This window comes from Nocardia sichangensis (genome assembly GCF_047200615.1).
GTDB classification, from domain to species: domain Bacteria; phylum Actinomycetota; class Actinomycetes; order Mycobacteriales; family Mycobacteriaceae; genus Nocardia; species Nocardia sichangensis.
On sequence record NZ_JBJZOK010000006.1, the window covers coordinates 1 to 230,686 of the forward strand.

Sequence of the window (230,686 nt, forward strand, 5' to 3'; positions counted from 1 at the left end):
TGCCGCCTACTTCGCGGCAGGTGGTGATCGAGGTCCAGCTCGAATCGGGATCGCCGACGCGCAAAGGCTCGACGCGCTTGCGGCCGAGTTCGGGCGGCGCGAGCAAGTCATTGGTGGTGCGGCCCTTGTAAGCGACGCCGTTCGAGGACTTGAGGCAGCCAAGCACCTCTTGGACACCTGTGCGTTCTCCGAACAGGCGGGCCGCGCATTCATGAGTGCCGCAGGAGAGCTTGCGACTATTGCGGGTTGGCTGGCCTACGACGCCGATAGGTATCCGCTCGCCCGCAGTTGCTACGCCGATGCGTTCGCGCTGGCCAGCCAAGCCGGCGATGACCAACTGACCGTGCATGTCTGCCTCAACGCCGCACAGATGGCGTTGTCACGGCAACGCACAGGTGAAGCGAACCCGCACCGTGCCCTGACTCTCGCAGGCCGCGCTCGGGCGCTCACACGCGGTCACGCACCGGGGCGAGTCCATGCCCTGATCGCGACACGCGAAGCGCAAGCGTACGGAGTCCTCGGCGACCGCACCGCGTTCGGAAAGGCCATGGCCATCGCTTGGCGGGAACTTGATTTCGCGCTCGACCATGAGTCCCGTGAGGACTGCCCACCATGGTTGCGGTTCGTCAATGCCACCGAGATCAGAAGCCATGAAGCCCGCGGTTTCAGTCACCTGGGCGATCACGCGAAATCGGCAGACCTGTGCTCCGGGCTGGCTGTGGACAAGACCAGTGCGCGTAACTCTGCGAACTATCGAGCAGGTTCCGCGGCAGCGCTCGCTGATCTGGGTGAGATCGGCGCTGCTATCGAAGAGGGTATGTCGGTTCTCGCCGACTTGGAGAACTCTGTGTCCTCCACCCGCACGCTGCGCCTGCTCGAACCAGTGCGGGTCGCGGCTGAAGGCCGGGCCGAGGAATTTTCGACACGATTCGACGAGCTGGCGGAAAGGGCGATCACCGTATGACCTCCGGAGATTCCGCATTGTCTGACCTGAACTTTCAGCGCTACACCGCCGCGCAGGCACGCGAACTACGCGACGAGGTCGAAACTATCTTCCGAGACTCCTACATTGACGCGATCGAGTCCGGCGAGGAGTTCGAATCGCCCGAAGCGTTCATGCACCGCTTCGACGCCTACACCGACCCCGCCCGCGCCGGTGCCTTCGAGCTGGTGATCGCCCGCCTCGACGGCGAACCCTGCGGCCAGGCATGGGGTTGGCCGCTCACTGCCAAGACCGCGTGGTGGGACGGACTGAAACTTGACGAGGGCGACCAAGCGTCCTTCACCGCCGAGAACGGCTCTCGCACATTCGCATTCAGCGAGATCATGGTGCGCAAGCAGTTTACGGGGAAGGGTATTGCGCGTGCCCTGCACGACGAACTACTCGAGGGTCGGCCGGAACAGCGCGCGACGCTGCTTGTCCGACCGGATAACCGCCGGGCGTATGACAACTATCGCCGCTGGGGGTGGCACCGCGTCGGCACACTGCGCCCGGATTGGCCCGATGCGCCGCGATTCGATGTTCTGATGCGCGATCTTCAACAGGCTCACGTGGACCAGAAAGGTGCTGCTGCACGTTGAGGAAGAGCTGCGGCTCAGCGCTTCCATGCAGCGATTCGTGTCCGCCGTGGCCGAGCGGGGTCCGACTCACCCTGCCGGGACCGCGGCAATACGCCGGTGGCGCACCCACCCGCGGACGCCGATGGCCAGCGGTATCAGGACGGTGAGAAACCCTGACACAGGCTCGAATACGAGGCCGAACGCGGTGAGAACAGCGATTGCGCCGAGGATCGGCGCTGGTACGTAGCCGCGGGTTCGCTCCGTCTCGATCACGGCGATGCCGAAGCCGACGGCGGCGACGCCGAACGCGGTGAACCAGAAGGCGAGTTCGGTCTGCTCTCGACCGGTTGCCCAGATGACAACACCGAGCGCGGTATGCGCCGATCCGATGAATGCGAGTAGGCCGCCGGTCAGCGGAAGCGCAGTTTTTGAATCCATATTCTTAAACTCTGCCTTAGGCTGTCCCTCATGGCAAGACCCCGGCGATTCACCGATGACCAGGTTCTCGACGCCGCGCGCGACTTGCTCGCCGATCCGGCGACGACCCGGCCCACGATCGCCGCGATCAGCGCCGCCTCCGGCATCCACACCGGATCGATCTACGTGCGCTTCGCTTCCCGGGAAGAATTGCTCGCACGACTCTGGCTGCGCTCGATCCGGCGCTTCCAGATCGGAGTCGTCGCCGCGCTGGAGGGAGCCGACCCGCTGCTCACCGCCGCGATGCACCTGCCGCGATACTGCCGCGAGCATCCCACCGAAGCTCGGGCGATGAAGATGTTCCGGCGGGAGGAACTGCTCGAAGTGGGCTCTGCCGAGTTGCGCGCCGACATCGCAGGAGTCAACGACCGAATGAGCGACGCGCTACGCGCTGCCGTCGCGGCGGAATTCGGCGAGGCCGACGAGCATCGCATGGCGATCGCGGTGGCTGCCGTCAAGGCGATTCCATACGGGCTCGTCCGCGAGTACATCGCGAACGCGGCGCCCATTCCGGACTGGGTCGACGACGTCATCGCCACCGCCACGGCCGCCGTTGTGCACAAGCTGCGCCCGACAGGCATCCGAGTGGGCGGCGGCGCCGGTAGTGGCTGAGCCGGGCCTGATCTTCTCATCGTCAGCGCCAGGTCGACCATGCCCGTAGCCGACGGGAGGAAGCGGTTTCGGGACCAACGAGACGAGTCGGCCCCCGATTCGCTCGCCGACTGCGTCTGCTGACGCCGGTGCGGGTAGCAGAATAGCTCGGCCGGAGACGCGCCGATGCGATTCGACGTCCCTCAGCGAGCCGAGTCACGCAGGCAGCAACCGCGCGACGACTTCGCTCAACTGCTTGACGTTCCGGCACTCGTGCATCGTCACGCATTCCGCGTACACGTGGGCTGCGGAATCCCCCGTCGACCATGACCGAGACGGCTCCGGATTCAGCCAGTAGGCGTGTTTCGCCCGGTCGGCAATGGTCTGCACCGCAGCGAGATTCGGGTCCGTGCGGTTCGTGCGCCCGTCGCCGAGGATGAGAACCGACGTACGCGGACCGAGGGCCTCGGCGTAGTTGTCGAGAAACCCTTGGAAGGCCTCGCCGTAGTTCGAACTGCCGAAGCGGGCGACCTTGGTGGAGCGGATGATTCGGGCGGCGGTGCCGGGGGTCGGGGGTTCGCCGGGGGTGAAGAAGTGGGTGATCTCGTCGCAGGTGTCGACGAAGCCGAAGCTGCGGACCTTGCTGAACTGGTCTTGCAGGGCCTGGATCAGCTGAAGGGTGAATTCGGCGAAGCCGGTGACCGAGCCGGAGATGTCGGCGAGGACGACCAGGTCGGGGCGGCCGTGTTTGCGGGCGCGCAGGACCGGGTCGATGGGGACGCCTCCGGTGGCCATGGAGCGGCGCAGGGTGCGGCGTAGGTCGATCTGGCCGCGCACGGCTTTGCGGCGGCGGACGGCGAGGCGGGTGGCGAGTTTGCGGGCCAAAGGGTGGACCAGGCGACGCATTTCGGCGAGGTCCTGTTCGCGGGCGCCGAGGAAATCGATCTGGTCGGTGCTGGATTCGACGCCGCGGCGGGCGATGTATTCGGTGCCGCGCAGCTGTGCCGAGCGCAGGCGGGCCTCGGTTTGGACGGCGGTGCGGAAAGCGGCGAGGCGGCGGTTGGCCTCGATGGTGTGGACGGTGGTGTCGAGCTGGGAGGAGCCGTTCATGCCCGCCACGACGCGATCGATGAGTTCTTCCGGGCGTAGGGCTTTCATGGTCAGGTAAGAGGACCAGCCCGCGCCGGATGCGGTGGTGACCGGCGCGGTGGACTGCCCGGCGCCCGCGCCGCCGTAGCCGCCGAGTTCGGTCAGTGCCTGGCGGGCCAGTTCGGCGACCGATTCCGAATCGTCCTGTGCCAGTGTGGAGACGAGCCGATCTCGCAGCGCTTCGATGGATTCGGGCGTCGACGGATCGACGGACTGTGGCTGTTGGGCGGTAAGGAAATACAGGTCGAAGAGTTGATCGAACACGGCGCGTTGACCATTGCGGCGCAGCAGGCAGGCGGCCATGCCGGAGCGCAAACGATTGCGATCATCGATTCCGAGGGCGATCATCGCCTCAGCCGCGTCGATGGTTTCACTCGGCCCCGCGTTGATGCCGTGATCCCGCAGGAGTCCGACGAACTCGACGAGGCGATCGGTTATCGAGTCGGAGCCTCGGCGGCCCGTCTCGCCGAGGCGGTTTTCAGCGATGCTCATGCTCGACTCCGGCAACCTCGCGCCACAAGCAGCGCAATGATCCGCCCGGACGGTAAGTCCGGTTCGAGGGAGCAGACGCGCCGAGCCTCGGGGCGGGTTGGGTTGCGAACGGCAGGAGTGGCGCGAGCCCGAGGGGGCACTTCATCTCACCGCCCACCTTGCTCGGCATCCAGATCGAGTCCGAGCCGCTCGATCGCCACGCGGTGGTCGGATTGATATTTCAACAGCACACCGAGCGTCGAGCGGACGACGCCACCGGATAGATTGCGCGCACCCAGAGCGACCAGCGTCTTCGCCCAATCGACGGTTTCGGCGATCGACGGCGCTTTGCGCAACGAGAGCTGGCGCAACGCACCGACCACGCGGACCACCGGCTCTCCCAGCGCCTCGTCCAGCTCCGGAACCTTCATCCGCACGATCGCCCGCTCCAATTCCGCCGTCGGGTAATCGATGTGCAGGTACAGGCAGCGCCGCTTGAGCGCTTCGGACAGCTCGCGGTTGGCATTGGAGGTCACGAACACGAACGGCTTGCGCACCGCAGTGACGGTGCCGAGTTCGGGGATGCTCACCTGGTAGTCGCCGAGCACCTCGAGCAGCAGGCCTTCCAACTCCACATCGGCTTTGTCGAGTTCATCGATGAGCAGCACCGTGGAGCGCGGGTTACGGATGGCGGCCAGTAGCGGGCGCGCGAGGAGGAACTCTTCGGTGAAGACATGGTCGCGGGTGCTGTCCCAGCCTTCGTCGTCCGAGGCGGTGATGCGCAGCAGCTGCTTGGCGTGGTTCCACTCGTAGAGGGCGCGGGCCTCGTCGATGCCTTCGTAACACTGCAGCCGCACCAGGTCGGACGTGGTCGCCGCGGCGACGGCCTTGGCCAGCTCGGTCTTGCCGACGCCCGCCGGGCCCTCGATCAGCAGGGGCTTGCCGAGGTGGCCCGCGAGGAACACGGCGGTGGCGATATCGAGGGACGGGAGGTACCCGGCCTCGGTGAGACGCCCGGTCACCTCGTCCACCGACGCGAAGAACTTACTCATCGGTAACTAGTCTAGACCGGGCGCTTGGGCCTCAGCTCGGCGCAGGTATGCGGAAATGGCTCGGCTCGGCGTCCGACGGCACGGCGCTCGCCACGGTGAACGGCTCGACCAGCGAGCGCAGTTCGATGAGGTGCCTGGCGTGCGCGTCCAGCGCGCGATCCTCCTCGGAGACCGGCTCCCACCGCGGCACCGGCCGCGCTTTGCCCTCGCCGTCCAGCGCGACGACCACGGCGAGACCGTGCGCGGCGAGCGCGGGCTCGTCGGAGTGGGCGTCGGTGGAGGTCACGTGCACGCTGAGGTGCATGCTGCGCGGGCCGGTGTGGATCAGCCGCGCGGTGACCTCGACGACATGGCCGATGACGATCGGCCGGTAGAAGCGGATGCCGCCGAAGTACGAAGTGATGACCCGCTGCCCCGCCCAGTCCGCACCGCAGACATAGGCCGCCTCGTCGATCCATCGCATCGTGCGGCCGCCATGCACCTTGCCGCCCCAGTTGATGTCCGACGGCGCGGCCAGGAACCGCAGTGTGGCGCTCGGCGCGGTGCCCGCCGACGTGTACCGCTGCGCGGCCATCGCCTCCTCGATCAGCTTGCGCACCGAGACCCGGGCTCGCGCCTGGCGGTGCCGCTGCAATTCCAGCAGCGTGGCGGGATTCCATTGCGGCACTTCCACGGTGCGCCGGTCGTCGTCCACGGCGACGAAGATCGTCAGGCATTGCGCCGACTGCACCGGCTGCACCCGGGTGGGATCGGTCGAATAGACGGTGACCAGGATGTGCATGCTGGTGCGCCCGGTGTGGACCAGATTCGCATGCAATTCGACCAGCTCACCGACCGCGATCGGCCGGTCGAGATGGATATTGCCGACGTAGGCGGTGACGCAGTAGCGGCCGCTCCACTGGGCCGCCGCCGCGTAGGCGACCTTGTCGATCCATTCCAGGAGTTTGCCGCCGTCGACCGATCCGACGATGCCCGCGTCGTCGGGCTTCACGAGAAATCGGTGGATCGCCTCGGGTCGGCGGCCGGCCGAGGTCGGGACGGTCACGGTGCGGTCGAGCTTTGTCGAGTGGGCCACGGTGCGGAATCCGTTCGGACAGGGAATCTCCGGGTGTACATTTCTCCGACCTCGTTGTCCGGGAGAACAGTAGGCCCCAACCGCCGTACGAGCGAGTAACCAGGCGGTCGCTACAACGGATGCCTTACCGCGCGGCGGCGGAAGAGCGATCCGGACGACGCGAAACGGACCAACGATCCGGCCCGCCTCAGACCGGGATCAGACGAACGATCGCATATCCGTTCGCCATGGCTCGCCGCAGATCGTCGCGATCGACCGTCCCGTCCGGCTCCAGTCCGATACCCGCGTAGCGCCCGTGGATCGGATTCGCCGACACCACCACCGGAGCGAGCGCGGCGAGCCGGGCCTCGTCGGTGATCACTTCGGCCCTGGCCCGAATCTCGCTGCCGCGCAGCCGAACTCGCACGGCTTCACCGTCGCGGAGATTGCGCCGCCATCCGGCCGTCGTGCCGACGAGCAGCGCTCCGTCATGGTCGGCATATCCGACCGGATTGGTGTACTCGCGCCCCGATTTCCGCCCGAGCACCGTGACCAGCAGCAACCTGCCGCTGAGCACCCGATGCAGCGGAGACCGGAGCAACGACCTTACGACCGCGTCCCCGGTGCGCTGGAATCGCGATGGGGGCCGCCGCACCGAAGCCTGGCTGGACATATCGGTCACCTCCGAGAGATTTACTGAGTATCTACTCAGAAAATACGACCGCGTCGGGCATACTGCAAGGGGTGACGAACGAAAGATCGGAGGATTCGTGACGGCATCCGGCCGGGTCGAAGGCCGCCGCCGTGGGCGTCCCTCGACGGGCGTCCGCGACGCGGTGATCGCTGCCGCGGAGCGAATCCTCGCCGAGGAGGGTGTGGCGCGGCTGTCCACGAAAGGGGTCGCCGACCGCGCCGGTGTCGCCGAGTCGAGCATCTTCTATCACTTCCGCGACCGGACCGGGCTGTTGCAGGCGGTGGTCCAACGGCACCTGCGACCGGTCAAGGACGTCCTCGGCGACATCGACGCGCACCGAGACCTGCGCGCCGATCTCGTCGCCTTGATGGAAGCGCTGGAAGATTTCTTCGTCGCCACGATCCCCGTCGCCGCCGCGATCCAATCCGACGCCGAACTGCGCGCGCGGTACCTCGACCGCGCCCAGGAGGCGGACATCGGTCCGCACCGCGCGGTGGACGCGATGCAGGCGCGGCTCGCGGCCGCGCAGCCCTCTGCCTCGAGCGCCGTAAATCTGCGCGCGGCAGCGCTGCTGCTCGTGGGCGCGGCGCATCAGCGCGCGCTGCAACGCCACCTGAGCCCAGCGAGCGCGTTCACGTCACTGCCGTCGCCTGCGGACATAGTGGACACGGTGCTGCCGCTGTTCGGTTGATCCCAGGATGCGGCGATAGGGGAACTCCCTAATACCGCGGTTCGATTTGCCCCGCAGGGGAGAGAACACCCGTGACCTTCGGCGGCGAGTGCGCAAGAGTGTAGCTATGCAGTCGCTGTGCCGTCGGTAAGCGCGACCGCGAAGCAGTGACCGTAGATCCAAGATCTGTCTGCGGGGGTGGGCCGTGGGCGGACCCCGCAACGGGGGATGGCGGGCGGAGACGCTCGCCGCAGACTGAAAGGATTTACGTTGTTCTCGTCAATCAGCGCACGCCGTATCTTTCGCGTGGCCGTCGCCGGTGCGATCGCCGCGATTCCGTTGACCGCGCTGGCGATGCCCGCCTCCGCCACCCCGAGCACACCCGGGGTCACTCCGGCTTACAACCAGTGCGCCTTCGGCCCGTTCCAGGACTGGAGTTGCCACAACAACGTCTTGGTCGACAAACCGCACTACGGCGCACCACCTTATGGCCGCGGTCCTGGCTGGGGCCAGGGTGGTGGCTGGGGCGGCGGAGGCTGGAACCAGGGCTGGGGCGACGGAGGCTGGAACCAAGGCTGGGGCGGAGGCTGGAACCAGGGCTGGGGCCAGGGCGGGGGCTGGGGCCAAGGCGGCGGCTGGGGTCAGGGCTTCCCGGGCACTGGCTCGTTCGGCAGCAGTTAGAAACTCCGCGAAAGACGCCGGTGGCCCGCTCCGGAACTCCGGAGCGGGCCACCGCGCGAATCGGCCTGGGTATCAGGCGGTCTCGGTGATCGGGCGATCGACCCAGCTCATCAGGCCGCGCAGCTTGGCGCCGGTGACCTCGATCGGGTGCTCGGCGTTCTTCTTGCGCAGCGCCTCGAGCTCCTTGTTGCCGCCCTCGACGTTGGCGACCAGACGCTTGACGAAGCTGCCGTCCTGGATGTCCTTGAGGATGTCCTGCATGCGCTTCTTGGTGTCGGCGTCGATGACCCGCGGGCCCGACAGGTAGCCACCGAACTCGGCGGTGTCGGAGACCGAGTAGTTCATCCGCGCGATGCCGCCCTCGTACATCAGGTCGACGATCAGCTTCAGCTCGTGCAGCACCTCGAAGTAGGCCATCTCCGGCGCGTAACCGGCCTCGACCATGACCTCGAAACCGGTCTTCACCAGTTCCTCGGTGCCGCCGCACAGCACGGCCTGCTCACCGAACAGGTCGGTCTCGGTCTCTTCCTTGAAGGTGGTCTTGATGACGCCCGCCCGGGTGCCGCCGATGCCCTTGGCGTAGGACAGCGCCAGCGCCTGGCCCTCGCCCTTCGGGTCCTGATCGATCGCGATCAGCGCCGGAACGCCCTTGCCGTCGACGAACTGACGACGCACCAGGTGGCCCGGGCCCTTCGGGGCGACCATGCCGATGGTGACGTTGGCGGGCGGCTTGATCAGGCCGAAGTGGATGTTGAGGCCGTGGCCGAAGAACAGCGCGTCGCCGTCCTTCAGGTTCGGCTCGATGTCGTTGGTGAAGATCGACGCCTGCGCGGTGTCGGGCGCGAGCACCATGATGACGTCCGCCCACTCCGAGACCTCGGCGGGCGTGCCGACGGTCAGGCCCGCCTCCTCGGCCTTCGGACGCGACTTCGAACCCTCGGCCAGACCGACGCGGACCTCGACGCCCGAGTCGCGCAGGCTCAGCGAGTGCGCGTGACCCTGGCTGCCGTAGCCGATGACAGCGACCTTGCGGCCCTGGATGATCGACAGGTCGGCATCGTCGTCGTAGAACATCTCGACTGCCACTGTGGTTCCTTCCGGGATCATCCCCGCGCGAGGCGGGGCACACCGGCTTGCGCCGGTGCGGATTTACGTTGTTCTGGATCGGATCACCCCCGCAGCCGCGGGAGGGGATCATTCCCGCGTGAGCGGGGAGGCGGCACGCCAACCGTCGATCGCAGAAAGACTAGCGTGTGGCCGCCGCTGTGCGGGCGGCCCCATCGGTATGCCGCTCGTCAGCTCATCGGGTGGCGGTGATGGATTTCGGTCCGCGCCCCACCGCGACGACACCGGACTGCACGATCTCCCGGATGCCGTACGGTTCGAGCATCCGCAGCAGCGCGTCGAGCTTGGACCGGGTTCCGGTCGCCTCGACGGTGAGCGCGTCCGGCGACACGTCGATGACCTTCGCGCGGAACAACCCCACGGCTTCGATCACCTGGGTCCGCACGCTGGCGTCGGCGCGCACCTTCACCAGGATCAGTTCGCGGGCCACCGAGCTGTCGGAATCCTGCTCCACGATCTTGATGACGTTCACCAGCTTGTTGAGCTGCTTGGTGACCTGCTCCAGCGGCAGGTCTTCGACGGTGACGACGATGGTCATGCGCGAGATCTCGGGGAGCTCGGTGCCACCGACCGCCAGCGACTCGATGTTGAAGCCGCGGCGGGAGAACAGCGCCGCGACCCGTGCCAGCACGCCCGGTTTGTCCTCGACGAGAACGCTGAGGGTATGCGTGGTACTCATCCGTTGTTCACCTTGTTCTGTTCGTGCGACATCGCCGTGTGGATGACCGCGGGCTCGGAGGCCTGCTCGTCGTCGTCGAACAGCGGGCGGATGCCGCGAGCGGCCATGATCTCGTCGTTGCTGGTGCCCGCGGCGACCATCGGCCACACCTGGGCGTCCTTGCCGACGATGAAGTCGATCACCACGGGACGGTCGTTGATGGACTGCGCCTCGCGGATCGCGGCCTCCACGTCCTCCTCGCGCTCCACGCGGATGCCGTGGCAGCCGAGGGCTTCGGCGAGCTTCACAAAGTCGGGGATGCGCAGGGTGTGCGTGCCAAGGTCGGTGTTGGAGTAACGCTCCTGGTAGAACAGCGTCTGCCACTGGCGCACCATGCCGAGGTTGCCGTTGTTGATCAGCGCGACCTTGATCGGGACGCCCTCGACGGCGCAGGTGGCCAGCTCTTGGTTGGTCATCTGGAAGCAGCCGTCACCGTCGACCGCCCACACCTCTTTGTCCGGCGCGCCCATCTTGGCGCCCATGGCCGCCGGGACGGCGTAGCCCATGGTGCCGAGACCGCCGGAGTTCAGCCAGGTGCGCGGCTTCTCGTACTTGATGAACTGGGCGGCCCACATCTGGTGCTGGCCGACGCCCGCGCAGTAGATCGCGTCGGGTCCGGCCAGGCGGCCGAGCGCCTCGATGACGAACTCCGGCGACAGCGAACCGTCCGCGGGCGGGGTCCAGCCCAGCGGGTAGGCGTCGCGCACGCCGTCGAGGTAGGTCCACCAGTCGGTCAGCGCCAGCGGCAGCGCGTCACCCGCGGACGGGTCGGCCTTCAGGGTCTCGATCAGCTCGATGATCACCTCGCGGCAGTCGCCCACGATCGGGACGTCGGCGTGGCGGTTCTTGCCGATCTCGGCCGGGTCGATGTCGGCGTGGATGACCTTGGCGCCGGGCGCGAAGGAGTCCAGCTGACCGGTGACGCGGTCGTCGAACCGCGCGCCCAGGGTGATCAGCAGATCCGACCGCTGCAACGCGGCGACCGCGCCCACGGTGCCGTGCATGCCGGGCATGCCCATGTTCAGGCGGTGGCTGTCGGGGAACGCGCCGCGCGCCATCAGCGTGGTGACCACGGGGATGCCGGTGAGCTCGGCCAGTTGCAGCAGCTCGGCCGAGGCGTCGGCCTTGATCACGCCGCCGCCGACGTAGAGCACGGGAGCCTTGGCTTCCATGATCATCCGCGCGGCCTCGCGCACCTGCTTGCCGTGCGGCTTGGTGACCGGACGGTAGCCGGGCAGCCGCATCTCCGGCGGCCAGGTGAAGGTGGTCTGCGCCTGCAGCACGTCCTTCGGGATGTCGACCAGCACGGCGCCGGGACGGCCCGAGGCGGCGAGGTAGAACGCTTCCGCGATGATGCGCGGGATGTCGACGCCCTCGGTGATCAGGAAGTTGTGCTTGGTGATCGGCATGGTGATGCCGGAGATATCGGCTTCCTGGAACGCGTCGGTGCCGATCAGGCCGCGGCCGACCTGGCCGGTGATGGCGACGATCGGGACGGAGTCCATCTGCGCGTCGGCGATCGGGGTGACCAGGTTGGTCGCGCCGGGGCCGGATGTGGCCATACACACACCGACCTTGCCGGTCGCCTGGGCGTAACCGGTGGCGGCGTGGCCCGCGCCCTGCTCGTGGCGGACGAGCACATGACGCACCTTGGTGGAATCGAAAAGCGGGTCGTAGACGGGAAGGATCGCGCCGCCCGGAATGCCGAATACGGTGTCGACACCGAGCTCCTCGAGCGACCGGATGACCGACTGCGCGCCGGTGACCCGCTCGGGCGGGAGCTGGCGGCGGTTGGCCGCGGACGTCGCGTTGGCAGCGGGCGTGGCCTGCTGATTCGCCGAAGGCGCTGGCCTACGGGCCGAAGGCCCGGGCCGTGCGGTAGGTGCGCTCACCGTCTTCGTTCCTTACTGGTTGTGGTTCCGACCCCGGATGTTGTGTCAGCGGTGTCTTGCGCTTCGCCATGCCGGACATTAGTCCGAACATAAAAAAGCCCCCGACAGCGCAGGGCTGATCGAGGGTGGCGCGTCGCAACGCGAGCTGACGTATTCGACTCAGTGTGTCAGGCTCAACGCTGGACGCGCCGGCCGATTACGAGCAACTCGTTTCGATTCACGCGCACGACGTTAAGCGGGTGTGAACCGAAGAGTCAAACAGATGACCCCGTGTGTCCCATTATGTGGGAGAGTGCGGTTGCTTGTGTCCGTTCATCAGGATGCGAGGATGGTGGTGTGTCATCACCGCATCAGTCCGTGCCACCGTCTGAATCGTCCCACACACCCGCGGGGACGACGGATACGGGTGGCGCCTCGGACGCCTATGTGATCCGCATCCCACGGCTGGCGTTCCTGGGCGTATTCATCCTGCTGATGTGCGTGTTCTTCCCCTTCGTCGGCTGGCCCGCCGGACTGTGGTGGCTGCTGCTGATCCCCGTCGCGGTGCTGGCTTGGGTGCTGCGGACGCAGACCGGCGTCTCGGACGCGGGGCTGGATTTGCGGACGCTGTTCGGCTCCCGCCACCTCGACTGGGCGCAGGTGAAGGGTGTGCGAATCCCGAAGCGTGGATACGTGCGCGCCGACCTGACCGACGGCAGCGAAGTGAAGTTGCCCGCGGTGAGTTATGACCGGCTGCGCGATCTGGCCGCTTTCTCCGGCGGACGGATTCCGGACCCGTTCGCGGAGCCGAGGGAACACGCGACGGGAGAGTCCCCCGCCGAACCCTCGGACGCGAGTAGCGGGACCTCGAATACCGAGGGCGATCCGGCGACCAATGGCTTGGCGAAGTCCGGCGAGAACGCCGAAGAAGGCACGCGACGCGACAGCGCGACGTAGCGAGTTCGGTCACACCGACCGACGCTCCAGTTGCCCGGCTCGAGCCCCATCGCGCCGAAGCGGAACATTCGCCGCCGTTGGGAGGTTGCGGTCGAGTGATGGGATGATTTCCCCGGAGCACTGATCCTCCTCGTCCCCACCCCGACGTTCCGGTACCTCCGGCGTCACCGTCGTCGCCCGCGACACCACGCACCGGCGACACACCCGACCCGGCCGACCGCGATGAGACGCCACACCACCCAGCAGGTGGGCACGCCCACCGGGAGTAACGTGGTGCTCCGCCGAGCACGCTCTGCGCCGTCGCACGTCAGCCCCCGCGACCCGAGGACCATCGAATGCCACCGCTTCGTTCACGAACCACGACCATCGGCCGCAATGCCGCAGGCGCACGCGCACTCTGGCGCGCCACCGGCATGACCGACACCGACTTCGGCAAGCCGATCGTCGCCATCGCGAACTCCTACACCCAGTTCGTCCCCGGCCATGTGCATCTGAAGAACGTCGGCGAGATCGTGGCCGACGCGGTGCGCGCCGCCGGTGGCGTGCCGCGCGAATTCCACACCATCGCCGTCGACGACGGCATCGCCATGGGTCACGGCGGCATGCTCTACTCGCTGCCCTCGCGCGAGATCATCGCCGACTCCGTCGAGTACATGGTGAACGCGCACACCGCCGACGCGCTGGTCTGCATCTCCAACTGCGACAAGATCACCCCGGGCATGCTCAATGCGGCCATGCGGCTGAACATTCCGGCGGTGTTCGTCTCCGGCGGCCCGATGGAAGCGGGCAAGGCCGTCGTCGTCGGCGGGGTCGCGCAGGCGCCGACCGACCTGATCACCGCGATCTCCGCGAGCGCGAATCAGGCGGTGTCGGAGGAGGGTCTGTCCGAGGTCGAGCGCTCCGCGTGCCCGACCTGCGGTTCCTGCTCGGGCATGTTCACCGCGAACTCGATGAACTGCCTCACCGAGGCACTGGGTCTGGCGCTGCCCGGCAACGGCTCCACCCTCGCGACGCACGCCGCGCGCCGGGCGCTGTTCGAGCGGGCGGGCACCGTGGTGGTGGACATCGCCAACCGCTGGTACCGCGAGGACGACGCGTCCGTGCTGCCGCGCAACGTCGCCGACGCCAAGGCTTTCCGCAACGCGATGGCGCTGGACGTGGCGATGGGCGGTTCGACCAACACCGTGCTGCACACGCTCGCCGCCGCGCAGGAAGGCGAGGTCGACTTCGATCTGCACACCATCGAGGAGATCAGCCGCCGGGTGCCCACGCTGTCGAAGGTGTCGCCCAACTCCGACTACCACATGGAGGACGTGCACCGCGCGGGCGGCATCCCCGCGATCCTCGGCGAGCTGCGCCGGGCGGGCCTGCTGGAGACCGACGTCACCACGGTGCACACCGCGAGCCTCGACGAATGGCTCGACACCTGGGACATCCGCTCGGGCAAGGCCTCTCAGGAAGCCATCGAACTCTTCCACGCCGCCCCGGGCGGGGTGCGCACCACCGAGCCGTTCTCCACCGACAACCGCTGGTCGTCGCTGGACACCGACGCCGAGGGCGGCTGCATCCGCGACCTCGAGCACGCCTACACCAAGGAAGGCGGCCTGGTCGTGCTGCGCGGCAACATCGCGCCCGACGGCGCGGTGCTCAAGACCGCGGGCATCGACGAGGAGTTGTTCTCCTTCCAGGGCCCCGCGGTGGTGGTGGACTCGCAGGAGGAGGCCGTGTCGGTCATCCTCGGCAAGAAGATCAAGCCCGGCGACGTGATCGTGGTCCGCTACGAAGGGCCCGCGGGCGGCCCCGGCATGCAGGAGATGCTGCACCCGACCGCCTTCCTGAAAGGCTCCGGCCTCGGCAAGGAGTGCGCGCTGATCACCGACGGCCGCTTCTCCGGCGGCACTTCGGGCCTGTCGATCGGGCACATCTCCCCCGAGGCGGCCAGCGGCGGTGTCATCGGCCTGATCGAGAACGGCGACCAGATCCGCATCGACGTGACCGCCCGCACGCTCGAGGTCCTCGTCGACGATGCGGCGCTCGCCGAGCGCCGCGCGAAGATGGAAGCCTCCGAACGGCCGTGGCAGCCGGTCAACCGCGATCGTCCGGTGACGACCGCGCTGCGGGCGTACGCCGCGATGGCGACCTCGGCCGACAAAGGCGCTGTCCGCCACGTGCCCTAGGCTTCCCGCCTCTCCGGGTCTCGAGGCCGTACGAGTTCGGTGCGACAGGACCTGGTCTCAGGTCCTGCGTCAGCTGGGTCACGGATTTTGGGCGTACCCGGCGAGTTACCCATGTCCATACGAAATCAGTTGTCACGGGCAGCCTCAGGTGGTCGAACGACGGAAGGCCCTTCATCCCGTTACGGGATGAAGGGCCTCTTGTTCGTCCTGATCAGTCGAAGGGGCCGATGCCCGTCAGTGGGTTGCCGCCGTGCAGGTACCAGTACGCGCCGACCGCGGCCGCCACAGCGAGAAGCAGGATGACGAAGGAGCCGGAGGCGGGGCGGATGGCCCAGCCACGGTTGCGGTCGAAGGACAGGCGACCGGGGCCGGTCAGGATGATGACGGCCGAGACGCCCGCGAGGACGCTCTCGTATTCCACCGCTCCCGGACCGGCTTTGTACTGGAACCCGGGGGCCATGCCCTGCTTCCAGGCCCAGGCGTCCAGGATGACCGCGAGCACCGCACCGGCCGCCAGCGGAGTCAGCAGGCCGAGGATCAGCAGCGCACCGCCGCCGACCTCGCCCGCTGTCACCAGGAGGGCGGACACGCTCGGGTGGTCCCAGCCGCCGCGCTCCATCATGTCGCGGGTGCCGTCCAGGCCGGGGCCGTGGAACCAGCCGGTCAGCTTCTGCAGGCCGTGGTAGAGGAAAGTGGCGCCGACGACCAAGCGGAGCAGCAACAATCCGAGATCGAGCGTGCCGCGGCGGACCTCGCCGTTGCGGCGACGTAGACGCGCGGTGTCGCTCGGCGGGGCCGGGGCGGGTGGGATGCTGGCGTAGTCGTAGGTGGGCGCCGCTGTCGCGCCCGCAGCGGTTCTGTTCGCGCCGGTGGTGGGGACCTCGGGCTCGAGCCCGAGTTCTTCCTCGGTGCGCGGGACGTCCTTGGACAGCTGCGGCCGCTGGGCCGGATCCACCCGCTCGAACTGCTCGGTCGGCGAATCGTACGGGCTGGTCACTCCCCGACCGGTGGACGACACCGCCGCCTGCTCGGCCGTGGAAGGAGCGGCGTTCCCGGCCTCGGATTCGGGCGTGTCTTTCGGCTTGTCGGTCACGGCCAATACCCTATGCCGCACCGCACCGGGGCGGGCAAGTACAGCGCGGCGTGTCAGTGCGCGCGCGACACCCCCACCCGGAAGGGCGCGGGCGACGGAATTTCCGTAACGTCTGGGCTATGAGTTTGGTTGTCGTGGGCCGCGTCGCGGCGAGCTTGGCGCTCGGCTCCGTCCTGCTGGTCGGATGCGCCCGGTTCGACGATTCGGCGTCCAGTCCGTTCACCCCGGAACCGACCCTGCACGGAGCCAACATCGACCCGAAGAAACCGAGCCAGTCGCCCACCTCGACCACCCGGCCGAGCGGCCCGTGCATCGATCCCGACCCCGCGGTGGTGGCCACCTGCCTGGACACCACCGGCGGCTTGGTCGCGCTTCCCGACGGCGCGCTGGTCGCCGAGCGCAGGACCGGGCGGATCCTGAAGGTGGTGCCCGACCAGCCGCCGGTCGAGATCGCCCGCCTGGACGTGGACGGCTCCGGCGACGGCGGCCTCAGCGACATCGCGCTGTCCCCGACCTACAACGAAGACGGCCTGATGTACGCGTACATCACCACCGGCAGCGACAACCGGGTGGTCCGCATCGCCGAAGGCGGCTCACCGAAGGACGTGCTCACCGGAATCCCGAAGGGCTCCAGCGGAAATCACGGCGCGATCGAATTCGCCTCGTCCGACCAGATGCTCGTGCTGACCGGCGACGCGGGCAATCCCGGCGCGGCCGCCTCGGCCGGCTCCCTCGCGGGCAAGCTGCTGCGCGTGAACTCCCCGGTGCCCGGCCGCACACTCACGCCGGAAGTCGCCGTCTCGGGCATCGGGACCGCCGGGGACGTGTGCCGGGACAGCAAGGACAGCATCTGGATCACCGACCGCACCGCCGCCGAGGACCGGCTGCAGCGACTCGGCGGCGATGGCGTGGTCACCACCATGTGGACCTGGCCGGATCGGCCCGGCGTCGCCGGGTGCGCCGCCGCCTCGGACGGTGTCGCGATTTCGATGACCCGCGCGAAGGCCCTCGCCATCGCCGCCGCCGACCCGACCACCCACGCGGTCACCGCGACGCCGACGCTGACCGCGCAGGACAAGTACGGGCAACTCGGCGGCGCGGCGGTCGGCGCCGACGGAACCATCTGGGTGACCACGGTGAACAAGACCGACGGCCAGCCGGGACCGTTCGACGACCGCGTCGTCCGCATCCCGCCGCCCCAGGCCGGAGGCGGCGGACCGGACTGAGTTGTTGGCCGCGCGGGCGCGGCGTGTGCTGTGTTGATTTTTCCAGCGCCTGCGGCGCTGGGTGTTCGCGGCCCTCTTATGGCTCGCGTCCGAGCGACCGCCGCTGGCGACTTCGTCGCGGACGCGGCGGCCGCTCGGACGCGAGCCGGGCCGCGAACGGCGCATGCTCGGTCTCGCTTCGCTCGAAACCCGTGGTCGAGGTGCGCTGGGCGCGGACGGCAGTAACCGCGTGGCCTCAGGCTCCGCCTTGGCAAGATGTGCTGGGGCCCGCGCTGCGGTAACCGTGCGATCTGAGGCTTTGCCTCGGCCAGTGGGCGGTGGCTGCCGCTCACTTTTTCCGCACGAACGAACAGCCGCCCCCAACTGAGCCGAGCGCGCAACGGCATGCGCGCCGATCTCGCTGTCGGAACCGGCGCCGACCGCCCTGAGAAGCGACGGACGGACCCAGGTTTCGCTCGCGCCACTCGACACCGACACATCCGGCAGAGTCCGATCAGGTCAGGGGCGAAGAAGGTCAGGATGTCACTCCACAGCATCTCTCCCGGTGCGGCGCTCGGGCCGAAATGAGGCGAGACTCTTCAGGAGTCGTCCGAGGCCTGCGCGGTGATGCCGAGCACGGTGAGGAACGCGGTGGCCGCCGGTGTGCGGCTGCGGCTCCAGATGACGTATTCGACTCGGGCGGGGGCGTCGGTGACCTCGATGGTGGTCACGCCCTCTAGTTGGGGCACGTAAGTGGACGGGAGCATGGCGATGGCGAGGCCGGGGCGGACGAGTCGGGCGATGTAGTCCGCGCTGGTCACTTCGAAAGCGACGTCGCGGTCCAGACCGGCGGCTGTGAAGGCTTGGTCGGACTGGAGACGTCCGGCGGTCCCGGCCGGGAGATCCACGAAGACCTCGGCGGACAGCGTGCGCAGGTCGATCGATCGCTCTCCGGCGAGCGGATGGTCCAGCGCGACGACGGCTACGTGCCGGTCGCGGGCGAGTTCGTGCGCGACCACGCCTCGGGGTCGTACCGTCGTCGGCAATCCGAGGAATGCGACATCGATGGCTCCTTGCTCGACCTTCTCCACCAGCTCCTCGCTCGCACCCACGCGCAGGCTGATGCGCACGTGCGGGTGGCGGCGGCGGAAATCGCGCAGCGCCTCCGGGATGTCCACCGCGGCGACGGTGGGGATCAGCCCGACGGCGAGCCGCCCGCGCACCTCGCCGACCGCCGCGGCCACCTCGGCGGCGGCGCGCTCGGCGGCGTCGAGGCACTGCCGGGCGGCGGGGAGGAACGCCGCGCCGGCCGGTGTGAGGCGCACCCGGCGGCTGGTGCGCTCGAAGAGTCGCGCGCCCAATTCCCGTTCCAGACGCGCGATCTGATGACTGAGGGCGGACTGCACGACGAGGCATCGTTCGGCGGCCCGGGTGAAGCTGTTCGCCTCGGCCACGGCGATGACGTAGCGCATCTGCTGGAGCTCCATGGATTGATCTTTGAACACGATTGATGAATTGACAAACATGTGTTGGACTCATTGATCACTTCCGCGCGAGACTGCGAAGGTGAAAAGTCCAGCAACACAGGCGGTTTTCGGCGGAACTGCGCCACTGGGAACCCTGCCGCGCACCGTCCTGACGGCGCTCGCTCCCGCGTCATGGGGCACCACCTATGTCGTCACCACCGAGCTGCTCCCACCGGGACACCCGCTGTTCGCCGGTCTCCTGCGGGCCTTGCCCGCGGGTCTGATCGCGCTGGCGATCACGCGGACGCTGCCGCGCGGAGCCTGGTGGGGCAAAGCCGCGGTGCTGGGTGTGCTCAACATCGGGCTGCTGTTCCCGATGCTGTTCCTCGCCGCCGAACGCTTGCCGGGCGGCGTGGCCGCGACCTTGGCGGCGGCCCAGCCGCTCGTCGTGGCCGTCTTGGCCGTGGTGATCTTGGGCGAAAGCCCCTCCGCTTGGCGCCTCGTCTGGGGAGCGATAGGCCTTGTCGGCGTCGGCTTGGTGGTGATCGGGCCGGACGCGGCCTTCGACCTCACCGGGGTTGTCGCCGGTCTTGCCGCCGCGGCTTCCATGGCGCTCGGCCTGACCCTCACGAAGAAGTGGGGGCGGCCTGCCGAGGCCGGTCCCACGGCGTTCGCGGGCTGGCAACTCACCGCCGGTGGGCTGTTCCTGCTGCCTCTCACGTTCTTCGTCGAAGGGCCGCCTCCCGCGATCGACCCGCCCGCCGTTCTCGGATACCTATGGCTGGGGCTGGTCGGGGGTCTGCTCGCGTATGTCCTGTGGTTCCGCGGCATCGGCTCCTTGCCCGTCACCTCCGTCGCGGTTCTGGTTCTGCTCTCGCCGCTGGTCGCGGCGGTTCTCGGCGCCGTTCTGCTCGGCCAGACACTCGGCCCGGTCCAACTCGCGGGGTTCGGGCTCGCGCTCGCCGCGATCGTCGCGGGACAGCTTCCCGCGCCCACCCGCTTCTCCGCTCCTCTCGCAGCACCCGAAGGGATATCGAAATGAAGATCGCCGTTGTCGGAGCCGCAGGCATGGTCGGCTCGTGCGTCGTCGACGAGGCCGCCGGCCGCGGCCACGAGATCGTCGCCGTCTTCCGGACAGGGCCGCGGATCGCCCTGCCGCCCATGGTGACCGTTGTCGAGGGCGACGCGAACGACAGGGTCCGGATGAGCGAATTGTTCGACGGCGCCGACGCTATCGTGGCCGCGACCCGTGCGGCCGCTGGGCAGGAACACACCGTCACGACGACTACAACAGCCCTGCTCGACGCGGCCGCGGCCACCGGGACGCGCATCCTCGTCGTCGGCGGCGCCGCGCCGCTACGGGTTCCGGGACACCCCGAGCAGCTGGTACTCGACAGTCCGGAATACGTACCGGCGTCGATCCGCACCATCGCCGCCGCGAGCGTCGCGCAATGGGAGACCTGCCGGGCGCATCCGGCCGACTCGGTCTATCTCAGCCCACCCGCCCTCCTCGAACCCGGACAACGCACCGGGAAGTACCGGCGGGGCACCACGACGCTCATCACCAGCGCTGACGGCACGTCCCGGATCTCGGCGGAAGACCTTGCCGTAGCCGTCCTGGACGAGCTCGAAAATCCCTGCGGGAATGGTCATTTCACGGTCGGTTACGGAGACGTCGAAACGCTCGGCACTGCCTGAACGTCTCGGCCCGATGCCGCAGGCCCCGCGACCACCGAAACAGAGGAGCAATGAGATGAAGCGAGTCCTGGCGATCTCGGCCGCGCTCGGCTGTCTCGGCGTCGCGGCGTCGGCGCCCGGGGACCGGACGGCGGCATACCCTCCGGTCCTCGCCGCCGGGATCGACCTGCCCGCCGGGTTCCAGCCGGAAGGCATCGCCATCGGTTCACGGCCGGTGGCCTACTTCGGTTCGCGAGTCGACGGCTCCATCTACCGCGCCGACCTGGTGACCGGGCAAGGCGAGATCCTGAGCCAGGGGCCGGGGACGCCCGCGCTCGGACTCCAGGTCGACCACCACGGTCGGCTGTTCGTCGCCGGCGGCACCGGAGGCGACGCACGCGTCGTGGACACCGGCACGGGCGCGGTATCGGCGAGCTACCCCCCTCGGCATCTCGCCGGACACGTTCGTCAACGATGTCGTGCTCACGCCCACGGGCGCGTGGTTCACCGACTCGCGCACGCCCGTGCTCTACCATCTGCCCGTCGGTGACCAGGACGCTCTGCCCTCACCCACGGCGGTGGTGCGACGCCCGTTGACCGGCGACATCCGCTACGAGCCCGGAGCGATCAACGCCAACGGGATCGTGCGCACACCCGACGGCACCGGCTTGATCATCATGCAGTCGGTGACCGGCCGGTTGTTCCGCGTCGACCCGGCGACGGGCACGACGCGGCGGATCGACCTCGGCGCCGAGACGCTGCCCAACGGGGACGGACTGCTGCTGCGCGGCGACACACTTCTGGTCGTGCAGAACCGCTCCAACACGATCGCGGTGGTCGCGCTCGACCACGCGGGCACTACGGGATCGGTCGTAGGGCGCGTCACCGACCCACGCTTCGACGTACCGACCACCGTCGCGGCGTACGAGGAGCGGCTCTACCTGCCGAACGCGCGCTACACCACGCCACCGACCCCGACCACGTCATACAGCGCGGTCGGGGTCGACCGCCGAACCTAGCTGCAGGCGGCCAGGACCAGTTCGCGGACGCGCGCCGCGTCGGCCTGTCCGCGGGTCGCCTTCATGACGTCGCCGACGATCTTGCCCGCGGCCTGCACCTTGCCGGAGCGGATCTTGTCGGCGATGTCGGGATTCGCGGCCAGGGCCTTCTCCACCTCCGACTGCAAGGCGCTGTCGTCGCTGACCATGCCGAGGCCCTTGGCCTCGACGATCTGCGCCGGGTCGCCCTCGCCTGCCAGCACGTGGTCGACGACCTGCTTGGCCACCTTGTTGTTGATCGTCTTCGCGTCGACCAGCTTGATCACCTCGGCGACCTGGGCCGGGCTGATCGGCAGCTCCTCCAGCGCGACCTCGCGCTCCTTGGCCTTCTCGGTGAGGTAGGCGACCCACCAGGAGCGCGCCTCGTTGGCCGGTGCGCCCGCGTCGACGGTGGCGATGATCAGGTCCAGCGCGCCCGCGTTGACCAGGTCGCGCATCACCTCGTCGGACAGGCCCCAGTCGGACTGGATGCGCGCGCGGCGCAGCCAGGGGTACTCGGGGATCGTGCCGCGCAACTGCTCGACCCACTCCGCCGCGGGCGCGACGGGCTCGAGGTCCGGCTCGGGGAAGTAGCGGTAGTCCTCGGCGGTCTCCTTGCGGCGACCGGGCGAAGTGGTGCCGTCGGCCTCGTGGAAGTGCCTGGTCTCCTGGACTATCGTGCCGCCGCCCGCGAGCACAGCGGCCTGCCTGCGCATCTCGAAGCGCACCGCGACCTCGACACTGCGCAGCGAGTTGACGTTCTTGGTCTCCGTGCGGGTGCCGAATTCCGTTGCGCCGATGGGCATCAGGGAGACGTTCGCGTCGCAGCGCAGCGAACCCTGCTCCATCTTCACGTCGGACACTCCGAGCGACTTCAGCAGATCCCGCAGCGCTGTCACGTACGCCCGCGCCACCTCGGGGGCGCGCTCCCCCGCGCCGGTGATCGGCTTGGTGACGATCTCGATCAGCGGCACCCCCGCCCGGTTGTAATCGAGCAGGGAGTGGCTCGCGCCGTGGATGCGGCCGGTCGCACCGCCGATGTGCACCGACTTGCCGGTGTCCTCCTCCATGTGCGCGCGCTCGATGTCGACACGGAAGATGCTGCCGTCGTCGAGCACCACGTCCAGGTGCCCGTTCGTGGCGATCGGCTCGTCGTACTGGCTGATCTGGTAGTTCTTCGGCTGATCGGGGTAGAAGTAGTTCTTCCGCGCGAACCGGCCCCACGGCGTGATCGAGCAGTTCAGCGCCAGCCCGATCCGGATGGCCGATTCGACGGCCTTCTGGTTGACCACCGGGAGCGAACCGGGCAAGCCGAGGCACACGGGGCACACCTGCGTGTTCGGCTCGGCGCCGAACTCGGTCGGGCAACCGCAGAACATCTTCGTCGCGGTGTTCAGCTCGACGTGGACCTCCATGCCGAGCACCGGCTCGAACCGGGCGATGACATCCGAGTAATCCATCAGGTCGACCGTGGGTGCGCTCATGGCCATCAGTTTAGGTAAGCGCTCCCGTCGCAGCGCAGCGGCTCTCGCGTCCCGCGGCGCGGTGTTACTTCACCGGGACCCGCTGCCGCAGCCAGCCGGTGACGTAGTCGAGCACCTCGGGAGAGATGGTCGTTTCGATGGCGCCGTACTCGCGGGGAAGGCCGGTCTCGGTGTGCTGCATCAGGTGGTTGAGACCCGGGAAGACGTGGACGGTCGCATCGGGGTCGGCGGCGAGGTGGTCGCGCATCGGCTGCTCGCTCTGCGCCGGGGGCACCTGGAGATCCTTGCCGCCGAAGAACGCGAGCACCGGAATCCGCAGGGCGGAGAGCGCGGGCGCCGGATCGTAGGCGACCAGGGCGGCCAGATACGGCGTGATCTGCGCGGCCGCCTGATCGTCGGGCACGCGCTGGTCGGCGGGCAGGGCCTGGTTCTGCCGAACGGCCAGTTGTCTCGCTCCGTCGAGGTCGCCCGCCTTCAGCAGGGCGGACAGTTCGGCCATGTCGCGGACCTGGGTCTCCACCTGGTCGGGAGGTGTTCCGTTCGCGGTGGCGAGCAAGCGGGTCTGTTCGACGAGCACGTCCGAGCCAGGGACGCCGGGTCCGGCCATCAGGACGGCGAACGCGACGCCGCTGTCGGGGCGCGCGGCGACCAGCGGCGCGAGGTAGCCGCCCTCGCTGTGGCCGAAGAGCCCGACCCGCGCCGGGTCGATCTCGGAGCGGGCCCGCAAGAAGCGGACGCCCGCGGCGGCGTCCTCGGCCAGGTCGGTGTAGTTCGCGTCGTCCAGCTTGCCGCCGGTGCCACCGACGCCTCGGTCGTCGGTGCGCAGCACGGCGTAGCCTGCGCGGGTGAAGGTGTCGGCCAGCAGCAGGAACGGCTTGTGCCCCATCAGTTCCTCGTCGCGGTTCTGGGCGCCGCTTCCGGTGATCATGAGGATGGCCGGGAACGGGCCAGGGCCCTGCGGTTCGGTCAACGTGCCCGCGATAGTGATGCCGCCGTTGCCGTAGGTGACATCCTCGGTCTTGTACGGGAACGGTGGCTTCGGTTCCTGCGGATGGGCCGGCGGTACGACCTTGCCCCGGCTCAGCGCAAGCGGGAATTTCTGCCCCGCCTGGGTGAGATCTCCGGTGATCCGGTCGGTTCCGGACTCGTACTTGCCGTGGAACACCGGATCGCCAGGGACGTCGGGGACCGCGAAAGACACGCCGTTGCGGTCGGTGCTGACGTCTTTGAGTTGCACGCCGCTCATGCCCTGCGCCGGGATGTCGACGGTGGCCGTGCCGTCGTCGTGGAAACTCACGCCGACCTGCACCGGCTGGCCGGGGACCTCGACGGCGCCGTGCCAGTCACCCGTGGTCGGCTCGGGCGGATTCGACTCCGAGCACCCGGCCGCCACTGCCGTGATCACCAACAGTGCCAACGCGATCAGTCGCCCACTGCGCATGCGACTCACAGTACCGACGACGCGGGCCGGCCCCGGCCTATTCGCCGCGCGCGTACCGCACGGCCGCGGCGATCTCCGCCATGTCGAGTCGCGGACTCGGATCCCGTTCCTGCACCTCGCGGAACTCCAGCAACGCGTCCTCGACGGTGCTGCGCCGCGCCAGCCGCACCAGTTCGCGACGCGCATACTCCCCCAGCGGAACACCCGCGGAGCGAGCGCGGCGACCCAGAACGTCGAGCGCCTCGATCGAAAGGTCGTACCGCCGTACCAGAGCCACCGCGTCATCATCTATTTGCGGGGCCAGGTCGCGTCCTTCGGACTCCAAGAACTCGACGACCGCGTCGTCCGCCGTGCGTCGACCGGCCAGCGCGACCAGCTCGCGCCCGATGTACCGCGACAGCGGCAACCCGGCCGCGCGCGCTCGGCGGCGCAGGACGTCGACGGCGGTATCCGGCAGATCGTGCACAGGGAGTTCGGCCATACCGGCCAGCGTATCCGGACATATGCACATCCGCGTCGAAGCGACCGGCGCGGTCGCCCCGGAGACGATCACCACGCCTCGAGGCCCTCATCGAGCCGATCTCGGCCGAACATCGCGTCCACCTGATCACGTTCCTCAGCGCTGCTACCGGCGCGGGGTAGCCGGGCAAGCCGTCGCTTCAGTTCGACGGTATGGATCCCCGACAGCGGCGGTAACCACAGCTCACCGCTGAGTTCATCTGCCATATGCGACGCCCTTAACCGAAGAACGCCTCCGCCTCGCGGTAGCGCTCCGAAGGCACCCGCTTGAGCTGCTTGGTGGCCTCCGACAGCGGGACCAGGTCGATGGTGGTGCCGTGCAACGCGACCATCTGGCCGAACTTGCCCGCGTGCACCGCCTCGGCGGCGTGCAGGCCGAAGCGCGTGGCCAGCACCCGGTCGTAGGGCGTGGGGCTGCCGCCGCGCTGCACGTGACCGAGCACGGTGGTGCGGACCTCTTTGCCGATGCGCCGCTCGATCTCCACGCCGAGCTGCTGGGCGACGCCGGTGAACCGCTCGTGGCCGAACTCGTCGATGCCGCCCTCGCGCAAGGTGAACCCGGAGTCCGGCGCGGGGTGCGATCCCTCGGCGACGACGCAGATGAAGTGCTTGTCACCGCGCTGGAAACGCCGCTTGATCATGGCGCACACCTCGTCGACCTCGAAGGGGACCTCCGGCACGAGCGTCAGATGGGCGCCCGCCGCCATGCCGGCGCCGACCGCGATCCAGCCCGCGTGGCGGCCCATCACCTCGATGAGCATGACGCGCTGGTGCGATTCGGCGGTGGTGTGCAACCGGTCGATCGCCTCGGTGGCGATGTTCAAGGCGGTGTCGTGGCCGAAAGTGACGTCGGTGCAATCGATGTCGTTGTCGATGGTCTTCGGGACGCCGACCACCGGTACGCCTTCGTCGGACAACCAGCTCGCGGCGGTGAGCGTGCCCTCGCCGCCGATCGGGATCAGGGCTTCGATGCCGTTGTCGTCCAGGGTCTGCTTGATCCGGCCGAGGCCCGCGCGCAGCACGTCGGGGTTGGTGCGGGCGGTGCCGAGGATGGTGCCGCCCTTGGTGAGGATCCGGTCGGTGCGGTCGTCGTTGCGGATCTGGATCTTTCGGTCCTCCAATAGGCCGCGCCAACCGTCCTCGAAGCCGACGATCGCGTCTCCGTAACGGCCGTTCGCAGTGCGAACGACGGCGCGGATGACCGCGTTCAGTCCTGGGCAGTCTCCGCCTCCGGTCAGAACTCCGATGCGCATGGCCGCTATCTTGCCCCCCATGTCCGATCTCGGCAGCCCCGCCCCCGTGAACGTCGCGTAACACTGACCTGGACAGATGACCTCACGCGGCCGCGCAATGACCCCCGGCCAGCTCGCCGAGATGCTGGGAGACGACGGTGGCCAGTTTGTCCAGAACGTTCATGCCGTCGCTGAGCGATCCCGACTCCGGCTGCACCGCGACCGCGATCGCGATCTGCCCCGAGGGGACGTTGATGATCCCGAACTGCCGCACCAGGTAGTTGCCCGACACGTCCGGCCCCCAGCCGCCCTTGAACTCGGCGCCGCCGAACTCGCCGAGACCCCAGCGCTGGCTGGCGATGACCTGTTCCATCAGCGAAGTAACGCGGTCGGTCTGGGGCAGACACGGCAAATGTGAAGCGAACCGCACCTGGTCGATCAGCGACCACTCCGCCTGACCGAAGGCCGAGTGTTCGGCACGGGCACGGGTGGCGGGCACGACGGTCTTGCTGTCCCCACCTTCGCGCAGCACCGCCTGCACGGCCTGCGCCGCCTCCTGCGGCGTGCCCAGCGACTGCCACAGCACGTCGGCGGCGGCGTTGTCGGATTGCGTGATCGCGGCCGACGCGGCGTAGTTCGAGCTGCTCGGACTGCGCCGCAGCGCGGCGACGGTCAGCGGCACCTTCATCGTCGACCAGGCCGGACCGCTGGTCCATTCGCCGAAGGTGATCGGCTGCTCGCCGCCGACCGGCACGATGGCCATGCCCATCTTCCCGCGCACGCCCGCGGCGAGCTCGGCATAGCTCGCTGCCAAGGTGCCCGGCACGATGATGGACAGGCCCTTCTGGTCGGTGCGGGCCGCGGCCTCGGTGATGGTCGGCTCGCTCGACGAATCCTCGGCGCGGTTGGTACTACACCCGGCTACCAGAGCCGCGGCAAGCGCCGCACAACCCAGGACGTTTCGAACTCTGCGGAATCGATCAGTAGACATTTTCGGCACATTCTTCTCGCGAACTCCCCCGGCTCGCCGACCGGCGACCGCGACGGCAGGGGCGCGGCCTCGGGTCGACTGACTCTTGTCTCCCCGCCAGATGACGACGGCGCGGTCAACAAGCATGGACACCTCCACCTACCCGCCCGATGTCGCCGAGCGGCCGGGTTCGGAACCGACGTTCGCCGTCGGCCTCACCCGAGAACTGCTTCTCGTTATCCCGGAGAACGTACTAGATGAATTGATTACGCCCCAGTTCACCGAAAACCTCTGACCGCCACGGCCACTGCCGAACAGGTCTGCGCACCCCGGTCGCGCTCAATAGCATTCGAGTATTACCGCAGGACTTTTTGGGTGCCGGAGGTATGCCCCCGAGGGCAAGGCTTCCCGCGAGCACGTTTGGCGGGCTTCACCACGAGATGCACCCGCCTTGGCGGAAAGCACATCGAGGCGGTCGACGCAAGCCCCCGAGGCCGGGACGACCACCGCCATGCAGTTCGGCAGCCACGATCGGATCGAGCCCGGCCGAAGTTCCCCGCCGCAAGCACGGTCACCGCCAATTCGCCAGAGTGGCGCCACTGCCCGGACGTGAACTTCCGATCCGCGGGCATTCCCGCGCCAGACCACGCCGGAGCACCGCCGTCCCGATCCGGCGCAAATCTCTCGCACACTTATTCGCAATCTCTCAGCAACCATCACTGGAGCCGAGCGGGAGGGGCGCACTCTCGAATCGGCGGCGAATTTTTTACCTATCGGTACATTATCGGTTGTCGCGCGGCCGTAGCGCGCCTAGTTTACTACCAAACGGTACAGAACTAGGAGTCCTCATGACCGGTAGCACCACCCCGCTCGGTGTCGGCGTCGTCGGCGCGAATCCCACCGGAAGCTGGGCCGCCGCGACCCACCTGCCCGCGCTGGCCGCACTGCCCGAGTTCCGCGTCGCGGCGGTGGCGACGACCAACCCCGCCTCGGCCGCCGCCGCGGCCGAGGCCACCGGCGCCACGCACGCGTTCACCGACGCGGCCGAGTTGGCCGCGCATCCCGAGGTGGACCTGGTTGTGGCGACAGTGAAGTCACCGGGGCACGCGGCGGTGGTGCGCGCGGCGCTCGCGGCGGGCAAGCACGTCGTCTGCGAGTGGCCGATGGGCGCGAGCGCGGCCGAGAGCGCCGAGCTGACCGCGGCGGCGACAGCGGCGGATGTAGTGCACGCGGTGGTCTTGCAGGGCTACCACTCGCCGTCGGTGAACTTCGTCCGCGATCTGCTCGCGGCGGGCCGGATCGGCGCCGTTTCCGCGGTCACCGTCATCGCCGCCGGAGATCCGTTCGGCGGCGGTTCGATTCGGCCGGAATTGGCTTGGACCACCGATCCCGCCCAGGGCACCGGTCTGCTGACGATCATGGCCGGGCACGTGCTCGCGGTGCTCGAACACCTGGCCGGTGAACTCGCCGAAGTGTCCGCCGTCGTCGCCGCACCGCACGAGGAATTGACCGTCGTCGGCACCGGCCGGACCGTCCCGAATCGGCAACCGGAGCAGTTGGTCCTGGCCGGTCGCCTGAAGAGCGGCGCGGTCGCCGCGGTGACCGTGCACGGCGGAAACTCGGACGCTCCGTCCGGATTCGCGCTGCACATTCGCGGTACGGAGGGGGCTCTTGCGATCAGCCCGGTGCAGGCCGGGATGTATCCGCACTGGGCCGACTGGCGCATCGAACTGCGCACCGATCAGGGGTTGATCAGCGAACTCCCGGTCCCGGAGCGCTACCGCCTGGTGCCGTCCACACTGCCCCCAGGCCCGGTCGCCCACGTCGCGGGCGTCTACCGCGAGACCGCGAGCGCCATCGCCGAGGGCAGGACCGCTCGGCCCGACTTCACCGTGGGCCTGCGCCAGCGCCGTCTCGTCGACGCCATCGCCGAAGCCGCGGAAACCGGTGTGCGCAGACCGGTCGGCGACCTGTGAGCGCGCACCGCGGCGGCCTAAGGTACCGATAGGCAAACAGCAGTGGGAGGTGCCCATGCCAGGAGGCAGGCCCCGGGGCTTCGACATCGACAGCGCGCTGGACCGCGCGCTGGAGGTGTTCTGGCGGTACGGCTACGAGGGCGCGGCGTTGTCGGATCTCACCGCGGCGATGGGCATCAACCGTCCCAGTTTGTACGCCGCCTTCGGCAGCAAAGCGGAACTGTTCGACCGGGCGCTCGAACGCTATGTCGACGGACCCGGGCGCTACCTCACCGAAGCCATCGAACTCCCGACCGCCCGCGCGGTCGCGGCCGCGTACCTCGCCGGCGCGATCGAGCTGACCACCGGGCACGACAGCCCCGGCTGCCTATCGGTGCGCAGCGCGCAAGCCTGCGGGCCGGAAGCCGAGCACAGCCGCAAGAGCGCGGTGGCGGTGCGCCTCGCGGGCGAGGCCGCGCTGCGGCGGCGCTTGGAGCGAGCACGCGCCGACGGCGACCTCCCCGAGGACAGCAAACCCGCCGACCTCGCCCGCTACCTCATGACGGTCTCCGACGGGATCGCGGTCCAAGCGGCCTCGGGCGCGAAACCGTCGCACCTGCGCCGGACCGTAGACATCGCACTGCGGTCGTGGCCACAGCCCTGATCGCAGCGCACCTCTGGGTGCCGTCGGGTCCGTGATCCGCTGTGGCCGCCGTCCGGCCGCGCTCCACGCCCTACAGTGGATGGTGGGCTTGGGCATGACTATCCCGCTCGACGGGGACGAAGACCAGGTCGACGTTGCTCGGACCTACTCTTGCCGCAACGATCGCTCCACACCATGCCCGGGTGTGCGTCGCTCGGCGGATTGCGATGTGGCGGCAGTCAGCAGGTGGGTGCCCGACGGCGCGTCGAGCCTCGGCAGTACGGAATGTGCTGTGATGAGGTCCCAGGCCAGGGGCTTGCCCCCGTCCAAGACTTGCAGCACATTGTCTGCGAGCGTGTCGGCGATCTCATGGTTCGTGGCGGGCGTGTTGGTCGCGATTCCCGGCAGGATGATCACGTTGTCGCGTCCGATCATCGGATCTCCGCCCTGCAGCCAGTCGGCGTCGCGGACGTCGGACGCCCACACGAGTTCGTTGCGGCACACACGCTCGCGCAGCGCGTCGACGTCGATTCCGAGGACACTCGTCACCGACACGATCAGAGTGCCCTCGCGCAATGCGTTGACCATCTCGCGATCGAGGATCAGCCGGTGCGCGGGCCGGTTGGGTTCGGCGATCACCACGATGTCGGCTGTGAGCGGTACTTCGTCCAATCCGATGACGTCGGCGCGAAGTTCGTCGTACAGCTCGTCCTGGTTCGAGTCGAGGTCGACGATTCGTATCTGCGCACCGACCGCGGCGCACAGGTCAGCGATCTTGTAACCGGTGAATCCACCGCCGATCACACAGACGTCCTTGTCTCGCAGGGAGCCTGAACCGAATGCGTAGCGGTTGGTGCCGCACGCAGGCTGTACGGGATCAGCCCTCATTGCATCGTGCCAGGGCACCACACGGTGCAGACTGGCGAGGATCAACGCCAGAGCGACTTCAGCACGGGCCTGGCACAGGCCACGCACACCATCGACTACCAGAATTCCCCGCTTTTGCAGATGATCGACGGGAGGCAGCGACCACGGGGTGGTAGCAACGATGACGAGTTGACGCATCACCCTCAGATCATCCTGGTCGAAGTACACGTCACCGATGAGAATCACCGCGGTGGCCTCGACCGCGGCAGGAAGGTCACGCAGCCTGTCACCCGAGGTCAAGGAGATCCAGCGGATGCGGTGGCGGATGGCGGCCAGACGCAGCGCGATTCGCTCGCGCAGTTGCGGCCACATCATGTCCGCGCGCCCGTCGTCGACCACGAGTACCAACCGAGATCGCTCGCCCACCTGTGAGCCCGAGAGCGACGAGGGTTCGTAAACGTGCATCGCATCCCCTAGCTCGGATATCGCGGTCGCCGTGGGAACCGACGTTCGCAGCTCGGGGGCTGATGCAGTATGGGGAGAATCCCTATGTTCCAGTTGAAGTAGGTTCGGCCGGATACTTCCGGAGTACACGGGGCCAGACGACAACCGCCACCGCTACGACGCATGTGAGCACGCCCGTGGTAACCGTTGTGATCGACTCGCTCAGATCAGGCGTGTACGCGGCGCTGACGTTCAACGCAGCGTGTGACAAGATCGCCCCGGTCACGCCATGTCCGGTGTTGTTGTGCAGCCAGACGATAAGTACACGAGCGGCGATCGTGACGGCGAACCATCCCGCAATCCACCCCTTCGGATGCCCGGCTTGCAGCCAGCCGACCAGATGCCACGACGCCCAGTACAGGCCGAGCCCGACAGCGGCCGCAGTCGAGCCGAAGCGCTTCTGCAACGGATCGGTGGCGTATCCCGTCCAGCCCAGTTCCTCGCAGGTGGCAGCCAGCCCGAACATCGCGATTACAGCGGGCGCCGCCGCGAGCGACAGCGGCAGCGCCGAACCCACCTGCCCAGCCCACCGCAGCAGAAGATGCGACGCCACCGCCAGCGTGGGAAAAAGGAGCACGGCCAGTGCATACCACCGCAGCGATGCGGCGGGTCCATCCACCGAGCGTCGCAACAGAGCGACCAGGTCCGAGCCACCTCGGCGCCAGGTCAGTGCCGCCGCGACCACGACCGGCAGAACGAATATCACCGTGCTGACCGGTAACTGCATCGCACCCACACGAATTCCGCCTGGTCTGACCACGGCGAGAACGAAGAACGGAATCGACAACGCCGCCACTATGCCCAGGAACAGCAGCGGCCGACTTGGTTTGTCCACCGCACTCACGATACAAAGATCACCCGCTCGGCTGCTGCCCGATCGCAGGTCGTCGCAACTACACTGCGGCGCGTTGTGATAGTTCGGCCGTGCGCAGCAGGTCGGTATCGCCGAAACTTCCTGCACGGAGCTGTTTGCGATCCGATCCAGTCTTTACTGGACGCGTCCCGGCCTCGGCCGAACGATGCTGCACGGGCCGCCCCGACATCGGCTACACCGCGCCCGAGTGCAGCTGGACGGAGCACGACGTCGGCGAGCAGTACGTCAAATGGCGGCTGAATCGTAGGGATTTCCCCCATAGCGTACGTAGTCGACGCGCGGAAATATGCGAATCACCGTCTGCTGGACCGGAACAACGCCCGACATACCGCCGTGGACCGGGCGACCGCCGCGCCTGGCTCGGGAAGCGGTCCGCCGAGACATACCGACCGGCGAGTAGCGACTCGAAATATCGACCTCCTGAATGGATGTGATCCGCATGAGCGACCCCATGGCGGACATCGGCGCGCAACCGCTCAGGAGTGCGCGATGATCGATTATTCGAAGCAAATACTCGATGGCGATGGCAAGGATGATTATGCCCGCTACATGCGAACCGACGGGCTACTCTCGCTGCAACGGAACGAGACAGAGCGGGTGCACCGGGACGAATTACTGTTCCAGATCGTCCACCAGTCGACCGAACTATGGCTGAAGCTGGCGTCGGCGGAATTGAGCGAGACCGCGCTCCAGCTTCGTGACGGTGCGATCGAGGAAGCGATTCGCTTACTGGGGCGAGCCTCCTCGGCCGTGCACCTGGTGACCGGTCAGCTCGAAATCTTGTGCCATTTGTCGCCCTACGACTTCCAGAAGTTCCGAACCGTGCTCGGCCATGGCTCCGGAGCCGACTCACCTGGATGGCGTGCGGTGCAGAAGAACTGCAGGGCTCTGGATGCCGCATTCACCGGACTCGTCCTACAGCGCGGTATCGACCTGATCGAGATCTATCGCGCGGGGCGAAGAGGGAAAATCTACGACCTGACCGAGGCAATGGTCGAGCTGGATGAACGAGTATCACTTTGGCGCGTGCGGCATTACAAGATCGCCACTCGGGTGATCGGCCATCAAGCCATCGGCACACAAGGCACGCCGGTGCACGCGCTGACCAAATTGATCGAGTACAAGCTCTTCCCGCAACTGTGGGAGCTGCGCGACAACCTTGCCACGGCCGAACCAGAGCGCGAAGGCAACGGCGACGCCGTCCGAGTCCATACCGAGGACAGCACCCGATGGTGACCGCAGCGGAGTTCCGGGCACGCTTTCCGACGTTACGGCGTCTCGCGCACTTGGCCAGCTGTAGCCTCGGCGCACGCTCGGAGGACATGGACGATGCCCTGGCCAGGATGTTGGATGACATGGCCGCCGCAGGCGCACCGTGGGAGTCGTTCGAACAACAGGTCAGCGTGGCCCGGCGCCGATTCGCGGCCCTGATCGGAGCGCGGCCGGACCAGGTGGCGGTCATGCCGAATGCCACGGTCGGAGCATTTCAAGTCGCGTCCACTCGCGCGTGGCGGAACCGCCCGAGAATTGTCACCACCTCGGCGGAGTTTCCTTCGCTCGCACACGTCTGGCTCGCTCAACGGCCGCGCGGCGCGGAGGTGGTGTACGCAGAACAATCGGTAGCCAGTTTCGCGGCACTGATCGATCACCGGACGCGATTGGTCTCGATTCCGCTGATCAGTTATCGGGATGCGGCCCGGCTTCCACTACCCGAAGTGGCGCGGATCGCCAGGGTGGCCGGGGCCGAGGTATTCGTCGACGCCTACCAGGCTGTCGGGGTGGAGCCGGTCGATGTCTGCGCCTTGGACTGCGATTTCTTGGTCGCAGGGACATCGAAGTATCTCCTGGGCTTACCCGGCATCGCCTTTCTCTACGTACGCGATCCGGAGCGCGCCGACGAGGCGCCCCTCCTGACCGGTTGGTTCGGCAGATCCGATCCATTCTCGTTCGATCCGTATCAGCTCGACTTTCCCGCGTCTTCGAGGCGGTTCGAGACCGGCACGCCATCGATTCCGGCGTGCTATGCGGCCAACGCCGGGTTACGGATGATCGCCGAGCTGGATTTGAACGCCGTTCGACAGCACGTGTCCGAGCTGTGCGAACTCGCCGGTGCGCAGCTGGCCGAAGACGGTGAGCATGTCGTCGCCCGGCCCGCCGGTCGGCGCGGCGCACACATCGCGTTGACCGATCCCGACCCGGCAGGCCTCGGCCGGAGACTTGCCACACACGGTGTGGTGGCCAGTCCACGAGACAGTCTCGTGCGACTTTCCTTCCACTACTACAACGACGCCGACGACATTGCCGCCTTGCGTTCCGCACTGCGCAATGACCGTCGAAGTATTTCCGGTCGCGCCACGCACCATTTCTGAGAAGGCAGACAGTATGTGCACCGACGAACTCAGGGCTTGGCTCCGAACACCCGACGCGATGTGTTTTCCGTTCGGGCAGGTGATCGACGTCTACCATGGCGTCGGGAAACACTTCGTGGCCGACGATATCCTGACTTTGCTCGACGAGGCTCGCTCGGCGCTTCCCCGGGTTCGTGGTCCATGGCACTTGCTGCGCACCATCGCCTCGTTTCTCGATATCGCACTGGACAAGAGGGACGGACTCTACGAGTATCCGACCTATCTCGCGCTTCCATTGCTGGAGCTGCCTTCACTCGATGACCCTGTGCAGCAGGCCCCGTTCGCCCGTGCCAGGTGTGACCGCCTCATGGCTCAGCTGGTCTCCGATATCCTGGGCTTCGAATTAGCCGCAATGGAAGGACAAGCCACCGCACTCTCCGGATCACCGCCGGCGCCTGCTTTGGTTCTGAAACGGTTCCGGCACGGCCTCAAGGTGCTCCGACCGGTCTGCGCGCGACTAGCCGTCGACAATGGTGCGATCAGTGGCGATCTGCTCGACCAGGCACGCCGGGCGCACGCGCTGATACGGGCTGATATGTCACCCGCGGAGCAACGCGCTCTGGCACTGAGCATGCTGCCGGTTCATACTCTGCACGACGAGTACATGTTCATACGCGTATTGCAGTCGTTCGAGACCACCTTCGCGCTCTTGGCGGTCGACCTACAAGTTGCGTTGATCGCCCTACGGAATCGAGAGTTGCGGCAAGCGATACGCTTCCTGTCGGCCGCAGCGGAGGCATTGACCGAATCCGCGCCATTGTTCTCCATGATTGCGACCATGCAAGTGGAGTCCTTCCACATATTTCGTCGATTCACCGACGGAGCCAGTGCCATACAATCGCGAAACTATAAGTTCGTCGAGTCACTGTGCCGTCGGCCGCACACGGAGCGCCTGAATTCAGCCGCATACGAATCGGTGCCGGAAGTGCGCAGCCGAGTGATATCTGGACTCCAGAGCACGATCGACGACGCTTACGCGGAAGCCTACAGTCGTGGATTCCGCTCCGAGACCGACCGTGTGGAACTGACAGCGGCGATGACGAAGTTCTCGCGCGCCATGCATCGATGGCGAAACACCCATTATCGCGTAGCTGTGCGAATGCTCGGCGAAGTCCGCGGCACCGGCCAGACGGAAGGCGCCGCCTACCTCGCTGCAGTACGTGAGATCCCGATTTTCACCAGCGTGGACACACCGCGCGGCACCTCCGTTTCCGATCCACCGACACCGTAGGTGAGCAAAATGCAATGTCGACGAGATGCGCGTTTCATCGAAACGTAAAGGTTACTCATCGTCAGCTATACGATCAATCAGGAAGCCAGCACCGTGAAAGATTCTATTCCAGCAGGAGAAGTACCCGGTCCCCCGGACGGAACACAGTTCTGGGCCGTCGTCCGAACAAATGCGGGTCATGTATGCGCGGCAATCACGAGCGTCGTCACATTCGTCCTGCTTTTCCAGCCGTGGCTCACCGCAGCAGGCCCCAACGGCACCGCCACGTCGAACGCCTTCGGCCACATCCATGCTTCGACTCGATACTTGACCATCTGGTCGTCGTCGTCATCATCGAGGATGCCCACCGCGCACATAACCGGAGTCTGGGCTCTGTTGACGATCGCCGCCGTCGTCGTCACGGTCGCCACGGTGGCCTTGAACCTCCGTGCCCGCAGCCGAGTATTCGCTCGATTGGCCACGGGCGGCTCGGCGGCGGTAGCGGTCTTCGTGCTGTGCGCACTCGTCTACATCAACAGCAAAAGCGGCGAGCTGAAAGCCATGACCGCCCGCCGTTGGGATATGGGGGGCCAGCTCGGATCGGTGATGTCGTGGATCCTCGGCAAGGACAAACTCCCGCTACCGGGCACCGAGATCGTCTACTCTTCCGCCAGTCTGGCGCCCGCGGGCATTTTCGCCTGTATCGTCTCGCTCGGGGGAGCGTTGGCTGCCGTCGCCCAGTGGATTTTCGTGTACTCGCCCACATCCATCCGCAGACCACAGCGGTCACCAGCGGATGCTCCAGCGTCCCCGGAAACGGATCTCTGACGGCCCGCCGGTTACCCGGTGTCCACGCCCCAGACCGAGGCTTCACCGATCACCCGGACTACGATCGGTCGGGGTGACACCTTCCCGCAAGGTCGAGAGGTACGCGAATGGGCGACCACGATTCCGAGGGGACGCGCCGCGGCTCGACAGTTGATGTCGCCGCGGAATTGGCCGCGGCGGGATTCGATGATGCGCGGGAGATCGGCCGCGGTGGTTTCGGTGTGGTGTACCGGTGCGTCGAGCACTCCCTCGAGCGTGCGGTAGCGGTGAAGGTCCTGAATTCGGATGTCACCGCCGAAGAGCACGCGCGCTTCCTCCGTGAACAGCGGGTCTCTAGTCGATTCGCCACGCATCCGCACGTCGTGCAGGTACTGCGAGCCGACGTCACCGCGACCGGTAGGCCCTATCTCGTGATGCCGTTTCTTGCGCGAGGATCATTGCGATCGAGGATCGGGGCCAACGGGCCGATGCCATGGCAGGAAGTGCTGTCGGTCGGAGTGAAGATCACCGGCGCCCTCGCGGTCGCACATGCCTACGGCATGGTGCATCGCGATGTGAATCCGGCCAATATCCTGCTGAGCGAATACGGTGAGCCGCAACTGGCCGATTTCGGCATCGCGCGGATCGACGGTGCGTTCGAAACCGGTTCCGGTGTGGTGATGGGGACCCCAGCGTTCATCGCTCCCGAAGTGCTCAGGGGCGGAGCACCGACGGAGGCCGGCGACGTGTACGGCTTGGGGGCCACCTTGTTCTGCTTGTTGACCGGTCACGCCGCCTTCGAGCGGCAGCAGGGCGAGTCCGTGGTCGCCCAGTTCGTGCGGATCACGTCCGATCCCATCCCCGACCTGCGCCGCAGCGGCGTTCCCGCACTGCTGTGCCTGGCCATCGAAGCTGCCATGGCCGGTGATCCGGCGGAACGTCCTGCCACGGCTCGGGCATTCGGCGACCGGCTGCGCAACATCCAGTTCTCCTGCGGACTGGCAGTCGACTCGATGGCACTAACGGATACCGACTCGGCGGCGCCTCCCGCAAGCGAGGAGTCCGGCGTGCCGCATACCGCCACAGTGCCGCCGACGAAAGCCGTACCGACCAGTGGGGCGGCACTGTCGACACCACTGACCCGGTATCGGCCGCCGGAGCCGTCCCGTCGACCGGTTCAGCGACAGCGGCTGCTGGACACCTTGCGGCGTAATAGATCGCGGCGCCTCGTCCTGATACACGGACCTGCCGGTTTCGGTAAAAGCACGCTGGCCGCACAGTGGGCCCAGTCCCTTACGTCGGAGGGCATCCACGCCGCCTGGTTGAGCGTGGATCATGACGACGACAACGTTGTGTGGTTCTTATCGCATGTCGTGAATGCGATACGCCGTGTGCACCCGAATGTCGCGGGAGGGCTGGCCGACATCCTCGCGGAACGCTCCGACGACGCAGTACACCAGGTTATGGCCGCGCTGATCAACGAAATCCACAACCAGGGCGAAACGATTGCGCTGATGGTCGACGACTGGCAGCGGGTGACCAGCCCGGCCACCACCGCGGCGATGGAGTTCTTCTTGGACCACGGTTGTCATCATCTTCTCGTGGTCGTCACCAGCCGGAATCGGAAAGGTCTTCCGCTCGGCCGTATGCGAGTTCGTGACGAACTCGTCGAGGTCGATGCGGCCGCGCTGAGATTCGATGACAACGAGACGGCCGCGTTCGTCGCCGGCATCGACGGATTGTCGCTGGCCGCCGAGGAAGTAGGTCGCTTGCGCGCATCCACCGAGGGCTGGGCCGCCGCCGTCCAGCTGGCATCGCTGTCGTTGCGCGGACGCGACGATCCCGGCGCGTACCTCAGCCAGATCTCCGGACGGCACTACGCCATCGGCGAGTACCTGATGGAGAACGTGATCGACGCACTCGAACCGAACATGCTCGAATTCGCGATGCGAACCTCGATCCCCGAGCGGATCTGCGGTGAGCTCGCCGAAGCACTGGCGGATGTGACCGGCGGGCAAGAACTTCTGGAGGAGGTTCGGCAGCGCGACCTGTTCCTCCGCAACATCGATGATGAGCTGCAGTGGTTCCGCTATCACGCGTTGTTCGCCGACTTCCTCCGCCGCCGCCTGGTCCAGCAGCATCCCGGCCTGCTCGCGCGGCTGCACCTGAGAGCGTGCGAGTGGTTCGCCGACCACGGAATGATCACCGAAGCCGTCGACCACGCCCTGGAGGCCGGTGCGTCCGCCCGTGCCGTGCGGATCGTCCAGAAACATGCCGAGAAGTTCCTGGAGACCTCCCAGATCGCGACATTGCTCGGCCTAGTGGCGAAGCTGCCCGATTCGTTGACCGAAACCAATCCGCTGCTGCAGATTCAGATCGCATGGGCGAACGTCGCCCTCCAGCGTCTGGCCGCCGCGACGACCGCGCTCGACCGCGCCGACGCGGCAATGGCGGCCGCACCGCCGGAAGACCCGCACAACGACGAAATCCGCTTCCAATCAGCGCTCGTCCGCACCGCCGCGGCTTTGCTCTCCGACCGGGCCGTTCGGATTCCGCAGTCGGTACTCGAACGAATCCGCGAACCGATCCGGCCGTTGCAGGCACAGGCCTTCGCGGTAACAGCAATGGGGTCCGCACTGAACCGATGCGAGTACCAGGAGGTGCACCGCTGGCACCGCTGGGTCGAACCGTATCGGAATCGCACGGGCGGTCCCTTCGCGATGATGTACTGCGATTGCGCCGCCGGGATGGCCGCAAGCGAGCAACTCGACCTGGTATCGGCCGAGAACTGCTATCGGACCGCGCTGACTCTGGCCCTGCGAACCGGACGGCAATCGCATGCCACCCGGCTCGCCAGTGCCCTGCTCGGTGAACTGCTCTATGAAAAAGGCCAGTTCGTCGAGGCCGAGAAGTTGTTGGATCTCGGCCTCGGAACGGGAGGCGGCGCGGTCGAGTTCTTACTGGCGGCTTACGGCACCGGCGCACGTCTGGCCGGGCTGCGCGGTGATCTGGACACGGCGAAACAGCGGCTGGACGAAGGCACCGAACTCGCCGAGAGGGTACCGATACCGCGGCTCACCGCGCGGATCGTGAACGAGCGCATCCGCCTGGGTCTGCGGCTCTCGCACGCCGAGCGCCGAGCCCTGGAGCGGCTGGCCCCGTACACCCTCCAACCCGACGCGACGGCAGCCGCCACCGCCGAACTCGCCCACGACTCAGCGATCCGGCTGCTCCTCGCCGAGCGCACCAGCGCCGCGACAGAGCAAGCTACCGATCGAGCCGAACAGCTGATCGGACAGATCTCCAGGCAGCATCGGCCACGCGCGCTACTGCGCGCCGAACTGCTCAGAGGATGCTGCCTGTCGGCGGCAGGACAGACTTTCCGAGCAGCCCAACTCTTGACACCCGCACTGCAGCGATGCGCTGAGCAGAAGCTGGTGCGCGTGGTCGTCGACGCGGGTCGGGAGATGCAGCCGGTGATCGAGAAGCTCTGTGCCACAACCGAGCCGGATACTCAACTGTGGCACTTCCTGCGGCAGGTAGCCGCAGAGTTCGAATCAGTGCCGCGGAGCCCCCGCCGAGGAGCCTGATCGCTCGTCGGGCCGCGAATCGTAGGCGCATCCCCCATAGCACGATCGCCGGTCGATGCCGAAACTCGAAGAATGTTTACGACAGCCTTCAGCACCTGCGCCGAGCGCAAATGTTCTACGCCGAGAGCCGCTCTCGAGACGATGCAGCCATGGGCGCTCGGCAAGCACCTCGCAATGCAATGGATACTGAACGGCGGGCATTTCCACCATACGCATTCCCCAGGCTCCGATACCTGATGTTGTGCCATCTGATCGTCGACTTCGGATTACCCGAGCCACTGCACTACCTCGCTCCGAGGCAAGCCGCCGAGAAATTCGCACGGGAAGCCGGCGCCGGGGGCTGGGCGAAATCGGTCCACATTGACGATCAGGTGGACGAGACGTACCCGATGATGCCATGTCATGCGCTTTTCGGTATCGAGGAGACACGCTCGGCGAATAGATAGCGACGACGGCGCATCCTCAGCCAAAGATGATCGCCGCACGCGAACAAGTCACCGAGAAGAAGCGCGCCCCCAGGATTCCAGCATCTCGGGCGCGGACCACCGAGGTCTGCGGTCAGCAGGCCACACTTCCACGTCGTATCAATAGGATTTGCGAAAAAATGGGTCACTACAAGTCAAACGTGCGCGATCTCGAGTTCAACTTGTTCGAGGTGCTCACGATCGGAGAAGTTTTGGCGAAGGGCGGGTACGGCGACCTCGATGAAGATACCGCAAAAGTATTTCTGGAGCAGATCCGAGAGCTGACCGAAGGTCCTTATGCGGAGCCATTCTTCGATGCCGACCGCCACCCCCCGGTGTTCAATCCTCTGACTCATGAAGTGATTCTTCCGGAATCGGTCAAAAAAGCGTTGAGGACGGCAATCGAGGGCGGCTGGGATCGGCTCGGGCTGGCGCCGGAGATCGGCGGTATTCCGGCGCCCAAAGCCTTGTCCTGGGCTACGTCGGAGATGTGGCTCGGCGCCAATCCCGGGATCCATCTGTACTGGTCCGGCGGCGTATTCGCGAATATTCTGCACCGGAATGGCACCGAGGAACAGAAGAAGTGGGCACAGTTCGCGATGACGCGCAACTGGGGCGCCACGATGGTCCTGACCGAGCCGGAGGCGGGCTCCGACGTCGGAGCCGGCCGGACCAAGGCCTTCGCGCAGCCGGACGGCACATGGCATCTCGAGGGGGTCAAACGGTTCATCACCGGCGGAGACTCTGGAGATCTGTTCGAGAACATCTTCCATCTGGTATTGGCGAGACCGGACGGCGCGGGGCCCGGGACCAAGGGCCTGAGCCTGTTCTTCGTCCCGAAATTCCACTTCGACCCGGGCACCGGTGGCATCGAGAGAAGAAATGGCGTATTCGTCACCGGCGTCGAGCGGAAGATGGGCATCAAGGCGTCGGCGACCTGCGAGCTGACATTCGGCGCCCACGGGATTCCGGCGGTCGGATGGCTCGTCGGCGAGGTGCACCGGGGCATCGCGCAGATGTTCGACGTGATCGAATTCGCGCGCATGATGGTCGGAACGAAGGCGATCGCGACCTTGTCGACCGGGTATCTGAACGCTTTGGCCTACGCGAAACAGCGAATTCAGGGAGCGGATCTGACCCAGATCTCGGACAAATCCGCGCCGAAAGTGCAGATCATCCGTCATCCGGACGTACGCCGCTCGTTGATGACCCAGAAGGCGTATGCCGAAGGGCTCCGTGCCGTCTACCTCTACACTGCGGCACACCAAGACGACGATATCGCCGAACATGTCTCGGGCGCGGATCCCGGACTCGCGTTCCGGGTGAACGACCTGCTGCTCCCGGTAGTCAAAGGCGTGGGGTCGGAGCGGGCATATCAATATCTCGGTGAATCCTTACAGACCTTGGGCGGCTCAGGCTATCTGCAGGACTATCCATTCGAACAATACATCCGCGACGCGAAAATCGATTCCCTGTACGAAGGCACCACAGCGATCCAGGCACAGGACTTCTTTTTTAGAAAGATCGTGCGTGACCAAGGGGAGGCATTTCAGCATATTCTCGGCCACATCCGTCGCACCGTCGATGAGAGCGACCCGGCCGGCCTCCATGCCGAACGCAAGCTACTCGGCGGCGCGATCCATGATGTGGAGGCGATGGCGGCTGTTCTCGCCGGCTTCGTGGTCGACGCGGTAGATCACGCCCAGGAACTATACAAGATCGGTCAAGCCGCCGTTCGATTCCTGCTCGCTTTCGGTGATCTCCTGATCGCCTGGCGCCTGGTGGTGCAAGCACAGGTCGCCATGAAAGCCCTGATCGCGGATTCCTCGGAAGACCCGTACTACCAGGGAAAGATAGCCGTTGCCTCCTTCTTCGCGAAAAACTTCCTACCGCATCTCAACTCGGTGCGCGCGGTGATCACTGCGCTGGACAACGACCTGATGCTCGTCCCCGATCAAGCTTTCTAGGGAAACGAACCGTCCCGCGTAGAAGGTGCTCGGACCGCGGTGCGCCGAGATGTCGGAAGCTCGGGCGCACATCCAAATATTGTCATGCCGTCAAGGCATCATCGGAAACCGGAGGGCAACTCGTGAAGTATCCCAATGCACGCGAGCATCTGGCGGCCAAACGAGTTGCGCCAGGCGAAACAGCGCCACGAATACTGCTCGCCGATATCGCAGGCGCGCCCGTCCACTGGTCGGAGACCGGCCGCCGCACACACGTGCAGTTCCGCCGGTTCGCGGGGTGCCCGATCTGCAACTTGCATCTTCGATCGTTCTTGCTGCGGCGGAAAGAGATCGAGGATGCAGGAGTTCGCGAGATCATCGTCTTTCATTCGACCGTGACGGAGATCGCCAAATATCAATCTCAGATACCTTTTACGCTGATCGCCGATCCGGACAAGCAGCTGTATCGCGAGTTCGGCGTCGAATCATCACTGCGGGCGCTGCTGAATCCACGGTTGTGGAAGAGCGGTCCGCGAATCATGTCGAGCCTCTTACGCTTGCTTTTCATCGACCGGCGGATGCCTCACCTGATCCCCACCGGGGGCCCTGTCGGGTTGCCTGCCGACTTTCTCATCGGGGAGGACGGAAGAGTACTGGCAGCGAAATACGGCCGCCATGCTTTTGATCAATGGACCGTCGACGAGCTTCTGCTCAGAGCACGAAACCACACGGTCGGCATCGAAAGTGGAGAAGCTCCCGCTCATTGACGAGTTGATGGCGGCATCGTAGGAACTCCCCATGCACCTTCCGACAGCAGCGTGACAGAGTCGAAGGCCGTCCACGCAGCACCCGCGGGAACAGAAGGTCGAGCACCGAACCACAGAGGAACTGCTACCCCACCCGGCCACGAATGGATAGTCGCTATGTCAGCTAGAGCCTGCTTGCAGTGCGGCCGCGCATTGCAGAGCAACACGGAACAACGTACCGGTTCGCACATACTGTGCGCCGGGCTGTACCAGCTTGCTCGCGCACGCATGACCCCGGCCGACTGGGATGCCGTGGCCGGTTGGCTGGATCCGCGGCATAACAAGCTCGAGGGACATATCGGGGCCGAGTAGACCCGTGGCAACTCTTGCCACGGCTCCGCACTCATCACCGGACCCGCGCCATCGGGCAGCGCTGTGGCGATTCCGCGAGCGGAGCACACGATCGGACGACACGCAGAGCACCACACAAGGACTCCGAGTAGGCCCGCCCGCACACAGCCGACAGCCCGCGCCGCGACTTCGACCCTGCCGGTGACCGGCCGTTCACATGTCGGTTCCAGCAGTTCAGCGGCACGATTGCCGGCGTCGCTCGGCGGGTGGGGCACGACTTATCGCCTGAAGAATTCCCAATACTGGAAATACGCAGGAAACCTGCGTAAAGTGTGCGCAGCGCGGATCTCAAACGAAGAGGTGTCGATCGAAACCCGGCGCAGCGCTCTCGCACCGCACCGGATCGTTCGGACACCGGACCCGTTTGGTCCAGGTCTGCTCACCTCCCGAAACGCGCTAACAGCCGCCCGGCGAGCCGAGCAGCGACTCCTTCGAGCGTCCGCGCCGACGCCAGTCGCGCCCGGGAATTCGGTGGGCGCCTTATGTCAGGAGAGCGCATGCAACCGGCTGCCATCCGTCCTTCGGCTCCCGCCTTGGTGCTGAGTTCGACGGTCGGGCTGCCGTGAGACTCCCGGCGCCGGGCGAGAAACGATCCGATCTGTGAGGAAGTGAGGAACCATGGCGTTGTCCGGAAGATGTACAACGCAGCCGAGTCGGCTGATCGGCCGATCAGCGGAGCTATCGCAGATCGATCACGCGGTCAGTCGGGTATCGAAGGGCGACAGCGAAGTTCTCACGATCGTCGGCGAAGCCGGTATCGGAAAGACCAGCCTGCTCGGCGCGCTGTGCGAGCGTGCAGGCGCGGCCAAGTTGGATGTGTTGTCCGTGAGCGGATCGGAATTCGAGCGAGAAGTTCCGTTCGCCATGATTTCCGATGCGCTGGACAACTGGTACAAGTCGCGATCAGCGAACGTCGCGGCGAGTTCGCATTATTGTCCGGAAGACCTGGCTCCAGTCCTACCGTCCCTCCTGTCCGGTGACGTCCGACGTCCCTCCCACTCGGAGGCGCAGCGCCACCAGACCTATCGCGCGGTGCGGTCATTGCTTCGACTGAGCACACCGCGAAATGGGCTCCTGCTGGCATTGGACAACGTTCATTGGGCAGATCAGGCAACGACAGGGCTGGTCTGTTACCTGCTCAGACATCCGGTACCAGGTCTTCTACTTGCGCTTGCCTTCCGCCCAGCACAGGTCCCCCGCCAGATCCTGCACGCGATGCACCGGACCGGCGCTTCCAGCGTGGCGCGCGTGCTGCGGTTGGCGCCGTTGACGATCGAGGAGGCAGCGCAGTTCGTCGGAAGCGCTTCCGCATCGGTCCTGGTCCGCTCGATCCACGCGCAAAGCGGCGGCAATCCCTACTTCCTGGAACAGCTGTCGCGAGCCGTGCAGTTGTCGCCACCGTCGCCGACGGCGGTACCGAACGAAACCGACGAAGTAGACGTGCCCGATGCGCTGCGTAGGGCCGTCGGCTTGGAGCTGGACCGGTTGTCGCCCGGCGGGCTCGCAGTTCTACAGGCGTGTTCCGTCATCGGCGGACCGTTCGATGTGGATCTCCTCGCCGAGATCACGCGCCTCGACCGGACGGCCGTGCTCACCTTCGTCGACGAACTCGTCACCCACGACCTGCTCGAGGCGACCGCGGAAGCGAAATCACTCCGATTCCGGCATCCGGTGGTCAAGCGGGCGGTGTACGACGGCCTCTCCCCCGGTAAACGCATCGACGCACATTGGCGCGTCGCGAACTGGTTGGCGGACAAAGGAGCGCCGCTGGTCGATCGAGCGCACCACATCGAGCATTCGGCCGCCTTCGGCGATGAGGCGGCGGTCGCGGCTCTCGCCGACGCCGCACACGTCGTGTCGACCTATGCTCCCGCGACGGCGGTGGGCTGGTATCGGGCGGCGCTGAAGTTGTTGCCGGACACGGCGGGAACGGATCGGCGCCTGCCGCTCGAGCTGTCGCTCGCCGGCGCGCTCGCCTCGGCGGGCCTGCTGCATGACAGTCGGGTGGCGCTGGACCGGACGCTCACGCGGCTTCCACGCATCGCATCCGATCGGTTACCGATCATTCGGATGATCGCCCGTGCGGAACATGGACTCGGGCGATCGGAGAACGCTCGTCAGCTTCTCCTCGACGCCCTCGGCCATGTGCCGGTGGGAAGCACCGAGTTCGTGCCGCTCCAATTGGCACTCGCCGAGAACAATCTCATGACCCGGCGATGGAACCGCGCGATCGATGCCGCTCGACAAGCCATCACGGAGGCCACGGCCATGGGCGACCCATCGGTTCTTCTCTCGGCGACCTCGCGCCTCGCCTGGTGCACTGGCTACGCGGCAGCGACCACCGAGGCCCGGTCGCTGATCGATACCGCCACCATGCAGCTGAATGCCCTCGAGGCGCAAGCCGATCCCCGGTTGTTGGAGGCGCTCGGAGATCTGGTGAACGCGGAGATAGCGGTGGATCGCTTCAGAATCGCTGACACGCATGTCCAACGCGGACTACGACTGGCACACGACAGCGGCCAAAGATACGCGTTCGGCTACTTCGCACTCGGAGCCGTGGCGACCAAACTATTTGTCGGCAATCTTCAGGGTGCCCGAGCGGCGGCCGCGGGCGCCATCGAAGCGGCCCGATCGCTCGACAACGATCAACTACTCGTAGCGGCGCAGAGCTTGCGATGCTGGAACGAAATTCAGCTCGGCAACATTTCCGTCGCACTGTCCGCGGGGAGAAGCGCGGTCGAGATCGCGGAGCGTACTCGGGGCGGACTGTTCAGCTGGCTGGCGCATGTCTGTTACGGCGACGCCCTGATCGAGTCAGGCGAGTTCGCGCGTGGGCGGCAGGAGATCATCTCCGCCTGCGGAGCGGAACTCGTCCATATTCCGCCCGCCGCCCGCCCGATTTGGCAATTCGCACTGGTGACGGCGGAGCTGGCACTGGGTGTGCGGAGCGTCGCGATAGCAAGAACTCGCCAGATGGAAGCGACCGCCGGAGTTTCGTTCTCCCGCCGGGGGTACGCCTACCTGTGCAGGTCTCGCATCCAACTCGCCGAAGGCAACCCCGTTGCGGCAGCAGCCAGTGCACTGCGGGCCGTGGACTGTTTCGACGAGGCGGACATGCGGTTATGGTCGGCTCGCGCCCGACTCGTCTGCGGACAGGCACACGCGCGGGCCGGCTCGATGGCGGAGGCCGTCCGTGAGCTGGAGATCGCGCACGGTGTCCTGCACGAGGCTGCGGCAACCCGGCTTCGCGACGAAGCCGCGAGAGAACTACGCGCACTCGGACAGCGCGTGCGCCCCGGGCGTCCAACTGTCGGCGCCGCGGTTTCGTCACACTGTCGCCTGTCCGCGCGCGAGCGCGGGATCGCCGACCTGGTTTCGCAGGGATTGACCAATCGTCAGATCGCCGACCAGCTGTTCATCAGTGCAAAAACTGTTGAGAAGCATCTCGCACGGGTTTTCACCAAGCTGGGTGTATCGACGCGCGCCGCGGTGGCCGCGGCGGTCAGCCAACAGCGAGCCGAGGACGGATAGCTCGCGATAGCCGAAGAACACGTTGATTTCGCCTGTGGCAGGGCGACTTCTTCGGCAGGACGGGACCGCAGGCCATGCCGGATGCCTCGCGGGCCGAGCGGGGCCGGCGCAAACGGGTCCCGATTTCGCCCGCAACGAACGAGTACACTGTCGCCGTGAAAGTTGCTGCGACGAGGAAGGCTCGGCTCTGCACGGCTCGTGTGCCGATGCCCAGGGGCCTGGATGTCCGGTGAAAGCCGACCACCACTGATCTTTCTACTGCGGAGAATCTCTCAGTTGATCGTGGAGGAATTGGTCCAGCGGCTCGGAGCCGCAGGGTACGACGATATCTCCGTAGCGCATCATGCGGTTTTCTACAACATCGACCGCAAGGATGGAAGCCGCTTGACAGACCTGGCCACTATGGCCGGGATGACTCACCAGTCCATGAGCGAACTGATCGGGACGCTTGTCCAGCTCGGCTATGTCGAGCGCAGGCCCGACCCGGCGGACGGCCGTGCTCGACTGGTGGTCTTGACCGCCTTGGGACAGGAGGCGGTAGCACTGGCCAGACGAGAGGTTGCCGACATCGACGCCGGATGGGTGGACCGGATCGGCCGGGGAGGCATCCGGGGCGATCTGTTCGTGGCTCTGCGGACGGCTCTCGAAGACTATGATCACGCGCGGTGACGGGGGCGAAGATCAACGGTCGCGCAGCGACGGACACGCCACCGGCGGTGTCTCGACCCACTCGACATAAGCAGGATGCCTGCGTAAAATTGGCGATGGCTGCGCGGCATGCGAGCGCGCCGGGTGCCATCGCGGACTACCCGCGGTGACGTTCCGCCGAGGCGAATGGCCGACTCGAAGTTCTTGCCGCACAGAGCGGGTGTATCTGCGTTCGCACGGCACGCCTGACGTGTCGACTCCGCAGCGCGACACCACCCTGCCCTGATGCCGAGAATTCAATTCGCAAACATGCGACACCCGCCGAACGGAATACAAACATGAAGAAGTCGACAGCAGCGCTCGGTAGCGTGGCGTGGTTTTTTCTCGCCCCAGGGATCGTCGCAATCATTTTTCCATGGTTGATAACCGGATGGCAGTTCGACAACGACGTCCCCGATCTGCTGCGAATCGCGGGAGTGGCCATGGCTTCCACCGCTCTGGCGACGTTGATTCACGCATTCGACCGATTCGTCGCCGAAGGACATGGCACGCCGGCCCCAGTCGCACCGCCCGTGAACTTGGTCATCGGAGGGCCCTACCGTTACGTTCGAAATCCGATGTACCTCGCCGTATTCAGCATAATTTTCGGTCAGGCGCTGATTTTCGGAAATTGCGGTCTCCTATGGTACGGAGCCCTCGTCATCTGCGCTTCGGTTATTTTTGTGCATGGCGTCGAAGAGCCTATTCTTCGCAACCAGTTCGGCGACGAGTTCGACCGGTATCGCCACAATGTTCGCGCCTGGCTGCCTCGGTCGCGGCCCTGGTACGCGCAACCGAGCAACCCCGAGACGCATCGATAAACGGGTCGAATCAACCTCGACCATGCCACCGCACGCCTGCCGAGCGGGCAACTGCCGGACCGGCCGACCACGGACATCACACTACGAACGCGGCCGCAGCGCCCAGCCGGGCCACCCCGCCGATTCGCCATTATATTCCCCTTGGGCTATATTGCCGACATGGCATCTACGTTCGAGGCGTTGGCCGAGCCTCGCCGCCGGGAGATCCTCGACTTGTTGCGCGAGCGCGAGCGACTGGTGGGCGATTTGGTCGCGGAGCTGCGGTTGGCCCAGCCCACGGTTTCCAAACACTTGAAGGTCCTGCGTGGCGCGGGCCTGGTGGACGTACGCCAGGACGCGCAACGTCGTTGGTATCGGTTGCGGCCGGAACCGCTGGCCGAGATCGAGACCTGGCTCGCGCCGTACCGGCGGATGTGGGAAACCAGCCTCGACGCCCTGGAACGTCATCTCGACGCCATGCCCGACGAGAAAGGACACCGATGAGCGAGCCCCGAGCACGACTGCGCACCGTCGACGGCGCGCCCACACTGCGGTTCGAACGCAGGCTGGCCCATCCCCCGGAAAAAGTGTGGCGCGCGATCAGCGATCCGAGCCAGATGTGCGCCTGGTTCCCCGCCGCTGTCACGACCGAACCGCGGCCCGGCGCAGCGATGCGATTCACCTTCGCCGACGCACCGGAGACAGCCGACAGCATGTCCCACGGCGAGGTGCTCGAATTCGACCCACCCAAGGTCTACGTGTTCCGATGGAACCGGGACGTGCTGCGCTTCGAGCTGGTGGCCGATGGGGACGGAACGCTGCTGATCTTCACCCATGTCCTCGGCGGCGGGCCCGGCGCGCGGCTCGGCGCCGCGCGGTCAGCGGTCGGCTGGGACCGCTGCCTGGCGGCACTCACGGCCGCGCTCGACGGTGGCCACACCGAACCGGACACCACCTGGCTCGCCGATATCGAGTACTACACAGCGGAATTCGGGCTGGACACGGGCGACTGCGCCGAGGTCGCCGACGGCTATGTGCTGCGCTTCGCTCGCGACCTGGTGTGGCAGCCGCGGGATCGGCTGTGGTCGATGCTCGCCGAGGAGCAGACTCCGACCGTGGGCGGCCCGCCGCCGATCCGGGCGACCAACGCGCACGTCGAGGCGGGTGAGCTCGTCGGTGTCGAGCCGCCTCGGTGGCTGGAGTACGAGTGGCGGCACGACGGCGCGACTGCAGGTACCGTCCGCTGGTCCTTCGAAGCCGATCCCGACCTCGGCGTGCGAGTGGAGCTGACCCAGACCCTGCCGAAGGAACTGGCTCGGCTACGGCCCGAACTGCTGGCCGCCTTGCATGTGCACCTGGAACTCTTCTTCGCCGCTACCCGAGGGGACATCCGTTGCCCTTGGCCCGCCGAACGCGTCGCCGCGCTCGCCGAACGGTATGCGGCCGACCTCGGCGAGTGAGTGGACCGCGCCTGTACGATTCGGCAGACCTACGCGCGACCCGAGCCCTCGAAGGCCACTCGCCACGCCGTACAGACGAAGCGGCGACGGGCTCGGCGCGTCGCTTGCCCGTGCCGCTTCCTCCGTGCCGATCAGCCGAACGAACTCACGTTGTTCACTTGGTTTCCGCTCGTGTACCCGCTGGCGTGGAAGTGGACGGCGACCGGAATGCGGCCACCGGACTTTTGTAGCAATACGGAACGGTGCGACGGATCACCCTTCCCGGGTCAATTGCGATGCGGCACTGAGCCGATGGAACCCCTAGGGGCGACGAGGACGGCCGTGACGAAACACGGTCGAGAAGCGGCTGCCGAGCGGCGCGAGCAAGCCCCTGATCGACGCAGCCGCCGCGTTCACCGATCGGGCGACTCAAACCGCCCCACCACGGCGCCGGAACTGCTTACGATCCCGTAGCTACATCGGAAAACATGCACCTGACCGGCGCATAGCCGACCCGCGTGCCCGCACGCACCGGCGACGAGCCTTCTCTTCTGGAGTCATGCCCTTTGTCCACGCCACAGTCCCCGCAATCCACTTCTGAGAGCACGAAAAGCTGTCCAGTTCAGCACAATTCGCCACTAGACACCGACGGGCCACGGGTCGCGTTGTACACGGAGGCATTCGCCGCGGACCCGCATCACGCCTACCGTGAGATGCGCCGCCGGTACGGCTCGCTCGTGCCGATCGAACTGGCGCCGAATGTGCCCGCGACGTTGGTGATCGGTTACTACACGGCGCTGCGAATCCTCAACGACCCGGTGCACTTTCCCTCGGACCCACGCACTTGGCAGCAAGGCATTCCCGGTGGCTGCCCGATCCTGCCGATGATGGAGTGGCGGCCGAACGCGCTGCGCAACACCGGATTCGAGCACCAGCGCTACCGGCAGGTGAATGTCGCCGCTATCGACGCGGTCGACCTGCACGCACTGCACGCGACGACCGAACAGATCGCGGGCCCGCTGATCAACGCCTTCTGCCAGGACGGTGCGGCGGATCTGATCAGCCAGTACGCGTTCCCGCTCACATTCGCGGTGCTCAATTCGATGCTCGGCTGCCCGCCGGAGATCGGGCAGCACGTCGCGATCGGCATGGCCGCCATCTTCGAGGGCGTCAACGCGGACAAGGGCAACGCGATGCTCGCCGACGCGCTGTTCGACCTGGTGCAGATGAAACGGCGGAGTCCGGGGGACGACATCACCTCGCGACTGCTGCGGCACCCTGTCGGCCTCGACGACATGGAGATGATCCACCAGTTGGTCACCCTGTACGGGGCGGGGATCGAGCCACAGCAGAACCTGATCGCCAACACCTTGCGGCTGATGCTCACCGACCGCCGATTCGCGGGCGGGATATTCGGCGGCAGCTTGTCCACCCGCGACGCACTCGACGAGGTGCTGTTCGACGACCCGCCCGGCGCCAACTACTGCTTCAGCTACCCGAAACAGCCGATCCTCATCGACGACGTGTGGTTGCCCGCGCACCAGCCGGTCGTGATCAGCATGGCCGCGTGCAACAACGATCCGGCGATCCACACCGGCCAGCACACCGACAGCCGGGCGCACCTGGCTTGGGGAGCCGGACCGCACTCCTGCCCCGGCAAATCGATGGCGTACCTGATCGCGCAGGACGCCATCGACCAACTACTGGATGCCCTGCCCGAGATGCGACTGGCGGTCGAGCCGGAAGAGCTGTCCTGGCGACCTGGACCGTTCCACCGTGCCCTCGTGTCGTTGCCCGTCGTCTTCCCGGAATCCCCGCCGATGCCCGGGTTCGGGTAGCCGAACGGCGGTGGCGCCGCACGCCGAGGCCCGGTGTGCGGCCGTGACGGCGATCGATGAATTTTATTCGCCCTGATCGTGATTCGTGAAAATCCGGGCGCGATGGCGGAGAATCCACGCGGCAGCCACGAGCCGCTCATCCGATCGATCCCGTCAGGAGCACATGTGACCACATCCGTTCCGGTGAACCTCAAGCACGCGCGCGATATCCATCCCGACATCGACGTGCCGCTGGTTCGAGACGCCATCCACCCGGAGCGGACGCTGTGGTCACCCGCCGAGTTACACCGGTTGACCAGCTCGGTGGCCGCGGAATTGGCCACGCCGCTGCTGGACATCGTGCGCTTCGACGCCGAGCAGCGCTGGTGGACCCGCCTGGCCCTGACCATGGGCGTGGAGTTGTGGCTGCTGTCCTGGGCTCCTGGGCAGGGCACCGAGCCGCACGACCACGGCGGCGCGTCCGGCTCGTTCACCATGACCGTGGGGGAACTCAGCGAGGAATATCTGCATCTGGGCGGGACGGTCCAGAAGGCGGAACGACGGGCAGGTGACACGGTCGGATTCGGCCCCGATCGAGCGCATCAGCTGCGCAACGACAAGCCGTGGCCCGCCGCGTCGGTGCACGCGTACTCTCCCCCGCTTCGACCGGTCCGCGAATACCGTACGCTGGCTGACTTCGCAGGGACGTCAGCGAGCGGAGTGGATGCACGATGAGTACAGGCGCCGAGGACATGGTGACCAGGGCCAGAGCGCAGCTAGAACGGGTGACGCCGGAGCAGGCCGCCGCGGTGCAGGCCGAGGGCGGACTGATCGTGGACATCCGGCCGCACGCGAACCGCAGTGCCGAGGGTGAGATACCCGGGGCGGTCGTGGTCGAGCGGATCGTCCTGGAGTGGCGCCTCGACCCGAACGGCGACCACCGGCTGCCTGGCGTCGCCGCCGACACCCCGGTGGTGATCGTGTGCAACGAGGGCTACGCCTCCAGTCTCGCGGCCGCCGACGGGCTGCGTCTGGGACTGCGTCAGGTGACCGACCTCGTCGGAGGGTTCCGAGCCTGGAAGGCGGCGGGCTTGCCGGTGGTCCCGGGCGGAAGCCCGGCCGTGCCGTAGCCGACCTGCGCCGCACCGTCAGTAGACGTACACCACCGCGTTCTCGCCGCCGCTGCACGTGACGACCTGACCTTCGGGCAGGCAGTTCATGGTGTAGCTGCGGCCGGTGACCGGGCTGGTCGCGACGACCGAGCGCGGCGCGTCACGAGTCGCGTTCTGCGACTGGCCGAGTGCGGCATAGGCTCTGCGCACCTCCTCGGCGAACGCGCAGCTGGTCACGGCGGTACCCGTCGCCGACTGGGTGAACGTCCCGGCGGCGGCCTGCCCCTGGCCGCACGGCTTCGCGCCCGCGGGCAGCGTGACCTGGGTCGGCTTCGCCGAGGTCGACGTGGCCGACGGGGCCGATGTGCGGCTCGGCGCCCGAGTGGTGGGCCCGGCCACCGGCGCGGACTCCTCGGAGTGCGCGGCGGCGGAGGTCGTCTCGACTTGCCCGCGGCCGAACGACTGCCAGGCGATCGCGCCGCCGACGGTCAGCGCGACGATGGCGAAAACGGCCACCATGATGGGGAGCGCTATGGAACGACTCGGACGAGACTCGGAGTAATCGGGCTCGTCGTACTCGTCATAGCCGTACTCCGGTTCGTCGCGGCCCAGGGGGCGGCCGGTGCGCGCGGGGTAATCGCCATGCGGCGGATAGTCGGTGCGAGCCGCGTGCGCGTGGTCCTCCGCCGGCGCCAGATACTGGGTCGGGTCCGAGTCCGGTGCGGGAAGGTGGTCGCGCGTGCGGTGCGGTGCGGGTGGCTGTTCTCGATCCGGATACTGCGGGTAGTTCCCGAGCCCCGGATGACTTTCGGTGAAGGTGTTTTCGGCGGCCTGCGAATAGGGTTGCGGCGCCGTATCGGAATACGCCTGCGCCACAGTCGGTTCCGCGTATGCCCGCGTGGAATCAGGATCGGCGTAAGCGGAGTCGTCCGCCTGCCCCGCGTACGCGGAATCGAAAACCCCCGGCGCGGCTGAACCCTGCCCGAACACCTGCGTCGGCGGGGCAGCGGGCTCCGAAAACATCCGAGTGGAATCCGGATCGGGGTACGCGGCGTCGTCCAGCTGTCGCGCGTACGCGGAATCGAAAACCCCCGGCGCGGCTGAACCCTGCCCGAACACCTGCGTCGGCGGGGCAGCGGGCTCCGAAAACATCCGAGTGGAATCCGGATCGGCGTACGCGGAGTCGTCCAGCTGTCGCGCGTACGCGGCATCGAAAACCCCCGGCGCGGCGGAATCGGTGTAGCCCTGCCGATACACCTGTGTCGGCGGCGCGGCAGGCTCCGGCGCCTGCGGGTATCCCGCCGCCTCCAGATACGCCTGGGTTTCCGGATACAGGTGCGCGTCCGGGAAGGGACGTATCGGAGGCAAGTCCACCTCCGGCGGGAACGGGGCTCGCGGCGGCTCCGGCGCATCAGCCGACGGAAGCGGCGTGAATTGGAACTCCGTCGGCCGGACCACCGTCGGCGCGCTCGGATGGATCACGGGCAGCTCGCCGGTCGATTCCGGCGCGACCGCCGCACCGGCCTGCTGCGACCTGTCGGGCGCGCGCACCACCAGCGTCGGCCCCGTGGCAGGCGCCGAGGTGAGGGCGGCGCGGGCGGCCCTGGCCAGCGCGGTCGCGGTCGGGTAGCGGTCGGCCGGGTCCTTGGCCATACCGCGGTTCACCACCTCGTCCAACGCGGCGGGAATGCCACTGGCCTGCGCGCTCGGCCGCGGCGGCGGATCGGACATGTGCGATTTGATCAGCACGTTCATGCTGGCCGCCGGGAACGGCGTCGCTCCGGTCAGGCACTCGTGCAGCACGCAGGCCAGCGAGTAGACGTCGGCGCGGCCGGTCACCGGGCCGACGTCGAAGCGCTCAGGAGCCATGTAGATGTAGGAGCCGACGGCCATGCCGACCAGCGTCACCGCGCTGTCGCCTTCGGTATGCGCGATACCGAAATCGGCTAGATACGCGAAATCCGCGTCCGTGACAAGGATGTTCGCCGGTTTCACGTCGCGATGCACCAGATTGTTCGCGTGCGCGGCGTCGAGCGCCGAAGCGATCTGCTCGATGATGCCGACGGCGCGAGCGGGGCTCAGCGGACCCTTGCCGCGCAACAGGGTGCGCAGATCGACGCCCCGGACCAACCGCATGTCGATGAACAGCACCCCGTCGATGACGCCCCAGTCGTGGATCGGGATGACGTGCGGTTCGGCCAGCCGTGCCGCGGCCTGCGATTCGCGCCGGAAACGCAACTGGTACATCGGGTCTTTGGCGAGTTCTTCGGAGAGCAGCTTGACCGCGACCACCCGGTCCTTGACCGTGTCGTACGCCTCGTATACCTCTCCCATTCCCCCCTTGCCCAGCAACGACCGCAGTTCGTACGGCCCGAACCGCGTCCCGGTTCTCGGCCCAGGTTCCTGCACCCGTCATCCTCCGCATCCCGGGCCTGGAACGCACACCGAGATCACGCGGTACGCGACCGGAGCCTGCCCGTCATAGATTGGATTCTCCGGGTGTCACCACCCCGTGGTCAAACGCGAACACGATCGCCGCGGCCCGGTCCCGCAGCTCGAGCTTGCCGAAGATATGCCCCACATGACTTTTCACGGTCACTTCCGAGATGCCGAGTTCACGAGCGATTTCCGCGTTCACCCGGCCGCGCCCGATCAGTTCGAGCACCTCGTATTCGCGCGCGGTCAGCTCGGACAGGCGTGCATCCGTGGTGGTGCGCACCGGGCGTACGGTGCGGTAGGCCGACAGCACGCGGCCGGTCACCGCGGGGTCGAGCCAGGCGCCGCCGCCCGCGACCATCCGTACCGCGCGAATGAGGTCCTCGGCGGGCGAGTCCTTGAGGATGAATCCGGCCGCGCCCGCGCGCAGCGCTCCGGACAGCAACTGATCGTCGTCGAAAGTGGTGAGCACCAGGACCGGCGGAGCCCCGTCGCGCGCCCGCAGCATCCTGGTCGCGTCGATGCCGCCGACCCGTTTCATCCGCAGGTCCATCAGCACCACGTCGGGGCCGACCTCCGCGACGGCGGCGGGCACCTCGTCGCCGTCGGCGCATTCGGCGACCACGAATCCGTCCCGCCTGCGCAGGATGCGCCGCAGACCGCCGCGCACGAGTTCCTGGTCGTCGACCACCAGCACGGTTACGGCGTCCTCGCCACTGGCGGGTGTCGTCACGCTCACGACCGCACCCCGGTGGCGTTCGGCTCCGACCTGCACGACGGCACGCTCCGTTCTCGGTTCACTCGCCGGTGAACGCGCACGACTCCACCTCGTTGCCCGGACCCGACAACGCCCGATGCTCCGGTTCGCCGACGCTCGCTCACGAAACCTCCCGGCCGGTGGTGGAGCTTCCCGGCAGCACCGAACACGAGAATCCGCCGCGACCGGGCGCGAGCGGAATACCTGCTCGCACCGACCAGCCGCGGCCGGACGGGCCCGCCGTCATGCGGCCGCCGAGCAGTTCGGCGCGCTGCCGCATACCGGACAGACCCATGCCCGCGCCGCGCTGGGCGGGCAGCCCGGCGGGCACCGTGTTGTCCACCGTGAGGGTGACCATCGTCGTGTCCACCGCGACCCGGATCCTGGCGGACGCGCCGTGCGCGTGTTTGACCACGTTCGCCAGCGACTCCTGGCCGATCCGGTACAGCGCGAGCCCGACCGCGGGCGACACCGCGCCGAGATCGCCCTCGCGGTCGTAGCGCACGTCCAGACCGGCCCGCACGAAATCGCCGACCAGATCCTCGATGTCCTCCACACCCGGTTCCGGCGCCTGCTTCCAGGGGCGCGCGTCGAGCAGGCCCACCGTGCGGCGGATGTCGGCCATCGCCTGCCTGCCGAGTCGTTCGGCGTCGGTCAGCGCTTCCACGGCTTCGTCCACGTCGCGGTCGGTCTGCAGCGCGTGCCGGGCGGCGGTGAGATGCAACAGCGTGACGCTCAGCGAGTGCGCGATCACGTCGTGCACTTCTCTGGCGATCCGGCGCCGCTCCTCGTCGGCGGCCTGCGCGGCGCGGATGTCCTGATACCCGCGTTCCTGGTAGAGGAAGCGGCGCTGATACTGCAGCATCAACCCGGCCATCCAGCCGAAGGCGATGCCGACCAGATAGGTCGGCAACCCTTCGGTCACATGGCCGATCAGGGCGAAAGCGACCAGTTGCAGCATCATCGCGATGGTGACCGGGATGCTCACCCGTTTCGGCGCGATCGCCGCGATCTCGCCCGCGGCGGCCACCAGGACGAACGGCGCGAAGTCGGCCTCGACCGGTTGAGCGAGGAACAGCGCCTCGGCCGTCATTGCCATCGCGCCGAGCAGCAGCGGGCGTGGCAGCACGCCGAGCAACGCGTGCAAGGGACCGAAAGCGCAGGTCAGTAGCACCGCCACGATCGGAAGCAGGGTCGGGAAATAGCTGTGCCGCTGGATCGCCGCCGCGACCGCCACGGCGAAGACCGCGATGTCGACGCTGACGATCACCGAGGGCGGGTAGTCGTAGGGCAACTCCTCGACGCTGCGCCGGAAGGCCGCGACCGGATCGCGCGCGAACTCGGCGCACCGCACCCCGACACGCCGCATCGAGGCCGGCACGCGGCCCGCGCGAGGCGTACCTGGCGGTGCTTCGGATACGCCGGTCGAACCCATTCTGTAAGGCTAGCCGCCGGATCCGGGCCGGTACATCGTCCCGCGAGCGGGCCGCCGCTCCTACCGTGGTCGGAGACGCATTCGGGTCCCTGGCACGACGACAACAAGACGGTCGCGTCCGTAGCGTTGGCGGTATTCACAGAGGAAGGCGATGGCCATGTCCTGGACGGATCAGCACGCTCGAACCGACATCGTGCACACCGTACTCACCCGCGCGGCGCTCGACCCGGCCGATCCCGACCTGTTCGCGGGACTCCCCGATCTGGATCGGCTGTTCGGCGGCGAGGACGGGCTCCTGCTCACCTTGCGCTACCGGTGGAATCTCCACTTCGCCGCGAAACTCGACCAGGGATCGACGGCGATGGAGGCCTATCTCGAACTGGCGGCCGAGCAGCCGGTGCTGCGCGCGGTGCTCGACGCACAGTATCGTCGCCGCAAACTCGCGTCGGAGGCCATGGCGCGGTAACGCGCGACGAGGAACGAAGAACTTTGATCGACCATACGGAGCGGGGGACGACGATGCCGGAACCGGCAATGCTGGAACTATCGGGCGTGACGAAGGAGTATCGGGTCGGCGGCCAGGCGGTCCGCGCACTCGACGACGTCGCATTGCGCATCGAGACAGGGGAATTCACCTCGATCATCGGGCCATCCGGTTCCGGTAAGAGCACCCTGTTGCATCTGCTCGGCGCGCTGGACAGTCCCGACGCGGGCTCGATCCGGTTCCGGGGCGAGGAGATCGGCGTGCTGGACGAGGAGCAGCAGTCGGAATTCCGGCGTCACCAGGTCGGATTCGTCTTCCAATTCTTCAACCTGCTGCCCACGCTCTCGGCGTGGGAGAACGTGGCGATACCGAAACTGCTGGACGGCACGGGTTTGCGCAAGGCCAAGCCGCGCGCCCTGGAGTTGCTCGACCGGGTGGGCCTCGCGGCGCGGGCCGAACACCGTCCAGCCGAATTGTCCGGCGGGCAGATGCAGCGGGTGGCGGTGGCGCGGGCGTTGATCATGGACCCGCCGCTGATCCTGGCCGACGAGCCCACCGGCAATCTCGACTCCAAGACCGGCGCCGCCATCCTCGAGTTGCTCGGCGAGATCGCCGCATCGGGCAGTTCGGTGGTGATGGTGACCCACGACATGGGCGCGGTGACCTACTGCGACCGTGTGATCACCCTGCGCGACGGCCGGATCGGGTCCAACGACAAGGTCGAGCGGACGGTCAACGCGTGAACGGTCGGCGGCGCGGCGTGGACATGCGGGCGAGAAGGGAAACAGCATGATCGGCGCGGCGTGGGATCGCCTGCGGCTGTTCAACATCGGCGAGCTGCTCGCCCATCGCGGCCGCACCTTCATGTCGCTGATCGTGATGGGCGTGTCGGCGTCGCTGCTGGTGGCGGTGCTGAGCATCTCCGGATCGGTCACCGGCTCGGTGGACAGACTGACCCGCGGCCTGGGCGGGAAGGCGCAGCTGGAGGTCAGCGGGATCACCGACGCGGGATTCGACCAGCAATTGCTGCGGCGGATCGCGACCACACCCGGCGTCGCGGTGGCGGTGCCGATGCTGCGGGCGCAGATCGGCACCGGCGCCGACCGCGCGCTGCTGATCGGCGCCGACTCGAACATCGGCGCGCTGGGCAGCGAATTGACCGCGCCGATGAGCGCTTTCACGGGGAAGCTGCTCTCGGTGCCCAATGGAGTGCTGGTGGGCACCGGGCTCGGCCGCACCGAGGGCGAGCAGTTCGCGCTGGGCGGCACGACGGTCACGGTCGCGGGTGTCCTCGACGCGGAGACCTCCCGGAAACTCGACGACGGCCACCTCATCGCCGCCCCGCTCGGGCTGGCGCAGAAGATCACCGACCGCGCCGGGCGGCTGGACTCGGTGCAGATCATTCCCGCTCAGGGCGCCGATCTCGATCAGGTGCGCGCGGCGCTCACCGACGCGGTGGACGGCCGCGCGGTGGTGGCCGAGCCGAGTCTGCGCACCGCGCAGGCGGGCGGCGCGGTGCAGATCGTCCGCTACTCCACCACCATGGCGTCGGCGGCCGCGCTGATCGTCTCGGCGTTCCTCATCTACAACGCGATGAGCATGGCGATCGCCCAGCGCAGGCCGATGCTCTCGCTGCTGCGCGCGATCGGCGGCAAGCGCGGCCCGATGGTGCGCGACCTGCTGGCCGAGGCGGCGCTGCTCGGCGTGCTCGGCGGCGCGGTCGGCGCGGCGCTGGGTGTGTTCATGGGCAGCATCGCGATCGGCACACTGCCCACCGCGATCGTGCAGTCCGTGGAGGCGCGCACCGAATACTCGGTGCCCTGGTACGTGATTCCGTTCGCCGTCGTGGCCTGCGTGTTCACCAGCGTGCTCGCGGCCTCCCTCGCCGCCCGCCAGGTGTACAAGGTCCAGCCCATCGAGGCGCTGGCTCCGGTCGGAGCGGGCCGGACCGACACCGCGAGCCCGCTGCTGCGCTGGCTCGCCGTCATCGCGGGTGGCGGGCTGGCCGGGGCGGCGGTGCTGATCGCGAGCAGCGATCTCGGCCGCTACTCGCTGACCGCGATCTCGATGTCGTTCATCGCCGCGATCCTGATCTGTTTCGCCGCGACCGGCCCGATCGTGCGGGCCGCGGCGGGGATCGCGCGCTGGTTCCGCGCTCCCGGCGCCCTGGGCGCGACCACGCTGGAGCGTTCGCCGCGGCGCGTGTGGGCGACCGCGATGACGGTGATGATCGGTGTCGGGGCCACCGTCGGCATGAGCGGCGCGTCCAGCAACATGATCGACTCGGCCACGGTCACTTTCACCGATCTGGCCCGCAACGACGTCTACGTCAGCCCCGCCTCGATGGCGCAGTTCCCGACCGGGCCGCTGCTGCCCGCGGATCTGGCGGGCAAGCTCGCGGCGGTGCCCGGCGTCGCGCATCTCAGCCCGGCGCAGATGGCCTTCGCCACGCTGGGCGGCAGTCGCGTGATGCTGCAAGGGTTTCCGCCCGACGCCAGGGAAACGCGGATGCGCATGCTCACCGACGAATCGGTCGCCCGGCTGTCGGCCGGGGAAGGCGTGGCCATCTCGCGCGACGTGGCGCGCTCACTCGGCGTCGGCGCGGGCGCGGAACTGACCCTGCCGACCCCGACCGGCCCCCACACCGTGCGTGTGTTGCAGGTGATTCCGTACTTCTCCGCCATCGCCGGCGTGGTGATGATGGACCTGAACCTGATGCGCAGCTGGTACGAACGGCCCGGGGAGACGGTCATCGCGGTCGACATCGCACCGGGCGCCGACCGCGCGGCGGTGTTCGCGGCGATACGGCAAGTGGTGCCGCCGGAGTTGAACGTGGACACCGGCGCGGACACGGTGGTGGCCGCTTCGTCGAGCATCCGGCAGGGCATGGCGATGAGCAACGCCATTCTCTGGATCGTGGTGCTGGTCGCCACGGTCGCGTTGCTCAACACGTTGATGCTCTCGGTGCTGGAGCGCCGCAGGGAACTCGGCGTACTGCGTGCCATGGGCACCGGGCGCAAGTTCCTGATGCGCTCGGTGCTGGCCGAGGCCGCCGGTATCGGGATCGTCGGCGCGGTGCTGGGTCTGGCGCTCGGCGCGTCGGTGCAGTTCCTGGGCACGGTCGCCATCGGACACGCCCTGACCATCGACGTCGCCTACCGGCCGAGCCCGATGCTGCTGGTCTACGCCGTGATCGCGCTGGCGCTGGCGCTGCTCGGGTCGATTCCACCCGCGTTGCGCGCGGCCCGGCTGCCCATCGTGGAGGCGCTGGCCGTCGACTGAGACTCCTGGTTCACAGCGGCAGGTCGGCGAACCAGGCCTTGAATTTCGCCGAGGTGATGCCGAACCCGGAGGTCGGCATGCTGTCGGTGAGGGTCACCGTGGCGAACAGCAGGTAGTTCGACCGGGCCGGGTCGTCGGCGAAGTCGACGACGAGATAGCCGTCCGGCAGTCCGCTCGCTTTCTCCTGCCACCGGTAGGTCGAATACGACTCGCCGTTGTTGCGTTCGGTCGTCGCGGTATTCGACGGCAGGTCCCGCACCGCGGCCTGGGCATCGGCGGACGACTTGAAGCCGATGAGGACGTAGTCGGGCTCGTCGATCGGTGTGCCCCAGCAGTTCCAGGCCGTCGCCCAGTTCGGGAAGTCGGGTACGCCGTTGGCGCTGGACACCTTGCCGCCCGGCTTGGCGGTGCCGAGGAAGCAGGTCTTGCCGCGATAGCCCGGTCCGGAGCCGATGTCGTATTTCGTATCGACGCCTTGCGGCAGCAGCTTCGGGAACGCTTCGGCGAGCTTGTCCGCGGCGGACGGGCCCGACGGCGTCTTGGTGGGGAGGTCGAGCGGCGACGCGGAATTCGAAAATCCGACCTTCGCGACGACGATGCCGACGCCGACCAGCAGCGCGACGATCACCAGGACGATGGTCACGATCAGGCCGGTATTGGAGCGGCCCTGCGACGGATAACTCGGCTGGTGGGGCGGATAGGCGATCGGTGCCGGAGCCGAAGGCGGCGGCGCCGCAGGGTAACTCGGCTGCGGAGCCGCCGCGGCATAGCCATTGGACGCCGAGAACTGCTGGCCGCTCATGGGGTTCGGGTTGTACTGCGGTGGAGCGGTATAGCCGGGGGCGGAGGCGGTGGGGACGTAGGTCGGCGGACTCGCCTCCGGCCCGGGATAGGCCGGTTGCGCGAGGACGGTGGGCGCCGGCTGCGGTTGGTACTGCGCGGCCACCACCGTCGGAGCGGGCTCGGTGAGCGCTCGCCGCGCGGCCGAGGCGAATTCGACGCAGGAGACGTATCGGTCGTCGGGTCGCTTCGCCATGGCCTTGGCGATCACCGCGTCCAGCGCGGGCGACAGACCGGCGCGCCGGGCCGCGACGGAGGGCGGCGGCAACTGGAGGTGGCCGCGGATGATGTCGGCGGGGGCGGGCGCGTCGAACGGGGCGACGCCGGTCAGCAACCAATACAGCGCGCACGCCAGCGAGTACTGATCGGAGCGGTGGTCCAGGTGGGCCCCGGTCATCTGCTCGGGCGAGGCGTAGGCCAGCGTCGCCGTGAACATGCCGGTCTGGGTCAGGTGGGTGGAATCCTCACGCAGCCGGGCGATGCCGAAATCGGTGAGGAAGACCCGCTCACCGTGGCCGCCCACCGCGCGGGCCAGCATGATGTTCGCCGGCTTGACGTCGCGGTGCAGCACCCCCATCCCGTGCGCGTAGTCAAGGGCGGAGGCGACGCCTTCGACGACCTGCACGGCACGCTCCGGCGGCAGGTTCTGCGGGTTCACCGTGGCCGCGTCGACGCCGTCGACGTACTGCATGGAGATCCACAGCTGCTCGTCCTCGGTGCCGCGGTCGTACACCGCGACGATGTTCGGATGGTCCAACTGCGCCGCCAGGTCCGCCTCCCGCTCGAAGCGGGCCCGGACCTCCACGTCGGTGAACAGCTCCCGGTTGAGCAGTTTGAGCGCGGTCTGCCGAGGAAGTCTGGGATGACGGGCGAGATACACCGATCCCATGCCGCCCTGACCGAGGAGCTTCTCTATGGTGAACCCGGCGAACACCGCACCGCTGTCGAGCAACACGCCCCCTTCAGGTGACCGCTTTCCTACCGATCCTGGAGCCTACCGGGTGACGCCGTGGCCACGGGGTTTCGAATTCTCCGGGAAGATCGGCAAAACTATGTTCGAGACATCGTGCCGTCGACGCCGCCGCGCGCCGCGGTGATGTCTCTCGTCCGGTCACCGACCGGACGGGCCCGATGAGATATTTTGCACCGCCGTTCTACAGCGCGACGCGTCACCGGTGGTGGGGAGGACTCGGTGGTGAGGTCGACGGGATCCGCTTCGTCGTGTCGTTCGGTGCTGCGCGCCGCAGCGATGGTGGTGCTGCTCACGCTGACTTCGTGCACGCTGCTTCCCGGCAATCGGGCCGACACCGATCCCCCGGCGGTCGTCGTCGACACCGCGGGGGCGTGGCGGCCGCGGCTCGCCATATCCATGCCCGACTCGCTGGCCGCCGATTTCACCCAGTTACAGCCCCAGCTCGGCGGACAGGTCGGCATGGCGATCATCCCCGTCGGCGGGGGCCGGATGACCGTCTTCGGCGACTGGGTCAGCGGCATCGCGTGGTCGACGATCAAGGTGCCGCTCGCGATCGCGGCGCTGCGGCACGACCCGCAGGAGGGCATCATCCACGACGTGGAGGCGGCCATCACGTGGTCGGACAACGACGCCGCGGAGGCGCTGTGGCAATCGCTCGGCGACGGGCTGGAAGCGGCCAAGGCGGTGCAGGACGTGATCGACGAGGCGGGCGACGCCACAACCGGGGTGGCGGGCCCGCGCACCACCTTGGACTACACCTCCTTCGGCGGCACCGAATGGACGCTGGCCAATCAAGCCCGCTTCGCCTCCCGGCTGCCGTGCCTGCCCGAGTCGTTCCAGGTCACCGAGCTGATGACGAAGATAACGCCCGAGCAGGCATGGGGTCTTGGCGTCCTGGAGGGCACGGCCTTCAAAGGCGGCTGGGGTCCCGACGACGACACCGGCGTCTACACCGTCCGCCAGTTCGGCCTGGTGCCGGTGCGGTCCGGCATGGTCGCCGTCGCGCTGGCGGCGACGGCCGATTCCGGCAGCTTCGACGACTCCACCACCATCCTGAGCCGGATGGCGCGGATGCTCGGCGGTCATCTCGACGAACTGCGCGGCGGGTCCTGCCCGCCGATGTGACCCGGCTCAGCCCGGGGTGACCAAGCCGGTTTCGTAGGCCAGCACCACGGCTTGCGCCCGGTCGCGCAGATTCAGCTTCGAGAACACCTTGGAAACATGGGTTTTCACGGTTTGCTCGGCCACGAACAGGGTTTCGGCGATCTCGGAGTTCGACATGCCTTTCGCGATCAGTTCCAGCACTTCCCGCTCCCGGGGAGTCAGCGCGGACAGCTGCGGCGACGGCTTGGCGCGGGCGGCGCTGCGGCGGCGGGTGACGTCGGCGATGAGTCTGCGGGTGACCGTGGGCGCGAGCAGCGCCTGACCGTCGGCGACCACCCGCACCGCGCGGACCAGTTCCTCGGCGGGCGCGTCCTTGAGCAGGAACCCGCTGGCGCCGAGGCTCAGCGCCTCGTAGACGTAGTCGTCGATGTCGAAGGTGGTGAGCATCAGTACGCGCACCGGCGGGTCGAACCCGGCCGCCAGGATGGCGCGGGCCGCGTCGAGCCCGTTCATCTCCGGCATACGCACATCCATCAGCACAACGTCCGGGCGCAGCCGCTTCGCCTCGGCCACCGCGACCTTGCCGTCCGCCGCGTCGCCCACCACGCTGATATCCGGCTGCGCGGCCAGCAGCGCCCCGAACCCCTGACGGACCATCGCCTGGTCGTCGGCGATCAACACCGTAATTGCCACCAGCTCACCCTAATTGCCCCGTACGACTGCGCGTCGCGCCGACCGGACGCACGAGCATGCCAGGGGCCCACCGTCCCGACTGTGCATCGACGGGCACGCTCGGCCCGTGTCCGAGGCCAGCACATCTGATCGCCGCTCGGGCGCTGCGGCCACGGTCTGCTCTGATGCGATGTCTCGACACCGCTCAACTCCCGATTCGGTGTCGTGCCCGACAGCCTCGGGTGCTTTGTGCAACGGCGGCACCTGCCTTCCGTCGCTGCCTCCGATCGGCATCCGCAGGAACCCGCAGCGCACTGCGCATCCTCCCGGCGGTGCTCAGCGTCCTGGTTCGCCGTGCAGCGCGCCTGCACCGACAACTGCGGCAGCCGCTTCCGGCACGGTGAGCGGGAAGCGCGCGTGGACCCGGAATCCGCCGTCCGCGCGCGGCCCCGCCGTCACCTCGCCGCCCACGGCCAGCGCTCGCGCCTGCATACCCGCGATGCCGTGGCCGCCGTTGCCGACCGTCCGGGCGGGCGTGGCCCCCGGCTCGTTATCGACGTCGAGCAGCAGCTCCGCGTCGCGGGCGATGCGCACCTGGACCGGCGCGCCCGGGGCGTGCCGGGAGGCGTTGGACAGTGATTCCTGCACGACGCGGAACAAGGCGAGGCCGGTGGTCTCCGGGATCGTGTCCAGCGCACCCTCGACGGTCCACTCGATGCGGACACCAGCGCGGCGCGCGCCTTCGAACAGGCCGATCACGTCGGCCGCCTTCGGCTGGGGCGCGTGCTCGGGCAACTGGCCGTCGCTGCGCAGCACACCCAGCATGCCGCGGATCTCGTTGAGCGCTTCGCGCGCTGTGGCGCCGATCGACTCGAACTCGGCGCGCGCGGCCGGGGTGACGCCCTCGACCCGGTACGGCGCGGTCTGCGCCTGCACCACCACCAAGGACATGTGGTGGGCCACGACGTCGTGCAGATCGCGGGCGATGCGCGCCTTCTCCTCCAAGATGGCCCGGCGGGCCCGCTCGAGTTCGTTCTCCTCCTCCTGGCGCACCAGCTGCCGCCGCGACAGCGCCAGCCAGCGGACGAGCAGTCCGAACAGCACCAGCGCGCCCAGCGCGATCGGCCAGCCCCACGCGGCGTTCGCGAACGCTTCGCCCTCGCCGGGCATGGTGGTCGCGAACAGCAGGGCGGTCGCCGCCCAGGACACCGCCACGATCTGTCCCGGGGCGCGCAATGCCACCGCGAACAACAGCACCAGCACACAGAGCACGTGCACGACCTGGAACGGCAGGTCGTTGTTCGGCTGATGCGGGATCGCCAGCGCGATCACCAGCGCGGAGCCCGCCGAGATGGCCCAGCCCAGCGCCGGGTTGACCCGGACCAGCAGCACCGGGAACGCGGCGAGCGCGGCGATGAACGGCTGCGCCGCGGCGGGCACCGCGTGGGTCAGGTGCAGGGTCGGCCAGGCCACCGCGTACCAGATCAGCGCGACCAGCACCGTGCCCAGGTCGAACCAGGTCCGCGCGTCCAGCCGTCGCGTCCAGCCGCGACTTTCTCGGTTCATGCCTACGACACTAGGAACTCCCAGTTCACCGCGGCCTCATACCCACGGGTGATTTCCGCCTCGATACCCCGGTGTGAGGCGGCGCGGCGGCTCCCCCGGCGGCACGGCGCGCGAAACCTCCCCGGGCGTGAGGCGGGACCGGAAAGCCGGCCCCTAACGTCGTCGCCATGAGCACACCGACCAGCGCCGGGCGCGAGACCCGGTTCGCTTCGGCCGTAGGAGCCCGAAATCATTCCGCCGCAGCCTCTTCCGTCACCGCGCACACGCGACGCTACGCCGCGCTCACCGCGACCGCGCTGACCACCGTGGCGGCGACGGTCTTCCTCTCCCCCGCCCCGCAGGCCGCCGCGGCGGCCGCGCCGATCGAGAGCCCGCAGGCGAGCGCCGCCGTCGCCGAGCTGGCCGCCGGTGGCCCCGACGCGCTCACCGCGATCCCGGCGGACTTCGTCGCGTCGTTCGGTTACCGGCCCAGCACGGTGGACGGTTTGCTGGTCGATCCGGACGGCGACTGCTCGTCCCCGGTGACGCTGCCCGCCGAGTTCGACACCGCGTGCAAGGCCCATGACCTCGGCTACGACCTGTTGCGCTACGCCGACCAGCGCGGCGAACCGCTGGGCCCGTGGGCGCGGCAGGCCCTCGACGCGTCGCTGGACCGGCAGATGCACCAGGCCTGCGCCACCCGCGTGGACCCGTTCTCCCGCGCCCGCTGCGATGCGATGGCATCGATCGCGAACACCGCGGTCGATCTGAACTCGCGGCGGCAGGATTACGGCGTACCGGTGGTCGAGCCCCTGTTCGACGCCGCCGAGTCCGACTCCGCGTCGAGCTGGAAGCTGCTCGGCGTGCTCGCCGCCGGAATCGCCGGTCTGAGCGCGGCTCTCGTCGTCCACAACCGGCGGCGTGGCTCCGGACTCGCGGATTGCCCGCCACCTGCGTCCGTCGCGGCAACGGTGCGGCGATGACGGCGTTCCCGAACCGCCGTCTCCGACTCCAGGCACGACCGCCGCGGATCGGCACCACACTCGGCATCGGGCTCGGCACACTGGCGTCGTTGGCCCCGGGTCTGCTCCCTCGCACACCGGGCGCGCAAGCCGTGCTGACCGGGCTCCTCGCGGCGCTGACGCTCGGCGTGGCCGGAACGCTGCGAATCATCGTGCGGCGAAGGGGTTTCGACTTCGATCGGCACCATGCGTGGCTGCGGCTGCCCCTGCTGATCGCGATATCGGTGCTGGTGGTGGGAGCAGCGGCGAACGCGGGACACTGGCAGAACCGGCTGCGCGCCGCGATGGGCACGCCGCCGATCGGCGCCGACTACTGGGTGCGCTGCGCGCTCGGCGCGGCGCTGGTCGTCGGGCTGTTCGCCGCCGCCACCCGCTCGATCGCCTGGTCTCGGCGGAAACTGGGCTGGTCGCGGGGCGTCTCGCTGGCTGCCGTCGCGGCGGTGCTGCTGTACCTGGTCGGTGTGCCCGCGGTGGTCGGATGGCGGGAGGCGGCGTACGCGCGGGCCAACGCCGAGCTGGATCCCACTCTGGTGCGACCGGTTTCGCACGCCGGGTCGGGTAGCGCGGAGTCGGCGGTGAGCTGGACGTCGCTGGGCGCCGAGGGGCGCAAATTCGTGAGCGACGCGTCGGTGCGCGCCGTGCGGGTCTATGTCGGGGTGGCCTCGGCACCCGACCTGGACAGCCGCGTCGCGCTGGCGATCCGGGAACTGGAACGGTCGGGCGGCTTCGCCCGCTCGCACCTGGTCGTCACGGTGCCCACCGGATCGGGCTGGATCGACGCGAACGCCGTGGCGGGGTTCGATCGGCGCTTCGGCGGTGACGTGGCGCTGGTCGGGCTGCAGTACTCCTATCTCCCGAGCTGGGCGACGTTCGTGTTCGGCCGGGAATCGGCGGTGACGGCCGCTCGCGCCTTGTTCACCGCCGTCGAGCGCCACATCCAAAGCCTCGCGCACAAGCCGAAGCTGTACCTGTACGGGCAGAGCCTGGGCGCTCTGGGCGGCAACGCCGTCTTCGCCGACGACGCCGAGCAGGACGACCGAACCTGCGCGGTTCTTTGGGCGGGTCCACCGGCCGACAATGTCCACCGCGCCGGCGCGACCGTGCTGGCCAATAGCTCGGATCCGGTGATCCACTGGTCGCCTTCCCAGCTGTGGCGCGCGCCCGACCTGACCGGCGCCCGCGTCGACGCTCCGGTTCCGCAATGGCTTCCGGTGCTCAGCTTCGCGCAGACCACCGCCGATCTGCTCGCCGCGCTGCACGCTCCGCCGGGCCACGGCCACCGGTACGGCCAGGATCAAGGGACGGCGATGGGCTCGTGCTGAGCTGTTCGGCACGCCACTCGCCCGCGACCGCCATAGAACATGTTCTAATTTCTTCATGGCCTTCGTCATCGACCTCGCCGCCGACATCGACGCCCCAGCCGACCTGGTGTGGCAGGTGATCACCGACTTCCCGCGCTACGGCGAATGGAATCCCTTCGTCACGGAGTGCCGCAGTTCGCTGGTGCCCGGCGAGCCGATCGACATGCTCGTCCAGGTCTCCGGCTCGAAGCCGCGCAAGCAGCGGGAATGGATCCGCTCGCACACCCGGGGCAGCGAGCTGAGCTACTCGATGAAACCCGTGCCCCTCGGCGCGCTGCACAGCCTGCGCTCGCACACTGTGACGCCGCTGCCGGACAACCGAACGCGCTACGAATCGCACTTCGAACTCGGCGGATGGCTGCACCCCGTGGTCGTCGCCTCGCTCGGCAAGAATCTGCGCCGGGGTTTCGAGGGCATGACCGACGGCATCAAGAAGCGGGCCGAATCGCTGCGCGCTTCCTGAGGGCCGCCGTCCAGCCGTCCGACCGGACCGGGGAAACTGTTGCGAACGCGAAGGAGACCGCCCAGTTGACGGACGATCGATCAACCCCACCCGAGCAGTCTTTCGACGACGATGACTACGACGTCGGCCTGGAAGATCCGGTCATCGAGGGCGACGCGCCGACGACGTGGCAGGAATTCGCCGCGGACGCCCGCACGAGTGGGTCCAGCGATCTCGCGCCGATCGTGCAGAGCCTGGAAGCCGGGGACGCCACCCTCCCGTCCAACGCCGGTCTGATCGAGTAGACACCCGCGGACTCAGGCACGCAGATAGGCCAGCGCGGCGTCGAGGGCGGCGTCGGCATAGTCCTCGGTGAGACCACCGAGGCCAAGGGACCACCGCATCTGCACCGGACCGAGCAGCAGATCGATGGCGAGCTCGAGATCCAGATCCGCGCGCACTTCGCCTGCGGCGACGGCGGCGGCCAAGCGGTCGGCGACAGCGGCGCGCTGGGGCAGCAGCAAACGCTCACGGTAGGCGGCGCCCAACTCGGCGTCCTGCTGGATCTCGATGTACATCGCGCGGAGGAAGGATTCGAACCCCGGATCGGTCAGCGCGACGACCGAACCGCGTAGCAACTGGCGCAGATCGGCGGCGATGTCTCCGGTGTCGGGTAGCGCCGGACCCTCCGGCCCCGAATCGGATTCGAGCATGGCATCGAACACCACCGCCCCCTTCGACGGCCACCAGCGGTAGATCGTCTGCTTGCCGACGCCCGCGCGGGCCGCGATGGCCTCGATGCCCAGTTTCGCGTAGGACACCTCGCGGATCAGCTCGGCGGTCGCGGCGAGTATCGCCGCACGGGAGCGCTCGCTGCGGCGCGCGGCGGTGGGAGTCTCGGGCATGCCGCGACAGTAGCAGATGACGAGACGAAACGTCTCGTCTTGACAAGGCGCGAGCGACTTGGCACGGTATCCGACGAGACGGAGCGTCTCGCGACGAAAGGATCGCCCATGACCAGAACGTGGTTCATCACCGGCGCAGGCCGCGGACTCGGCCGCGCCTTCACGACGGCCGCGCTCGCCGAGGGGGATCGCGTCGTCGCGACCGCCAGAAACCCGGAGACCCTCGCGGGCATTGCCGACGACCGTCTCACCGTGTTGCCCTTGGACGTTCGCGACCGCGCCGGCGTGATCGCCACCGTGGACAAGGCGTTCGCGCTGACGGGCACGATCGATGTGCTGGTGAACAACGCGGGTTACGGCTTGGTCGGCGCCGTGGAGGAACTGACCGAGACGCAGATCCGCGACCAGATGGACACCAACTTCTTCGGCGCCCTCTGGGTTTCCCAAGCGGCGGTACCCCATCTGCGCACGCAGGGTTCGGGACACATCGTGCAGATCTCCACGGTCGGGGCCGTGGGCAGTCTGCCCCTGTTCGGACTGTACAACGCGAGCAAGTGGGCACTGGAGGGATTCAGCGCCTCGCTCGCGGACGAACTGCGCCCCTTCGGCATCCGGGTCACGCTCGCGCAGATGGGCGGCTTCGATACCGACTGGGCCAAGTCGAGCATGCGATTCGCCAGCGGCATTCCCGCCTATGCGCAGTTGCGCAACTCCATCCTGGGTATGCCGGACTACCCGGCCGAAGCGACTGCGGCTCCGGCGACCGGAACGACGTCGACCGAAGCCGGGCCGGGAAACACATCGAACGAGCCCACCGCTTCGGTGGAGCCGAGCGCCGACACCGAGTCCGAATGGATCGAAGCGCCCCCGGAGGTCGGCGCAGCGGGCCTGATCGAGTTGGTGAACATGGCGAACCCCCCGCTACGCAAGATCATCGGGCCCGGCGCGCACCAGATGGTCGCACTCGCGCTGGATCAACGCCGCGACGACTACGCCAGCGACCCCGAATTCGTCTGGCCCGCCTGATTACTCACCGAGCCGCTCGGTATCGCGTGCGCGGAAACCGAGCGGCTCGGCGATATCACGCGACGGGACCGCGGGCGGCCTCGTAGGCCGCGCCCACCCGGTAGAGGCGATCGTCGGCGAGGGCGGGGGCCATGATCTGGAGGCCGACGGGCATGCCGTCGTCCTTGCTCAGCCCGGAGGGGACCGACATGGCGGGGTGACCGGCCAGATTGGTCGGGAGGGTGCACAGGTCCGACAGGTACATGGCCAGCGGATCGTCGACCTTCTCGCCCAGCTTCCACGGCGTGAACGGGCTGGTCGGCGAGACGAGCACGTCGACCTGCTCGTAGGCCTTGTCGAAGTCGCGGGCGATCAGCGTGCGCACCTTCAGCGCCTGGCCGTAGTAGGCGTCGTAGTAACCCGCCGACAGCGCGTAGGTGCCGATCATGATGCGCCGCTTGACCTCGGGGCCGAACCCGGCCGCGCGCGTGGCCGCCATGACCTGCTCGGCGCTGTGCTGACCGTCGTCGGCGACGCGCAGGCCGTAGCGCATCGCGTCGAACCGCGCGAGGTTCGACGACACCTCCGACGGCATCACCAAGTAGTAGGACGACAGCGCGTATTCGAAGTGCGGACAGGACACTTCGATCACTTCGGCGCCGAGATCCTTCAGCACCGCCACAGCGGCGTCGAAGGAGGCGAGCACGCCGGGCTGGTAGCTGTCGGAGTGCAGTTCCTTCACCACGCCGATCTTGACGCCGCGCAGATCGCCCTGCGCCCCGGCGCGCGCGGCGGCCACCACCGGCGGCACCGGCACGTCGCGCGAGGTGGAGTCGCGCGGGTCGTATCCGGCGATCACCTCGTGCAGCAGCGCCGTGTCCAGCACCGTTCGACCGCACGGACCGCCCTGGTCCAGCGACGACGCGCACGCGACCAGGCCGAAGCGCGACACCGTGCCATAGGTGGGCTTGGTGCCGACGGTGGCGGTGACGGCCGCGGGCTGGCGGATCGATCCGCCGGTGTCGGTGCCGATGGCCAGCGGGGCCTGATGGGAGGCCAGCGCCGCCGCGGAGCCGCCGCCCGAACCGCCCGGGATGCGGGTGGTGTCCCACGGGTTGCGGGTGGGACCGTAGGCGGAGTTCTCGGTGGAGGAGCCCATGGCGAACTCGTCCATGTTGGTCTTGCCGAGGATCGGGATGCCCGCCGCGCGCAACCGCGTGGTGAGGGTCGCGTCGTACGGCGACACCCAACCCTCGAGGATCTTCGACGCACAGGTGGTGGGCATGTCCGTGGTGGTGAACACGTCCTTGAGCGCCAACGGAACTCCGGCCAGCGGCGAGGCGGGCTCGGCGCCGGAGGCGATCGCGGCGTCCACCGCGGCCGCGGCCTCTAGCGCCTGCTCTCCCGCGACGTGCAGGAAGGCGTGGTACTCGCCGTCGACCGCGGCGATCCGGTCCAGGTGCGCCTGGGTGACCTCGACCGAGGACAGCTCGCGGCCGTGGATCTTGTCGGCAAGCTCGGCCGCCGACAGCGTCGTCAAGACGGAATCGTGATGCGATGCTGCGCTCATTCGCCCTCCCCCAGAATCTGCGGCACCATGAACCGCTGCTCGTCCACGGCGGGCGCGCCCGACAGCGCCTCCCGCGGGGTCAGGCCCGGCACCACCTCATCGGGACGGGTCACATTGGTCGCCGGGTTCGGCGACGCCGTAGCCGGGACGTCGGCGGCGGCTACCTCGGAAATGGTCCGCACGTGGCTCAGGATCGAATCCAGCTGTCCAGCGAACTGATCCAGTTCCGCGTCGGACAGCGCGAGCCGGGACAGCCGGGCGAGGTGTGCGACCTCGTCGCGGGAGATGGCGGGCACCGCGGGACCCCTTTCGGCTTCGTTATCAACAGTGCTCAACCCACACAGCCTAGCCACCGGGGACCGGGTCACCACCCGGCACCCGGGCTTCGTCGGCGCGGCGGAGGAACCATCGCCCAGCAGGCCCCCGGCAACCCCCTCCGGCGCGCGACACGGCCGCTCGGACTAGCCCGACACGCCGGTTTCGCGCGAATTCATCGAGTGGCGCGCGTCACTCGCCGGTCTTCGACTCGATAACCGGCCGTAAGGGGTGTAAGTATTGCGTCACCCGGGTATCCGTTCAGAGCCTCGGCCGCCCTAAGAAAGGAAACGCACGTGTCGTATCTGCTCCGCGTGCAACTTCCGGATCGACCGGGAAGCCTCGGTGCGCTCGCCCTCGCACTCGGCTCCGTCGGTGCCGACATCCTCTCGCTGGACGTGGTCGAGCGCGGCGCGGGCTACGCCGTCGACGATCTGGTCGTCGAGGTGCCCTCCGGCGCACTCCCCGACACCCTCATCACCGCCGCCGAATCGATCGGCGACGTGCACGTGGACTCGATCCGCCCGTACTCCGGCGTGCTCGACACCCATCGCGAACTCGAACTCATCGATCACGTGGCCAGCGCTCGCGACGACCGGATGCAGGTGCTGGTGGACGGTGTGCCGCGGGTGCTGCGGGTCGGCTGGAGCACGATCATCGACATCGGGCCGCACGGCGCCTACCGGGTGGTCGGCAGCCCGAGTGCGCCACAGACACAAGCGGGTTCGGCACCGTGGATGCCACTGGAGAAGCCGACGGTGCTCGACCCCGAAGCCGACTGGGTGCCCGAGATCTGGCGGGACATGGACACCAAACTCGCCGCCGCTCCGCTCGGCAACACCGGCAAGGTGCTGCTGCTCGGCAGGCCGGGCGGCCCCGACTTCCGGCCCTCCGAGGTGGCCCGGCTCGGCTACCTCGCCGGGATAGTCGCCACCGTCCTCGGCTGATTCACAAGCGGCGCAGCGGATTCCGCGCCGCGGACGACTACCTAGGCGGAATCGCCAGAAGGGCCGAGCGGTAGCCGGAGCACATGCAGCAGCTCCCCCGCGGGAGTACGCCAGTCCCGGCTCGGTACGGGGAGGAAGCCGAAGCGATCGTATATCCGCCGGGCGTCGACCATGGCGGCCATGGTGGTGAGGGCAACCGCCGCGCAACCTTCCGCGCGGGCGAGATCGAGCACGCTGCGCACCAGTGCCGTCCCGGCGCCGAGTCCGCGCGCGGTCTTCGCGACGGCGAGCATGCGGAACTCGAGTTCACCCGGCAGCGCGATCTCCGCGTACGGATTACCCGCGGGCGCGACCGTCAGCGAGCCGACGATCCGGCCCGCGTGCGTGGCGACCAGGACCCGGGCCGAGGCGGCGCGGCGGGCGGTGTCGGCCAGCTCGCCCGCGTACCAGCTGCCCGCTTCCACGTAGCTTTCGCCGACGTAGACCTCCACCGTCAACTCGCCGATCGTCGCGTACTCCTCGGGCCGCGCCGCCCGGACGACGACACCCGCGTCCCGCTCATCCATACCCGGCATGATGCCATCGACCATAGTGTGGGCTACGGCACGGCGACCGCTCAGCCGGGACGAGAAATCTGCCAGCGGTCGGGCTTGCCCGCCGGATAGACGACGGTGAGCAGGTCGCCGATCGACGGCCAGGAACTCGTGTCCCAGGCGAAACGGCCGTACACGACCTTGCCGGAGACAGAAGGACCGCTCAGATTCCCGGTGATGGTCACGTACTGTTCGCCCGTCGCGTCGGGGCGCGGGCTCACACCGGTGACGTACAGCGTCCCCTCCTCCGGGTTCGCCGGGCGGTAGCCCCGCTTGCCGCGGATGGTGAACACGATCAGCGACACCAGCACCGCGGTCAGGGTTACCAGCGCGACGAACTCCAACATGCCCCCATGCTAAGTCGCGTCACACCGGCGTGAGCTCGCTGGCGCCCTGAGCCGTGCGCCGGACCTGCCAGACCGATGTGCGGGTGCGTTGCGATCGTCCGTTGCCCCGATCGATCAGCGTCCGATTGTTCGTGGTGAAGATCAACTGCGCCCCGCGCGCATTCGTCTCCGGATTCTGGAACAGCTGGATCAACCGATCGGTCTCCTCCGCGGGCAGGCACGCGCCGATGTCGTCGACGGCGAGTACACGGCCCTCGTCCAGCGCGTCGAGCATGGCGGGCAGGACCCGCAGCAACGACAGCGTGGCGGAGGATTCGTCGCCGATCCCGAACGGGGCGTCGATGCCGTCGTGCACCAGGCTCAGGCCGACGCCGCGCCGGGCCACCATGCGCGTGTACAAGGCGTCACGTGCGGCCTTCAGATTGGTCAGCTCACGTTCGAGCAGCACCGGGGTCAGGCCGTTGTCACGCAGCAACTGGTCAGCGTGGCCGGGCGAGGAGGCGCACAGATCGATCTGTTTGCCGAGACCGGCGATGTCGGCGTCCAGATCACGCAGGTAGTCGGCGTACAACGGGTCGTGTTCGGCGACGAGCAGGTCGGTGATGCCCAACTCGGCCGTACGCAGCAGCATCAGCAGCCGCGCCGCGTTGTCCGGGGATCGGGAGATGTGACTGCCCAGCCGATGGGCGATGGCGTCGGGTTCGGCGGGACCGCGCTGCACTTCGAGCATGGAATCGAACCAGCGGTAGGCGGGCACGAGCGCGTCGGAGTACATCTGACCGGCGAGGCTGAGCAGCAACGCGTTCGGACGAACCAGCGGAGCCAGCGCGGTGATACCGTAGCGCGCGGCCTCGAACATCGGGCCGATCTTGATCTGTTCCCCGTTGCGCTCGAACACGATTCGCTTGCGCGAGCGCGGATGGGTGTGCAGCCATTCCGCCGTCACGTCGGCGTTGTCCAGCCGGAACCCGTAGGTGTACGGCACGCCCTCGGCGACGAACGCCGCCACGAACTCCGAAGGCCGGTCCGGGAATCCGAGGTGCGGCGCCCGCACCGGGCCCGCGTACGGGTCCCACCCGGTCACCGAGTGCAACACCGCGTCGCGCATCTGCCCGAGCGCATCGATCAGGTTCGTCTTGCCCGCAGCGGCGCCGCCGTGCACGGCGGTCACCGGCACCGCCACCGGCCCGCTTCCTCTGGTGAGCCGCAACTCCTGCTCGTCGGCCAGCGATCTGTGATTGGTCACCTGAAAACTGCGCAGCATGCCGCCATACTTCCGTCTGTGGCATGGGTGGGCGACATCAGGCCGGTAGCGTCCGCGATCCGCGCCTGATCTTGCCCCACGTCGGCGACACGCGCACCGAGCCCACACACGGTTCGCCGAAGGTTCGAACGTCCGCCCTCTCTTTGTTCGATCACGAGCATTACCTGGGCGGACAGGTCTGCGACCGATGGCTGCGCGATCGGCGGCACGGTACCCTGATCGCATGACCGAGGCTTCGATCGCCTACCGCTGGACGCGCAGCGAGTTCCTGCGCGCGTGGGAGGCGGGCGCGTTCGACCATCGTGTCGAACTCGTCGAGGGGGAGGTATGGCCGGTGGTTATCGGGTCGTGGCACGGCCGAGCGGTGTTTCGCATCGCGCGGGAGCTTCCGACCAAGGGGGTCGAGGTGACCAGCGAGACGCTGCCCACCGCCCAGTCGCTACCCGATCCCGACTGCTGGGTACTGCGGGCAGACGCGGATCAGGTCGATTTGATCGGTTCGAAAATCGCTGTGTGGGATCCGGCTGATGTGCTCCTGGTCATCGAAATCTCCGACGAAACGGTGATGCAAGACCTCGGAGTCAAAGCGAAACTGTATGGCCGCGCCGGGTATTCGACCTACTGGGTAGTCACGAGAACCGTGATCTACGAGCACACCGAACCGATACCCACGGGTTACCGGACTCGCAAAGAGTACCGGCCCGGCGACCACATCCCGGTCCGCTATGCGGACACCACCATCGCCGTCGACAACCTGCTGTTTCCGGAGTAGCTCGACAGCAGTCGCCAGGACAGCAGGCGTGATAGCGGGTTAGCATGCCTGCACGCTGCGGTCTTGCCGCGGCGTACTGCCGAAGTTGTTCGATGGGATGAGGGTAACGATGGGATCGACGGTTCGTCGCGTAGTGGTCGGAGGCTCCGCCGTCGCCGCGCTCGCGCTGGGCTCGCTGACCGTGGCGCCGGAGGCGGTGGCGGACGCGCCGTGTCCGGAGGGCACCGCACGCGTGTTCCTGGCCAACAGCACGAACACCTGCCAGGGCGGAGGGACGGTCAGCTACGACCCGCCCGGCGTGGTGTCGAAGGTGTGCTCGACGGCGAGCGCCGACGTGTCCGCCGAGGCGACGTTCAAGAATCGCCGCGGCAAGATCATCACCCAGAAGCTCGACCTGAGCGACGGCCGTTGCGGGCGATTCGACATCGCGGGCCAGCTGGGCGCCACGGTCACGGTCCACTGAGCGGGCCACGCCCGAACAGCAGAGCGCTGTCGCCGAACTCGTGCCACAGGTAGCCGGTGTCCACGGCGGCGGCATACGCGGCGGCGACGGTTTCCTCCCCCGCCACTGCTACCAGGAGATCCAGGTGTGACGCGCCGGGCGCGTGCCAACCGGTGATCAGACCATCCACCACACGAGCCGGTCGCCGTGCGCCGAGCACCAGGTCGGTCCACCCGCGCGACGCGTGGACGAGTCCCGCCGGGTCGGCGGCGGTCTCCAACGCCCGCGTCACCGTCGTGCCCACCGCGACAACCCGCCCACCGGCGGCTTTCGTGTCGTTCACCAGCCGCGCCGTCGAGGCGGCAACGGCGAACCGTTCCGGGCTCGGCGGTTCCCCGGCCTCGGGCGAGGAGACGCCGGTATGCAGGGTGATCGGCGCGAGAGCAACCCCTGCGGTGATCAGATCCAACACCACACGCTCGGTGAACGGCCGTGCCGCGCTCGGCATTTCCGCGCTGCCCGGCACCCTGCCGAAGACCGTCGTGTAATAGGCCGCCGACCACCGCTGCGGCACATAGGCATACGTGATGGGGCGGCCGTGTGCGGCGAGCAACCCGAGCACGTCGCCGGTGACGTCCGCACTCCAGAGACGACGTCCGCCGGGAAGCCAGGGCGCCCGCAGTGTGGCCGTCGCACCCGGCAAACGCAACACGGTCCCGGCCGAGAGCCCCTCGGACGGATAGGGAGTGCGTTCGGTGGTCCGGACCTCGACCACCCAGCGGCCGTCGTCCAGCCAGGTGGAGAAATGCAGCACGACCGGCTCGCCGTCCATCGTGGCGTCGACCGCCGACGACATGGTCGCCGAGTTGTTCACCACCAGAAGGTCGCCCGGGCGCAGGCGGTCGGGCAGCTCTCGGAATCGGGCGTGCGTCAGACCGTCCTCGACGACGAGCAAACGGACCTCGTCGCGCGCCATCCCTCTCGCCTCGGGCGGGAGGGTGGCGTTGCGATCCGGGGACAGATCGAAGAACGGCAGTTCGGTCCGCACCGTCATGACGCCCGCCCGGCCACGAAATCCGCGGCGGCATAACGCCCGCTCTTCGGCTTCTCGGCGAGCAACCGCAGCAGCGCGGGCACTACTGTCGCGGGCTCGGGCCGGTCGGAGATGTCGACGCCGGGAAACGCGGCCTGATGCATCTCGGTACGCATGTCGCCGGGATCGAACGCGTAGATGGACAGGCCCGGATGTTCCGCACCGAGGATCGCCGTGAGCTGGTCGAGCGCTGCCTTCGACGAACCGTATCCACCCCACGTGGGATACGGCTCAACCGCGGCGTCGGAGCTGATGTTCACCACAACGCCGTCCGGCCGCAGCAGCGGCAGCACGATGCGCAGAATCGCCAGTGGCGCGACCACATTCGTGCGCAAGACGCGCTCGAACTCGTCGAGTGGATAGTCCGCGAGGCCCAGCAACGGACTCGGCCCGAGACGGCTGGCGTTGTTCACCACCAGGGCGAGTTCCCCCGCACCGCGCGCGGCGTCCGCCAACCTGGCGCGATCCGCCGGATCCGTGACGTCGCCGGGGACCGCCTGGAACGACGGCCCGAGTTCGGCGGCCACCCGCGTCAACCGGTCGGCACGACGCCCGGTCCCCAGCACCCGCCACCCTTGTTCGATCAGCGCCCGCGCGAGCGCAGCGCCGAATCCTGCCGATGCGCCGGTGATCAGTGCGGTAGGACGAGACATGATGACCTCCTGGTAGTCGCCTACCAGTCGATCCTCATACCTCAACGTATCTTCAGGTCAAGCGCCGATCACTCCTCGGCTTCGGCGTCCTCCGCGGCCGTCTCCGGCGTGACCGCCTCGGGACCACCGGCCAGCAGCCGCTGGAACCCCTCCTCGTCGAGAATCGGCACACCGAGTTCCTCCGCTTTGGCGGCCTTGGACCCCGGCGCGTCACCGATCACCACGAACGCGGTCTTCTTCGAAACCGAACTGGCCGCCTTGCCGCCGCGCACCAGGATCGCCTCCTTGGCGCCGTCGCGGGTGAAGCCTTGCAGCGAACCGGTCACCACGATGGACAGACCCTCCAAGTTGCGCTCGATGGATTCGTCCCGCTCGTCTTCCATCCGCACACCCGCGGCCCGCCACTTCGCCACCACGGCGCGGTGCCAGTCGACGGTGAACCACTCCGCCACCGCGGCCGCGATGGTAGGGCCCACGCCGTCGGCGGCGGCCAATTCCTCGACCGACGCCGCCTCGATGCGGTCCAAGCTGCCGAACTCGGCGGCGAGCGCCCGCGCCGCGGTGGGGCCGACGTGCCGGATGGACAGGCCGACCAGCACCCGCCACAGCGGCCGGTTCTTGACCGCGGCCAGGTTCTCCAGCAGCCGCTTGCCGTTGGCGGAGAGGCTGCCGTTCTTGTTGGCGTAGAGGGACGTGGTGAGCAGCGTCGCCTCGTCCAGGTCGAACAAGTCGCCCTCGTCGGTGATGGCGCCGGACTTCAGCAGATCGATCGCGCCTTCGTAACCGAGGGCCTCGATGTCGAAAGCGCCGCGGCCTGCCACGTGGTAGACGCGCTCGCGCAATTGGGCCGGGCAGAACTGCTGGTTCGGGCAGCGGATGTCGGCGTCGCCCTCCTTCTCGGGGCGCAGTTCGGTGCCGCATTCGGGACAGTGCGTCGGCATGACGAACTCGCGCGCATCTTCGGGGCGCGCGTCCACCACCGGCCCCAGCACCTCGGGGATCACGTCACCCGCCTTGCGGATGGTGACCGTGTCGCCGATCAGCACGCCTTTGCGCTTGACCTCGGCCGCGTTGTGCAAGGTGGCCATCGCGACCGTCGACCCCGCGACCGACACCGGCTCCATCACCGCGAACGGCGTCACCCGCCCGGTGCGGCCGACGTTCACCTGGATGTTCAGCAGCTTGGTCGTCGCCTCCTCGGGTGGGTACTTGTAGGCGATCGCCCAGCGCGGAGCCCGCGAGGTGGAGCCGAGGCGGCGTTGCAGCGCGGTCTCGTCGACCTTGATCACCTGGCCGTCGATCTCGTGCTCGATGTCGTGCCGGTGCTCGCCCCAATACGCGACCCGCTCGATCACCGCGTCGATGCCCTGCACCCGTCTGGTGTGCTCGGACACCGGCAGGCCCCACGCGGCGAGCGCGCGGTACGCCTCGTATTGCGAGGTCGGCGTGTAGCCCTCGATCCGGCCGAAGCCGTGACAGATCATGCGCAGCCTGCGCCGCGCGGTGACCGACGGATCCTTCTGCCGCAGCGAACCGGCCGCGGTGTTGCGCGGGTTGGCGTAGGGCGGTTTGCCCTCGGCCACGATGGCGGCGTTGAGCGTCTCGAAATCCTCCAGCCGGAAGTACACCTCGCCGCGGACCTCCAGTAGTCGCGGGATCGGGAACTCGTCGCTGGGGTTCAGCTCGCCGGGGATGTCATCGATGGTGCGCGCGTTGAGCGTCACGTCTTCACCCGTGCGTCCGTCGCCTCGGGTGGCGCCACGGACCAGCCTGCCGTTCTCGTAGACCAGGTTCAGCGCGACGCCGTCGATCTTGACCTCGCACAGATAGTGCAGGTCCGGCCCGGTCTCCGCCTCCACCCGGGCGGCCCAGGCGCGTAGTTCGTCGACGTCGAACACGTTGTCCAGCGACAGCATCCGCTCGAGATGGTCGACGGCGGTGAAATCGGTCGCGAACCCACCGCCGACCAGCTGGGTCGGCGAGTCCGGCGTGCGCAGGTCCGGATGCTCGTCCTCCATGGCCTGCAACCGCCGCAACAGCGCGTCGAACTCGCCGTCGGAGATGATCGGCGCGTCCCGGACGTAGTAGCGGAACTGATGCTCACGCACCTCGTCCGCGAGTTGCTGCCAGTCCACCCGCTGCTCTGGCGTCGCCGGGGCCGCCGCGCTCTCGCTGTCACTCACCCATCGCACATTAGCGGAGGCCACCGACAGGGAGCCGCCGTGTTCGCGCACGTCGCCGCCCTGGCAGACACGAATTCCGGCCGGTCCGTTTCTCGGCGCGAGCACAGCGTTCCGGCGGTGTGGCGGCATCGACGCGCGGCATGCCCGTCTCGACGGTGTGGCGCCCGCACCGGCAGATCGAGTTCTAGAGCTGTCATCCAGGCGAACAGACCTGACCCGAAGGTCCGGACAATATGATGACGAAGCCGAACCCACACATCATGGCGAAAACTCCGGAGCCGCTCGACAAGAATCGAAGTCGGCTGATCCGATGGCGATGAGCCGACAGATCAGCCAGCAGAGCGAACCCGGCGACCAGCATGGTGCTCGCGCCGGCGATTTGAAAACCTTGCGCCGCTCTGAACGCCCCTTCGCGTGCGGCGCTATCGCAGTAATCCATGAGCCCGTCGGTGAAAAGTAAATATCCACCCAGGTAGATGGCCGGGCCGAGCAGGATCGAGCCGACGGCATAGATCATCGCCAGTACGACCGGACGTTCCAAGGGCTGCACCATACGCACCGTAATTCACCGCCAGCACTGGCGATCCCCAGATCAAAGCCTTCCCGAACTGCCCGCGACCGAGCTTGTTCCCGTCACGAAACTGATCGGCCTGGGCGGGGATTTGCGTCCGGGAACGTCAGGAGAACGAAAGCTCCTCCGGCTCTTCGGCATACGCGCGCGCGACGTCCGCGGCCAAGCGCAGCGCTCGTCTGCTCCACTCCAGCGGCGCGCCCGCCAGTCCGCATGCCGGGCTGACCGCGACCCGCTCCGCCAGCGTGCGGCGGCCGAAGCCGAGCCGATCGATCAGCCGCACGCCCGGTTCGGCGAAGGTACGCCAGGTGACCGTCGTGGCCGGCGCCTCGGTGGGGACGACACCGAGCACCAGCTGCTTGCCCGCTTCCATGGCCTCCCCGATCTCGTCGAGTTGCCCGGTGCCGATGATGCTCAGATCGAACCCGATCCCCGCGGCGGCGCTACGGCGCAGCGCACCGAGCGCGGGCGGCTCGGCGCAACTGTGCACCAGCACCGGCGCGGACTGTGCGGTGATCACCGCGTCCAGCACGGCCAGCGCTTCCGGTTCGGGCAACGCGCGCACGGTGTTCAGCACGCTCACCCCGCGCAGGGAGCCGTCCAGCACGGCGGTCAGCGACGGTTCGTCCAGCTGCACGACGACCTGCGCGCCGAGCCGCTTGCGCACCTCCGCCACGTGCTGCGCCAGCCCCTCGGCCAGGGACTCCGAGAGGTCGCGCACCGCGCCGGCGTCGGTGAGCACGCGATGACCGCCGGGCAACTCGACCTGCGCGGCCAGCGTCAGCGGGCCCGCCGACTGCACCTTCACCGTCCGGCCGCGACCGGACAGGCCTGCGTTCTCCCACGCTTCCTCGAGCGCGTCCAGATCGGTCCGCAGCAGGTCATGGGCGCGTCGCGAGACCGAACCCGGGCGCGGCGCCAGTCGATAGCCCCTGGAGGTGGTGTCGAAACGCAGATCGACCAGCAACGCGGAGGCGCGGCCGACCAGGTCCGCGCCCGCGCCCCGACCGGGCAGCTCCACCAGGTGCGGTAACTCACCGAGTTCGCCGACGATGGTCGCTGCGGCCTCGCGCGGGTCGGTGCCCGGCCAAGAGCCGACGCCGGTGGCGACGCCGCCTCGCAAGCGCACCGGCTCGGCGGTCACGTCCGGCCCGCCATCTCGCGTCACGTCATCCGTGCCGGTCTCGTACACCGTTGCCGCACTCCATCCGATCGATTCCGCCATTACGGGACCCGCCGTTCTCGACGGTCACAGCCCAGTTTTCCGCACCGGACGACACCGGAGGATGGTGCGGGATCACCGCGCCGCCTCGGCCCCCGTTTCACTCGTGACAGACTCTTGCGCGGTGCCGGAGATGGTCCCGCTGCCGATCACCTCGTCACCCTCGGGATCCGGACGGTAGACGACCACGGCTTGGCCGCGCGCGACGCCGGTCAGCGGCTCGCGCAGCCGCACGAGCAGTCCGTCGCCCACCGCCTCGGCCACCGCGGGCGCGGTGCCGCCGTGCGCGCGCACCTGCGCCACGCACTCGATCGGGCCCGCGGGCGCGGAGCCGGACGTCCAGATCGCGCGCTCCGCCTCGATCGTCCAGACCTGCAAGTCCTCGGCCGACCCCACGCGGACCGTGCCGGACTCGGGATCGATGCCGGTGACGTACCGCGGCTTGCCGTCGGCGGCGGGACCCGGCAACCCCAGGCCCTTGCGCTGGCCGATGGTGAATCCGTGCACGCCCTCGTGCCGCGCGAGCTCCCGGCCGTCGGCGTCGACGACCGCGCCGGGCCGGATGCCGATCTTCGCGCCAAGGAAGGCGCGCGTGTCGCCGGAGGGGATGAAGCAGATGTCGTGGCTGTCGGGCTTGTTCGCGACGGCGAGCCCGCGCTCGGCGGCCTCGGCGCGGATCTGCGGCTTGGGGGTGTCGCCCACCGGGAACATCGCGCGCGAGAGCTGCTGCGCGGTCAGCACAGCCAGCACATAGGACTGGTCCTTGTCGGCGTCGACGGCGCGCCGCAGCACACCGTCCTCGAGCCGCGCGTAGTGCCCGGTGACCACGGCATCGAAGCCGAGCGCCACCGCCCGGTCGGCCAGGGCGGAGAACTTGATCTTCTCGTTGCAGCGCAGGCATGGGTTCGGCGTCTCGCCCGCCGCGTAGGCCGCGACGAAGTCGTCGATGACGTCTTCCTTGAAGCGGTCGGCGAAATCCCAGACGTAGAACGGGATGCCGAGCACGTCGGCGGCGCGCCGGGCGTCACCCGCGTCCTCCTTCGAGCAGCAACCGCGCGATCCGGTGCGCAGCGTGCCCGGTGTCGCCGACAGCGCCAGATGCACCCCGACCACCTCGTGACCGGCGTCGACGGCACGCGCCGCCGCCACGGCCGAATCCACACCACCGCTCATCGCGGCGAGTACCCGCATCAAACACCTCCTTTCGCACCGGCCAGGCCCGCGGCCTTGGCCCGCTCCACCACTTGCGGCAAGACTTTCAGTACTGCGTCGACGTCGGCACGCGTCGAGGTGTGCCCCAGCGAGAAGCGCAGCGATCCGCGCGCCTGCCAGGGTTCGACACCCATCGCGATCAGCACGTGACTGGGCGTGGCGACGCCCGCGGTGCACGCCGAACCGGTCGAGCATTCGATCCCCGCCGCGTCCAGCAGCATCAGTAGCGAATCCCCTTCGCAGCCGGGAAAAGTGACGTGCGCGTTGCCGGGTAGCCGCCGTTCGCCGGCCGGACCGTTGAGCACCGCGTCGGGCGCCGTCGCGCGGATGCCGTCGATCAACGCGTCCCGCAACGCGACCAGCTCGGCGGTCCGGGCGTGTAGTTCGATCGAAGTCTGGCGCAGCGCGGCGGCCAGCCCGATCGCGGCCGCCGTGTCCGAGGTGCCCGACCGCAGGTCGCGCTCGTGCCCGCCGCCGTGCAGCAGCGGCACGCACGGCACCTGCCTGCCGAGCAGTAGCACCCCGATACCGTGCGGGCCGCCGACCTTGTGCCCGGCGAAGCTGGCCGCGGACAGGCCGCTCGCGGCGAAGTCGATGGGCAGCTGCGCCGCCGCCTGCACCGCGTCGCTGTGCATCGGCACGCCGAATTCGGCTGCGACGGAGGCGATTTCGACGATCGGCTGGATCGTGCCGACCTCGTTGTTCGCCCACATGACGGTGACCAGCGCGACCTCGTCGGGATGGGCGGCGAGCGCGGCGCGCAGCGCTCCGGCCGCGACCACGCCCTCGGCGTCGACCGGCAGCCAGGTGACTTCCGCGCCCTCGTGCCGCTCCAGCCACTCCACCGCGTCGATCACCGCGTGGTGCTCGACCGAGCTGGCGATGATCCGGTTCCGGCGCGGATCGGCGTCGCGGCGCGCCCAGAAGATGCCCTTCACCGCCAGGTTGTCGCTCTCGGTGCCGCCGGAGGTGAAGATGACCTCCGAGGGCCGGGCGCCCAGGTCTGCCGCGATCGACTCGCGCGCCTCCTCCAGCAGCCGACGGGCGGCGCGCCCGGAGCCGTGCAACGAGGACGCGTTGCCCGTGCTGCGCAAGGCAGCCGTCATCGCCTCGATGGCCGCGGGCAGCATCGGTGTGGTGGCCGCGTGATCGAGGTAGACCGTCTGGGGCGCAGCACCGTTGACCGGACCCGAAAAAGCCGACTTCATGACCAGTTAAGGATAGCCGTCACCCTCCGCCGGTTATTCCCCCCTGCTCGCCCGCTCGCGCGGGGTCCGTTCACGGACCCGGTTCAGGCTTGAACGCCCTGCGACCGGCGAAATCTCAGGGTTTTCACCTATTGAATGTACCGCTATTTAGCGGTACGTTATTCAGCGTGTTGATCGCCGATCCGTTCCGTTCCGGGAGTGGATCCGGGGCCGAAACGCCGAGCGGTCGACGCCCGGACGAATCGATAGTGAGGAAGTTCCGATGGACCATCACACCCATGGACGCACGCGACGCGTGCTGGCACGCGCCGCGGCCGCGTCCGCACTCGCCCTGATGCCGGTCGCCGCCGTCGCGGTGCCCGCGCTCGCCGACCCGATCGTGCTCGAGCAGGCCGACCAGCTCGATGCGACCCACGGCCGCCACGGCCACGACGACTGGAATCGCGGCAGGCACAACGACTGGGACCGCGGCCGCAACGACGACTGGTTCCGCGGCCGCAACGACGACTGGTTCCGCGGCCGCAACGACGACTGGTTCCGCGGCCGCAACGACGACTGGTTCCGCGGCCGCGACCGCCACGACGACTGGGATCACGGCAGGCCCGGCTGGGACAACAGGTGGCGGCCGCCGACGGGAAGCGGCTTCTGAGTTCTTCCACGATTCACGGGGCGAGCCGACATCGGCTCGCCCCGTACGTCGACCCGGACGCCCGATGTCGACGGTCCCGCCCAGCGCGCGATCCCGCTCGGCCGCCGCGAAGTCGCCCGTCGCGCGTTCGAGCATTTTGCGGCCCGACACCCTGCGGCGCAGAGCGACCCGCGGCGCACGGCTGCCTCCGGCGCCGACAGTCCGCGGCGCGTCTGTCAGTAGGCGCTGACGGCCTCGCCCGGGGTGATGCCGTGGTGCAGCAACGCGACCTCCGGGTGGGCGCGGGTGCGGGACTTCCACGCGTTCGCGCCGTAGGTGTCGAAGATCGGGTTGTCCGGATCGGCCTCGACGCCGCGACAGCGGGTCGCGAGTTCGGGCGGCAGCTCGATGATCGGGATGGTGGCGTCCAAAGCCGGGTTGAGGAAGAACGGGATCGAGACGCGATCGGTGCCCGGCTCCGACGCCAGTACGCGGTGCCGGGTGGCGCGCAGATATCCCCCTGCGGCGACTTCCAGCAGCTCGCCGATGTTGACTATGAACGCTCCTGGCAGTGGCGGCACGTCCACCCATTCTCCCGGCGACAGCTCCGCCTGCAGTCCCCGTGAACCCGGCTCGACCAGCAGCAGCGTGAGCACGCCCGAATCCTTGTGCGCCCCGACCCCCTGCGGATTCTGCTCGTTGCCCGGATACCGCACCACTTTGATCAGGGTGGCGGGCAGGTCGGCGAACGCGGCGTCGAAGAGATCCGCGGACGCGCCGAGGGCCACCGCCCACTGTCGCAGCAGCCGCATGCCCACCTCGGAAAGCGATTCGCTCCACGCTTCGAATACCTCGCGTAGTTCCGGCAGCGCGGACGGCCACAAGTTCGGTCCTTGCAGCCGCCAATACCCCTCCGCGCCGTCGATCACCTTCTGCTCGGGACCGATATCGATCTGCTCGCGCCAGTCCACCTTGCCGTTGGTCAGCTCACCGCCGAGCCGGGAGTATCCGCGGAACTGCGGACTCTTCAGCTGACTGATCTCCTCCTTCGCGGCGGCGGGCAACGCGAAGAACCGCCGCGCGACGGCCACCACCTCGTTCGACCGGTCGGCGGCGATGCCGTGACCGATCAGATAGAAGAATCCGGTCTCGTGTGTGGCCGACAGAAGATCTGCGCGGAACCGTTCCGGATCGCGGTCGGCGTCGGCGAGGTCGAGAACTGGAAGCATACGAACCACTATCGCGCGTTATGCCGCGCCGTGTAGCCCAGCTACGCTTTCGTCTCCTGCCGCACGGCCGCGGTATTGCGGCGACCGCGCAACACGCGCCGCGGCCTGCGCACCTCCGGGGCGACGGTCGCTACCGAGGGGTCCTGCACTCGGGTGTGCCCCGCCTCGATCCATTCCGTGGTTTCGTGGCGCGACGACGCGGCGCCGCGAACGGCGGCCTCGCAGCGGCGGGCCAGTTCGCGCCGGTCGGGGCCGGGTTCCAGCACCGGTTCCAGCACCACTTCGGCGACCATTCCGCGCGAACGCAGCACCCGCCCGGCGGAGGAGCCGAAGGTGTCGACGCCGACGAAAGCGGGCACCGTGCACGGCACACCGTGCCGGTCCAGGTACCGCAATCGCACCGGCTGCACGGGGGTGCCGGTGTCCACCGCCGCCTGGAGCAACGCGGGACGCATGCTGCCGTAGGCGCGGCCACACCACGTGGTGCCCTCGGGGAAGACGCCGATCCGCTCACCGGCGGCCAGCCGCGCTCCGACCGCGGCCACTACGCCCGGCAACTGCCGCAGGCTCTCGCGTTCGATCGGGATCACCCGCATCAACTCGGCGAGTTTTCCGATCATCGGCCAGTCCAGCATGTCGGCGCGGGCCACGAAGCCGAGCGGCTGCACCGAGGCCAAGGCGACGATGTCGGTCCAGCTGATGTGCCCGGTGACGATCAGCACACCCCGGCCTGCGGCGCCGAAACCGGCGGGTGCGAGCGTGGTGTCGCCCTCATCGACGACACCGCGCTCTTCCGCGGTCACCCGGTTGTCGACGACGCGCAACCGCAGGCCGATGGAACCGAGCAGTAGGCGCGCGTAGCCGCGCTGCAACGGCGCACGCTTGCCGCGCGGGGTCACCGCGTGCGCGATCGGGTAGCTGAGCAGCAGGCCGGCGACTCCGGCCAGCCGGGCGGCCACCCGCGCCGGGCCGACTTGGTCGATCGAATCGATGCAGCCGGAACCGCAGGGGCTCGACGGCATCCATGCGTGCGCGGCGGACGGGGCGGGTGGCGCGTCGAAGACCACGGTCCTCACCGTCCCCCGTCGAACGACGCGGCGGCGTCTTGTAGGCGATTGAGGTAGCGGGTGTTGATGGTGTTCAGCCCGAGCAGCACGACGAAGTCGGCGACCGCGAAGGCGGGATCGTGGGCGGGCTCGCCGCAGATCTCCGCGCCCAGCCGCAGGTAGCCGCGCACCAGCGGGGGCAGCTTCGGCCGCGACGGCGGGGTCAGTTCGTCGAGGGTCTTGCCGTCGACGATCACCGGGTTGTAGGGGTGCACCCGGCGCTCCGGGTCGGAGGCGTGCCGGCCGAGCAGCATGTCGCGCACGCCGCGCACGTTCACTCCGGGCGGGTCGGCCGGGGTGTCCTGCATCGGCACCGACACGCAGCCCATCACCCACTCGTAGCCGGTGAGCTGGATGTAGTGCAAAATCCCCGCCCACATGAGGGTGAGCACCGAGCCGTTGCGGTGGTCGGGGACCACGCACGCGCGGCCCATCTCGACGATCCGCATGCCTTCCGGATCCAGTTGCGCGAGATCGAATTCCGTCGCCGTGTAGTACCCGCCCGCCGCGGCGACCTTGTCCGGCGGCAGCATCCGGTAGCAGCCGACGAATTCCCCGCTGGCGTCGTCGCGCACCAGCATGTGGTCGCAGTGCTCGTCGAAATGGTCGGCGTCCAAACCGCTGCCGTCGTCCGGAATCCGGAAACCCGGCTCGTTGGCGAACACGTTGTAGCGCAGGCGCTGCGCGGCGACGCGGTGATCGAGGTCGGAGGAGACCACCAGCGAGTAACGTGACCGTCCCTCCCTGGAGTCCGTCGGTCGAGCCGGGGCTGTCAGCACGGACGAAATAGTCATATCCACGATGAAGCCAGTCCGACAATGCGCCCCAGCAACCTCGAAGTGTCGCCGCGATGCCGGTTGGGTGAACGAGACGGCTGTCACACCGAGCGTTCACCGAACGGTTCCACCGCGTTCGCCCTCCCGCACCGAAACCGCTTCCGACATGCGGTTTACCGTGCGAATCGCGGTTCGTTCCTGGGCAGCGTGAATGCCGCGCGCACCGTGAATCGCGCCGCCTTTCGATCGTGCGCGACGCGATTCTCAGGTGCGAGAAGCCATTTAAGCGGCTCGACTCTCCGCGGCGAGTACCTTCGGCGCGGTCGCCTCCTCCTCGGCGAAACCGGGGCGCCCGGTGAAGATGAACGCGACCAGCCAGGACGCGACCGCGGCGAAGCGGTTGCGGAAACCGACCAGGTAGAACAGGTGCACCGCGAGCCACATGAACCAGGCGATCACACCGCGGAAGGTGATGCGGTCGTTCAGCTTCGTCACGGCGCTGAACCGGCTGATCACCGCCATGCTGCCCTTGTCCCAGTAGGTGAAGGGCGTGCCGGGCTGCTTCTTGCGGCGGATGATGTCGGCGGCGTGCCTGCCTTCCTGCATGGCCACCGGCGATTGCCCGGGGTAGCCGTTGAGCGAGGTCATGTCGCCGATGGCGTAGATGTCGGCGTAGCCGCCGACGGTGAGATCGGGGTTGATCAGCAATCGGCCGGCCCGGTCGGTCGCCACGCCCGTGGCCTCGGCCAGGATCTTCGCGAACCCGCCCGCCTGCACGCCCGCCGACCACACCACGGTCTCGGCCGCGATGGCGTGCTCGACCCCGTCGGCGCTCTTGACGGTGGCCTTGCCGTGCTCGATGTCGGTGACGAAGGTGCCGAGCAGCACCTCCACGCCGCTGCCGGTCAGCGACTTCTTCGCGTACTCCGACAGCCCGCCGCCGAACGGCGGGAGCACCTCGCCCGCGCCCTCCACGAGCGTGACCGAAACCTCCTGGTGGTAATACCGTTTCGCCAGCTCCTTCAGCTGACCGGCCACCTCGACGCCGGTCGCGCCCGCGCCGACCACGACGAAGCTCAGCAGCTTGCGCCTGGTCTGCTCGTCGGCCTGCGCGGCTTCGGCGAAGACGCGCGCGATCTGGGCGCGCAGCCGCCGCGCGTCATCGATGGTCTTGAGCGAATAGGTCTTCTCCGCGAAGTCGTCGCGGCCGAAGTAGGACTGGCTCGCGCCGGTGGCCGCGATCAGCGAGCCGTAGCGGATGCGGTGCGAAACGCCCTCGTGTTCGTAGGTGACGATGGCGCGGTCGGGATCGATGCCGACCACGGTGCCGAGGCGAACGTCGGCCTCGCGATGGCGGCGCAGGATGCCCGCGATCGGCGGCGCGATCTCCTCCGATGTGAGCACACCGGTCGCTACCTGGTACAACAGCGGTTGGAACAGATGCTCGGGCGTGCTGGAGATCAGCACATAGTCCACCCCCGACTTGGCCAGTTGCTTGGCGGCGGCGAGCCCGCCGAACCCCGATCCGACAATGACGACACCCGCGGTTTCGATTCCCGCGTCCACGTACTGCATGACAGCCTCCTTCTCTCATTACGAACCGCGATCCGGAGGGCGGATATTTCAGGTGTGTGGGCGCATAATTAAGATGACTCTTATCTCGATTCGTAATTAATCAGGAGGCGCCGTGGAACTTCGGCAGCTCACCTACTTCGTCGCGGTGTGCGAGGAGCTCAGCTTCAGCGGCGCCGCGGCGCGCTGCTTCATCTCGCAGTCGGCGATCAGCCACCAGATCTCCCGGCTCGAACGCGACCTCGGTGTGCAACTGTTCGAGCGCTCGACCCGCTCGGTCGTGCCCACCGACGCCACCGCACGGCTACTTCCCCTTGCGAAACAAATGCTGAGCCTGGAGTCGGCCATCCGCGCCGCCGTGCGGACGGTCGGCCCGCGCATCCGGCTGGCCGCGAACATGTCCTTCGCCACCCGCTCGCTGTCGGCCATCGCGGGGGCGCGCGCCGCGCATCCGGAGGCGGAGATCGAGTTCGTCATCAAACCCTTCCGTCAGCGCATCACCGCGGTGACCGACGGCGACTGCGATCTGGCCCTGATCCGCGGCCGCGTCGACCAGCCCGGCCTCGTGGTCGAGCAGCTGTGGGTCGAGGATCTGGTGATCGCCACCTCCAGCGCGCATCCGCTGGCCACGAAGGACACGGTGACCCTGGCGGATCTGGCCTCCTACCCCCTGTTACTCCCCCCGGAGCAGGAACAGGTGTTGCTACACACGGTGATCCGCAACGCGTTCGCCGAACTGCCTACCGGCCCCACCTTCGGCCCGCCCATCCCGCCGGACCACACCGCGACGATGGAGCTGATCAACCGGCCCGAGGCGTGGACGGTGCTCTACGCGGAGAGCACGACCGAGGGTCTGGTGGTGCTGCGGCTGGCCGAATCCAAGCTGCGCATCCCCGTGTCGGCGGTCCTGCGCGCCGACGCCCGGCGCTCACCGATCCTCGACACCCTGCTCACCGCATTGCATCGTTGCTGATTCAGGCCGCGAGGGACGACGACGCCCCTCGCGGCGACATGGTTGTCGTTGAAGTTGCTGTGGGTGGTCTCGTCCGGACCGAGTCGTGCTCACGTCCGGCCATCGCGGCAAATGGTGGAGGGTCGATGGCACGGGAAAAGGTGTGACCAGAAGTCGTGGCGAACCGCGTCCCATAGTCCGGTCAATTCCGGCAGCAGTTCGCGGGCTTGCGTGAGGTCGGGGTACGAGCCGGGGTGGTACGAGGCGATCGGCGTCATGTCGGATGCGTCCCGCACGACCAAGATCGCGATGCGGTGACCTTCCAGTCGCCAGGTAGCCCGAAAGCCCTCGGCTTCGGTGTGGTGGATGTCGCGCATTCCACATCAGTCCCGCTCGCTTCGCGCGACATCGAACGGACGGGAGACCGGGGTTCGGGAATCCGCGACGGAAGCGGTGAGCGCGTCCAGCACATTCAGCAGTGTTTCCAGGTCGGGGCCAGGCGAGAAGGGCAGTCGATCGGCGGATTCGAACGCCAGACCGCGAGCGGCGGCACGTTCGCGTGGGCTCGAAACCGGCGGAACGAGCTTGCCCGCCCGCACCAGGCAGCTGAGCGCCGACGCCTTCCGTGGACAGGTGACGGCACGACAACCTCTGTGCTGCTGCATGATTCGATGCGACTCGGCGATGGTGAGCGAGTGGTCGGGGTGGGTGTGGCCGGGGCCGGTCGCACCGGGCTGAGCACGCGCCCAGGTCATCGCGGGACACACCGTTTCGAGGTCGCAGGTTTCACAGACTCGCGCGGGGGTGTGGTCCACGGTGGTCAGGTCGTGGACGACGAGAGCGGCAGCCTGCACGCCGACCGCGACGGCCAGCGCGTATCCGACCGGATCGACTTCACCTGCCGGGGGCCGGACGGTGTAGAGGTAGTGGTAGCCCAATCGCTCGGCGTGGCGGCGTATCTCGGTCGCGTGCCGAGATGTGTGCAGACTGGATATGTCGGGCCGTACCAGCCCTACGGCATTGGGCTTCTGTATCTTCTGCGTGGCGGGTCGGCCGTTCGTGCCGATCTTCTGGGTACGCATCGTCGCTCCCGAATCATCTTGACAGCGTGCGGGTTTCGGATTCGTTCTGCTGAGACGCCCCCCTGCGCGGGTTTCCGCCTCGAACGCCGAAAACCAGCACACCACCCGTGACCAGCGGATACGCTCGAAAACGAGCACCCACTCCTGATCGGCTCAATTACCCAGGACGGTGCTCGGTTCTCGAGCTGACCGAGATCGGTTTGCAATCCCGCACGACTCACTTTTAGGAGACCTGCGTGACCAACCCTGATGAAGAAGGCCCCTCATCGACCCTGCCGCGTCGCCAACTCGGACGCTTCCTGCGCGACCGCCGCGAAGCGGCGGGCTTCACCATCGCCGAGGCCGCCAAGCTCGTAGATCTATCGCGGGCCGTACTCCAACGCTTGGAGACCGGCCAGATCCAAAAAGTCCGCAAGCAGGATGCGCAGGCGCTCTGCGAGCTGTACGGCGTAGATGCCACGGACACCAAAGCGGCGGTCGACCTTGCTGTACAAGCGAAGACCAAAAGCTGGTATCACGCGTATGGAGGCCTGTACAGCGGCGCTTTCAACATGTACGTCGGACTGGAAGCCGCTGCGCGACGACTGACCACGTACCACGAACACGTTCCTGGCTGGTTGCAGACCGCGGACTACGCGCGCGCGGTGATCGGGGCATATCCAGGATTCAACAGCGAGGACATCGATCGGCGCGTGGAGCATCGATTGAGGCGGCAAGCCATCGTCACCCGAAAGACCAAGCCGGTCTTTCTGGAAGTCCTGCTGCACGAATCAGCACTCCACCGCATGATCGGCGGACCGAAGATCATGTCCACCCAGCACCGGCACATGGCCGAAATCTCGAAGCTGCCCAACGTCACACTGCGGATACATCCCTTCAGCGCCGGGCTGGCCTGGGGGATGCCGCACGGCCTGTTCATCATCATGGAGTTCGATTCGAACGCCAAAGGTGTGCCGGTCGAACCGCCGATTGTGTACTTGGAGGGAGGACCGGCGCAGGATGTATACCTAGAGAAAGCCGAGGAAATTCGGCTCTATAGTGAGCTCGCCTCGGCGATCCGGGACACGTGCCTGGGTGAAGTGGAATCGCGAGACCTGCTCCGGCGGGTGGCAAGGAGTTACGAGCGGTGAACGATGACCTATCCGGGGCGAATTGGTTCAAGAGCAGCCGCAGTGCCAGCGGTTCGCAATGCGTCGAAGTGGCATGGCTCCACAGCGGCATGATCGGCGTGCGGGACAGCAAGAACCCGACCGGCCCAGCGTTGGTGTTCGCGCCAGGTGAGTGGGACGCCTTCACCACAGGCGTGCAGGTCGGCGAATTCGACCGCCCCGCCTGACGAGAACTCGCAACCACTAACGGAAACGACCGGCCCCGCACCGCCCACCACATGGCCGGAGCGGGGCCGCTCCACATAGGTCCATCGAATCCCATTGCAGCGCAACGACCCTGCTGCGCATCTGCGCTGAACCTTCGGGCAACCGCAATCCGACTTCTCGCCGGACGAAACCGGCCCCGGTCCAACCGGGGCCGGTCGCACGACTCACCCCAGGGTCAGACGCCCAGTTCCGTCGCCGCCAGAGCTGTGCCCTCGATGCGCGCGCGGATCTTGGCGAACGCGGTCTCCCGCGAGGTGGAGGTGTCGTCGGCGAACGGCGAGAAGCCGCAGTCGTCGCAGGTGCCCAACCGATCGACGGGCAGGTAGCGGGCGGCGAGCAGCACCCGGTCGCGGACCTGTTCGGGTGTCTCGACCTGCGGGTCGATCGGGTCGGTGACACCGATGAACACCCGCGCCTCGGCGGGCAGGTGCTCGGCGACCACGGCGAGCACCTTCTCCGGATCCGGCTCGCTCGCGAACTGGAGGTAGAACGCGCCCACTCGCAGTTGCAGCAGCTTCGGCAGCAATTCGACGTAGTCCACGTCCAGGCTGTGCGTGGAGTCCTGGTCGCCGCCCGGGCAGGTGTGCACGCCGATCCTGGCCCGCTCCTCGTCCGAGAACCGGTCGAGCACTGTGTTGTTCAGCTCGATGAACTGGTCGAGCACACCGCCGCTCGGATCCAGCTTGAGCGACAGTCGCCCTTCGGTGAAGTCGAGTTGCACCAGGTGCGCGCCCGCCTCCAGGCAGGCGCGGATGTCGGCCTCCGCCGCGTCGGCGAGGTCGGCGAGGAACTGCTCGCGGGGGTAACCCTCGATCCCGTCGGCCGGATACAGCAGGCTCAGCGCCGATGGCGCGATGACGGCCTGCTTCACCGGAACGGTGGCGTGCTGCTGCGCGTCGCGCAGATAGTCCGCCGCGTGCGCGGCATAGCGGAACGGACCGGAGGCCAGCCGGGGCAGCTGTCTCTGGTGTCCGTCGGCGAACGGGATGATCGCCCCGTCCGGGGCCAGATTATCGAGCCCGGCAATCGGATAGGTGGCGAAGCTCGGCTTGGACTGCTCGCCGTCGGTGACGACGGGAGAGCCGAGTTCTTCCAGCTTGCGCACGGTCTCGGCGACCGCGCTCCGCTGGAGTTCGGCGAGCGCGGTGGCGTCGCCGGATTCGTCGGCCATAGCGGCCAACAGATCGTGAGGTCGAGGGATGCTACCGATCGGTTCCGTTGGGATGCTCACCGGCCGAGTGTAAGTCCGCCACCCGCATCGCCGACGCGAAATCGCCTGCACCGTAATTTCTTTCGCAGCGGTCACGATTTTCGCTCACCTGGCCTCTAGAGTTCGCCTCTCGACAGGCCATCATCGGTCTCACGCTCGAGTTCGGGCGGCTGGACCAGGCCGAATGGCAGTCGGAGGCGGACGTTTCGGCGGTGGTCGAAAAACGGAACAGGACCACCGCTCGACGCGGTGGTCCTGAGGTCGTACGACAGATCGTGCGGCGAGGGCGGTGCAGACCAAAATCAGCCCGCCCTCACCACTTCGATCAGCGGAAGATGCCCATCCGCCAGCCGTTTCCTGCGGCCTTGCAGCTGTAATGGGGGACGTTGATGTCGCCCTCGGAAACGCGCCGCGCCTCCTCTCGCTTCGCGGCGGCCAGGCATTCCTTTTCGTTCGGATACACCTCTGCCTGCGCCGCAGGCGCCAAGGCGATCAGTGCCCCCGTGGCCAGCGCGCCCATCAGCAGTCCCGTAACCGTCTTCTTCATCTCTGATCCCCTAGTGTCGATGACTCCCCCCCTTCGGGGGATTTGACGCCAATGAAACTAGCAAGCAACGCAGGAGATCGGCGAATGGAGTCGTCAACCGTGCCGATCACGAGCAGCGCCGGGCCATCTGACCGGTTATGCCACTGCACCCCAACCGATCACACGGCGCATGGGTGGGCAGTGGAAGTGCTGCCGCAGCAGACTGACCAACTCAGCGAAAGGCGGCCCCGGCCTCTGAAGGTCGGGGCCGCCTTTCGACCGGCCGAAGGGTGTCAGCCCTTGTGCGTCTTGACCGCTTCGGTCAGCTGCGGCGCGACGTTGAACAGGTCGCCCACGATGCCGTAGTCGGCGATCTCGAAGATCGGCGCCTCTTCGTCCTTGTTGACGGCGACGATGGTCTTCGAGGTCTGCATGCCCGCGCGGTGCTGGATCGCGCCCGAGATGCCGAGGGCGATGTACAGCTGCGGGGAGACCGTCTTACCGGTCTGGCCGACCTGGAACTGGCCCGGGTAGTAGCCCGAGTCGACGGCGGCACGCGAAGCGCCCACGGCCGCGCCGAGCGAGTCGGCCAGGGCCTCGACCACCGAGAAGTTGTCGGCGGAACCGACGCCGCGGCCACCGGAGACCACGATGCTCGCCTCGGTGAGTTCCGGGCGGTCACCGCCGACGACCGGCTCGCGCGAGGTCACCTTGACCACGCCCTCTTCCTGCGCGGGCACCTCGACGGTCACCTTCTCGCCTGCGCCGGCCTGCGCGGAGGCCTCGACGGCGCCCGGGCGGACCGAGATCACCGGGACATCGCCGGTGACCTTGGCGTCGACGGTGAACGCGCCACCGAAGATGGAGTGCACGGCGGTGCCGTCGGACTTCACGTCGATGACGTCGACCAGCAGGCCGGAGCCGATGCGGGCGGCGAGGCGACCCGACACCTCCTTGCCCTCGGCGCTGGCGGCGACGATGACGGCGGCGGGCGAGACCGACTCGGTCAGCGCGGCCAGCACGTCGACCTTCGGGGTCACCAGGTAGTTCTCCACATCGTCGGACTCGGCGATGTAGATCTTCTCGGCGCCCGCGGCGGCCAGCGCGTCGGCCAGCTTCTCGCCGGTGCCCGCCGTGCCGAGCACGACGGCGGCGGGCTCGCCAAGGGCGCGAGCGGCGGTGAGCAGTTCGGTGCTGACCTTCTTGATCGCACCCTCGGCGTGCTCGACGAGCACGAGTACTTCAGCCATGTGTTCTCTCCTAGGAAGTCTGCAGCGCTACCGAGATCAGATGATCTTCTGGCCGATCAGGTACTGGGCGATCTTGGTGCCGCCGTCGCCTTCGTCGGCGATCTTCTCGCCCGCGGTGCGCGGAGGCTTCGGCGTGGCGGCGGTGACGGCGGAACCCGCGTTCGCGACGCCAACGGTCGAGGGGTCGACGCCCAGGTCGGCCAGCGTGAAGGTCTGCACTTCCTTCTTCTTCGCGGCCATGATGCCCTTGAAGGACGGGAAACGCGGCTCGTTGATCTTCTCGGTGACGCTGACGATGGCGGGCAGCGAGGCCTCCAGCTTGAACACGCCCTCGTCGGTCTCGCGCTCACCGGTGATCTTGTCGCCGTCGACGACCAGCTTGCGCAGGTGCGTCAGCTGCGGCAGGCCGAGGTACTCGGCGATGATCGCCGGCACCGCGCCCGCGCGGCCGTCGGTGGCCTCGTTGCCCGCGATGACCAGCTCGACACCCTCGACCTGACCGAGCGCACTCGCCAGCACCCACGCCGTCTGCACGGCGTCGGAGCCGTGGATGGCCGGGTCGTTGATGTGGATGGCCTTGTCGGCGCCCATGGACAGCGCCTTGCGGATGGCCTCGGTGGCGCGGTCGGGACCGGCGGCCAGCACGGTGACCTCACCGCCCTGGGCCTCCTTGATCAGCAGCGCCTCTTCGACGGCGCGCTCGTTGATCTCGTCGAGGACGGCGTCGGCGGCCTCGCGATCGAGCGTGAAGTCACCATCGGTGAGCTTGCGCTCGGACCAGGTGTCGGGAACCTGCTTGATGAGTACGACGATGTTCGGCATCGGTCTTCGTCGACCTCCTGTTCTGGTTACACGTATGTGGTGGTCGCACGAACTGCGCCGTACGCCCGGGTGGGTGGCTCAGGCCGTGACATTACCTTACGTTAAGTTACCCGTGGGTAACTTAGTGGCTTCTCTCTCACAATTGGTTACCACGCACTACAGTGCGCGGTTCCGGCGACCCCTTTCCCGGCGAGCGAAGCCGCCCTCCGGGGCAGCCGGGTGGGGTATGCCCCGCGGATGCGGTGCCAGTAACGTCGGAGTGATGAGCGAGGCTGTGATCCCTGCCGCAGTGGACGACCCGTCCGGCATCACCGTGGCATCCGAGACGAGCACCGGCGCCGTCGAACCACTGCCGCTGACCGGCGAGCGCACCGTTCCGGGCATCGCCGAGGAGAACTACTGGTTCCGCAGGCACGAGATCGCCTACGCCCGTCTGCTGGACCGTTGCGCCGGAAAGACGGTGCTGGAGGCGGGTTCCGGTGAGGGCTACGGCGCCGACATGATCGCCGGCGTGGCCACCAAGGTGATCGGCGTCGACTACGACACCGGCGCCGTCGAACACGTGCGCGTGCGCTACCCCCGCGTGGAGATGCTCCACGGCAACCTCGCCGAGCTGCCGCTGGAGGACGCCTCGGTCGACGTCGTGGTGAACTTCCAAGTGATCGAGCACCTTTGGGATCAGGCCCAGTTCCTGCGCGAATGCCTGCGCGTGCTTCGTCCCGGCGGTGAGCTGCTGATCAGCACCCCCAACCGGATCACCTTCTCGCCCGGTCGCGACACTCCGCTCAACCCGTTCCACACGAGGGAACTCAACGCGGCCGAGCTGACCGAATTGCTGGTCGAGGCCGGATTCGAGGTGTCGGAGATGATCGGCGTGCACCACGGGCCCGGCCTGAAAGCATTGGACGCCAAGCACGGCGGGTCGTTCATCGACGCGCAGATCGAACGCGCGCTGGCCGGTGAACCCTGGCCCGCGGAACTCACCGCGGACGTCGCGAGCGTCGCGGTGGACGATTTCGAGTTGCTGGCCGCGAACATCGACGCGAGCCTGGATCTGATCGCTATCGCGGTGAAGCCTTGACCGATCGCGGTACCGTGCCCGGCGGGCACGCGGCAAGTCCCGTGCCGGGCCAGTTCACCTTGGTCCTGCACTCCCACCTGCCCTGGCTGGCACATCACGGTCGCTGGCCGGTCGGCGAGGAATGGCTCTACCAGTCCTGGGCCGCCTCCTACCTGCCCGTCGTCGAAGTGTTGCGAACCCTTGCGGCCGAAGGCCGTTCGCATCTGCTCAGCCTCGGTATCACACCGGTACTCGCGGCCCAGCTGGACGACCCGCACTGCCTGGCGGGCATGCACCACTGGCTGGGCAACTGGCAGCTGCGCGCCGACGAAGCCGCCATGGCGGGCAATGTCGCGCTGGGCAGGCACGAACACCGCCTGGCCGCCGCCGCCCTGGCCGAGTTCGAGCAGTACTGGCGGCACGGCGCCGCGCCGGTCTGGCGCGCGCTCGTCGACGCGGAGGCCATCGAACTGCTCGGCGGCCCGCTGGCCCACCCGTTCCAGCCGCTGCTGGACCCACGGCTGCGCCAGTTCCAGCTCACCGAGGGCCTGGCCGACGCGCGACACCGCTGGGGCCACACACCGACCGGCATCTGGGCGCCGGAATGCGGCTACACCCCCGGCATGGAGGTCGGCTACGCCGCCGCGGGTGTGACGCATTTCATGGTCGACGGCCCCGCGCTGCGCGGCGATACCACGCTCGGCCGACCGGTCCGGGATTCCGACGTGGTCGCGTTCGGGCGCGATTTGCAGGTGAGTTACCGCGTGTGGTCACCGAAATCCGGCTATCCCGGCCACGGCGCCTACCGTGACTTTCATCACTATGACCACGCCACAGGTCTCAAACCCGCGCGGGTCACCGGCAAGACCGTCGCGGGCCCGGACAAGGCTCCCTACGATCCGGAACTCGCCGCCGCGGCCGTCGTCCGGGATGTGGACGACTTCGTGCGGACGGTGCGCGAGCGGTTGATCTCCGAGTCCGAGCGGATCGGCAGGCCCGCCCTGGTCGTCGCCGCGTTCGACACCGAACTGTTCGGCCACTGGTGGCACGAGGGCCCGCAGTGGCTGGCGCAGGTACTGCGGGCGCTGCCGGAGGCGGGCGTCACCGTGGGCACCCTCGCCGACGCCCGAGCGCGCGGCTACCTGGGCGAACCGGTGCCACTGGCCGACTCGTCCTGGGGTTCGGGCAAGGACTGGCGGGTGTGGGCGGGCGAACAAGTGCGCGACCTGGTCGAGCTCAACGACGACATCGTGCGGCTGACCCTGGACACCGTCGACAAGATGCGCGCCGCCCAGGGCGGCGCACCCGGACTCCGCGATCACGTCGCCGATCAGCTGCTGCGCGAAGCGATCCTGACCGTCTCCAGCGACTGGGCGTTCATGGTCAGCAAGGACTCCGCCGCGGGGTACGCGCGCGACCGCGCGCACCGCCACGCCCACGCCGTCCGGGAAATCGCCGCGGCCGTCGGGGCGGGCCAACTCGCGAAAGCACGGCAGTTGGCGGCAGGATGGGGGGCAGCTGACGGACTCTTCCCCGGCGTGGACGCGCGACGACTCACGTCCGCGGGGTCCGTACCCAGCGCCACCGGGGCAGTATCCGCCGCCGAGCCAGGCCCGGACTCCGCCACCGCGGACCACGGACCGGTTCCGGCGGACCCGGGCTCGGCCGCAGAAGGACTTGCATGAAGATTTTGATGGTGTCGTGGGAGTACCCACCCGTCGTGGTCGGCGGGCTGGGTAGGCACGTGCATCACCTCGCCGTCGAACTCGCCGCGGCCGGCCACGAGGTGGTCGTCCTGTCCCGGCGCCCCTCCGGCACCGACGCCTCCACCCATCCCACGCACTCCTACATCGCCGAAGGCGTGCTGGTGGTCGCGGTCGCCGAGGACCCGCCGGTGTTCGACTTCGGCGAGGACATGCTCGCCTGGACGCTGGCCATGGGACACGCCATGGTGCGCGCGGGCGTCGCGCTCGGGAAGCCTGGCATCGGCGACGGCTGGACGCCGGACGTGGTGCACGCGCACGACTGGCTGGTCGCCCACCCCGGCATCGCCCTGGCCGAGTACTACGACGTGCCGCTGGTGTCGACCATCCACGCCACCGAGGCCGGGCGGCACAGCGGCTGGGTCGCGGGCAAGGTCAACAAGCAGGTGCACTCGGTGGAGTGGTGGCTCGCCAACGAGTCCGACGCGCTGATCACCTGCTCGTCCTCCATGCAGGACGAAGTCGAGCGGCTCTACGGTCCGGAGCGGATCCCGATGACGGTGATCCGCAACGGCATCGACGTGGGCGCGTGGACTTTCCGCCCGCGCGCGCCGCGCAGCGGTCCGCCCCGGCTGCTATACGTGGGCAGGCTCGAGTACGAGAAGGGCGTGCAGGACGCGATCGCCGCGCTGCCGCGCATCCGCCGCGCCCACCCCGGCACCACCCTGACCGTCGCGGGCGTCGGCACCCAGTTCGAGTGGTTGCGCGAGCGCGCCCGGGTGCACCGCGTCGCCCGCGCGGTGAACTTCGCCGGTCAGCTCGACCACGCGGAACTGCTCGGCTGGCTGCACGGCGCCGACGCGATCGTGCTGCCGAGCCGATACGAACCGTTCGGCATCGTCGCGCTGGAGGCGGCCGCGGCGGGCACCCCGCTGATCACCTCGACGGCGGGCGGCCTGGGCGAGGCCGTGATCGACGGCGTCACCGGCGCCTCCTTCGCGCCCGCCGACGTCGACGGATTGGTCGAGGCGGTCCGCGCCACCCTCGACGACCCCGCCGCCGCGCAGCAGCGCGCCTACGCCGCCCGGGAACGGCTCACCGCCGACTTCGCCTGGGACGTGGTGGCCGCCGAGACCGCTCAGGTGTACCACTCGGCCAAGCGGCGGGTGCGCAACCCGTTGGGCCGCCCGTCCATCGTGGAACGCCCGCTGCCGGAACGCGATCCGAAGTAGCCCGCTAAGCCGCCAGTTTCTTGACGACGCGCTCGATCGTGAGCCAGGTGCGGGTGGTGATGTCCTTGCCGTATGTCTTCTCCAGCCAGGCCATGAAGTCGGGCGTCTTGCCCGGCTGACTGTTGTCGATGACCGCGAGGAAGGCACGGGCCGCCTCGTCGTAGCCCACGACCCGGGTGAGCGGGTCCGGCCGCTCGGGCAGGGTTGCCGGAGGCTCGGCCGTGTCCTTGAGGAACGTGGCGATCAGATACGTGCCGCGTCCGTGGGTCAGGCCGTGGAAAGGGTCGGTGTCCAGCAACGCGCGCAGTTCGTCGTGGCTGCGGATGATCGTGCCGCCGCCGATGCCCAATTCCTGGACCAGCGCCTGCTGGATACGCTCCTCGAGCGCGGGCACGTCGGTCTCCGCGCTGCGGAACACGATGTTGCCGCTGGTCAGCACCGAACCGACGCCCTCGAATCCGAGCGATTCGAACACCGCGCGCAACTTCGCGTTGCTCATGTTCGGATTGCTCGGCATGATCCCGCGCAACAGGGCGGCGTAGGCAGTCATAGCGCGAACCTACCCGCCCGCACCGACGAACTCTCAGGCGTTCTGCGCGGCACCGTTCTTCTTGCGCGCGATGTCCTCCAGCGCGGCAAGGTATTCGGCGCGCTGCTCGGCGCCCGCCTCCCAGGCCGCCTTGCGGTTCTTGACCACCTTGGCCGGCGCGCCGACGGCGATGCTGAAGTCCGGGATCTCGCCCTTGACCACGGCGTGCGCACCGAGCACGCAGCCGCGCCCGACGCGGGTGTCGCGCAGCACGGTCACCTTGGCCGCGATCCAGGTGTCGGGGCCGATGCGCACCGGGCTCTTCACGATGCCCTGGTCTTTGATCGGCACGTTGATGTCGTCCATCTTGTGGTCGAAGTCGCAGATGTAGCACCAGTCGGCGACCAGGGTCGATTCCCCGATCTCGATGTCGAGGTAGGTGTTGACCACGTTGTCCTTGCCGAACACCACCTTGTCGCCGATGCGCAGCGAACCCTCGTGGCAGCGGATCGCGTTGCCGTCGCCGATGTGCACCCAGCGGCCGATCTCCATGCGGCTCAGTTCCGGCGTGGCGTGGATCTCGACGCGGCGGCCGAGGAAGACCATGCCGCGCAGCACGATGTGCGGGTTGGCCAGGCGGAACTTGAACAGCCGGTAGTAACGCACCAGATACCAGGGCGTGTACGCCCGGTTCGCGAGCACCCAGCGCAGCGACGCCCGCGTCAGAAAACGCGCCTGCTGCGGATCCCGGCGGCGCGATCCCCGCCAGCGCGAGCGCAACGGTGCGCCCCACATGCTCGTCACGAACGGTTCTCCTGTCGTGGTCCTACCGGCCGTCGCCCGCCTCGGCGGCGACGGATAGAGCCTATCGCCCGTGGCGAGCATCGCGACGAGCACCCGCTACGACAACGCCGGGACTCGTTCACCCGCGCAAAGGCCTCCCGTACAGTGACTCCTGCGCCGGACAGGGCGCGGGTGCGAGCCAACGACGACAGGAGTACGGCAGGTGCGAAGCGGCGGCGTACTGGCTACTTCCATGTGGCGACCGTCCCGGAAACGCGCCGCGGTCGTGCTGGCCGCGGTCGGCGCGCTGACGCTGGCCGGTTGCGGCACCGACTACGACGACATCACCGTCGGCACCGGCAAGGGCTGGACCGCCGCCTACCACGACGTCCGCAACAGCGGCACCGCTCCGGTCACCGGGTCGCGGAAGCTCGGACTGAGCTGGCAGCGGCCGGTCGGCGGACCGATCGCCCAGCCGATCACGCTGGGGCCCGACGGCCAGCTGTTCGTCACCACGCGTCTGGCGAACTGCTCGATCTTCTCCTTCCAGATGGCCACCGGCCGCAAGCGGTTCTGCAACGCCCTCGGCCCGAGCGCGATCTCCTCGCCGTCGGCGGTCGACTGGATGTCCAATGTCTACATCGGCGACGACAGCAGGGTGATCTCCTTCAACTACCTGGGCCAGCCGCGGTGGGCGACGCCCGTGGCCGGAACGCCGGTCTCGGTGCAGTTCACCGGGGACGGCAAACTGCTGACGATCAGCCAGTCCGGTCAGGTCGACGTGCTGTCCAGGCAGACCGGGGACCGGGCGGTTCCGAGCGTGCAGTTGCTCGGCGAACCGGATTTCCTCGCGCACGCGGGCCTCGGCTGGCCGGACGCGGGCCAGGGACTGGACGACTGCGCCACCGGAGGGCCGCACTGCCCGGTCGCGAACATCTCCCCCATCGACGCCGCCAGTGGCCGTTTCTACGTGACGTTGTGGCAGCCGGGGCGGCCTGCCGCGTCCCTCGTCGCGCTGCGCTACACCGGCGCGAAGGTCGCGCGGGAGTGGAGCGCCGAGTTGTTGCTCGGTGGCAGCGCGACCAGTCCGGCCCTGTCCGCCGACGGCGGCACCGTCTACGTCGGCGACAACAACAACCGCCTGATCGCGCTCGACACCGTTGACGGGCGGACCAAGTGGGTGCACCGGCTGGATTGGACGCCGCGCGGCGGCATCTCGGTGTCCGACGACGGCCTGATCATCCCGTCGGGCGAGGAAGGCTACCTGCTCGCACTGCGGGACAACGGCGACAGTGTCGAGACGGTTTGGGAACGTAAGGATCTGGCGCTGCGCGGCCCTGCGGCGCAGACGGCGGGCGACACCGGCTACGTCACCGCGGCGATCGGCGACGGCCTGAACCTCGTCACCTTCGACACGCGGACCGGAACCACCATCGATTCCGACGTCCTCCCGGGCGCGAAGGGTACGACCACCGGTACGTCGGTCGGCGCGAAGGGTGAGGTCGTGGTCGCCACCCGCATCGGCGAGATCTTCGCGTTCACACCGGAATAGCGCCCGGTCGCGAGGTCCGGGTGCGGAGCCCGCTGGAGCGGCCCGCGCGCGGATACCAGCCGGGCAGACTCGTTTCGGATACCGGGCCCGCAGTGCAGACGCGGGGTTGATCCGCGCGGGCGACGCGGACGGTCGGCGCGGACGGTAGAGTCGCCGATCTTCGGCAGCGATCTGCCCGCACAGCCGACGGACCAACGGCCGACGCCGCACGGCTCGTCGTCGCGGGACTTCCGGCGTAGGGCACGATTCGCCCCGGATGGTCACGGGGTGACACAGAGGAAGACCGTCGCGCTACGGCCTATGCGAGTGATCACCAGCGTATGCGGTTGACTGCCACGGAGCTTGAGGCGCGAACGGAGGGCATCGGGGTCGATGTCGACACCCCGGGCGAGGATTTCGAGGGGTCCGCAGTCACGGCGATGCAGTTCGGCGCGGAGCGCCTTCTCGCGGAAGTCCATACGGTCGAGGACGCGGAAGCCACGTACTCCCTCGGGCACGGTGTCGCCGGTGAGATAGGCGATGCGGGGATCGAGTTGCCACAAGCCGTGTTTCGCGGCGTAGTGGCGGACGAGACCGGCGCGCACGACCGCGCCGTCCGGGTCGACGATCCACTGCCCCGGCGGGCGCTCGTCGATGACGTCGGGTTCGGCGTCGGTGATAGTCCAGGCGGCGGCCTTGGAGGAGAGCACCGTGGCCCGACGGGTGACGCCGGGCTCGGTGAGTCCCGACGACCAGAGGCACGCCTCGCGCACGGAGCCGTCGAGCGACACCACCTCCACCTCGCCGGGCCAGCCGAGACGGTCGAAATCCAAACCGGGCGCGCACTTCACGGCGAGATCGCGCCCACGATAGGCGTCGAGCAGATCCGGCAGTGGCGGTTGCAGTTTGGCCGGGTCGTGGGTGCGGCGGCCGTCGGCGCGCCGGGCCGGGTCGGCGGTCACGACGGTGTCGACGCTGCAAGGCGTCAGCGCATCCGCCTTGGCCAGCAAGACATTCCGATGACCGGACAGATTGCGGGACGCCATCACCAACCGTACGTCGTCCAGATCGCTGCCGAGCACGGCGGGACAGTGCGGCGCCAGGGCCGCCAGCTCCGCGCCGATCGAGCAGGTCACGTCGTGCACCGCCCGCCCGGCCAGGCGCGTGGCCCGGTGCCTGGCGACGGCGGTCGGGGTCGCCTGCTGCAAGGCGTCATCGGTGAACAACCACTCCCCCGCGTCGGCCAGTTTGGCCGTGGCGCGGCGGCGCAACCGGACCGTCTCGACAAGCGCCGCGGCGCGATCACCATAGGCGCCGCGCACCTGCTCGAGATCCTTCAGCAGGGACACAGACGTCAGCGCCAGGCGATCCACATCGGCCAGTGCGGCCCGACCGGTCGCGCTACCCAGGTACCCGACGTCGTCGCGGGTGAAGAGATAGCCCACTATCGGTCCCGCATCGGGATCGAGTCGACCCGCCTGATTCCGGCGATCGTGATCGTGCCGGTTCGGATCATGGAAGACCGAGCCCGGTCACGGCATTCGAACCGGCGCGGCGACATGGGCGCGTGTACACCCACCGCGGCAGCCCCGATGGCGCTGCCGCGATGAGCGATGCGGTCGCGACAGGTATCGCGCGCCACTACTTTCCGGCGGAGGTGGGCTTCACGCCGGTGATCATGGCGTTGTAGAAGAACTGGCGCGGGACGACACGGCGCATGACGTTCTCGTCCACCCAGCTCAGTCCCAGCCAGGCGCGGTACATCGCCATCCGGTAGCGCCAGGTGAGCTTCTCGGCGGGGACCGCGGCCTCGAAGGTGCGCACGGGCCAGCCCCACAGGGCGGCCGCGAACTCCTCGGTCTTGGCCGCCACCTCGACGGCGCCCGCCGAGCGAGCCATCGACTCCAGGGAGCGCGGATCGAAGGTGTGCAGGTCGACGACGGCCTCGAGGGCCGCCGCGCGCGAGGACTCGTCCAGCTCCTCCTGCGGACGCCGCCAGTCGCTGAGCAGCGGCAGCTTGGTCACCGTGGTGGTGGCCTTCCACGTGATGCGGCCCAGCCAGCGGGCGTAGAAGTTGCCGACCGTGGTCGGCTCACCGGCGAACACGAAGCGGCCGCCCGGCTTCAGCACGCGCAGGCACTCCTTGAGCGCCAGCTCGACGTCGGGGATGTGGTGCAGCACCGCGTGGCCGACCACCAGATCGAAGGTGTCGTCGTCGTAGGGGATGGTCTCCGCGTCGGCGACCCGGCCGTCCACGTCCAGGCCGAGGTTCTGCGCGTTGCGCAGCGCCACCTTCACCATGCCCGGCGACAGGTCGGTGACCGAGCCCGATTTCGCCACGCCCGCCTGCATCAGGTTCAGCAGGAAGAATCCGGTACCGCAGCCCAGTTCGAGCGCCTTGCCGTAGGGCAGCGGCGCGGGGCCGACGGCCAAGTCGAACCGGCCGCGCGCGTATTCGATACAGCGCTCGTCATAGGAAATGGACCATTTGTCGTCATAGGTCTCGGCTTCCCAGTCGTGGTAGAGCACCTGGGCCAGCTTCGTATCCTTGAGCGCTGCTTCGACCTCTGCCTCGGTGGCGTGCGGGTTCGGCGCGGGGTCGTCGGGACGTACCGTCATGGTCGGCAAGCCTACCCAAATCCGCAGTTGACGCCTGCTATCGGCCCACGAATTCGGCCGACCCTGGACCGTTGGCCAGATAAGAACCTGTTCCTATCAGGCGATCTTCCGTCGTGAACAGGGCCGACCACTCGCCGCGGGCGCGATCGAGGCCGTGCGGACCGGCTTCGAAAACCGCTTTCGCGGCGGCCAGCGCGCGGGCGGGACCGTCGGCGAACTGGCGCGCCCACCGCATCGCGGCGGTGTACACGTCGTCCGGCGCGACGACTTCGTCGACGAGGCCGAGCGCCTTCGCCTCGTCCGGTTCGACGAAACGACCAGTGTAGACGAGGTCCTTGGCCGCTCCCGGCCCGATCAGCAGGGACAGGCGCCGGATGCCCGCGAGCGGGATCAATCCCGTCTCGATCTGCGGCAGGCCCAATTTGACGTTGTCACCGATGATGCGGCGGTCCGCTCCCAGAGCCAACTCCAGCCCGCCGCCGAGGCAGTAACCGCTGATCGCCGCGACGGTGGGTTGCGGGATCCGGGCCAGACAGCCAAGGGCGTGCTGCAGGTCGGCCGCCATGGCGGCGGCCTGGGCGCTGCCGAGCCCGAACAGTTCGGCCACGTCGTCGCCCGCCGAGAACACTCGTTCGTCGCCGTACACCACCACCGCGGCGACACCCTGGTCCGCCGCGACGGCGTCCGCCGCCTCGGCCAGTTCGCGCGCCAGCTGCAGGTTCAGCAGGTTCATCGGCGGGCGGGCGATCCGGAGGACGGCCACGCGCCGCGCGGCATCGCCTTCGGTCAGCTCCAGGGTCACGAATTCGGCCATGGGACGCACGCTACCGGGTGCTGACCGGCGTGAGCGGTGGGCCCTCAGAACCGCGGCACGATGTCAGCGCGAGGGTCCGCCGATGCGGACAGGAGGCACAGCGCGGGCGGTCGGACCCGGCAGGTGGCACACCCCTCGCCGGTGCCCTACCACTACCGGGCAAGCCCGCACGGCAGACCTGTGCACGGCCGGCAGACACCGCAGCATGGCCGGAAAGCCCGCTCAGGCGGGGAGCGCCCGAACGGTCACGGGCGCGCCGAGCCCTTGAGCCGCCCGGCATCGGGGAGATCGGCGAAATAGCGTCGGTTGTCCGGGAAGGACAGCAGCTGTTTGCCGTCCAGGTCGGCCAGCACCGGCATGATCGGATCGATAGTCCGCCGCGCGGCGAGGATGTCGGTGGTGGAGCCGAATTCGCCGAGCGCGATCAGCTGCGACCAAGTCGGTGGCAGCAGGACGTCTGCTCCCGAGCGCCACCGTGCCAGCGCCTCGGCAGGGGTGCGCCACTGCACCTCCGCCGCCTCGGAGGTGGCACCGTCGGCGAGCTGCCCCTGCGGCAGCACCGCGACGAAGAAGCGAGTGTCGTAGCGACGCGGCTCGATGACCGGCGTGATCCAGTTCGCCCACGGCCGCAGCAGGTCGGCGCGCAGCACCAGCTTCTCCTCCGCGAGGAAGGACGCCAGCGACAGTTCCCTGCGCTCGAGCCTTGCGCGGGCCTCGTGGTAATCGGTGGTGTCGGAGACGACGCTGTCGGCGGTCGGCCCGGCCAATAGCACGCCGCACTCCTCGAACGTCTCCCGGACGGCAGCGCAGACCAGCGCCTTCGCCCTGGTTTCGCTGGTCGCGAATTGTTCGGCCCACCATGCGGGTTCGGGACCGGCCCAGGCGATGTCGGCGGTTCCGTCGGACGGGTCGACGCCGCCGCCGGGGAACACGGTCATGCCCGCGGCGAAGGCCATCGCGCCGACCCTGCGCTGCAGGAAGATCTCGGGCCCGTCGGCTCCGTCGCGCACCAGCATCACGGTGGACGCGTCTTTGAGCGGCGGTTCGGGTTGCTGAGAGTCTGCCTGCGCTACTGTCTCACTCACCCTTGCACCTTAATAGGTGCAGTCGGAAGTCCGTCCTCAGCCCGCGCACGGCTGGAGCGAAGGCGAAAGTACGCACAACAGGCGCAGTCGGACGTCGTCCGTCCGCAGCCCGCCCACGCCCGGAGCGAACGCGTACGCACACCACGCGAAGTCGGACGTCGTCCAACCGCAGCCCGCCCACGCCCGGAGCGAACGCGTACGCACAACACGCAAAGTCCGACGTCCTCCAACCGCAGCCCGCCCACGCCCGGAGCGAACGCGTACGCACACCACGCGAAGTCGGACGTCGTCCGTCCGCAGCCCGCCCATGGCCGGAGCAAAGGCGGAGGTACGCACAACGCGCACGGCCGGAGCAAAGGCGGAGGTACGCACAACGCGCACGGCCGGAGCGAAGGCGGAGGTACGCCTGACGCACCCAAACTGCGCGATCGCACGCCGTCCGAGTCAGCGGGTGCGGTGACTGCCCGCCCGCCGCGAACGCCGCGCGAAGTAGCGGCCGTCGACTCGATCCAGGGCGATCGACTGGCGGAAGGCGTCGCTGAGGTTCTCGGCGGTGAGCACGTCGGAGAGCAGGCCCTGCGCGATCACTTCGCCCTCGTTGAGCAGCAGGCCGTGGGTGAATCCGGGTGGGATCTCCTCCACGTGGTGGGTGACCAGCACGATCGCGGGCGAGTCCGGATCGGCGGCGAGATCGCCGAGCCGCTCCACCAGTTCCTCGCGGCCGCCCAGGTCCAAGCCCGCGGCGGGCTCGTCGAGCAGCAGCAGCTCGGGATCGGTCATCAGCGCGCGGGCGATGAGCACGCGTTTGCGTTCGCCCTCCGACAGCGTTCCGTAGGTGCGGTCGGAGAGATGTTCGGCTCCGAGGCTTTCCAGCATGTCGATGGCGCGATCGGTGTCCACGTCGTCGTAGCGCTCCCGCCAGCGGCCGAGCACCGCGTAACCCGCGGACACCACCAGATCGCTGACCTTCTCGTCGGTCGGAACCCGGCTGGCCACCGCCGCCGACGACAGCCCGATGCGCGGGCGCAGCTCGCTGATGTCCACCTTTCCGATGCGCTCCCCGAGCAGATGGGCGATGCCCGCGGTGGGATGCAGTTCGGCGGCGGCCATACGCAGCAGCGAGGTCTTGCCCGCGCCATTGGGGCCGAGGACCACCCAGCGTTCGTCGAGCTCGACCTGCCAGGTGACCGGCCCGACGAGGGTACGGCCGGAGCGGCGGACGGTCACGTCGGTGAAATCGATGAGCAGATCGGGATCCGGTTGCGGCACGCGCTCCATCTTGGCCCACCCCGGGGGGCACTTGCCAACGCAGGGAGGGAAAACCGGCCCGGTCGGTCGATCTGTGCTGGAACGCCGCCGTCCCGGCCGGATCGGCCGCACCGACCGACACGCGCGCCGCGCCGTAGCGGAGGGTTCACCAGGACCGGGCGGGCACCGCGATCACCGTCATGGAGCCCGGCGCCACTTCGGTGTATCCCGCGTCGCGCACCGCGATCGCCGCGCCCTCCGCCACGTGCTCGGCCAGCGACGCCCAGCGCCGCGGGTCGGCCTCGCGGACCGCGCAGCGGAAGCCGAGTTCCGCCCAGCGCAGCGCGTGCTCCACCGGCAGCGCACCGGCCAGCAGCATGCTCGCGTGACCCACCTGCGCGGCGGCCTTGCCCAACGTCATCCCGAGCCCGGCGTTCACCCACAGCACCGGCAGTTCGGGATCGGGCGGGCCGGGCTCGTCGTGCGTGAGGTCGGTGCCGCCGATCTGCAGACGCTTGATTCGCGGGTCGACCTGCCCCACCGGCCCCGGGACCAGCGCCCGCGCCTGCGCGCCGTCGATCTCCACCGTGACGCCCGCGACAGCGCAAGTCGCCTGCCACTGTGCGCCGCGAGCGCGCCGAGCCACCTTGCGGATCCGGGAGCGCTTCCAGGCCAGATAGCGTTCTTCCCACTCGCCGCCCGGCCCGACTCGCTCGTCCAGGCACAGTGCCACCGCGGCCGACGCGGCGGCGGCGAGCAGCGCACTGCGCGGCGGCGGGTCGCTCTTCGGCAGATGCAGGACCATCTGCATCGCCTGCACCGTGGCCGGGTCGTCCGGATCGCCCGCGCCGTAGCCGCCGGCCAGCTCCGCGTGCCGGGCCCGGAACCCGTCGACGTCCGACGCCGTTGCCACGCCGCGGATCTCGCCGTTCTCACGCACTTCGGCGCCGCATTCCGGAATGCTCGTCATCGCTCCACCTCGATCGTCGACGAAAACGTCCGGGCCGGTTCGGAACCCGGCTCCCACGGACGCGCGTACTCCATCGTCAGCGGCGACGCACGGGACGACACGCCGACGACACTCCACACCCACGTCCTGCCCGCGCCCGGCGCGGGTGGGTCGGGTTCGAGATCCGCCGCTCCGTCCTGCTTCGCCACGGCCGCACCGGCTTTCGCGATACTCCCCGAGTAGGCGGTGGACGGATTCGCGGGGTGCGCGATCACCAGCCGCCGCCCCATGCGCGGTGGCCGCTGTTGTCGACCGTCCGCTTCGCTCATGCGGACAACGGAATTCGCGGACTCTGTCGTCACATCCGGCACACCGCACCCCGCCGCCGATCCGGCGGGCAGCACAAGCAGGGACTTGCGCACCCGTCCTCCGATCGCCGCATGATCAACAGCAGCGAGCCTACCGATGCGGGCGTACCTCCGCCTTCGCTCCGGCCATGCGCGAAGCTATCGACGGACTGCGTCCGACAGCGCCTATCCATGCGTACCTCCGCCTTCGCTCCGGCCATGCGCGGGGTTGTCGACGGACTACGTCCGACAGTGCCTAGCTATGCGTACCTCCGCCATTCACTCCCGCCATGCGCGAAGCTACCGACCGACTACGTCCGACAGCACCGATCCAGGCGTACCTCCGCCTTCGCTCCGGCCATGCGCGGGGTTGTCGACGGACTACGTCCGACAGCGCCTATCGATCCGTACCTCCGCCCTTCACTCCCGCCCTGCGCGAAGCTATCGACCGACTACGTCCGACAGCGTTTATCGAGGCGGAACCGGGCCGGATGTTCAGCCCAGCGGGACGCGGCGCAGCAGGCCGTCCCTGGCGTCGGCGGCCTCCACCTCGTGCCGGGTGACCCCGAGGATGAACAGGACCGCGTCCAGATACGGGTGGGAGAGCGCGGCGTCGGCGACCTCGCGCAGCGCCGGTTTGGCGTTGAAGGCGACGCCGAGCCCGGCGGCGTTGAGCATGTCGATGTCGTTGGCGCCGTCACCCACCGCGACGGTCTGTTCCATCGGCACCCCGGCGTCGGCGGCGAACTTGCGCAGGGCGGTCGCCTTGGCCGCGCGGTCGACGATCTCGCCGACGACGCGGCCGGTCAGCTTGCCGTCCACGACTTCCAGGGTGTTCGCCTGCACGAAGTCCAGTTCCAGCTCGTGTGCCAGCGGTTCGATCACCTGCCGGAAACCGCCCGACACCACGCCGCAGCGGAAACCGATCCGGCGCAGCGTGCGGATGGTGGTGCGGGCGCCGGGGGTCAGCTCGATCCGGTCGGCGACCTCCTCGATCACCGACTCGTCCAGCCCGGCCAGCGTCGCTACCCGCTGCCGCAGCGATTCGGCGAAATCGATCTCGCCGCGCATGGCGGCCTCGGTCACCTTGCGGACCTCGTCCTCCACGCCCGCGTGCGCGGCGAGCATCTCGATGACCTCACCCTGGATCAAGGTGGAATCGACGTCGAAGACGATCAGCCGCTTGCCCCGGCGCGCCAGCCCGGCACGTTCCACGGCGACGTCCACCTGCTCGGCCACCGCGACCTCGGCCAGCGCCGTGCGCAGCCGCGAATCGGTGTCCGGGCCGGAGTCGGTCGCGGTGACCATCAACTCCATGCCGGTCACCGGGTAGTCGGCGATACCGCGGATGGTGTCGATGTTGGCTCCCAGCGCGGCCAGTTGCCGCGACACCGCGCTGAACGCGCGCGCGGTGACCGGGCTGCCGAGAATGACCACCGCGTGGGTGGACATCGGCTGCCTGCCGATCGCCGCGTCCACCTCCACGTCGACGTTCATGCCGACGGTGTTCATGGCCTCTTCGAGCTCGTCCTGCAACGCCTCGGCGTCGGTCGGGCAGGTCACCAGGACACCGAGGGTCAGCCTGCCCCGGATCACGACCTGCTCCACGTCCAGCAGGCTCACTCGGTGCCGGGACATGGCCGCGAGCAGCACGGACGTCACACCGGGGCGGTCCGGCCCGGTGACGGTGACGAGGACGGTGGTGTCGGCCAACTGATGCGCTCCATGTTCGATGTTCGCCGTCGCTGTGCTGGACGTCGTTGTCGCAACGCACGGTGCGTACTGATCTCCACAAACGAGTGTGCACCCGCTGGTGACCAGCGGGTGCACACTCGTCGCGATGAATCCTACGGCGCGGCCGGACATCGCCCGTCCGGCCCCGCCGGGCAAGCGCCCTACTGCGCGAGGACGTTCGGCTCGTGCAGGTCGGTGGCGTGCTTGCCCGCGCCCCAGCCGACGTGCGCCTCGGCGCGCATGCGCTCGACCATGTGCGGGTAGTGCAGCTCGAACGCGGGACGCTCCGAGCGGATGCGCGGCAGCTCGTAGAAGTTGTGCCGCGGCGGCGGGCAGGTGGTGGCCCACTCCAGCGAGTTGCCGTAGCCCCACGGGTCGTCCACGGTGACCACCTCGCCGTAGCGGTAGCTCTTGAAGACGTTCCACAGGAACGGCAGCATCGACGCGCCGAGCACGAAGGCGCCGATCGTGGAGATCGTGTTCAGCGTGGTGAAGCCGTCGCTGGGCAGGTAGTCGGCGTAGCGGCGCGGCATGCCCTCGGCGCCCAGCCAGTGCTGGACCAGGAAGGTGGTGTGGAAGCCGATGAACGTCGTCCAGAAGTGCCACTTGCCCAGGCGCTCGTCCAGCATCCGGCCGGTCATCTTCGGGAACCAGAAGTAGATGCCCGCGTAGGTGGCGAACACGATGGTGCCGAAGAGCACGTAGTGGAAGTGCGCCACGACGAAGTACGAGTCGGTGACGTGGAAGTCCAGCGGCGGGCTGGCCAGGATGACGCCGGACAGACCACCGAAGAGGAAGGTGACGATGAAGCCGATGGAGAACAGCATCGGCGATTCGAAGGTCAGCTGACCGCGCCACATGGTGCCGATCCAGTTGAAGAACTTCACACCGGTCGGGACCGCGATGAGGAAGGTCATGAACGAGAAGTACGGCAGCAGCACGGCGCCGGTGGCGTACATGTGGTGCGCCCACACCGCGATCGACAGCGCGGCGATGCCCAGGGTGGCGTAGACCAGCGTGGTGTAACCGAAGATCGGCTTACGCGAGAAGACCGGGAAGATCTCCGAGACGATGCCGAAGAACGGCAGCGCGATGATGTACACCTCGGGGTGGCCGAAGAACCAGAACAGGTGCTGGTAGAGCAGGATGCCGCCGGTCGCGGGGTCGTAGATGTGGCCGCCCAGGTGACGGTCGTAGGCCAGGCCGAACAGCGCGGCGGTCAGCAGCGGGAAGGCGAGCAGCACCAGGACGCTGGTCACGGCGATGTTCCAGGTGAAGATCGGCATCCGGAACATGGTCATACCGGGAGCACGCAGGCAGACCACCGTGGTCAGCATGTTCACGCCACCGAGGATGGTGCCCAGACCGGACACCGCCAGGCCCAGGATCCACAGGTCGGTGCCGACGCCCGGGGAGTGCAGGATGTCGGTCAGCGGCACGTACGCCGTCCAGCCGAAGTCCGCGGCGCCGCCCGGGGTGATGAAGCCCGCGGTCGCCATGCTGGCGCCGAACGCGTACAGCCAGTAGCTGAAGGCGTTCAGGCGCGGGAAGGCGACGTCGGGGGCGCCGATCTGCAGCGGGAGGATGATGTTCGCGAAGCCGAACACGATCGCGGTCGCGTAGAACAGCAGCATGATCGTGCCGTGCATGGTGAACAGCTGGTTGAACTGCTCGGTCGAGAGGAACTGCAGGCCCGGCCGGGCCAGCTCACCGCGCATCAGCAGGGCCATCAGGCCACCGATGAGGAAGAAGCCCATCGACGTGGTCAGGTACATGACACCCAGGACCTTCGGGTCCGTGGTGGTGACCATCTTGTAGATGAACGAGCCCTTCGGCCCGGTCCGAGCCGGATAAGGCCGAGTCGCTTCCAACTGAGGGACTGGCTGGGGCTCTACGGCAGTCACTGATCCTCCTGAAAGGTGCCTTTAGGTCGCTCCGCAGGCTCCGCTGATCGCATCCATCCCGATGTCGGAACAGACGACAGTTCGCTTGCGCTCTCCGAATCGTAAACCCGTGAAGATGCGCCCGGCCGAACGGGTCCTACTCTCTGTCGTAGCTGTGTTGTTTTCCGGGACCGATGAGTTCTGTCGGTGGCGGGCGTCTGTAGAGGTGACACGAGTTCACCTCAGGCCAGGAGAGCAGCGATGACCGGAACCAACCGCACGAAGATCGGCGATCCCTGTTGGGTCGATTTGTACAGCTCCGACCTCGATCGGAGTATCTCGTTCTACCGCGAACTGTTCGACTGGACCGCCGAGAGCGCGGGCGAGGAGTTCGGCGGGTACGTCACCTTCCGCAAGGACGGGCGCGCGGTGGCGGGCGCGATGGCCAGGATGCCCGGCGACACCGACAGCCCGGAACAGTGGACGGTGTATCTGGCCAGTTCCGGCGCACAGGCCACCGCCGACGCGGCGACGGCGGCGGGGGCGTCGCTGGTCGTGCCGCCCATGGCGGTGGGCGAGCTGGGCACGATGGCCGTGCTCGGCGACGTCGGGGGTGCGGGCGTCGGCATCTGGCAGACCGGGACGTTCCCCGGCTTCGAGACCATGGGTCTGGTCTCCGGCGGGCAGTGGCGTGAGCACGCGGGCGCGCCGTCCTGGTTCGAGCTGCACACCCGCGCCTACGACGCCTCGTTGACCTTCTACCGGGAGGTCTTCGGCTGGTCGGACGTCTTCACCGTCTCCGACGCCCCGGAGTTCCGCTACTCCACCATCCACGCCGAGAGCCCGATGCTCGGCGGCGTCATGGACGCGTCGGCCTTCCTGCCCGAGGGCGCACCCGCGGGCTGGATCGTCTACTTCGGCGCCGACGACGTGGACAAGACCGTCGAGCGGCTCACCGAACTGGGCGGGACGGTGCTCTCGCCGCCCCAGGACACGCCCTACGGCCGGATGGCCGCGGTTACCGACGCCACCGGCGCCCGCTTCAGCATCGGGGGCAATCGGCTTTGAGCCCGGCGGGCCCGCACGAAGAGTTCCTGGACCGGCGAACATTTTCGGACGGGCCGCTTGTCGCCTCGGCGTACGGCACGCTCACACCGGATTCGCGCGCGTGTACGCCGCCATGACGTCCTCGATCCGCGCGACCACTTCCGGGTTGTCGCCGGCGGATTCTTCGAATCGGGCCGCCAATTCGTCGCACGACGCGACGAACGGCTCGTCTTCGGAATCGGTGAACAACCTCATCTCGGCGATGTTCCTCGCCCCGAGATAGGGATCCCGATATCCTCCGGCGACAGCGTACGCCTCGTTCAGACAGATCAGGAAAATCCCTGCCATCGCGCGTTCCGTCACTTTTTTCTGCCGGAAGAACCGCGTGACCCCGTCTGCCAATCGGTCCGCGTTCGCCAAGTCGACAGTATCGGCGTCCAAACCTTCGATCTCACCGGAAACGCTTTCCAACGCCGCCAGCCGCAGGCGATCGAACTCGGTCAATGCCTCCATCGAATCGACAAACCCTATGGCGTCGCGTGCACGAATGGCATGGACCGCTAGAGCGTGGCTGGAGGATTCGCCGCAGTATACCCGCCCACAGAAACGGACCATCTCCGTGAGGTGTATCCGCAAACGCGCCAGCGGTTCCTCGATCTCGTCCTCATCACGCCTGGCAGCGGCGACCAGCTCACGTCGGCGTATGCCCATCTGCGTTCAGCACCCCCGTTCGAGTGAATTACATGGTCGCGCAGGCGAGCCACTCGTTGTCCCGCGGCTCAGTATAGACAGTCAGGATGTCGTTGCCGCGGTTCGTGTCGTAGGCGAGCTTCGCTCGACTGCTGGTGCCGTTGTACTGCAAAATATGCTGTTTATGACCCGGCTTGTTCCCATCCCGGGGAAATCCGAAGCTCACCAAACGATCCATGCAGTCCAGAAAGGCCTTCGGGTTGACGAACGGATCGTGCCCACCGTCGACCATGTGGCGCAACGCGTAGCATCGGAACTGCATTTTGGATCCGTTCGGATGAACGGCGCCGTACAGGACCTGGTTCTCGTTCATCGTGCTACCGTCCGCATCACAAGCCGCCATATCGGCCGCGAATTTCTGATAGTCGAAATTCGACCCCGGCGGAGGCGTCGCGGATGCCGTCGCGCCCGCAGCGAATGTACAGACGACCATGAACAAGAACAGCGCGAACCGACCGAAATACAATCTCATGATTCCCCCTTGCGATGTCGCGCAACTCCCCGTTCGCGACCTTGCCGAGACAGTAACATAACGGTCGGCATCCGGAAAGCACGATCGAAGCCGCCGAAACAGCGGATCCCGTTGCACCAGCACGCCTGCCGCCAACCGCCGCGACCTCTGCCAGGGACCCGCCACCGCCGACATGTACCCTCACTCGCATGCCGGTGAGCGACGTGATGCAGGTACGCACCCGAATTCGCGCGATTCGTCATCGGAACGGCGCGGCCGGTCATCGGTTCCGGGCGGTCGTGGCCGGGTGTGCCGCGCTCGTGCTCGCGGGCTGCGGCGGCGCCACCGACGACTCCGCCTCCATCGTGCGCACCACCACCAACATCGCGGGCGCGGGTGTGGTGGGGCTGGAGCGCGACACCACCAAGGCGTGCGCGCTGCCGAGCGCGCCCGACCCGGCGGGCGGGGACACCCGCAGCGTCACCCATGCGGCGGGCGTGTCCGAGGTCCCCGCCGACCCGCAGCGCATCGTCGTGCTCAGCACCTCCGCGTTGGACGCCGTCTGCGCGGTCGGCCTGTGGGAGCGGGTCGTGGGGACGGTGACCCTCGACGGCCCGAGCCCGCAACCGGCCTATCTGGGCACCGGCGTGCTGAAGATCCCCGGCGTAGGCACCGCCGCGCAGCCGGACCCGGCCCGGATCGCAGCCCTGCATCCCGATCTGATTCTGGGCGAGAACCCCACCGGCACAGCGAGTTTCAGCGCGTTGCAAGCCATCGCACCGACCGTGCTTGTCGGTTCGAACAACAGCTGGCAAGCCGAGTTCGCTGCGTTCGCGGCAGGCATGGGACGGCGCGACGCGGCGGAGACCGCACTGCAGAACTACCGCACCGAGGCGCGCGACACCGGCACCACGCTGGCGGCGGGCCAGACCCAGGCATCGATCCTCCGGTTCACCGCCGACGCCCAGCGGGTACAGGGCGGTGACAGCTTCTCCGGCCAGGTGCTCGCCGACGCGGGCGTGCAGCGTCCTGCCGCGCAGCGCGGCGCCTCGTTCGACGTGCGCGAGAGCGAGTTCGCCACCAAGGCGGAGGGCGACCTGATCTACGTGATCCTCGCGGGCCAGGAGGGCAAGAAACACGGTGAAGCGGTGCTGCGCACCGACGAGTGGAAGGTACTCGGCGCCGCCACCGATCGCCGGGTGTTCGCCGTGGAAGACAGCGTCTGGCACGGCGACGGCCTCACCGCCGCCCGCGCCCTGCTCACCGACCTGCGCAACACGCTCAACGGTTACGTGACCGACTGACCGCCCACCCCTTGGGTGAGGTTTCCCGCACCCTTGGAGTGCGCGGACCAGCGCTGGGGTTGCTGTCGAAAAGTCCGCTCGAGGACGAGATTCAGAGGTACGCCGAGAACCTCTCAATCGACCCCGAGGACACGACATGCACACGCTGACCGATTCGCTCGCCGACAACCTGTACTCCCTGCCGGTGGCACAGCCCGTCGCCGAGGTGGATCCGCACGCGGTCGTGGCCTCCACCGCCGGTTGCGACCTGACCTACGCCGAGCTGGACCGCTGGTCCAATCGCCTGGCCCGGCTGCTGCTGCGCCTCGGCGCCGGACCCGGCACCCGGATCGCCGTCGCGATCGACCAGGCGATCGAGTCCGTCGTGGCCGAGCGGGCCGCCACCAAGATCGGCGCCATCGCCGTGCCGGTGACCGACGACGGCTCCTACGCGCTCGGCACCTCGGTGGGCGTCACCACCAAGGACCAGCAGCCCGAGTCCGCGGAAGCGATCACCTGGCTGGTGCTGGACGAGCGCTCCACTCTGCAGCGCTACCTGACCAGCTCCGCCGCCCCGCTGGGCGCGGCCGACCTGGATCTTCTCCCGAAAGCCGCCTGACCGGACACAACCCCTCCCCCGCGACCCGAACAGCGATGTTCGGGTCGCGCAGTGTGCCCAATACCCCCGCAGCGTCGACCGCGCCGGTTCAGAATTGAGTTGCCGCGTGCTGTGCGGCGGCAGGTACTACCGCTACCGCGGTGGCTACGGGCGGTCACTGCCGATCGGCCGGATCGCGGTCAGAACGTAGGACACGTCATGCAACAGCCTTCCCTTTCGGCGAAAGATTCCGACACAGTTCTTCCCGATGGGGCTTTCGCCCTATCGGCGGCACAGCGCGGCATCTGGTTCGCCCAGCACGTCGCCGGTGATACTCCGATCTCGATCGCCCAGTACGTCGAACTGAACGGTCCGATCGACCTCGACCTGCTCGCGCGGTCGGCGCGGCAGGCCGGGCGCGAGTTCGGCACCGGCTACCTGCGCCTGGTCGAGGTGGAGGGACATCCGTTCCAATTCGTCGACCCCACGCTCGACGACAGTCTGGAAACGCTGGACTTCCGTTCCGAACCCGATCCCGAGGCGGCCGCGCACGCGTGGATGCGCGCGGAGTACGAGGCCCCGCTGGAGCTGACCCGCGACCGGCTGGTGCGCATCGCCATGCTGCGCGTCGGCGCGGACCGCTGGTTCTGGTACTCGCGCATCCACCACATCGTGCTCGACGGCATGGGCGCGCTGACCATGGTGCAGCGCACCGGAGAGCTGTACAACGCCGCCGTCGAGGGCCGCGAAGCGTCGCCCGCGAAGGCCGAGGACCTGCGCAAGATCGTCGAGGCCGATCTGGCCTACCGCAGTTCCGAGCGGTTCGGCGCGGACCGGGAGCACTGGCAGGCGCATCTGGACGGCATGGCCGATCCGGTGAGCCTGGCCGGCCGCACCGCGGGCGTGGACGGGCATCCGCGGCGGGTCACCGGCGCGCTGCCCGCCGACACCGGCACCCTGCTGGACGCCGTCGCCGAGCAGGTGTCCTCCGGTGTCGCGCCGACCGTGGTCGCCGCCTTCGGCGCGTATCTGTCCGCGATGACCGGCGCGCCGGAAGTCGTGCTGAGCCTGCCGGTGTCCGCGCGCACCACCGCGACGCTGCGGCGTTCCGGCGGCATGATCGCCAACGTGGTCCCGCTGCGGCTGCGGCTGACGCCCGCCACGACCGTCGGCGAGGTGATCCGGGCGGCCCAGGGCGAGCTGACCGGGGCGCTGCGGCGCCAGCGCTACCGGCAGGAGGACATCTTCCGCGATCTGGGCTGGCCGATGGACGAGGCCGGGTCGTTCGGCCCGTCGGTGAACCTGATGATGGTCGACACCAGAATCCAGCTCGGCCCGGTGACCGGGCGGCTGCACGTGCTGACCTCCGGGTTGATCGACGACCTGTTCGTCAACCTGTATCCGGGCGTCGGCGGCGAGAGCACGCACATCGACTTCCAGGCCAACGGCAACCTCTACACCGAGGCCGAGCTGACCGGGCAGCACCGCCGCTTCCTGTCATTCCTGCACCGTTTCCTGGCCGCCGGGCCGGACGCGCCGCTGGCGAGTGTGCCGGTGCTGTCGGACGACGAGCGCACCGCCTTCGCACCCGCCCGGGGGCCCGCTGGCGTCGCGGCGCGGACGCTGCCCGCCCTCCTCGCCGAAGGCGCGGCCCGCGATCCGCTGGCGACCGCGCTGGTGGAGGGCGAGACCGCGCTGACCTACCGTCAGGTCGACGACTACACCAACCGGCTGGCCCGGGTGCTGATCGCCGCGGGCGCCGGGCCCGAGCGCACCGTGGCGATCTCCGTCCCGCGGTCCATCGGGTCGGTGCTGGCGACGATCGCGGTGGCCAAGACCGGCGCGGCGTTCGTGCCGATCGACCCGACCTACCCCGCCGACCGGATCGAGCACATGGTCGGCGACAGCGGCGTCGTCGCGGGCATCACGACGGCGGCCGCGCGAAAGTCGTTGCCGCGCCGGGTGTCCTGGCTGTCGCTCGACGACGAGGGCACCGAACGGGCGATGGCCGAGCAGGATGCCGCGCCGCTGACCGACGCCGACCGCACCGCGGCGACACACCCTGACCAGGCCGCGTACATCATCTACACCTCCGGTTCCACCGGGCTCCCGAAAGGCGTGCTCGTCCCGCACCGAGGGCTGGCCAACCTGGTGGCGAGCTCCGGCGCCGGGTTCGGCATCGACGCCGAGTCCGTCGTCGCCCACGCCGTGTCGCCGAGTTTCGACATCTCGGTCGAGGAGATCCTGGTCACCCTGGCCACGGGCGCGACGCTGGCCGTGGTGCCGCCGTCGGCGTACGCGGGCGAGGAGCTGGCCCAGGTACTGCGCGCCCACCGCGTCACCCACCTCAACGTGACCCCGGCCGTCGTGGGTTCGCTGGACCCGGCGAGCCTGCCCGAGCTGCGCACCGTGATCGTGGGCGGCGACGCCTGCCCGCCCGAGCTGGTGACCAAATGGGCGGGCCGGACCCTGTTGAACGGCTATGGGCCCACCGAGACCACCATCACCGTCACCCTCAGCGCCCCGCTGACGCCGGACGGTCCGGTCACCATCGGCAGTCTGGCCCGCGACGTGTCGGCGGTGGTCCTCGATCCGTGGCTGCGTCCGCTGCCGCCGGGCACCGTCGGCGAGCTCTACCTCGCCGGTCCCGGCGTCGCGCGCGGTTACCACCGGCGCAACGGGCTGACCGCCGACCGTTTCGTCGCCGACCCGTACGGCACGGGCGAGCGGATGTACCGCACCGGCGATCTCGTGCGCTGGGTGCACAACGACGGCCGCGTCGAACTGGAGTACCAGGGACGCAGCGACTTCCAGGTGAAGGTGCGCGGCTTCCGCATCGAGCTCGGCGAGATCGATGCCGCCTTGCAGCGGCAGCCCGACGTCGACTTCGCACTCACCCTCGGTGTCGAAACCGGTTCGGGCGCCACCGCGCTCGTGTCGTACGTGCTGCCGGAGCCGGGTGCGCAGATCCACCCCGAGGCGCTGAAAGCCGCGGTAGGAGAGTCGCTTCCGGCCTACATGGTGCCCGCCGTGATCATGGTGCTCGACCGTCTTCCACTCACGCCGCTCGGCAAGGTGGACCGCAAGGCGCTGCCCGCACCGGAATTCGGCGCGCGCACCACCGCGAGCAGGCCGCCGTCCACACTGCGCGAGGAGACGCTCGCCGCGCTGTTCGCGGAGGTGCTCGGCCTGGAATCGGTGGGAGTGGACGAGAGTTTCTTCGCGCTCGGCGGCGACAGCATCGTCTCGATCCAGCTGGTGTCGCGGGCGAAGGCGGCCGGGCTCGGGTTCGGCGCACGGGATGTCTTCGAGCGCAAGACCGTCGCCGCGCTGGCCGCGGTGGCCACCGATGTGCCGACCGGAGTGGTGCACGAGTTGCCCGGCGGCGGAGTCGGCGACGTTGAGCTGACGCCGATCGTGCGCGCGATGCTCGAGACCGGTGACACCTGGCGGCGGTTCGCCCAAGCGGTGCTGATCGAGTTGCCGTCGGGCATGGAACGCACGGATCTCGTCGCCGCGCTCGCAGCGCTGTTCGACCGGCACGACCTGCTGCGTTCGACGCTGCGCCGCACCGGCGACGGCTGGAACTGGGTGGTCGCCGAGCCCGGTGCGGTGAACGCGGGCGCCCTGCTGGAAATCGTGCCCGCGGACGCCGATCTCGACGCGACCTGCGAGCGTGCGTTGCAGCGCGCCGCCGACCTGCTCGACCCGGAGGCCGGCGTGGTCGCGCGATTCGTGTGGATCGAGCGTGCCGACGCCGCGCCGCTGCTGTGGCTGGTGCTGCACCACCTCGTCACCGACGGCGTTTCCTGGCGGATCCTGCTGCCGGACCTCGCCACCGCCGCGCTGGGCGCCGAGCTCGCTCCGGTCGGCACCTCGTTCCGGCGCTGGGCGCACGGCCAGCGCGAGCACGCGGCCTCGCGCACCGGCGAACTGCCGTTGTGGCAACGCGTCCTGGCGACACCCGACCCCGCGCTCGGCTCGGCGCCGATGGACCCGGCCGTCGATGTGGTGGGCTCCATGGCGCACCTGGCGACCGTCGTACCGCCGGACATCGCGCAGTCCGTGCTCACCACCGCGCCGGATCGTTTCCACTGCGGGGCCGACGACGTGCTGCTGGCAGCCCTCGCGCTGGCGGTGGCACGGTGGCGCGAGCGCAGCTCCACGCTGTTCACGCTGGAGGGCCACGGCCGCGCGGAAACCGTCCTGCCGGGCGCCGACGTGGCGCGCACGGTGGGCTGGTTCACCAGCGTCTACCCCGTCGCGGTCGATCTGACCGGCATCGACGTGGCGGACGCGTTCGCGGGCGGGGCCGCGGCAGGCGCCGCGATCAAGGCGACCAAGGAACAGCTGCGCGCGCTGCCGGACAAAGGCATCGGATTCGGGATGCTCCGCTACCTGGTCCCGAGCACCGCGGCGGCGCTCGCGGACGCGCCCACCCCGCAGATCAGCTTCAACTACCTCGGGCGCGCGTCCACCGGCGGCGACGCGGAACCGTGGCTGCCGCGCCGGTTCGCCGCGACCCAGGACGACCGCGCGCCGCTGGCCGCCGCGGTCGACATCAACGCCGTGCTCACCGATGCCGGACTCGAGGTGACCTGGGCCTACGCCGGACGGCTTTTCGAGGAGGCGGATCTCGGCGAACTCGCCGCGCTGTGGGAGCAGGCGCTCGGCGCGCTGGCTCGGCACGTCGCGTCCGCGAGCGCGGGCGGACGCACACCGTCGGACTTCGATCTGGTCACCGTCACACAGGCGCAGATCGACGACTGGGAGCGCGCCTACCCGAACCTCGCCGACGTGTGGCCGCTCTCGCCACTGCAGTACGGCCTGCTCTTCCACGCGCTCTACGATTCCGACACCGCCGACGGCTACACGGTGCAGTCGCTGCTCACCTTGGCAGGCACCGTCGACGCGGCCCGGTTGCGCCGCGCCGCACAGGCTTTGGTGACCCGCCACGAGAACCTGCGCGTCGCCTTCGTCGAGACCGAGGACGGCCCGCGCCAGCTCGTCCTGGCCGACGCCGAGATCGACTGGCGGGAAGCGGATCTCAGCGGTATCGCCGACGAGACCGAGCGCGCCGGGGAAGTCGACCGGTTGATCGCGGTGGACGCCCGCACCCGGTTCGAGCTCACCCGGCCCCCGCTGCTGCGCTGCACGCTCATCCGGATCGCCCCGGACACCTACCGTTTCGTGCTGACCAACCACCACCTGGTGCTGGACGGCTGGTCGACGCCGCTGCTGGTACGCGAACTGCTCACCCTCTACGTCACCGATGGTGACGCCGCGGCCCTGCCGCCCGCGCATTCCTATCGCGAGTTCCTGACCTGGCTGGAGACCAAGGACGACGCGGAATCCCTCGCCGCATGGACCGAGTCGCTGGCCGGTGTCGACACGCCGACCCGCGCGGTGCCCACCCTCGCCGGGATCGAATCGACCGAAACCGGCATGACCTCCGTCGACCTGTCCCGCGACACCGTCGCCGGGCTGGAGGCCACGGGCCGGGAAGCGGGCGCGACGGTGAACACCCTGGTGCAGGCCGCGTGGGCGATGCTGCTGGCCATGCTCACCGGACGCACCGACGTGGTGTTCGGCGGCACGGTCTCGGGACGGCCGCCGGAGCTGGCCGGGGTCGAGGAGATGGTCGGCCTGTTCATCAACACGCTGCCGGTGCGGGTGCGGCTGGATCCGGCGGAAAAGGTCGCCGACCTGCTCGCGCGCGTGCAGGCCGAGCAGGCGCGGCTGATGGACCATCAGCACGTCGGATTGGCCGCCATCCACCAGGCGGTCGGCCTCGCCGAATTGTTCGACACGCTGACCGTATTCGAGTCCTATCCCATCGACCGCGAAGCGCTGTCGCAGGCGCTGGACATCGCGGGCATGCGGGTGCTCGACGTGGAGGGCACCGACGCGACGCCGTACCCGCTGAACCTCATGGTGATCCCGCTGCGCGGCGACGACGGCCGGGACACGCTGCGGGTCACGCTGAAGTACATGGCCGACCAGCTTCCGGCGGAGGAGGCCCGGCCGCTGCTGGATCGCTTCGTCCGGCTGCTGACCCAGCTCGCGGACAACCCGCACGCGCTGGTCTCCCAGTTGCAATACTGCGACGACGCCGAGCGCGCCGCGCTGGCGCCGGTACGCGGCCCGGAGTCCGTGCCGCCTGCCACGCTGCCCGAGCTGCTCACCGCGGGCGCGCGCATCGATCCGGACGCGATCGCGATCACCGCGGGCGAACTCACCATGTCCTACGCCGAACTCGACGCCTGGTCCAACCGCTTCGCCCGGGTACTGCTGCGCCGCGGCGTCGGGCGGGAGGTGTTCGTCGTGCTGGCGCTCACCCGTTCGCTGGAGTCGGTGGTCGCCGTGTGGGCGCTGGCCAAGACCGGCGCGGCGTTCGCTCCGCTGGACCCGAACTACCCGGTGGAACGCATCGAGCACATGCTCACCGACTCCAAGGCCCCGATCGGCGTGACGGTCACCGCGACCGGCGAGACGCTTCCCGGCACGATCGACTGGCTGCTGCTCGACGACCTGAACACCATCCGCCGGGTGATGACGGTGTCCGAAGCGCCGATCACCGACGAGGAGCGCGGCGGGCCGATCGACCTCGATCAGACGGCGTACCTGATCTACACCTCCGGCTCCACCGGCAAGCCCAAGGCCGTGCTGCTCAGCCACCGCGGCATCGCGAATCTGGTGACCGCGCAACGGGAGACGCTCGCGCTCGACCACACCACCAGCGCGCTGCAAGTGGCCTCGCCGAGTTTCGACGCCTCGGTGTTCGAACTGCTCATCGCGCACGGCGCGGGTGGCAGGCTGGTGGTGTCGCCGCCGGATGTCTACGGCGGGACGGAACTGGAGACGCTGCTGCGCACCCAGCGCGTCACCCACGCCGTGATCACGCCGTCGGCGCTGGCCACCATGGAACCCGCCGGGCTGGAACACTTGCGCGTCCTCGCGGTCGCGGGCGAAGCGGCGACGCCGGAGCTGATCGAGCGGTGGGCGCCGGGCAGGCGGATGGTGAACCTGTACGGCCCCACCGAGTTCAGCATCTGGGCGACCGGGCCGGGCGAACTCGTCAGCGGCGAGCCGATCACGATCGGCGGCCCCATCCGCGGCGCGGACACCGTGGTGCTGGACGCCTGGCTGCGTCCCGTGCCGATGGGAGTGCCCGGTGAGCTGTACCTCGCGGGTCCCGCGCTCGCGCGCGGCTATTTCAACCGGTTCGAGATGACCGCGAGCAGGTTCGTCGCCGACCCCTTCGGCGAACCCGGCGAGCGGATGTACCGCACCGGCGACATGGTGCGCTGGGTCGACAACGGTGCCGGTCCCGAGCTGGAGTACCTGGGCCGCAGCGATTTCCAGGTGAAGATCCGCGGCCTGCGGATCGAGCTGGGCGAGATCGACGCGGTGCTCTCCCGCGACGACGAGGTCGAATACGCGGTGACCATCGGGCGCACCGGCCCCGCCGGGACGACCGTGCTGGTCTCCTACGTGCTGCCCATCGAAGGCGCGCGGCTCGACGTCGAGCGGCTGCGCGCGCAGGTGGCCGCCGAACTGCCCGGCTACATGGTGCCCGGTTACCTCGTCGTGCTGGAGACTATCCCGCTCACCCCGGTCGGCAAGCTGGATCGCAAAGCCCTTCCGGTGCCGGACTTCTCCGACAGCCACCGGCCCTACCTCGCACCCCGCGGCCCGGTCGAGGAAGCGGTGGCCGCCGTGTTCGGTGAGGTGCTCGAACGGGAGCGCGTCGGCGTCGACCAGTCGTTCTTCGAACTCGGCGGCAACTCGCTGAGCGCGACCAAGGTGGTGGCGCGAGTGAACGCGGCGCTCGGCTCGCGGATCGCGCTGCGTGATCTGTTCGACGCGCCGACCGTGGCCCAGCTGTCGGCCCGGGTGGTGCCCGCCACCGGCGCCGCGCCGGGCGGGTTCGGCCTCGCGCCCCGCATCCGGCCGGACCGGGTTCCGCTGTCTCCCGCACAACAGCGCATGTGGGTGCTCAATCGGATGGATCCGGCTTCCGCCGCCTACAACATCGCGGTGGCACTGCGGCTCACCGGAGAGCTGGACGTCCATGCGCTGCGCGCGGCGCTCGTCGACGTGGTGGACCGGCACGAGAGCCTGCGCACGCTCTACCCCGCCGACGCGGAAGGGCCGCGTCAAGTCGTGGTCGACGCCGACGTGGCCGTGCCAGCGATGCCGGTGACCGACACCGAGGACGGCGCGGAACTGCGGGAACGGATCGCCGAATTGGCGGGAACCGGCTTCGATCTCGCCACCCAGCCGCCGCTGCGGGTCGGCCTGTTCCGGATCCACGGCGACGTCGAGCCCTCCGTGAGTGCGGGACCGGTGTCGTCGGCCCCTTCCACCGGCGAAGCGCCGATCTCGTCCGGGCCCGTCAGCGCGACCGCACCGGTCTCATCGAGTTACACCGCGAGTTCCGCCGAGGTCGCCGCCGCCACGCCGCCGGTGCACGTCGTCGTGCTGGTGGTGCACCACATCAGCGCCGACGGCGCGTCGATGGCGCCGCTGGCCGCCGACCTGGTCGCCGCCTACTCCGAACGGTCCGCGGGCGGGCACGCCGTCCGTGTCCCGCTGCCGGTGCAGTACGCCGATTTCGCGCTGTGGCATCGCGAGGTGCTCGGCGACGAAACGAATCCGGAATCGTTGGCGGCGCGGCAGATCGAGTTCTGGCGCGCGACCCTGGCCGGCGCGCCCGACGTGCTGGAACTGCCCTCCGATCGGCCACGCCCCGCGGTGCAGACCATGCACAGCGCCGACTTCGGCTTCACCGTCGACGCCGAGACGCACCGAGCGCTGGTGGATTTCGCCACCGCGCACCACGTCAGCCCGTTCATGGTCGTGCACGCGGCGCTCGCGGTGCTGCTCGCGCGCCTCGCCACCACCGACGACGTGCTGATCGGCACCCCGGTCGCCGGACGCGGCGAGGAAGCGCTTGACCAGCTCGTCGGCATGTTCGTCAACACCCTGGCACTGCGCACCCCGGTCGATCCGGGCGCGGGCTTCGCCGCGTTCCTGGACACCGTCCGGTCCACGGACCTGGACGCCTTCGCCAACGCGGACGTGCCGTTCGAGCGGCTGGTCCAGGTGCTGGATCCGGCTCGCTCGACCGCGCACCACCCGCTGTTCCAGGTCTCGCTGTCGCTGCAGAACTTCGTCGAACCCGTGCTGGAACTGCCCGGCCTGCGGTTCGAGGTGGAGGACTTCGAGCGCGACGCCTCCCAGTTCGACCTGACCTTGGATCTGCGCGAGCGCTTCTCCGCAGGCGGTCCGGCGGGCATCGAGGCCGTGCTGACCTACGCCACGGATCTGTTCGACGAGGCGACGGTGTCCGCGTTCGCCACCCGGTGGCGGCGCGTGCTCGCTGCGGTGCTGGCGCGGCCCGAGGTACGCATCGCCGATATCGACATTCTCGACGACACCGAACGGGCGACGTTGGTACCCGTGCGTGGCCCCGCCGCGGCGGCGACCACGATCCTGCCGGACCTGCTGGCCGAGACCGTGCGGCGGTACCCGGACCGCATCGCCTTGGTGTCCGACGGGCAGACCACCACCTATGCCGAGATCGACGCGCACGCCAATCGCCTGGCCCGAGTGTTGCTCGAGTCGGGCGGCGGTCCGGAAACCGTGGTCGCGCTGGGGCTGCCGCGTTCGCCGGAACTGCTCATCGGCATGTGGGCCGCGGCGAAAGCGGGGGCGGCGTTCCTTCCGGTCGATCCGAAGCACCCGGTCGAGCGCATCGATCACATGCTCACCGACTCCGGCGCGACGCTCGGGCTGACCCTCGCCGTGTTCCGGCCCATGCTGCCCGACAGCACGAACTGGCTGGTGCTCGACGACCTCGCGCTCGTCGAGCGGTGGAGCGCCGCGAGCAGCCGACCGCTGGGCGAGCGTGAGCTGCCGGGCCCCATCCGGCCGGACAACGCGGCGTGGATGATCTACACCTCCGGCTCGACCGGCACGCCGAAGGGCGTCTCGGTATCCCATCGCGGTATTGCCGATCTCGTTGCGGCGCAACGAGTTTCGCTCGGATTGGACGAGCACTCCCGGGTGCTGCAGGTGGCGTCACCGAGTTTCGACGCGTCGGTGTTCGAGGCGATCATGGCGTTCGGCTCCGGCGGCGCGTCGGTGGTGGCACCGCCGGAGGTGTTCGGCGGCGGCGCGCTGACGGAGCTGATCGACACCGAACAGGTCAGCCACATGGTGATCACGCCATCCGCGCTGGCCACCCTCGACCCCGCCGAGGTGACCAGCGTCCGGGTGCTCGCGGTGGCAGGCGAGGCGGTCGGCGCGGAACTGGTCGAGCGCTGGGCCACCGGACGCACCATGGTCAACCTGTACGGCCCCACCGAATCGACCATCTGGGCAACAGGTTCGGCGCCGCTGGCGGTGGGCGCCCCGGTAACCATCGGCACGCCGGTGCAGGGCGCGCAGGTGCTGGTCCTCGACGACCGGTTGCGCCCGGTCCCGTTCGGCGTGGCGGGCGAGCTGTATCTCGCCGGGCCGTCGCTGGCGCGCGGGTACCACGCGCGGCCGAGTCTGACCGCTGCCCGCTTCGTCGCCGGTCCCTTCGGCACGGCGGGTGAACGGATGTATCGCACCGGCGATCTGGTGCGCTGGATCCGCGGCGACTCCGGACCCGAACTGGAGTACCTGGGCCGCACCGACTTCCAGGTCAAAGTGCGCGGACAGCGGATCGAGCTGGGCGAGATCGACGCGGTGCTCGGCCGCGCCGACGGCGTGGACTTCGCGGTGACGCTCGGCGTACCCGGCCCCACCGGGGCCACCGCGCTGGCCGCCTACCTGGTCCGCACGCCCGGCTCCGAGCTGGACGTGGCGAAGGTGCGCGCCTTCGCCGCCGACATCCTGCCCGGCTATATGGTGCCCTCGGCGTTCGTCGTGCTGGACGAGATCCCGCTCAACGCGGTCGGCAAGCTGGACCGCAAGGCGCTGCCCGCGCCGGAGTTCCGCGCCGACCGCACCGAGTACCGCGCGCCCGAAACGCCGACCGAACAGCAGCTGGCCGCGATCTTCGGCGAGTTGCTGGGGGTGGCGCGGGTGGGCGCCGACGACTCTTTCTTCGCGCTGGGCGGCGACAGCATCCTGGCGATCCAGCTGGTGTCGCGCGCCAAGCAGCAGGGCATCACCTGCACCCCGCTGCAGGTGTTCGAGCACCGCACGGTGGCGGCGCTGGCCGCGGCCGTCGACGCGGCGGGCGCCGCGGTGACGTTGGATGAGCTGCCCGGCGGCGGCGTCGGCGAACTGCCGCTCACGCCGATCGCGCACTACATGCTGGAGCGCGGCGGAAACCACGACCGCTTCGCCCAGACGGCGGTCCTGGAGCTACCGGTCGGCATCGAGCGGTCCCAGATCGTCACCGTGCTCGCCGCCGCGGTGGACCGGCACGACATGCTGCGCGCCCGGCTGGTGACCGACGGCGCGGACGGCCCGCGCATACTGGTCGGCTCCCCCGGATCGGTCGACGTGGACGCGCTGGTGCACCGCGTCGAGTTCACCTCCGTCGACCCGATCGAACTGCACGAGTTCGCCATGACGGAGCTGGACGCCGCCGCCGACCGGCTCGACCCGGCCAACGGCACGGTGCTGCAATTCATCTGGCTCGACCCGGTCGGCGACGCGGGCTCGCGCACCCGATCGGGCCGGTTGATCGTGCTGGCGCACCACTTGGTGATCGACGGGGTGTCCTGGCGCATCCTGATCCCGGACCTGGTGGCCGCGTGGGCCCAGGTGTCGGCGGGCGCCACCCCGGTGCTGGCGGAGACCGGAACCTCGATGCGCCGGTGGGCCCACGCGCTGACCGAGGAGGCGCACTCCGAACAGCGGGTCGCCGAATTGGCGTACTGGCACGACGTGCTCGCCGGACCCGATCCGCTGATCGGCGGCCGGGAACTCGATCCCGCCGTCGACCGGACCGGCACGCTGCGCATGGTCGAGCGAGAGGTGTCCGCCGAGGTCACCACCGCGCTGCTCACCACCCTGCCCGGCTTGTTCCAGGGCAGCGTCAACGACACGCTGCTGGCCACCTTGGCGCTGGCCCTGGTGCGCTGGCGCGCCGGTGACCCGTCGGCGCTGCTGCGCCTGGAAGGTCACGGCCGTCAGGAAGAAGTGGTGCCCGGCGCCGATCTGTCCCGCACCGTCGGCTGGTTCACCAGCATCTACCCGGTGCGCCTCGATCTGGCACAGATCGACATCGACGACGCGCTGGCCGGTGGACCCGCGTTGGGCGCCGCGATCCGCGCCGTGAAGCACCAGTTGCTCGCGGTGCCCGACAAGGGCATCGGCTTCGGCCTGCTGCGCTATCTCAACGCCGAGACCGCGCGCCAGTTGCCGCGGCGGCTGCCGGGCCGGGTCGGCTTCAACTACCTGGGCCGCTACTCCACCGGGGACATCCCGGCCGGACTCGAGGGCCTGGGCTGGCTGCCGACCGACGAACTGGGCGACGTGCACGTCGCCGAAGACCCCGGCGTGCCGCTGCAATCGGCGATCGACGTGAACGCGGTCGTGATCGGCGACCGGTTGCGGGCGAGCTTCGGCTTCCCGTCCACGCTGCTCGACCAGGACGAGGTCGCCGAACTGGCCGATCTGTGGATCGACGCCCTGAGCGCCGCGGCCCGGTTCGCCCATACCCCGGCGGCGCGGACCGCCGCCGAGGAAGAAGCGGCGGCCACGGCGTCTCCGGCCGTGCCCGCGGCGGGCGGCCTCGGGCTGGACGTGGTGCTGCCGATCCGGCTCGGGGGCGAGCAACCCGCGCTGTTCTGCATCCACCCGTCGTCCGGGATGTCCTGGACCTACCTGGGATTCGCCGACGCGCTCGCACCCGGCCGCCCGATCTACGGGCTGCAAGCGCCCGACCTCGGCGGCCACGAACCGCCCGCGCGCTCCATCGACGAGTTCGCCGAGCGGTACGTGCGGGAGATCCGGGCCCTGCAACCCGAGGGGCCGTACCACCTGCTCGGCTGGTCGTTCGGCGGCCTCATCGCCCACGCGGCGGCGGCGAAGCTGAAGGCCGAAGGCGCCGAGGTGGGCGTGGTCGCGCTGCTGGACGCCGACACCGCCGACATCGACGGCGACAGTATCGAACGGCTCACCGCGGGCTCGTTCGTGAACACCTTCGGCGCGGTGTTCGGCATCCACGACGTCCCCGCGGACGCGACCGCGCAGCAGGCGGCCGATCTGATCCGCGAACGGCTCGGCGTGTCGCTGATCGACGCCGCGACGCTCGAGCGCATGGCCGCGTCCTACAACGCCGCCGCGCGGACCAGAACCGGTTACCGCCGCCCGGTGTTCGACGGCGACATCGTGTACTTCAGCGCGATCGTCGACACCTCCGACATCTTCGGTCCGGACGGCTGGGGGCCGTACGTGACCGGCGAGATCATCAACCACGACATCGAGGCGACCCACGACGAACTGACCGCGCCGCACGTGCTGCCGGTCGTCGCGCGCGTGCTCGATGCACATCTGGGAGGCCGAGGATGAATTCCGACCAAGGAGTCGTCGTCGAAGGGATCGAGAAATCCTTCGGCGCGGTCAAGGCATTGCGCGGAGTCGACTTCGCGGCCGAGCCGGGCGAGGTGCTCGGCATTCTGGGACCGAACGGCGCGGGCAAGACCACCATGGTGAACGTGCTGTCCACGCTGGTCCGGCCGGATCGCGGCCGGGCGACGGTCGCCGGGTACGACGTGCTGGCCGATCCCGCGGCTGTCCGCCGCAGCATCATGCTGACCGGCCAGTACGCCGCGCTGGACGACATGCTCAGCGGCTACGAGAACCTGGTGATGTTCGGCAGGCTGATGGGCCTGCGCAAGCGGACCGCCCGCGCCCGCGCGGACGAACTGCTCGCCGAGTTCGACCTCGAACGCGCGGCGGGCCGCCGGGTCGGCACCTACTCCGGCGGCATGCGCAGGCGCATCGACATCGCCTGCGGTCTGGTCGTGCGGCCCGACGTGGTGTTCCTGGACGAGCCGACCACCGGCCTGGATCCGCGCAGCAGGCAAGGGGTGTGGGATCTGGTCGCCGGCTTCAAGAAGGCGGGCATCACCACCCTGCTCACCACCCAGTACCTGGAGGAGGCCGACGCGCTCAGCGACCGGATCATCGTCATCGATCACGGCGTGGTGATCGCCCAGGGCACCGCCGACGAGTTGAAGGCGCGCACCGGCGGCAGCTACTGCGAGGTGGTGCCGCTGAATCTGCGGGACCTGCCCGCCATCGCCGCCGCGCTGGGCCACCTGTTGCCGCAGGAGAATCGGGACGCGCTCGGTCCCGATTCCGATCGGATCGCCATACCGGCCCCGGACGGTGCGAAGACACTGCTGGAGGCGCTGCGCAGGCTGGACAGCGCGGGCTTCGATCTCGTGGACGTCGCACTGCGTCGGCCCTCGCTCGACGATGTATTCCTCCAGCTGACCGGGCATCTGGCGACGACGGAAGAGATCGCACGGCGGGAGGCCGCGTCGTGACGGCGGCGGCGACCTGGCTCAGCCAGACCCGTGCGACGCCGCTGCGGCCGCAGCAGTGGTGGGTGCTGACCACCCGGTTGATCGCACCGTCGATGCGAACCGGCGAGGTGCTCACCTCGGTGCTCGCGCCCGTGACGTTCACCGCCAGCTTCTTCATCCCGCTGAAGACCATCATGACCGTCATCGGCACGGGATTCAGCAGCTACGCGCAGTACATGATGCCGCTGGTCATCCTGCAGGCCGCCGCGTTCACCGCGGTCTCGGCGGCCTTCCGCGCCGCCACCGATTCGGTGGCCGGGCTGAACCGGCGTTTCGGCTCGATGCCGATCGGCCCGCTGGTCCCGGTCACCGCGCGCCTGGCCGGCAGCGTCTTCCGCCTGATCATCGCCTTGATCAGCGGATTGATCTGCGGATACGTCATCGGGTTCCGCTTCTACCTCAGCCCCGCCCACACAGTCGGCTTCGTGTTGTTCTCGGTGCTCGTCGGGATCGCGCTGATCTGGGGCGGGGATGTGATCGGCACCTTGTCGCACAACCCGGAGGCGACGGCACAGGCGCTGGTGTTGCCGCCGCTGATCCTGGGCATGCTGTCCACCGGCATCGCGCCTGCCGATCAGTTCCCGGAATGGGTGCAGCCGTTCGTGCGCAATCAGCCGGTGTCGCAGTGGGCCATCGCCTTGCGGGCGTTGGCCGGGGACAAGGGACCGAACGCGGGTGAGGTGACCTGGTCGCTGATGGGTCCGCCGTTGGTCTGGGCGCTGGGCTATCTGGCCACCTCCGTCCTGCTGTCGATGCGACTGAGCTCGAGGAGGGCGTGATGGCACTGTTGACCGAACACTCGGACGAGTTGCTCACCGGCTCGGAGATATCGGGGTCGGCACTGGTGCGGCACACGCTGATCCAGACCCATCGACTGCTGCTGCGCTGGGCGCGCAACCCGGTCACGCTGTTGGAGACGCTGATCATCCCGTGCCTGCTGCTGATCATGCTGAACACCGTCATCGGCGGGCAGATCCGGAAGTTCACCGGCGAGAGCGCGCTGTACGGCTCGGTGCCCTTGGTCGCTCTGGTCGGCGCGCTCTCCGGTGCGGTCGCTGGAGGTGTCCTGCTCGGCCGCGAACGTGATGCGGGCCTGCTGGCCCGCTTCTGGGTGCTGCCCGTGCACCGTGCCTCCGGACTCGCCTCGCGGGTGCTCGCCGAGGGCTGCCGCATCTTCGCGTGCACCGTCTCCGTCGTGCTGGTGGGCTTCGTGCTCGGGTTCCGCTTCCACGAAGGTGTCGCGGCGACGATCGTCTTCCTGGTCCTCCCGACGTTCTTCGGCGTGGCATTCGCCACCATCGTCACCTCGGTCGCCGTGTTCACCGCGAAATCGACTCTGGTGGAGAGCATCACGATCCTCACCTCACTGATGATGTTCTTCAGCACCGGCTTCGTGCCGCTGGTCGCGTTCCCGAAATGGATCCAGCCGGTGGTGCACAACCAGCCCATGTCGGTGGGAGTCGACGCCATGCGCGCGCTCGCCTACGGGGGACCGCTCGCCCGCCCGCTCACCCTGACCGCCGTGTGGTCGCTCGGGGCGATCGTCGTGTTCGCGGTGCCCGCGAGCATCGGCTATCGCAGGGCCAGCAGGCGCTGAGCCGCACAGCGAACTTCCAGCGTGAACCCAGCCGGACAGCAGCGCCCGTTCCTAACGTCGCCGAGGACGATGTCGACGAACGAAAGGGCACACAGTGGGCGAACGACGCGGCGAGGCGCACGAGCACGATCTCGGCCTCGCACATGACATGAAGGTGATGGTGTCGCGCCGCCGCGCCCTGTTCTTCCTCGGGGCGACCGCGGGCGCGGCGGCGGTCGCGGCCGGTTGCGCGTCGGGCTCGAACGACACCGCGGCCACGGCCACTGCGACGGCGTCCGCCACCGCCACGCAATTCGGCGGCGCCACCGCCGCCCCGCAGGAGACCGCGGGTCCGTACCCGGGCGACGGATCGAACGGACCCAACATCCTCATCGAATCCGGCGTGGTGCGCAGTGACATCACGACCTCGTTCGGCTCTTATTCCGATGTCGCGCAGGGCGTCCCGATGACACTCGAGCTGACGCTGCGCGACTTGGCGAAGAACGGCGCCGCCGGGGCGGGCATGGCAGTGTACGTGTGGCACTGCGACCGGGATGGCAGCTACTCGCTCTACAGCAGCGGCATCACCGAGCAGAACTATCTGCGCGGCGTGCAGGTGGCGGGCGACGACGGCAAGGTGACCTTCACCTCGATCTTCCCCGCCTGCTACTCGGGCCGGTGGCCGCACATCCATTTCGAGGTCTACGACTCGCTGCAGACCGCGGTCGCGGGCCAGAACGCCCGTTTGACCTCGCAGATCGCCCTGCCCCAGGACATCTGCGAGGCGGTGTTCGCCCACGACTCCGGCTACGCGCGCAGCGTCACCAACCTTTCGCAGGTCACGCTGGCCTCCGACAACGTCTTCGGCGACGGCTGGGACGCGGAACTGGCCACCGTGACGGGCACGCCGTCCTCCGGGCTGCGGGTGGCGCTCACCGTGGGCGTCGCCGAGAAATCACAGAACACGCAGTCGGACAACGGTGCCGGGCCGCAGTCCGGTGGGCGCCCGCCCGGCGGACCCGGCGGCGGCGCACCCGGCGGTCGCCCGCCGCGGTGACCAACGGCCCCCGTGCCCGACCGCCACGGGCCAGGGGCCGAGCCACGGCGGCTCACCGCTTGCCGCACAATAGGGGGCCGCGCGCGGCGCGTCACAGCGTTCTTCCCGACGTAGACGCCTGCCGCGGCGACACAAGGTGTTGTGCTGAGCGGACATGTCGGCCACAAGGAGTAGTGTCCCGAGGGTAGACATTCCGTGACGACAGGTGCTCGGGAAAGGCGTGGAGGCAGGATGAAACTGATCGATCGGGTGTCGGCCATCAACTGGAATCGGGTGCCCGACGAAAAGGACGCCGAGGTCTGGGACCGGCTGACCGGCAACTTCTGGCTGCCGGAGAAGGTCCCGGTCTCCAACGACATTCCGTCGTGGAACACCCTGACCGCCGACGAGAAGCAACTGACCATGCGGGTCTTCACCGGCCTGACCCTGCTGGACACCATCCAGGGCACGGTCGGCGCGGTGAGCCTGATCCCGGACGCGCTCACCCCGCACGAAGAGGCGGTGCTCACCAACATCGCGTTCATGGAGTCGGTGCACGCCAAGAGCTACAGCTCGATCTTCTCCACGCTGTGCTCCACGCGCGAGATCGACGAGGCGTTCCGCTGGTCGGAGGAGAACCGCAACCTCCAGCGCAAGGCCGAGATCGTGCTGGAGTACTACCGGGGCGACGATCCGCTCAAGCGCAAGGTCGCCTCCACGCTGCTGGAGAGCTTCCTGTTCTACTCCGGCTTCTACCTGCCCATGCACTGGTCGTCGCGGGCCAAGCTCACCAACACCGCCGACATGATCCGGCTGATCATCCGGGACGAAGCGGTCCACGGTTACTACATCGGCTACAAGTACCAGAAGGGCCTGGAGCAGGTCACCCAGGCCGAGCGCGACGAGCTCAAGAACTACACCTTCGAGCTGCTGTTCGAGCTCTACGACAACGAGGTCGACTACACCCAGGACCTCTACGACGAGGTCGGCCTCACCGAGGACGTGAAGAAGTTCCTGCGCTACAACGCCAACAAGGCGCTGATGAACCTCGGCTACGAGGGCCTGTTCCCCAAGGACGAAACCGAGGTGAACCCGGCCATCCTCTCGGCGCTGTCGCCCAACGCCGACGAGAACCACGACTTCTTCTCCGGCTCCGGCTCGAGTTACGTCATCGGCAAGGCCGTCAACACCGAGGACGAAGACTGGGAGTTCTGAACCATCAGTTATGGTGTGGGACAACGGGGCCCGGCAGCGATGCCGGGCCCTCGCCTTGTCTCCGATCGCCGACCCGGCGGCGAAGACTCCGCGCCACAACTGTATTTCGATCCGAAGAGGGGGTTTCTCGATGTACCGACGACTGGCTGTGATCGCGGCGGTGCTGTTGACCGCTGCCGCGTGTCAGGACGACGGTCCGGCGGCGACTCCGCAGACCGGTGACGGATCCTTCTGGTCGACCGTGCCGCAGACCGACGACCAGCGTCTGGAAGTGCTGCGCCGCATGCGCGCGATGGACACCTGCGCGTTGCTGCCTCGAGCCGAACTGGCCGAAGTCGGGCAATTGCGCACCGTCGGCACCGACGGGCTGAACTCGTGCAGGGCCGAACTCGACAGCTCGGAACGCTACAAGGGAAAATCCGTCCGCTGGGCCATGGGGGGACCGGCGCCGGAAGTGAAGAACGATCGGGGTACCACCGAGCGACTCGGCGACGTGACCATCACCTTGCTGGCGGACAAGGACACACTGAGCGCCGAACAGGCCGGGCAACTCGTCCAGCGCTCCTGTTCGGCCACCGCACGCTTCCCCTCCTTCGCCGCGATCGGCCTGTGGGTGGACACGCCCTTGGGGGTCGAGCCGTGCCCGATCGCCAAGTCACTGATCACCACGGCGGTATCCGAATGGAAGCGGGAGCCACGTCAGGGCAGCGCGGCGGAGACGATCACCACCGTGCTGACCGGCGCCGACCCCTGCGCGGTGCTGCCGCGGCTCGGCGTCACGGCGGAACCCGCGCAACAGCGGGTCTCCAGCTGTACGTTCTCGTATCACGGCGACGAGATTCGTCTCGCGTACGAATACAGCGCGGAGTCGCTGGCCACCGCGGGCAGTCCGGCTTTCACCGTCGGCGACCGCACCGTCTACCGAGATGCCACCGACGAACTGCGGTTCTACAACGTCGCGGTCGGACCGCCGCTCGCATCGGAGAACCGCGGTTCGCTCGGGCCGCGCCTGCCCGCCATCTCGCTCACCGGCAAAGCTGACGCGGCCCTCGAAGATGTTGTGCGCCAAGTACTCACGCTCTTTCCGTAGGGCGATCGTCGAGCACACCGCGCCTCAGATACCGAGGACCAGTTTGGCCGTGGTGAAGTAGATGATCAGACCGGTGGCGTCGACCAGGGTGGTGACCATCGGGGCGGAGACGACCGCGGGGTCGATGCGCAGTTTCTTGGCCAGCAGGGGCATGGTGCCGCCGATGGTGGCGGCCCAGCCGCAGATCAGGACCAGTGTGATCCCGACGACCAGTGCGATGCGCGGACCGACGAACAAGGCCCCGATGGCCAGGCCGACGGACGCCAGCAGTGATCCCAGCACCAGACCTACCCGGCATTCCCGCCAGATCACCCGGAACAGGTCCGACACCCGGACCTCGCCGACCGCCACCGCGCGCACGCAGGCGGTGGCGGCCTGCGCGCCCGCGTTGCCGCCCGCGCCGATCAGCAGCGGGATGAACAGCGCCAGATGCGCCGCCTGCTGCAAAGTGCCCTCGAAGAAGTCCGTCACGCTCACCGTGAGGGTCGCCGCGAACAGCAACAGCAGCAGCCACAGCGCGCGGTAGCGGGCCAGCTGGAACACCCCGGCGGCCATGTAGTGGCCTTCCCACGGCGCGGACCCCGCCTGCAACGCGACGTCCTCGCTGTCGGCGGCCTCGATCACCTCGACCGCGTCATCGATGGTCAGCAGGCCGACCAGCCGGTCCTCGCTGTCCACCACCGGCAGGTTGATGTCGTTGGTCTCGCGCATCAAGCGGGCCGCCTTCTCCGCGGCGTCGGTGGCGCGCGCGAAGGCGGGCTCGGTGACGACCAGCTCCGACACCATCGTCTCCGGCTTGCTGAGCACCAGTTCGCGCAGCTCGACGATGCCGGTCAGCCGCCTGCCCGCGTCGACGACCGGCAGCGTGTACACCGTCTCGGCGTTGCCGCCCTTGGCCCGCACCATGCCGAGCGCCTCGGCCACCGTGAGGTCGCGCGGCAGCGCCACCACCTCAGGCGTCATGTACTGCCCCGCCGAGCCCTCCGGGTAGCCGAGCAGGCTCGCAGTCATCCGCCGCTCGCGCGGGCTCAGCCCGGCCAGCGCCTTCTTGGCGACCTTGGCGGGCGCCTCGCGCAGCATGCGGGCGCGATCGTCGGGCGCCATGCCCTCGACCAGGTCGCGGAAGCTCTGATCGCGCAGCCCCTGCAGGATCTGCTGCTGGTCCACCGGCTCGAGTTCCTCGAAGACGGCCAGCGCCAAGTCTTTGTCGAGCAGGCGGAACGCCATCCCGGCCCGCACGGCATCCATCCGGGCGAGTTGATCGGCGATGACGTGCGGCGGGTGGTTGCCGAGCCAGTCCAGCGCGGCGTCCACGCGGCGGGTTTCGACGATGTCCTGGAGGGATTCGGACAGCGTCGGACGTACTTCGATGATGTCGGTCTGCGACATGAGAGGACCTCAGCACATGCGTGAGTGAACGGAGAGCTCGAAATTCACACCGCGGGCGCCGGCCCCTGCCGTCGCGACCTGACTAGGAATGCGAAGGGGCGGCGCCGCGCGGCCTTCGACTGGGAGGTTCGCTGCGCATCGCTACCCCACCTCCCTCTCGTCGCCGCCGCGGAACTCGGATATCCGCACCGTTCGGATCAACATCTCACGGACACGAAAATGTCCTCGTGCAGCTTACATCGCTTCGGCGACGATGATCACCTTACGACAGGGTGTTGTGACCGAAGCCGCTTCACACCGGGGTCCGCGCGTCATACGAGACCTCCGCACCGGGAAACCGCGACGCGACTCGTCCGCAGCGCAAGCGACGACCGCCGGGACGACCGGAACCGGGCGATGCGTTACCGCGCGTCAGCCTGACCCCTTCGTAGTCCATCGGCCGCCGTAAAACAGGGTTATACGCAGTCGGCGTCGAACTGTTGCTCCCATGCTTGGGAACCGGGACAGTGTTTGCCAGGCAAGTGCCGAAACACATCGGCGCACGCAGGCACCAGTACAGCTCACGAAAGTTTCGAAGTGTCGACAGCCACCGCCCTGATCCGCCGTCGCGCGGTCGACTTCATGCGCGTTCCGCACGGAATCTGTTGCCGCTGAGGCAACGCGGCCCTCGTTTCCGACCGGATCCCGCACGGTCGTCCACCGCCGCATCGCTCCCGCTGTGGTGTCTCCGGACGCCGAGCGTCGAATCGCACGGCGTCTTCTCGTCTTCGAAAGAACAACAATGCCTTTCCCCCCCTCGTCCCGGCGCGTCGCCCGCGCTCTCTCCGCCGCCGTAGCGGTGCTCACCGGGCTGTCCGTGCTCACCGGCTGCGGCGAGTCCGCACCCGCCAAGACCGCGGACGGCAAGACCGTGCTGCGCTACCAAGGCTCCACCGGGCAGGTGAGCGCCTTCGAATTGGCCGACGACCTAGGCTATTTCAGCAAGGTCAGCCTGCATTGGGAAGGCGACACCACCAGTGGCCCCGCCAACATCCAGGCCGCGGCGACGAACCAAGTCGAGTTCGGCAGCGCGTTCAACGGCGCGGTGGTCAAGCTGATCGCGGGCGGCGCGAAGGTCACCTCCGTGCTCAGTTCCTATGGCGCGGACGAGCAGTCGTTCACCGGTTACTACGTGCGTGACGATTCCGGCATCAACTCGCCGCGCGATCTGATCGGTAAGAAGGTCGCGGTCAACACCCTCGGCGCGCACCACGAATTCATCACCAGGGAGTGGCTGCATCAGCAAGGCCTGACCGAGGACGAGATCAAGCAGGTGCAACTGATCGTCGTGCCGCCGGCCAACACCGAGGAGGCGCTGCGCAAGGGACAGGTCGACGTCGCGGCCTTGGGTAGCGTCTTCCGGGACACCGCCCTCCAGCGCGGCGGCATCCACCCGCTCTACACCGACAAAGCCATCTTCGGCACGTTCGACTACGGCACCTATGTCTTCCGCAACGACTACATCGCCAAGAATCCCGAAGCGGTGGAGGACTTCGTGCAGGGCACCGCACGCGCTATCCGCTGGCTCCAGGTGACGCCCCGCGAGCAGGTGCGCGAGCGGTTCACCCAGATCATCAACAAGCGCGGCCGCAACGAGAACACCAACTTGGTGCCGTACTGGCTCAGCTCCGGAATCCCGGTGCCGGGTGCGGTGGTCGCGGACAAGGAACTGCAGATCTGGATCGACTGGCTGGTGCGCAACGGCGAACTGCCGAACGGCAAGTTGAAGGCAGCGGATCTGTTCACCAACAAGTTCAACCCCTACGCCAACGGCAAGTACAAGCCGGAGGCCGGGCCGACCGGAGAGGTGGTGGCCGCGAAATGACCACGACGGCGACGAAACTGTCGCTCACCGGAGTGAGCAAGCAGTTCGCGGTGCGCGGCTCGCACGAGCGATTCACCGCGCTCGACGACATCTCGCTGGAGCTGCGCGAGGGCGAATTCCTGGTGCTGGTCGGCCCGAGTGGTTCGGGCAAGTCCACGCTGCTGGACCTGCTGGGCGGGCTGAGCAAGCCCAGCTCCGGTGAGATCCTGCTGGACGGCAAGCCGATCACCGGCCCCGGCCTGGATCGCGGCGTCGTCTTCCAGCAGTACGCGCTGCTGCCATGGCGGACGGCCCGATCCAACATCGAATTCGGGCTGGAGGCCAAGGGTTTACGACGCAAGGCGCGCCGCGAACTCGCCGAGCACTATCTGGAGCTGGTCGGGCTAGCCGGTTTCGGCGACCGCTACCCGCACGAGCTGTCCGGCGGCATGAAACAGCGCGTCGCGATCGCGCGCAGTCTCGCGTTCGATCCCGAGGTGCTGCTGATGGACGAGCCGTTCGCCGCGCTCGACGCGCAGACCCGGGAGTCGTTGCAGGACGAACTGTTGCGCATCTGGCGGGCCACCGGCAAGACCGTCCTGTTCATCACCCACGGCATCGATGAGGCGGTGTACCTGGGCCAGCGGGTGGCCGTGCTGACCTCACGACCCGGGCGGATCAAGGCCATCGTCGACGTCGAGATCGACCGGGAAACCGACGACGACATCCGCTCCTCCGAACGCTTCCGGGATTACCGCCACGAGATCTGGACGCTGCTGCACAGCGAGGTCCAGCGGGCCGCGAGCCTGGAACTGAAGTCCTTGTCCGACCACACGGCCGACGTCGAATCCACCACCGAGAGGACGGCCAATGTCTAGTGCCATTCAGCTGAGCGAGCGGCCGGTACGGGAGAGCGCGGCCGCGCAGGCCCGGCCTGCCCAGGTGCGCAGGGCCGAGACCGCGCCCTCCGCCGGAACACAAGCCATCCGCGCGGTGAGCCGGTTGGCCTGGCGGGTGTTCAAACCGACCGTCGTCATCGCCCTGTTCCTGCTGCTGTGGCAGCTCGCCCCGACCCTCGGCCTGGTGGACGAGGTGTTCCTGCCGCCGTTCTCGGTGGTCGCCCAGGCGTTCGCCGACCTGGTGGCGAGCGGGGAGATGTGGACCCACATCTCCGCGAGCCTGAACCGTTCGCTGGCCGGGTACTCGCTCGCGTTGGTAGCCGGCATTCCGGTGGGCATCGCGATCGCCTGGTACAAGCCGGTCGCGGACTTCCTGAACCCGATTCTCGAACTGTTCCGCAACACCGCGGCGCTGGCGTTGCTGCCGGTGTTCCTGCTGATCCTGGGCATCGGCGAGACCTCGAAGGTCGCCATCGTCGTCTACGCGAGCTTCTTCCCGATTCTGCTGAACACCATCACCGGCGTGCGCACCGTCGATCCGCTGCTCGTCAAATCGGCCGCCTCCCTCGGTTTCTCGCCGCTGCGGCTGTTCCAGAAGGTGATCCTGCCCGCGGCGCTGCCGTCCATCTTCACCGGCCTGCGGATGGCCGCCGCCAGCTCGATCCTCGTGCTGCTGGCCGCCGAGATGTTCGGAGCCAGGGCCGGTCTCGGCTATCTGATCACCGCCGCGCAGCAGAACTTCGCGATCCCGAACATGTATGCGGGCATCCTCGCCATCTCGCTGCTCGGCCTCGCCTTCAACGGCCTGCTGGTCGCCCTGGAACGCCGCCTGTCGCGGTGGCGCGCCCCGGCGAACGCCTGATAACCATGCCCGCCCACCCCGCGCTCGGAAGGCAGTCGTCGTGCAGGCGCTGACCAAACGTCGCGTCGTCGACTTCATGCGCGTCTGCGGCAGCGCTTGTCGCCTTGCCGCAGACCCCGCATCTCCGGTTGCCGCCGGCCCGATCCTCTGATCCGAAATGAGTTCTTCCGATGACCGCTGTACACGAATCCCCCGTCTCGACCGCTACCGATGGCGCGGTGCACGTCGCTCCCGTCGCCGGGCACATCGGCGCCGAGATCTCCGGCGTCGATCTCCGTGAGTCGCTGACCGACCAGCAGGTCGAGGCCATCACCGACGCGCTGCACACCTACAAGGTGCTGTTCTTCCGCGATCAGCACATCGATCACGCACAGCAGATCGCCTTCTCCCGCCGCTTCGGCGCGGTCACGCCGTCGCACCCGTACGACGACGACGCGCCGACGGAGTACCCGGAGATCCTCGCGGTCGACAGCCGGTTGTACGAGAAGCGGTTCGGTGTGCGCAAGCACAGCTACACCAACCACTGGCACACCGATGTCTCCGCGCTGATCAACCCGCCCGCGGCCTCCATCCTGCGCGCCGAGATCGCCCCGGAGCGCGGCGGCGACACCGGCTGGACGAACCTCGTCGCCGCCTACGAGAACCTGCCCGAGTCGCTCAAGCGCTTCGCCGAAGGGCTGCGCGCCGAGCACCGCTTCGGCGGCAACAGGCCGGCCTGGAACTCCGACAGCGACTACGCGAAGAAGGTCGCGGCCGCGCCGCTGGTCACCGAGCACCCGGTCGTCCGGGTGCACCCGGTGACCGGTGAGCGGGCGCTGTTCGTCAACCCAGGCTTCACCACCCGGATCGTCGGGCTCACCCCGAACCAGAGCGACGCGGTGTTGAAGCTGCTGTTCGACGAGGTCACCCACCCCGCCTACACGGTCCGCTTCCGCTGGCAGAAGGGCAGCATCGCGTTCTGGGACAACCGGGTCACCGCGCACCTCGCCCCGAGCGATCTGGACCACCTCGATGTCACCCGGGTGCTGTACCGCACCACCCTCGAGGGCGATATCCCGGTCGGCGTCGACGGTGAGCCGTCGAAGTCCGTCGCCGGAGAGAAGTTCACCGGCGCGTAGGGATCGAACAGACGCGATCGGCCGGGCGCGCGAGCTCCCGGCCGATTGCGTGCGGTCACAGCACGCGAGCCGAAGCGCTCGAACCGGAAACCGGCTCCCGGCCCGCGCACCGGACTACAGGTGCGCCCGCGGAAACCGATCCGTCGTCTCCAGCACGGCCCGCTCCGCGTCCTCCCAGGTCGGGACGTGTCGCACCCACTCGGGGACCGGCTCCGACTGCGCGCCGAACAGCAATCGGTGCGGCACTACCTCACGCAGCGCACGGTGAACGTCGACGCGATCGTCGATCATGTGCGTGATGCCGAGTTCGGCGCAGTGCACCGCCTTGTCCGCCCGGGCACGGCAGAAGCGCACGTTCTCCCGGGCGATCCCGGTGCGGTCGTAGAAGTCGTGGTGATCGAGCCACTGGCGGGTGCGCTGCTCGATCCGCGGGCCACATTTGGATATCACCCAGGCGCGCCCCTCGAACCGCCGGACCAGGCGCGGCAGTACCTCGAAAGCGCCCACGCTGGGCGGCGTGCGCAGCGCCTCCTCGAGCCCGCCGGAGAGGAACACCGTGTCCTCGTCCCCGGGCGCTAGAGCGGCCCCCTGGATGACCCGGCCGAAATCGACGCCGAGCCGAGGCTGCGTTTCTTTGTCCCGATGTCTTCTTTCCTCGTTCATACGTTTCCAGCGTGCGATATTCGCCCGCCTATCGCCAGCGAATTCTGTTGGTGAGCGGCCTTCCGGAATGGCCCATTCGGCCAGGGCGATCGCGGTGAATTCGATGCGTCGAGCGCCGAACGGTTGCCAGCGCGCGGCGCACTGGTAACAGTGAGGTAGAGGCCGCGGCGCTCGCCGCGGCCGTTTCGGGTACACACGAAGGAGATATTCGTGCGCTTCGGCATCTTCGTCCCGCAGGGTTGGCGGCTCGATCTGGTGGGCATCGATCCGGCGGACCAATGGGGGGTGATGCGAGACCTCGCCCAGCGCGCCGATGCGAACCCGGTGTGGGAATCGCTGTGGGTGTACGACCACTTCCACACCGTTCCGGTGCCCACCGAGGAGGCGACGCACGAAGCGTGGTCGCTGATGTCGGCGTTCGCCGCGACCACCTCGCGTATCCGCTTGGGCCAGATGTGTACCGCGATCAGCTACCGCAACCCGGCCTATCTGGCCAAGGTGGCCGCGACGGTCGACCTGATCTCCGGCGGACGCGTCGAGATGGGCATCGGCGGTGGCTGGTACGAGCACGAGTGGCGCGCCTACGGCTACGGATTCCCGTCCGCGGGCGAACGGCTGGGCCGCCTCGACGAAGGCGTGCAGATCTTCCGGCAGGCGTGGACCACCGGTTCGGCCACCCTCGACGGCAAGTACTACCAGGTGGACGGCGCGATCGTGCGCCCGCTTCCCCTCCAGCAGGGCGGGATTCCGCTGTGGATCGCTGGTGGAGGCGAGAAGAAGACGCTGCGCATCGCGGCGAAATACGCCCAGTACACCAACTTCAGCGGCAATCCCGACGAGTTCACCCACAAGTCCGAGGTGCTGCGCGCGCATTGCGCCGACGTCGGCACCGACTTCGACGCGATCGTCCGCAGTTCCAACTTCAATGTCGTCATCGGCTCCACGCAGGCCGAAGTAGAGGATCGCCAGGAGGCGCTGAAAGCCCGCCTGACGCCCGTCATCGGCGCCGACGCGGCCAAGTCCTACTTCGAGCAGCTGTACAACAGCGGCGCCGCCACCGGCACCCCCGAGCAGATCGCCGAGAACCTGCGCCGGGTCCGCGACCTCGGCCTCGGCTACGCCATCTTCAACTTCCCCGAAGCCGCCTACGACACCTCCGGCATCGAACTCTTCGAACGCGAAGTGCTCCCGGCCCTGAGCTGATCACGCGGGGCAGGACTCACGAGCACCGAGCCTCCGTGATTCCTGCCCCGGGAAGGTCCGCCTACCACACCTTACGGCCGACCGCGCTCCAGCAGTTCACTTGCGAGTCGAGCCAAGACGGCGACTCGCCCTGCGGACGCCATTGATTGGTGACGACGATTCCCGGGTCCAATAGTTCCAACCCGGTGAAGAAGCGGGCGAATTCGTCCCGCGTGCGCGTCTGGGCATAGACCCCGCTCTGCCGGTACACGTCGAGTGCGTCGGTCATCATCTCCGGTTCGAGGTCGGCGGTGATGTGCGAGACCACGAGGAACGATCCCGGCGCGAGAGCATCCATCAATGTCTCGACGATCCCGTAGGGGTCCTGCTCGTCGGCCAGGAAATGCAGCACGGCGACCAGGCTCAGCGCCACCGGGCGCTCCAGGTCCAGGGTCTCGCGGAGTTCGGGCGCGGACAAGATCGCCGCGGGGTCCTTCAGGTCGGCGTCGACGTACGCGGTGCGGCCCTCCGGCGTGCCGGTGAGCAGGGCGCGGGCATGGGTCAGCACGATCGGGTCGTTGTCCACGTAGACCACCCGCGCTTCGGGCGTCGGCGCCTGCGCCACCTGGTGCAGGTTCGGCTCGGTGGGGATGCCGGTGCCGACGTCGAGGAACTGCGTCACGCCCAACTCGGTCAGCGCGTTCACCGCACGGTGCATGAACGACCGGTTCTGCCGAGCCGCGACCCTGGTGGTGGGAAACGCCGCGATCACTTTCTCGGCCGCGTCCCGATCCACTTGATAGTGGTCTTTCCCACCCAGCACATAGTCGTATATTCGAGCGCTGCTCGGCACACTCGCGTCATGAATCGGCCTGAGCGGCTTCCCATTGCCGCCGAGATCGGTCATCGTCGTTCCCATCACTACCGGATCGCTTCTGCCCCAGCTTATTCCAGGCGCTGACGGCCTACCGCACGCGATGCGAGGAAGAGCGCAGGATGGGGTTGCGCTTCGAGCGTAGGCGAGTGCGCGATCTCAGCGGCCGCGGAATGCGAAAAGGGCCCCCTTCCGGAGGCCCTGTTCGCAACCCGAACTACAGCATGCAGGAGACGCAACCTTCGACTTCTGTTCCCTCCAAGGCCATCTGGCGCAGCCGGATGTAGTAGAGGGTCTTGATGCCCTTGCGCCAGGCGTAGATCTGGGCGCGGTTGAGATCGCGGGTGGTGGCGGAGTCCTTGAAGAACAACGTCAGCGACAGGCCCTGGTCCACGTGCTGGGTGGCCGCGGCGTAGGTGTCGATGATCTTCTCGTAGCCGATCTCGTAGGCATCCTCGTAGTACTCGAGGTTGTCGTTGGTCATGTAGGGCGCCGGATAGTAGACGCGCCCGATCTTGCCTTCCTTGCGGATCTCGATCTTCGACGCCACCGGGTGGATGGAGCTGGTGGAGTGGTTGATGTAGGAGATCGATCCGGTCGGCGGCACCGCCTGCAGGTTCTGGTTGTAGATGCCGTGCTCCATGACCGAGGCCTTCAGCTCGCGCCAGTCGTCCTGGGTCGGGATGTGCACGCCCGCGTCGGCGAACAGTCGCCGGACGCGCTCGGTCTTCGGCTCCCACACCTGATCGGTGTACTTGTCGAAGTACTCACCGCTGGCGTACTTCGATTCGGGGAAGCCGCCGAAGTACGTACCGCGCTCGATCGCGATCCGATTCGACGCCCGGATCGCGTGATAGACCACGGTGTAGAAGTAGATGTCGGTGAAGTCGATGCCCTCTTCGGACCCGTAGTGGACCCGTTCGCGCGCCAGGTAGCCGTGCAGATTCATCTGCCCGAGGCCGATGGCGTGGGAGAGGTTGTTGCCCTGCTCGATGGAGGGCACCGAGTAGATGTGGGTCTGGTCCGACACCGCCGTCAGCGCCCGGATGGCCACCTCGATGGTCTGCGCGAAATCGGGTGAGTCCATCGTCTTGGCGATGTTCAGCGACCCGAGGTTGCAGGAGATGTCCTTGCCCACCTTGGCATAGGACAGATCGTCGTTGAACTCCGACGGCGTGGAGACCTGCAGGATCTCCGAGCACAGGTTGGAGTGGGTGATCTTGCCCGCGATCGGGTTTGCCCGGTTCACCGTGTCCTCGAACATGATGTACGGATAACCCGACTCGAACTGCAACTCGGCGATGGTCTGGAAGAACTCGCGCGCCTTGATCTTCGACTTGCGGATGCGCTTGTCGTCGACCATCTCGTAGTACTTCTCGGTGACGTCGATGTCGGCGAACGGCTTGCCGTAGATGCGTTCCACGTCGTACGGCGAGAACAGGTACATGTCCTCGTTCTTCTTGGCCAGCTCGAAGGTGATGTCCGGGATGACCACGCCCAGCGAGAGCGTCTTGATGCGGATCTTCTCGTCCGCGTTCTCCCGCTTGGTGTCCAGGAACCGGTAGATGTCCGGGTGGTGCGCGTGCAGGTAGACCGCGCCCGCGCCCTGCCGCGCGCCGAGCTGGTTGGCGTAGGAGAACGAGTCCTCGAGCAGCTTCATGATCGGGATGACGCCCGAGCTCTGGTTCTCGATCTTCTTGATCGGCGCACCGTGCTCGCGAATGTTGCTCAGTAGCAGCGCCACTCCGCCGCCGCGCTTGGACAGCTGCAACGCGGAGTTGATCGAGCGCCCGATCGACTCCATGTTGTCCTCGATGCGCAGCAGGAAGCACGACACCGGCTCGCCACGCTGCTTCTTGCCCGAGTTCAGGAAGGTCGGGGTGGCCGGCTGGAAACGGCCTTCGATGATCTCGTCGACCAGTTGGCCCGCCAGCGCCTCGTCACCGGCGGCGAGCGTGAGCGCGACCATGCACACCCGGTCCTCGAACCGCTCCAGGTAGCGCTTGCCGTCGAAGGTCTTCAGCGTGTACGAGGTGTAGTACTTGAACGCGCCGAGGAAGGTGGGGAACCGGAACTTCTTGGCGTAGGCCTGCTTGAACAGCTTCTTGATGAACGCGCGGCTGTACTGCTCGAGAACCTCGGCCTCGTAGTAGTTCTCCTCGATCAGGTAGTCCAGCTTCTCGTCCAGGTTGTGGAAGAAGACGGTGTTCTGATTGACGTGCTGCAAGAAGTACTGGTGGGCGGCCTCACGGTCCTTGTCGAACTGGATCTCCCCGTCCGGGCCGTACAGGTTCAGCATCGCGTTGAGGGCGTGGTAGTCGAGGACCTCGCCCGCCTCGCCGCCGCGGACCGGGGGCTGCTCTAAGCGAGCTGTCTTTCCGGCCGGTGCTGTCGTTGCTGTTGCCAAAACAATCCCAATCCCTCTCGGACGCGCTCGACGTCCTCAGCGGTTCCCATGAGTTCGAAGCGATACAGGTACGGCACCCCGCACTTGCGTGCGATGAGCTCGCCCGCGTAGCAGAAGGTGTCGCCGAAGTTCGTGTTGCCCGCCGCGATCACCCCGCGCAGCAACGCGCGGTTGTGCGGGTCGTTGAGGAACTTGGCGACCTGCCTCGGCACGAAGTCCTTGTCGGAACGATCGCCCCCCAGTACGTGCCGACCGCCCCCGTAGGTGGGGACGATCAGCACGTACGGATGGTCTACGCGCAGTGAGTCGGCGGTGTGCAGTGGTATGCGAGTCGCCGGGAGACCCAGCTTCTCGACGAAGCGATGCGTGTTCTCCGAAGCGCTGGAGAAGTAGACCAGCGCCGTCGTCTCCGACATGGTCGCCTTCCTCTTCTCGGGAGCGCCGTAGCGCTCGCCCTCGGATGAACCGGAAGCGGTGGAAGCGTCAGGCCGCCACGGTCGCGAGCGACTTGATGCGGTCGGGACGGAAGCCCGACCAGTGATCGTCCCCCGCCACCACGACCGGCGCCTGCAGGTACCCGAGTGCCATGACGTAGTCACGCGCCTCGTCGTTCTCCGAGATGTCGATGACCTCGTAGTCCACCCCGGCCTTGTCGAGGGCCTTGTAGGTGGCGTTGCACTGGACGCAAGCGGGCTTGGTGTACACGGTGACGGTCATTGATGTCCCTCTCTCCTTGTGCCTGATCCACAGCCTGTGATCCGTTGCAATTCACGATCCGACGTATGCTGCGCAAACTCCTGGATCCGAGCTCGAATCCCCTGATCAGCCACCTGTGGCCGACTCGTGCCGAGTGAGGTCTCTCGCCGTCTTCCAGTACCGAAGACACTACACCTAGTGGCCGACAGATTCCTACAACACGACATGTAGCGAGTCACATTGATGAAATTCCATCCAGAGAAGTACCAGTACGCTCGATTCACCCCGACACAAAACAGTGGCGCAGATCACTCCACGGCGCGTCAGCTTACTTTCAGCAAACTTTCCGGCAAACGAAGAGGGCCACCGCTGCGCCCCGCAGCGATGGCCCTCGTTCAGACCGGAGAAGGAGCTTACACCGACGCCAATTCGCCGCGCGTGGCCTCCACCAAGTCGCGCACCGTACCGGCCAGCTGGGTCAGCGCCTCGGCATCGTCACGCGGATGCGTGGCGCCGAACCGCTCGCCGATGACCCCGAAGTGCAGGTGCGCGGACTCGACCACCCGCGCGCCCGCCACGCCCAGCGCCTTGACCGCGTCGCCGTGCGCCCACTGGGCGGCGTTCGGGCTGATCGATGCGCTCACCACGGCGGTGGGCTTGCTCTTGATCGCTCCCGCGCCGTAGGGACGGGAAGCCCAGTCGATCGCGTTCTTCAGCACCGCCGACAGCGTGCCGTTGTATTCCGGGGTCACCACCAGCAGGCCGTCCGCCTCGGCGACCGCGTCGCGCAGCGCCTGAGCGGCCGCGGGGACGGAGCCGGGGACATCGATGTCCTCGTTGTAGAACGGGATGTCGGCGAGCCCTTCGTAGAGAGTGACCTCGACACCCTCCGGCGCGCTGTGTGCCGCGGCCTCGGCGAGCCGCCGGTTGACCGACGCGGCGCGCAGGCTGCCGACGAGTGCGAGAATGCGGGTCTGGCTCATGACGACTCCTGGTGTACTGATGAGGTGGTGTCCGTACGTTCACCACACACTAACCGGACCATGGTCCGATTACTTCCCGCGGAGCCTGCGTGAGCGCTGTGAACTACCCCACACCGGACGCGTCGACCGATGGCGCACCTCGGCTGCTCGACGTCGGCACGCCATTGCCGGGCACCTCGGAGCCCGCCGAGCGCGCCGACGCGGCGCGCAACCGTCAACTGCTCCTGGACGCGGCGCAGCAACTGGTGCGAGAGCAAGGCGTCGACAGCCTCACCATGGACGCGCTGGCCAAACGCGCCGGGGTCGGCAAGGGCACGGTGTTCCGGCGGTTCGGAAGCAGATCCGGCCTGCTGCTCGCGCTGCTGGACCACTCGGAGCGGAAGTACCAGGAGTCGTTCATCTTCGGGCCGCCGCCGCTCGGACCGGGCGCGCCCCCGGTGGAACGACTGGTCGCCTTCGGGCGGGCCAGGCTCCTGGACATCGAGGTGGCAGGCGAGCTACACCGCGCCGCCGAGCTCGGCGAGGCGAGCGAACGCTATTCCGGTGGACCGTACGGACTACAGCGCGCGCACGTCGTGATGCTGTTGCGGCAGGCCGACGTGCCCGGGGAGGTCGCGCTGGTCGCCGACTGGCTGCTGGCGATGCTCGGCGCGGCGCTGGTCATGCACCAGATGCAAGTGCTCGGCTTCACCCGCGAGCAGATCGGCGACAACTGGGAGTTCGTCGTTCGGCGCGTCGTCGCCCGCTGAGCCGCCAGTAGACTCGGGCGCCATGGGGAACCTGCGTGCACAGATCATCAGTGAATTGGGCGTCCGGCCCACGATCGAACCGAAGGAAGAGATCCGCCGCCGGGTCGATTTCCTCAAGGACTATCTGAACGCGACTCCCGCACGAGGTTTCGTCCTCGGCATCAGCGGCGGACAGGACAGCGCTCTCGCGGGCCGGTTGTGCCAGCTCGCGGCCGAAGAACTGCGCGCGGACAGCGTGGACGCGACCTTCCTCGCCGTGCGGTTGCCCTACGGCGTCCAGGCCGACGAGGCCGACGCGCGCACCGCCCTGACGTTCATCCGGCCCGACCGGCAGGTCGTGGTCAACGTCCGGCCCAGCGCGAACGCCGCGGCCGCCGAGGCGGCGTCCGCCTTGCAGGTCCACCAGCTGCGTGACTTCGTGCGCGGCAATATCAAAGCGCGCGAACGCATGGTGATCCAGTACGCGCTGGCCGGGCAGGAGAATCTGCTCGTGGTCGGCACCGACCACGCGGCCGAGGCGGTCACCGGATTCTTCACCAAGTACGGCGACGGCGGCGTCGACCTGACCCCGCTCACCGGTCTGACCAAGCGCCAGGGCGCCGCCCTGCTCCAGGAACTCGGCGCGCCCCCGAGCATCTGGTCCAAGGTGCCCACCGCCGATCTGGAGGACGACCGGCCCGCCCTGCCCGACGAGGAAGCGCTCGGTCTGCGCTACAGCGAGATCGACGACTACCTGGAGGGCAAGGAGGTGACCCCCAAGGTCGCCGAACGGCTGGAGAGCATCTTCCACAACACCCGTCACAAGCGCACCGTCCCGGTGACGCCGCTGGACACCTGGTGGCGCTAGCCCTTCGGGGGGACCTCGGCGTCCGGCGAGGAGCGCCGCCGTGCAGCGTCGTCGCTCACGAAAACCGCGCACCTCATCGACACCTGGCACAGCTGGTCGTGGCGGCGCTGGATGTGAACGCGCCGCCTAGCCGCCCGCGAAGGGTGGCAGGACGTCGACGCGCGGGCTCAGCGCGACCGCGGGATCTCGGGTGAGTTCGTCACCGACCAGGTAGGCGCACACCGACAACATCTTGTCCAGGTCCGGGCCGTAGGCCGCCGCCAGGGTCGCGCGCAGGTCGGCCACCGTCGCTCCGGCCGGGAGGTCGAGCGTCTCGCCGTCCTTGCCGACGGCGTCGGCGATCGCGGCGAAGTAGCGGATCTCAACCACCGATGGCTCCCATCGTCCGCTCCGGCGGGACGAAGCCCTCGGCGTCGATGCCGTGACCGGCCCACTTGTTCCACATCGCACCGCGCCAGAGCGTCGCGAGTTCCTCGTCGTCGGCGCCGGAGCGCAGTGCCTGGCGCAGGTCGAATTCCTGGTCGCTGAACAGGCAGGAGCGCAGCATGCCGTCCGCGGTGAGCCGGGTGCGGTCGCAGGTGTCGCAAAACTTCCTGGTCACCGTGGCGATGATGCCCACGGTGCCGGGCCCGCCGTCGACCAGCCACTTCTCCGCGGGCGCCGACGGATCGGAGCGGCCCACCTCGTCGAGGGAGAACCGGGCGCCGAGCACGTCGAGCAGTTCGGCGGCGGTGACCATGTTGGCGCGGGCCCACTCGTGGTCGGCGTCCAGCGGCATCTCCTCGATGAAACGCAGCTCACAGCCCTCGTCCAGGCACCAGCGCAGCAGATCGGGCGCGCCGGAGAGGGTCTCCCGCATCAAGACGGCGTTGACCTTCACCGGGGCCAGCCCGGCGGCGCGGGCGGCGCGGATGCCCGCGAACACCGATTCGAGGCGGTCGCGGCGCGTCAACCGCGCGAAACCGGCCCGATCCACGGTGTCCAGCGAGACGTTCACCCGGTGCAGACCGGCGGCGGCGAGGCCGATCGCGCGGTGCTCTAGCCCGATGCCGTTGGTCGTCATGGCCAGCGGGATGTGCGGCACCTCGGCATGACAGCCCGAGATGATCTGTTCCAGGTCGCGGCGCATCAGCGGCTCGCCCCCGGTGAAGCGGACCTCGCGCACCCCCAGCTCCAGCACCGCGAGGCGCACCAGCCGGACGATCTCGTCCACCGTGAGCAGTTCGTGCCGGGGAATCTCCGGCAGCCCCTCCTCCGGCATGCAATAGGTACAGCGCAGCGAACACTTCTCGGTGATGGACACACGTAGGTCGCGGGCGACGCGTCCGAAACGATCCAGCAAATAGGGGGTGTCGGGACGGCCGGCGAGCGAGGGACGCCCGGAACGCACGGCCGGAATCCCGATCTCGACCAGAGTCACACGTCCATTATGACCGCCTGCCCCAATTCGTTCGCGGGCGGAATGCTCGATTTCGGCTCACTTCGGCCGCGGACAGGCGGTGAGGCCTTGCCACGGCGTCCGGCGACCTGCGCATGGCGGCAGAGGCGGAGAACCGCCCGGACCGGGCGTTAGGCGTACCTCCGCCTTCGCTCCGGCCATGCGCAGGCTGAGGACGGACTACGTCCGACCGCACCCATTAGGCTGACTCGCATGAACCCTCGGCCCGCCGGCGTCTCGGCCAGGCCCGTCGACGACTATCGCGACAGCATCGAACAGCTGCTGCGGCCACTGGCCGCGCGCGCGGTCGAGTCCGTCGCGGTGCCGCGGGCGCTGGGCAGGCAGCTGGCCGAAGACGTCCGTTCGCCGATCGATCTGCCGGTGTTCCGCAACTCCGCGATGGACGGGTACGCGGTGCGTGCCGAATCGGTGCTGGTCGCGCCGGTCACCCTGCCTTTGGCAGGCGTCGTCGCGGCGGGAGCCGCCGGCCGCGCGCCGCTGCCGCCCGGTGCGGCGATGAAGGTGATGACCGGTGCGCCGATCCCGCCCGGCGCGGACTGCGTGGTTCCGGTGGAGGACACCCGCGTCGGCGACGGCACGGTGACCATCGAGCGCGGCCGCAGCGCGGGGGAATTCGTGCGGGAACCGGGCACGGACGTCCGGACCGGTGACCTGCTCGCACGGGCGGGCATCACGCTCGCGCCCCGGCATGTCGCCGCCCTGGCCGCGGTCGGGTTGTCCGCGGTGGCGGTCTTCCGCGCGGTGCGCGGCGCGGTGATCACCACCGGCGACGAGCTGGTCGCGGCCGGAAAGCCGCTGCGCCCCGGCCAGATCTACAACTCCAACGGCGTCGCCCTCGCCGCGGCGCTCACCGCGAACGGCGTCGAGGTCGTCTCGGTGGCGCACAGTACCGACGATCCGGCGCGTTTCCGCGGGCTGCTGTCGGACGCGATGGAGCGCGCCGATGTGGTGTTCACCTCCGGTGGTGTGTCCAAGGGCGACTTCGAGGTGGTCAAGGACGTGCTCGAACCGATGGGCGGACGGTTCGGCTCGGTCGCGATGCAACCGGGCGGCCCGCAAGGGCTGACCGTCGTCGACGGTGTGCCGGTGCTCAGTTTCCCCGGCAACCCCGTCAGCACGATGGTGTCGTTCGAGGTGTTCGCCCGCCCGATCCTGCGGCGCCTCGCCGGTCTGCCCGAGGTGGACACCTACGAGCTCCCCCTGTTCAACGCCGTGCCGCGCTCGCCGGAGGGCAAGCGTCAGTTCCTGCGGGGGAGGCTGATCCGTGGGCACTCGAGTGAGTCGTCCGCGTCCGGACGGCCGCGTGCGGTCGAGGTGGTGTCCGGTCCGGGCTCGCATCTCGTGGCGGCCATGGCGAAAGCCGACGTGCTGATCGATGTACCCGCCGAGGTCACCGCTCTGCCCGCGGGCGCGGTTGTGCGAGTGTGGACCTTATGAGCGAGTTGTCCCATGTCGACCACGAAGGTCGCGCCCGCATGGTCGATGTGAGCGCGAAGAGCGAGACCACCCGGATCGCCGTCGCGGCAGGCGAGTTGCGCACCACGGCCGAGGTGGTCGCGCTGGTACGGGCCGACGACATGCCGAAGGCGGACGTGCTGTCCACCGCCCGCATCGCGGGCATCGCGGGGGCGAAGAAGACCTCCGAGTTGATCCCGCTGTGCCATCAGCTGGCGCTGTCGTCGGTGCGGGTGGAGTTCGGTTTCACCGACACCGCCATCACCATCGAGGCCACCGCGAAGACCAAGGGTCCGACGGGTGTCGAGATGGAGGCGCTCACCGCGGTCGCGGTCGCGGGTCTCACCCTGCACGACATGGTGAAGGCGGTCGACCCCGCGGCAGTACTCACCGGCGTGCGCCTGCTGACCAAAGAAGGCGGCAAACACGGTCATTGGGAGCGCCCCGACGACGCGGCCTCGGACGAGAGCGAGGACGAGCCGGTCACCGCCGACTACGCCGAGCCCGAATTCGACGAGGAGGAACGCTCGGCCGTGGTGCTGGTCGCGTCGACCGGGGTCGCGGCGGGCACCCGCGTCGACACCACCGGTCCGGTGCTCGTGGACTGGCTGTCCGGCCTCGGCTTCTCGGTGCGGGGCCCGCTGGTCTACGCCGACGCCGAGATCGAATTCGGACTCGCCGACGCGCTGCGCTTCGAACCCGCACTCGTCATCAGCACCGGTGGGACCGGAGCCTCCCCCACCGACGCCACCCCGGAGGCCACCCTCGCCTTGCTCGATCGCGAACTACCCGGTGTGGCGGAGGCGATCCGGCAGCGCGGCACCGCGAAGTTCCCGCTGGCGGCGCTGAGCCGCGGCGTGGCGGGACTCGCGGGACGCTCGGTGATCGTGAATCTGCCCGGGTCGCCGGGCGGCGTGAAAGACGGCATCGCGGTGCTGGAACCGCTGCTGGATCATCTGCTCGCACAAGTCGCCGGAGGTGGAAGTCATGACAACGGCTGAGGCTACGGTCCGGCTCGCCCGGATCAGCGACCAGCCGCTGGACCCAGCGGAGGTCGAGGAGGCGGTGTCCGGATCGCATTACGGCGCTGTCGTGGTGTTCACCGGGAAAGTCCGCGACCACGATGGCGGACAAGCCGTTTCGGCCCTGGAATACTCCGCGCACCCGCAGGCGGAGCGGTTCCTGCACACCGTCTGCGCCGAACTCGCCGCCACGCACGGCCTGCCGGTCGCGGCCGTGCACCGCGTCGGCTCGCTCGACATCGGTGACCGCGCGATCGTCGTCGCGGTGGCGGCGGCGCATCGCGGCGCGGCGTTCGCGGCGTGCGCGGAACTGGTGGACCGGATCAAACACGAAGTCCCGATCTGGAAGCGCCAGCTGTTCGCCGACGGACTGTCGGAATGGGTGAACGCCTGCGGGTGATCTGACCGTGACGTGAATCTCATGACGAATCAACACGTCCGGTATAGCGTGTGCGCGCGGTATCGCTTCACTCGGAGACCGACGGTGCGCCGATCGGTCGCGTGGCAGAAGGGAGCACGCGATGGGAACCGATCAGGTTCTGCTCCACCGGTTCGTCATCTCGCAACTCATCGCGGCCGGGGTGGACCGCGACCGGCTGCTCCGGGAAACCGGATTGCCGGAGTGGACCATGGCGGGCGACGACCTGCACCTGCCCAGCCAGATGTTCTCCCGGCTGTGGGAGATCGGTGAACTCGAACTCGGCGATCCGGACGTCGCCCTGAACGTGGCGAGCCGCTACGAACTGACCTGCCTGGGGCTCTACGACTATCTGTTCTCCTCGGCGCCGACACTGGGGGCCGGACTGGCGACCTGCGGTCCGTACGTCACCGCGGTGACTACCAACCACCGGTTCGACCTGGTCGCGGAGAACGACGACGAAGTCACCTTGTATCTGGACATAATCGACGGGGAAGGCCGCGGCCGCGATCTCACCCAACTCTGGGGGCTGAGCGCGGTGCTCAGCCGGGCGCGGCGCGTGGTGCGTGAACCGCTGGCCCCGGTGCGGGTCGCGCTGCGCCAGCACGCGCCCACCAAGATCGACACCTTCATCGAGGTGTTCGGCACCCCCGCGATCGAGTTCGACGCGCCGGTGGACGCTATGACCTTCCGCGCCTCGGACATGGATCTGCCGCTGACCACCAGCGATCCGGTCCTGGCCGGCATCCTGCAACCCTTGGCCGCCGCGCTTCCGCCACCGCCGCCGCTGGCCACCGCATGGCCCGAACGCGTCGCGGCCGCCCTGGCGGACTGCCTGGAGGACGGCGACGCGTCCCTGGAGCGGGTGGCGCGGAGGCTGGCCACCAGCCCGCGCACGCTCCAGCGGCGGTTGCGCGAGGCGGGTACCACGTGGCGCGCCGAGCTGGACCGGGCGCGCGGCGCGCGGCTGGTCGCCGCGACCGCCACGGGGCCGCTGAGCCCCTCGCGCCAAGCCGAGATCCTCGGCTACTCCGACCCGGGATCGCTGCGGCGCGCGGCTCGGCGCTGGTCGCTGGCCACCCACGCGCCGCGCACCGAGCGGAGCTTCACGGCCTGAGGAAACGCGCGGCGATCGACCAGAAGGTCGCGTCCTCGATCGCCCGGAAATCCCAGCTGTTGGTGAGTGCGTGGGTCTCGGCGACGATCGCGGGAACGTCGAAGTCGTCGCGGGTGGCGGTGCCCTTGGCCTCCAGCACCTCGATGACGTACGCGGTGGCGCTCTCCATGGAATCTGACACGGGAAACTCCCATCGGTCGCAGGACGATTCGGTCGGTAACGGATCGGCTGCCGAGCGGCGCCGCGCGCGGCAATACGCTCCCGGTGCCCACCGACCGGCGGACACGCATCCAGTCTCATGAAAAGACCGCTCTGTCACCAGCACCGAACACGACATGTCGCGACCGAACGCGCCAATCTGCGCGCTCAGTGCGGCGTATAACGCCATACCCCGAGCATGCTCTGCGAATCGAGCGGTTCGGCGTCGTCGTGCACCGTGTCACGAAGCCGCGCCATGGCCTTGTCGGTGTGCAGACCGGCACCGATGAGCACCAGCTGCGCCCCCCGCGATTCGCCGCGCGACCAGCCACCCGGCTCGAAGACGATGTGGCGGCCGACCATGTGCAGGACGAATTTCCTGCGTTCGCCCGCCACCCCGAAGGCGGCGAAGCCCTTGGCCCGGAACAATCCCGGTGGCGGGTCCTCCAGGAAGCCGATCAGTTTGCGCGGGTCCAGCTCCCGGTCGCTGGCGAAGGAGACGCTGGTGTAGTCGTCGTGCAGATGGCGGTGCCCGGCGTGGTCGTGGTGCTCGTGCTCGACCAGCAGTTCGTCGAAGCTCAGTTGCTCGGCCACCAGCTGGCGTTCGCGTCGCGGTCGGTCGAACAGCAGTCCGGGATCGATCCGGCCGTGGGTGGTCGCGTACACCGGCACCGAGCCGACCAGCGCCGCGATGTCCGCACGCAGCCGTGCGAGCTGCTCGGGCGCCACCCGATCGGCCTTGTTCACCACCACCAGGTCGGCCAGCCGCACATGAGTGCGCAGCTCCGGATGCCGGGCACTGCTGTCCGGGAACTGTTCGGCGTCGACCACCTCGACCAGGCCGCCGTAGCGCAGGCGCGGATTGTCGCTGCCGACCACCATCCGGATGAGATTGCGCGGCTCGGCCAAGCCGCTGGCCTCCACCACGATCACGTCGATTCCGGCGCGCGGCTGCGTGAGCCGGGTGAACAGCTCGTCCAGTTCGGTGACGTCGACGGCGCAGCACACGCAGCCGTTGCCGAGCGAGACCATCGCGTCGACCTGCCCGGCGACCAGCATCGAATCGACGTTGATCGCCCCGAAGTCATTGACCACCACGCCGATCCGGGTCCCCCGGTTGTTTCGCAGCAAATGATTGAGCAGCGTGGTCTTCCCCGAACCGAGAAACCCCGCGACGAGCACAACAGGAATCCGGTCAGCCATTCCGCTCACCCTAGTGCGCCGCGAGACCCGCGGGAAAAGCCGGACGCCACCCTCGCCGTGGTGAGGGTGGCGTCCGGTGGGTTCGGTGCGCGGACTATTTCGCGGGGCCCAGCAGCATGCCCGCCAGGCTGTAACCGAGATTGATCAACTCCGTGCTGATGGCGTTGTTGTCCAGCCCGAGCATCTTCGCCAACGGCATCAGCAACTCCATGATCGAAGCGTTGCCCCCGGCGGCCCCGGGGGACTGCTGTGCGTTCGGCGTGCCCGGCGACTGGGTTCCGGAAGCACCCGGCGATTTCGGCGCCGCCGACGCACCGGGTGACTGCGGTGTCGCCGTTCCTGGAGCCGGTTTCGGCGTCGTGGTGCTGGGAACCGACTGCGCCTGCGGCACCGCCGGTGCCGCAGGGCTCTGCGGCACACCGGGAGTCGTGTAACTCTGCGGCACCGCGGGAATCACCTGGGCCTGCGGTACCGCCGGGTTCGTCTGAGCCTGGGGAGCGAACGGGTTCGTCTGGGCTTGGGGGGCGAACGGGTTCGTCTGGGCCTGCGGCGTTCCCGGCGTCGGAGCCTGCGGCGTTTCCGGGGCGGCCGCGGGATGGTCGAACGACGCACCCTGCGGCGTGCTCTGGCCGCCCTGCTGATCCGGCGCGGCACTCGGCTGCGGTGTGCCGAGCAGGTAACCGACCACGCCGGTGGTCAGCGCGATCGCGTGCTTGAGCTGCCCGTCCGGTGTCTCCAGCGACGCCGCGTCCTCGGGATTGGCGCCATTGCCCATCTCGAGGAAGACGAGCGGAACGGTGGTCAACGCGGGCCCGGCGATGTCCGTGCGGGTCTGCAGACCGTCCACCACCCCGCCGTAGTTTGCGGGCGGGAATCCCGCATCGCGATACGCGTCGCGCACCGACTTGGACGCGGCGAGTCCCGCTCCCGCCTGGACCTGATCGACGATCAGATTCGGGATGGGCAGCTCCGGGATGATCAGGTGGAATCCGCGATCCTGCGCGGGCGCGCTGTCGGCATGGATGCTCACGGCGACGTCGGCGCCGGACTGGCTCGCCGCGCGGGCCCGTTCGTCGACGCAGCCGCCCCAGTTCATATCGTCCTGGCGGCTCAGCACGACGTGCGCGCCGAGCGTCTCCAGCGATGTCTTGACGACCTGCGCGACGTTCCAGGTGATGGTGTGCTCGGGAACGCCGTTCATCGTGGTCATGCCGGTGGTCTGGCAGTCCTTGGTGCCGCCGCGACCATCGCTGACCTGTCTGGCCAAGTCCTGGGAGTGGTTGGACCCCTGGTGGCCGGGGTCCAGGAATACGGTCTTGCCTGCGAGCTTCTTCGACATGTCCAGCGGCGACGGCGCCGCCTGCGCGCTGGCCGGAAACAATCCGGACAACGTCACCGTTACCGCGGCCGTGACCGCGGTGCAGATACCGGCTTTGACGATGCTTGGCTTCATAGTGCGGTCGGTGCCCCGGGACGGAGCACCCCTCCCTTCCCACTTGTAACACCAAACCCAATGGTCACTCTGGCAACGCATGTATCAGCAAAGCAAGGTGCGTGATCGAAGTGTTACAGCATGCGCGACGCCCGGCGGTCAGATCCGCCCCGGCGGTTTGCGCAGAGATAGCAGAGCGTAATGCACGTGGGTCGGCACTGTCTCGATCGGCACGCCGAAATCCGTGGCGACTTCCCGATACGTCGGGATTGCCCGGCATTTTCTCGGCGATAGCGATGTCCGTGTGGTCCGGTCCGGAAACGCGGATTCCGGCACACCACCTGGTCGGTTCTGGTAATGCTTGCCGCGGAGATGCGGGGGATCTCTCGAGTCGGCCGCGACGGCGGGAGCACGACGACCCGTGGACGCGGCGGGAGTACAAGTCAAGGAGAACCGGTATGCGTGCTAGCGCGCTCCTCCTCACGGGAGCCATGAGTTCCGCGGTGACCCTGCTCGCGGCGGCGACGGCGACGGCCGAACCCGCGAACACCATCTCGCAGGATGGCGTCTATTCGGTCGGCGTCGATATCGTCCCCGGTCTCTGGGAGGCGCCCGGCACGAGCGACCCCGCCTACGCGTGTGATTGGCGCAGGTTGTGGAAGGTCGAGGGCGACAACACGAACATGCGGTACATCATCGCGAACAACTACACCCGGCTCGGCCCGGTCCGGGTGCGGATCAAGCCGACCGACGTCGGGTTCAAGACCGAGAACTGCGGGCCGTGGCGGTTGCTGTCGACAGCGCCGCCGACCGGCTCCTCCGGCGACTGAAACGACGGAGGCGCACTCGACGGACGACGCCCGACTGTGCCTTATAAGGTCAGCCGCATGTCGCGAAAAAGGATTCTGATCACCGGCGCGAGCGCGGGCCTCGGGGCCGCCATGGCGCGCGATTTCGCCGCCGACGGCCGCGACCTCGCGCTGTGCGCCCGCAGGCTGGACGCGCTCACACAGTTGCGCGACGAGCTGGTGGCGAGTCATCCCGGAATCACCGTCGCGGTGCGCGCGCTCGACGTGGACGACCACGCGGCGGTGCCGGCCGTCTTCGGCGAACTGCGCGACGAACTCGGCGGCTTGGACCGGGTGATCGTCAACGCCGGGATCGGCAAGGGAGCACCGATCGGCACCGGACGGGCCGACGCGAATCTCGCGACGGCCACCACGAACTTCGTCAGCGCGCTCGCGCAGGCGGAAGCGGCGCTGGAGATCTTCCGCGCGCAGCGGGCGGGGCACCTGGTACTCGTCGCGTCGATGAGCGCGGTGCGCGGGCTGCCCGGCAAGAAGGCGGCCTATTCGGCGAGCAAGGCGGGGCTCGCCGCGCTCGGCGAGGCACTGTCCACCGAATTGGCACGCTCGCCGATCCGGGTGACCACCCTGCTGCCGGGTTTCATCGCCACCGATATGGCGGCCAAGGCGGGCGACGCGCGGATGGTCGCGCCCCTGGACAAGGGCGTGGCGGCGATGGTGGCCGCCATCGAGCAGGAGCGACGCCGGGCCTGCGTCCCCGGGTGGCCGTGGCGGCTGATCGACCTCGCGCTCCCCCATCTCCCCGACGCCGTGGTGGCGCGGATGAGCTGAACCGGCCCCCGCCGGGGCGGCGCTGAATGAGCGTCACTTGACCAGCGTGAACTGCACGATATCGATGCGACCGGCGCGGAATTGCGCCGCGCACCCGGTCAGATACTTCATGTACCGCTGGTAGACCTCCTCGGATGCCAGGGCGACCGCCTCCTCCCGATGCGCCCGCAGCGCCTCGGCCCAGCAGTCGAGGGTGCGCGCGTAGTGCGGCCGCAATTCCTGCATCTTCTCCGTGCCCAACCCGGCGCGCCCGGCCAGGCGCGTGACCTCGGCAGGATGCGGCAGCTGCCCGCCGGGGAAGATCTCTCGTTTGATGAAGATCTGGAACAGCGCGTCGTCCCGGGTCACCGGGATGCCCATGCGCCGCAAGTCTTTCAACGTCCACCCCACGATCGTGTGCAGCAGCATCCTGCCGTCCGGCGGCAGCATCCGGTGACACCGCTGGAAGAACGTCTCGTAGCGCGACCGCCGGAAGTGCTCGAACGCGCCGATGCTGACGATCCGGTCGACTTCGCCCTCGTATTCCTCCCAACCCTGCAGCCGGACCTGCACACCGGGGATGCGCTCGCGCTCGATCTTGTCCCTGACGTAGTCGTACTGGTTGCGACTGAGCGTCAGACCCACGACCGTGGCGCCGTAGGCCGTGGCGGCGCGCAGCATCGTCGACCCCCACCCGCAGCCGACGTCCAGCAGGGTCATCCCCGGCCGCAGGTCGAGCTTGCCCAGGGCCAAGTCGATCTTCGCGCGCTGCGCTTGCTCCAACGTCATGTCCGGTCGCTCGAACCAGGCGCAGCTGTAGGTCATCGTCGGGTCGAGGAAGAGTGCGTAGAACTCGTCGGAGAGGTCGTAGTGGGCCTGCACCTGCCGATAGAACGGTTGGAGGTTGGTCATCGCGTTTCTCCTGTTCATCGGGTTCATCAGCTGATACCCGCGCGCCGCCGCCGCGTTTCGCCGCACGCGGACCGATACGCAACCGATGTGCGGGTCACCGTTCGGCAACGGCGGCGGAAGAAGGTCGATTACCCGCGAGGTAATCGACTCCGTGACCCGCGGCAGGCAGGATCGCGGACATGATCGATGAGACGGGCACGAAGTTGTTCCACCAGACCATGCCGTTCACCGAACGCCTCGGCGTCGAGGTGCTCGCGCACGGGCCCGAGCTGGTGCGCAGCCGCCTGGCCTGGGACGAATCGCTGTGCACGCTGGGCGGCGTGCTGCACGGCGGGGTGCTGATGTCGCTGGCCGACGCCACCGGCGCGGTCTGCGCGTTCCTCAACCTGCCGGAGGGCAAGCAGGGCACCACCACGGTGGAGTCGAAGACGAACTTCCTGCGCGCGGTCCGTTCCGGGTACGCCGTCGCGTCGGCCACGCCGCTGCACGCCGGACGCTCGTTCGTCGTGGTCGAGACGATGATCCGGGACGACGCGGACAAGCTGGTCGCGAAGGTCACCCAGACCCAAGCGGTGCTCTAGCCGACGCCGACGGCCGAGGGGACTCGCTCGCCCGCCGCCGCGCGGGCCACGGGCCACACCCGGGCGAGATCGAGCAGTTGCCGCAGCCCGGCGTCGAAATCCGGCGCCGGGACCGGCAACCGGGCCGGGGACGATCCGATCGGGGCCGCTCCCGCCTCGCGCGCGAGCGCCGCGCACGCCACTTGGTGCGCATAGTCGGTCAGCGGACATCCCGAGCCTGCCATCGCCGACGTCGGGGCGTAGCGGCCGAGTTGCAGCAGCGCGTCCTGGATCTCCACGGTCATGCGCATCAGCCGGGTCTCCGGGTCGGCCTGCTCACCGGCCGCGGGCCGCAGCACGATCTCGGGCACCGCGGTGGTGAGATCCCGCCACAGCGGGCGCAGCCTGCGACCGGCGCGTCCGGCCCGATCCAGTTCCGCCATCGCCAGCAATGTCTGGACCAGCGGAATCGCGACCAACGTCGCGTCGACCAACAGGCACAGGGTGACCGTCGTTTCGACCCTGACCATCTGCGCGCCCAAGCCTTGCCATCCGGTGACGACCCACACCGTCGACAGCACCAGATTCGCCCCGAAGAGGGTCGCCGCCCAGATCAGCGTGCCACACACCAGCTTTCCCGCCAATCCGATGCCACCGGCCCGCAGTTCATGCGCGCACATGCGCGCCAGCAGCCAGACGTTCAGCAGCAGCGGGAGGCCGAACGCGGTCCACACCACCACGCCCTCGGTGTCGAGGGTCAGCTCGACCAGCCTGCCGTCCTGTCGCGCCGACGTGCCCGCCAGCAGGATCGCGGCGGTGGACGCGGCCGCCAGCGTGCAGCAGACGCGGTGCCTGCGCCGGATCGCGGCCGGTTCCGCGCCCAACGCCCAGATACGGACGATCCCTTGCAAGCACATCGATGACATCACCGTGCAACCCAGCGCGAGCTGATGGGCGAGACTCGCGATGCCGGGCGTCATGCCGCAGCGATACAGCAGCAGACTCAGCAACCCCCACCCGAACAGCTTGTTCAGCAGCCGGTCGACGATCGTGTCGCGTACCAGCAACCACCGGCCCGCGAAGACGGCCGCGACGAAGCCGACGACCGGCCACGCGATGATTCCCGGAATCGATGCCGCCATCGGCCGACCTCCCCACCCACGAAACTGTCCTTTGCGAACGATAACGTTGTCGCGTGTTCGTGACCACGCGGAACAAGAATCGGCGGCAACCGATAGCCGAGGCATGCACCGAACCGATGTCTTATTTGTCCAATTATCGACATCGCGTGCCGAGCGCGGGGCGGACATCGTTTGTCACCGGCCCCAGAACTTCCGCCGCGCCGTCGGCGACTGTCACAACAGCGTGCCGAATAGCCAATTCCATAAGGACACAAAACATTCGGCGGAATCGCTGTGGATGTTACGCTGTATCACATAGAGTTTCAGTGACGACACTCACCTCCGACACGCACCTCCCGGCGGGTGCGCCTGCTCTTCGTAGCCCGCGAACGCGGCTCTACCTCATGCTCTGCCCGCCCGTTCGTGCGGCAAGAACGGAGATATCTGTGCGCGATGAACCACGATCAGCTTTCCGGCCCGAGCGAATCGATGGTGCATCGATCGAAATCGACTTCGTTCCCCCGGCGCCGAGCCCGGTGGCCCGCGCGGTGATCAGGATCGGGGCGCCCGCGGTCGAGCGGCGATACCGCCTTCCGGAAGACAGCGCACCAGTGCATCTATGCGTCACGGCGTGATGGCGCCGGGGGAAACGGAAGCGATGAGCAAGCAGACTGCCGGAACAACCGAACTAGCCGTGCGCCCGGCCGCCGGGACGGACACGATGAACACCGCGCTGCGCGATCGCCTGATCGACGCGACCGTCGAGGTGGTGTCGACCGAGGGTTTGCACGCGCTCACCGTCCGCCGCGTTTCCCGTATGTGCGGGGTCTCCACGATGGCGGTGTACTCCAACTTCGGCGGGATGCCCGGCCTGATCCGGGCGGCGGGTTCCGCGGGCTTCGCGCAACTGGCCGAGCGTATGACCGCGGCCGGGGTGAGCGACGAGCCGATCACCGACCTGCTCGTGCTCGGCCTGGTGTTCCGCGACGAGGCCCAGCGGCGGCCGGAACTCTTCCAGCTGATGTTCGGCACCGGGACACGCATCGACCTGAAGATCAATCGCGGCAATGTGCTGGTGGCCGGGCACGATTCGGAGTTCGAGCACTACGCGGAAACCTTCGACCACGTGGTTGGGGCGGTGCAGCGCGCGCAGGACGCCGGGCTGATCAACACCCCGGACGTGCGGTCCGCCGCGGCGCAGCTGTGGATGGGACTGTTCGGCTTCGTCCAACTGGAGATGGCCGGTCATCTGGGCGACGACGGTCTGCTCGAAGTGCTGGTGCCCGCGATCGTGAATCTGCTCGTAGGCATGGGCGCCGAGCTGGAATCCGTCGGCGCTTCGGTCCTGCTCGCGGTGGAGCGGTTCGCCACGCTGTTCGGCGAGTGAGCCCCCGCCCGGATCAGAAGGGCAGCTTGGACCGGAATCGCTGGGCGCGCGCCATCGCGCGCTCGGCGGCGCTTCCGCGCGGCGGCATCAGACCCAATTGCAGCAGCATCTCCGTGAGATCCCAGGTGGCCTGGCTGCGCCAGATCAGCCCGGAACGGAACTGCCACGCGTCGATGACAAGCAGATCGAGCTTCTTGCCGGTCGGGCCGAAACCGGGCGGGTCGATGGGGCCGAGATGGGTGCCGGTCATCCGCCACGGCACCAAGGCCAGCCGGCCGTCCGCGGCGAGTACCGGCGGAAACGGGTTGGCGTAGGCGACATCCGGGAACGAGCGCACCGTGTCGGCGACGAACTTCTCCACACCCGCCCGGCCGCGCGCGGGCGCGTCCAGCGAAGGGTCGTGCCAGATCGTGTCCTCGGTGACGCATTTCGCGACCGCCGCGCCGTCACCGCTGTTCCACCCCGCGATGTATTGCTCGGTGAACGCCAGCAGCCACTCCAGGCTTTCGATGGGTTCGGCCTCCGCCTCGATACGGAACTGCCCGGTGTTGTACGAATCCACGCCCATCGCCTTTCAGCCAGTGCTTTTCGACGAGCCATCGTAGCCACGAATGGACCGCGTACTCAACACCTTCCGGCGCTCCGGAGCCGGACGGTACGGAATAACATCGGAATAACGATGTAATTCACACCGGTTCCACCGCTCGATAACTCTGTAATAACGCCGGAATAATCCCGTCATACCCCCTCTGAACTGCGTTGATGATGAATTCGGCATTACTTGCCCAGCAATGGTTTTCGGTAACCGCCCGCACGATTCCGTATTGACCTTCGCGAATCGCCGCTCCTACCATGGGTGGACACTGACCTCCTACCGCGGAACCACTTCACCGCCGGACGACGCCCACGGCCGAACAGGTTTACCGGCGCCGCGATTCCGGCTGTCTCCACGCTGATTCGACGACGCCGATGTGAAACCGTCTGCGTTTCCGAATGCCCGAGCATCAGGGGATTTTTCATGCCCAATGTAGCAATTGTCGGTATCGGCTGCCGTTTTCCGGGCGGCATCGACGGACCGGACACTTTCTGGGATCTCGTCGTGCACAAGGGCGACGGGATCGTGGAAGTACCGGCGGACCGCTGGAACCTCGCGAAGTTCTACGACCCGGACCCGGACGCCCCGGGGCGGATGTACACCAGGCATGGTGGATTCCTGACCCAGTCGCTGTGGGACTTCGACGCCGAGTTCTTCGGCATCTCCCAGCGTGAGGCGTCGATCATGGATCCGCAGCAGCGGCTGCTGCTCGAGGTCGCCTGGGAGGCGCTCGACGACGCGGGGATGGCGGGCCGGGTCGGCGGCCGCGAGGTCGGCGTGTTCGTCGGCGGCTTCATGAACGACAACGCGCTGGTGCGCAGCGGTTCGGTGGCCAGGGCCTCGATCAACAGCCACAGCCCGACCAGCTCGTCGCACACGCTGCTGTCGGCCCGCATCGCGTTCCTGCTGGATCTGCTCGGGCCCACCATGACCATCGACACCGCCTGCTCCTCCTCCCTGGTCGCGCTGCACCAGGCGGTGCTGGCGCTGGAGTCGGGCGAGTGCGAGACGGCGATCGTCGGCGGCGCCAACGCGATGCTGCGACCCGAGGCGTTCATCTCCATGTGCAAGGGCCGGTTCCTCGCGGTCGACGGCCGGTGCAAGTCCTTCGACGCGGCCGCCGACGGCTACGGGCGCGGTGAGGGCGCGGGCGCCGTGGTGCTGAAGACGCTGGACGCGGCGGTCCGCGACCGCGACCGGATCTACGCGGTGGTGCGCGGCAGCGGCGTGAACCAGGACGGCCGTACGCTGGCCATCCCGGTGCCCAACCCGGCCGCGCAGGAGGCGCTGGCCCGGCGGGTGCACCGGCTGGCGGGCATCGACGCGCACGACGTCCGCTATGTGGAGGCGCACGGCACCGGCACGCCCGTCGGCGACCCGCTCGAATTGGCCGCGCTCGGCGCGGTGTACGGAGCGGTCGAGGGCCGCGACGAACCGCTGCCGGTCGGCTCGGTGAAGAACAACATCGGCCACACCGAGGCCGCCGCGGGCGTAGCGGGTCTCATCAAGGCCGCGCTGACGCTGCACCACAGCGTCATCGCACCGCAACTGCGGCTGGACAACCCGAACCCGGAGATCCGGTTCGACGAACTGCGAGTGCGCATTCCGCTGGAGACCGAACCGCTGCCCAACGACGACGGCCGGGCCGCGGTGGCGGTCAACAGCTTCGGCTACGGCGGCACCAACGCCCATGCGGTCCTCACCCGTGCGCCGGAAGCGCCCGCGCAGGAGCGGACGCGCGGGCCGATCACGGTGCTGCCGCTGTCGGCCCGCAACGAGACCGCGTTGCGCACGATGGCCACCCAGGTGCACGACCTGACCGAGACCATCCCCGCGGACGCGGTGACCGAGGCGGCGTGGACGCAGCGGGCGCACCATCCGATCCGCGCGGCGTTCGCCTACCGCGACACCGACGATCTCCGCGCGCAGCTGGCCGATTTCGCCGCGGGCGCGAGCAAGTCACCCGCCCGCGCGCTCACCGACGGCTCCACCCGGCCGGTGTTCGTGTTCAGCGGCATGGGCCCGCAGTGGTGGGGCATGGCCCGTGGCCTGCTCGAGGCCGACGGGCATTTCGCCGCCGCCGCGCGATCGATCGACGAAATCTTCCAGGACATCGCGGGCTGGTCGATCGTCGAGGAACTGCTGCGCCCGGAGGCGGAGTCGCAGATCACCAGAACCGCGTACGCGCAGCCGGCGAACTTCCTGGTCCAGGCCGCGCTCCTGGCCGAATTCGCCGAACTCGGCATCCACCCCGCCGCGGTAGTCGGCCACAGCGTCGGCGAAGTGGCCTCGGCCTACGCCTCGGGCTCGCTGTCGCTGCACGACGCGCTGCTGGTGAGCTATCACCGCGCCCGGTTGCAGGCCACCACCGCGGGCACCGGCGGCATGCTCGCAGTCGGCCTGTCGGAAGACCAACTGCGCGAGCGTCTCGCGGGCGTTGCGGGCGTCTGCGTCGCGGCGATCAACAGCCACTCCGCGGCGACGCTGTCCGGCGACTCGGCCGAATTGGACCGTATTCGGGAGGAACTCACCGCCGAAGGCGTCTTCGCCAGGGCGCTGCGCGTCGAGGTGCCCTACCACAGCCACCTGATGGACCCCATCCTCGGCGAACTCACCACCGTGCTCGCCGGACTCGCGCCACGACCCGCGCGGGTGCCGATCTGGTCCACCGTCACCGGCGGGGAACTGTCCGGCCCCGACTGGGACGCCGAGTACTGGTGCCGCAACGTACGCGAGCCGGTGCGGTTCGGCGCGGCCGTGGACAGCCTGCTCGACGCAGGCCACCGGGTCTTCCTCGAGGTGGGACCGCACCCGGTGCTCAGCGGCAACATCAAGGAGGCGTTCGTGCGCCGCGGCCTGGACGGCGCGGCGATCAGCACGCTGTCCCGCAACGCCGACGACCGCGACAACCTGCTGCGCGCGGTCGGCGAGCTGTACCAGACGGGCGGCTTGGACACGGCGCACGCACCGGGCGCGACGGAAACGCCTGTGGCGCATCTGGATCTGCCTCGCTACCCGTGGCAACGCCGCACGCTGTGGACCGAGGACCCGGCGATCGAGGCGGACCGCGTCGGCGCGGTCGACGGCTACGTCATGCTCGGCCAGCGCACCGCGGCGTCCGCGCCGGAGTGGGAAGTCGAGTTGTCGGTGGCCGCGCTGCCGTGGCTGCCCGATCACGTGGTGGACGGTTCCGTCGTGCTGCCGGGCGCGGCCTATCTGGACGCCGCGCTCAGCGCCGTCGCGGTGCGGACCGGTCGCGCCTGCTTCGGGCTGGAGTCGGTCCAGTTCGTCGCGCCGCTGGTGATCGGCAGGCACGACGTGCCGGTATTGCGTCTCACCGTCGAGGAGACCACCCACAGGTTCACCCTGCGTTCGCGCGCCGCCACCGCGACCACCTGGACCGTCAACGCGTACGGCAGGCTGATCGAGGCGGACGTCGACGCGCGCTCCGTCGACCTCACCCCGGCGGCCGACGCGGTGGAGGTGTCCGCGGCGACGCTCTACGACGGCCTGGCCGCGCACGGCCTCGCCTACGGACCGAGCTTCCGGCTGATCACCGCCGCCAGCGTGGGTTCCGACTCCGTGCTGGCCCGGCTGGATCTCACGCCGCTGGCCGGGAGCGCGCCGAGCCTGCCGCATCTGGCCCATCCCGCGGCGGTCGACGCCGCGCTGCAATGTTTCGCGGCGCTGTACGCGCAGACCGCGCACGGCGCGAGCGTCGTGGTGCCGTCCTCGGTCGCCGGGGTCCGCTGGACCGGCCCGCTGCCCGAGCAGGCCGTCGTGCTCGTCCGCCGCGTCGACGGCGACCCGCTGTGCGCGGACATCACCGTCGCTTCGCCGGAAGGTGCCGTGGCACTGCATCTTTCAGGTGTACGATTTGCCGCCCTCGGGGGCGATCCGGATCTGCACGAGCAGCTCGACGGGCTGTTCTACGAGCCGGTGTGGTCCATCGTCGACGACACCGCGACCGCCGACGAACCCGCGGACGGGGAGGAGTTCCTGCTCGTGGTCAGCCTGGGCAGCACCGTCTCCCAGCGCGCGAAGGAAATCGGCAGCGCGCGAGCGTCGGCGGAGATCCTGACCCTGGAACCGGAGGAGGCCGACGCCTCCGATCGTGTCCTCGCCGCCCTGCGCGCCGCGCAGGAGCGGCCCGGCGTGACGCGCGGTCGCCTCGTCGTGGTGTCCGGCGCCGAACTGGACGCGGTGCCCAACGCCTACGGGCTCGCCCAGGTCGCCAAAGCGGTCGGCGAACTGGTGGTCGGCGAGGAGGACGACGACGCCCCGGCGACCGAGGTGCGCGCGGTGGTGGTCACCGAGCAGGCGTTCTGCCTGCCGGTCGACGCCTTCGCCCATCCCGCGCAGGCCGCGCTCACCGGCGCCCGGCGCACGCTGCGCAACGAGCAGCCCGCGGTGCAGTGGCGACTGGTCGACACCGAATCCACTACGCGCGCCGCGGACATCGTGGAGCAGGTGTTCGGCGACGGACGAGCCGACGAGGTCGCCTTGCGGGCGGGCGCGTGCTGGGCGCTGCATCTGCGCAAGTCCCTGCGCGACCATCTGGCGGTCTGGGACGAGGCCGCGCCGCTGACCGACCCGGAAACCTCTTTCCGCCTGGAGGTTCCGCGCTCCCGATTGCTGTCGGACCTGGCGTGGCGCGCGGTCGATCGCGTGCCGCCGGGGCCGGGCGAGGTCGAGATCCGGATGGACGCGGTGGGCCTGAACTACAAGGACGCGCTCAAGGTGCTCGGTGTGCTCACCGAAAAGGAGCTGGCCGGCACGTATTTCGGCACCGACCTGGGTATGGACGGTTTCGGCGTAGTCGAGCGCGTCGGCCCGGGAGTGACCGAGGTCGCCGTCGGGGACGAGATGTCGGTGTGTGCCAGGGACCTGGTTCGCAGGTACGTCACCCTCCGGCCCGACGAGGGCGCCACGATGCCACTCGACTACCCGGACACCGAGCTCGACCCGTGCCATTCCAGCTCGGTACTGCCCTTCCTCACCGCCGAATTCGCCTTCGGCGAGCTCGCGCACCTGCGACCGGGTGAGACGGTGCTGATCCACGGCGCGGCGGGCGGCATGGGCATGGCCGCGGTCCAAGTGGCGGTGCGCCTCGGTGCGCGGGTGATCGCGACGGCGGGCTCGGAAGAGCGCCGAGCGGTGGCCGCGGCGGCGGGGGCGCACGAGGTGGTCAACTCGCGTTCGATCAGCTTCGTCGACGACGTACTCGGCCTGACCGCGGGACGTGGCGTCGACGTGGTCTACAACTCCTCCCCCGGCGAGATCCTTCAGCAGAACCTGCGGGCGGCCGCCGAGTTCGGGCGGATCATCGAGATCGGCAAGGCCGACATCTACGGCGGCGGCGCGATCGACCTGCGCCCCTTCGACCGGAACCTGTCGTTCTTCGCCGTGGACATGGACCGCGCCCTGGCCGTGCGCCCCGAACTGGTCCGCCGCGCGGCGCGCCGGGCGATGGACGCGCTGAACGACGGCACCTACGAGTACCTGCCGTACACCGCGTTCCCGCTCACGTCGACCGCCGAGGCGTTCGAGACCGTGGTGCGGTCCAAGCAGATCGGCCGGGTCGTGCTCGATCTGCGGGAGCCGGAACCGACCGTGCTGGCCAAGCGGCCGAGTCTGCCGATCGACCCCGCGGCCAGCTACCTGGTGACCGGCGGCTTCGGCGCGTTCGGTCTGGCCACCGCGCGCTGGCTGGTGCGGATCGGCGCGCGGCGCGTGGTGCTGGCCGGACGCAGCGGCGCGACCGGTGACGCGGCCCGCGCCGCGGTCGCCGAGCTCACCGCCACGGGCGTGGAGGTCGTCGAGGAGCGTCTCGACATGGCCGACTACGACGCCGTCGCCGCGCTGGTCGAACGCATTCAGGCCAGCGGACATCCCCTGCGCGGGGTGTTCCACGCGGCCGGCGTGGTGAACAACCTCGAGGTCCCGCAGATCACCGCCGAGTCGCTGGCGGAGATCTTCGGGCCCAAGGTCGCCGGTGCGGTCAACCTGGACACCGCCGTCACCGCCGCCGATATCGACCTCGACATGTTCGTGCTGTTCTCCTCGGCGAGCAGCATCGTCGGCATCTCGCCCCAATTCGGCTACGCGGCAGCGAATTCCGTGTTGGACATGATCGCGTCCGCCCGCCGGGCCCGCGGCGCTGCCGCACTCGCGGTGAACTGGGGCTTCATGAGCGGTGGTGGCGGCATGGCCGATTACGAGGCGGTCAGCCGATATGCGGAGATGACCGGTTACCGCTCGGTGGACATGGACGTGGCCACCGATCTGCTGGGCGAGTGCTTGCGGCTGAACCTGCCGCAGATCGTGCTGTTCGACGTGGACTGGAGTCAGTGGGCGCTGGCGCATCGCCCGTCCACCCGCACACCGCGTTTCGCCGACCAGGTGGCGGCCGCGGGCGGCGGGGCGTCGGGCGCGGGCGCGCTGCGGGCGGAGATCCTTCAACTGGGGGTGGAGCAGCGCGGCGAGGTGGTGGCCTACCTGCTCGCCGAGCAGCTGGCCGCGGTGCTCGGCGTCGACGCCGAGACGATCGATCTGAACACCCCGCTGCCCGAGCTCGGCATGGATTCGCTGATGGGCATGGAGTTCGGCGCCCGCGTGGTGCAAGTGCTCGGCACCCAGCTGTCGGTGCTCGCCGTGATCGGACTGACGTTGCGCGGGCTCGGCGCGCGAATTGCCGAGCAGATTGTCCAGGAAGAAGAGCGCGCGGCGAGGAGCGAGGACGAATGACCGGCAACAACAGGGAACTGGCCCGCGCACTGCTGGCCAGGCACGCCAACGGCGAGAACACCGCCCCGGCGACCGGCAACGGCGCGCGTGCCGCGGACGGCCCCGCCGTCCCTACCGCGGCGACCGGCAACAGCGCGTCGCGCGGAGTCGCGCACACGTCGTTCCGTGACCACCCCGGCGTGCTCGAGGCCGCGCAGCGGTTCGGGCGGTTCGACGCCTGGGTCAACGAGGTCGGTCTGGTCAACCCGTACTACCTGCCGCACGAGGGCATCAGCGGCGCGGTGACCCGGATGGCCGATCGGGACGTGGTGAACTTCAGCAGCTTCGGCTACCTGGACCTGGCCGCCGACCCCCGGGTACGACAGGCCGCCAAGGACGCGATCGATCAGTACGGCACCTCCGCCGCCGCGGTCCGGATCGTGGCGGGCGAGCTGCCGATCTATCGCGAACTGGAAGCCGAGATCGCGCGCATCTACGACACCGAGGCGGCGCTGGTGACCGCGAGCGGCTACCTCACCAACGCCGCCGCGGTCGGATTCCTGCTCGGCAAGCGTGATCTCGCGGTCTGTGACGCGCTGATCCACCACAGCGTGGTCTCCGGCACGGAGTGGTCGCGCTGCAAGCGAGTTTCCTTCCGGCACAACGATCCGGAGTCGCTCGAGACGATCCTCAAGATGTCGCGGCGCAGCTTCGACCGGGCCATGGTGATCATCGAGGGCCTCTACAGCATGGACGGCGACGTGGTGCGGTTGCCCGAGATCATCGAGGTGGCCCGGCGCTACGACTGCTCGATCATGATCGACGAGGCGCATTCGTTCGGCACCCTCGGCGCCACCGGGCACGGTGTGCGCGAGCTGTTCGACCTGCCCGGTGACGCCGTGGACGTCTGGATGGGCACGCTGTCCAAAGCGCTCGGCAGCGTCGGCGGCTACCTCGCGGGCAACCGGGAACTGGTCGACGGATTCAAGTACGTCGCGGGCGGTTTGAGCATGTACACCGCCGCCCCGGCCCCGTCGGCGATCGGCGCCGCCCTGGCCGGGCTCGGGGTCCTGCGCGACGAGCCGGAACGCGTGACGCGGCTGCGGCACAACAGCGAGTACTTCCACCGCCGCGCCAAGGACTACGGCTTCGACATCGGCACGTCGGAGGGTTCGCCGATCATCCCCGTGATGACCGGCGCCGACGAACCGGCCGTGCTGGCGGCATTGGCCATGCTGCAACGCGACTTCAGCGTGAACGCCATCACCCACCCGGTCGTCCCGGCGGGAGAGGCCAGGCTGCGGTTCTTCATCAACTGCAGGCACACCGAGCAGCAAATGGACCAGGCGCTGGCCACGCTGCGCGAGGTGCTCGACGGACTCGCGGACACCGCGGGACAGCAATTCACACTCGCCCATGAGGAGCAGCACTCGTGAAAATTCCCATCAATCGATCCCTCCTCCGAAAGGCGGTGGTGCCCGGGGTGGCGCTGCTGCTGATGGGCTCGCTGTTCATTCCCGCACGGTCGGCGCTGCTGCCCACCTACGACGAGGCGGGCGGCCCCATCGCGAGCAAGTTCGACTTCACCGCGATGCCGATCGCGCTGCCCAAGGGCCTGCCGACCGACCGCAAGATCCGCGAGCTGCGCGAGCCGTACAAGCACCTGTCGGCCTGGATCTCCTCGGTCGGCGCGGCCATCGCGATGAACGACTTCGACGGCAACCGGCTTGCCGACGACCTGTGCGTGGTCGACCCCCGCTCCGACACGGCCTTCATCACGCCGACGCCGGACAGCAACACCGCCCGGTACGAGCCCTTCGTGCTCGATCCGCGGCCGCTGCCCGCCGACTCCTCCACGGTTCCGTCCGGCTGCATCCCGGGCGACTTCAACGGTGACGGCCGCATGGACGCGCTGGTGTCGTACTACGGCCGCACGCCGATCCTGTACCTGCAGCGCGCCAACGCGACCCACCTGGACGCCAAGGCGTTCCGCCCGGTCGACATCGTGCCGTCCCCGAACACCCCGGACGGGCACTACGAGGGCCAGCGCTGGATCACCGCGGCGGTCTCGGTGTCCGACTTCGACGGTGACGGCAAGCCGGACATCTACCTGGGCCAGTACTTCAACGACATGGACGTGCTCTCCAAGGACGGCCAGCTCGCGCTGTGGATGACCGACTCGCTGTCCAACGCGCGCAACGGCGGCAAGGATCGCATCTTCACCCTCGCCTCCGCCAAATCGGGTGACGAGCCGACCGCCGAGTACCGCGAGGTGGCCAACCCGTTCCCGATCGGCATGGACACCGGATGGGCGCTGGCCGCCGCCGCGGCCGACCTGAACGGCGATCAGCTTCCCGAGCTGTACGTGGCCAACGACTTCGGGCGCGACCGCCTGTTCGTCAACAAGTCCACACCGGGCCAGATCCGCTTCGGCTACGCCGAGGGTGAACGCGGCATCACCGAGCCAAAGTCCTATGTGATGGGCCATGATTCGGACAAGGGCATGGCGGCCGACTTCGGCGACCTGAACGGCGACGGCATGCCCGACCTGTTCGTCAGCAACATCGCCGTGCGCTTCGCGCTCATGGAAGGCCACTTCGCGTTCTACAACACGGCCAAAGACACCGCCGACGCGGCACGTCAACTGGCCGATGGCGTCGCGCCGTTCAAGAACCGCGCCACGGACGTCGGGCTGGCCTGGGAGACCTGGGGCTGGGACGCCAAGATCGATGACTTCGACAACGACGGCCGCAACGAACTGATCCAGGCGACCGGCATGATCAAGGGTGAGACCAACCGGTGGCCGCAGATCCAGGAACTCGGCACCATGAACGACGACCTGACCAGGTACCCCTGGGCCTGGCCGATCATCAGCTCGGACGCCGATCTGGCGGGCAGCGATCCGGTCGGCTTCTTCAGCCGCGGTGACGACGGCAAGTTCGCCAACCTCACCCACGCGCTCGGCATGGACACCCCGGTGCCCTCGCGCGGCATCGCGGTCGGCGACACATCCGGCAACGGCGCGCTCAGCTTCGCCGTCGCCCGCCAGTGGGGCGACCCGACCTTCTACCACAACAACAAGGCGAAGGGCGGCCAGTTCCTGGGCCTGAAGCTGTTCAAGCAGGCTTGGGAGGGCAACGCGGCCACGACCACCGTCGCCGGTCTGCCCCCGCAGGGCGTTCCGGCGGTGGACGCCCAGGTCGAGGTCCGCACCCCGGACGGCCGGTTGCTCACCAGCCACCTCGACGGCGGCAGCGGGCACACCGGCAAGCGGGCCACCGAGGTGCACATCGGCCTCGGCGAGGTCGATCCGGCCGCCCCGTTGAACGTCACGCTCCGCTGGCGGGAGACCAACGGCACCCCGCACGATCAATCCCTCCAGCTCGCGCCGGGCTGGCACACCGTGAACCTCGCCTCGGACGCGCAGGAGGTCAAGCAGCGATGAGCGACAACGACAACAAGGATCCGGGCGAGGCGAAAGCCGCCTCGAACGGTCATCACGACACATCGGCGGCCAACGGCAACGGCGCGGCCAACGGCAACGGTGCCGCTCCCGAAAGCAACGGCACGGCCGCACCGACGACCACCGCCGAACGCATCTCGTCGATGCAGCGCTCGGGCACCGAATTCGCCAAGGAATGGATGGAAAAGCCCGCGGCGACGAAGGATCCGCGCTACCTGGCGCTGCGCAACTTCGCCATCTCGATCACGATCTTCAACCTGATCGGGTTCCCGCTGCTCGGCTTCGAGCAGCCGTTCCTCTGGCCGTTCATCGCACTGGCCACCGCCTACACCACCGAAATCGGGCTGGAGGTCCTGGCGGCCTGGGCGTACAAGCGCGCGCCCGCCTTCCGCGGCCGCGGACCGCGTGGGTTGTTCGAATTCCTGTTGCCCGCGCACATCACCGGCTTGGCGTTCAACTTCCTGACCTTCGCGCACGACAAGCTGTGGCCGGTGATCTTCGGCATCGTGGTCGCGGTCGGCACGAAGTGGGTGCTGCGCGCCAAGATCAACGGCAAGATGCGCCACTTCATGAACCCGTCGAACTTCGGTGTCGTGGTGTGCTTCCTGGTGTTCCCGATGATCGCGGTGGCACCGCCGTACCACTTCACCGAATACATCACCGGACCGGCGGACGCGCTCATCGTGCTCGGCCTGCTCACGACCGGCACCATGCTCAACGCCAAGCTGACGCTGAAGATGCCGCTGATCATGGCGTGGGTGGGCGCGTTCGCGCTGCAGGCCATCGTGCGTGGGCTCATCGAACCGAACATCTCGATCCTGGCCGGCCTGAGCATGATGACCGGTCTGGCGTTCGTCTTGTTCACCAACTACATGGTCACCGACCCGGGCACCACCCCGTCGGGCAAGAAGCAGCAGATCATGTTCGGCGCCTCGGTCGGCATCATGTACGGCGTGGTCACCGCGCTGCACATCTCCTACGGGTTGTTCATCGCGCTGGTCATCGTCTGCGGCGCGCGCGGCGTCTACTGGTGGGTGCGCGGCATCGCCGAATGGTGGCGGCAACGGGGCGCCGCGCCGGAAGCGGCGGAGCAGCCCGTGGTGGCCGACGACCTGGAGGCCGACATCGCGGGTGAACCCGAACCGGAGAAGGAGGCCGCCCGCTCATGACCGACCGCGCCGAGCTGCGCCGCGTGCTCGGCGCGTTCACCACCGGTGTCACCGTGGTCACCACCGGGTGGCCACGGCCGCACGGCATGACCGCCAACGCGTTCACGTCCGTCTCGCTGGATCCCCCGCTGATCCTGGTGTGCGTCGCCCATACGGCGCGCCTGCACCGGGCGATCCACGAGGCGGGCGCGTTCGCCGTTTCGGTGCTTTCGGCGGACCAGGAGCCGGTGGCCCGGTATTTCGCCGACTCGGCGCGCCCCGACGGCAGCGCGCAATTCGACCAGGTCGAGTGGTTCCCCGGACCGCACACCGCGGCGCCGATGCTGGCGCACGCGGCCGCGGGCTTGGAGTGCAAGCTCGACGCCGTATTCGACAGCGGCGACCACAGCATCGTCGTCGGCGAGGTCGTACACGCCCAACGCGACGCCGAACCGGCCGCCACGGGAGCGCTGACCTTCTTCGACGGCGGCTTCCGTCGCTTGATCCTGTGACGATCCCCCACTCCTCCGACGATTGGAGAACCCCATGCCCTCGCCGTTGGGTCCGCTGCGCGCGGCCCTGTTCGTCCCCAGTCCGGCCAGTGTCCGCCAGGTGCTCAGCGGGTTCGAGCAGCCCGACCAGCACACCGCGCTCGAACTCGAGCAGGTGACGATGCATTTGGTCGGCGGCATCGACTCCGCGGTCCGCAGCTCCGACAACGACGAGCTGATCGCCACCCTCTTGCGGGTGCCGCCGAAGTACCGCGGGTTCGCCTACGAGGGCGCGGCAGTCGGCCTCACCGCTGTCGACTCGCTCTCGCCCGGCCGGCGCGCCGCCGACCTGATCGACGGCCCGGCCAGCGAATACGCGCTGACCATGTACGTCGGCGTCGGCCTCGCCATGGCGAAGATCCCGAAGTTCCGGTGGAAGAAGCTGTTCCCGCAGCACCCGCTGTTCCGCTGGCTCGCCATCGACGGCTACGGCTTCTACAAGGCGTTCTTCCAGATGCAGCGCTACGTGCGGGACAAGCACGTCGAGACCCGCTACCCCGGCTGGCTCGGCGACCGCGACAACCTGAAGCGCATCGCGGACCAGGGCATGGGCCGCGCGCTGTGGTTCATCGGCGGCGGCAGCCCGGCCGGTGTCGTGCGGCTGATCGGCGAGTTCGAGCCGAAACGGCACGCCGATCTGTGGAGCGGCGTCGGCATCGCCGTCACCTTCGCGGGCGGCGTGGAATCGGCTGCGATGGAGGAACTCTGGGACGTGGCCGGCGAGTTCCGGCCGCAGCTGTCGCTGGGCTCGGCCATGGTCGCCCGCATCCGGCAGCAGACCAACAGCGTCAACGAGCACAGCGAAGCGGCGGCGCAGGTCTTCTGCGGGACCACCGTGGCGAAGACCGACGCGCTGATCGAGAGTTCGCTCGATGATCTGCCCGACGACGGCAGCTCCGCCACCTATCTGCTGTGGCGGGACCGGATCGCCGACATCGTCACCGCCAGTCGAGCCTGAGTCGCCGCGATGGCACGGGTCAAGGACTGGGTCGGCAAGCACGTCATCGTCACCGGAGGATCGGAAGGGATCGGCGCCGCGGTGGCGGAGGCCTTCGCGGGGCGTGGGGCGCAGGTCTCGCTCATCGCGCGGCGGAAGCTTCCGCTGCGCGACACCGCGAAACGACTGGGCGCGGACTGGGCCGCCGCGGACGTCACGAGCGCGGACCAACTCGCCTCGGCCATCACGGAACTGGAGCAGCGCAACGGACCGTGCGAGGTCATCGCCTGCTGCGCCGGTCTCGCGCTGCCCGGGCGGTTCCTCGAAGTGCGGCCCGACGAGTTCGAGGCGCAGATGTCGGCGAACTATCTCGGCGCGGTGCACGCGGTGCGGCGGGTGCTGCCCGGCATGGTGGAGCGGTCCAGGGGAAAGATCCTGTTGGTCAGCTCCACGTCGGCGTTTCTCGGCATCACCGGGTATACCGCCTACGGACCGACCAAGGCGAGCATCCGGCAGCTGGCGTTGTGCCTGCGCTACGAAGTGGAGCCGAAAGGCGTGGACGTCACGGTGATCTATCCGGCCGACACCGACACACCGGGGCTGGCCATGGAGAACACCCGTAAGCCGGTCGAGACCAAGGCGATCACCGGGTCGATCGAGCCGATGCCTGCCGAGCGCGTCGCCGAGGCCGCCGTGCGCGGCCTGGAACGCGGCCGCCACCACATCGCGCTCGACCCGCTCACGCGGTTCTTCCTGGCCTGGGCGAACCTGCCCGAGGACATCGCGCGGCCGTTCATGCGCCGCACCATAGCCAAGGCATTGCGGGGCAGCTGAACGCCGACCCGGCAAAGGCCCGCTCACCCATCGATTGCGATGCGTGAGCGGGCCTTTCGCCGTTCTCAGCCGACGATTATGACCACGCAGGCCGCGATGAACAGGACCTGAACCAGCGCCCGCAGCGGCAGCGGCATGGTCTTGATGCCCAGTTCGGCGCGGGCGGCGCGGACGTTCGCCGGGAACAGCGCCACCAGCAGCGCGATCAGGCAGGCCGCGGCCAGGTCGGCGGTCGCGGGAATGAGGACGCCGACCGCACCCGCCAGTTCCAGCACACCGGTCAACGTCACCAGCGCCGGGGCGTTCGGCAGCCGGGGCGGCACCATGGCGACCAGAGCGTCGCGGCGCGGCTGGAGGAAGTGCGCGCTCGACGTGAGCGCGAGCATCGCGGCCAGCCCGAGCGCGGTCGCGTGCGCCCACGAATCGAGCCAGCCGTTGCCGGTGAGCCAGCCGATGAGCCGGGCGAGTGCGGTGACGGCGACGAGGACGACCAGCGGTGCCATCGGGATCTCCTGTGGATCGAAGAGCAAATCTTGACAGTGGAAAGATACGGCCGCGGTCATGAACTTGTCAATGTCTAGATGATGGGTCACCATCGAGGTATGGCGAAGGACGGTTATCACCACGGAGATCTCCGCGCGGCACTGCTCACCGCCGCCGCCGAACGGATCGCCGCCGACGGCGTCGACGCGCTCTCCCTGCGCAACCTGGCCCGGCACGCGGGCGTCTCGCACGCCGCACCCGCCCACCACTTCGGTGATCGAGCAGGACTGCTCACCGCGTTGGCCACCGAGGGATTCGAACTGCTGGCCGAACAGCTCGCGCAGGCCGGTTCGGACTTTCGCGAGGTCGCGGTGGCCTACATTCGCTTCGCGCGCGAGCATCCGGGACACTTCGACGTGATGTTCCGGCACAGCCTTCTCCACGCGGAGAACGAGACTCTGCGCGCCGCGCGAGAACGATCCGGGTCGGCGCTGCGCTCCGGCGTTTCGAGCATCCAGCCGAGCCACAGTCAAGACCGTCAGTTGTCGACCCGACTCGCCGCGTGGTCGCTGGTGCACGGCTTCGCTTCGCTGTGGCGCGAAGGCGCACTGCATAATTCAGCACTGGCCACCGACTCCGATCCGGAGATCCTGGCCCGCAAGATGCTGTCCACCATCCATTTCGACTGACCGCAAACCGGCTTGCGCCGAGCCGCCATCGTGCTATCCAGAGACCCGGAAGGAGCAGGCGGCCACACCCCCGCTGCCATCGACACATGGACATCCACGCCTACCCCACCGACGCGACCACACCGGTGGACCCGACCGAGGCACACCGGATCGCCGAGCGGCATCTCACCAACGGCGATTACGCCGATCGAGGCATCACCTATCAGCTAGCGGAGTTCGACACCTGCTTCGTCGCCGTCGCCACCTTCCCCCGCTCGCCGCACGTCGACCCGGACAGTCCGCCGGTGATCGTCGGCGGCTCCGTCTGCGTCATCGACAAGCCCACCGGCGCGGTCTCCTATTGGCCGACCTACCCGGCCGACCTGGTCGCCGACCAGTACGCGACCGCGCTGCGCGACGGGACGCTGGTCATCGAGGACGATTGGCCGGAGGACGACGAGTCACCCTCCTCGGCGTGACCGAGTCCCACATCCACGACGCGATCCCATACAACGACGAGCCCGAACCTGTCGGACCCCGCTGTTAGCCTGAGCACCAGGATCGGCGCTCTTTCGCTCACGAAATCCATTGGGGGATCGCATGTTCGAAGATCAAACGCTCGAAGGCGCCGAACCGGCTCCGACGCCCCGCCCGCAGAGCTCCGCGGAAGCGATCGATCCGTTTCGCGAGTGGCAGGAGACCGCTCCGGACGGAGTTCCCGAAGCCGACCTGCGCCGTGCCGTCGCGGTGGCGACCTTGTTCGGCGCGGATGATTCCGCCGAGGCGGAACAGCTGATGACAGTCGTCTTCGGGAATGGACCCGATACCGCCGCCGACCGGGTGGCGCTCGTCCAGTGGCTGCGGTCCCAGTTCCCGAGCGAGCGGTATCTCGATCCCTCGCCCGGCCCGCTCGGCGACGCGCTCGTCGGTCAGGCGCTGCGCGCGGAAACAGACGCCGGGGTACGGCTGCTGGCCGACGGCGTGCACAGCGCTTCTCTCCGCCAGCGCGAGCGATGCTTCGAAATCCTCTCCCGGCTCCGCACGACAGACGAATACATCGCCTCCACCTGCGCGAAGTATGTCGCCGCTCATCATCGCCGGTTGGCCGAATACATCGCGGATTCCTCCAAGGGCGACCCGGAAGTCCGGCTTCCCGGCTCGATCACCCATCTCCTCCTCAGCTCGATACCGAATAGGCCGGCCGACGGGTCGAACTCCGGGAGCACGCGACAGCTGACGCTCTCCTTGATCGAGATCGGCGATCGTCTCCGCGCCGCAGGCGACACGCGGGCAGCCGGGCGACTGTACCGCCGCGCGTTCCTCCTCGGTCTCGATGACGACCTCGACAGCCCCCTCGCCGAGGAGCGCGATTCCGACGGTGAACTCACCCCGCTCGCGAGCAGGGCGGCCGAAGCCGGACGCCTGTACCGACGCTCCGTCGCCATCGGGGAACGTGTCGCCACCGCGCAACCGGCCGACTCCGGTTACCGCCGCGATCTGTCGGTGTCGTACGGCAAACTGGCCGATCTGGAACGGAAAGCGGGCGCGGTCGACACGGCGACCAGACTGCACTACTGCGCGCTCGCCATCGTCGAAGAACTCGCGGAGGCCGAACCCGCGAACCGCGTGTATCGCCGCGATCTCGCTGTCGTCAACGAGAAGATCGGCGACATCGCCCACGCCGCGGGCGATGCCGACAAAGCCGCGCGCCACTACGGGGTCACGCTCCTCCTCACCGAAGAACTCGCCGCGGCCGACCCGGGGAATACGCTCTATCGACGCGATCTCTCGGTGTCCTACAACAAGCTGGGCGATCTGGCGTCGGCCACCGGCGACCTCGATGAGGCCGCTCGGCGCTACCAGCTCGCGATCAGCATGGCGCGAGAACTGGTCGATGCCGATCCGGACAACCTCCAGTACCAGCGGGATCTTTCGATCGGCTACGACAAGCTCGCCGAAATGGCCCGGACTCGAGGAGATCTGGACGAAGCGATCCGCCTGTACCGGCGCTCGATGGAGATCGCCGAAGCGCTCGTCGCTGCCGAACCCTCGAACCTCGGATACCGACGCGACCTCTCGATCACCGTAGACCGGCTCGGCGGGGCGATCCGCGCGAACGGCGATCCGCACGAGGCCATCCGGCACTACCATCGCGCCCTCGCTCTCACACAGGAACTCCTCGCCGCCGACCCCACCAATCCGCAGTACCGCCGCGACCTCGTCGTCACGTGCAATGTGCTCGGCGACATCGCCAGAGAATGGCGCGATTTCGGCGAAGCCGCCCGGTTCTACCGACGTGCGCTGGAGGGCACGGAGGATCTGGCCGCGAGCGCACCTGGCAATCTCCAATATCGTCGCGACCTCTTGGTCGTCCACGATGCGCTGGGCTCGTTGGCGATGGATCAGGGCGACTACGACGGCGCGGCGACCCACTGCAGGCCTGCCCTGATTCATGCGGAGAAACTGTCGGCCGCCGACCCGGTGAACCTTCGGTATCGGCGTGATCTGCTGCTGGCCTACAACGCGCTCGGCAGAGTCGTAGCCGCCCAGGGAGATCACGGAGAGGCGACGCGACTGTACGAGCACGCCATCGCGGTCGCCGCGAGCCTGGTCGAATCCGCGCCGGACAACAGCACCTACCGCAGAGATCTCTCGTTCTGCTACCACCGGTTCGGCGACCATGCCCGTGCACGGAACGACCTCGCCGAAGCCGATCGCGCGTACCGGAACGCCATGACCATCGATCTCGCTCTGGTGGACTCTCAGCCGTCCAACCCCTCTTACCGCCGCGACCTCTCGGTCACTTACGACCGCCTCGGCACTCTCTCGCGAGCGAGCGGCGACCACCATGCCGCGCGGGACTGGTACAACCGCTCGGCCGAGATCGCCGAGGAACTGTCGGCCGCCGACCCGGGCAACCTCGGCTATCGCCGCGATCTGCTGTCCTGCTGCGACAAACTGGGCAGCCTCGCTCGCGACACCGGCGATATCGCCGGCGCGGCCCAGCATTTCCGCCGCGGACTCGCTGTCGCCGACCATCTGGTGCGCTCGGCGCCATCCGATTTCGGCTACCAGCGCGATCTGGCCCTGATGTACGAACGTCTCGCCGACTTGGCGGGCGGTGTCCGCTGAGATCAACGATGTTCCGTCATCGATCGACGCACAGGCTCGTGGCGGCTCGGCATTCAGGTGGCCGATACGACCGCGCACACTCCCACCGGATGTTTCGACGCCGTGATTCAGAACGCGGGCTGGGCGGGGAGGTCAGGATTCGGGTCCGGAGTCGACTCACCCGCGTCGGGGACTTCGGTGCCGCGCAGCGAGGTTCCGGCGGTTTCGCGCAGGTAGTTCCAGGCGACCAGGCCGATCAGGGAAGCGCCGACCATGTAGACGGCGGGGAACAGCGACCAGCCGGTTGCCTCGATGACGGCCTCGTTGATCAGCGGGGCGGTGCCGCCGAAGATCGCGGTGGAGACGTTGTAGGCCAGCGCGAAGCCCGCGTACCGGACATGGGTCGGGAAGATCGCGGGGAAGGTGGAGCTGATGGTGGACAACTGCGGCAGGTACAACAGTCCGAGCACGATGAAGCCGAAGATCGCCCATGCCGTGCCCTGGCCCATCAGCCAGTACATCGGCACCGCGAGCACGCTCAGGCCGGTCAGCGAGAACAACCACATCGGGCGGCGGCCGACGTTGTCGGACAGCCGGCCGAAGAAGGGCAGCACCAGCATCATCACCAACTGACCGAGCAGCATCATCGCGGTGGTGGCCGATTCGCCCAAGCCGATCGTTTTCTGTAGATAGGTGGGCTGATAGGTCAGCAGCGTGTAGTTGACCACGTTGAGCGCGACCACCAGTCCGGCCAGCGTCAGCGTCTCGCGCCGGTAGGTGGTCACCACCTCACGCAGACCGCCTGGCGGGCGCTTGTGCTCGGCGACCTCGGTGAACACCGGGCTCTCGTCGAGCCGGGCCCGCAGGTACCAGCCGGTCAGGCCGAGCGGGATGGCGATCAGGAACGGGATGCGCCAGCCCCAGTCGTGCATGGTGTCCGAACCGAGCGCGAGCTGGCAGGCCAGCACCGTCGCGGAGCCGCCGACGAAGCCCGCGAGCGTGCCGAATTCGAGGAAACTGCCGAGGAATCCGCGTTTGCGGTCGGACGCGCACTCGGCGAGATACGTTGCCGCGCCGCCGTATTCGCCGCCGGTCGAGAAGCCTTGCACCACGCGGAGCAGAATCAGCAGGATGGGCGCCAGCACGCCGACGGACGCGTGGGTGGGCAACACGCCGATGGCGCCGGTGGCGGCGGCCATGAGCAGGATCGTGGTGGCCAGCACGGCTTTACGGCCGATGCGGTCACCGAGCGGGCCCCACACCATGCCGCCGAGCGGCCGGAGCACGAACGAGATGGCGAAGCCGAGCATGGTGCCGAGCGTGCCCAGTTCCCCGGGGAAGAAGGCATCGGTCAGATACGTCGCGGTGGCCGCGTAGACGCCGTAGTCGAACCATTCGGTCGCGTTGCCCATGGCGGAGGCCGCGACGGAACGTCGCAGCGGGAAACTCTCGGAAGTTCGATCGGTCACGTGCACGTCCTCTCCAGTCCGTCACGGACCTCGGTTCGTTCCACCTCCGGCCGCGAGAACCGAAGGTGTGGCACGAAACAGACCGATACCCAGGATTCGCCCCGGGCAAACAGTCACGTAACAGGAAGAGGGCGAACACATCTGCGCTGACCTGCGACTCAACTAGCAATTGTGATGCCGGTCACATATGCACTCGAGTCGCACCGGTCACCGCCTCCACGACGGTCGCGATACGACGGCGCTCGCGCTCACTTCGGCCCGAGCATGGCGGCGATACCCGCGGCGACTTCCCTCGCCAACGCCCCGTCGACCGGAGCGTGCCGCCCGAGCAGGCGGTACCACATCACTCCGAAAGCGAAATCGACCACGAGGTCCAACGACACCGCCCCGGTGAACCGACCACTGTCCACACCTCGTCGCAGCAGCGTGCGCAACACCTCACGACGCGGGCCGATCACGGCGTCCTGCAATCGCTCGGACAGCGCCGGATCGCGTTGCGCGTCGGCCATCAGTCCCACCAGAGCCTGGCCCGTCAGCTCGCGCGTGAGCTCGTAGGTCGCGGTGAGCAAGCCTTCGACCTCGGCGAGCACGTCGGCGGACTCGGCGCGCACACGCAATGCCGGGTTCTCCTCGACGAGCCCGGCCAGCGCCTCCATGAGCACCGCGGCCTTGTCCGGCCACCAGCGATACACCGTCTGCCTGCCCGCGCCCGCGGCGTCGGCGATGGCCTTGATGGTCAGGTCTTGGTAGCCGTCCCGTTCACACAGTTCCAGCGCGGCGCGCAGGATGGCGCGCCTGGTTTCCTCGCTGCGCGGGCGGCCACGGGTTCCGGTCATGCCGACACTTTACAAGACACCATGCCTCGTTTATATTTCGAGACACAGAGCTTCGAAAATCAGGAGGATGTTGTGGGCAACCGGGTCGTCATCGTGGGCGGTACATCGGGCATCGGCCTGGCCGCGGCGCGCAGGCTCGCCGACCACGGGCACGAGGTGATCGTCGCGGGTCGCGACAAGGGCAGGCTCGAGGCCGCATTGGCCGATCTCGGCGAGAACGTCACCGGCCGTACCGTGGACGCGCGTGACGAGGCGGAACTGACCCGATTCTTCGCGGAGATCGGGCCGATCGACCATGTGGTGGTGACCGTGACCGGACCGTCGGGCACGACGCCGTTCCGTGAGCTCGAACTCGAGCATCTGCGCCGCCACGTCGAGGGCAAACTGCTCCCGCACGCCGCCGCGATGCAAGCCGCGCTGCCGCACCTGAACGAGGGCGGTTCGCTCACCCTGGTGTCGGCGGCCTCGGCGGGCGGCTCGATGCCCGCCACCGCGGCGCTGGCGGCGGTCAATGCCGGTGTGGAGGCGATGGTTCCGGTGCTGGCGGTCGAGCTCGCGCCATTGCGCGTGAACGCGGTGTCCCCCGGCGTGATCGACACCGAATGGTGGAGCTTCCTGCCCGACGGCGCGCGCACCGAGGTCTTCGACCAGATCGCCGCGACCACGCCGGTGGGGCGGGTCGGCACCGCCGACGACGTGGCCCACGCGATCGAATTCCTGGTGGACAACGCGTTCACGACCGGAATCGTGGTGCGCGTCGACGGCGGCGCACGATTGGGCGCGCCGAAGTAGGTCCTACAGCGGCGTCACGTAGGCGCCCGCGATGCCGCCGTCCACCAGGAACTGGGACGCGGTGATGAACGAGGAATCGTCGCTGGCGAGGAAGGCCACGGCAGCGGCGATCTCCTCCGGTTCGGCGAACCGGCCGAGCGGCACGTGCACCAGGCGGCGGGCGGCGCGCTCCGGGTCTTTGGCGAACAGTTCCTGGAGTAGCGGGGTGTTCACCGGCCCGGGGCACAGGGCGTTCACCCGAATGCCGTCGCGGGCGAACTGCACGCCGAGTTCGCGGCTCATCGCCAGTACGCCGCCCTTGGAGGCGGTGTAGGAGATCTGCGAGGTCGCCGCACCCATGACCGCGACGAACGAGGCGGTGTTGATCACCGATCCTTTGCCGCGCTCGAGCATGTGCTCGATGGCGTACTTGCTGCACAGGTACACGGAGGTCAGGTTGACCTCCTGAACCCGCCGCCACGCGTCGATGCCGGTGGTCAGGATCGAATCGTCCTCCGGCGGGGAGATGCCCGCGTTGTTGAACGCGATGTCCAGCCCGCCGTAGGTGTCGACCGCGGTCTGGAACAGGGCCTTGACCTGGTCTTCGTCGGTGACGTCCACGTGCACGTACCGGCCGCCGACCTCCTTGGCGGCCGCCTCGCCGGTCCCGGCGTCGATGTCCGCGACCACCACCTTCGCCCCCTCCGCCGCGAAGCGACGGACCGTGGCCAGACCGATACCGCTCCCGCCGCCGGTGACGACGGCGACTCGATCCTGTAAGCGCTGCAACGTATCTCCTGTCGGATGTGCGGGTGTCACTACGTGGCGAGGAAGACGTTCTTGGTCTCGGTGAAGGCGAGCGCGGCGTCCGGGCCGAGTTCGCGCCCGAGCCCGGACTGCTTGAAACCGCCGAACGGCGTCCAGTACCGCACGGACGAATGCGAGTTCACCGACAGGTTGCCCGCCTCCACACCGCGGGCCACGCGCAGCGCCCGGCCGACGTCGCGGGTCCAGATCGAGCCGGAGAGGCCGTAATTCGTGTCGTTGGCGATGCGCAGCGCGTCGGCCTCGTCCTCGAACGGGACCACCGCGACCACCGGCCCGAACACCTCGTCGGTGAGCACCCGGTCGGTGGGCGCGCCGGGCAGCACCACGGTCGGCGGATACCAGAATCCGGGACCGTCGGGCGCGCTTCCGGTGAACGCGACCTTGGTCGAGGGTTGCACGAACTCGGCCACTAGCTCCCGGTGCGCGGCCGAGATCAGCGGGCCCATCTCGGTGGATTCGTCGGACGGGTCGCCGACGCGCACCCCCTGCACAGCGGGTTCCAGCAACTCCAGGAACCGGTCGAACACACTGCGCTGCACAAGGATCCGGGAGCGGGCGCAGCAGTCCTGCCCGGCGTTGTCGAAGACGCCGTAGGGCGCGGTCGCCGCCGCCTGTTCCAGGTCGGCGTCGGCGAACACGACGTTCGCGCTCTTGCCGCCGAGTTCCAGCGTCACCCGCTTCACCTGCCGAGCGCAGCCCGCCATGATCCGCGTGCCCACCTCCGTGGAACCGGTGAACACCACCTTGCGGACGGCCGGGTGGGTGACGAAGCGCTCTCCCACCACCGACCCCTTGCCGGGCAGCACCTGGAACACACCCTCGGGCAGGCCCGCCTCGAGCGCCAGTTCACCGAGTCGCAGCGCGGTCAGCGGCGTCAGCTCGGCGGGTTTGAGCACCACGGTGTTGCCCGCGGCGAGCGCGGGCGCAAAACCCCAGGCCGCGATCGGCATCGGGAAATTCCACGGCACGATCACGCCGACCACGCCGAGCGGTTCGTGGAAGGTGATGTCGACCCCACCCGCGACCGGAATCTGACTGCCCAGCAACCGTTCCGGCATTCCGGCCGCGTAGTGCAGCACGTCGCGGACGTTGCCCGCCTCCCAACGCGCGTTGCCGATGGTGTGCCCCGCGTTGGCGACCTCGAGCCGGGCGAGCTGCTCCACATCCGCGTCGACCGCCTCGGCGAACCGGCGCAGCAATCTCGCCCGATCGCCGGGCGCCACCTCGCGCCACCCGGCCGCCGCGCGCTGCGCCGCGGCGACGGCGGCATCGGTCTCGGCTTCGCCGACGAGCTCGACGGTGGTGACCACCTGTTCGGTCGCCGGGTTGAGCACCTGCGCTGTCGTCACGAGTCCCGCTCCCTTCGATAGGTGTCCGCCGCCTCGGCCAGCGCCCGCACCAGCCTGCGATCGGTGGCGTCGGCCTCCGGATGCCACTGCACGCCGACCAGGAACGACCCGTTGGTGGACTCCACGGCCTCGATCGTGCCGTCCGCGGCGTACGCGGTGGCGGTCAGGCCCTCGGCGAGCCGATCGACGGCCTGGTGATGGTGGCAGTTCACCTTCACCTCCGGACCGGCCAGCCGCGCGACCCGGCTGCCCGCGATGGTCAGCACCCGGGTCGCGGTGAACCCGCCCTCGACGCCGGAGTGCTCCTCGTGTCCGACCACATCGGGCAGATGCGGGATCAGCGTGCCGCCGAGCGCCACGTTCGCCAGTTGCAGCCCGCGGCACACCGCGAGAATCGGCATGCCCGCGGCTCTGGCCAGCTCGAACAGGCCGAACTCCGACTCGTCCCGGTCCGGCCTGGTGTAGCCGGGGATTCCGGCGGCAGGGCCGCCGTAGCGCGCTGGATCGACGTCCGCGCCGCCGGTCAGCACCAACCCGTCGAGCCGTCGCACCAGCTCGGGACGCGCGACGCCGGCGGGCGGCAACAGCACCGGGATGCCACCCGCGGCGGCCACCATCTCGACGTAGGCGTGCGGCAGCACCGCGCACGGCAGATCCCACGCGTTGAAGCGGGCCCGCTCCACATAGGTGGGCAGGCCGATCACGGGACGGGCTCCCGCGACCTCAGAGTCGTTCGAAACCACGGATACGCTCCCAGTCGGTGACCGCGGCGTCGTAGGCGTCCAGTTCTACCCGCGCCGCGTTGCCATAGTGCTCCACTACATCATCACCGAAGGCCGCGCGGGCCACCGTGCTGTCGCCGAACAGCTGGGCCGCTTCGCGCAGCGTGCGCGGCACACGGGGGCGCTCGGAGTGATAGGCGTTGCCGTGGAATTCCGGCTCGAGCGGCAGGCTCCGGTCGATGCCGTGCAGTCCCGCCGCGATCAGCGCGGCCACGGCCAGGTACGGGTTCACGTCACCGCCGGGCACCCGGTTCTCGAAGCGCAGCCCATGGTCCTCGCCGACCACGCGGATGGCGCAGGTCCGGTTGTCCCGGCCCCACGCGATCGCGGTCGGCGCGAAGCTGCCCGCGACGAATCGCTTGTAGGAGTTGATGTTCGGCGCGAGCAGGTAGGTGAACTCGCGCAAGCAGTCCAGCTGGCCCGCGATGAAGTGCCGCATCAACGGCGACATGCCGTCCGCGCCGTCCCCCGCGAAGACCGGCTCGCCGGCCTCGCCGCGCAGGCTCAAATGAATATGGCAGGAATTGCCTTCCCGCTCATTGTATTTCGCCATGAAGGTGAGGCTGCGCCCTTCCTGCGCCGCGATCTCCTTCGCACCGGTCTTGTAGATACTGTGGTTGTCGCAGGTGACCAGAGCTTCGTCGTACCGGAACGCGATCTCGTGCTGGCCGGGGTTGCACTCGCCTTTGGCCGACTCGACATACATCCCCGCGCCGTCCATCTCCTTGCGGATACGGCGCAACAACGGCTCGATCCGCCCGGTGCCGAGCATCGAGTAGTCGACGTTGTACTGATTGGCCGGCGTCAGCCCGCGGTACCCCGCGTTCCAGGCCGCCTCGTAGCTGTCGTCGAACACCAGGAACTCGAGTTCGGTCCCGACGAACGCGCGCAGGCCGCGCTCGCTCAACCGGTCCAACTGTTTGCGCAGCACCTGGCGCGGTGAAGCCGCGACCGCCCGCCCTTCCGGCACCACGTGCTCGACGTCGCAGAGCACCAGCGCGGTGCCCGGCCACCACGGGGCCGTCCGCAGCGTGCGCAGATCCGGCCGCAGCACGACGTCTCCGTACCCGGTCTCCCAGGACGAGAGGGCGTATCCGTCGACGGTCGTCATGTCCACGTCCACCGCGAGCAGGTAGCCGCAGGCCTCGGTGGCGTGCTCGAGCACCTCGTCCAGGAAATAGCGTGCCGCGCAGCGCTTCCCTTGCAGTCGCCCCTGCATGTCGGTCATGGCGACCAGCACCGTGTCGATCTCACCCGTATCGACCTGGTCCCGCAATTGCGCCACACTCAGCATCCCGCTACGCATCCACGACCCCTCTCGGCACCAACCGTGCTCACGCTAGAGCAAAACGGACACCTTTGTGACGTGACACCGGAATCTCGTTCCCGGCGCGTAACGGTGTGCGATCAGGCCAGCTCAGCAACGTCTCGGTGGTGGCCGAGCAAGATCAGGACAACGGATTGCGCAGCGCCGCGGAAAAGACCGACAGGCGGCGCGGGCCGGGACGCGACAGCGCGGGCGGGCGCGGTGAGCGGATCGGCCGTCCGAGCCACATGCGCACGAGCAAGGCCGCGAATCGCAGGTGGCCGCGCAGCGCCGGACCGGCGAAGGCGAGCGACCAACGCGTCTGCGTACCGGCCGCGGGCAGCTCACGACCGGCGAAGCGACCGGCGAGCCAGTCGACCATGACCGGCAGCGCCAGGAATTGCAGCAGCAGATGGGTGCTGAGCCGATCGCGCAAGTAGCGCACGTGGACGCCCGCCGCGACGTAGCGCGCGACGTGGCCGTCCACGTCGGCGGTCGCGATCACCTCGTCGTGCACGCCCTGCAGCACGAGCATGGGCATCGCGGGCGCTCGGCCGCCGGGGTGGATGTCGTCGAGGATCCGCCGCAGCCCGTCCTGCTCGAGCATGGCGGCCAGTCCCGCGTCACTGTGTTTGTCGATGTCGCGCCGGGCGAAGCGATACAGCAGCGGGAACGTCGCGGTGGTCTCGGTCTCGGCCAGCCAGCCGAGATATCGCGCGTCCAGATGCGCGCGCAGCATGCGGTCGAGATCCGGGTAGCCGCGGCGCAGCCCGGCGGTGAAGACGGCCGCGAATCCCGCGAAGAGGGTGCCGTTGAGCCGGACGAACGCGGCGGCCGGATCCCCCACCGGCGACCCGGCGACCGCGCCGACGATATTCAGCTCGGGCGCGTATTCGGCGGCCATTTCCGCGGCCCAGGCCGTGGCCAATCCCCCGCCCGAATAACCCCACAGCGCCACGGGTGTGGTCGGGTCCAGTCCCAGCGGAACGAAAGCGTGCGCGGCGCGCACCGCGTCCAGCGCGCGATATCCCGGCTCCCTGGCCACGCCGAACCGGCCCGCGGTTCCACCGTGATCCGGCACCGACACCGCCCAGCCCCTCGCCAGGGCGCTGGCGATCAGCGGCAGCTCGAGCTGGGGAATCGACCCCGCCGCCCGTGCGCCGCGCCGGAGCGAATAGGACGGAAGACATTTCGAGGCCACCGCGTCGATCGCGCACTGGAACGACACCAGCGGGCGCGGCTCGGCCGGATCCGCGCCCCACGGCAACAGCACGGTGGTCACCGCGACCTCGGGCACCCCGTTCAGATCACACGTCCGATAGAGCAGTTGCCAGGCCGAGATGCGCTGGGGCACAAGACCGAAGAAGCCGATCCGCACCGCACGCGCGCGAACGATCGCGCCGGGACGCAACCGCCCGACCGCGGGCGGTGGGACGTAGAACGGATCGTCTTCGGGCAGTATCGGCCGCTGCGCGAACGGGGCCGGATCGGGCGGCACTGTACCGCCATCCCATTCGAGTTGCACACTCATCCGGTTCTTCCTTTCGACGGCACGGCCGTGATCGCGGGCATCCCGCGCCGGATCGCCCATATTCACCCAACCAAGGTCGCGCCCGGAAAAGAATTGTCCCGGGTACCAATTAGACGCGCGCGGATTCTCGTGCCGATGCAGTGACAGCGGCTCACCAGCTGCCGTTGCCGCCGACCATCCACGGATTGAAAGTGCATTCCAGCGACGGCTGGGCGACCGGGTCGAGCGCGTGCAGGACGATCGACGCCGCCCGCGGCGAATACATCATCGTCAGGTGGTCGGACATGTCCTGCTCGCACCCGTCTTGCAGCGTGACGTTGTCCACCGTCGCGTCCGGCCCCGCTTGCAGGAACGTCCATTGATAAGGGTTGGTCACCTCGTCGTGCCGCGAGCCGACCGCCGTGTAGGCGACTCCGGGCACCGTGTCGCCCTGGGCGTTCAGACTGGCGTAGAACGGCGAGCCCACCGCTTGCTGGATATTCGCGAGTCCGACCAGCGGCTCGTAGAACCCGAGAATGTTGACACCCAGATTGTTGATGATCCGGCCCAGCGTGGCGATACCCATCAGCGACGTGCCGTGGTGTGTCGCTCCCAGGCTCACCAATTTGCCCACTTTGCCCTGGCCGCCCTCGAACTTCAGATAATGGTCGGCGACCGTCCCGCCTTGCGAGTGACCGACGATGTCGACGGCCTGCGCACCGGTCGCGGCCAGGACCCGGTCGACGAAATCGCGCAACTGCACGGCCGAATCCTCCATCCGGCCCACGCCGAAGCGCCCCGGCAGGATCGGGCCGAGACCGCCGCCCTCCAGGACGCCGGAACGCCCGAAATTGAAGGCGAACACGCAGAAACCGGCGCGGGCCAGGCGCGGGGACAAGTAGGAGAAGGTGTCGTAGGCGTTGAGCCAGGTGCCGTGCAGCAGCACCACCGGTCGCGGGTGTTCGGCGGTGGGGGTGCAGTTCCAGCGGTTGCCGTCGGGCGGGGCGGCGTCCGGGTGGGTCAGACCGTAGGCGAAGGCCGCCAGATACGCCGACATCTCCGGGCCTTCACCGAACGCGTCGGAAGCGACGCTGGTCGGCCATCCCGACGAGCTGCCGCTGTCCACGATCGCGCGCGGTTGCCTGCCGTCCGGGGCGGGCGCCAGGCCCGCGCTGATGTAATCGGCCAGGGCCTGCTGGGTCGGTTCGATCTCCTCCCGCGCGTGCGCCGGTCCGTTGCCGAGTGCCGTGGCCATCGTCACGCCCGCGATCACCGCGGCCCCGAGAATCGCCCGTCGAGCGTTGTGCATCATTGCCAACATCGAGTTCACTTCCATTCACGCCGAACCACAGGCGGCCCGGCGGTGAATCGAACACCGCTACAGAATGTTTCCTACGCCACATTCGGATTCGAATGTGATCGGGGACATAGATGCGAGCCGCTTTCCGAATGTATGACTCGCGCCGGGGCGGTGTCACTGCACGCCGAGGAGAAGATTCCGTCTGGAATGTTGGCCCCGAAGCCAAAATTCGCGCGACTGGGCCCGCGACCTTGCCGCGGTTTCCTGTGGTCGGAAACAATCGGCCCATGTCCGTCGCGTTGTCCCCGGTGGCCGGAGACGCTCCGCTCGTCGCCCGGTTGCTCACCCGCTGGCCGCAGATCGCCGAGCGCATGCTCGCCGCAGGCCTCGGCACCACCTCGCCCGCCGCCGATCTGCCCGAGGGGCATTTCACCGCCGAGGTGCTTCCGGCGATCTACGCGTGCGGCCGCGCCGTGCTCCAGGCGATCGGTGAACAGCGCAGCTTCACCAAGGCCGAAGTCGCGACGTTCGTCGCCCCGGTGGCCGAGCGGCACGCCGAGGACCGGTTCCCCCTGCCCGTGCTGATCGAGGCCATTCACGGCTCCGCGCAGTCGGTGCTCCACGAGGCGGCCGCGCTGGCCTCCAGCGAGGAGCTCGACGACCTCGTGCTGGTCGGCAGCCGACTGCTCGACCTGCTCATGCAGATCAACATCACGGTCGTGGAGACCTACACCGAGGTCGAGCAGTCCATCTACAACGCCGAACGGGAGGCGCGCCGGGCGCTGTGCTCGGCGCTGCTGAACGGGTTCCCCGCGGCGGAGCTGGCGGCGCGGGCTGACACCGCCCTCGCGGAGCACTACACCGTGCTCGCCATCCACATCCGGCCCGACGATCAGCCGAGCAAGGTCGCCACACTCGTCGGACGTCGCCGCATCCGCCTGCTGCACCGTGCTCTGGACGCCCTCGCGGGCACCACGGCGCTGGCCACCTTCGACGGCTGGAGCGGAATCGCGTTGCTGCCCAGCGGTTCCGACGCCGAACTCGACGACGCGCGCCACACCGGGCTTGCCACCGAGCTGGCCGAGAACTTCGGGGTTCCGGTATTCCTCGCCGAGTATCCGTCCGTGCCGAAGGACGCCATTCCGCACACCGCGAAGGAAGCCACCGACCTCGCCGAACTCGCGCGCTTGCTCGGCCGTCCGGCGGGCGTCTACCAACTCGACGATCTGCTGTTGGAGTACCAGCTCACCAGGCCGGGCACCGCCCGCACCCGGCTGGCCGAGCGGATCGCCCCGATCCTGGACAGCCCGCACCTGATGGAAGCCCTCGACGCGCACCTGCGCCACGGCTCGGACCGCAAGGCCGCGGCCGCCGAGATCCACGTGCATCCCAACACGTTCAGCTATCGCCTGCGCCGCATCGCCGAACTCACGGGCGTCGATCCCACCGACCCGCACGACTCCCGGCTGCTGGCGGCCGCGCTGACGATTCAGCGCCTGTATCCGGGCAGGCCGCCCGGTGAGGCCAAGGCCTAGGCACGGGAACTCCCTGCGGTCGATCGCGGCCAGACCGTTGGGCACGCCATGGCCCACGACGGAGAATCTGTGTTAACTTAACTGCGAATGCCAGTTAACTTAACTGATCGGAGATGGCCATGAGGTCCGCCGTCGTCGTCGATGTCGTCCGTACACCGTCCGGTAAGGGCAAAGCAGGCGGCGGCCTGTCGGACGTACATCCGGCCACCCTGCTCGCGGGTGTGCTCGCCGAACTCGTCGCCCGCAACGACCTCGATCCCGCCGTGGTGGACGACGTGGTCGGCGGATGCGTCACGCAGAGCGGGGAGCAGGCGTTCAACATCAGCAGGACCGCCGCGCTGGCCGCCGGATTCCCGGACTCGGTGCCCGCTACCACGGTGGACCGGCAGTGCGGGTCCAGCCAGCAGGCCGCGCACTTCGCGGCGCAGGGTGTCATCGCGGGCGCCTACGACGTCGCGATCGCGTGTGGTGTCGAATCCATGAGCCGGGCGCCGATGTTCTCCAACGGCCAGGGCAAGGACGCCAACCGCGGTCCGCTCGCCCACCGCTACCCGGACGGCCTCATCCAGCAGGGCATCGCGGCCGAGGTGATCGCCGCCCGGTGGAAGTTCGACCGCGCAGCGCTCGACGAGTTCGCGGCTCGTTCGCATCGGCTCGCCGCCGACACCGCGGCGCGGGGCGGCTTCGACAACGAACTGGTCGCGGCGGGCGCCCTGACGGCCGACGAGACGATCCGGCCCGCCACCACCGGCGAGAGTCTGGCGAAGTTGCGGCCCGCCTTCGTCGACGACCAGTACACCGCGCGCTTCCCCGAGATCGAGTGGTCGATCACGCCGGGCAACTCCTCCCCGCTGACCGACGGCGCCTCCGCCGCACTGATCATGAGCGAGGAGGCCGCCACGAAACTGGGCCTTCGTCCGCGCGCCCGGTTCCACTCGTTCGCCGTGGTGGGCGACGACCCCCTGCTCATGCTCACAGCCGTGATCCCGGCCACCCGCAAGGTGCTGAATCGCGCCGGGCTGAGCATCGATGACATCGACGCCTACGAGGTGAACGAAGCGTTCGCACCCGTGCCCCTGGTCTGGCAGCACGAGTTGAACGCCGATCCGGCCAAGCTGAACCCCCGCGGCGGCGCGATCGCCCTCGGCCACCCGCTGGGCGCCTCCGGCACCCGCATCCTGGCGACGCTGGTCAACCACCTGGAGCAGACCGGCGGCCGCTACGGCCTGCAGACGATGTGCGAGGCGGGCGGCCTGGCCAACGCGACGATCATCGAACGCCTCGGATGAGCGTCCGCACCGCACTGATCACCGGAGGGTCACGCGGCATCGGCGCCGAGGTGGCGCGCCGCCTGGCGGGCGAGGGTTATCACCTGACCCTCGCCGCGCGCACGCTCGACACGCTCGAGCAGACCGCGGCCCGCGTGCGCGCGAAAACGGGAGCCGAGGTGCAGCCGGTGGTCACGCAGATGAACGACCTCGACCAGGTGCGCGCCCTGGTCAAGGCGCATGAGGAACGGTTCGGCGGCATGAACGCGCTGGTGCTGAGCGCGGGCACCGGCACGGCGGGCGCCGTGGCGGACCTGCCCGCGAAGGCGTACGAACGCATGCTGGACGTGAACTTTCGCGCGCCGCTGACGCTCGTCCAGGCCGCGTTGCCGCTGCTGCGCAAGAGCGCGGCCGACGATCGGGAGCGCGGCGCGAAGATCGTCGCGCTGGCTTCGATCACCGGCGTCGCCGGAGAAGCGGGCCTCGCCGCCTACGGGGCCACCAAAGCGGCGCTCATCTCGCTGTGCGAGACGGTATCGCTGGAGGAATCCGCGAACGGCGTCAGCGCGACGGCGGTGTCCCCTGGCTACGTCGACACCGACATGACCGCGTGGAAGCGTGCTGTCCTGGACCGATCGGCCATGCTCACCACCGGTGACATCGCCGAGATGGTCCTGGCGGTCACGCGGCTGTCGCGTAACGCGGTGGTGCCGAACATCGTCCTGTCGCGCGCCGGTGATCAACTGTGGCGGGCCTGAGCACCGTTACCTGACAGCGACTGGCGCGTGGATCCGACCCCTGGAGAGCGGGCGAATCGGCGTTCGGTGAATCCTGATTCGGACCGGATGATCGGATATCGAATTACCGATGCGATTGTCCGAATAAACCGACATTTCGCGAAATTTATTACTGCCGGTAAATAGCTCGGCGCCTACCGCGAATTCGCGGTAGGCGCCGGCGACGCATCAGAGGTAAGAGCCGCACACGGGCCAGGCGCCCGGACCCTGGGTCGCGAGGACGTTCTCCGCGACGCGGATCTGCTCGTCACGGCTGGCGTTGGACGGGCTGCCGCTGCCGCCGTTGGCCTCCCAGGTGCTCTGGGTGAACTGCAGGCCGCCCGAGAAGCCGTTACCGGTGTTGGTGGACCAGTTGCCACTGCTCTCGCACTGCGCGACGGCGTCCCAGTTGTGGGCCGAAGCGGTCGCGGTGGACAGGCCGAACGGCACGGCGACGAAGGCGCCGACAGCCGCGGTGAAGCCGAGAACACGAGTGGTGAATTTACGGTTTTGCGACATGAGATTTCCCGCCTGCGCCCACCGGCTCGGCGAATTCGCCGCGCCCCTGTCCCCAGGGAAGTTCGTGGACACTCGAATCGCGGGACAGGGTTTCCGGCGTTCTGCGATTCGAGCTCGATCTCGGTGTTGCCCCGAGCCGTGACCGACGTTAGCGGAGATGTCGCGACAGATCACGCTCGAATAACGTCGGGATAGGTTTGACCCTTGGTCGAGACTTCGCGCCGTTCACCCAGGTCGATCGCGAAAAATCGACCGATACAGATCCGCTGTTATGGCTTCGTTATGTGGCCGAGATCACTGCGATATGGTGAAGCGGATCGCATTTTCGCAGGTCCACGACTTGCGGTAGTAGGCATACCCCGGCCTCGCCCGCCGCCACTCAGGGCATCAGCTACCGAGCCGTTACCAAATCGAAGAACCGGAGATATCCGCGTGACGCCGCGGCCGAACCGGTGCCCCGCGACCGGTCCGTGATCTCGGCGCGGGCACGGCGACCTGGCCGGACACCGTCGTCGGCCCCCCGCCGGCTCGCCACAGCGCGCGGCCGACCGGCGCCGGATGCGTGCCGAACGCCCCGCTCCGGCGCCGAGGCAGGCTACTTGCCGTGCGCCCGCAATTGGTAGAGGCCTTCGGTCTCCGCCACCACAACGCCGTCGGCGTCGGTGACCACGGATCGCAGCGTGAAGTCGGATTTGCCGTTCGCCGCCGCCTCCGCGCCGACGCGCGTGATCTCCTCCTCCGACAACGTCGCCTCCGCGCGCACATCCGTCTTGGCCGGCTTGCGGAAGAAGACGTGCAGATCCTTCACCAGCGGATAGAACGCCGAGTTGTCGAATGTGGCGACCGCGATCGCGCCGCCGAGGATCTCGGCCACGGTGAACAGCACTCCCGCGTACATCACGCCGAAGTGGTTGCCGTTGCCCTCGACGGGCACCGAGGTCGCCGCGAAACCGCGCCGCACCTCCACCGCCTGCACACCCATTTTGTGCGCGATCGGGATGGTGAATTCCAGTGCCCCGTTGACGATGTCCTTGAACGGAGGAGTCTCGACGTCGCTCATCGCAACCGTCCCTTCACGCTGGAGGTGGCCGGCACCTCGTTGTCTCTGCCACGGCCACCTCGGTGGACGTCACCGAAGCGTAGGCCCTGACCGGCGCGGCCCGACAGGGTGTTGGCAGTTTGCCAACACAGTCGACCGCTCGGCTCACAGACTGCGGGCGATGATCTCTTTCATGATCTCGTTGGTGCCGCCGTAGATCTTCTGGACACGGCTGTCGGTCCACATCCGCGAGATCGGGTATTCGCTCATATAGCCGTAGCCGCCGTGCAGTTGGAGGCACTCGTCGGCCACCGACATCGCGCGATCGGTGGTCCACCACTTGGCCATGGCGACGGTCGGGATGTCCAATTCCCCACGTAGATGCCGCATGATGCAGTCGTCCAGGAACACCCGGGCCACCCGGGTCTCGGTGGCCGCCTCCGCGAGGGTGAACTTGGTGTTCTGGAAGGCGAACAGCGGCTTGCCGAAGGCGTGCCGCTCCTTGGTGTAGCGCAGCGTGACCTCGAGCGCGGCCTCCATCCCTGCCACCGATCCGACGGCGATGATCAGCCGCTCCTGCGGAAGCTGCTGCATCAACTGGACGAAGCCCTGTCCTTCCTGCGTGCCCAGCAGGTTCGACACCGGGACCCGGACGTCCTCGAAGAACAGCTCGGAGGTGTCCTGCCCCTTCTGCCCTACCTTGTCCAGCACTCGGCCGCGGCGGAAGCCCGGCCGGTCGGCCTCGACCAGGATCAGCGAGATGCCACTGGCGCCCTCGCTGGTGTCGGTCTTGGCGACCACGATGATGAGATCGGCCTGGCTGCCGTTGGTGATGAAGGTCTTGGAGCCGTTCACCACGTACTCGTCGCCCTCGCGGATCGCCTTGGTCTTGACGCTCTGCAGGTCCGATCCCGTGCCGGGCTCGGTCATGGCGATCGCGCCGACGACCTCGCCGGTGGCCATCTTGGGCAGCCACTTCCGCTTCTGTTCTTCGGTGCCGTAGTGCAGCAGGTAATGCGCGACGATCCCGCTGTGCAGGGTGGCGCCCCAGGAGGTGTCGAACGCCTTGGCCTGCTCCTCGATCAGCACGGCCTCGTGCGCGAAGGTGCCGCCGCCACCGCCGTACTCCTCCGGGATCGATGCGCACAGCAGGCCGAGCGCGCCCGCCTTGTTCCAGAAGTCGCGGTCGACGTGGTGCTGCTCGATGAACTTGTCGATGTTCGGCGTCAACTCCTTCGCGAAGAACGAGCGGGCGAGCTCGCGCAGGGCGTCCAGGTCGTCGTCGAGCCAGGCGGACCGGTAGGTCGTCATCGGGTGTCCTTGCGAAAGTCTGATACCGACAGTTACGGGTACAGTGTGTACCACGGGACTGCCGGGTACAAGGTGTACCACCCGATTCGCCTGCCGATACGCTGAGCCGCGTGGCACGACGACCTTGGGTGGACACCGCCGACGCGCGGCGTTCCACCAGTGATCGGCCCGGCCGCGACGAACGCCGCCGGGCCATCGTGACAGCCGCGATCGCGGCGATCGAGGAAGACGGCCCGCACGCGCTGACCGGCCGGATCGCCGACCGCGCCGGACTGGCCCGCACGCACGTCTACCGGCATTTCGCCAGCAAAGAGGAGCTCGACCTCGCGGTCGCCCGGCACGCGCACCACGATCTGACCGAACGGATTCGCGCGCGCCTGGCGGTGGACGGCACGCCGCTGGACATCATCCGTGCACCCTTGACCCAGCACGTGCGGTGGGCCGCCGAGCATCCCAATCTCTATCGCTTCCTGGTCGGACGCGACTACCGGCGCGGCCGCAACGAACCGCGCGTCGGCGGCAGCGCGTTCGCCGCCGAGATCTCCGCCGCCGCGACCCGCTACCTGCCGGAATTCGGGGCCGACCCGCTGGCCGCGGACCGGGTGGTGGTCGCCCTGCTCGGCTTGGTGGATGCCTCGGTGCGGTGGTGGCTGGAACACCACGACACCACCGAAGCCGCCCTGGTCGACCGCCTGACCACCGAGTGCTGGCTGCTCATCGACAACCGGCTGCGCGATCTGGGCATTACGCTCGATCCGCGAAAATCATTGCCTAGCAACTGAATCGAGCCCCACAGAGGTCAGCGCGAGGCAGGGACCACTTCGCGCGTGATCGCGTGCACGAAATCGGATAGGTCACCCGGGTTGCGCGAAGTGAGCAAGGTCCACCCGCCCTCGACGGAGCGGACCGCCGCTTCGTCGACCCACTCGCCGCCCGCGTTGACGATGTCGGTCCGCAGCGAGAAGTAGGAGGTCAGCGTCTTGCCGCGGACCAGTTCGGCGTTCACGAGCAGCCAGGGGCCATGGCAGATCGCGGCGATCGGCTTGCCCGCGCCTGCGAACTCCTTGGCCAGTTCGATCGCCCGGTCGGTGACCCGCAGCTTGTCCGCGTTCACCGTGCCGCCGGGGACGACCAGCACGTCGAAATCGTCGACAGAGACCTCGTGCACCGACGCATCCGGTTGCACGACGGTGTCTTTCTCCGTGTCGTGCAGGTAGGTCTGCACCTCCTCGCGCTTCGGTGCGGCATGGGTGACGCGCGCCCCGCGCTTGCGGAGTTCGTCGCGCGGCACCAGCAGTTCGTCCCGCTCCACCCCCGTATTCGAGGTGATGATCAGCACGCGCGTCCCATTCAGTTGATCGGTCATGAGCCGCTCTCCTTTCGCCTCGGGATGGTCCTGTTTCCGGCATGCCGCGCGAGGGGCGGGCTAAACCTCGCCGGAGGCGCGATCCGCGGCGTCGTCCGCCGACAGCAGCGTGCTGGACAGATGCTCCTGCGCCAGCCTGCGCAGCGCGGCGAGCAGCGTGTCGCCCAGAATCGTTCCGACAATGGCGGTTTCGGTCATCCGCTCGAGGACCGGTTCGTTGCGGACCAGGGCGATGTCGGTGGCGGCGATGGCCTCGCTGGCACCCGCGTAGTCGTCCATCGCGGCGACCACGTCACCGTGGCCGAGCAGACGCAGCGCGGCGCAGACATCGATGAGGGTGTCGCGGGCCGGGCTGTCGTCATCGATCCGCCAGCCGCGCCGGTCCAGCAGTGCCGCGACATCCTCGGCGGCGGCTTCCCGCTGCTCCTCACCGACCTGCGACCGCCGGCCGCCCAGCGCGTACTGGACGTGGCCCAGCGCGTCCCGCGCGGACAGGCTGCCGCTGTCGAGCGCCGCGAGCAGTTCCTTCGCCGCTTCGATGGACACGCCGCCGATATCCACCAGCGCCCGGATCAGCCGCAGTCTGCTGACGTGGGCATCGCTGTATTCGGCCTGATTGCGATGGGTCCGCACGCCGGAGGGCAGAAGCCCCTCGCGCACGTAGTACTTGATCGTCGCGGGAGCAACGCCGCTGGCGCGGCTGAGTTCGGCGATCCGCATCGGACTCCTCGGCTCGGTCGACGTATTGACAGTCGATAGTACAGCTATCCATAATAGCTGCTGATAGTACAACTATCGATACTTCGAGTTCCCGAAAGGTCAGCCTCCCGTGACCGCCTTCTCCCAGCGATTCCCCGCACTCTCCTGGCATCGGCCACTGATGCTTCTCGCCGTCGCCATGGCGCTCCTGGTCGCCTGGTCGATCGGGGGCATGATCATCGACGACCGCACCTCGACCGGGTTGCCGATCTGGGCCAAGTCCGCCAAGTTCGCGTTTTCGGTGCTGATCTATGCCCTGACCTGGGCGTGGCTGCTTGCCCAGCTCACCAGATGGCAGCGCGTCGCCTGGTGGGCGGGGACGGTGGCGGCGCTGGGCCTCGCGGTGGAGCTCATCGTCATCACCACGCAGATCGTGCGCGGCACCACCAGCCACTTCAATTTCACGACGCCGCTCAACGCGGCACTGTGGGAGATCATGGGGTCGTCCATCGTGGTGGTCTGGATCGCCACCTTGGTCGCCTCGGCGGCATTGTTCGCCGATCCGACGGCTGACCCCGCCCGCAACGCGGCGATCCGTTACGGCGCCGCGCTCTCGCTCGCGGGCGCCGCGCTGGGGATGCTGATGGTGCCGCCGACTGCCGAACAGCGGGCGGCGGGCAGCGCGATCAGGGGCGCCCACACCGTCGGGCTCGCCGACGGCGGACCCGGCTTGCCCATCCTCGGCTGGAGCACGGCCGGAGGCGATCTGCGTGTCCCGCATTTCCTCGGAATGCATGCGTTGCAGGTGTTTCCGTTGGTTCTACTCGCCGTGGAGTACGGGTCGCGCCGGATTCCGGCCATGCGCTCGGCGGCCACCAGGCGAACGCTCGTCGTGATCGCCGCGGCGGCCTACGCCGCACTGCTCGCGGTGCTGACCTGGCAGGCGCTGCGTGGACAATCGGTGGTCCATCCCGACGTCGCCACCCTGCTGGCTCTCGCCGCCATCGCCCTCGGAGCCGCCCTGTCGGCCGCTGTCGCGCTGCGGACGAAAAAGTTTGTCGTGCAACGCGTCCCGATAGGAGCGGGACTATGACGGAGCTGCTGTTCGACATCACTTTTTGGTTCGCGACCCCCTTCTGGGCACTGATGATCCTGGCCCCGGGATGGCGACGGACCAGCGCGATCGTCGCCTCACCGCTCATCTGCCTGCCTCCACTGCTCGTCTACGCGGCGCTGGTCTTGCCCGAGTTCGGCTCGTTCGCAGCGGCGCTCGTCGATCCGGAACTCGCCGGGCTGCGAGAAATACTGGGCCAGGGGTCGGGGGCCGCGGCGGCATGGGCGCACTTCGTGGCCTTCGACCTGTTCCTCGGGCGCTGGATCTACCTGGACAGTCGCGCGCGCGGCCACACACCGCTGCTGATCAGCCCCCTGCTCGTCCTCACCATCCTGTTCGCGCCGATCGGCGTGCTGCTCTACCTGCTCATCCGATTCACCACGACACCGGCGCCCGGCCGGACCGTCCCCATGGAGGCATGATGGAAACCCTCATCGTTCTGCTCACCACCCTTTTGTCGCTGCGCGTTGCGGGTGCCCTCGGCGCGCGCCGGTTCGCCGCATGGCCCACCTGCGCCGCCTATGCGCTGGGCGTGATGCTGATCATGACCGGCACAACGCATTTTCTGCCGGAGTCGTTCGCGGACACCCCCGTTCCGACCCACGCCGATCTGCTCCCGATGGTGCCGCCGTTCGTCCCGTTCCCCGGCGCGATGGTCTACCTCACCGGTGTACTGGAACTACTCGGCGCGGCGGGCCTCTTCCTCGCCCGCACTCGCCGCGCCGCCGGTCTCGGGCTGACCGCCCTGTTCGTCGTGATGCTGCCCGCCAACATCTACGCGGCGCTCTCCGGCATCCCGTTCAACGACGCACCCGCACCGCCACTGTGGGAGCGCGTTCCGGAGCAGGCACTGTACATCGGCGTCGCCTTGTGGGCCGCCGGGATGCTGCGCTTCCCGCGACGAGCGACCGGTGACCGAATCGCCCATACCGCGGTGATTTCGAAACAGTGAGCGGCATGACGACCATCGACAGGCCGGTCAGAGGAACGCCCTCGATCGAAGTACGCTTGCCGGCTCCAGCCCTTACCGTGATCCTCACGACCCGAGCGCTCCGCCTTCGAACGCGATCGTGCGGAGATGAACCGGCCCTGACCGCCATGACATGGGCTCCAGCTCCGGTACACGCCTTCCCGGAATCGCCACGAGTGAGCGGTCGTTCGACCGCCCGACGCAGCACCGGAACGAAACATGCTGCTCGAGCGTGGCTTTCGCGCAGGCAATCCTTCCAAGTGGATCGATTTCGCCGAATGATCCACGCGCGGCCGGGTACAACGGAATCGTGAGTGCTTCTAGGTATTTGGGCGCGCTCGTCAGCGCGCTGGCGACAGTTGTCGCGGTGTCCTCCTTCTCCGCTCGTCCCGCCGAAGCCGAGTCCGCGCGGGCGCGCGTGGTGGGGGAGGCCCCGCTCGGCGGATCGGTGTCCCAGATCGATGTCTACTCGCCGTCGATGGACAAAGTGGTCACCAACCGGGTGATCCGGGCGGCGGGCGGCGCACCCGCGCCGACGTTGTACCTGCTCACCGGTATCGGCGGCGGCGTCGACGGAATCTCCTGGTGGGACGATACGGACGTCCGGGAGTTCTTCGCGGACAAGCACATCAACGTGGTGATGCCGGTCGGCGGCGCCTACAGCATGTACACCGACTGGCGCGCCGATGATCCGGCGGTCGGGCGCAACCGATGGCAGACCTATCTCACGCGTGAGCTTCCGGCGACGCTCGACGCCGAACTCGGCACGACCGGGCGCAACGCGATCGCGGGGGTGTCGATGAGCGCCGGATCCGCGGTCGACCTCGCGATCCAGGCGCCCGACGTGTACGACGCGGTGGCGGCCTACAGCGGATGCCCATGGGCCGCGGACGCCGTCGGCGCGGCCATGGTGAGCGCCCAGGTCATCCGTGGCGGGGGCAATCCGGCGAACATGTGGGGCGCTCCGGGCGACGTGATCTGGCGAGCGCACGACGCTTTCGCCAACGCGCCCGCTCTGGCCGGGAAGACCATCTACTTGTCCGCCGCCTCCGGCACTCCCGGTGCCATCGATCGAGGCGGCCTGCCCTTTCCCCCCATCGAGGCGATCGCCAGCTCCTGCACGGCGGCCTTCGCCGATCGTCTCGACGAGCTCGGGCTGCCCGCTGTCCACGTGAATCGCGCGGAAGGCTCGCACACCTGGGGGTTGTTCGAGACCGACCTCCACGAGTCGTGGCCGCACCTGGCGCACGCTCTCGCCGCATGAGGATTCGGCCGCCGGAGGTCGCCTTCGTGACCGCGGCGGGCGCCTCCGTGCCGGGTGCACGCCTCTTCGTCACGCGCGCCGGAATTCACGCTTTCGAGCGGGTGAGTCCAAGGCCTGTCACGATCGCCAGACCGGCAGAGGCGAGCAGCGCGGCGACGGCGAAGGTCGCGTGTGTTCCCCGGGCCACCTGCTCCGGCGCGGCGCCGATGACGTCGCCGGTTCCCGCCGCGAGAGCGAAGACCGCGCCCATGACCGACGCACCGGTGACGAGACCCAGATTGCGAGAAAGGTTCAGCATGCCCGAGACGAGGCCCCGCTGTCGCGGGTCGACGTCTCGCATGACCGCGGTGTTGTTGGCCGCTTGGAACAGGGCGTAGCCCAGGGTGGTGACCACCAGTGGCAGCACGTAGCCGATGACCCCGGCGCTCGCGGGCAGCAGCGCGAGCGCGGCGGTGCCGCCGATGACACCGCCCAGCCCGACGCTCACCATGGTCCTCGCTCCGAAGCGATCCGTAGCGCGTCCTGCGGGCACGCCGGTGAGGGCCGACACCGCGGGACCGGCCGACATCACCAGACCGACCGCGGCCGGATCGAGGTGCAGAGCGCGGGCGAGGTGGAAGGGACCCACGACGAGCGTGGTCATCATGACGGTCGAGACCAGCGCACTGGTCGTCAGGCCCGCGGTCAGGAGCGGATCGCGGAGCATCCCGAGCCTGAGCAGCGGCGCGGAAACGCGGGTTTCGGTGCGGACGAACAACGCGAGGCACGTTCCGGCGACGAGCAGCAATCCGATACCGAGCGGGCCGACCGCGTTTCCTTCGATCGTCATGGCCAGGGCGTAGGCGCCGAGCGCGAGCGCCAGCAGCACTGTACCCGAGATGTCGAAACGCGAACGCGCGCTTCCAGTTTCCGGTGCGGCGCCGGTCGGCAGGCGCCTGGCCAGGACCAGGGTGAGCAACCCGAGCGGCGCGACGGCGACGAAGATCGCACGCCAGCCGCAGGCCGCGATGAGCACTCCACCGAGCGAGGGACCCAGCGCGGTCCCGACCGCCGACATCGTCCCGAGCAGTCCCATGACGCTGCCGGTGCGGTGCTTCGGCACGGTCTCGCCGACGAAGGCCATCGTCAGCGCCATCATGCATGCGGCGCCCGCTCCTTGCAGCGCGCGGGCAGCGGCCAGGAAGACGAGATCCGGAGCCAGACCGCACAGCATGGTCGCGACCGTGAACACCCCGATACCGCCGAGCAGCAGGCGGCGCCGGCCTGCGACGTCGCCGAGACGGCCCGCGCCGACGACCAGTGTCGTGGTGGCCAGCAGGTAGGCGATCACGACCCACTGCACCTGGTGGAAGGAGGCGTCGAACGCCACCGCCATGGTCGGTAGGGCGACATTCGCGATGCTGATGCTCAGCGAGGGCAACAGCATGGACAACGACAGCGCGAGCAGCGTCCGAGGCAAGGTGGGACGACGGGCGTACGACGTCCGTAGACGGGGTTCTGCTGATTTCAAGACGACCTCTTCGATATGGATGACGCTCTGGACGCTAGGCCCCGCTTTCACCTGGCGGAAGACGCAAAGATGGAAACTCATCTGTGCACTGAACGCCATATCCCAGGAGCACTGTGAGATCGTGTGCCCATGGCGCGGCCCGATCTGAATCTGCTGCTCACCTTGGACGTTCTACTCGAGGAGGGCAGCGTGACGCGAGCAGGCGAGCGGCTCGCGCTCAGCCCTTCGGCGATGAGCCGTCAGCTCGCACGATTGCGCCGGGCCACCGGCGATCCGCTGCTGGTACGGGCGGGCCGGGGGCTGGTGCCCACGCCACGCGCCGTGGAGCTACGCGACCGCGTGCGCGGCCTGGTCCGGGAGGCCGAAGAGGTGTTGCGTCCCGCCGATCACCTCGACCCGGCCGAGCTTTCGAGAACGTTCACCGTGCGCAGCAGCGACGGGTTCGTGGAGCGGTTCGGACCCGAACTGGTGGCCGAGATCGGCCACGCGGCGCCGGAGGTGCGACTGCGGTTCGTGCGGAAGACGAAGAAGGACACCGATCCCTTGCGAGACGGCACCATCGACCTGGAGACGGGAGTCATCGAGCGCGCGCTGCCGCCCGACATCGTGAGCCGACCGCTGTTCACCGACCGCTTCATCGGGGTGGTACGTGCCGAACATCCGCTCCGTGCGGGGAAGATCACCGCGGCCCGATACGCCGCCGCACGGCACGTGCACGTCTCCCGGCGCGGCATGGGCGAGGGACTGGTGGACCAGGCGCTACACCCGACCGGCCACCGGCGCGACGTCGTCACCGTCGTGGACGGCTTCGGCGCGGCCTTGGCGCTGGCGAGGGCCTCGGACCTGGTCGCGACGGTCCCGCAGCAGCACACCGTGATCCTGCGGCAGGGCATGCACTCGTTCGATCTGCCGTTCCGCGCTCCGGAGGTGACCGTGTCGTTGTTGTGGCACGTCCGGCTCGACGCGGACCCAGCTCATCGATGGCTGCGCGGCCGCGTGCTCGATGTGTGCGCGATCGGCCGGACCGTGAAAGACGAGTGAGCGCCGCGTCCTCGCGGTCAGGTACGCGGGGTGCTCACAGGCCTTCGTCGACGGGATAGCGGGCGGCGAGTCCGGACCGGTCGCCGAGCCCGAAATTCATGACGAGGTCGTCGGCGACCTGCACCAGCACGTCGCGTCCCTCGACCGCCGCCGCCCACTCCATCGGCAGTCCGGAGACACCGTGGACGGCGCCGACCAGGTTTCCCGCCACCGCGCCCGTGGAATCGGAATCGCCGGAGTGGTTCACCGCCAGCAGCAGCGCGCCGCGGGCATCTCCGGTCCTGGCCGCGTACAAGGCGCAGTACACCGCGATGGCCAGGCATTCCTCGGCGACCCACCCCTCCCCCACGTGCTCGACCTGTTCGGCGGAGACCGGGTGATCGGACAATTCCGCGGCACGGGTCAGCGCCGCCACCGTCTCCGCACTCGATGGGACGGCGGCGAGCTGGGTGATCGTCTCCCGTAACGCGATCGGCAGTTCGGTTCCGCTCACGACCCGATCGACCAGTGCCGCGAACGCCCCCGCGGCGAGATATCCCGTGGGGTGCCCGTGGGTCAGCTGCGCGGCCCGGGCGGCGGTGGTGAACGCGAGATCGGGCCCCATTCCGGACAATCCGAAGGGCGCCGACCGCATGACCGTGCCGCACCCCTTCGAATGCGGATTCACCGGCCCGCTCGCACCGAACGCGACCGGTGCGAGATATCCCCGGGACTGTTGTCCCAGACCGGACATGCACGCGTTCCCGGGCGCCCGCACCGCGTACAGGAAGGGCAGACTCGCCAACCACCCGTCGACGTGTGGCGCGGGCGCCTCCTGCCGCTGAGTCTGCAACCAGCGCAGATAGGCTCGGCGCAAGGCCGGCACCGGATCGGCGCCGGGCCCCGAGCGCAACAGTCCCTCCGCGGTGAACAGCGTCATCTGAGTGTCGTCGGTGATCTGTTGCGGCGCGTCCTGGGCGTGCTGGGGTAAGAAGCCCGTCACGCCTTCGTAGCCGTACCGCTGCCGAATCTGTTCCAGCCGTAGGAATTCGATGGGCCAGCCGAGCGCGTCACCCACCGCCCCGCCCAGCAGAGAACCCCTGACCCGATCGAAGACCGCCGTGTAGTCCGCCACGAGACACCATCATTGCGCATAGCTGATCAGTGATCCGCTCCGCCGATCATCCATGGATTGAACGCGCAATCCAGCGGCGAGTTCGCCTCCGGGTCGAGCGCACGCAGTGCGATCGAGGCCGCACGCGGGGAGTACATGATCGTCAGATGATCGGACAGATCCTGGGCGCAGCCGTCCTGCAGGGTGACGTTGTGCACGGTCGCGTCCGGCCCCGGAGTCAGGAAGGTCCATTCGTACGGGTTGGAGATCTCGTCGTGACTGGTGCCGACCGAGGTGTACTCGACACCGGGGACGGTGTCACCGTGTTCGTTCAGCTTCGCGTAGAACGCCGAGCCCACCGCCTGCTGAATATTGGCCTGACCGACGATCGGTTCATAGAATCCCAGAATGTTGACGCCTAGATTGGTGATCAGCCGCCCCAAAGTAGCCATTCCCAACAACGAGGTGCCGTGATGGGTGGCGCCGAATGTGACGAGCTTGCCGACTTTTTCGGCGCCGCCTTCGAATTTCAGGTATTGGCTCGACACCGGCCCGCCCTGAGAATGGGCGACGAGATCCACCCGATCCGCACCGGTCGCGGCGCGCACCTGCTCGACGAAATCGCGCAACTGTCGCGCGGAATCCTCCATCGGACCGACGCCGTACCGGCCCGGCAGGATCGGACCGATACCACCGCCTTCCAGCACGCCGGAGCGGCCGTAATTGAAGGCGTAGACGCAATAACCGGCCCGCGCCAGCCGCGGTGACAGGTACGCGAAGGAGTCATAGGCGTTGAGCCAGGTTCCGTGGACGAGGACGACCGGCCGCGGGTGCGCGGCCGAAGGCGTGCAGTCCGGCCGATTCGCTCCCGGCGGAGATGCGTCGGGATGACCGACTCCGTGCAGGAAGGCGGCCAGGTAGGCAGGCATCTCCGGCCCTTCGCCGACCGCGGCGGAGGCGAAACTGCGCGAGGCGGAACCGGAACTGCTGCCCGAGTCGACGATCGCCTTGGGCTGCCTGCCGTCCGGCGTGGGCGAGAGGCCCGCGTTCAGTTCGTCGACGAGTTGCTGCTCCACGGTAGGCGTTTCGAGTTCGGCGTGTACCGCACCCGCTCCCACGCTCATGGAAAGTGCCACGACAACCACACCGAGCAGACCGCGACGAATCCTGTGCTTCATTGCAAAGCCTTCCATAGATGTGTTCGCATTCTCTTGATACGAACACTTTCATCCTGAAGCAGCTGTGGAGCACTGTCACTGCGCTCGACACATAAGTTGCCGGACATAATTGGGCTCCGGATACAAAAAGTTCCGCCGCGGGCCGGAATCGGCCCACCTGAGGTCAGCGGGCGGCGAACTGTTCTTTCAATTTTCGTTTCATGATTTTGTGACTGGGCCCGAGCGGCAGTTCCGCGACGAATTCCACTCGGCGCGGGGATTTGTGCTTGGCCAGGTGCTCACGTCCGAAGGCGAGCACGTCCTCGGCGGTGATCGGCCCGGAAGGCACTACGACCGCGCAGATCTCCTCACCGAAGACCTCGTCCGGGATGCCGATGACCGCGACGGCGGCGACACCCGGATGCCGCAGCAGCGCCGCCTCCACCTCGCTGGGATACACGTTGTACCCGCCGCGGATGATCATCTCCTTGATCCGGTCGACGATCCGCAGATAACCGTCGGTGTCCTTCACGCCGAGATCTCCGGTGCGAAACCAGCCGTCGACCACCACCGCGGCCGTGGCATCCGGATTGCCCGTGTACCCGTTGAACAGATTGTGACCGCGAATCACCACTTCGCCGAGTTGCCCGGCCGGCAGCAACGCGATCCGCTCGGCCAGGGCGGGATCGGCGATCTCCACCTCGACACCCCAGACCGGATGCCCGACGGTACCCACCCGAGAACCGAATATCGGCTGGTTGACCGCCGCGGTCGGCGAGGTCTCCGACAAGCCATAGCCTTCCAGGATTCGCGCGCCGAACGTCTCCTCGAACGCCTCCAGCACCGGCTGCGGCAGCGACGCGCCACCGGAGATGCACAGCCGCAGCCGCGGCAGGCTCGTCCGCTCGCGTGCGGCGGATATCAACCGGACGTACATCGTCGGCACACCGTGGAAAGTGTTGACGCCGTGCTCGACCATGAGCCGGATGGCCTCGGCCGGCTCGAAGCGCGGCATCAGCACCAGCGCCGCGCCCGCGCGCCAGGTCGAGTTCATCGAGACCGTCTGGCTGAACACGTGCGACAACGGCAACGCGCCCAGTGCCACGTCGTCGGCGCGTACGTCGTTCGCGTCGAAGGCGTTGACCGTCGCGTTCATCACCAGGTTCAGGTGACTCAACTCGGCGCCTTTCGGCCTGCCGGAGGTGCCGCTGGTGTAGAACACGACCGCGGGGTCCGCGGGTTGTCGCGAGACGAACGAGGCGATCGGTTCCGCGACAAGGGAATCCGGCGCACGGCAGGGAAGGCCGACGGCGGCGGCCGCCGGATGGCCCGCTTCGGCGAAAACCGGATGGCACAGCAGAAGCCGCGCCGCGCTGTCGCGCAGCATGTATTCGGCCTCGGCGGACGTGGACAACGGGTGCACCGGCACCACCACTGCTCCCGCGGCGAGGATTCCGTAGTAGGCGACCGGGAAGTCGACGACATTCGGGCACATGAGCGCCACCCGGTCACCAGGCCGCACACCGAGCCCGATCAAGGCCGCGGCCTGGGCCCGCGCCCGAAGCCACAACTCGGCGAAAGTGATCCGCCGCGCCCCGTCGATCAGGGCGACCCGGTCAGGGCGCCGTCTGGCCTGCTCGGCCGGAATGCTGGCTACCGACAGTGTCGCGTTCATGCCGACCGCCTGGTGAATCTCGACATCGCTCTCCAAAACTAGCAGCGCAAGTTTTCCGCCTCACCGTAGGGCACCGAAACTAGCGGCGCAAGTATCGCGTCCCGCGCCTGCGAGAATGCGAGGACCGAAAGGAGAGCCCATGGCACGACCACGCCGACCGCTGCTGACCCGCGATCGCATCATCGACACCGCCCTCACCCTGGTCGACGCCGAGGGTCTGGCCGCTGTCTCCACGCGGCGCCTGGCCACCGAGCTGGGTGTGCAGGGCCCCTCGCTGTACAACCACGTCCGCACCAAGGACGACCTGATCGATGCCGTCGTGGACGCCGTCCTCGGCGAAGTCGACATCGCGATGTTCGAGGGATTGTCGGCCGAGGATCGGGACTGGCGCTCGGCACTGCGCGATTGGGCCCGTTCCTACCGCACCGCCATGGCGGCACACCCGCACATCGTTCCCGCCTTGGCGAGCGGTCCCGGTCATCGACCCAACGCGTTGCGCATGGCCGACGCGGTCTTCGGCGGCCTCGTCGCGGCGGGCTGGCCGCGCCGCGAGGCCACCACGGTCGGCACGACCATGCGCTACTTCCTCACCGGAGCGTCGCTTGGATCGTTCGCCGCGGGCTTCCCCTCCGACGTCGCGGTATACGCCGACGCCTATCCGCACCTGAACGAGGCGCACCTGCTGGCCGAGCGGCAGCAGAGAATCGATCGGGACGCCTTCGAAGTCGGTCTGGAATCCCTGTTGGACGGGCTGGAGATCCGTTACCGGCTGCTCGCGGATGCCGGGTAACTCCGACCCGCGCACCGAAGCACACCCGTCGCCCGTACGCCTCGGCGCGAACAGGTACCCGGGCCTGACAGACCAGCCCGCCGACCGCGGCGACCATGCCTCCCAGCGCGGTGTCCGGGTGGTAGCTCGGATATCGGCCCACCGTGCACATCACCGAGATGGTCAGCGATCCGGCTTTCGCGTTTCCGACCCGGCCCGGGTACTACGGCAGCGGCAGCGCCTGCGACTCAGGGAATACGACCGGCAAGGCGGTCAGCGCTCGATGGAACGGACCGGGACGCCAGGTCAGCTCGTCGACCGGCACCGCGAGACGTAGCTCCGGCAGCGCGTCCAGCAGTTGATCGATCGCGTCCTGGGCGATCAGGTAAGCCAGCGAGTTCGCCGGACACGCGTGCGGCCCGCCGCCGAACGCGAGATGGGCGCGGTTGCCCGCGTAGCGTTCGGCGCGGATCGCCGGATCGGTGTTGCAGGCGGCCATGCTGATCACGACCGGCTGATGGGCAGGCAACCAGACGTCGTCGATCAGGATCGGCTGCTTCGGGAAGCTGAAGCAGAAATTCGCCATCGGCGGGTCGTTGAACAGCACCTCGTCGAGCGCGTCCCGGGTCGACAGACTGCCACCGAGCACGCTGCCGCCGAACCGCTCGTCGGTGAGAATCAGCAGCAGGGTGTTGACGATCAGATTCTGCTGCGGCTCGATGCCCGCGCCGTAGAGCGTGCCCAGCTGGTGGACCATCTCGGTGTCGTTCAGCCCGGATGGGTGCCGGAGCATGCGCGTGGTGATGTCGTCGCCTGGATCGGCCCGCTTCAGTACCGTCAACTCGGCCAGCGAATCGGTCAGCATCTTGTTCCCGCGTTCCGCGTCGATGCCCTCGAAGATCGCGGCCATACCGGTCGCGGCGCGCTGCGCGATCTCGGCCGGGCAACCCAGCATGGCGTTCAGCACCGCGAAAGCGAGCGGAAAAGCGTACTGGCGCACGATATCCGCCGACCCGTCCGCGCAGAACGAATTGATCAGCGGTGTCGCCAGCTGCGCCACGGTGTCGTGCAAGCCGTACAGGTCGACCTTGGCCAGACCCGCGACGTTGGCCTGCCGATAGCGGGCATGCTCGGCTCCGGCGTTGCGCAACGCGTTCGGCCGCCACTGCATCATCGGCAGCACCGGGCAGTCGGCGGCGATGTCCTGCTGCCACGTGCGGGGGTCGGCCGGAAAGTGCTCCGGATCGTTCAAGATCCGCACGGCGGTGTGATACCCGAGCACCAAGGTGGCAGGTACACCCGGGGCCAATTCCACCGGCGCCAGCGATCCGTAACGCTCCCGCATCTCGCGATAGGCGCTGTGCGGGTCCGCGGCGAATTCCGCGGCGAACAAAGGAATCCGCGGGCCGTCGGTGTCGATCGGCGAACCGTGCGGTGCGCGGCTGTGTGCGGAGGGCGGGGACGTCGTCATCGAGGAGGCTCCAGGCGATCGGGCAGCAAGATTCGTGAGCCTAAGCAGCTCGCACGCCCTCTGCACCGGAAACGACTCGAGATGACCCCTCACTGCAAGTTGCTATAGAATTGCCCCGATATTCGACGCGTTGACCTGATCGAAGGCGAATCGCACCCGCTGTGTCGAGTGCGCCGGTCGAGCGCAGTAGCACGGCGGCCGTGCGCGAAACTGCAACCCGAGGACGGCACGCCATGACAGACGTCGACTTTTGCGTAATCGGCGGGGGATTCGCGGGATTGACGGCCGCGCTGCGGCTGAAACAGATGGGTCGGTCGGTGGCGCTGCTGGAAGCCAGGGACCGGCTCGGCGGCCGCACCTTCACCCAGGTACGCGACGACGGGTCGTGGATCGATCGCGGCGGCGCCTGGATCGGGCCGGGACAGGACCGCATCCAAGCGCTGATGACCGAGTTCGGCGTACCGAGCTACAAGCAGTACACCGACGGCGAGGCCATGATGGTCGTCGACGGCAAGCAGCACCGCTACACGGGCACGATCCCGTGGACGATGAGCCCGTGGGCGTCGATGAACCTCGGCGCGGTATTCCTCGAGCTGGGACATATGTGCAAGTCGGTTCCGCTGGAAGCGCCGTGGGCGGCGAAGAAAGCCGACAAATGGGATCAGGTAAGCCTGGCGCACTGGCTGGAAGCCAATGTCCTTTCCAAGCCCGCGCACGATCTGCTCGAGACCGCCATCGCGGGCTGCTACACCTCGGCGGCTTCGGAGGTCTCGTTGCTGTTCGTCCTGTACCAGATGGCCTCGGGTGGCGGGCCGAGCTTCGTCCTCGGCGTCAAAGACGCGGCGCAGGACGCGCGGCCGGTCGGCGGCATGGGCGCGATCTACCGTCCGATGGCGGCCGAGCTCGGCGATGCGATCCACCTCTCGCAGCCGGTCCGCTGCATCCATCAGGACGACTCGGGGGTGACCGTCCGCGCGACCGACCTCCGGCTGCGCGCGCGCCGGGCGATCGTCACCGTTCCCCTCGCTATCGCCGGCCAGATCTCGTACCGGCCGATGCTGCCCGCCGATCGCGCTTTCCTGCATCAGCGCATGCCGAGCGGTTCGATCATCAAGGTCTCCGTGGTGTACGACGAGCCGTTCTGGCGCGGTGACGGGCTGTCGGGACAGTCCGCCGCGCCGGGTTCGCCCGCGACGATCACCATCGATGCGTGCACGGACACCGGGCGGCCCGGAGTCCTGTGCGTCATCATCGAGGGACCGATCGCACGGCAGCTGGCCCGACTCGACGACGCGGAGCGCCGCAGCGCGATCCTCGACGCACTCGTCGAGCGATTCGGCCGGCAGGCCGGCTCACCCGTCGACTACATCGAGCAGGACTGGAGCGCCGAGCGCTATTCCGGCGGCGGGATGCTCAGCCACGCGCCCACCGGTGTGCTCACCCAATTCGGCCACGCTCTGCGCGAGCCGTGTGGCCGCGTCCACTGGGCGGGCACCGAGAGTTCGGCGGTCATGTGCGGCTGGATCGACGGGGCCATTCGCTCGGGCGAACGCGCGGCCAGCGAAGTGCTGGAGCACGAGACCGCCGTGGTGGGCTGACCTATGCGCACCGAGGGAGACGTATGGGACATCGTCAGTAGTGTCGGACTCACCGCATTGGGCGTCGCGACGTTCCGGGCGCTGGAGACATCCGCTCCCGATCCGTTGATCCGGGACGATTACGCGCCCCTGTTCGTCGCGGCCTCGGGCCATCGACATTTCAACGGACTGTTGGCGGACCCTTCCCAACTGGACGACATCCCGCTGGTACCCGGGTTCATGGGCTTCCGCACGAAGTTCTTCGACGACTTCTTCTCGTCGGCCGCGGCGCGGGGCGTTCGGCAAGCCGTTATCGTCGCCGCCGGATTGGACGCGCGGGCATACCGCCTCGACTGGCCCGCGGGTACCACGGTGTTCGAGATCGACCAGCCCAAAGTTCTGGAATTCAAGGAGAAAGTCCTCACCGAGAACGGCGCGCGGCCGAAGGCGGATCGTCGCCCGGTGGCCGTCGACCTGCGCGAGGACTGGCCTGCCGCGCTGCGCAGCGCGGGTTTCGAACCCGGCGAACCGACCGCATGGTCCGCCGAGGGCCTGCTGCCCTATCTACCCGGGGCCGCGCAGGACAAGCTCTTCGAGCACATCGACGCCTGGTCCGCCCCTGGCAGCGAGCTGGCCGTGGAGAGCTTCGTGGCGGGAACCGACGTCAAACGCTTCGCGAACATCGAGAAGAAGTATTTCGACCGCTGCAACCCGTTCGGCGACATCGATCCGGCCGAGTTGTTCTACGACGACGAGCGAGCCGATCCCGCCCGGTGGCTGGCCGGACACGGCTGGTCGGTGCGGAGCGAGAGTCCGAGCGAACTCGCCGCGTCCTACGGGCGATCGGTCCCGGATCTGCCCGAGGAACTCGACGAGCTGTGGCGGCAACCAAGGCTTCTGACCGCCGAGCGGTAGGCGCTACATCTTGGCGCTGCGAGCCATGACGAAGCTGTAGAGACCGTAGGTGATGATGCCGAGGCCGGCGATCAGGAGCAGAACCACACCGAAGGGCTGCGCGCCGAGCGTCTTGATGGCTCCGTCCAGTCCTGCGGACTTGTTCGGGTCGGATTCGGTCGCGGCGAGGATCACCAGCAACCCGACCGCGGCGACGGCCAGCCCCTTCGCGATGTAACCCACCGTGCCGAGTCGCCGCACGAATGCGCTCGGAGTCCCGCGCAGGTCGTCGAGAAAGCTCTGGGTGGCGCCTTTGTACACGTGGTAACCGCCGACCGCGATGATGACCAGCCCACCCACGACGAGCGCGATCGTTCCCGCGGTGTGCTGCATCAGGCGTGCCGTGAGCCCCACACTCTGACTGCTGGTCGACTTCCCGCTGCCGCGGGCGAATCGGAACGCGGTGACGGCCAGTCCCAGGTAGACCGCGAACAGGGAGAAGGCTTTGACGCGGTCGAACACTCCTGGCTGATCGCCGCCGGCCCCCTGCTCGGACGCGCTGCCGAAGACCGACTCCGCCAGCCGCCACAGCGCCATGACCACGAACGCGGCCACAGCCGCCCAGAGGGTGAGCCCACCGCCCGGTTTATCGGCCAGTTCGGCCATCGCCCCGGATTGGTCGGCGTTGCCCCCGCCGCCGAACGCGAGCCGGATGGCGATGTAGCCGATGAGCAGGTGCACGAGACCGGACATGACGTAGCCCGCGCGGGCGAACCGCGCGAACACGCTGTTCTGGGCGATACGACCGGCGGTGCCGGAAAGACCGGTGTGAGTCGTGTGAGTCATGCTGCTCCTCCGTCCCAGGTAGTACGACGGAGACCGCCGCAGGACACCGACCGGATACCCAAGTCCGTGGAGAAAGCACCTGTCCATTGCGGCGGCAGGATGCCCCGCGGTTTCAACATGCGGGGGTCAGCGGCTCAGGGGTGCTCGTCGCGCGAAGGCCGGTGCGCGCTTCGCGCGACAGCCACCCGGGTGTAAAGGGGCGGGGTGTGCGCAACACGAGCATCACGGAGTCGCTGCCGGAACACCGTTTCGCGGACCGCCCGGCCACTGCTCGCCCTTACCGAAAGTGGAATGGGCTCGCGGCCAAACTCGCGCCAAGGCGAGCAGGTGCTGCAGATCGGTGTCGAAATCTCGTGCGCCGAGGGGCGAACCCGGGATGACCTCCGCTCCGACCGGCGGCACACCGGCCTTCCTGGCGCGCACGGCGTACGCGAGTTTGTGCGCGTAACGCTCGGTGTCGAGCGGCAATTCGTCCGCCCACGGATCACCCGGTTCTTCCGGAAAATACGGCCGCAGATGCAGAAGGGCATCGCGAACCTCCACCGCCATCCGAAGCAAGCGCGTCGCCGGGAGCACCGGTTCCCGCGAGTCGGTGTCCGGCAGGAGCACGATTTCCGGCACCGCCTCGGTGAGATCGCGCCACAACGGTCGCAGCCTGCGGCAGGATCGGGTAGGCCGGTCCAGGCCTACCCGCTCGATCAGCCAGGTCCCCAGCGGTACCGCGAGCAGCGTCGAACTCGAAACGAAACAGACGACGGTGATGAACTCCACGCGCGGAAGATGTGGCCCCAGCTCGGGCCATCCGGTGAGTACCTGCATTCCACCGGCTGCCGACCCACAGCAGCATCGCCGCGCTGATCGCCATCGGTCCGCCGAAAGCGATTGCCAGCACCGTCCCGTCGAGATCGGAACCCATGTCGATGGCGCGCCCCCGAGCGTGGGCGTGGCAACCCGCGACGAGGATGGCGACCGCCGAGACCACCGCGACGCGGGAGTAGACGCGCTGGCGTCGCCATATCGCCGTCACATCGCTGTCGGCATCCCAGAATCGAGCGAGACCGAGCATGTACATGGACATCGCGACAAGACAGCCGAGGGCTGGTAGCTGCGCCAACTCGATGACAGCGGGCGTCCAGGTGCACCGATACAACGCCAGTCCGAGTAGGCACCACAGCAATATCCGGTTCAGGAACTGATCGGCGATCGTGTCGCGGAACAGCAGCAGCCTTCCGAGGATCAGAACCGAGGTATACCCGAGCACCGGCCACGCGATGATCCCCGGCAGCGGCGACAACATCATCGAACCACTCCACCTCGGCTCCACCGACCGCTCACCCAGCGCCCGCGAGCATATCTCCACCTGAACGAGCCGTCGCCCCTCCCGGCCGAGTCGTATGTCCTTACGACGGCTGTGCCGACGTCCTAGCGGCGGTGGCGCACCGGCAGCCAACGGGCATGATCGCGGAAGCCAGGGTTTACGACTCGTGGGTCTTCTCCTGTTTCGAGGATGTTCTCGACCGACTCGGCATTAGCCGCGAGCATCGCGCGGTAGGACTCATCGGTAGCGCCGGCCGCGTGCGGCGTGACGAGAAGCTTGTCATTGCCCAATGCGATCAGCCCGAAGGGATCGTTCTGGTCGGAGGGCGCGGGCACGACGTAGTAGCCGTCCATGGCAGCGGCCGCGAGGCGACCGTCGAGCAACGCGGTTCGCAACGGCGCCGGATCTACGAGTTCCGCTTCGGAAGTGTTGATCAGAATCGCGCCGGGCTTGACGGCAGCGAGTTGTGCTTCGCCGATCATCCGGGCTGTCTGCGGGCCGTATGGAGCATGGAGACTGATGACATCGGACTCGGCGAGCAGCTCGGGTAGCTCGACCCGGCGAGCGGCGATGTCTCCTTCCAGTTCCCGTTTGGCTGTTCGACTCACGTAGACCACTCGCATCCCGAACCCGCCGACCGCTATCCGGGCAACGATGGTGCCGATGGTCCCCATTCCCACAATGCCCAGCGTCTTCCCATAAAGGTCGCGTGCCCGGGTCTCGGGCCATCGACCGGCCTTCGTTTCCATCGTCAGGTCTGTGATGCCGCGCCAGGCATCGAGCATGAGACCGATCGCGAATTCCGCGACCGCGCGTGCGTTGGCTCCGGGCGCGTTGGTCACCGCGATTCCCGCCGCGGTCGCCGCCGCGGTATCGACGTAGGCGTGATACCCGACACCCATGAACGCTATGACTTTGAGGTCGTCGGCAGTGGACAACGCGGCAGCGGTCGCACGCTCTACACCACCGAGAATGTATGCGTCCTTGCCCAGCAGAGCGCGCGCCAATTCGACTTCGGACAGGTCGTGACGGCAGACTTCTACCTCGATATTCCGCTGACGAAGCCATTCGATCTCGGCTGCCTTCAATTCAGCCCCGGTGAGCAAGGCGCGATAACGGCTCGATCGACCGCGCACGGTCATGCATCCTTCGCGGCGAGCCGGACTGCGGTGTCTCGCAGCAACTGCGCACCCTCCGACATCAGTTGCGGATCGCGAGCCAAGGCGACGCGGACGAACTTTCTCCCGCGCTCCGGCTGATTCCAGAAGAAGTTCGTTCCGGGTAGCACGTGCACTCCCTCCCAGATCGCCTCATGGACGAAATTCTCACACTCGAGTCCCTCGGGGAGCCGGAGCCAGTCCACCGAGACGGGCGATCGCGATTCGGTGACGAATTCCAATCCCCCGTCCGCGAGAATCGAGCGGAGGATAGCCCGATTTTCCAGCACGGAAGGAAGGATGCTGTGTTCGATGCCATGCTTCGAACTGTCCTCGATGAATTCTGTCAGCACCCGGAGATGGAAAGGAGAGACACTCTGCAGCAGATCGTCGTGCAGTCGGTACATATCTGCGTACATATCCGGACTGCATACCGTCAATCCGACTTTCATCTCGCTGGTGGACCAGGTCTTGCCCGTGTCTTCGAGCACAATATAGGAGACTCCTGATTCCTCCAGGACCTCGTACTGCGACCAACCGCTCGGCAGAGGTGAGAAGAATCGAAAAGACGAGTCCAGAACCAGGGTGCAACGACGGTCGACGCAACACTGCACCAACGTTCTGAACCCCGGTTCGGACAGCGTCCATCCGGTGGGGTTGTTCGGCGAGACCAGCCAGACCACCGCAGGATCGAGCCGAGCCATCGCCGCAGGCAGGTCTTCGACGGTGCAATCCTGTTCCAGCAGCGGCACGAGCTCGACATTCTCTCGGCGCAAGATCGAGGAGATATTGTCGAACACCGGCTCGATCAAGGCGACTCGCTTTCCCGCGCGAGCGCAGTAACTCACCACCATTGTTATCGCGGATGATGCGGAATACGACAGCATATATCTGGATGCATCCTGATGCATCGGCTCGCCCGCCAGGCGCAGAAAGGCGGTGAGGAACGCCTCTTCCAGCTCGGACTGCGATTGATTTCGCGCCTCGTGGAACAGCTCTGGAAATCGTTCGACAATTTCGATCTGGGAGGGCGTCAGCGGTTGACGGCAATGCGCATCCGATAGGTTTACGGCGCGATCGAGACTACGCCTCTCGTAGGTGGTGCTGGTTGTGCGCCCGAGCGGATTCGGATGATTCGAACTGTGCGTACGGATAAGTGTCACGGTTGGTCGACCTCCGAAATACTAGTTACATGCTGATGCGATAGCCGGGCAGCCACAGCAGTTGACGAAACCGCGGAGTTCAAGCGGGTGGCCGGCTCCACGGTGAGCCTTTTCGCTGAGGAGATGAAGGAGTTTCGGTCCAAGGCGTCGAGAATTGTCGCATTCCGGTTCGACCCGGGTCGGCAGCCTCGGAATCTATTGACGATACGGCTGAGGATTCGGTTCCATTGCGCTGTCCGGTAACCGGCTGCTTCACCTTCTTCTCGAAGGCGTAGATTCCGCCGAGTCGGACGTCGAGTGATCCATCGGTATTTCGAGCAAGGGTGATCTGCGCGATATCCAGTATCCGCCTGGTCGCGGTGACGATGAACGCTCGATTCACTGGGCCGGGCGCCCCGGGAATGGGGCCGGCGCGAGCCGCGATTCGGCCCAGCCCGATTCCGGCGCCGATACCGATCGTGGCTGCGGCCAGGATGCCTCCTGACGAACCGGCGAAGTCGACGGACTGACTCGCCCCGATACTTCCCATGGCTACGCCGACCCACATCAGACTGAAATGAAAGCCGAGGGCCTCCCCGAGGGCGTCCTCAGAAGCAGCAGCACTCATCCGATCGGTGCAGGCCGGGAAAACAGCACCAGCCAGCACGCCGACCGCGAAAACGGCTATGGCCAGCGAAACCGGGCCGACCGCGAGGGCGCAGAGCGACACGCCGATTCCGAGTCCGACCAGCAGAACGTATGGCGAGATGGTTCTGGAGATCGCGCCGTACCCGTACCCACCGGCCACCGCACCGGCTGCGCCGATGGCCAGCACCAGTCCGATCGCATGCTTGGCATGGAAGTCGTGCATGGCCGTGATGACACTCAGTTCCTCCGCACAGAGGACGGCGGCGGCCGCGGCGTATCCGACACATGCTGCCACGAAGCCGGTCTGCAACCAGGATCGCCGTGGGACCCGCCGTGACACTTCGCTCGTCTCGGTTCGCAGCGGCGGGTTCTGTCTCAGCAACAGGACACCGCAACCCACGGCCACCAACCGGACCACGAGCAGCACCATCGCCGTGTCCCAGATATTCATCACCGCGACGCCCAGCGGCGGCCCGACCAACAGCGACACGTCCGCGGTCACCTCGTACGCGGCGAGCGCCGGCCTTCGCTCCCGTTCGGTCGTGGCGACCGTAATGGCCTGTTTCGCGACATTGATGACCGGTATTTCGAACCATCCCGCCAACGCCGCGAGCAACAGCAACACCGGAAACGGAGCGAATGGCGCGATGAGCCAGCAGATCCCGTTTACCAGGATCGATGGAGCCATGGTGGGGCGCAAGCCCAATCGATCGAGACGCGGGCCGCGCCGCAGCTCGGTTCCGGCCATGCACAGGTAGACCACAGTGCTCAACAAGCCCGCAGCACCGTAGGAAAGGTGCAACGTGTGCCGCACATGCATTACCAACAGCAGGGATTGGGAGTTGAGAACAGTCCGGAACAGCAGACTGATCAGCACCATATTGCATACTGTCCGATTTGCCAGAAGCTCTCGGTAGGCTTTCACTCCCACTCACTTTCGGGTGGAATATCTACTCCTGGCTATCGGACGAGCAGTCATCGATACGCAAAGCTAGCCGACGGATGTCGTCTCGAGCAGGGCGCACAACTCCGGGATGGCGACAGAGAGGGCGTGTGCGAATTCGAGCATGTGTTGTTCGATGCCTTTGGAACCGCTCAGGTGTACGCCGAAGCTGCCGGGCTGCAGGATATAGCCGATCCCGATGCAATCGGCGGTCGGCGGCCCGAAACCGAAGAACCGAACATTGACCGACGACACAGCACTGGTACTGAGATAGTCGTCACGCAGAATCCGCCAGCCGGGAGATTCGTAGATCGCGAGCGGCTTTTCGCCGTGCTGACGCTGAATTCGCTGTAGCTCCACGAGATGCCGTTCGGGAGCACGCCCCGCCTGGCATTCTCTGGTGTTGGCGACGTGTGCCCCCGCCGCGGCACGTAGCGCTTCGGCGCGAGCGGTGTGCGTAGCGGTCGAGTCGTTCATCAATGCCACGAAACGAACGACTTCGGGGGTGACCGCCCGGAGCGCTTCGGTGCGGCCGTGGCGGTAGTGCCGCACGGCTACGGATTCGTAGGTGCTGCCGAGGAATCCCCTGGACCGTTGATGAGCCAGTTGGTAAGCCACTTGCACCAACGCATCCGGCGATATTCCGAGACGTTTGGCCGTGTCCGAGCCGAAGTCGTCGAATGTCACCACCTCCGTGGCGATCTCGTCCGCCTGTTTGCCGAAGTCGGCGGCGGCTTGCCGGATCTCGTGCCGCAGGTCCTCATCGAAACGGAATTCGATGGGCGATATCTCGGGCGCTCGGCCGGGCCGGTCCGCCGAGATGGCTGTCGCATTCGCCAGAATCGCGTCGCAGAAGCCGGCAACCGTGGTTCCGTCCAGGCCGGACTCCTCGATGTTGACGCCCGCGCGACCATCGGCGAACACGATGAATGTCAACGCCTTGTCGTACCAGCGGTTCTCGCCGTCACCATGCAGGAGCGCGTTGCAGGCCGAGCGTTCGTCTCGGGGCGCGAAGTCCTCGAGCGCGACGCAGAACAGTGCCGTCTCGATCGTCTCGAGCGCGGCGGCGTTGTCCGGATCTTCGAGGAGAGCCTGGCGGGCCCTCGCCCATGCCGCGCGCGGTTGTGTTGTCAGCGCTCCCGGCGACGGCTCCGCGGCCGGATCGGCTCCCCTGATCGCATCCAGCCCGGCGATCAGATCCTCGATGCGATGTGGGGTACCGTCCGCTGCGAGGACATCCATTCGGAACGCTTGACGACGGAAATGGACGACGATGTGCCGGACCGTTGACGAGCCTGGTTCTCCGGCACTGTGAGCGGAGCGCACGGCGTCGAATTCGATGCCGGGGATTCTGGTGGTGGAGAACAGACACCTGTTCTGGTGCATGGACACCGGACGGCCGCGAAGAATCACGGGCGAAATCATCTCGGCGTCGAGTTCCAGTTTGTACGCGGTGGCGCGCGCGATCAGTTCGGCGGCGCGTTCGAGTTGACCGTGCTCCGAGTCCGTGAGCAAGAAGAAGGAATTCGCACTGAGCGCGATACTGTCGCGGTAGCCGAGATGGCGAGATCTCCAAAAGGCGTCGAGCCAACTGTGGACGCCCGGCGTCCGATCGAATCGCTCGATCTCGGCCTGCCACGTCCGGGCCGGACTGTCCAACGCAAGGAATTGATCCACGGCCGCTGTCGTGACCATCAGTTGCTCGTCGGTCAGCAACGGCGAACATCGCTCGAGAAACCGTTCGCACGTCTCCTCCAACGTCGGGATGGGGAGTCGCGGCAATTCGTCGTCGTAATCGAATGTGCTGCTGGACATCTCGCCGACGGGATTCTCGCTCACCGTCAGAGTGTCTCATCGCCACCGCAACGGGTGGCTCCAGCGGTGGGAATGCCGGGCGCGGCCATTATGGCGGAGTACCGAACCATAAACTACGGTTCGAGATTCGAAGTCACCGGCATGGGACGCCAGGATGTAGCGGAGGTGCTCCGCTCGGCCGGAGACGGTGCGAAACCGGCCCGCACCGCGCCGGAGATCCGCTCCCGATTCAAGTCATACTATGGCTGACTGCAGTCAGCCTTGGGTGTTCTTGCGCTGGTTGGCATTGAAGCGCGCCTTCTTCTGACGATTCCCGCACGTGTTCATGTCACACCATTTGCGGGTGCGGCTTTGGCTGGTGTCGAAGAAGGCCGCTCGGCAGGTTGGCGAGGCACACAAGGCCAGTCTTCCGTCCCGTTCGCCCGCGATGATGCTGATCGCATCGGCGGCGATCACGCCTAGGGCATCTTCTACGCAGGAAGCGGAGCCGAGTCGCCATCGACGACTGCCCTCGGATGTCAGAACGGCCGCCGCCCGACCCCGAATGCTGCAGTCATTGATGACTTGGACAGCGGACGCAGGAAGAGCGTCTCGGATCGCGGCCGCTGTCGCGACGGCGTGAATCGATTCCCGCAGTTCCCAGGCGAGTTCCAGCTGGGCGGTAGTGCAGGAGTCCACGGCCAGGCCGTACACGACCAGCCAGTCGACGAGTCGCTGCGGCGTGGGAATGCGTTCCACACGGTCGCCATGGCGCTCGGACAGAGTCCCCGTGAAGCTGGTCGCTAGCACGTTACCGAGGCGAAAGTCAGGGAGCCCAGCAGGCATGGAACCACCTTAGCTGGTTGCCGGCCGATGCGGAGCCATGCTAGAACCGTCTTAGCCGGTTCTCGATAGGCCGAAGCCGGTTCCGCGATGAACAGGAGGTCTCATGCCTGCACTTGGCCACCTCGATCCGGTCTTCACCCCCGACCCCGTCGACGTGCAAGCATTCGAAGCCCACGCGACCGACGCCGTCCTCGACGATCTACGCGCGCGACTGGCCACAGCGCGGCTACCGGAGGCCGAGACGGTCTATCGCGCCGCCCCCGGCCCTCGCAGATGGGAACAGGGCGTCCCGCTCGCCGATCTCGTCGACGTCGTGAACTACTGGCGCACCGGGTACGACTGGCGGTCGTTCGAAGCGCGCCTCAACCGGATCGGCCAGTTCCGCACGACCATCGACGATCTGGGAATCCACTTCCTGCACCGCCGATCCGAGCGCACAGATGCCACTCCCCTGATCTTGACGCACGGCTGGCCGGGCAGCATTGCCGAATTCATCGATGTAGTAGACGAGCTGGCAGATCCGAAAGACGCGGACACGCCGGCGTTCCACGTCGTGGCCCCATCGCTACCAGGCTTTGGTTACAGCGACAAGCCGGCCACCACCGGGTGGGGAACCGAAAAGATCGCGGCCGCATGGGTGCAACTCATGGAGAGGCTCGGCTACAGCAAGTTCGCAGCCCACGGCGGCGACTGGGGAGGTGTGATCACCACGGTCCTCGGCGGCAGGTTCCCGGCGCACGTTCTCGGCATCCACACAACGACCGCGCAGGCACCGCCCGGGCTGACAACGGAAGGACTGACGGCGACCGAACGCGAATGGACGGAGCAAACCCGCGATTTCTGGCGCCACCACGCGGCGTACGCGAAGCAGCAGGCGACCCGACCGCAGACCATCGGCTACTCGCTCGTCGACTCACCGGTCGGGCTTCTCGCCTGGATCCTCGACAAGTTCGCCGAGTGGACAGATACCGAAGACAGCCCGTTCGAGACGATCTCCAGAGACCGCGTTCTCGACGACGTCACCCTGTATTGGCTGACGCGGACCGGCGCCTCGTCGGCCCGCATCTACTACGAGAGCCACGACTCGCTCGACCCCGAACTTCGGGTCGACGTCCCGTCGGCGATCACCGTGTATCCCCGCGACATCGAGAAGTGCCCGCGTCCCTGGGCACAGGAGCGGTACCGACAGATCGTCCGATGGAACTCGCCCGAAGCCGGAGGACATTTCCCCTCACTCGAGGTTCCCGAGTATTTCGTCAAGGACCTACAAGAAGGCCTCGCAGCAGTGCTGGACGCCAATCGGTGAACGCGACTGGGGTGCCGAGCGCGCGCGACCCGCCAGCCGAGCGCGCCCGGGCCGGCGGAGATCTCGTAGCGTTGGTCGAGCCATCCAGCCGGTAGCAGAATCATCCGTATTGAGCGGGGTCCCAGGTACGGGTCGGCTTGTTGGTGATGATGAACAGTAATGCCTTGATCATGATGTCACCTCCTTCCTGGGGCTCGGTCGGGCGTGGACAGGGCTTGTGGGGGTACGCAGCAGGGTGAACGGCCTGGGGGTCGCGGCATTGGTCACGATCGGGCGGGTATCACCTCCGCTGATGACGCGCATAGCGGTGTTCTCGATGAGGGCAGTGGCTGCATCGGTGACCAGATCGTGGGCGACCGCGGCGCCTGCGCAGGTGAAGGGGCCGGAACTGAAGGGCACAAATGGGCCGTGCTCGCTCGGTCGAATCCAGCGGTCGGGTTGAAATGCTCCTGGTCTGGTCCAGTGGTTGTTGTCGTGATGGAGCAGATAGGGGCTGACGGATAGGAGGTCGCCGGTCTGGAAGGCGATCCCCCCGAACTCGGCGGGATAGGGGACGGGACGGCTGACCATCCAGGACACCGGCCGGTGCCGCAGGGCCTCACGTACCACCCAGTCGACGGGCCATGGCCATGGTGCGCCGGGAGAGTGGAGACTGCCCAGCAGCACCGACCACGCGAGCGAGTAGCCCAGTGGTCCCACAATGGACCGGAACATCAGCACATACAGCCGCGCCACCGTGGTATCGGCGACGCCGTCGGGACAGGCACCGATCACGGCATCGAGCAGATCCCGTGGTTCGGCTTCCGCACTGCGGCCGGTGGCGCTGCGCCGGTCCCGGATCTGCTCGTTCAGCGCGGTGGACAGCTTGACGCGCAACAGCTGCGCCCGCGCCCGCTGCGCCATTCGGGCTGGGCGAAGCGCGCCCACGCGTGCGTTTCGCTCCAGTAAATGCCGCAACTCGGGAGAACCATCGGGGTGCAGCAACAGGTCCGCGGTGCACCGATACACCAGCTCGACCCCCGCTGCGGGCCAGCGGGTGATGGAGGGCATTTCCATCACCGCCGCCGCCAGGGACTCGCGATACTTG

The 230,686-nt window shown here is 68.2% G+C and carries 199 protein-coding genes and 3 pseudogenes (1 of these 202 cut by a window edge); 100 read left to right on the forward strand and 102 right to left on the reverse strand.

Translation table 11 applies throughout. From position 1 onward, the window contains the following. Both ACL03I_RS10140 and ACL03I_RS10145 read left to right on the forward strand, forming a co-directional pair. Nucleotides 1-964, forward strand: a pseudogene (locus tag ACL03I_RS10140) (hypothetical protein); the annotation flags it as partial. Next, entirely contained in the window at nt 961-1,581 is a 621-nt protein-coding gene (locus ACL03I_RS10145; protein WP_412805743.1) for a GNAT family N-acetyltransferase, read from the forward strand. The pseudogene ACL03I_RS10140 and the gene ACL03I_RS10145, both read left to right, overlap by 4 nt. 66 nt (nt 1,582-1,647) lie before the next feature. Here the strand turns inward: ACL03I_RS10145 and ACL03I_RS10150 are convergent, their stop codons facing one another. Further along, nucleotides 1,648-1,998 carry a DUF6463 family protein gene (locus tag ACL03I_RS10150; protein WP_412805744.1) on the reverse strand — a complete coding sequence of 117 codons (351 nt, stop codon included), beginning with the start codon at nt 1,996-1,998 and terminating at the stop codon, nt 1,648-1,650. Nucleotides 1,999-2,028: 30 nt separating this feature from the next. On the opposite strand from ACL03I_RS10150, the gene ACL03I_RS10155 reads away from it, so the two are divergent. Then, entirely contained in the window at nt 2,029-2,649 is a 621-nt protein-coding gene (locus ACL03I_RS10155) for a TetR/AcrR family transcriptional regulator (protein WP_412805745.1), read from the forward strand. A 195-nt stretch (nt 2,650-2,844) separates the two neighbouring features. Here the strand turns inward: ACL03I_RS10155 and ACL03I_RS10160 are convergent, their stop codons facing one another. From ACL03I_RS10160 to ACL03I_RS10175, 4 genes are all read right to left on the reverse strand, one after another. Next, nucleotides 2,845-4,269, reverse strand: coding sequence for a vWA domain-containing protein (locus ACL03I_RS10160; RefSeq protein ID WP_412805746.1), 1,425 nt, complete (start codon nt 4,267-4,269; stop codon nt 2,845-2,847). Nucleotides 4,270-4,415: 146 nt separating this feature from the next. Beyond that, a complete protein-coding gene (locus ACL03I_RS10165) occupies nt 4,416-5,300 on the reverse strand; it encodes an AAA family ATPase (protein ID WP_412805747.1) in 885 nt (294 codons plus the stop codon). A 31-nt stretch (nt 5,301-5,331) separates the two neighbouring features. Further along, nucleotides 5,332-6,375: an acyl-CoA thioesterase gene (locus ACL03I_RS10170; protein ID WP_459561382.1), complete on the reverse strand. Its 1,044-nt coding sequence runs from the start codon at nt 6,373-6,375 to the stop codon at nt 5,332-5,334. A gap of 187 nt (nt 6,376-6,562) precedes the next feature. Beyond that, nucleotides 6,563-7,027 carry a nitroreductase family deazaflavin-dependent oxidoreductase gene (locus tag ACL03I_RS10175; RefSeq protein ID WP_412805748.1) on the reverse strand — a complete coding sequence of 155 codons (465 nt, stop codon included), beginning with the start codon at nt 7,025-7,027 and terminating at the stop codon, nt 6,563-6,565. Between the two features lie 97 nt (nt 7,028-7,124). On the opposite strand from ACL03I_RS10175, the gene ACL03I_RS10180 reads away from it, so the two are divergent. Both ACL03I_RS10180 and ACL03I_RS10185 read left to right on the forward strand, forming a co-directional pair. Then, nucleotides 7,125-7,739 carry a TetR/AcrR family transcriptional regulator gene (locus ACL03I_RS10180; RefSeq protein ID WP_412805749.1) on the forward strand — a complete coding sequence of 205 codons (615 nt, stop codon included), beginning with the start codon at nt 7,125-7,127 and terminating at the stop codon, nt 7,737-7,739. Nucleotides 7,740-7,988: 249 nt separating this feature from the next. Then, a complete protein-coding gene (locus tag ACL03I_RS10185; protein ID WP_412805750.1) occupies nt 7,989-8,399 on the forward strand; it encodes a hypothetical protein in 411 nt (136 codons plus the stop codon). 72 nt (nt 8,400-8,471) lie between these two features. Here the strand turns inward: ACL03I_RS10185 and ilvC are convergent, their stop codons facing one another. The 3 genes from ilvC to ACL03I_RS10200 all read right to left on the reverse strand — a co-directional run bounded on the left by ilvC (nt 8,472) and on the right by ACL03I_RS10200 (nt 12,134). Next, a complete protein-coding gene (gene ilvC / locus ACL03I_RS10190) occupies nt 8,472-9,473 on the reverse strand; it encodes a ketol-acid reductoisomerase (RefSeq protein ID WP_174372187.1) in 1,002 nt (333 codons plus the stop codon). Nucleotides 9,474-9,699: 226 nt separating this feature from the next. Continuing rightward, nucleotides 9,700-10,203 carry an acetolactate synthase small subunit gene (gene ilvN, locus ACL03I_RS10195; RefSeq protein ID WP_039799659.1) on the reverse strand — a complete coding sequence of 168 codons (504 nt, stop codon included), beginning with the start codon at nt 10,201-10,203 and terminating at the stop codon, nt 9,700-9,702. After that, nucleotides 10,200-12,134, reverse strand: a complete 1,935-nt coding sequence (locus tag ACL03I_RS10200) for an acetolactate synthase large subunit (protein WP_355080631.1) — start codon at nt 12,132-12,134, stop codon at nt 10,200-10,202. The genes ilvN and ACL03I_RS10200 overlap by 4 nt, the downstream gene beginning before the upstream one ends. 336 nt (nt 12,135-12,470) lie before the next feature. On the opposite strand from ACL03I_RS10200, the gene ACL03I_RS10205 reads away from it, so the two are divergent. Both ACL03I_RS10205 and ilvD read left to right on the forward strand, forming a co-directional pair. Next, nucleotides 12,471-13,070, forward strand: a complete 600-nt coding sequence (locus tag ACL03I_RS10205; RefSeq protein WP_412805751.1) for a PH domain-containing protein — start codon at nt 12,471-12,473, stop codon at nt 13,068-13,070. 335 nt (nt 13,071-13,405) lie between these two features. After that, the gene (gene ilvD / locus ACL03I_RS10210) at nt 13,406-15,247 is read left to right on the forward strand and encodes a dihydroxy-acid dehydratase (RefSeq protein WP_412805752.1); all 1,842 of its coding nucleotides are present in this window, start codon (nt 13,406-13,408) and stop codon (nt 15,245-15,247) included. A 211-nt stretch (nt 15,248-15,458) separates the two neighbouring features. Here ilvD and ACL03I_RS10215 read toward each other — a convergent pair whose 3' ends face one another. Beyond that, on the reverse strand, nt 15,459-16,340 hold the full coding sequence (locus ACL03I_RS10215) for a DoxX family protein (protein WP_355080636.1): 882 nt from the start codon (nt 16,338-16,340) through the stop codon (nt 15,459-15,461). 119 nt (nt 16,341-16,459) lie between these two features. On the opposite strand from ACL03I_RS10215, the gene ACL03I_RS10220 reads away from it, so the two are divergent. Then, nucleotides 16,460-17,566 (forward strand): PQQ-dependent sugar dehydrogenase, encoded by a 1,107-nt coding sequence (locus ACL03I_RS10220; RefSeq protein WP_355080638.1) that lies wholly within the window; start codon nt 16,460-16,462, stop codon nt 17,564-17,566. Between the two features lie 578 nt (nt 17,567-18,144). Here the strand turns inward: ACL03I_RS10220 and ACL03I_RS10225 are convergent. Further along, entirely contained in the window at nt 18,145-19,032 is an 888-nt protein-coding gene (locus ACL03I_RS10225) for a LysR substrate-binding domain-containing protein (protein WP_412805753.1), read from the reverse strand. 79 nt (nt 19,033-19,111) lie between these two features. Here ACL03I_RS10225 and ACL03I_RS10230 point away from each other — a divergent pair, with 79 nt between their 5' ends. Genes ACL03I_RS10230 through ACL03I_RS10245 form a run of 4 tightly spaced genes read left to right on the forward strand, consistent with a single transcriptional unit; the run spans nt 19,112 to nt 21,707 of the window. Continuing rightward, on the forward strand, nt 19,112-20,053 hold the full coding sequence (locus tag ACL03I_RS10230) for an EamA family transporter (RefSeq protein WP_459561383.1): 942 nt from the start codon (nt 19,112-19,114) through the stop codon (nt 20,051-20,053). Beyond that, nucleotides 20,050-20,709 carry an NAD(P)-dependent oxidoreductase gene (locus ACL03I_RS10235; protein WP_397076664.1) on the forward strand — a complete coding sequence of 220 codons (660 nt, stop codon included), beginning with the start codon at nt 20,050-20,052 and terminating at the stop codon, nt 20,707-20,709. Before ACL03I_RS10230 ends, ACL03I_RS10235 begins: the two co-directional genes overlap by 4 nt. 55 nt (nt 20,710-20,764) lie before the next feature. After that, complete coding sequence (locus tag ACL03I_RS10240) at nt 20,765-21,238, forward strand: NHL repeat-containing protein (protein WP_412805754.1); 474 nt, start codon at nt 20,765-20,767, stop codon at nt 21,236-21,238. Beyond that, nucleotides 21,168-21,707 carry a hypothetical protein gene (locus tag ACL03I_RS10245; protein WP_412805755.1) on the forward strand — a complete coding sequence of 180 codons (540 nt, stop codon included), beginning with the start codon at nt 21,168-21,170 and terminating at the stop codon, nt 21,705-21,707. Before ACL03I_RS10240 ends, ACL03I_RS10245 begins: the two co-directional genes overlap by 71 nt. Here the strand turns inward: ACL03I_RS10245 and gatB are convergent. The 6 genes from gatB to ACL03I_RS10275 all read right to left on the reverse strand — a co-directional run bounded on the left by gatB (nt 21,704) and on the right by ACL03I_RS10275 (nt 27,392). Further along, nucleotides 21,704-23,209 carry an Asp-tRNA(Asn)/Glu-tRNA(Gln) amidotransferase subunit GatB gene (gatB, locus tag ACL03I_RS10250; RefSeq protein ID WP_355078825.1) on the reverse strand — a complete coding sequence of 502 codons (1,506 nt, stop codon included), beginning with the start codon at nt 23,207-23,209 and terminating at the stop codon, nt 21,704-21,706. The two genes, ACL03I_RS10245 and gatB, sit on opposite strands and share 4 nt — an antisense overlap. 64 nt (nt 23,210-23,273) lie before the next feature. Further along, a complete protein-coding gene (locus ACL03I_RS10255) occupies nt 23,274-24,650 on the reverse strand; it encodes an alpha/beta hydrolase family protein (protein ID WP_412805756.1) in 1,377 nt (458 codons plus the stop codon). Nucleotides 24,651-24,687: 37 nt separating this feature from the next. Beyond that, complete coding sequence (locus ACL03I_RS10260) at nt 24,688-25,131, reverse strand: hypothetical protein (RefSeq protein WP_355078823.1); 444 nt, start codon at nt 25,129-25,131, stop codon at nt 24,688-24,690. Between the two features lie 68 nt (nt 25,132-25,199). Continuing rightward, nucleotides 25,200-25,376, reverse strand: a complete 177-nt coding sequence (locus tag ACL03I_RS10265; RefSeq protein ID WP_355078822.1) for a hypothetical protein — start codon at nt 25,374-25,376, stop codon at nt 25,200-25,202. 11 nt (nt 25,377-25,387) lie between these two features. Beyond that, nucleotides 25,388-26,422 carry an ATP-dependent 6-phosphofructokinase gene (locus ACL03I_RS10270; protein WP_355078821.1) on the reverse strand — a complete coding sequence of 345 codons (1,035 nt, stop codon included), beginning with the start codon at nt 26,420-26,422 and terminating at the stop codon, nt 25,388-25,390. Between the two features lie 82 nt (nt 26,423-26,504). Then, nucleotides 26,505-27,392 (reverse strand): hypothetical protein, encoded by an 888-nt coding sequence (locus ACL03I_RS10275; protein ID WP_355078820.1) that lies wholly within the window; start codon nt 27,390-27,392, stop codon nt 26,505-26,507. A 124-nt stretch (nt 27,393-27,516) separates the two neighbouring features. On the opposite strand from ACL03I_RS10275, the gene ACL03I_RS10280 reads away from it, so the two are divergent. The 3 genes from ACL03I_RS10280 to ACL03I_RS10290 all read left to right on the forward strand — a co-directional run bounded on the left by ACL03I_RS10280 (nt 27,517) and on the right by ACL03I_RS10290 (nt 29,990). After that, entirely contained in the window at nt 27,517-27,666 is a 150-nt protein-coding gene (locus ACL03I_RS10280) for a hypothetical protein (protein ID WP_355078819.1), read from the forward strand. Nucleotides 27,667-28,219: 553 nt separating this feature from the next. Beyond that, complete coding sequence (locus ACL03I_RS10285) at nt 28,220-29,347, forward strand: Gfo/Idh/MocA family protein (RefSeq protein WP_412805757.1); 1,128 nt, start codon at nt 28,220-28,222, stop codon at nt 29,345-29,347. Between the two features lie 55 nt (nt 29,348-29,402). After that, the gene (locus tag ACL03I_RS10290) at nt 29,403-29,990 is read left to right on the forward strand and encodes a TetR/AcrR family transcriptional regulator (RefSeq protein ID WP_356961161.1); all 588 of its coding nucleotides are present in this window, start codon (nt 29,403-29,405) and stop codon (nt 29,988-29,990) included. Nucleotides 29,991-30,134: 144 nt separating this feature from the next. On the opposite strand, the gene ACL03I_RS10295 is transcribed toward ACL03I_RS10290, so the two are convergent. Together ACL03I_RS10295 and ACL03I_RS10300 are read right to left on the reverse strand one after the other, a co-directional pair. After that, the gene (locus ACL03I_RS10295) at nt 30,135-31,301 is read right to left on the reverse strand and encodes an NAD(P)-dependent oxidoreductase (protein ID WP_412805758.1); all 1,167 of its coding nucleotides are present in this window, start codon (nt 31,299-31,301) and stop codon (nt 30,135-30,137) included. Nucleotides 31,302-31,383: 82 nt separating this feature from the next. Further along, nucleotides 31,384-32,175, reverse strand: a complete 792-nt coding sequence (locus tag ACL03I_RS10300) for a CPBP family intramembrane glutamic endopeptidase (RefSeq protein ID WP_412805759.1) — start codon at nt 32,173-32,175, stop codon at nt 31,384-31,386. 528 nt (nt 32,176-32,703) lie between these two features. On the opposite strand from ACL03I_RS10300, the gene ACL03I_RS10305 reads away from it, so the two are divergent. The 3 genes from ACL03I_RS10305 to ACL03I_RS10315 all read left to right on the forward strand — a co-directional run bounded on the left by ACL03I_RS10305 (nt 32,704) and on the right by ACL03I_RS10315 (nt 35,853). After that, nucleotides 32,704-33,450, forward strand: a complete 747-nt coding sequence (locus tag ACL03I_RS10305; protein WP_412805760.1) for a tryptophan 2,3-dioxygenase family protein — start codon at nt 32,704-32,706, stop codon at nt 33,448-33,450. Nucleotides 33,451-33,536: 86 nt separating this feature from the next. Then, nucleotides 33,537-34,583, forward strand: coding sequence for an aminotransferase class V-fold PLP-dependent enzyme (locus ACL03I_RS10310; RefSeq protein WP_412805761.1), 1,047 nt, complete (start codon nt 33,537-33,539; stop codon nt 34,581-34,583). After that, a complete protein-coding gene (locus ACL03I_RS10315) occupies nt 34,540-35,853 on the forward strand; it encodes a tryptophan 2,3-dioxygenase (protein WP_412805762.1) in 1,314 nt (437 codons plus the stop codon). Before ACL03I_RS10310 ends, ACL03I_RS10315 begins: the two co-directional genes overlap by 44 nt. Nucleotides 35,854-36,029: 176 nt before the next feature. On the opposite strand, the gene ACL03I_RS10320 is transcribed toward ACL03I_RS10315, so the two are convergent. Continuing rightward, nucleotides 36,030-36,263: a hypothetical protein gene (locus ACL03I_RS10320; RefSeq protein WP_412805763.1), complete on the reverse strand. Its 234-nt coding sequence runs from the start codon at nt 36,261-36,263 to the stop codon at nt 36,030-36,032. Between the two features lies 1 nt (nt 36,264). On the opposite strand from ACL03I_RS10320, the gene ACL03I_RS10325 reads away from it, so the two are divergent. From ACL03I_RS10325 to ACL03I_RS10385, 13 genes and pseudogenes are all read left to right on the forward strand, one after another. Further along, on the forward strand, nt 36,265-36,660 hold the full coding sequence (locus ACL03I_RS10325) for a hypothetical protein (protein WP_412805764.1): 396 nt from the start codon (nt 36,265-36,267) through the stop codon (nt 36,658-36,660). A gap of 107 nt (nt 36,661-36,767) precedes the next feature. Beyond that, the gene (locus tag ACL03I_RS10330; protein ID WP_412805765.1) at nt 36,768-40,229 is read left to right on the forward strand and encodes a protein kinase domain-containing protein; all 3,462 of its coding nucleotides are present in this window, start codon (nt 36,768-36,770) and stop codon (nt 40,227-40,229) included. Between the two features lie 604 nt (nt 40,230-40,833). Further along, entirely contained in the window at nt 40,834-42,660 is a 1,827-nt protein-coding gene (locus tag ACL03I_RS10335) for an acyl-CoA dehydrogenase (protein WP_412805766.1), read from the forward strand. A gap of 122 nt (nt 42,661-42,782) precedes the next feature. Further along, nucleotides 42,783-43,406, forward strand: coding sequence for a peroxiredoxin-like family protein (locus tag ACL03I_RS10340; protein ID WP_412805767.1), 624 nt, complete (start codon nt 42,783-42,785; stop codon nt 43,404-43,406). 1,008 nt (nt 43,407-44,414) lie between these two features. Then, nucleotides 44,415-44,933: pseudogene (locus ACL03I_RS10345) on the forward strand (BREX system ATP-binding domain-containing protein); the annotation flags it as partial. 78 nt (nt 44,934-45,011) lie between these two features. Then, nucleotides 45,012-47,327: a helix-turn-helix transcriptional regulator gene (locus ACL03I_RS10350; RefSeq protein ID WP_412805877.1), complete on the forward strand. Its 2,316-nt coding sequence runs from the start codon at nt 45,012-45,014 to the stop codon at nt 47,325-47,327. A gap of 282 nt (nt 47,328-47,609) precedes the next feature. After that, on the forward strand, nt 47,610-47,996 hold the full coding sequence (locus ACL03I_RS10355; protein ID WP_397076704.1) for a MarR family winged helix-turn-helix transcriptional regulator: 387 nt from the start codon (nt 47,610-47,612) through the stop codon (nt 47,994-47,996). A gap of 317 nt (nt 47,997-48,313) precedes the next feature. Next, nucleotides 48,314-48,835: a methyltransferase family protein gene (locus ACL03I_RS10360; protein WP_412805768.1), complete on the forward strand. Its 522-nt coding sequence runs from the start codon at nt 48,314-48,316 to the stop codon at nt 48,833-48,835. A 159-nt stretch (nt 48,836-48,994) separates the two neighbouring features. Continuing rightward, nucleotides 48,995-49,318, forward strand: coding sequence for an ArsR/SmtB family transcription factor (locus tag ACL03I_RS10365; protein WP_397076679.1), 324 nt, complete (start codon nt 48,995-48,997; stop codon nt 49,316-49,318). Then, complete coding sequence (locus ACL03I_RS10370; RefSeq protein ID WP_412805769.1) at nt 49,315-50,274, forward strand: SRPBCC family protein; 960 nt, start codon at nt 49,315-49,317, stop codon at nt 50,272-50,274. Before ACL03I_RS10365 ends, ACL03I_RS10370 begins: the two co-directional genes overlap by 4 nt. Nucleotides 50,275-50,819: 545 nt before the next feature. Next, a complete protein-coding gene (locus ACL03I_RS10375; protein ID WP_412805770.1) occupies nt 50,820-52,091 on the forward strand; it encodes a cytochrome P450 in 1,272 nt (423 codons plus the stop codon). A gap of 165 nt (nt 52,092-52,256) precedes the next feature. Further along, nucleotides 52,257-52,805 (forward strand): cysteine dioxygenase, encoded by a 549-nt coding sequence (locus tag ACL03I_RS10380; protein ID WP_379253365.1) that lies wholly within the window; start codon nt 52,257-52,259, stop codon nt 52,803-52,805. Beyond that, complete coding sequence (locus ACL03I_RS10385; RefSeq protein ID WP_355078813.1) at nt 52,802-53,200, forward strand: rhodanese-like domain-containing protein; 399 nt, start codon at nt 52,802-52,804, stop codon at nt 53,198-53,200. Before ACL03I_RS10380 ends, ACL03I_RS10385 begins: the two co-directional genes overlap by 4 nt. 1,533 nt (nt 53,201-54,733) lie before the next feature. Here ACL03I_RS10385 and ACL03I_RS10390 read toward each other — a convergent pair. The 3 genes and pseudogenes from ACL03I_RS10390 to ACL03I_RS10400 form a co-directional block, all read right to left on the reverse strand. After that, nucleotides 54,734-55,591: pseudogene (locus ACL03I_RS10390) on the reverse strand (serine/threonine-protein kinase); the annotation flags it as partial. Between the two features lie 70 nt (nt 55,592-55,661). Further along, nucleotides 55,662-56,315 (reverse strand): response regulator transcription factor, encoded by a 654-nt coding sequence (locus ACL03I_RS10395; protein WP_355078833.1) that lies wholly within the window; start codon nt 56,313-56,315, stop codon nt 55,662-55,664. A gap of 181 nt (nt 56,316-56,496) precedes the next feature. Beyond that, entirely contained in the window at nt 56,497-57,810 is a 1,314-nt protein-coding gene (locus ACL03I_RS10400) for a sensor histidine kinase (protein ID WP_412805771.1), read from the reverse strand. 157 nt (nt 57,811-57,967) lie between these two features. Between ACL03I_RS10400 and ACL03I_RS10405 the strand changes: the two genes are divergently transcribed. Genes ACL03I_RS10405 through ACL03I_RS10415 form a run of 3 tightly spaced genes read left to right on the forward strand, consistent with a single transcriptional unit; the run spans nt 57,968 to nt 61,576 of the window. Beyond that, nucleotides 57,968-58,276, forward strand: a complete 309-nt coding sequence (locus ACL03I_RS10405; protein ID WP_355078811.1) for a hypothetical protein — start codon at nt 57,968-57,970, stop codon at nt 58,274-58,276. A 53-nt stretch (nt 58,277-58,329) separates the two neighbouring features. Beyond that, nucleotides 58,330-59,037, forward strand: coding sequence for an ABC transporter ATP-binding protein (locus ACL03I_RS10410; RefSeq protein ID WP_355078810.1), 708 nt, complete (start codon nt 58,330-58,332; stop codon nt 59,035-59,037). A gap of 46 nt (nt 59,038-59,083) precedes the next feature. After that, on the forward strand, nt 59,084-61,576 hold the full coding sequence (locus tag ACL03I_RS10415; protein WP_412805772.1) for an FtsX-like permease family protein: 2,493 nt from the start codon (nt 59,084-59,086) through the stop codon (nt 61,574-61,576). Between the two features lie 10 nt (nt 61,577-61,586). Here ACL03I_RS10415 and ACL03I_RS10420 read toward each other — a convergent pair whose 3' ends face one another. After that, nucleotides 61,587-63,371, reverse strand: coding sequence for a serine/threonine-protein kinase (locus tag ACL03I_RS10420; RefSeq protein WP_412805773.1), 1,785 nt, complete (start codon nt 63,369-63,371; stop codon nt 61,587-61,589). A 240-nt stretch (nt 63,372-63,611) separates the two neighbouring features. Between ACL03I_RS10420 and ACL03I_RS10425 the strand changes: the two genes are divergently transcribed. Next, nucleotides 63,612-64,514 (forward strand): serine hydrolase, encoded by a 903-nt coding sequence (locus tag ACL03I_RS10425; protein ID WP_355078807.1) that lies wholly within the window; start codon nt 63,612-63,614, stop codon nt 64,512-64,514. A gap of 6 nt (nt 64,515-64,520) precedes the next feature. Here ACL03I_RS10425 and ACL03I_RS10430 read toward each other — a convergent pair whose 3' ends face one another. Beyond that, nucleotides 64,521-65,186, reverse strand: coding sequence for a response regulator (locus ACL03I_RS10430; protein ID WP_039799687.1), 666 nt, complete (start codon nt 65,184-65,186; stop codon nt 64,521-64,523). A gap of 315 nt (nt 65,187-65,501) precedes the next feature. Further along, complete coding sequence (locus ACL03I_RS10435) at nt 65,502-66,731, reverse strand: sensor histidine kinase (RefSeq protein ID WP_412805774.1); 1,230 nt, start codon at nt 66,729-66,731, stop codon at nt 65,502-65,504. A gap of 167 nt (nt 66,732-66,898) precedes the next feature. Here ACL03I_RS10435 and ACL03I_RS10440 point away from each other — a divergent pair, with 167 nt between their 5' ends. The 4 genes from ACL03I_RS10440 (at nt 66,899) to ACL03I_RS10455 (ending at nt 69,840) form a co-directional block, all read left to right on the forward strand. After that, nucleotides 66,899-67,693, forward strand: coding sequence for a hypothetical protein (locus ACL03I_RS10440; protein ID WP_356961146.1), 795 nt, complete (start codon nt 66,899-66,901; stop codon nt 67,691-67,693). Further along, complete coding sequence (locus ACL03I_RS10445; protein WP_412805775.1) at nt 67,690-69,054, forward strand: alpha/beta-hydrolase family protein; 1,365 nt, start codon at nt 67,690-67,692, stop codon at nt 69,052-69,054. Before ACL03I_RS10440 ends, ACL03I_RS10445 begins: the two co-directional genes overlap by 4 nt. 55 nt (nt 69,055-69,109) lie before the next feature. Beyond that, nucleotides 69,110-69,556, forward strand: coding sequence for an SRPBCC family protein (locus ACL03I_RS10450; RefSeq protein ID WP_412805776.1), 447 nt, complete (start codon nt 69,110-69,112; stop codon nt 69,554-69,556). 65 nt (nt 69,557-69,621) lie between these two features. Continuing rightward, complete coding sequence (locus ACL03I_RS10455; protein ID WP_412805777.1) at nt 69,622-69,840, forward strand: hypothetical protein; 219 nt, start codon at nt 69,622-69,624, stop codon at nt 69,838-69,840. A gap of 12 nt (nt 69,841-69,852) precedes the next feature. On the opposite strand, the gene ACL03I_RS10460 is transcribed toward ACL03I_RS10455, so the two are convergent. Continuing rightward, entirely contained in the window at nt 69,853-70,440 is a 588-nt protein-coding gene (locus ACL03I_RS10460) for a TetR/AcrR family transcriptional regulator (RefSeq protein ID WP_412805778.1), read from the reverse strand. 108 nt (nt 70,441-70,548) lie between these two features. Between ACL03I_RS10460 and ACL03I_RS10465 the strand changes: the two genes are divergently transcribed. Continuing rightward, nucleotides 70,549-71,466, forward strand: a complete 918-nt coding sequence (locus ACL03I_RS10465) for an SDR family NAD(P)-dependent oxidoreductase (protein ID WP_412805779.1) — start codon at nt 70,549-70,551, stop codon at nt 71,464-71,466. 55 nt (nt 71,467-71,521) lie between these two features. Here ACL03I_RS10465 and gatA read toward each other — a convergent pair whose 3' ends face one another. Together gatA and gatC are read right to left on the reverse strand one after the other, a co-directional pair. Then, a complete protein-coding gene (gene gatA, locus ACL03I_RS10470) occupies nt 71,522-73,015 on the reverse strand; it encodes an Asp-tRNA(Asn)/Glu-tRNA(Gln) amidotransferase subunit GatA (protein ID WP_364429299.1) in 1,494 nt (497 codons plus the stop codon). Beyond that, the gene (gene gatC / locus ACL03I_RS10475) at nt 73,012-73,311 is read right to left on the reverse strand and encodes an Asp-tRNA(Asn)/Glu-tRNA(Gln) amidotransferase subunit GatC (protein ID WP_067797657.1); all 300 of its coding nucleotides are present in this window, start codon (nt 73,309-73,311) and stop codon (nt 73,012-73,014) included. The genes gatA and gatC overlap by 4 nt, the downstream gene beginning before the upstream one ends. A gap of 315 nt (nt 73,312-73,626) precedes the next feature. On the opposite strand from gatC, the gene ACL03I_RS10480 reads away from it, so the two are divergent. Continuing rightward, nucleotides 73,627-74,277 (forward strand): ACT domain-containing protein, encoded by a 651-nt coding sequence (locus ACL03I_RS10480; protein ID WP_355078799.1) that lies wholly within the window; start codon nt 73,627-73,629, stop codon nt 74,275-74,277. 41 nt (nt 74,278-74,318) lie between these two features. Here ACL03I_RS10480 and ACL03I_RS10485 read toward each other — a convergent pair whose 3' ends face one another. From ACL03I_RS10485 to ACL03I_RS10495, 3 genes are read right to left on the reverse strand one after another with little or no spacing between them, the layout of a single operon-like run. Then, nucleotides 74,319-74,843, reverse strand: coding sequence for a GNAT family N-acetyltransferase (locus tag ACL03I_RS10485; RefSeq protein ID WP_379253350.1), 525 nt, complete (start codon nt 74,841-74,843; stop codon nt 74,319-74,321). A gap of 50 nt (nt 74,844-74,893) precedes the next feature. Then, nucleotides 74,894-75,217, reverse strand: a complete 324-nt coding sequence (locus ACL03I_RS10490) for a hypothetical protein (protein WP_355078797.1) — start codon at nt 75,215-75,217, stop codon at nt 74,894-74,896. Nucleotides 75,218-75,236: 19 nt separating this feature from the next. Then, nucleotides 75,237-76,481, reverse strand: coding sequence for an AAA family ATPase (locus ACL03I_RS10495; protein ID WP_355078796.1), 1,245 nt, complete (start codon nt 76,479-76,481; stop codon nt 75,237-75,239). A gap of 223 nt (nt 76,482-76,704) precedes the next feature. Here ACL03I_RS10495 and ACL03I_RS10500 point away from each other — a divergent pair, with 223 nt between their 5' ends. Both ACL03I_RS10500 and ACL03I_RS10505 read left to right on the forward strand, forming a co-directional pair. Then, nucleotides 76,705-77,253: a Uma2 family endonuclease gene (locus ACL03I_RS10500; protein ID WP_355078795.1), complete on the forward strand. Its 549-nt coding sequence runs from the start codon at nt 76,705-76,707 to the stop codon at nt 77,251-77,253. Between the two features lie 109 nt (nt 77,254-77,362). After that, on the forward strand, nt 77,363-77,716 hold the full coding sequence (locus tag ACL03I_RS10505; RefSeq protein WP_157170886.1) for a hypothetical protein: 354 nt from the start codon (nt 77,363-77,365) through the stop codon (nt 77,714-77,716). Here the strand turns inward: ACL03I_RS10505 and ACL03I_RS10510 are convergent. The 7 genes from ACL03I_RS10510 to ACL03I_RS10540 form a co-directional block, all read right to left on the reverse strand. Continuing rightward, nucleotides 77,703-78,749, reverse strand: a complete 1,047-nt coding sequence (locus tag ACL03I_RS10510) for an S-adenosylmethionine:tRNA ribosyltransferase-isomerase (protein WP_412805780.1) — start codon at nt 78,747-78,749, stop codon at nt 77,703-77,705. The two genes, ACL03I_RS10505 and ACL03I_RS10510, sit on opposite strands and share 14 nt — an antisense overlap. Then, complete coding sequence (locus ACL03I_RS10515) at nt 78,746-79,441, reverse strand: SDR family NAD(P)-dependent oxidoreductase (protein ID WP_356961129.1); 696 nt, start codon at nt 79,439-79,441, stop codon at nt 78,746-78,748. The genes ACL03I_RS10510 and ACL03I_RS10515 overlap by 4 nt, the downstream gene beginning before the upstream one ends. A gap of 68 nt (nt 79,442-79,509) precedes the next feature. Further along, nucleotides 79,510-81,624 (reverse strand): NAD-dependent DNA ligase LigA, encoded by a 2,115-nt coding sequence (gene ligA, locus ACL03I_RS10520; RefSeq protein WP_356961128.1) that lies wholly within the window; start codon nt 81,622-81,624, stop codon nt 79,510-79,512. 193 nt (nt 81,625-81,817) lie between these two features. Further along, nucleotides 81,818-82,165, reverse strand: coding sequence for a hypothetical protein (locus ACL03I_RS10525; RefSeq protein ID WP_412805781.1), 348 nt, complete (start codon nt 82,163-82,165; stop codon nt 81,818-81,820). A gap of 136 nt (nt 82,166-82,301) precedes the next feature. Continuing rightward, nucleotides 82,302-83,420, reverse strand: a complete 1,119-nt coding sequence (locus ACL03I_RS10530) for a methionine synthase (protein WP_355078791.1) — start codon at nt 83,418-83,420, stop codon at nt 82,302-82,304. A gap of 72 nt (nt 83,421-83,492) precedes the next feature. Further along, entirely contained in the window at nt 83,493-84,608 is a 1,116-nt protein-coding gene (gene mnmA, locus ACL03I_RS10535) for a tRNA 2-thiouridine(34) synthase MnmA (RefSeq protein WP_412805782.1), read from the reverse strand. After that, complete coding sequence (locus tag ACL03I_RS10540; protein ID WP_412805783.1) at nt 84,608-85,837, reverse strand: cysteine desulfurase family protein; 1,230 nt, start codon at nt 85,835-85,837, stop codon at nt 84,608-84,610. The genes mnmA and ACL03I_RS10540 overlap by 1 nt, the downstream gene beginning before the upstream one ends. 262 nt (nt 85,838-86,099) lie before the next feature. Between ACL03I_RS10540 and ACL03I_RS10545 the strand changes: the two genes are divergently transcribed. Beyond that, entirely contained in the window at nt 86,100-86,486 is a 387-nt protein-coding gene (locus ACL03I_RS10545; RefSeq protein ID WP_412805784.1) for a hypothetical protein, read from the forward strand. Nucleotides 86,487-86,701: 215 nt separating this feature from the next. Here the strand turns inward: ACL03I_RS10545 and ACL03I_RS10550 are convergent, their stop codons facing one another. The 4 genes from ACL03I_RS10550 to ACL03I_RS10565 form a co-directional block, all read right to left on the reverse strand. Then, nucleotides 86,702-87,694 carry an isopenicillin N synthase family dioxygenase gene (locus tag ACL03I_RS10550; protein WP_412805785.1) on the reverse strand — a complete coding sequence of 331 codons (993 nt, stop codon included), beginning with the start codon at nt 87,692-87,694 and terminating at the stop codon, nt 86,702-86,704. 41 nt (nt 87,695-87,735) lie between these two features. Then, nucleotides 87,736-88,761 carry a lysophospholipid acyltransferase family protein gene (locus tag ACL03I_RS10555; protein ID WP_412805786.1) on the reverse strand — a complete coding sequence of 342 codons (1,026 nt, stop codon included), beginning with the start codon at nt 88,759-88,761 and terminating at the stop codon, nt 87,736-87,738. A 5-nt stretch (nt 88,762-88,766) separates the two neighbouring features. Then, nucleotides 88,767-89,594, reverse strand: a complete 828-nt coding sequence (locus ACL03I_RS10560; RefSeq protein ID WP_412805787.1) for a GNAT family N-acetyltransferase — start codon at nt 89,592-89,594, stop codon at nt 88,767-88,769. A gap of 264 nt (nt 89,595-89,858) precedes the next feature. Beyond that, nucleotides 89,859-91,151: an NAD(P)/FAD-dependent oxidoreductase gene (locus ACL03I_RS10565; RefSeq protein WP_412805788.1), complete on the reverse strand. Its 1,293-nt coding sequence runs from the start codon at nt 91,149-91,151 to the stop codon at nt 89,859-89,861. Between the two features lie 112 nt (nt 91,152-91,263). Here ACL03I_RS10565 and ACL03I_RS10570 point away from each other — a divergent pair, with 112 nt between their 5' ends. Next, a complete protein-coding gene (locus ACL03I_RS10570; RefSeq protein WP_355078783.1) occupies nt 91,264-92,121 on the forward strand; it encodes a LysR family transcriptional regulator in 858 nt (285 codons plus the stop codon). 362 nt (nt 92,122-92,483) lie between these two features. Here ACL03I_RS10570 and ACL03I_RS10575 read toward each other — a convergent pair whose 3' ends face one another. Further along, the gene (locus ACL03I_RS10575; protein WP_412805789.1) at nt 92,484-93,182 is read right to left on the reverse strand and encodes a hypothetical protein; all 699 of its coding nucleotides are present in this window, start codon (nt 93,180-93,182) and stop codon (nt 92,484-92,486) included. A gap of 236 nt (nt 93,183-93,418) precedes the next feature. Here ACL03I_RS10575 and ACL03I_RS10580 point away from each other — a divergent pair, with 236 nt between their 5' ends. Then, nucleotides 93,419-94,312 (forward strand): helix-turn-helix domain-containing protein, encoded by an 894-nt coding sequence (locus ACL03I_RS10580; RefSeq protein WP_412805790.1) that lies wholly within the window; start codon nt 93,419-93,421, stop codon nt 94,310-94,312. After that, nucleotides 94,309-94,518 carry a DUF397 domain-containing protein gene (locus tag ACL03I_RS10585; protein WP_355078779.1) on the forward strand — a complete coding sequence of 70 codons (210 nt, stop codon included), beginning with the start codon at nt 94,309-94,311 and terminating at the stop codon, nt 94,516-94,518. Before ACL03I_RS10580 ends, ACL03I_RS10585 begins: the two co-directional genes overlap by 4 nt. A gap of 215 nt (nt 94,519-94,733) precedes the next feature. On the opposite strand, the gene ACL03I_RS10590 is transcribed toward ACL03I_RS10585, so the two are convergent. The 4 genes from ACL03I_RS10590 to ACL03I_RS10605 form a co-directional block, all read right to left on the reverse strand. Continuing rightward, nucleotides 94,734-95,789: a cobalamin-independent methionine synthase II family protein gene (locus ACL03I_RS10590; RefSeq protein WP_412805791.1), complete on the reverse strand. Its 1,056-nt coding sequence runs from the start codon at nt 95,787-95,789 to the stop codon at nt 94,734-94,736. 304 nt (nt 95,790-96,093) lie between these two features. Next, a complete protein-coding gene (locus ACL03I_RS10595) occupies nt 96,094-96,315 on the reverse strand; it encodes a hypothetical protein (RefSeq protein ID WP_355078777.1) in 222 nt (73 codons plus the stop codon). A 272-nt stretch (nt 96,316-96,587) separates the two neighbouring features. After that, nucleotides 96,588-97,544: an electron transfer flavoprotein subunit alpha/FixB family protein gene (locus tag ACL03I_RS10600; RefSeq protein WP_355078776.1), complete on the reverse strand. Its 957-nt coding sequence runs from the start codon at nt 97,542-97,544 to the stop codon at nt 96,588-96,590. Between the two features lie 36 nt (nt 97,545-97,580). Beyond that, the gene (locus ACL03I_RS10605) at nt 97,581-98,366 is read right to left on the reverse strand and encodes an electron transfer flavoprotein subunit beta/FixA family protein (RefSeq protein WP_355078775.1); all 786 of its coding nucleotides are present in this window, start codon (nt 98,364-98,366) and stop codon (nt 97,581-97,583) included. Nucleotides 98,367-98,628: 262 nt separating this feature from the next. Between ACL03I_RS10605 and ACL03I_RS10610 the strand changes: the two genes are divergently transcribed. The 3 genes from ACL03I_RS10610 to ACL03I_RS10620 are packed head-to-tail and all read left to right on the forward strand — an operon-like array spanning nt 98,629 to nt 102,361. Then, entirely contained in the window at nt 98,629-99,447 is an 819-nt protein-coding gene (locus ACL03I_RS10610) for a methyltransferase domain-containing protein (protein WP_355078774.1), read from the forward strand. After that, a complete protein-coding gene (locus ACL03I_RS10615) occupies nt 99,444-101,111 on the forward strand; it encodes a glycoside hydrolase family 57 protein (protein ID WP_355078773.1) in 1,668 nt (555 codons plus the stop codon). Before ACL03I_RS10610 ends, ACL03I_RS10615 begins: the two co-directional genes overlap by 4 nt. Continuing rightward, nucleotides 101,108-102,361 carry a glycosyltransferase family 4 protein gene (locus ACL03I_RS10620; protein WP_039795312.1) on the forward strand — a complete coding sequence of 418 codons (1,254 nt, stop codon included), beginning with the start codon at nt 101,108-101,110 and terminating at the stop codon, nt 102,359-102,361. Before ACL03I_RS10615 ends, ACL03I_RS10620 begins: the two co-directional genes overlap by 4 nt. A gap of 4 nt (nt 102,362-102,365) precedes the next feature. On the opposite strand, the gene ACL03I_RS10625 is transcribed toward ACL03I_RS10620, so the two are convergent. Beyond that, nucleotides 102,366-102,911, reverse strand: a complete 546-nt coding sequence (locus tag ACL03I_RS10625) for a DUF1697 domain-containing protein (RefSeq protein WP_355078772.1) — start codon at nt 102,909-102,911, stop codon at nt 102,366-102,368. Between the two features lie 33 nt (nt 102,912-102,944). Beyond that, nucleotides 102,945-103,694, reverse strand: coding sequence for an acyltransferase (locus tag ACL03I_RS10630; RefSeq protein ID WP_355078771.1), 750 nt, complete (start codon nt 103,692-103,694; stop codon nt 102,945-102,947). 232 nt (nt 103,695-103,926) lie between these two features. Between ACL03I_RS10630 and ACL03I_RS10635 the strand changes: the two genes are divergently transcribed. Beyond that, nucleotides 103,927-105,225 carry an outer membrane protein assembly factor BamB family protein gene (locus ACL03I_RS10635; RefSeq protein ID WP_355078770.1) on the forward strand — a complete coding sequence of 433 codons (1,299 nt, stop codon included), beginning with the start codon at nt 103,927-103,929 and terminating at the stop codon, nt 105,223-105,225. Nucleotides 105,226-105,485: 260 nt separating this feature from the next. Here ACL03I_RS10635 and ACL03I_RS10640 read toward each other — a convergent pair whose 3' ends face one another. The 9 genes from ACL03I_RS10640 to ctaD form a co-directional block, all read right to left on the reverse strand. After that, the gene (locus ACL03I_RS10640; protein WP_412805792.1) at nt 105,486-106,649 is read right to left on the reverse strand and encodes a THUMP-like domain-containing protein; all 1,164 of its coding nucleotides are present in this window, start codon (nt 106,647-106,649) and stop codon (nt 105,486-105,488) included. Between the two features lie 196 nt (nt 106,650-106,845). Then, on the reverse strand, nt 106,846-107,823 hold the full coding sequence (locus ACL03I_RS10645) for a methyltransferase domain-containing protein (RefSeq protein ID WP_412805793.1): 978 nt from the start codon (nt 107,821-107,823) through the stop codon (nt 106,846-106,848). 37 nt (nt 107,824-107,860) lie between these two features. After that, on the reverse strand, nt 107,861-108,637 hold the full coding sequence (locus ACL03I_RS10650; RefSeq protein ID WP_355078767.1) for an enoyl-CoA hydratase-related protein: 777 nt from the start codon (nt 108,635-108,637) through the stop codon (nt 107,861-107,863). A 245-nt stretch (nt 108,638-108,882) separates the two neighbouring features. Continuing rightward, entirely contained in the window at nt 108,883-109,653 is a 771-nt protein-coding gene (locus tag ACL03I_RS10655) for an NUDIX hydrolase (RefSeq protein WP_412805878.1), read from the reverse strand. A gap of 513 nt (nt 109,654-110,166) precedes the next feature. Beyond that, entirely contained in the window at nt 110,167-111,000 is an 834-nt protein-coding gene (locus tag ACL03I_RS10660; RefSeq protein WP_355078766.1) for an ABC transporter ATP-binding protein, read from the reverse strand. Nucleotides 111,001-111,136: 136 nt separating this feature from the next. Further along, the gene (locus ACL03I_RS10665) at nt 111,137-111,940 is read right to left on the reverse strand and encodes an aminoacyl-tRNA hydrolase (protein WP_412805794.1); all 804 of its coding nucleotides are present in this window, start codon (nt 111,938-111,940) and stop codon (nt 111,137-111,139) included. Next, complete coding sequence (locus ACL03I_RS10670) at nt 111,937-112,248, reverse strand: protease inhibitor I42 family protein (protein WP_412805795.1); 312 nt, start codon at nt 112,246-112,248, stop codon at nt 111,937-111,939. The genes ACL03I_RS10665 and ACL03I_RS10670 overlap by 4 nt, the downstream gene beginning before the upstream one ends. 513 nt (nt 112,249-112,761) lie before the next feature. Further along, entirely contained in the window at nt 112,762-113,979 is a 1,218-nt protein-coding gene (gene serB / locus ACL03I_RS10675; protein WP_039795339.1) for a phosphoserine phosphatase SerB, read from the reverse strand. A gap of 182 nt (nt 113,980-114,161) precedes the next feature. Next, entirely contained in the window at nt 114,162-115,904 is a 1,743-nt protein-coding gene (gene ctaD, locus ACL03I_RS10680; protein ID WP_355078763.1) for an aa3-type cytochrome oxidase subunit I, read from the reverse strand. A 240-nt stretch (nt 115,905-116,144) separates the two neighbouring features. On the opposite strand from ctaD, the gene ACL03I_RS10685 reads away from it, so the two are divergent. Beyond that, nucleotides 116,145-116,951, forward strand: a complete 807-nt coding sequence (locus ACL03I_RS10685) for a VOC family protein (protein WP_412805796.1) — start codon at nt 116,145-116,147, stop codon at nt 116,949-116,951. Nucleotides 116,952-117,032: 81 nt separating this feature from the next. Here the strand turns inward: ACL03I_RS10685 and ACL03I_RS10690 are convergent, their stop codons facing one another. Next, nucleotides 117,033-117,545 carry a hypothetical protein gene (locus ACL03I_RS10690; protein ID WP_412805797.1) on the reverse strand — a complete coding sequence of 171 codons (513 nt, stop codon included), beginning with the start codon at nt 117,543-117,545 and terminating at the stop codon, nt 117,033-117,035. A 124-nt stretch (nt 117,546-117,669) separates the two neighbouring features. Then, nucleotides 117,670-118,152 carry a hypothetical protein gene (locus ACL03I_RS10695; protein ID WP_397275363.1) on the reverse strand — a complete coding sequence of 161 codons (483 nt, stop codon included), beginning with the start codon at nt 118,150-118,152 and terminating at the stop codon, nt 117,670-117,672. 188 nt (nt 118,153-118,340) lie between these two features. Here ACL03I_RS10695 and ACL03I_RS10700 point away from each other — a divergent pair, with 188 nt between their 5' ends. The 9 genes from ACL03I_RS10700 (at nt 118,341) to ACL03I_RS10740 (ending at nt 139,472) form a co-directional block, all read left to right on the forward strand. Then, complete coding sequence (locus ACL03I_RS10700; RefSeq protein ID WP_412805798.1) at nt 118,341-119,435, forward strand: ABC transporter substrate-binding protein; 1,095 nt, start codon at nt 118,341-118,343, stop codon at nt 119,433-119,435. Nucleotides 119,436-119,571: 136 nt separating this feature from the next. Then, nucleotides 119,572-120,033: an AMP-binding protein gene (locus tag ACL03I_RS10705; RefSeq protein ID WP_355078758.1), complete on the forward strand. Its 462-nt coding sequence runs from the start codon at nt 119,572-119,574 to the stop codon at nt 120,031-120,033. Between the two features lie 198 nt (nt 120,034-120,231). Then, nucleotides 120,232-133,533, forward strand: coding sequence for an amino acid adenylation domain-containing protein (locus tag ACL03I_RS10710; RefSeq protein ID WP_412805799.1), 13,302 nt, complete (start codon nt 120,232-120,234; stop codon nt 133,531-133,533). Beyond that, complete coding sequence (locus ACL03I_RS10715) at nt 133,530-134,516, forward strand: ATP-binding cassette domain-containing protein (protein ID WP_355078756.1); 987 nt, start codon at nt 133,530-133,532, stop codon at nt 134,514-134,516. Before ACL03I_RS10710 ends, ACL03I_RS10715 begins: the two co-directional genes overlap by 4 nt. After that, entirely contained in the window at nt 134,513-135,334 is an 822-nt protein-coding gene (locus ACL03I_RS10720) for an ABC-2 transporter permease (protein WP_355078755.1), read from the forward strand. Before ACL03I_RS10715 ends, ACL03I_RS10720 begins: the two co-directional genes overlap by 4 nt. Beyond that, nucleotides 135,334-136,152, forward strand: coding sequence for an ABC transporter permease (locus ACL03I_RS10725; protein ID WP_355078754.1), 819 nt, complete (start codon nt 135,334-135,336; stop codon nt 136,150-136,152). The genes ACL03I_RS10720 and ACL03I_RS10725 overlap by 1 nt, the downstream gene beginning before the upstream one ends. A 148-nt stretch (nt 136,153-136,300) precedes the next feature. Further along, the gene (locus ACL03I_RS10730) at nt 136,301-137,188 is read left to right on the forward strand and encodes a peptidase associated/transthyretin-like domain-containing protein (protein WP_412805879.1); all 888 of its coding nucleotides are present in this window, start codon (nt 136,301-136,303) and stop codon (nt 137,186-137,188) included. Nucleotides 137,189-137,419: 231 nt separating this feature from the next. Next, a complete protein-coding gene (gene nrdF / locus ACL03I_RS10735; RefSeq protein WP_355078753.1) occupies nt 137,420-138,382 on the forward strand; it encodes a class 1b ribonucleoside-diphosphate reductase subunit beta in 963 nt (320 codons plus the stop codon). 130 nt (nt 138,383-138,512) lie between these two features. Continuing rightward, nucleotides 138,513-139,472, forward strand: a complete 960-nt coding sequence (locus tag ACL03I_RS10740) for a hypothetical protein (protein WP_412805800.1) — start codon at nt 138,513-138,515, stop codon at nt 139,470-139,472. 24 nt (nt 139,473-139,496) lie between these two features. Here ACL03I_RS10740 and mgtE read toward each other — a convergent pair whose 3' ends face one another. Further along, on the reverse strand, nt 139,497-140,861 hold the full coding sequence (gene mgtE, locus ACL03I_RS10745; RefSeq protein ID WP_355078750.1) for a magnesium transporter: 1,365 nt from the start codon (nt 140,859-140,861) through the stop codon (nt 139,497-139,499). A 781-nt stretch (nt 140,862-141,642) separates the two neighbouring features. Between mgtE and ACL03I_RS10750 the strand changes: the two genes are divergently transcribed. The 4 genes from ACL03I_RS10750 to ACL03I_RS10765 all read left to right on the forward strand — a co-directional run bounded on the left by ACL03I_RS10750 (nt 141,643) and on the right by ACL03I_RS10765 (nt 145,583). Next, nucleotides 141,643-142,725 (forward strand): ABC transporter substrate-binding protein, encoded by a 1,083-nt coding sequence (locus tag ACL03I_RS10750; protein ID WP_412805801.1) that lies wholly within the window; start codon nt 141,643-141,645, stop codon nt 142,723-142,725. After that, nucleotides 142,722-143,582, forward strand: coding sequence for an ABC transporter ATP-binding protein (locus ACL03I_RS10755; protein WP_355078748.1), 861 nt, complete (start codon nt 142,722-142,724; stop codon nt 143,580-143,582). Before ACL03I_RS10750 ends, ACL03I_RS10755 begins: the two co-directional genes overlap by 4 nt. Beyond that, nucleotides 143,575-144,465, forward strand: coding sequence for an ABC transporter permease (locus ACL03I_RS10760; RefSeq protein ID WP_355078747.1), 891 nt, complete (start codon nt 143,575-143,577; stop codon nt 144,463-144,465). The genes ACL03I_RS10755 and ACL03I_RS10760 overlap by 8 nt, the downstream gene beginning before the upstream one ends. Before the next feature lie 170 nt (nt 144,466-144,635). Then, nucleotides 144,636-145,583, forward strand: coding sequence for a TauD/TfdA dioxygenase family protein (locus tag ACL03I_RS10765; protein ID WP_355078746.1), 948 nt, complete (start codon nt 144,636-144,638; stop codon nt 145,581-145,583). 114 nt (nt 145,584-145,697) lie between these two features. On the opposite strand, the gene ACL03I_RS10770 is transcribed toward ACL03I_RS10765, so the two are convergent. Then, entirely contained in the window at nt 145,698-146,246 is a 549-nt protein-coding gene (locus ACL03I_RS10770; RefSeq protein ID WP_355078745.1) for a hypothetical protein, read from the reverse strand. A 210-nt stretch (nt 146,247-146,456) separates the two neighbouring features. On the opposite strand from ACL03I_RS10770, the gene ACL03I_RS10775 reads away from it, so the two are divergent. After that, nucleotides 146,457-147,449 (forward strand): LLM class F420-dependent oxidoreductase, encoded by a 993-nt coding sequence (locus ACL03I_RS10775; protein ID WP_412805802.1) that lies wholly within the window; start codon nt 146,457-146,459, stop codon nt 147,447-147,449. A gap of 61 nt (nt 147,450-147,510) precedes the next feature. Here the strand turns inward: ACL03I_RS10775 and ACL03I_RS10780 are convergent, their stop codons facing one another. From ACL03I_RS10780 to ACL03I_RS10800, 5 genes are all read right to left on the reverse strand, one after another. Continuing rightward, the gene (locus ACL03I_RS10780; protein ID WP_355078743.1) at nt 147,511-148,335 is read right to left on the reverse strand and encodes an SAM-dependent methyltransferase; all 825 of its coding nucleotides are present in this window, start codon (nt 148,333-148,335) and stop codon (nt 147,511-147,513) included. Between the two features lie 184 nt (nt 148,336-148,519). Continuing rightward, nucleotides 148,520-150,601: a class 1b ribonucleoside-diphosphate reductase subunit alpha gene (gene nrdE, locus ACL03I_RS10785; protein WP_355078830.1), complete on the reverse strand. Its 2,082-nt coding sequence runs from the start codon at nt 150,599-150,601 to the stop codon at nt 148,520-148,522. 62 nt (nt 150,602-150,663) lie between these two features. Next, on the reverse strand, nt 150,664-151,125 hold the full coding sequence (gene nrdI / locus ACL03I_RS10790; protein ID WP_355078742.1) for a class Ib ribonucleoside-diphosphate reductase assembly flavoprotein NrdI: 462 nt from the start codon (nt 151,123-151,125) through the stop codon (nt 150,664-150,666). Between the two features lie 67 nt (nt 151,126-151,192). After that, nucleotides 151,193-151,426, reverse strand: coding sequence for a redoxin NrdH (locus tag ACL03I_RS10795; protein WP_039799742.1), 234 nt, complete (start codon nt 151,424-151,426; stop codon nt 151,193-151,195). Nucleotides 151,427-151,818: 392 nt separating this feature from the next. Then, the gene (locus ACL03I_RS10800; protein WP_355078741.1) at nt 151,819-152,388 is read right to left on the reverse strand and encodes an NAD(P)H-dependent oxidoreductase; all 570 of its coding nucleotides are present in this window, start codon (nt 152,386-152,388) and stop codon (nt 151,819-151,821) included. Nucleotides 152,389-152,531: 143 nt separating this feature from the next. Between ACL03I_RS10800 and ACL03I_RS10805 the strand changes: the two genes are divergently transcribed. After that, complete coding sequence (locus ACL03I_RS10805; RefSeq protein ID WP_412805880.1) at nt 152,532-153,137, forward strand: TetR/AcrR family transcriptional regulator; 606 nt, start codon at nt 152,532-152,534, stop codon at nt 153,135-153,137. Nucleotides 153,138-153,159: 22 nt separating this feature from the next. Next, nucleotides 153,160-153,984: an ammonia-dependent NAD(+) synthetase gene (nadE, locus tag ACL03I_RS10810; protein WP_412805803.1), complete on the forward strand. Its 825-nt coding sequence runs from the start codon at nt 153,160-153,162 to the stop codon at nt 153,982-153,984. A 126-nt stretch (nt 153,985-154,110) separates the two neighbouring features. On the opposite strand, the gene ACL03I_RS10815 is transcribed toward nadE, so the two are convergent. Together ACL03I_RS10815 and moaA are read right to left on the reverse strand one after the other, a co-directional pair. Beyond that, nucleotides 154,111-154,353: a MoaD/ThiS family protein gene (locus ACL03I_RS10815; protein WP_356961082.1), complete on the reverse strand. Its 243-nt coding sequence runs from the start codon at nt 154,351-154,353 to the stop codon at nt 154,111-154,113. Next, nucleotides 154,346-155,404, reverse strand: coding sequence for a GTP 3',8-cyclase MoaA (gene moaA, locus ACL03I_RS10820; protein WP_356961080.1), 1,059 nt, complete (start codon nt 155,402-155,404; stop codon nt 154,346-154,348). The genes ACL03I_RS10815 and moaA overlap by 8 nt, the downstream gene beginning before the upstream one ends. Nucleotides 155,405-155,635: 231 nt before the next feature. Here moaA and ACL03I_RS10825 point away from each other — a divergent pair, with 231 nt between their 5' ends. The 4 genes from ACL03I_RS10825 (at nt 155,636) to ACL03I_RS10840 (ending at nt 159,455) form a co-directional block, all read left to right on the forward strand. Continuing rightward, on the forward strand, nt 155,636-156,880 hold the full coding sequence (locus tag ACL03I_RS10825; RefSeq protein ID WP_355077703.1) for a molybdopterin molybdotransferase MoeA: 1,245 nt from the start codon (nt 155,636-155,638) through the stop codon (nt 156,878-156,880). Next, nucleotides 156,877-157,899, forward strand: coding sequence for a bifunctional molybdenum cofactor biosynthesis protein MoaC/MoaB (gene moaCB, locus ACL03I_RS10830; protein ID WP_356961076.1), 1,023 nt, complete (start codon nt 156,877-156,879; stop codon nt 157,897-157,899). The genes ACL03I_RS10825 and moaCB overlap by 4 nt, the downstream gene beginning before the upstream one ends. Then, nucleotides 157,886-158,320: a molybdenum cofactor biosynthesis protein MoaE gene (locus ACL03I_RS10835; protein ID WP_355077707.1), complete on the forward strand. Its 435-nt coding sequence runs from the start codon at nt 157,886-157,888 to the stop codon at nt 158,318-158,320. The genes moaCB and ACL03I_RS10835 overlap by 14 nt, the downstream gene beginning before the upstream one ends. 121 nt (nt 158,321-158,441) lie before the next feature. Next, entirely contained in the window at nt 158,442-159,455 is a 1,014-nt protein-coding gene (locus ACL03I_RS10840) for an AraC family transcriptional regulator (RefSeq protein WP_412805804.1), read from the forward strand. Here ACL03I_RS10840 and ACL03I_RS10845 read toward each other — a convergent pair. From ACL03I_RS10845 to ACL03I_RS10855, 3 genes are all read right to left on the reverse strand, one after another. Beyond that, nucleotides 159,445-159,636: a hypothetical protein gene (locus ACL03I_RS10845; RefSeq protein ID WP_355077710.1), complete on the reverse strand. Its 192-nt coding sequence runs from the start codon at nt 159,634-159,636 to the stop codon at nt 159,445-159,447. The two genes, ACL03I_RS10840 and ACL03I_RS10845, sit on opposite strands and share 11 nt — an antisense overlap. A gap of 185 nt (nt 159,637-159,821) precedes the next feature. Beyond that, complete coding sequence (locus ACL03I_RS10850; RefSeq protein ID WP_355077712.1) at nt 159,822-160,856, reverse strand: CobW family GTP-binding protein; 1,035 nt, start codon at nt 160,854-160,856, stop codon at nt 159,822-159,824. A 94-nt stretch (nt 160,857-160,950) separates the two neighbouring features. Further along, entirely contained in the window at nt 160,951-162,309 is a 1,359-nt protein-coding gene (locus tag ACL03I_RS10855; protein ID WP_412805805.1) for an N-acetylmuramoyl-L-alanine amidase, read from the reverse strand. A gap of 437 nt (nt 162,310-162,746) precedes the next feature. Between ACL03I_RS10855 and ACL03I_RS10860 the strand changes: the two genes are divergently transcribed. Both ACL03I_RS10860 and ACL03I_RS10865 read left to right on the forward strand, forming a co-directional pair. Then, the gene (locus tag ACL03I_RS10860; protein WP_412805806.1) at nt 162,747-163,118 is read left to right on the forward strand and encodes a hypothetical protein; all 372 of its coding nucleotides are present in this window, start codon (nt 162,747-162,749) and stop codon (nt 163,116-163,118) included. Between the two features lie 57 nt (nt 163,119-163,175). Further along, nucleotides 163,176-163,925, forward strand: a complete 750-nt coding sequence (locus ACL03I_RS10865) for an SDR family oxidoreductase (protein WP_412805807.1) — start codon at nt 163,176-163,178, stop codon at nt 163,923-163,925. 33 nt (nt 163,926-163,958) lie between these two features. Here the strand turns inward: ACL03I_RS10865 and ACL03I_RS10870 are convergent, their stop codons facing one another. Then, on the reverse strand, nt 163,959-164,816 hold the full coding sequence (locus ACL03I_RS10870) for a cyclopropane mycolic acid synthase family methyltransferase (RefSeq protein WP_355077717.1): 858 nt from the start codon (nt 164,814-164,816) through the stop codon (nt 163,959-163,961). Between the two features lie 179 nt (nt 164,817-164,995). On the opposite strand from ACL03I_RS10870, the gene ACL03I_RS10875 reads away from it, so the two are divergent. Further along, complete coding sequence (locus ACL03I_RS10875) at nt 164,996-165,397, forward strand: PaaI family thioesterase (protein WP_412805808.1); 402 nt, start codon at nt 164,996-164,998, stop codon at nt 165,395-165,397. Here the strand turns inward: ACL03I_RS10875 and ACL03I_RS10880 are convergent. Then, nucleotides 165,394-166,518, reverse strand: a complete 1,125-nt coding sequence (locus tag ACL03I_RS10880) for an MAB_1171c family putative transporter (protein ID WP_412805809.1) — start codon at nt 166,516-166,518, stop codon at nt 165,394-165,396. The genes ACL03I_RS10875 and ACL03I_RS10880 overlap by 4 nt on opposite strands. A 637-nt stretch (nt 166,519-167,155) precedes the next feature. On the opposite strand from ACL03I_RS10880, the gene ACL03I_RS10885 reads away from it, so the two are divergent. Then, nucleotides 167,156-167,884 carry a TetR/AcrR family transcriptional regulator gene (locus tag ACL03I_RS10885; RefSeq protein WP_355077722.1) on the forward strand — a complete coding sequence of 243 codons (729 nt, stop codon included), beginning with the start codon at nt 167,156-167,158 and terminating at the stop codon, nt 167,882-167,884. 13 nt (nt 167,885-167,897) lie between these two features. Here ACL03I_RS10885 and ACL03I_RS10890 read toward each other — a convergent pair whose 3' ends face one another. Then, on the reverse strand, nt 167,898-168,446 hold the full coding sequence (locus ACL03I_RS10890) for an ester cyclase (protein WP_355077724.1): 549 nt from the start codon (nt 168,444-168,446) through the stop codon (nt 167,898-167,900). Between the two features lie 456 nt (nt 168,447-168,902). Between ACL03I_RS10890 and ACL03I_RS10895 the strand changes: the two genes are divergently transcribed. The 7 genes from ACL03I_RS10895 to ACL03I_RS10925 are packed head-to-tail and all read left to right on the forward strand — an operon-like array spanning nt 168,903 to nt 182,138. Further along, the gene (locus ACL03I_RS10895) at nt 168,903-175,226 is read left to right on the forward strand and encodes a type I polyketide synthase (protein WP_412805810.1); all 6,324 of its coding nucleotides are present in this window, start codon (nt 168,903-168,905) and stop codon (nt 175,224-175,226) included. Further along, entirely contained in the window at nt 175,223-176,641 is a 1,419-nt protein-coding gene (locus tag ACL03I_RS10900) for an aminotransferase class I/II-fold pyridoxal phosphate-dependent enzyme (protein WP_355077728.1), read from the forward strand. The genes ACL03I_RS10895 and ACL03I_RS10900 overlap by 4 nt, the downstream gene beginning before the upstream one ends. Next, the gene (locus tag ACL03I_RS10905; protein WP_412805811.1) at nt 176,638-178,650 is read left to right on the forward strand and encodes a CRTAC1 family protein; all 2,013 of its coding nucleotides are present in this window, start codon (nt 176,638-176,640) and stop codon (nt 178,648-178,650) included. The genes ACL03I_RS10900 and ACL03I_RS10905 overlap by 4 nt, the downstream gene beginning before the upstream one ends. Further along, nucleotides 178,647-179,837: an enediyne biosynthesis protein gene (locus ACL03I_RS10910; RefSeq protein ID WP_412805812.1), complete on the forward strand. Its 1,191-nt coding sequence runs from the start codon at nt 178,647-178,649 to the stop codon at nt 179,835-179,837. Before ACL03I_RS10905 ends, ACL03I_RS10910 begins: the two co-directional genes overlap by 4 nt. Then, nucleotides 179,834-180,328 carry a flavin reductase family protein gene (locus tag ACL03I_RS10915; protein WP_412805813.1) on the forward strand — a complete coding sequence of 165 codons (495 nt, stop codon included), beginning with the start codon at nt 179,834-179,836 and terminating at the stop codon, nt 180,326-180,328. The genes ACL03I_RS10910 and ACL03I_RS10915 overlap by 4 nt, the downstream gene beginning before the upstream one ends. A 34-nt stretch (nt 180,329-180,362) precedes the next feature. Continuing rightward, entirely contained in the window at nt 180,363-181,325 is a 963-nt protein-coding gene (locus ACL03I_RS10920) for a DUF1702 family protein (RefSeq protein WP_356961059.1), read from the forward strand. 9 nt (nt 181,326-181,334) lie between these two features. Then, entirely contained in the window at nt 181,335-182,138 is an 804-nt protein-coding gene (locus ACL03I_RS10925; RefSeq protein WP_355077738.1) for an SDR family oxidoreductase, read from the forward strand. Nucleotides 182,139-182,203: 65 nt separating this feature from the next. Here ACL03I_RS10925 and ACL03I_RS10930 read toward each other — a convergent pair whose 3' ends face one another. Further along, complete coding sequence (locus ACL03I_RS10930; protein ID WP_355077740.1) at nt 182,204-182,641, reverse strand: DoxX family protein; 438 nt, start codon at nt 182,639-182,641, stop codon at nt 182,204-182,206. 99 nt (nt 182,642-182,740) lie between these two features. On the opposite strand from ACL03I_RS10930, the gene ACL03I_RS10935 reads away from it, so the two are divergent. The 3 genes from ACL03I_RS10935 to ACL03I_RS10945 all read left to right on the forward strand — a co-directional run bounded on the left by ACL03I_RS10935 (nt 182,741) and on the right by ACL03I_RS10945 (nt 186,421). Beyond that, complete coding sequence (locus tag ACL03I_RS10935) at nt 182,741-183,310, forward strand: TetR/AcrR family transcriptional regulator (protein ID WP_355077742.1); 570 nt, start codon at nt 182,741-182,743, stop codon at nt 183,308-183,310. A gap of 86 nt (nt 183,311-183,396) precedes the next feature. Further along, nucleotides 183,397-183,768, forward strand: coding sequence for a hypothetical protein (locus ACL03I_RS10940; protein WP_355077744.1), 372 nt, complete (start codon nt 183,397-183,399; stop codon nt 183,766-183,768). Nucleotides 183,769-183,889: 121 nt separating this feature from the next. Then, a complete protein-coding gene (locus tag ACL03I_RS10945) occupies nt 183,890-186,421 on the forward strand; it encodes a tetratricopeptide repeat protein (RefSeq protein WP_412805814.1) in 2,532 nt (843 codons plus the stop codon). Nucleotides 186,422-186,528: 107 nt separating this feature from the next. Here the strand turns inward: ACL03I_RS10945 and ACL03I_RS10950 are convergent, their stop codons facing one another. Together ACL03I_RS10950 and ACL03I_RS10955 are read right to left on the reverse strand one after the other, a co-directional pair. Beyond that, nucleotides 186,529-187,812, reverse strand: a complete 1,284-nt coding sequence (locus tag ACL03I_RS10950) for an MFS transporter (protein WP_412805881.1) — start codon at nt 187,810-187,812, stop codon at nt 186,529-186,531. Between the two features lie 305 nt (nt 187,813-188,117). Next, nucleotides 188,118-188,705 (reverse strand): TetR/AcrR family transcriptional regulator, encoded by a 588-nt coding sequence (locus ACL03I_RS10955; RefSeq protein ID WP_355077747.1) that lies wholly within the window; start codon nt 188,703-188,705, stop codon nt 188,118-188,120. A 72-nt stretch (nt 188,706-188,777) separates the two neighbouring features. On the opposite strand from ACL03I_RS10955, the gene ACL03I_RS10960 reads away from it, so the two are divergent. After that, complete coding sequence (locus ACL03I_RS10960) at nt 188,778-189,497, forward strand: SDR family oxidoreductase (protein WP_412805815.1); 720 nt, start codon at nt 188,778-188,780, stop codon at nt 189,495-189,497. Nucleotides 189,498-189,500: 3 nt separating this feature from the next. Here ACL03I_RS10960 and ACL03I_RS10965 read toward each other — a convergent pair whose 3' ends face one another. The 6 genes from ACL03I_RS10965 to ACL03I_RS10990 form a co-directional block, all read right to left on the reverse strand. Then, nucleotides 189,501-190,295 (reverse strand): 3-oxoacyl-ACP reductase, encoded by a 795-nt coding sequence (locus ACL03I_RS10965; RefSeq protein WP_397276950.1) that lies wholly within the window; start codon nt 190,293-190,295, stop codon nt 189,501-189,503. Further along, entirely contained in the window at nt 190,295-191,653 is a 1,359-nt protein-coding gene (locus ACL03I_RS10970) for an aldehyde dehydrogenase family protein (RefSeq protein ID WP_412805816.1), read from the reverse strand. Before ACL03I_RS10970 ends, ACL03I_RS10965 begins: the two co-directional genes overlap by 1 nt. Next, the gene (locus ACL03I_RS10975) at nt 191,650-192,396 is read right to left on the reverse strand and encodes a gamma-glutamyl-gamma-aminobutyrate hydrolase family protein (RefSeq protein ID WP_412805817.1); all 747 of its coding nucleotides are present in this window, start codon (nt 192,394-192,396) and stop codon (nt 191,650-191,652) included. The genes ACL03I_RS10970 and ACL03I_RS10975 overlap by 4 nt, the downstream gene beginning before the upstream one ends. After that, on the reverse strand, nt 192,377-193,741 hold the full coding sequence (locus ACL03I_RS10980; protein ID WP_412805818.1) for a glutamine synthetase family protein: 1,365 nt from the start codon (nt 193,739-193,741) through the stop codon (nt 192,377-192,379). The genes ACL03I_RS10975 and ACL03I_RS10980 overlap by 20 nt, the downstream gene beginning before the upstream one ends. A gap of 142 nt (nt 193,742-193,883) precedes the next feature. Beyond that, nucleotides 193,884-195,272, reverse strand: a complete 1,389-nt coding sequence (locus ACL03I_RS10985; RefSeq protein WP_412805819.1) for a lipase family protein — start codon at nt 195,270-195,272, stop codon at nt 193,884-193,886. A 151-nt stretch (nt 195,273-195,423) separates the two neighbouring features. Then, the gene (locus ACL03I_RS10990; RefSeq protein ID WP_412805882.1) at nt 195,424-196,563 is read right to left on the reverse strand and encodes an esterase/lipase family protein; all 1,140 of its coding nucleotides are present in this window, start codon (nt 196,561-196,563) and stop codon (nt 195,424-195,426) included. A 275-nt stretch (nt 196,564-196,838) separates the two neighbouring features. Between ACL03I_RS10990 and ACL03I_RS10995 the strand changes: the two genes are divergently transcribed. From ACL03I_RS10995 to ACL03I_RS11005, 3 genes are all read left to right on the forward strand, one after another. Beyond that, nucleotides 196,839-198,086: a PucR family transcriptional regulator gene (locus ACL03I_RS10995; protein ID WP_355077761.1), complete on the forward strand. Its 1,248-nt coding sequence runs from the start codon at nt 196,839-196,841 to the stop codon at nt 198,084-198,086. Between the two features lie 119 nt (nt 198,087-198,205). Continuing rightward, nucleotides 198,206-199,375: a thiolase family protein gene (locus ACL03I_RS11000; protein ID WP_355077763.1), complete on the forward strand. Its 1,170-nt coding sequence runs from the start codon at nt 198,206-198,208 to the stop codon at nt 199,373-199,375. After that, nucleotides 199,372-200,112 (forward strand): SDR family NAD(P)-dependent oxidoreductase, encoded by a 741-nt coding sequence (locus tag ACL03I_RS11005; protein WP_412805820.1) that lies wholly within the window; start codon nt 199,372-199,374, stop codon nt 200,110-200,112. The genes ACL03I_RS11000 and ACL03I_RS11005 overlap by 4 nt, the downstream gene beginning before the upstream one ends. 207 nt (nt 200,113-200,319) lie before the next feature. Here the strand turns inward: ACL03I_RS11005 and ACL03I_RS11010 are convergent, their stop codons facing one another. The 3 genes from ACL03I_RS11010 to ACL03I_RS11020 form a co-directional block, all read right to left on the reverse strand. After that, complete coding sequence (locus ACL03I_RS11010; RefSeq protein ID WP_355077766.1) at nt 200,320-200,649, reverse strand: transglycosylase family protein; 330 nt, start codon at nt 200,647-200,649, stop codon at nt 200,320-200,322. Nucleotides 200,650-201,244: 595 nt separating this feature from the next. Next, on the reverse strand, nt 201,245-201,709 hold the full coding sequence (locus ACL03I_RS11015) for a PaaI family thioesterase (protein WP_355077768.1): 465 nt from the start codon (nt 201,707-201,709) through the stop codon (nt 201,245-201,247). A 144-nt stretch (nt 201,710-201,853) separates the two neighbouring features. Next, nucleotides 201,854-202,999 carry an acyl-CoA dehydrogenase family protein gene (locus ACL03I_RS11020; RefSeq protein ID WP_412805821.1) on the reverse strand — a complete coding sequence of 382 codons (1,146 nt, stop codon included), beginning with the start codon at nt 202,997-202,999 and terminating at the stop codon, nt 201,854-201,856. Nucleotides 203,000-203,109: 110 nt separating this feature from the next. Between ACL03I_RS11020 and ACL03I_RS11025 the strand changes: the two genes are divergently transcribed. Continuing rightward, nucleotides 203,110-203,781 (forward strand): TetR/AcrR family transcriptional regulator, encoded by a 672-nt coding sequence (locus ACL03I_RS11025; RefSeq protein WP_412805822.1) that lies wholly within the window; start codon nt 203,110-203,112, stop codon nt 203,779-203,781. A 17-nt stretch (nt 203,782-203,798) separates the two neighbouring features. On the opposite strand, the gene ACL03I_RS11030 is transcribed toward ACL03I_RS11025, so the two are convergent. After that, nucleotides 203,799-204,365, reverse strand: a complete 567-nt coding sequence (locus tag ACL03I_RS11030; protein WP_364429493.1) for a type 1 glutamine amidotransferase domain-containing protein — start codon at nt 204,363-204,365, stop codon at nt 203,799-203,801. Between the two features lie 60 nt (nt 204,366-204,425). Continuing rightward, nucleotides 204,426-205,085: a MerR family transcriptional regulator gene (locus ACL03I_RS11035; protein WP_397276936.1), complete on the reverse strand. Its 660-nt coding sequence runs from the start codon at nt 205,083-205,085 to the stop codon at nt 204,426-204,428. A 109-nt stretch (nt 205,086-205,194) separates the two neighbouring features. Here ACL03I_RS11035 and ACL03I_RS11040 point away from each other — a divergent pair, with 109 nt between their 5' ends. The 4 genes from ACL03I_RS11040 (at nt 205,195) to ACL03I_RS11055 (ending at nt 208,412) form a co-directional block, all read left to right on the forward strand. Then, the gene (locus tag ACL03I_RS11040; protein WP_412805823.1) at nt 205,195-206,157 is read left to right on the forward strand and encodes a hypothetical protein; all 963 of its coding nucleotides are present in this window, start codon (nt 205,195-205,197) and stop codon (nt 206,155-206,157) included. Further along, nucleotides 206,154-206,600, forward strand: a complete 447-nt coding sequence (locus ACL03I_RS11045; protein ID WP_355077779.1) for an ABA4-like family protein — start codon at nt 206,154-206,156, stop codon at nt 206,598-206,600. Before ACL03I_RS11040 ends, ACL03I_RS11045 begins: the two co-directional genes overlap by 4 nt. Beyond that, complete coding sequence (locus ACL03I_RS11050; RefSeq protein ID WP_412805824.1) at nt 206,597-207,130, forward strand: DoxX family protein; 534 nt, start codon at nt 206,597-206,599, stop codon at nt 207,128-207,130. Before ACL03I_RS11045 ends, ACL03I_RS11050 begins: the two co-directional genes overlap by 4 nt. 328 nt (nt 207,131-207,458) lie before the next feature. Then, nucleotides 207,459-208,412 carry an alpha/beta hydrolase gene (locus ACL03I_RS11055; RefSeq protein WP_355077783.1) on the forward strand — a complete coding sequence of 318 codons (954 nt, stop codon included), beginning with the start codon at nt 207,459-207,461 and terminating at the stop codon, nt 208,410-208,412. A gap of 85 nt (nt 208,413-208,497) precedes the next feature. On the opposite strand, the gene ACL03I_RS11060 is transcribed toward ACL03I_RS11055, so the two are convergent. Next, nucleotides 208,498-210,003 carry an MFS transporter gene (locus ACL03I_RS11060; protein WP_412805825.1) on the reverse strand — a complete coding sequence of 502 codons (1,506 nt, stop codon included), beginning with the start codon at nt 210,001-210,003 and terminating at the stop codon, nt 208,498-208,500. Between the two features lie 48 nt (nt 210,004-210,051). Between ACL03I_RS11060 and ACL03I_RS11065 the strand changes: the two genes are divergently transcribed. Continuing rightward, entirely contained in the window at nt 210,052-210,963 is a 912-nt protein-coding gene (locus tag ACL03I_RS11065; protein WP_412805826.1) for a LysR family transcriptional regulator, read from the forward strand. Nucleotides 210,964-210,997: 34 nt separating this feature from the next. Here ACL03I_RS11065 and ACL03I_RS11070 read toward each other — a convergent pair whose 3' ends face one another. The 3 genes from ACL03I_RS11070 to ACL03I_RS11080 form a co-directional block, all read right to left on the reverse strand. Continuing rightward, nucleotides 210,998-212,077, reverse strand: a complete 1,080-nt coding sequence (locus ACL03I_RS11070; RefSeq protein WP_412805827.1) for an ADP-ribosylglycohydrolase family protein — start codon at nt 212,075-212,077, stop codon at nt 210,998-211,000. A gap of 26 nt (nt 212,078-212,103) precedes the next feature. Next, nucleotides 212,104-213,234, reverse strand: coding sequence for an esterase/lipase family protein (locus tag ACL03I_RS11075; RefSeq protein ID WP_412805828.1), 1,131 nt, complete (start codon nt 213,232-213,234; stop codon nt 212,104-212,106). Nucleotides 213,235-213,397: 163 nt separating this feature from the next. Beyond that, complete coding sequence (locus tag ACL03I_RS11080) at nt 213,398-214,888, reverse strand: long-chain-fatty-acid--CoA ligase (protein ID WP_412805829.1); 1,491 nt, start codon at nt 214,886-214,888, stop codon at nt 213,398-213,400. Nucleotides 214,889-215,027: 139 nt separating this feature from the next. Between ACL03I_RS11080 and ACL03I_RS11085 the strand changes: the two genes are divergently transcribed. Continuing rightward, on the forward strand, nt 215,028-215,678 hold the full coding sequence (locus tag ACL03I_RS11085) for a TetR/AcrR family transcriptional regulator (RefSeq protein ID WP_355077793.1): 651 nt from the start codon (nt 215,028-215,030) through the stop codon (nt 215,676-215,678). Nucleotides 215,679-215,880: 202 nt separating this feature from the next. Here ACL03I_RS11085 and ACL03I_RS11090 read toward each other — a convergent pair whose 3' ends face one another. Further along, complete coding sequence (locus tag ACL03I_RS11090) at nt 215,881-217,128, reverse strand: cytochrome P450 (RefSeq protein ID WP_356961010.1); 1,248 nt, start codon at nt 217,126-217,128, stop codon at nt 215,881-215,883. A gap of 233 nt (nt 217,129-217,361) precedes the next feature. Between ACL03I_RS11090 and ACL03I_RS11095 the strand changes: the two genes are divergently transcribed. Together ACL03I_RS11095 and ACL03I_RS11100 are read left to right on the forward strand one after the other, a co-directional pair. Then, on the forward strand, nt 217,362-218,726 hold the full coding sequence (locus ACL03I_RS11095) for a flavin monoamine oxidase family protein (RefSeq protein WP_364429526.1): 1,365 nt from the start codon (nt 217,362-217,364) through the stop codon (nt 218,724-218,726). Between the two features lie 3 nt (nt 218,727-218,729). After that, nucleotides 218,730-219,620 (forward strand): class I SAM-dependent methyltransferase, encoded by an 891-nt coding sequence (locus ACL03I_RS11100; protein ID WP_355077798.1) that lies wholly within the window; start codon nt 218,730-218,732, stop codon nt 219,618-219,620. Between the two features lie 3 nt (nt 219,621-219,623). Here ACL03I_RS11100 and ACL03I_RS11105 read toward each other — a convergent pair whose 3' ends face one another. The 7 genes from ACL03I_RS11105 to ACL03I_RS11135 all read right to left on the reverse strand — a co-directional run bounded on the left by ACL03I_RS11105 (nt 219,624) and on the right by ACL03I_RS11135 (nt 228,293). Beyond that, nucleotides 219,624-220,445, reverse strand: coding sequence for a DUF1206 domain-containing protein (locus ACL03I_RS11105; protein WP_355077800.1), 822 nt, complete (start codon nt 220,443-220,445; stop codon nt 219,624-219,626). A 222-nt stretch (nt 220,446-220,667) separates the two neighbouring features. Next, nucleotides 220,668-221,264: an MAB_1171c family putative transporter gene (locus ACL03I_RS11110; protein ID WP_412805830.1), complete on the reverse strand. Its 597-nt coding sequence runs from the start codon at nt 221,262-221,264 to the stop codon at nt 220,668-220,670. Nucleotides 221,265-221,867: 603 nt separating this feature from the next. Further along, entirely contained in the window at nt 221,868-222,905 is a 1,038-nt protein-coding gene (locus ACL03I_RS11115) for a 2-hydroxyacid dehydrogenase (RefSeq protein WP_412805831.1), read from the reverse strand. Then, nucleotides 222,902-224,083, reverse strand: coding sequence for a pyridoxal phosphate-dependent aminotransferase (locus tag ACL03I_RS11120; protein WP_355077805.1), 1,182 nt, complete (start codon nt 224,081-224,083; stop codon nt 222,902-222,904). Before ACL03I_RS11120 ends, ACL03I_RS11115 begins: the two co-directional genes overlap by 4 nt. 79 nt (nt 224,084-224,162) lie before the next feature. Further along, nucleotides 224,163-225,641 carry an MFS transporter gene (locus tag ACL03I_RS11125; RefSeq protein ID WP_412805832.1) on the reverse strand — a complete coding sequence of 493 codons (1,479 nt, stop codon included), beginning with the start codon at nt 225,639-225,641 and terminating at the stop codon, nt 224,163-224,165. 60 nt (nt 225,642-225,701) lie between these two features. Continuing rightward, on the reverse strand, nt 225,702-227,492 hold the full coding sequence (locus ACL03I_RS11130; RefSeq protein ID WP_412805833.1) for a choline/carnitine O-acyltransferase: 1,791 nt from the start codon (nt 227,490-227,492) through the stop codon (nt 225,702-225,704). A gap of 231 nt (nt 227,493-227,723) precedes the next feature. Further along, the gene (locus ACL03I_RS11135; protein WP_412805834.1) at nt 227,724-228,293 is read right to left on the reverse strand and encodes a CGNR zinc finger domain-containing protein; all 570 of its coding nucleotides are present in this window, start codon (nt 228,291-228,293) and stop codon (nt 227,724-227,726) included. Nucleotides 228,294-228,396: 103 nt separating this feature from the next. Between ACL03I_RS11135 and ACL03I_RS11140 the strand changes: the two genes are divergently transcribed. Beyond that, nucleotides 228,397-229,599: an epoxide hydrolase family protein gene (locus ACL03I_RS11140; RefSeq protein ID WP_412805835.1), complete on the forward strand. Its 1,203-nt coding sequence runs from the start codon at nt 228,397-228,399 to the stop codon at nt 229,597-229,599. Between the two features lie 168 nt (nt 229,600-229,767). On the opposite strand, the gene ACL03I_RS11145 is transcribed toward ACL03I_RS11140, so the two are convergent. Continuing rightward, on the reverse strand, nt 229,768-230,686 hold the 3' portion of the coding sequence (locus tag ACL03I_RS11145; RefSeq protein ID WP_412805836.1) for a cytochrome P450. The gene runs 260 nt beyond the window's last position; the window shows 919 of its 1,179 coding nt (coding positions 261-1,179); the start codon falls outside the window, past its right edge — the gene reads right to left on this strand; it ends in the stop codon at nt 229,768-229,770.

Bases quoted from the DNA above. Each gene is read 5' to 3' on its own strand.
- ACL03I_RS10280 (WP_355078819.1), top strand. From the start codon at position 27,517: ATGGACACCTCCACCTACCCGCCCGATGTCGCCGAGCGGCCGGGTTCG.
- ACL03I_RS10575 (WP_412805789.1), bottom strand. From the start codon at position 93,182: ATGCGTACCCAGAAGATCGGCACGAACGGCCGACCCGCCACGCAGAAG.
- ACL03I_RS10765 (WP_355078746.1), top strand. From the start codon at position 144,636: ATGACCGCTGTACACGAATCCCCCGTCTCGACCGCTACCGATGGCGCG.
- ACL03I_RS10650 (WP_355078767.1), bottom strand. From the start codon at position 108,637: ATGGCCGAATTCGTGACCCTGGAGCTGACCGAAGGCGATGCCGCGCGG.
- ACL03I_RS10515 (WP_356961129.1), bottom strand. From the start codon at position 79,441: ATGTCTCGTCCTACCGCACTGATCACCGGCGCATCGGCAGGATTCGGC.
- ACL03I_RS10285 (WP_412805757.1), top strand. From the start codon at position 28,220: ATGACCGGTAGCACCACCCCGCTCGGTGTCGGCGTCGTCGGCGCGAAT.
- ACL03I_RS10165 (WP_412805747.1), bottom strand. From the start codon at position 5,300: ATGAGTAAGTTCTTCGCGTCGGTGGACGAGGTGACCGGGCGTCTCACC.
- ACL03I_RS10740 (WP_412805800.1), top strand. From the start codon at position 138,513: ATGTACCGACGACTGGCTGTGATCGCGGCGGTGCTGTTGACCGCTGCC.
- ACL03I_RS10840 (WP_412805804.1), top strand. From the start codon at position 158,442: ATGGGAACCGATCAGGTTCTGCTCCACCGGTTCGTCATCTCGCAACTC.
- ACL03I_RS10715 (WP_355078756.1), top strand. From the start codon at position 133,530: ATGAATTCCGACCAAGGAGTCGTCGTCGAAGGGATCGAGAAATCCTTC.
- ACL03I_RS10725 (WP_355078754.1), top strand. From the start codon at position 135,334: ATGGCACTGTTGACCGAACACTCGGACGAGTTGCTCACCGGCTCGGAG.
- ACL03I_RS10795 (WP_039799742.1), bottom strand. From the start codon at position 151,426: ATGACCGTCACCGTGTACACCAAGCCCGCTTGCGTCCAGTGCAACGCC.
- ACL03I_RS11080 (WP_412805829.1), bottom strand. From the start codon at position 214,888: ATGAACGCGACACTGTCGGTAGCCAGCATTCCGGCCGAGCAGGCCAGA.
- ACL03I_RS10305 (WP_412805760.1), top strand. From the start codon at position 32,704: ATGATCGATTATTCGAAGCAAATACTCGATGGCGATGGCAAGGATGAT.
- ACL03I_RS10560 (WP_412805787.1), bottom strand. From the start codon at position 89,594: ATGACTATTTCGTCCGTGCTGACAGCCCCGGCTCGACCGACGGACTCC.
- nadE (WP_412805803.1), top strand. From the start codon at position 153,160: ATGGGGAACCTGCGTGCACAGATCATCAGTGAATTGGGCGTCCGGCCC.
- ACL03I_RS10385 (WP_355078813.1), top strand. From the start codon at position 52,802: ATGAGTACAGGCGCCGAGGACATGGTGACCAGGGCCAGAGCGCAGCTA.
- ACL03I_RS11115 (WP_412805831.1), bottom strand. From the start codon at position 222,905: ATGACCGTGCGCGGTCGATCGAGCCGTTATCGCGCCTTGCTCACCGGG.
- ACL03I_RS10565 (WP_412805788.1), bottom strand. From the start codon at position 91,151: ATGCAGTACGTGGACGCGGGAATCGAAACCGCGGGTGTCGTCATTGTC.
- ACL03I_RS10990 (WP_412805882.1), bottom strand. From the start codon at position 196,563: ATGATGCACAACGCTCGACGGGCGATTCTCGGGGCCGCGGTGATCGCG.
- ACL03I_RS11100 (WP_355077798.1), top strand. From the start codon at position 218,730: ATGCGCACCGAGGGAGACGTATGGGACATCGTCAGTAGTGTCGGACTC.
- ACL03I_RS10410 (WP_355078810.1), top strand. From the start codon at position 58,330: ATGCCGGAACCGGCAATGCTGGAACTATCGGGCGTGACGAAGGAGTAT.
- ilvC (WP_174372187.1), bottom strand. From the start codon at position 9,473: ATGTTCTACGACGACGATGCCGACCTGTCGATCATCCAGGGCCGCAAG.
- mgtE (WP_355078750.1), bottom strand. From the start codon at position 140,861: ATGTCGCAGACCGACATCATCGAAGTACGTCCGACGCTGTCCGAATCC.
- ACL03I_RS11085 (WP_355077793.1), top strand. From the start codon at position 215,028: ATGGCACGACCACGCCGACCGCTGCTGACCCGCGATCGCATCATCGAC.
- ACL03I_RS10160 (WP_412805746.1), bottom strand. From the start codon at position 4,269: ATGAGCATCGCTGAAAACCGCCTCGGCGAGACGGGCCGCCGAGGCTCC.
- moaCB (WP_356961076.1), top strand. From the start codon at position 156,877: ATGAGCGAGTTGTCCCATGTCGACCACGAAGGTCGCGCCCGCATGGTC.
- ACL03I_RS10700 (WP_412805798.1), top strand. From the start codon at position 118,341: ATGCCGGTGAGCGACGTGATGCAGGTACGCACCCGAATTCGCGCGATT.
- ACL03I_RS10865 (WP_412805807.1), top strand. From the start codon at position 163,176: ATGTCGCGAAAAAGGATTCTGATCACCGGCGCGAGCGCGGGCCTCGGG.
- ACL03I_RS10870 (WP_355077717.1), bottom strand. From the start codon at position 164,816: ATGACCAACCTCCAACCGTTCTATCGGCAGGTGCAGGCCCACTACGAC.
- ACL03I_RS10150 (WP_412805744.1), bottom strand. From the start codon at position 1,998: ATGGATTCAAAAACTGCGCTTCCGCTGACCGGCGGCCTACTCGCATTC.
- ACL03I_RS10290 (WP_356961161.1), top strand. From the start codon at position 29,403: ATGCCAGGAGGCAGGCCCCGGGGCTTCGACATCGACAGCGCGCTGGAC.
- ACL03I_RS10500 (WP_355078795.1), top strand. From the start codon at position 76,705: ATGACCGAGGCTTCGATCGCCTACCGCTGGACGCGCAGCGAGTTCCTG.
- ACL03I_RS10850 (WP_355077712.1), bottom strand. From the start codon at position 160,856: ATGGCTGACCGGATTCCTGTTGTGCTCGTCGCGGGGTTTCTCGGTTCG.
- ACL03I_RS11060 (WP_412805825.1), bottom strand. From the start codon at position 210,003: ATGAGTTTCCATCTTTGCGTCTTCCGCCAGGTGAAAGCGGGGCCTAGC.
- ACL03I_RS10955 (WP_355077747.1), bottom strand. From the start codon at position 188,705: ATGACCGGAACCCGTGGCCGCCCGCGCAGCGAGGAAACCAGGCGCGCC.
- mnmA (WP_412805782.1), bottom strand. From the start codon at position 84,608: ATGCGGGTACTCGCCGCGATGAGCGGTGGTGTGGATTCGGCCGTGGCG.
- ACL03I_RS10360 (WP_412805768.1), top strand. From the start codon at position 48,314: ATGAAGAAGTCGACAGCAGCGCTCGGTAGCGTGGCGTGGTTTTTTCTC.
- ACL03I_RS10485 (WP_379253350.1), bottom strand. From the start codon at position 74,843: ATGGATGAGCGGGACGCGGGTGTCGTCGTCCGGGCGGCGCGGCCCGAG.
- ACL03I_RS10860 (WP_412805806.1), top strand. From the start codon at position 162,747: ATGCGTGCTAGCGCGCTCCTCCTCACGGGAGCCATGAGTTCCGCGGTG.
- ACL03I_RS10770 (WP_355078745.1), bottom strand. From the start codon at position 146,246: ATGAACGAGGAAAGAAGACATCGGGACAAAGAAACGCAGCCTCGGCTC.
- ACL03I_RS10730 (WP_412805879.1), top strand. From the start codon at position 136,301: ATGAAGGTGATGGTGTCGCGCCGCCGCGCCCTGTTCTTCCTCGGGGCG.
- ACL03I_RS10440 (WP_356961146.1), top strand. From the start codon at position 66,899: ATGAGCACACCGACCAGCGCCGGGCGCGAGACCCGGTTCGCTTCGGCC.
- ACL03I_RS10945 (WP_412805814.1), top strand. From the start codon at position 183,890: ATGTTCGAAGATCAAACGCTCGAAGGCGCCGAACCGGCTCCGACGCCC.
- ACL03I_RS11090 (WP_356961010.1), bottom strand. From the start codon at position 217,128: ATGACGACGTCCCCGCCCTCCGCACACAGCCGCGCACCGCACGGTTCG.
- ACL03I_RS10350 (WP_412805877.1), top strand. From the start codon at position 45,012: ATGCACCGGACCGGCGCTTCCAGCGTGGCGCGCGTGCTGCGGTTGGCG.
- gatB (WP_355078825.1), bottom strand. From the start codon at position 23,209: ATGAGCGCACCCACGGTCGACCTGATGGATTACTCGGATGTCATCGCC.
- ACL03I_RS10550 (WP_412805785.1), bottom strand. From the start codon at position 87,694: ATGCTTCCAGTTCTCGACCTCGCCGACGCCGACCGCGATCCGGAACGG.
- ACL03I_RS10940 (WP_355077744.1), top strand. From the start codon at position 183,397: ATGGACATCCACGCCTACCCCACCGACGCGACCACACCGGTGGACCCG.
- ACL03I_RS10635 (WP_355078770.1), top strand. From the start codon at position 103,927: ATGTGGCGACCGTCCCGGAAACGCGCCGCGGTCGTGCTGGCCGCGGTC.
- ACL03I_RS10270 (WP_355078821.1), bottom strand. From the start codon at position 26,422: ATGCGCATCGGAGTTCTGACCGGAGGCGGAGACTGCCCAGGACTGAAC.
- ACL03I_RS10915 (WP_412805813.1), top strand. From the start codon at position 179,834: ATGACCGACCGCGCCGAGCTGCGCCGCGTGCTCGGCGCGTTCACCACC.
- ACL03I_RS10260 (WP_355078823.1), bottom strand. From the start codon at position 25,131: ATGGCCGAACTCCCTGTGCACGATCTGCCGGATACCGCCGTCGACGTC.
- ACL03I_RS10295 (WP_412805758.1), bottom strand. From the start codon at position 31,301: ATGCACGTTTACGAACCCTCGTCGCTCTCGGGCTCACAGGTGGGCGAG.
- nrdE (WP_355078830.1), bottom strand. From the start codon at position 150,601: ATGCTGAACCTGTACGGCCCGGACGGGGAGATCCAGTTCGACAAGGAC.
- ACL03I_RS10685 (WP_412805796.1), top strand. From the start codon at position 116,145: ATGACCGGAACCAACCGCACGAAGATCGGCGATCCCTGTTGGGTCGAT.
- ACL03I_RS10885 (WP_355077722.1), top strand. From the start codon at position 167,156: ATGAGCAAGCAGACTGCCGGAACAACCGAACTAGCCGTGCGCCCGGCC.
- ilvN (WP_039799659.1), bottom strand. From the start codon at position 10,203: ATGAGTACCACGCATACCCTCAGCGTTCTCGTCGAGGACAAACCGGGC.
- ACL03I_RS10980 (WP_412805818.1), bottom strand. From the start codon at position 193,741: ATGCGTAGCGGGATGCTGAGTGTGGCGCAATTGCGGGACCAGGTCGAT.
- ACL03I_RS11045 (WP_355077779.1), top strand. From the start codon at position 206,154: ATGACGGAGCTGCTGTTCGACATCACTTTTTGGTTCGCGACCCCCTTC.
- nrdI (WP_355078742.1), bottom strand. From the start codon at position 151,125: ATGTCGGAGACGACGGCGCTGGTCTACTTCTCCAGCGCTTCGGAGAAC.
- ACL03I_RS10800 (WP_355078741.1), bottom strand. From the start codon at position 152,388: ATGAGCCAGACCCGCATTCTCGCACTCGTCGGCAGCCTGCGCGCCGCG.
- ACL03I_RS11050 (WP_412805824.1), top strand. From the start codon at position 206,597: ATGATGGAAACCCTCATCGTTCTGCTCACCACCCTTTTGTCGCTGCGC.
- ACL03I_RS10755 (WP_355078748.1), top strand. From the start codon at position 142,722: ATGACCACGACGGCGACGAAACTGTCGCTCACCGGAGTGAGCAAGCAG.
- ACL03I_RS10750 (WP_412805801.1), top strand. From the start codon at position 141,643: ATGCCTTTCCCCCCCTCGTCCCGGCGCGTCGCCCGCGCTCTCTCCGCC.
- ACL03I_RS10665 (WP_412805794.1), bottom strand. From the start codon at position 111,940: ATGACGAGCATTCCGGAATGCGGCGCCGAAGTGCGTGAGAACGGCGAG.
- ACL03I_RS10930 (WP_355077740.1), bottom strand. From the start codon at position 182,641: ATGGCACCGCTGGTCGTCCTCGTCGCCGTCACCGCACTCGCCCGGCTC.
- ACL03I_RS10670 (WP_412805795.1), bottom strand. From the start codon at position 112,248: ATGAGCGAAGCGGACGGTCGACAACAGCGGCCACCGCGCATGGGGCGG.
- ACL03I_RS10625 (WP_355078772.1), bottom strand. From the start codon at position 102,911: ATGACTGCCTACGCCGCCCTGTTGCGCGGGATCATGCCGAGCAATCCG.
- ACL03I_RS10995 (WP_355077761.1), top strand. From the start codon at position 196,839: ATGTCCGTCGCGTTGTCCCCGGTGGCCGGAGACGCTCCGCTCGTCGCC.
- ACL03I_RS10710 (WP_412805799.1), top strand. From the start codon at position 120,232: ATGCAACAGCCTTCCCTTTCGGCGAAAGATTCCGACACAGTTCTTCCC.
- ACL03I_RS11110 (WP_412805830.1), bottom strand. From the start codon at position 221,264: ATGCAGGTACTCACCGGATGGCCCGAGCTGGGGCCACATCTTCCGCGC.
- ACL03I_RS10495 (WP_355078796.1), bottom strand. From the start codon at position 76,481: ATGCTGCGCAGTTTTCAGGTGACCAATCACAGATCGCTGGCCGACGAG.
- ACL03I_RS10760 (WP_355078747.1), top strand. From the start codon at position 143,575: ATGTCTAGTGCCATTCAGCTGAGCGAGCGGCCGGTACGGGAGAGCGCG.
- ACL03I_RS10225 (WP_412805753.1), bottom strand. From the start codon at position 19,032: ATGGAGCTCCAGCAGATGCGCTACGTCATCGCCGTGGCCGAGGCGAAC.
- ACL03I_RS10445 (WP_412805775.1), top strand. From the start codon at position 67,690: ATGACGGCGTTCCCGAACCGCCGTCTCCGACTCCAGGCACGACCGCCG.
- ACL03I_RS10405 (WP_355078811.1), top strand. From the start codon at position 57,968: ATGTCCTGGACGGATCAGCACGCTCGAACCGACATCGTGCACACCGTA.
- ACL03I_RS10490 (WP_355078797.1), bottom strand. From the start codon at position 75,217: ATGTTGGAGTTCGTCGCGCTGGTAACCCTGACCGCGGTGCTGGTGTCG.
- ACL03I_RS10600 (WP_355078776.1), bottom strand. From the start codon at position 97,544: ATGGCTGAAGTACTCGTGCTCGTCGAGCACGCCGAGGGTGCGATCAAG.
- ACL03I_RS10825 (WP_355077703.1), top strand. From the start codon at position 155,636: ATGAACCCTCGGCCCGCCGGCGTCTCGGCCAGGCCCGTCGACGACTAT.
- ACL03I_RS10310 (WP_412805761.1), top strand. From the start codon at position 33,537: ATGGACGATGCCCTGGCCAGGATGTTGGATGACATGGCCGCCGCAGGC.
- ACL03I_RS10950 (WP_412805881.1), bottom strand. From the start codon at position 187,812: ATGGGCAACGCGACCGAATGGTTCGACTACGGCGTCTACGCGGCCACC.
- ACL03I_RS10315 (WP_412805762.1), top strand. From the start codon at position 34,540: ATGACCGTCGAAGTATTTCCGGTCGCGCCACGCACCATTTCTGAGAAG.
- ACL03I_RS10265 (WP_355078822.1), bottom strand. From the start codon at position 25,376: ATGGCAGATGAACTCAGCGGTGAGCTGTGGTTACCGCCGCTGTCGGGG.
- ACL03I_RS10330 (WP_412805765.1), top strand. From the start codon at position 36,768: ATGGGCGACCACGATTCCGAGGGGACGCGCCGCGGCTCGACAGTTGAT.
- ACL03I_RS10335 (WP_412805766.1), top strand. From the start codon at position 40,834: ATGGGTCACTACAAGTCAAACGTGCGCGATCTCGAGTTCAACTTGTTC.
- ACL03I_RS10460 (WP_412805778.1), bottom strand. From the start codon at position 70,440: ATGCCCGAGACTCCCACCGCCGCGCGCCGCAGCGAGCGCTCCCGTGCG.
- ilvD (WP_412805752.1), top strand. From the start codon at position 13,406: ATGCCACCGCTTCGTTCACGAACCACGACCATCGGCCGCAATGCCGCA.
- ACL03I_RS10925 (WP_355077738.1), top strand. From the start codon at position 181,335: ATGGCACGGGTCAAGGACTGGGTCGGCAAGCACGTCATCGTCACCGGA.
- ACL03I_RS10145 (WP_412805743.1), top strand. From the start codon at position 961: ATGACCTCCGGAGATTCCGCATTGTCTGACCTGAACTTTCAGCGCTAC.
- ACL03I_RS10435 (WP_412805774.1), bottom strand. From the start codon at position 66,731: ATGAACCGAGAAAGTCGCGGCTGGACGCGACGGCTGGACGCGCGGACC.
- ACL03I_RS11140 (WP_412805835.1), top strand. From the start codon at position 228,397: ATGCCTGCACTTGGCCACCTCGATCCGGTCTTCACCCCCGACCCCGTC.
- gatA (WP_364429299.1), bottom strand. From the start codon at position 73,015: ATGAGCGCAGCATCGCATCACGATTCCGTCTTGACGACGCTGTCGGCG.
- ACL03I_RS10910 (WP_412805812.1), top strand. From the start codon at position 178,647: ATGAGCGACAACGACAACAAGGATCCGGGCGAGGCGAAAGCCGCCTCG.
- ACL03I_RS10835 (WP_355077707.1), top strand. From the start codon at position 157,886: ATGACAACGGCTGAGGCTACGGTCCGGCTCGCCCGGATCAGCGACCAG.
- ACL03I_RS11030 (WP_364429493.1), bottom strand. From the start codon at position 204,365: ATGACCGATCAACTGAATGGGACGCGCGTGCTGATCATCACCTCGAAT.
- ACL03I_RS11000 (WP_355077763.1), top strand. From the start codon at position 198,206: ATGAGGTCCGCCGTCGTCGTCGATGTCGTCCGTACACCGTCCGGTAAG.
- ACL03I_RS10935 (WP_355077742.1), top strand. From the start codon at position 182,741: ATGGCGAAGGACGGTTATCACCACGGAGATCTCCGCGCGGCACTGCTC.
- ACL03I_RS10610 (WP_355078774.1), top strand. From the start codon at position 98,629: ATGAGCGAGGCTGTGATCCCTGCCGCAGTGGACGACCCGTCCGGCATC.
- ACL03I_RS11005 (WP_412805820.1), top strand. From the start codon at position 199,372: ATGAGCGTCCGCACCGCACTGATCACCGGAGGGTCACGCGGCATCGGC.
- ACL03I_RS11035 (WP_397276936.1), bottom strand. From the start codon at position 205,085: ATGCGGATCGCCGAACTCAGCCGCGCCAGCGGCGTTGCTCCCGCGACG.
- ACL03I_RS10510 (WP_412805780.1), bottom strand. From the start codon at position 78,749: ATGACGGTGCGGACCGAACTGCCGTTCTTCGATCTGTCCCCGGATCGC.
- ACL03I_RS10540 (WP_412805783.1), bottom strand. From the start codon at position 85,837: ATGAAGTCGGCTTTTTCGGGTCCGGTCAACGGTGCTGCGCCCCAGACG.
- ACL03I_RS10645 (WP_412805793.1), bottom strand. From the start codon at position 107,823: ATGACGGTACGTCCCGACGACCCCGCGCCGAACCCGCACGCCACCGAG.
- ACL03I_RS10705 (WP_355078758.1), top strand. From the start codon at position 119,572: ATGCACACGCTGACCGATTCGCTCGCCGACAACCTGTACTCCCTGCCG.
- ACL03I_RS10235 (WP_397076664.1), top strand. From the start codon at position 20,050: ATGAAGATCGCCGTTGTCGGAGCCGCAGGCATGGTCGGCTCGTGCGTC.
- ACL03I_RS10620 (WP_039795312.1), top strand. From the start codon at position 101,108: ATGAAGATTTTGATGGTGTCGTGGGAGTACCCACCCGTCGTGGTCGGC.
- ACL03I_RS11020 (WP_412805821.1), bottom strand. From the start codon at position 202,999: ATGACGACCTACCGGTCCGCCTGGCTCGACGACGACCTGGACGCCCTG.
- ACL03I_RS10530 (WP_355078791.1), bottom strand. From the start codon at position 83,420: ATGGCGGAATCGATCGGATGGAGTGCGGCAACGGTGTACGAGACCGGC.
- ACL03I_RS10780 (WP_355078743.1), bottom strand. From the start codon at position 148,335: ATGACCGATCTCGGCGGCAATGGGAAGCCGCTCAGGCCGATTCATGAC.
- ACL03I_RS10505 (WP_157170886.1), top strand. From the start codon at position 77,363: ATGGGATCGACGGTTCGTCGCGTAGTGGTCGGAGGCTCCGCCGTCGCC.
- ACL03I_RS10220 (WP_355080638.1), top strand. From the start codon at position 16,460: ATGAGTTTGGTTGTCGTGGGCCGCGTCGCGGCGAGCTTGGCGCTCGGC.
- ACL03I_RS11105 (WP_355077800.1), bottom strand. From the start codon at position 220,445: ATGACTCACACGACTCACACCGGTCTTTCCGGCACCGCCGGTCGTATC.
- ACL03I_RS10690 (WP_412805797.1), bottom strand. From the start codon at position 117,545: ATGGTCCGTTTCTGTGGGCGGGTATACTGCGGCGAATCCTCCAGCCAC.
- ACL03I_RS10595 (WP_355078777.1), bottom strand. From the start codon at position 96,315: ATGAAGAAGACGGTTACGGGACTGCTGATGGGCGCGCTGGCCACGGGG.
- ACL03I_RS11015 (WP_355077768.1), bottom strand. From the start codon at position 201,709: ATGAGCGACGTCGAGACTCCTCCGTTCAAGGACATCGTCAACGGGGCA.
- ACL03I_RS10415 (WP_412805772.1), top strand. From the start codon at position 59,084: ATGATCGGCGCGGCGTGGGATCGCCTGCGGCTGTTCAACATCGGCGAG.
- ACL03I_RS11075 (WP_412805828.1), bottom strand. From the start codon at position 213,234: ATGAAGCACAGGATTCGTCGCGGTCTGCTCGGTGTGGTTGTCGTGGCA.
- ACL03I_RS10875 (WP_412805808.1), top strand. From the start codon at position 164,996: ATGATCGATGAGACGGGCACGAAGTTGTTCCACCAGACCATGCCGTTC.
- ACL03I_RS10155 (WP_412805745.1), top strand. From the start codon at position 2,029: ATGGCAAGACCCCGGCGATTCACCGATGACCAGGTTCTCGACGCCGCG.
- ACL03I_RS10920 (WP_356961059.1), top strand. From the start codon at position 180,363: ATGCCCTCGCCGTTGGGTCCGCTGCGCGCGGCCCTGTTCGTCCCCAGT.
- ACL03I_RS10240 (WP_412805754.1), top strand. From the start codon at position 20,765: ATGAAGCGAGTCCTGGCGATCTCGGCCGCGCTCGGCTGTCTCGGCGTC.
- ACL03I_RS10895 (WP_412805810.1), top strand. From the start codon at position 168,903: ATGCCCAATGTAGCAATTGTCGGTATCGGCTGCCGTTTTCCGGGCGGC.
- ACL03I_RS10605 (WP_355078775.1), bottom strand. From the start codon at position 98,366: ATGCCGAACATCGTCGTACTCATCAAGCAGGTTCCCGACACCTGGTCC.
- ACL03I_RS11135 (WP_412805834.1), bottom strand. From the start codon at position 228,293: ATGCCTGCTGGGCTCCCTGACTTTCGCCTCGGTAACGTGCTAGCGACC.
- ACL03I_RS10255 (WP_412805756.1), bottom strand. From the start codon at position 24,650: ATGCGCAGTGGGCGACTGATCGCGTTGGCACTGTTGGTGATCACGGCA.
- ACL03I_RS10365 (WP_397076679.1), top strand. From the start codon at position 48,995: ATGGCATCTACGTTCGAGGCGTTGGCCGAGCCTCGCCGCCGGGAGATC.
- ACL03I_RS10855 (WP_412805805.1), bottom strand. From the start codon at position 162,309: ATGAAGCCAAGCATCGTCAAAGCCGGTATCTGCACCGCGGTCACGGCC.
- ACL03I_RS11065 (WP_412805826.1), top strand. From the start codon at position 210,052: ATGGCGCGGCCCGATCTGAATCTGCTGCTCACCTTGGACGTTCTACTC.
- ACL03I_RS10900 (WP_355077728.1), top strand. From the start codon at position 175,223: ATGACCGGCAACAACAGGGAACTGGCCCGCGCACTGCTGGCCAGGCAC.
- ACL03I_RS10450 (WP_412805776.1), top strand. From the start codon at position 69,110: ATGGCCTTCGTCATCGACCTCGCCGCCGACATCGACGCCCCAGCCGAC.
- ACL03I_RS10370 (WP_412805769.1), top strand. From the start codon at position 49,315: ATGAGCGAGCCCCGAGCACGACTGCGCACCGTCGACGGCGCGCCCACA.
- ACL03I_RS10655 (WP_412805878.1), bottom strand. From the start codon at position 109,653: ATGCTGGTGCGCGACGGAGCCGACGGGCCCGAGATCTTCCTGCAGCGC.
- ACL03I_RS10660 (WP_355078766.1), bottom strand. From the start codon at position 111,000: ATGGAGCGCGTGCCGCAACCGGATCCCGATCTGCTCATCGATTTCACC.
- ACL03I_RS10985 (WP_412805819.1), bottom strand. From the start codon at position 195,272: ATGAGTGTGCAACTCGAATGGGATGGCGGTACAGTGCCGCCCGATCCG.
- ACL03I_RS10545 (WP_412805784.1), top strand. From the start codon at position 86,100: ATGGACCATCACACCCATGGACGCACGCGACGCGTGCTGGCACGCGCC.
- ACL03I_RS10275 (WP_355078820.1), bottom strand. From the start codon at position 27,392: ATGTCTACTGATCGATTCCGCAGAGTTCGAAACGTCCTGGGTTGTGCG.
- nrdF (WP_355078753.1), top strand. From the start codon at position 137,420: ATGAAACTGATCGATCGGGTGTCGGCCATCAACTGGAATCGGGTGCCC.
- ACL03I_RS10880 (WP_412805809.1), bottom strand. From the start codon at position 166,518: ATGGCGGCATCGATTCCGGGAATCATCGCGTGGCCGGTCGTCGGCTTC.
- ACL03I_RS10465 (WP_412805779.1), top strand. From the start codon at position 70,549: ATGACCAGAACGTGGTTCATCACCGGCGCAGGCCGCGGACTCGGCCGC.
- ACL03I_RS10695 (WP_397275363.1), bottom strand. From the start codon at position 118,152: ATGAGATTGTATTTCGGTCGGTTCGCGCTGTTCTTGTTCATGGTCGTC.
- ACL03I_RS10175 (WP_412805748.1), bottom strand. From the start codon at position 7,027: ATGTCCAGCCAGGCTTCGGTGCGGCGGCCCCCATCGCGATTCCAGCGC.
- ACL03I_RS11095 (WP_364429526.1), top strand. From the start codon at position 217,362: ATGACAGACGTCGACTTTTGCGTAATCGGCGGGGGATTCGCGGGATTG.
- ACL03I_RS11010 (WP_355077766.1), bottom strand. From the start codon at position 200,649: ATGTCGCAAAACCGTAAATTCACCACTCGTGTTCTCGGCTTCACCGCG.
- ACL03I_RS10400 (WP_412805771.1), bottom strand. From the start codon at position 57,810: ATGGGTTCGACCGGCGTATCCGAAGCACCGCCAGGTACGCCTCGCGCG.